This window comes from Pandoraea horticolens, assembly GCF_902459555.1.
Classification (GTDB): Bacteria; Pseudomonadota; Gammaproteobacteria; order Burkholderiales; family Burkholderiaceae; genus Pandoraea; species Pandoraea horticolens.
Genome location: NZ_CABPSM010000011.1, coordinates 1 through 230,686, shown reverse-complemented (window position 1 = coordinate 230,686; position 230,686 = coordinate 1). Strand labels below are relative to the sequence as shown.

Sequence of the window (230,686 nt, the reverse complement as noted above, 5' to 3'; positions counted from 1 at the left end):
ATGCGGTAATGCTGCTCGACCGGTACCCCGACGCGGCGCACAACCCCGTGGATATCGAAGGCGACGGTTGCTACGGACTCGCGCCGGACAGCGATGCGCTTCATGGCGTTTGCGCAGCGCCGTGGCCCATCGATGTCCGTGCCGGTGACCGCCTCCGGCTGCGCTGGACGTCACTTTCCATGCGTGGCGAACACGCCGTGCTGCTCCAGCTCTGCGTTGATGACGAGTCGACACTGGGCGGTCTGGAAATGCATGTCGATGAGCACGCTACGCGCTATGCGCCGCAGTCTGGCGCCCCGCAGGAGCCTGTCGCTCGCGAGGCACCGGATGCCTTCTGGCAGGCCGATGTCGTAGCGGGTGGTACGGCCGAGTTGAACGTCGAGGCCATCGTCACGGACCGCGACGCCAACGTCCTCGGCCGGTTTCGCTGGCCGCTGCCGGTGGTCGTGCCATGACGCGCGCTAGCACCTCACGGCGAGCATCCGGGCCAACGGAACGTCTCACCGGCCGCGCGACGTTCACCGAAGCATACGCCGTCATTCCGAAGGGTGTGATGCGAGACATCGTCACGAACCACCTCCCGCTCTAGGACAACACGCGTCTCTGGGTGACGATCGAGGGACACGCCAACAAGCTGCCCCCAGGCGGCTACGCATTCATTCCGCCCGCTACCGATTGGCAGCTGCGCAATCACGGCGAGAGTACTGCGCGCTTCGTCGACATTCAGGATATGCGTCACGACATGCATGTGAACATCGTGACGTTCCAGCCCGGTGGCGTAATTCCGTTAGCAGAAACGCACATGAACCTGGCGCTGGGCGCCCAGCCGAAATAATCGGGTACCGGACATCTTTGCGTTTACCGCACGCGGGAAAGGTCGCGAGCGGCACCAGATCGAGCCCGAATGACGGATGTCTGGCGCTGTCGATCCTCGCGAGCTTTTCGGGGCAACTCGCCACCGATTCGCGACTGTTGCGACGTTGACTGACTAGGGTCAGTAAAAAAATCCGGACGGTTTATCGCCGTCCGGACTTTATTTCGAGGTGGAAATTCCCTCAGAGTCCTACGCCAGCTTTTATGTTTTCACCGAAAGTGCGTAATTAAAAATATTATCCGGATCGAATCGTCGCTTGACTTTTTGAAGATCGCTATAGATAGCCGGATAATACAAATCGGGCCAAAAATGACGGCTGTTGTTATCTTTCACATTCGCCATCTCCACATCCGGATAACCGATATAGCAGCCTTCGTAATTTGCGCCTGGATAAGGCGTTCCCCGGAATTCACGGGGGACAACGGAATCATCCCAATACATGTCCTTATAGAACAGATTGATCCAGTCTTGGTATTCCTGATCCTGGTCGGGATTCGTCCAATAGGCCTGATATTGGAGTTTCATGATCGATGCCCGTTGCGAAGCGGAAGTGGTCTGAATAAGATCCGCCTTGTTGATGTTGCCACCGTACGTATCAATCTGCACGAGCGACGAGGCTAGGGAAATGCCGCCCGTAGGCTGCAGATGGAGATACTTATGCAGCGTCATCGACTCCCGAGCCGTAAAGCGCTTTTTCATGTATGCGGATTTGTACTTCCCGCGTTGATTCGGCGTGGCTCCGTTCAGCGCCTGCACGGCGTTGAGCCAGTCGTAGAGCACCGTATACTTCGGCACCGTTTGACCGTCACGCGTCGTCAAACGGCCCTCGCCGGTCCACGGCAGGGAGGGTTCGTCCACGAAAACTGCGCCTGGCAATGCCATGACTTGCGGATTGAATTTCGCAAACAGATCAATGAACTCCTGCGTGAGCGCCAATTCTTTTGCCGTAATACGGCCCGCGGGTTGAGTTGAACATGTTTGGATTCGAATGAAGAACGAGCCATTCGATACGTGCGTCAATTTCATCGATCCGAACATTCCGTATGTCTCGGGGTTTTGTCCTCGTCCGGCCCAATAATCCGCATAGGTATTGAGCAAATCCTCGAATTTTTTAAGATTGCTTTGATCAAAGTCCGACCAGTTGAAATGCATAACCGTAAGAAGCGCCTCAGTCGGCGGAACGGGTAGGTCTGAGAAATAATAGTCGGTGATTACACCGAAATTCCCGTTACCCGCGCCACGCAATGCCCGAAACAAGGCTTTCTCGTCCGGGTCGGTACTTTTGGCCGAAACGAGATATTCTTTTGCGGGTTTTCCTTTACCGGAATCCATGGTCACGATCTTGACGGCCGACAACCAATCGACAGTCAGACCGTGCAGCCGCGACATATAACCAAAACCACCGCCGCTGACGTGTCCACCGACGCCGACCGTATAGCAGGAACCTCCCGGTAACGTAGTGCCCCACAGTTTATACATCGTCACATAGGCATTCCAGTTTTGGACCCCAGATCCGATTTGATATTTCAGCGTCGGATCGCTATTTGTCTGCGCATAATCGAGTTGACTGACATCGATAATGACGCCATTCGCATTGTTGCTCACGAAGCCTTCATAGCAGTGTCCGCCCGATCGAATGGTAGGACGCACCTTCCGATTGCGAACAGTTTCGTTGAGCGCATCGGCCACATCTTGCGATGTCCTGCAAATGGCGATGGCTTGCGCTTCATTGCCGGCAGTAGGCCAACGCTGATTGAAACCTTTTCGCAGCGTATTAATCCGGGGATCTTTATTCTCACACCATTGTACGGCCATGACTGTGCTCCATGGAATTTATAAACGACGGTTTATTAACCACATAGGACTACGAAAATGGCTGAAAGAAATTAAATTCGATTTATTTCAGCCCAGGCAAGCGTAGGAACATCATTATTTAACTGCAACGCCGGGAAAATCCCTATGAAATTTGGAATTCAATAAACGGCGTGCACTGTGCTATACGCGAGAATGGCGGTGCGGATAACAGGACAGTCGGATGACTGCATCTCACGCTGTCAGCGTTTACCACTAAAGGTTTACACCAAACGCAAACATACGTAATTACGTAATATATTGCGTCATAACGTATGTCAAGGCAAGTCATCTGCGAAGGAGACAACAAGGATGGGGCTGACCAAGATTCTGAGCATGCTGCTGGCCGCTGGTCTGGTCGTGGCGGGTGCCACCACGCCCGCGCAGGCGCAGCAGCGCGGTGGCGTATTGAATGTGGCGACGATTGGCGAACCGCCGACGCTTGACCCAATGGGATCGACCGCCGACCTCGTCGGGATGGTGACGCAGCACGTGTTCGAAACGCTGTACACGTTCGACGCGAAATGGAAGATCACGCCTCTGCTCGCGCAGGATATGCCGACCGTTTCGGAGGATGGTCTCACCTACACGATCCGCCTGCGCAAGGGCGTGAAGTTTCATGACGGCGCAGCAATGGATGCGAAGGACGTGATCGCGTCGCTGAATCGCTGGATGCGGGTCGCCACACGCGGCAAGGCGGCGGCGGTCAATATCGCGAAGATCGACGCGCTCGACGCACACACCATCAAGATCACGATGAAAGAGCCATATGCGCCGCTGCTGTCGCTCCTGGCGTTCAACAACAGCGCTGCCGTCGTCATGCCGCGTCGCTTCGAGTCCGCGACCACGATCACAGAGCCGATCGGCACCGGGCCGTACAAATTCAAGGAGCGCAAGGTCGATCAGTACATCAACCTAGTGCGTTTCGACGGCTACAAGTCACGCGACGGCAAGGGCGACGGCTACGGCGGCGGTCGCGCGCAATACCTCGACGAAATCCACTTCGTTCCGGTGCCGGACGGTGCGACGCGAGTCGAAGCGGCCGTAGCCGGACAATTCGGATACACAGACTCCATTCCGATCGAGTCATACGCGCGCCTGCAAAAAGCAGGGTCAAAATCGGCCCCGGTGCTGATAAAGCCGTTCGGGTATCCGCTCTTCGTGCTGAACACCAAGACCGGCCTGGCGAGCAACCAGAACATACGTCTCGCGATTCGCAACGCACTCGGTGAGTCCGACATGCTGCAAGCGGCATTCGGCGACAAACAGTTCTTTTCAGCTGACGCCGCGTTCTATCCGGAGGGCTACCAGTACCACACGAACGCAGGCACGAAGGGGGCCTACGACATCGCCGATCCGCAAAAGGCCGGCGACCTGCTCAAGGCCGCGAAATACGACGGCAAGCCGCTGCGCATCCTGACCAGCCGTCAATACGAGTTCCACTACAAGATGGCGTTGGTCGCCGCCGAGTTCTTGAAGGCGTCCGGCTTCAAGGTGGATCTGCAAGTGGTGGATTGGGCGACGCTCACGCAACGCCGCACAAACCCCGACCTCTGGGACATTTACATCACGCACAGCCCGTTCCTGCCGGAACCAACACTGATGAGCCTGATGTCCAGCACCAGTCCGGGATGGTGGTCCTCGCCCACGAGCCAGACGGCCATCAAGGCATTCAACCAAACGCTCGATCCGAAGCAACGCGTTGCCAAGTGGGCAGAAGTACAAAAACTTATCTATAGCGAAGTCCCGGCGATCAAGATAGGCAACTTCAACGCACTGGCCGCCCAATCGCCGCAGTTGCAAGGCGTGACGCCCGCTCCGTGGCCGTATTTCTGGAACGCATGGCTCAAAAAATAAGTCCGCTTTTTGCGCTCTGTAGTGCCGCAGCAATAAAAAAGAAAGGTCGTTTCTCTACCTCAGATATACATGACGATGAGCTCTAGGTAGAGAAAACACCTACTAAAACAGGCTTATATGGTTAGGAGTATTTATCATGAAAAAATCCAACCTCGGATTGGCAGCATGCGCCGCCTTCTCTCTGGGATTTGGTGCGACTGAAGTTCACGCGCAGTCGTCAGTGACCCTTTACGGGATGGTGGACGTGAACGTTCGTTCCATTCACAACGGTGGCGGCGGTACGGTTGTGGGCATGGGTGAAGGCACGTTGAACGCATCGCGCTTTGGCTTCAAGGGAATCGAGGATCTGAGCGGTGGCTGGAAGGCGGGCTTCGTACTCGAAAGCGGATTCCGTCCGTATAACGGCGCGCAATCCGATGCGAACCGGCTCTTCAACCGTCGCGCCACTGTCAGCATGATCAACGACAACTATGGCGAACTGCGTCTCGGCCGTGACAACAGCCCGGCGTACTGGAACCTGATCATGTTCGATCCGTACGGCGGCGGCGGTGTGGGCTCGTTCATCAATCTGTTCACGGCCGGAGGATTCTCCACGCCGTTGCTGTCGGGTGCAGGTACGCTTTCCCGCACGGACAATAGCATCACGTACTGGTTACCTAAGAATCTCGGTGGTGTGTACGGTCAGTTCCAATATTCGTTCAACAACTCGCCCGGTTTCGCGGGTAGCGCGACCGGGTACGGCAACAAACAGTGGGGCGGCCGGCTCGGATACGCGAATGGCCCACTCGATGTTGCGGCCGTCGTGAACAGTACGCAACTGGATGGCAACAACACGTGGAATCTATACGACATCGGTGCGTCGTACATGATCGGCCGCACGAGAGTAATGGCGCAATATTCCTTTATGAACACGTCGATAACCGACAGTTGGGAGAAGCGTAGCGGCCAGCATACGTTCATGATCGGTGCAACGATTCCCATCTACGACTACACAATCACTACATCGTACAGTCACGCACAAGGCACGGGCGGGCTGAGCGATCTACGGGCAGATATGTATGCGCTTGGCGGCATACTGGACCTTTCCAAGCGTACCGCGCTGTATGCGAACGTGGCTGCGATCAAGAACCGCAGTAAAGCAGCGTATATCACGGGACCAGAAGCAAAAGTCACGCCATCGAGCTTCAAGGCTAACGGCGCCTACACGCCGGGCAATATGGCGGGCAAGTCGTCCGTCGGGATGGAACTCGGCATACGAACGATTTTCTAGCCCCCGCTCCCACCCGGGTTTCGGCTGGCATGAGGGGAACTACCGCGCAATGAATGTAATAACATCATTGAATCTCCAGGTTTCAATTTGCGCACACGGAAGTCCGAGGACATCCAGCTTCTCTTTCACTGAACCAGGTCGGCACAAGGAACCTGTTTCGCGGCATAAGTAAAAAAAGACGTAATCGAGTAGATCACCGTGCAATTGAAAATATCAGGACGGAAATGTCAAAGTTCATATTAAAACGCGTACTTGGCATGTTAGCCGTCATGTTCATGGTACTAACCATTGTTTTCGTCATTGTTCGCGTGGCGCCTGGCGATCCCGCTGCGGTGATGCTCGGCCCGGATGCGACGGCCGATGACATTGCTGCGCTTCGCCACGAACTCGGACTGGATCGATCGATACTTGTGCAATATGTCCGATTCATCGGGCAGGTTGCTACCGGCGACTTCGGAAATTCGATCTTCCTGCATCAGTCGGCACTCTTGTCCATTGCACAGCGAGCGGAGCCGACCCTGTTGCTCACTGCATTCTCACTCCTGATCGCGACGTTGATCGCGCTGCCGCTCGGTATGGCTTCGGCTTATTGGCGCGGCTCCTGGTTCGATCAACTCGCGACGACCCTCTCAATGCTGGCAGCATCCACACCCAGCTTCTGGTTAGGCCTACTGCTGATTCAGTACCTCGCGGTACATCATGGCTGGTTTCCGGTTTCGGGATACGGCGGCGTAGGCGCGACCTTCCTGGAGCGCGCTCGCCATTTGCTGTTGCCGTCGATCGCGTTGGGTACCGCTTGCTCCGCAATCATCACGCGATTTAGCCGAGCGTCTCTGCTCGACGTATTGGATGAAGACTACGTGCGGACCGCGCGATCGAAAGGTATGGGAGAAGTGCGGGTTGTCGTTGTTCACGCGCTCAAGAACGCGATGGTGCCGATCCTGACCGTGATTGGCTTGACTGCCACGCTGCTCGTGAGTGGCGCCGTCGTGATCGAAACCGTATTCGATTTGCCCGGCGTCGGCTCACTTGTCGTGTCTGCAGTTCTACGCCGTGATTACCCTGTGATCCAGGCAGCCCTGGTCGTCATTTCCGGGGCCTACGTGCTGATCAATTTTGGGATCGATATGCTCTACACAGTCGTCGATCCGCGTGTGAGGATCCGATAATGAACGAACTCAGTATGAGCGAAAGCAGCGCAGCAATGCCGCCTGAGGTCAATGCCGGGATGAATAACCTCAAGCGACTCGCGCGTCGAAAAACGGTGTTGATCGGTTTCGCGGTGTTTTTTGCGATTGTTTTGGCCTCTATTTGCGCCCCGCTACTCACGAGCTATTCCCCGTACAAACTGTCGATCGTGAATCGACTCCAGCCGCCCGGCGCGCATCTGTTCGGCACTGATGGCTTCGGCCGCGACGTGTTCGCCCGCACCATTTACGCAGGTCGCCTGTCGCTGCTGGTCGGCATTTCGGTGGTCATTGCGTCCTCGCTGATGGGCGTCACCCTGGGCCTGCTGGCCGGGTTCTTCAAGCGCCTCGATGGCCTGCTGAGCCGATTCGTCGACGCGATGATGTCATTCCCCGACATTCTCCTTGCCGTGGCCGTCGTGGCCGCGCTGGGGCCATCCGTGTGGGCCGTCATCATCGCGTTGGGTATCGTCTACGCACCACGTATGGCTCGGATCGTGCGGGCGTCGACACTGGTCATCAGCGAACTGCCTTACGTGGAGGCGGCGCGAGCCCTGGGCGTGCCGACGCACACGATCATGATGCGTCACATTCTGCGCAATCTGATTTCACCCATTCTCGTGCAAGCGACGTTCATCTTTGCCTCCGCCATGCTGGCAGAAACCGGGTTGTCGTTTCTCGGGCTGGGCGTCGACCCGTCGATTCCGACGTGGGGCACGATGCTCTCCGAAGGCCGTCAGTACATCGGTAGCGCGGACTGGCTCACGCTGTTCCCGGGTATCACCTTGGTTCTGGCTGTACTTTCGCTGCAACTTATCGGCGATGGTTTCCGCGATCTGATGGATCCGCGACTCAAGAAGGACATGTGACATGAGCAAGACTCTGGAATCGAACATTACGGACGGCAAGGCGCTGCTGCTGAACAACGTCAGGCCGATAGGTTTTGACGCCACGGTCACCGGCACGACTTCCGTGCTGATCGATCAGCACGGGAACATTCGGGCGCTCGGCACGCAGGCACAAGCACAGGCCGATACGGCGACTCAGGTCATCGAATGCACGGGCGCGTGGATATCGCCGGGCTGGACTGACCTGCACGCACACGTGTGGCGCGGAGGTACCGATATCTCGATCGACCCGAGCGTGTGCGGCGTCGCGCGCGGCGTGACGACGGTGGTCGACGCCGGCTCGGCCGGTGAAGCGAATTTCGCCGGCTTTCGCGAGTTCATCATCGAACCCGCACAGGAACGCATCAAGGCGTTCCTCAACCTGGGTTCGATCGGCTTGACGGCGTCGCGTTACGTCAGCGAATTGACGGACATGCGCGATGTGAATATCGACCGCATCATGGAATGCGTTCAAGCCAACCGTGACGTCATCGTGGGCATCAAGGTGCGCGCGTCGGGCGCGATCACCGGCTCTTGGGGGATTACCCCCGTAAAGCTGGCCAAGCGCATCGCCAAGATCCTAAAAGTGCCAGTCATGGCGCACGTAGGCGAGCCGCCTCCATTGATTGACGAAGTGATGACCGAACTGAGCGATGGCGACGTGATAACGCATTGCTTCAACGGAAAATATGCCGGATCGATCATCGAGGATCAGGACCTGTTCGACATGGCCGTGCATTGCGCCGATCGCGGCATTGCGCTGGATGTGGGACATGGCGGCGCGTCCTTCTCCTACCGCACTGCCAAGGTTTCTATCGAACGCGGCCTGATGCCGTTCTCGATTTCAACCGACGTTCACGCGCGGTCGCTCGAAGGCAAGGTATGGGACCTAGGCACCACCATGTCGAAGCTGCTGGCGATGGGCATGCCGTTGGAAGCCGTCATTAGAGCCGTGACGGTGAATCCGAATTCGATTATCAAGATTCCGACCTCGAAATGGGCCATAGGCGAGCGTGCGGAATTCACCGTATTCGGCCTTGAAGATTCGGATATCCCCGTTATCGATTCGCACAAGGTATCGGCGACACTCAGCCAGATTTTCGAGCCGCGCTGGACCATTCTGGGAAACAAGGCGCTTCACGCTTCCCGGTATCAATCGCAGATAAAGCCAGCGGGCTGTCCTCATTGCGGAGGAGTGCTGTGAACACCACGAACGGCCCGGATGTTGAAGATATGGGCGACGATCTGATTCTGCGCGTTGACAACCTGCGCACGTACTTCGGCAGCGGGGAGAAAGTTGCCAAATCGGTCGATGGCGTCAGCTTCTCCGTGCCGCGCGGTAAAACCGTGGCAGTGGTCGGCGAGTCGGGCTCCGGTAAATCGGTAACCAATCTGTCGATCATGGGACTGCTCGCGAAGCAAGGACGCATTGTCGGCGGCAGCATTCAGTACCGCAATCGCGAAGGCCAGGTTGCCGACCTGACGGTATTGTCGGCAAAGCAGATGCAAGCCATGCGCGGCCGGGAAATCGCGATGATCTTCCAGGAGCCGATGACAAGCTTGAACCCGCTTTACACGGTGGGTCAGCAGATCGAGGAAATGATCAAGCTCCACGAGACGATCGGCACGGCCGAGCGGCGGGCACGGGTGCGAAAGTTACTGGAGCTCGTGGAAATTCCAGACGCTGGACGCCGCGTCAACGAATATCCACATCAGATGTCGGGAGGTATGCGTCAGCGAGTGATGATCGCCATGGCGCTCGCGTGCAACCCGAGACTGTTGATTGCAGACGAGCCGACCACCGCGCTCGATGTAACGATCCAGGCGCAGATTCTCGATCTGCTGCGCCGTCTGCAAATCGATCTCGGCATGTCGGTACTGTTCGTCACCCACAACCTCGGCGTCGTGGCCGAAATCGCACACGATGTCGTGGTGATGTACGCAGGCCGTGTTGTCGAGCAAGCCCCCGTCGATGCATTGTTTGCACGCCCCAAACATCCGTACACGAAGGGTCTGTTGGCCTGTTTGCCAGGCGCACAACACGGGGCGAAGCCGCATGGTGAAAAGCCGTTGCTCAGGCCCATTCCGGGTTCGGTGCCACTCGTCACCAATCTGCCGCCGGGCTGTAGCTTCGCAGCACGTTGCGATCTGGCAAGCGCTTTGTGCACGCGCGATCCCGGCCCTGCCCTGAGCGTCTGTGGCGAGGGGCGTTTATCCCGCTGCTGGCACCACATTTCACTTTGAGCCGTGGGGCGATAATGGAAACAATTCAAAATGCGCCTCTGCTGAAAGTCGAGGGGCTTACCAAGAATTTCACAACCGGCAACGGGACCGTGAGGGCTGTCGACAACGTGAGCTTCGAGGTGCCGAAAGGCGCGATCATGGGCCTCGTTGGTGAGTCGGGCTCGGGAAAAACGACGATCGGCCGCTCACTGTTGCGTCTGATCGAGCCGAGTGGCGGCAAGGCGATTTTCGAAGGGCAGGATTTGTTTGCGCTGCGCGAGCGTGAAATGCGCAAGTGGCGAAGCCGTCTGCAAATGGTCTTCCAGGATCCATATTCGAGCCTGAACCCGCGTCTGCGAACCGGGCAGATCATCGGTGAGGCGCTGTCAACACATGGGCTGGCGGAGGGAGCGGCACGCCAAAAGCGGATCGCAGAACTGTTGACGATGGTCGGGCTTCGTCCGGAATTCGCGGACCGCTACCCCCATGAGTTTTCGGGCGGTCAGCGTCAGCGGATCGGCATTGCTCGTGCGCTGGCGGTCAAACCGTCCTTTATCGTTGCCGATGAACCGGTCTCGGCGCTCGACGTGTCCGTGCAAGCGCAGGTCCTGAATCTGTTTCAGGAGCTGCGCAAGAATCTCGGGCTGACGATCCTGTTTATTTCGCACGACCTCGCGGTTGTCGAATATCTGTGCGATTTCGTGACCGTTTTGTATCTGGGCCGAGTGATGGAAAGCGGACCGTCGTCCAAAGTGTTTTCCAGCCCGACGCACCCATACACGAAAGCCCTGCTTTCTGCCTCGCCGGTTCCAGACCCCCAAGTCAAGGGGCAGCGGATCATGCTCAAGGGCGATATTCCCAGCCCGCTGAATCCGCCTACGGGCTGCGTTTTCCGCACACGGTGCATTCATGCCGTTGCCGCGTGCGCAGTGCAAGTGCCTCAACTGGAACCCGTGGAAAGCGGCGAGGCGCAGGACACCGATTCTCGTCACGTCGTCGCGTGTACGCGCCGAGGTCAGATTTGACTATGAATCGGCGGTCGCCGAAGCGACCGTGTTCCCATAATCCAACGTCGATTTGTGATGACTCAAAAAAATGAACCGCTGGGCGGCTGGATTGACGCCCCGGAAATGCAGCGGCAGGAAAACCCGTACGATCAGCTCAAAGCACTGGGCATTGTGTTACCCATTCAACCGAAACCGATCGGGAATTTCGTCACCCATGTCCTTGAAGGTTCGTTGCTCTTCCTGTCGGGCCAGGGTCCGACGCACACCGATGGCCGCTTGCACTCGGGCCGATTGGGCGACGGTGTGACGGTGGGCGATGCCTATCAGCATGCGTGGCTGACAGGCATCAATCTGCTGGCCGTCATGCATGAAGCGCTCGGCGACCTTCGCCGGGTTCGTCGCATCGTCAAGTTGCTGGGATTCGTCAACGCAACACCCGAATTCGATGAGCACCACAAGGTGATCAACGGGTGTTCGGATTTGATGGGCCGCGTATTCGGCGTATCAGGTATTCACGCGCGATCGGCGATCGGAATCGCGAGTTTGCCTGCCAATATTACGGTGGAAGTTGAAGCGATCGTCGCTGTCGATTGACGGCGATTGCCCACGGCGGTAGATGAGCGTCGATCGACAGCCGGCTGAGGTGGCTGATTCAAGCCAACGATTGCAGGTCTTGCGCACCAATACTGCGCTCGATTGCATCCGCCGCCTCTCGCACGGCTTCGGTATAGCGCTTCTGATCCTCTTGCAGTTTCTGAATCGGAAGCACGATCGAAATAGTCGCCAGGGGTTGACCTTGTGCATCGCAAATCGGAGAAGCAACGCACGCGATTGAGAAATCGGATTCCCCGATCGCAATCGACAAGCGGGATTGAAATGCGCTGGCGGCCTCTTTGCTCAACGTGCGCGCATCCGTTTTTGCAGCCCCGGTCGGAGAAATACGCGAACAATGTTCGAACAGCGCCACACGTTCTGCCTGCGGCAGATGACCGACAAGCAGTCGGCCGGAAGCGGTCCAGTTCAACGGAACACGCGATCCGACTTGCGAGGAAATACGGAAATGCCCGGGACCTTCCGCTGCGGCCAGAACGACCATATGGTCGCCTTCACGGCCGCAGATCTGAATGGTTTCCGATAGCGACCGACACAATTGGTGCATCTGTGATGTCGCAACGGTCAGGAAATCGGTACGACGCGCAAACGCAAGGCCATAGTAATGAAGTCGGGGACCGAGCCAGACCGTTCGGTTCGGTCCCCGGGCCAAAAGCCCCTTCTCCAGAAGTCCGTCGATCAGTGGGTAGACGGTCGTCGCGGGAGCGCCGATGGCCTTGGCGATCGCGTAGGGTCCGGCAGGCGTGTCGGCTTCGTAGAGGTAGTCAAGAATTTGCAGTACACGGTCCAGGGTCCCGACACGGCTGCGCTTGGGCGCGGCTTCGGCCTGCTTCGCACGCGGCGCTTTTCGTGTTGCGGGCTTGCGATCTACGTCTGATGGTGCGGTCATAGGAGGTTACGATGCGGATTCACCCACTACAGGGCCGGTACGAGCACGCTAGGTTTGCGTAAGCTATTACGTAATTATGGAAGATGATACATCATGTCGGGATATAACGAATGAGCGATAACCAAGAGCAGCAACCCGCCGATATTCGTCCGCAACTCGGCTTGCGCCAGGTGATCAACGTGAACGGCACGATGACGTATCTGGGCGCATCCGTCGTCGTGAAAAAGGCACGCGATGCCATGGCGGCCCTGCTTCCTCAGTTTGTCGAGATGGACGACCTGCAACGCAAGGCATCCGCCGTGATTGCCGAAGCCTGCGGAACCGAAGCGGGGTTTATCACGTCGTCGGCGGCATCTGGAATTACCGTGGCCGTGGCCGGTGCCATGACGGGGCCGGATTTTGCCGCAATCGAACAATTGCCGGATACAACTGGGCTGAAAAACGAAGTCGTGGTAATGACCGGCCATATGGTGCATTACGGTGCGCCAATTGAGCAGGGCATCAGGCTTTCCGGTGCGAAAGTTATTCAAGTTGGGCAGGCGACGTTTGCACGCCGGTATCAACTCGATGCCGCGATAACGGAACGGACCGCGTGCGCTGTTTATGTCGTGTCGCATCATGCTGTGCAGTATGGGCTGATGCCGCTTGATGAATTCTCGGCTGTTTGCCATGAACGGGGGGTGCCAGTCATTGTTGATGCAGCATCTGAATACGACCTCAAGAAGTTCATTCGTGATGGTGCGGATATCGTTCTGTATTCGGCGCAGAAATTTCTGGGTGGCCCGACTGCTGGAATTGTCGCCGGACATCATCAACTGATTCGCGACGCTTATCTACAAAATTCGGGTATCGGTCGCGCAATGAAAGTCGGCAAAGAAGGAATTATCGGTGCGATGGCCGCGTTGCAAGCATGGGCGAAACGCGATCATCTGGCCGTGGCCAACAAGGAGATGTCGTATTTGCAGCTTTGGTCGAACGCTCTGGCAGGACGGCCGGGGATCAGTACAGACACTGTGCCAGATCCGACGGGAAATCCGCTGAATCGCTTACGTGTAAAAGTGAATCCGGAACAAGCGAGAATTACCGCTTGGGATTTGGCAGATGCACTTATGCGCGGCGATAAACCTGTGAGTGTGCGTGATCATGAAGTTGAGCACGGATGGTTTTTTCTCGATCCGTGTAATTTGCACCCGGGGCAGGAGCATGAAGTCGCGCAGCGTTTAATTGAAGAATTAGAAATTGCGCTTCAAAGCCCGACTGTCATTGCTACATCGCTGGAACGTCGCCGCAACCGGAAATTCGAAGCGTTGTTGAGGTGGCCCGGCTGATCGCGGAGAACTGTTGCCACCGCAACTTCAATATGTCGAAATTTCAAGTTTTCAAGAAGCTGAGCTTTTTGATGCACGAAATTTGACGCTGCAGAGTCCGGCGCGAGCGCGCAACCATCACTCCAGCACGGTCAACAAGTCGGCCCGTACAACGCATCGGAATGACCGCAATTCGCCGCACTGCGGGAGGGGACGTTGCGTGTGATCGTGCCACGCTCACCTCAATCGCCGTAACCGCGGAAGAGCCCACATAGCTTGAATACGTCCTCCGTATAGGGCGTGTCCTTGACTTTGCAGTAGCGGCTCGCGAGCTTCATCAGTTCCTTGATATCGCGTCCGCTCGCCTGTGGATAGCGGCTGGCGAGCGATTCGATCAACGCGTCGTCCAGATAAGCGCCCACCTGCTCGGCCTGCATTCGCCAGAGCCGCCGCGCATCCTCCCGGCATGGTAACTCGTAGTGAATCGTCGCGATGCAGCGCGACAGGATGGCGTCGTCCACATCGCCGATCCGGTTGGTCGTCATGAACAACAATCCGTGGAAATACTCCAGCGAGCGCAGGAACTCGGCGACGATCGCGTTGTGTTCGAGATCGTTGTCGCGCCGGCGGATGTACACGTCGGCTTCATCGAGCAACAGAATCGCATTCCAGGACATCGCGCGACGCAGAATACTCATGAGTGCGGCGCCCACGGACGCCGCCGTCGTCCCCAATTGCCCCGAATGCACGCGGTACAGCGGCTTGCCGACAACCTCCGAGTAAATCTCCGCCGTGAGCGTCTTGCCCAGTCCGGGCGCCCCCTGACAGAGAATCGTCGCACCGCCCGATTTACCGGGGACGAAGTCCGGCATCATCACGTCCATGTTCGACGTCAGGATGTCGATCAGATCGTGATGATGCGCAGGCAGCACCAGCTTGTCGCGCAGACCCGGCTGGTACTCGTACTCGATCATGTTCTGCACATGCACCCAGAGATTACGATGCCAGTCCAGATGGAATACGTGCACATAGCAATGCAACGGAATCATCTCGAAGGCGTGATCGATCTGTGCCTTGCGCCAGAACTCGGCGTCGCACGACATCTCGAAATTGCGCTCCAGACGCGCTTCGTCATTCACACACTTCGCCGTCGTGCCCTCCACCACCCGAATCAACTCCGTCGCCCCCTTCGAATCGACCGAGAACGCCGCGCGGCGAAGCACGAACTGTGCGCCGAACGCGCGCTGCACACGTAGAAACCGCTGCGCATGCTGCTCGTACTCGTGCTTGAACTCGGCGCACTCCTTGTAGAAACCGAACTCCGCGAGCAACTCCGGAATGGTGCGATTGGCGATGTCCTCGCGCGTGAAGACCAGTGACGTGGTCATGCCCGAGCGGCGCAGACGATGCTCCGTCAGATTCGAATTGGCCGACTGCATCGTGTTCGCCAACATGTCCATGACGACGTAGGGCGAGCCCTGCTCAGGTTCCACATAGCGCAGACGGCGCACCAGCCACGGCAGCAATGCGCCGTCTCGATGACGCTGGTACACCCAGCCGTCGATGACGTTGCGCGACAGATATGCCACCAGCCCCGGCACCAGCTTGTCCAGATCCGGAATCACGCGTGCCTGCGGCGCGTTGTAGACATTGTCGAGCGCGAGCATCTGAAACATCAACGCACGTTCGTTCTGTGTCTTGCTCAGGACATAGAGCGTATTGAGCGACTTGGCATCGAACCATTCGCTCGACACCATCATGTTGCCGCGGCACACGCCGTAGGCCGCCAACTGCTTGCCCAGTGGCGAATCGGCGCCGATCAGTTGCATCAGCGGATGAATCAGTGACTCCGGAATTTCGAAATCCATGAACGGCACTCCCCGTGTCGCGTTTGGCCCGTGCGCACATTGCCCGATGGCAGCGCGCGTCTCAGATGAGGAAGAAGTCGACGGCACGCGCCACGACGTCCGGCTCGATGATGTGCAGTCCGTCGAACTCAACGTATTGCACATCGTAGCCCGCTGCCTTGAGCTTGTTGGCGTTCTGCCGGCCGCTTGTCGCGATGGGCAATTGCTCGTCGATCAGCCCGTGCGCGATGAAGATGCGGGGTTGCCCCTCCTGGACGAAGACAGACATGAAGCCGCCCGAGAACGCGATGACATGACTCGCGATGTCACCGTTCGTCACACCGATCGACAACGCGTAGCTCGCGCCATCCGAAAAGCCCGCAAACGCCACACGTCCGGTGTCGATGCGATACCGGGCCGCCACATGGCTCAACGCGAGCTGCAAGCGCTCCAGATCGGGGCCGTTGCCGCCGATCACGATGTCCCATGTCGGGAAGAGCGAATGCGGCGCGAGCACGAGAAACTTGTGCCGCTCCGCATGAGGCTCGATGAACGGCAGCACCTTTTGCGGAAATCCCCCCGCGCCGTGGAACATCACGAACAGCGGGACGGGCTTGTCCGCCGGCAAGTCGGACGGCACATAAAGCACCGCGTCGCGGTGCTCGCTCAAACCCAGCGAATGACGGCCGGGAACCAGCGAGGCTGGTGTGAGTGAGGAGGCAGAAGCCAACGCGGACGCAATGACATCCGGCGGCATACGCCCGAACAATGAAGGATCGAACATAGCGCGGTGAGTGTCTCGTGATCGTTAAAATTATTGATATATTGTATATCATCAAATTTCATCGAAGCCACCCGCCATTGATTTGAGCGCAGGCTTATCCGGCCATGTAGGCGGACAATCCGGCCACGAGCGCGTCGAACACCGCCTTGCAACGTGCACTTTGACGCAGGTCTTCGTGCATCGTGACCCATGTCGGCAGCTTGAATCGGAAGGCATTCGGCAACACGCGCACAAGCCGGGCATCGTGCCTTGCCAGCGGTACCTGACACCCGCCAATGCCGTAGCCCGCCCGGATCATGGCCAGTTGCGCCAGATCGCTATCGGCACGAAACGCGAAGGCGTCGCGCGACCAGAGGGGCACATTGCGTGTGGCTTCGCGAAGAAACGGCGTCATCTGGTCGAAGCCGATCAACGCATGCCGGGCAAGCTCGGCCAGCGACGACGGCGTGCTGTAGCGCGCCAGATAGTCGTCGCGTGCATGCAGGCCGATGTCGATGTTCCCCACGCGACGCGCGATCAATGCTTCCTGCTGCGGGGGGGCCATCCGCACGGCAATGTCGACTTCGCGATGCAGCAGATCCTGGATGCGGTTCGTGGGTACCAATTCGAGGGTCAGTTGCGGATGGGTGCGCCGCAACGCACTGAGGATCGGTGGCAGCACTTCCACACCGACGACCTCGCTCGCCGAAATGCGCACGACACCGTTCACCCCGTCGCCATGACTTGCCGCCGCCCGCTCGAAGGCTAGCGCCGTGTGTTGCATCGCCAGTGCATGGGCGCGCAACGACTCTGCAGCGTCCGTTGGTAGCAATCCCGTTTGCGAACGCGTGAAGAGCACCTGTCCCAGCGCCGCCTCCAGTGCCGCGATATGGCGGCCTACCGTGGGCTGTGTAATGCCCAGTGCCCGCGCGGCGCCCGACAGCGAGCCCTCGGTCAGCACGCAGAGAAACGTCCGATATAGATCCCAGCTCAGATTTTTCGTCATACAAAAATGTATAGCTGATAGATGACTTCAGGCAATTTTATTTGAATTGCCTCGCGCGGAGAATGGCATCACCGACAACGATCAAGGAGCAGCACCATGACCCACGAATCCCGCGACAAGGTGTCTCGCGCGCTGGTACTCGGCGCGACGGGCGGCATCGGCAGCGAAGTTGCGCTGCAACTGCTCGCGGCAGGATGGCGCGTGCGCGCCCTGCGTCGCGGCGGCGCGCCGCGTACCGGCACCCATCATGTCGCGATCGAGTGGGTCGCCGGCGATGCGATGCACGCGGACGATGTGCTTGCTGCGGCGCGCGACTGCGATGTGATCGTGCATGCCGTCAATCCGCCCGGCTATCGCAATTGGGACACGCAAGTGCTGCCCATGCTCGATAACACGATCGCCGCCGCCACGCGGCATGGCGCCACCGTCGTGCTGCCCGGCACGGTCTACAACTACGGCCCCGAGACCTTTCCTGTCTTGCGGGAAGACGCGCCGCAACGGCCGCTCACGCGCAAAGGCCGAATCCGCGCGACGATGGAAGGCCGTCTGCGCGACGCGAGCCGCAATGGTGTACAGACGATCATCGTGCGGGCGGGCGACTACTTTGGCCCGCGAACACGCAATAGCTGGTTCGCCCAAGGACTCGTAAAGCCGGGCCGCACGACTCGCGTGGTCAAGGTGCCGAATGCTTACGGCGTGGGACACGAATGGTCGTATCTGCCCGACGTCGCCCAGGCGATGGTCATGCTCATCGAGCGCCGTCACACGCTCGACGTCTTCTCCAACTTCCATATGGCAGGTCATTGGGACGCCGACGGTACGGAGATGGCTGCCGCGATCGCGCAGGTGATGGCGCGCCACGGCATCGACGTCAAGACGCGCCGCTTTCCGTGGTGGCTGATGTGGCTGGCGTCGCCTTTTGTTACGACACTGCGCGAATTGCGCGAGATGCGCTACCTGTGGCAACAGCCGGTGCGCATGGATAATGCGCAACTCGCCGACGCACTCGGATCCGAGCCGCATACCCCGCTCGACGTCGCCGTGCGCGCCACCCTCGAAGGTCTCGGATGCCTGCCCGGCAAGCCTTCTGCCAAAAGCGTTGTGCACCCCTGATCTGGATGAGAGTCTGCCCGCTTGTCGACGCAGCGTCAGGCGGCGCGGCCGCCGCCAAGCAGGCGGGAAATGCGCCGGGCGGCGTCGGTGAGTGCCGCCACCGTTTGCGGGTTCGGATGCGCAGGCAAGTAGTGAATCGAGCCGACGATGGCGAGCGTGCCAAACAGCGAACCGTCGTCCTGCACAATGGGGGCAGCAAGCGCATTCACGCCGAGGAACACTTCTTCGGGCGCATCAGCCCATCCCCGCTCGCGCACCAGCGCGAGTTCGTGCGACAGACGCATGGGATCGGTGATGGTATGAGGGGTACAGGCATCGAGCGGACCAGCGAGTACCACCTCACGCCGCTCGGGGGCACCGAACGCCAGCGCGATCTTGCCCTGTGCGACGCTGTGCAGTTTGAACTGCGTGCCCGGATGCAGCAGGATTTCCAGCGGACTGCGCCCGCGCATGACGTCGAGCACAACCACATCGGTCTCGGTAAACGAGCTGATGACGATGGTCTGGCCCACGGCGTCGCGTAATTCCTCCATCACGGGGCGCGCGAGACTTACCACGTCGAACTGTTTGACCAGCTTCTGTCCCAGCAGGAAGAGTCTCCAGCCGATGCGATATCGGCTGGAGCGCGGGTTCTGCACAACGTAGCCTTCCTGACGCAGCGCCGTCAGATGCCGGTGCACGCGCGCCTTGGGCACACCGAGCGCCTCTGCCAGATGCGTCACGCCGCACTCGGCATTGCGCTCGGCCAGCAACTCGAGAATGCGCAGCGAAATGACCGACGTCGACGACGTATTGAGTTCATCACCGCTCCGCGCGCCTGGCTCGCCAGCCGCGATGTGCGTGCTGCGGATGGCGTCGTTCGGGGTGTCCTTCGATCGTTTCACTGAGAGTCCTTTGTCGCTGTCGCCGCGCCCTGACTATTGCGCGTCGAGCGTGATGAAACGCTCGCCGAACACGTGATAGCGCTGCGGCTTGTTCTTGTTCGCATCCTCGGGATGCACGTAACGAATCGAGCTGCGACTGCGACACGCCCGCGGCAGGATGAAACAGCGGATGAATGTCGTGTCGCGCGCCTCGGTCGTCGGTGCAAGCACCGGTGCGTAGCCGAGTTCGAGCCAGGCCTGTCCCTGCCCGTGAGTGTGCGACGCACCAAGCGTTTCGATCGTGATCTCGCCCTCGAGCGTACATCGCACGCCGGGCCCTTGATGCACGTGCGTATGCGCCACGCCGCCGGGGGGGAATTGTACCTTGTCACAACGCATGAGCCAGCGTTGGCGCGGGTCCAGCGCAATGGGCGCCGCGATCTTGAGCGTCGACGACGCCCCCGGTGCCGACGCAATCTCCCCCGCCGTCGGCGCGTCGCCCGACATCAACTCCCAACGCCACAGCGTTGCCCCTTCGCTGCCCGCGATCAACGCCACATCGTCCTCGCCTAGCCAGGCACTCTGCGCCGGATGATGCTGCGCCCCCGTCTCGAACTCGATGGCCACATCGCCACGCACGACATAAATCGTCCGGCGAGCGGCAGGCAAATAGACAGGCGCATGGTTAGGCGCGATGACATCCTCATACAAACGCAATTGGAACGGCTTCACTTCTCGATCTCCTGTGACCAGTCGATTGCCCCGACCATCGAGACAATCTCGACACAAAGTATCGATTATCGATACACAAAGCACCATTTATGGTTTACCACAACACACCACGCTGGAATGTGCTGTTACCATTCGAACGAAATCATTTCCATGCGTATCGATAATCGATACATGAGACATGACATTAGGACGAGTTCCATGAAGGAGACAAGAATGGACACTGGCACGACCGCTCTGAAGGCGGCGGGCACGGCACGTCGGCCGTGGTATCGCGGCGCGAGCCCTGCGCAATGGCGGGCATTTGGTTCGGCTTACATCGGCTGGATGCTCGACATCATGGATCTGATGCTGTTCGCGATGGTGATTCGCTACATCAGTGTCGATCTGCATTTCGATAAGGGCGTGGCGGGCATGATCGCCTCGCTCACGCTGCTGGCCACCGCCTTCGGGGGGCTGTTCTTCGGCTTCCTCGCCGATCGTATCGGCCGCACCCGGTCGATGATCCTCTCGATCCTCTGCTACTCCATCGGCACGGCGCTGTGCGGCCTGGCCGATTCGGTGACGCAGTTGCTCGTATTCCGCTTCCTGCTCGGGTTGGGTATTGGCGGCGAATGGTCTGCAGGCGCCGCACTCATCACCGAGACGTGGCCGGCCGAGCATCGCGCGAAAGTCATGGCCTGGGTGCAAAGCGCTTTTGCCGTCGGTTATGCGGTCGCGGCCATCGTGGCAGCCGTCATCCTGCCGCACTTCGGTTGGCGTTGGGTGTTCGCGTTCGGGCTTCTGCCGACGGTGCTCGCTTTCTGGGTACGCCGCCATGTCGAAGAACCGGCGATCTGGCGCGAACAACGCGTGCGACTCACGCTTGGCCAGACGCTGGGCATGCTCTTCGGGCCCTATGCACGCAGCACGACGATCGGGCTTGCCTTCACGGCGGCGGCCATGTGCGGCTATTGGGGACTGTTCACGTGGATTCCGGCGTATCTCGCAACGCCCGTCGATCAGGGCGGCCCGGGGTTCGATCTGCTGCGCTCCACGACATGGATCGTCATCATGCAGATCGGCGCCGCCGCAGGCTTCGTGTGCTTCGGTTACATTGCCGATCGCATCGGTTGCCGCAAATCGTTCCTGCTCTTCTTCATCGTGTCGGCGGTGACGGTGCCGCTTTACGTGGCGATTCGCGAACCGATGCTGTTGCTGGTGTTCGGCCCGGTCGTGGCGTTCTTCGGTACGGGCTTCTATAGCGGCTTTGCGCCCACGTTCGCCGAGATGTTCCCCACGCAGGTACGCGCCACCGCGCAGGGCTTCATCTACAACACGGGACGCGCCACGAGCGCGCTGGCGCCGGCAGCCGTCGGCCTGCTGTCGCGTGGTGAGAATGTCAGCGCTGCGTTGGGGGCGACCGCCGGTTTCTTCCTGCTCGCTGCGATCATCGTCTACTTCTTCCTGCCGGAGAGTCACGGCGAAGCGCTCGCCTGATCCTCGTCTTCCGAACGGCTTCGCGCGCCAGCCGCTTTCAGGGCCACTGGCGCGTTTGCTTCCCTCAACCTCTCGATATCTGCGACCCGGCTTACGGCAACGGCAAGCGGATCACCGACGGGCAATCCGAGTAAAGCCGTGCGACGTCTTCGGCGCGCAAGGCGAGCACGGCACGCTGATTGACGTAACCCTTGTCAGTGATCTCCCCCTGCTCCAGCGATGGCGGCGACGCCAGAATGGCCGCGCGTCCAGCCCGTTGCGAGCTGCCTGCGTCCTGTGCAAGTTGCGCCAGCGCCTGGGCCACCAGCGCACGCACCTCCTCGTGCATTGCCATCGCTTTGCCCGCATGCGCGTCGTCGGTTTGACCGGCCTTGGCGCGCATGGCAGGGCTGGGGAAGATCAGCAGCCCGATCTCGTCCCGGTCATGCCCTGCGATCACGACGTCCGACGCATACGGTGCGAGTGCGGTGACGGCACGCAGGCGCAGCGCACCGACCGACACCCACGTCCCGCTCGTGAGCTTGAAGTCTTCCGACACGCGGCCATCGAAGATCACGCCCGCACTTGGGTCGTCCGGATCGGACAAGCGGCCTGCATCGCCAGTGCGGTAGAAACCTTCTTCGTCGAACGCATTGGCGGTGGCCTCCGGATCACCCGCATAGCGGTGAAACACCGACGGCCCTCGCACCCGCATCTCCAGCTTGTCGCCGTTGGGCACGAACTTGAGTTCGTTGCCTGGCGTGGGCACACCAATGTTGCCCGCGCCCGGAATCGGGAAATGCACACTGGTGATGAGCGGCGACGTCTCCGTCGCGCCCCACGCGGAGGTGAAGAATGGCAACGTGTCGCAGTGCCGGGAGGCCAACCGCTCGAACCGCTGCCACACCGCTGGCGGCAGGCTCGCCGCCGCGTAGAACAACACCTGCAACCGGCCGAAGAAGCGCGCGGCAAACGCATCGTCCTCTTCCAGAAACGGCGCGAGCGCTTCGAACCCCTTGGGCACGTTAAAGTGCAACGTGGGCGAGACGTCACGCAGATTCTCGATCGAACGGCCGATCAACTCGGGCACGGGACGGCCATCGTCCACATAGAACGCGCCGCCATTGCGCAACGCCATGTGGAAATTGTGATTCGCCCCGAACGTATGACTCCAGGGCAACCAATCGACGACGACGGGTGCCGCCTCGTCGATGAAGTGCCAGCATTGCGCGATCATCTGCTGGTTCGCCGCGAGCATCCGGTGCGTGTTGACGACGATTTTCGGTTTCCCCGTCGAGCCAGATGTCAGGAGCAGCTTGGCCGTGTCTTCCGGGCGCACCTGCGCAAACGCGGCATCGAGTGCGGGGGATGCCGGCACGGCGGCGAGCGCGTCGAAGCGCAACCAGTCCGGCCGCGCATTGCGGGTCGCGACAATCGGACATCGGATCGGTGCCCCCGCGAGCGCACGCGCATAGTCCTCGGCATCTTCCACGTACACCAGCGCCGGATCGAGCCGCGAGAGAATGCCGTGCAGCTTGCTCATGTCCTTCGCCACGCGCGAGTAAGCGGACGACACGATCGCCGTCTGACGCCCCGCCATCATCGCGCCAAGCACGAGCAACGCGTGGTTGACGCTGTTGTCCGAGAGGATCACCACGGGCCGGTTACGGGGTACGTCGAAGTCCAGTAACGCCTGACCGATGCTTCGCGCCATGCGCAGCGCGTCGCGATACGTCACGCGCCGCCAGAGGTCAGAGGCCGAAGCGCCCTCGCCCGGCCGCCACCGCTCGGCAACGAACACCGCGTCGGGCGTGCGCGTGGCCCATTGCACGAGCCAGTCGGCCGGACTGCGCGCGAATTCGCCCAGCGTGGCTCGCGAGCGAATCACGAAGCTGCCGTCGGCACGGGTCTCGCGTTCGATGTCCGGTTTGGCCAGGCGGCGCGCGCCGGCCGCCGTTGCGTTCAGTCGATCGTCCACTTGCCGCCCTTCACCGTGACGAGCACGCGACCGTCTTCGCCGTAAGCCGAATGGTCCTGTGCGTTGACATTGATCATGCCGTGCGTTGCCGCAAGGCCGCGGGTCTGTTCGATGGCGCTCACCAAGGCATCGCGAAACGCCTGCGTGCCCGGTTGTGCCTGCTTCGCCGCCACGGCGACGGCACGGTCGAGCACCAGATAGGCGTCGTACGCGTACCCTGCGAACAGATTGCGCGACCCGGCCCCGTATTGCGACTCGTAACGCTTCACGAAGTCGGTGGCGACTGCTTTGCCCGGATGATTCGCACGCAGTTGCTCGGCCACGAGAATATTGCCGACGGGCAGAATCGCCCCCTCGGCATTTTTGCCCGCCACACGCAGGAAGTCGTTGTTCGCCACGCCGTGCGTCTGGTAGATGCGTCCCTTGTAGCCGCGCTCGCGCAACGTGCTCATCGGCAATGCCCCCGGCGTGCCGCTGGCCGCGATGATGACGGCGTCCACGTTGGCGGACATCATCTTGAGGGCCTGCGCCGTCACGGACTGGTCGTTGCGGGCATACCGCTCAACCGGCGCCACCTGAATCTGTCGGGCGCCCGCGCGCGCCTGAATGTCCTTGAGCCATGCCTCGCCGTACGAATCGGAGAACCCGATGAAGCCCAGCGTCTTCACCTTGTGGGCCTTCATGTCATCGAGCACGGCGTCAGCCATGACGGCAACCGACTGCGGCAGCGAGAAGACGTAGCGCATTTGCGCCGCACTCGGTACGAACGGGCACAGGCCCAGTTGCGGCGTGCGCGTATCGGCGGCAACCGCCGCGACCACCAGGCACGCCGGCGTGGTCGACGACCCGATGATGGCGTCGACCTTGTCCTCCGTCGCCAGCCGGCGTGCGTTCTTGGTCGCCGTGGTCGGATCGGTTGCGTCGTCGAGCACGATGTAACGGGCCGGCAATCCCCCGAGCGTCGGCGGAAGCATGCCGATAGCCTGTTTCTCCGGAATGCCGAGCGAGGCGCCGGGGCCGGTGGTCGAGAGCGTGACGCCGACAGTGACGCCCGCCGGCTGCGCCCCTGCCTGCGTGGCCGTGCACAACGCCGCCACGCATAGGGACAGCGCACGACGTGTCGCGCCAGAGAAAGCAAAACCGCGTGTGAACCTGTTTGCCGCCATGTGACATGTCTCCTTGTCTTTTCATTTTTTGGGGCCGGACAGCGTGCGACGCACTACCTCGGATCAACGCACGGCGAACTCCGGCAGCACTTCACGATTGCGAGGCAAGCCCATGATTTCGCGCGCTTCGGCGGGCGTCGCAGGCTCATAGCCCATCTCGCGTACGAGGCGCACCACGCGCTCCGTCAGTTGCTGGTTCGTCGCCAGCACGCCTTGCTCGTAATACAGGTTGTCTTCGAGACCCACCCGCACATGACCGCCCAGCAGCAGCGAGTTCATTGCCGACGGAAGCTGCGCCGGACCGATGCCGCTCACACAGAAAATGCTCCCCTTGGGCAGCAGATCGACCATCGATTGCAGTACGCGCGGCGTGTATGGCATGGCGTTCTGAAATCCGCGATGCACGCCGAGCACAAGGTTCACGAAGAACGGCTCGTCGTCGAAGCCGGCAGCGGTGAGCGCGGCGAGGTCCTGCACGATGTGTGTGGGACTGAAGACTTCCCACTCCGGCTTGATGCCTCGCTTCTTCATCTCGACGGCGAGATGCCTGGAGCGTTCCGGCGACGTGTGCATGAGGATCTCCTTGCCACCGAAGCTCGCGATGATCGTGGTGGCATCGAGCGTGCACATCTCGGCACCGGCATCCATCCCCTTCAGGCGCTCTTCCCAGAGGATTTCCCAATAGCCGTTGTCCGCCTGACCGATCATCTCGCCGTGCACGCCACCGCCCGTCGAGTTGTTGATGACGATGTCGCACTTGTCGCGAATGCGGCGGTTGATGTCGCGATAGATCGCCGGGTCGCACGTCGCGCCGTCGTCGCCGGGACGACGCGCATGGATGGCCACGACACTCGCGCCCGCGTTGTAGCAGTCGTAGACGTCGCGCGCGATCTCGTCGGGCTGGGTCGGCAGATGGGGATTCTGCGACTTGAATGCCATGCCACCCGTCGGCGCGATGGTCACGATGACTTTCGGTTTGCTCATGCCTGTCTCCTTCTTCTTTGAATTCGAGGCCCCATCGTCGATTCGGACGATTCGACGTGGCGGGGCATTGATGGCGATGACGCCGATTACGTCGATTACGCCTTGCTTGCGAGAATGCCGAGGATGATGGCGTCGCGCTGCGCTTCGAGCCGGGCGTTACCTCGCCCGGCGAGTTCCGCCTCGACGCCGGCCGTGATGCGGGCCTTCAGGTCGTCCGTCAGCACCGGCTCGCCGAGGTCTGCCCACCACGATTCGATGGGCGGCCCAAGATGTTCCAGCAGATGCGCAATGCCACCGGCACCGCCCGACAGATGTAGATTGAGGAACGGCCCCAGCGCAGCCCAACGCAGACCCGGACCATATGCGATCGCATCGTCGATATCCGCCACGGACGCCACGCCGGTATCGACCAGATGGATCGCCTCGCGCCAAAGCGCGGCTTGCAGCCGGTTCGCGATGTGGCCCTTGACCTCTTTCTTCACATGAATCGGACGCTTGCCGATGGCACGATAGAACTGCATCGCCGTGTCGATGGCGGCCTGCGACGACTGCTCGCCGCCGATGACCTCAACCAGCGGAATCAGATGCGGCGGATTGAACGGATGCCCGAGCACCACCCGCTCGGGATGCGCGCAGACCGACTGCACGCGGCTCATCAGCAGGCCCGACGAACTCGAGGCAATCACCACGGACGATGGCAACGCCGCATCCATCTTGCGGAAGAGATCCTGCTTCAGATCTTCGCGCTCGGGACCGCTCTCCTGCACGAAATCGGCACCCGCGAGCGCGCCCTCGAGCGTGTCGTGGAACGTCAATGTGTCGCGCGAGGCACCTGCCGACAGGCCGATGCGTGTCAGCGTAGGCCAGTGCGCATCGACGGCTTCGCGCAAGCGCGCGCACGCGCCCGGTGCCGGATCCCACGCGCTCACGCGCAGACCGCGCGCCAGAAAATATGCCGCCCAACTCGCACCAATGACACCGGTGCCGATGACGGCCACCTGTTCGATGTTGTCGTATTTCACATTCGTCTCCGTGGAGGTTGGCCCGGCGATTAACGTGCCGCGCGGCCCAGAAAGCGTTCCATGCGCTCGCGCGCCTCGGGCGTGGCCAACATCAATGCGCTCGTCACCGACTCGGTGAACAGGCCGTCGGCCATCGACATGTCGTGAATGCGCGACAGTGCGTGAATCGTCGCCCAATTCGACAAGGGACTATTCTGCGCCGTCTCGCGAGCCAGTTGCGTCGCCAGGGCAAGCCCCTCACCCGCGCCGGTCAAATAGTGGCCGAGGCCCAGGCGCTCACCGTCAACGGCGTCATAGCGACGGCCGGTGAGCATCATCTCCGTCATGCGGTCCGGACCGAGAATGCGCGCCACGCGCACCGACGCGCCGCCGCCGACGAAGATGCCGCGCTTGCCTTCGGGCAACTGGAAGAATGCGCTGCGCTCGATGACACGCACATGCGCGGTCAGCGCCAGTTCGAGCCCGCCGCCGATCACGGCACCGTGTAATACGGCAACCACCGGACGTCCGCCGAACTGAATCTCGTGGAACACCTTGTGCCAGCGTTGCGAGACGCGCAGCACATCGATGGGCTCGCGTGTGCTGTTTTCGGACAAGTCCAGTCCGGCGCAGAAATGCTCGCCTGCGCCGTTCAGGACGACGGCGCGCACGCTGTCGTCGAAATCGCGAAACGCCGCTTCGAGCGAATCGATGGCCGCGTCGCAAAGCGCGTTGCGCTTGTCTGCGCGCTCAAGGGTGACGAAGGCGATGGCGTCGTCGACGCGCACACGCAAGTGGGGATAGGTCATGGTCTGCATTGGCTCCAAATCTTGAAAAGTATCTTATAAGATATTTTTGGTGTTGCGGGACTTGTGCAATGCAGTTCAGGGTTAACAGGGATGCTTAGGCGAATAAGGCAATTTAATGCATATTTAGCGAAAATGATGGGCGAAATGAGGAATGCCGTGGTTACACCACTGATATCTCATAGTATATTTACCGCAACATCTCTCCCTGCCTGTCGCCCCATGAGGAAACCGCTCGCCGACTCAGCGCCTTCTGATCTGGACGACGACGCCGAAGCTGGCGTGTCGTCGCGGCTGGCATCGTTGGCGCGACAGGTGCGCACACTACGGGCGCAGCGTGGTATGACGCGCAAGCAGCTCGCCGCGCAGTCGGGTGTCTCGCTGCCCTATCTCGCCCGCGTGGAGGCTGGCACCGGCAACGTCTCGCTGGCCGTCCTGCACAAACTCTCGGAAGCGTTGAACGTGGGCGTGGAAACGCTCGTGGCCGAACGCACGGCGTATGACGGCGACTTGCTGATCCTCGTCGAATATCTGCGACAACAGCCGCCGGAAGTCCTCTCGCGGTTGCGCCGCCAGATTGTCGTGCCGGGGGTGACCGACGCACGCCGCACAGGACAGCGCATCGCCCTCATCGGTCTTCGCGGCGCAGGCAAGTCGACGCTCGGGCCGCAGTTGGCGCAGGCCATCGGCGCACCTTTCATCGAACTGGACAAGGAAGTCGAGCGTGAAGCGGGCATCGCCATCGGCGAAGTGATCACGCTCTATGGACAAGCCGCTATGCGCCGCATCGAGCGCCAATGCATCGAACGGATCATTGCCGATCACGAGCATGTCGTGCTTGCGACGGGCGGCGGGATCGTCTCGGAAGCGCCGACCTACGAGCGCGTGCTCCGCGCATTTCGCACCGTCTGGCTGTGCGCCCGGCCCGAAGTCCACTTCCAGCGCGTGATGCAGCAAAACGACGCCCGCATCGCCACCGAAGCGCTGCGCAACGAGGCGCTGGAACACATCCACCGCATGCTCGATGCCCGCGAGTCGCTTTACCGGCTGGCCGACATCACGCTCGACACCTCCGACATCACGCCGCAAGCCGCACTCGCGGCACTCAAGAACGATCTATCCCCTGCGCGAGCGGCTTGATTTCTCGCCTATTGCCCCCCCTTTCCCCTTTCCCCTTCCCCCTTTCGCACTCGTAAGCCGCATGAGGCGCTGAAACTGCGGCCACGCCGATGCTCGGGCGCGGGGCAAACCATCGCGTGACGCAATTCGTCGCGCAGAGCACTCAGTTGCCGGATGGTTCTGTCGAGGTCATCCGCTTTTGCCGTCAGCCGCACCCGGTTGATGTTCGCCTTACCTTGCTGCAGCAGCATCCCGGCAATGTCGTCCAACGAAAATCCGGCCGCACCGCCGAGCGCGATCAGCGCCAATGCCGGCAAGACCGACGCATCGTACTGACGGCGCTGCACGCGCTTGAGCTGTCACAGAGGCCGTACTATAGTGACCGACGCCATGCATCGCTTGCGGTGCCTTGGCGTGCTCACAAAATGTCATGGCGGCGTTGCACGCCAACTCGAGGATTTCGCTCACTATGGACACCACCGTCGTCGAAAGCTGGAAGGATTTCATGGAATTGTCCTCCCGCTTCGAAGGTTGGGCCTTTCGCGGGCAGCAGGATGCGCGCTGGCATCTGCAAAGCTCGCTCTCGCGGTATCTGCACGCCTATGTGGCGGACAAGGAGCAGTGGCGCAGTCGCGAGGCACGCGCCATCCGCATCTTCCGGCGCAAGGCGCATAACCATGTGCCGTGGCCCGAGCTGTTGCACGACGACCTGCGCTGCCTCGGGTTGATGCAGCACCATGGCGCGCCCACGCGTTTGCTGGACTTCACCAAATCGCCCTTCGTCGCGGCTTTCTTCTCGCTGGAGCGCGCGACCAGCGATTCGGCCATCTTCGCCCTCAACACCCCCGCCCTGTACGACGACCGCGCCCGCCCGCGTCATGCGCCGTGGCTGACCCGCGATACGATCGATCCGCGCGTCAAGGGGAACATGGAAAAGTACTTCCTCGGCAACGACAACGAAGTGGTCTGGTTCGGCGAGCCGGAAGAGATGGACGGCCGCCTGATCGCGCAATCGGGAACGTTTGTGGTGCCGGGCGTGATCGACCGGCCGCTGCATCGCATTCTCGACGGCTACGAGAGCGAAGAGCCGCTGCTGCGCAAGATCGTGTTGCCCGCCGCGCTGCGTGCTGACGCGATGAAATGGCTTTACCGGATGAACGTGACGAACGCGTCGCTGTTTCCGGATCTCGACGGCCTGGCGCGCTCGATTGCCGTCGAAATCGAAATGGTCTGGCCGACGCAGACACTCGGGTGAGCATGCTTCAGAGCATGCTTCACGGCGCGCCTCACATCAGACGCTCCAGAAAGCTGGCCCCTCCCGACTTACGCTCGGATTTGTTCGCATACATGCGCTGATCGGCAACGCGGATGAGTTCGCTCATCGATTCGCCGTCGTCGGGGAAAACCGCGACACCGACGCTCACACGCACGGCCAGGCTCGCGTCGTTCACCGAGACGGCCTGCTCTATCTCCGAGCACAGACGCGCCACGGCAAAGTCGATCCGCTCGGCGATCTCGGTGTCCTGAACGATGGCGACGAATTCGTCGCTGGAATGACGCGCCACAAAGCCGCCCTCCGTCACCCCCGCCTTCATGCGACGGCCAATCTCCTTGAACACCAGATCGCCTGTCGCGTGACCAAGGCTGTCGTTCCCCCCCCTTGAACGCATCGATGTCGGCGAAGAGCGGCGCCAGCTTGCCGTTGGTGCGTTGCGCACGGCCTCGCTGGCTGGGGAACAGCGTGGAGAGCGTGTCGTGAACGGCCTTGCAAAGAGAGCGGACATCCGCCGCGTCGATGCGCAGCCCATGTTCCCCGGACCAGCGGGCGGACCACATGATGTGGACGTAATGACCGTCCTTGTGAATATAGCGATTCTCGAAACCGATGCGCGGATGCCCCAACATATTGGCAACCACGGGAACAGCCCCGTGGTGGTCGTACCACGAGGCGTTTTCGGCCATGGTCGCGGTCGGCAACAACGGTCGGCACGCTCGCCGTTCCCCATCGCGCCTCACCGTCCCCCGTTAAATATATTGGATAACGAATTAAGTGGCTTTACATCATCGTTTTTTTACTGATAGATGGTTATCGCGCAATGAACCACGGCTATCGATGAAATACCGACCCGCTCGGCTTCACCGGCGCAACGGATCACGCCTGCGACTCACGCGCTTTCGGTCAACGCGCTTGACGTCACCCGCGCATAGCGTTTAGAGTCACCACATGACGAATTTCAGTGCCCGCCTCTCGCAAAGCTTGCGCGTTGTCCCGATGGAACAGCGGGGTGCGTTCGTCAAAAGCAAAAAACAGTCGCTCAACTGACCGGAGCGTGCTGTTCCGTCAGTTGAGCGACGGAATAGCCACGTGAACCCGGCAGTTCTGCCCCATGCGTAGCGCCACCTAGCGTCACCCGGCCCGCCTGCCCCGAAGTTCCCACTCGCCTGACTCTCCGCATCGCCCGGCTGAACGGTTTCCGTACAGGTCATCACACGTTCGTTGCATTCGTACCGTCCAGGGAGACACTCATGCAAGTCGCGCAATCCCAAACCCCATCGATGGCCTCGCCCGGTTCGCCGGCATTTCGCGGCATCTGGCTACCGCTCGTCACACCGTTCCTGCGCAACGGCGCAGATACGCCGGTCGATCACGCCGCGTTACGCAGGCTCGTCGCGCATTACCGCCGCTCGGGCATTGCCGGCTTCGTGATTTGCGGCACGACGGGCGAGGCGGCGGCCCTCGATCACGCCGAACAGCTTGCCGTGTTCGACACCGTATTGACGCAGGCCGGTGATTTGCCCGTGATTGCAGGGCTCGCGGGCAATCATCTCGGCCATACGCTAGCCCGCATGGATGCCTTCAATGCGCTGCCCCTCGCGGGCGTATTGACGCCTGCGCCGTATTACATACGGCCGGCCCAGGCAGGACTTGTCGACTGGTTCCAGACGCTGGCGGACCGTTCGCGTGCGCCGCTCGTGCTGTACGACATTCCCTATCGCACCGGTGCAACGCTCACGCTTGAGACATTGCTCACGCTCGCGGGCCACGGCAACATTTGTGCGATCAAGGATTGCGGAGGCAACGCCCACACCACGCAAGCGCTCATCGCCGACGGCCGCTTGTCCGTCCTTGCAGGCGAGGATCATCAGTTGTTGTCCACGCTGACGATGGGCGGACACGGCGCGATCATCGCATCGTCGCATTGCCGGCCGGCGCATTTTTCGGCCTTGTACCGTGCGGTGCAAACGCAGCAGCTCGATGTGGCCCGCTCGCTCTTCCACGCGCTCATGCCAGTGGTGAAGTTGCTGTTCGCTGAAGCGAATCCGGGCCCGGTCAAGGCGTGGCTCGCCCGCGAAGGTCTGCTGATGGACGTATTGCGACTACCGATGACGAGCGCGTCGCCAGCGTTGGCGCAACAGTTGGTGGAGGCGATTGCCGCCGTCGACGCCGCGTTCGGCGCTCAGGCGGCCAACGCCGCCTGAGGTGTGACAAGCGGGGGGTGACAGGCTCGGTGTGCCGCTGGGCGAACCGCGGGACGTCAGGCCGCCGCGCGCTGCCCTCGCCGCTGTGCCGTCAGCGCATTGCCGGCATTCGACAGCGTACCGGCCAATGCCGCGAGCATCGGTGCTTGTTGCATCGCGTCGAGCGGCGAGCTGCCGCCACCGTCCACCCGGAACTTCGCGGTCTGCCCGACCAGATCGGCGGCCTGCTGGCGCATGTGTTCCGCCGCAGCCGCCGCCTCTTCCACGAGCGCGGCGTTCTGCTGCGTCACCTGGTCCATCTGGGTGACGGCCTGATTGACTTGCTCGATGCCGCGCGCCTGTTCGTCGCTCGCTGCGGCGATCTCGGCGATCAACTCGTTCACGCGCCGCACCGACACCACGATCTGATCCATCGTGCGACCGGCGACCTCCACACGCGAGGTGCCGTCCTCGACCTGCTGGATGGACGTCGCAATCAGTTCGCGAATGTCCTTGGCCGTGCCGGCGGAGCGTTGCGCGAGCGTGCGCACTTCACCGGCCACCACCGCGAACCCCCGGCCCTGCTCGCCCGCGCGCGCAGCTTCCACGGCTGCGTTGAGCGCCAGAATATTGGTCTGGAATGCAATACCCTCGATCGCCTTGATCATGTCGCTCATGCGGGCCGAGGCGCTGGCCATCGCCTGCATCGTCTCGACGACCGCACGCACGCTCTGCGCCCCGGCATCGGCGACGCCCGACGCTTCCTGCGACAAACGGCGCGCCTGCATCGCATGTTCGACGTTCTGACGCACGGTCGACGTCAGTTCTTCCATCGACGCGGCCGTCTCTTCCAGCGATGCCGCCTGCTCCTCCGTTCGCTGCGACAAATCGGTGTTGCCCTGCGCAATCTCGCGCGCGGCATGGTCGATGGCGCCCGATGCGCCTTGAATGTTGCGCACCAGATGCGCCAGTTGTTCCACAGCCGTGTCGAGCGCGTTCGCCATCTGGCCGATCTCGTCGGCGTGCTCAGCGTTCACCCGATGGGTCAGATCGCCGTGGGCGAGCGCTGTCGCCCCTTGCGCCGCAGCACGCACCGGGCGCGTGACCGATCGAACGATGGCCACACCCGACACCACGGAGATGACGACAGAGGCGACCAGAGCAACAAGCAGCCACAGCCGCGCAGAGATGTAGGCGTCATTCGCATCGGCGGCCTCCTTGGCGCTCACGGCCTTGCCAACGCCCATGAGACCGTCCAGCGGCGAGAAGAACGCGGACTGCGCCTTCTGCGCCGGCCCTAGCAGTTCGGTCTTCGCCTGTGCGTAGTTACCGCTGCGCACAAGACCCTTGATGTTGTCGATCTGTTTCCCGTATTCGGCGCTGGCTTCGGCCAGCGTGCGGTACAGCGCCTTGCCCTTCTCGGTGTAGAAAATCGTCGCCATGCCGGAGATGCTCTTGAGATTGGCGGCGTTCAACTCGTCGATCCTGGCCAGACGCGCATCGAGCTGCGACGCGTCTTCCGACATCACGATATCGCGCAGAACCACAGCGATGCTCGCCGCCCGATCCTTCAGCCCGTGAAATTCGAGAATCTTGTTGTTCAGATCGGAAACGATGATTTGGGTGTTCGTATCCATCGTCGCCATTTTCGTCACGGCAACCACGGCCACGATCGACAGCATGACCACATTGATGGTAAAGGCGGCAGCGAGCCGTTTGCTGATACTCAGATTCTTGAACATGGCCTTGTGCGCGTTGAGCGGGTCGTCTTGCAGATCGTAATTTTTAACCTGCTTGCCGGCACGCGCAGCAGGTCACTGTCTCTCTCGGTACCTCTGACGAGACTTAACGAGTGCTTTTGGCGAAACTTGAGCGTTCGCGCGATGAAATCGTCGATGCGCCCGCAAACGCCCGCCCAGCAAGGCCGTTCACCGCCGAGTGCCTGCACCAAAACGACGCAAATATCGTATATCAGGGCTCACAAGCGAACACGAGGCGGCCTATCCGGAATGCGGCAAGCCGTTGTTCTCTCGCGCGGCAGACACGAACGACAGCAGCCCGATCAGAACATCGCGTTGCCGCTGACGGTCTTGGCCGGCACCTGTTGCGACACATCCCAGTGCTCGACGATCTTGCCCTTGTCCAGACGGAAAATGTCGACGATGGCGATGGGGAGGTCTCCCGGATGGGGCACTTTGCGTACGTGAAGGATCACGTAATCGCCATCTGCGAAAGCCCGGACGATATCGCTATGCGAGTCCGGCTGATTCTTGCGCAGGAACTCAAGAAACTTGCCGAATCCCTCGACACCGTCGGCCGCGTTCGGATTGTGCTGAATGTACTGCGCGCCGAGATACTGTCGCGCCGCGTCGAAATCCTTCCGATTGAGGCCCGCGTCGTAGAACGCCAGCACTACCTGCTTGTTGGCCGCCATTTGCGACGCTGGCACGGCGGACGCCGCGCCGGCCGAAGCACTCAATCCTTCGGCACCGGCGGCCGACAATGCGGCATCGGGCACAGGCGGCATCCCATCGGCCGCGTGAGCGGAGAGGGTCGTGATGGCCGAGACGGCGGCAGTGGCGGCGATGGCAAGCCACGAAGCGACGGGTGTTTTCATGATGTTTGGGGGTGATGGCGTTTGCGTTGCATTGGCGAACGATCAGCTTAGCAGTTCATACGATTCACCGTGGTCAGTCAATCCAGCGTAGCCGCTCCGGCAGGAAATCCGCACGCCATTGTCGCCGCAATGCCGGGTTTGAGGGTAATCTTGCCCATCGGCCTTACCGGGGTTCGCCCGCGGCCCCCCTCACTCTGCCTCGCTCATGGACAGAATCGACGCCATGAAAGTCTTCGTCGCCACCGTCGACGAAGGAAGCCTTGCCGGTGCTGCCCGGCGCCTCGGCCGGTCGGCCGCTGCCGTCAGCCGCGCCATCGCCTATCTCGAAGCCCACACCGGCACCGCCCTGCTCCACCGCACGACTCGTGCGCTCAAGCTGAGTGCCGCTGGCGAGCGGTATGCCAGTGCATGCCGCCGTATCCTGCTCGATCTGGACGAGGCCGACGTGATTGCGGCCGGCGAACGTTCGGCCCCGCGCGGCCTGCTCACTGTGTCGGTACCACTCGTTGCAGGCGAGACGTTCATGCGCGAGATCGCCGACGCGTTCATCGAGCGCTACCCCGACGTCGTCATCCGTCTGCAATTGAGCGACCTGCCCGTGAACCTGATCGACGAAGGCGTCGACGTCGCGGTACGGGTCGCGCACTTGCCCGACTCGTCGCTGATCGCCACGCCGGTGGGCGAAGTCCGGCGCATCATCGCCGCGTCGCCGGACTATCTGGCCACCCACGCCCCCATCGAGACGCCCGCCGATCTCTCGAAACACCAGATCGTTTCCATGACGTACTTCGGCATCGATTCGTGGCGCTTTCCGGCCACGGGACGTGGCTCGGTGCCACAGGTCGTGCAGTTCACGCCGCGCCTGATCGCCAACTCGATTCGAACCGTGATTGCGTCGGCCGTCGCCGGACACGGCGTGGCCCGCATGCTGACGTATCACATCGTCGAAGAACTGGGGCGAGGCGCGCTACGCATCGTGCTGCAGAATTTCGAACATCCGCCCATGCCGGTGCACGTCATCACGCCGCAGGGACGGCTGGCCGTGCCCAAGGTGCGAGCGTTTGTCGATTTCACGGTGCCCCGTCTGCGCAAGCACTTTTCGCACGTGCACAAGCTGGCGAGTGGGGGCTGAGCGACGCTTCGCGGCGCGGGATTGCCACATTGCGCAGCCGCCATTGTTACGCCGCATGGAAGAATGACTTCCGAGGCGTGTTCGTTCTCTGACGCACCGCACCCACCTACACTGACTCCATCACTTTTTTGTACGCCGCACCTGACTAAGCCGGGAGCGGCGCGGTATCCCCGGAGTCATCATGTCCCATGCAGTCCTCGGCGGCAGCACGTCTGCCCCCTTCAACGCCTGGCGCGCTACCCTCTGCGCCGCATGCGCCAGCCTCATCGGTATTGGCTTTGCCCGCTTCGCGTACACGGCCCTGCTGCCGGCGATCATCGGCAACCACTGGTTCGCCCCCGCCACGGCCGCCTACCTCGGCGCCGCCAATCTCGGCGGCTATCTGGCCGGTGCGCTGGGCGCGCGCGTTCTCGCCCGTCACGTGCCGAACGTCACGACCCTGCGCACGATGATGCTGCTTGCGGTCGTCGCCTTCTTCGCGTGCGCCTTGCCCGTCTCGTTCCTGTGGTTCTTCCTCTGGCGCTTCGCATCGGGTTTCTCAGGCGGAGTGCTGATGGTCACCGCTGCGCCGTCGGTACTGGCACACATTACGCCGTCGCGGCGCGGCATCGTGAGTGGCGCGATCTTCGCGGGCCTCGGGCTGGGCATCGCCGCAACAGGCACGCTCGTGCCGCTATTGCTGCGACAAGGCCTTGCCCAAGCATGGATTGGGCTTGGCGTGGTTTCGCTCGTGCTCACCGCCGTGGCATGGCGCGGCTGGCCCGACGGTACCCCCGCTGCCGCAGCCAGTACCACTGTGCAAGCGCGGCGCCGCCCAGCCAGCCCACTCGCATTGCGTTCGCTCTATATCGAATACGCACTGAATGCGGTTGCGCTGGTGCCGCACATGATTTTCCTCGTCGACTACGTAGCGCGCGGTTTGGGCAAGGGGCTCGATGCCGGGGCCAACTATTGGGTACTGTACGGATTGGGCGCGATCGCCGGGCCGATCTTCGTCGGACATCTCGCCGATCGCATTGGCTTCGCACGGGCGTTGCGCACTGCGTATGTCGTGCAGTTCTGCGCCGTGCTGCTGCCGGTGCTCGGTCTCGGCATGCCTGCGCTGATCGTCTCCAGCATGGTGATGGGCGCGTTCACGGCGGGGATCGTGCCTCTGGTGCTCGGACGCGTGAACGAGCTGCTCGCTCATCATCCGGCTTCGCAGAAAGCAGCGTGGAGCACCGCGACGACCAGCTTCGCGACGCTTCAGGCGGGTGCTGCCTACGGATTGTCATTCCTGTTCGCCGCGACGTCGGGCAACTATTCGCTGCTGTTCATCGTGGGCGGCGTCGCCATGGTCATCGGGTTAGGGGTCAACCTGGTGGCCGCCCGGCGCGAGCGGGCATAACCCTCAACGCCATGCGGCGCTGAGCATCACGCCGCCGGAGACAACGAGCATCGTATCGAGCAAGCGCTGAAAGACGGCTGGGGTGAGGCCCAGCACGAAGCGCTTGCCGAGAACGGTGCCCAGCATCAACGTCAAACCGACGATCAGCCCGTTGGCCCACGCCTCGGGCGGCAATGCGCCGAGGTCCGAGAACATCAGCACTTTGGCGACGTAAATAAGCACGGAACTAGCCGATTCCGAACCAAGGAATGCCCCGCCGGACAAGCCATACGCGACGAAGGCCGGCACGCTGAGCGGCCCGGTGGAGAGCACGATGCCCGTGAGGAAACCGATGATGGCGCCGGCAGCCGCCAACTGCCAGAGGGCCAACCGCCGTTGATTCCGTTGCAGAAAATGGCGTGCCGGCACTATGGCGATGAAGAACAGGCCCAGCGCAACATCCACGACCGTTGCGGGCAGGCTCCACAAGGTGCGGGCGCCAAGCGCGGCGGCCGGTGCGCCGGGCAACGAGTACGCGAACACGGCGCGCCAGTCGATCTCGCGCCACCAGGCCAGCACCTTCGAGACATTCCCGACGATGGCGGCGACCGCCATGATCGGCACCGCCTGCTTCGGGCCGTACGTGTAGACCAGCACCGGCAGAAGCATCATCGACGACCCCGTGCCGACGACGCCGCTCACCATGCCCGCCGCTGTCCCGACAACCGCGATCAGCATCATGCCCCACGCGTGTCCCGCGAATAAACCAGCCAACATGCTCGCCTCGTCGTTTGCCCTCTTCCTCACATGACGTCTGCGCCGCGTGAGCCACAGATGCGACGATAAAGCATGACGATGACTCACACCACCGACAAATTGATAAGACTTCTGTGATAAAAAGTCACAGTTCCGAAGTTATTTCGTCGATGAAGGGTCAGGATGACGCGCCGACAGCTACCACCGCTGCACGCCTTACGTGTCTTCGAGACTGCGGCTCGCGCAGAGAGTCTCAGCGCCGCCGCGCAAGAGTTGTCGATTACCCATGGGGCTGTGAGTCGTCAGATCGCGCTATTGGAGGATTGGCTCGGGCAGACGTTATTCGTCCGGCAAGGACAACGCAACGTCGCGACGGACCACGCCCGTGCATTCGCCGCCGAGGTCAGTGCGGCCTTCGACCGTATCGACGATGCCGCCGTGCGCTTTGGCAAGGCACCGCAAACACGGATTGTGCGCGTCAATGCCCAGACCACGCTTGCCATGCACTGGCTGATCGCGCGGCTGCCCGCGTTTCACGCGTCGCACCCCGACGTGCAGATCGTCTTGACCACATCGAGCAGTGCCGACCCTGCGTTTCGTGGCGGATTCGACGTCGCGATCCGGCGCGACCCACCGCCGCGTCCCGAGTGGCAGCCGTATGAGAAGACCGTGCTGTTCACCGAGCAGTCAAGTGTTGTCGCTGCGCCCGCGCTGCTGGATGCGACGCCGCTGCGGCGCCTGAAGGATCTCGCGAAACACGCGTTCGTCGCGACACAGACCCGCGTCGGCGCATGGGAGGACTGGCTGAGTGCCGCCGGGATACCCGCCTTGCGGCCAGTGCGATTTCATCGCTTCGATCACTATCACGTGAGTTTGCAGGCGGTCATCGATGGGCTGGGCCTGGGGATCGGCTGCACGCCGACGCTCGATCGCGAGTTGGCCGCCGGCCGTCTGGTCATGCCTTTTCCGGCGATTCAGGTGACCGGTGCGACGTACGTCACACTGGTGCCGCGCGACGCCGACAAGTCGCGTCCGTTACGAGACTTCCTGACGTGGGTGCACGATGCGGCCAGCGCCACAACCGTTGACGTCATGCCCCCGGTCGCACGCTCCACTTCCCGGGCGACACGCCGAACGCGCGCCGGAAGTAACGCGTGAAGTGCGACAGGTCGTTGAACCCTTGCGCCACGGCGACGTCGGTCGCCGACGCCCCTGCACGCAAGGCGGGCAATGCTCGCACCAGACGCAACTGATTGCGCCACGCATGCGGCGCGAGGCCCGTTTCGCGCGAGAACAATCGCGCCGCGTGAAACGGCGAGAGATCGACGGCTTCGGCCAGCGTCGTAAGCGACAACGGCTCGGTGAGATCAGTCGAGAGTCGCGCCTTCATCGTCTCGACGCGGACGGCGTCGCGATGCACCGGCATCTCCGGCACGCGTGCCTGCGCGTGGCGGATCAACATCGTCGACACCGCCTCGATCAATACGCTTTCGGCCAACAAAGGGTCAGCACCGGTCTGCAGCAGACGGTGCGCCGCGATCAGCCGCTGCGCGGCCTGACTGTCGTCAATGACGCTCTCGCCGAACCACGGCAAGGCGTCGTCCGGTGACGCCAATCCCGGCAACGGGCAGGTCAACTGACGCTGTACCCCCTGCACGAAGCCGACCGGCAGATAGAATACCCGGTAGCGCCACCCGAAATCGGTTTCGCGCGCACCGGTGTGCACTTCGCCGGGATGAATGATGACGACCGACCCGGCCTCCGCCACATGCTCCCTCCCCCGATAGGCGTAGCGCTCGGCACCCGCTACGATGCACGCGAACGTGTACGCATCGTGCCAGTGCGGCGCGAAGGTGTGGTCGTTGTATTCGGCCGTCAGCATGTCGCCGCCCGGCACGAGCGACGAGCGCCAATACAGCGGCGCATTGCGGAACGGCTGAATGGGTTGGTACTGGGCATTCATGCCCGCTACTTTACACCGGGCGCCCCACAGCCGCCTGGCCGCCCGACTACCCTGCCAGCGCCTCCGACATAGCGCGCTGGCGCGATCAGCGCGTAGCGACCACGAAGAGCCGCGGGAACGGCAGCAACACCGTGCCGTCGGCCAGCGCAGGGTAAGCCTTCGCGATTTCGTCGGTGTAACGCGTCAGGAAGGCCTCTCGCGACGCCTCGTCGAGCTTCGCGAGAAACGGCCGCAACGCACTTCCCTTGAACCACTCCACGACGGCCGGCGCGCCCCCCGCCAGCGGGTGATAGTACGTGGTGCGCCAGATGTCGACGCGCGAGCACACCTCGCGCAGCAGCGGATAGTAGAACGTCGCGCCATGCCGTGCCGTGCGCTCCACGCCTTTGAGCGCCGCCGCCCAACGCGAATCGGCCGCCACTTCGCGCATCAGTCGATGCGCGGGCTCGTCGAGATTGTCGGGCGTCTGCACGGCGAGCGAGCCGCCGGGCGACAGACAGCCGATCAGCCGCGGATACAGCGTTTCGTGATCGGGCAACCACTGCAACACCGCGTTGGCGAGAATCACATCGAACGGGCCGTCCTTCCAGTTGGCGATATCCGCCACGTCGAAGCGAAACTGCGGCAGGCGCGCGCGCGCCGCATCCACCATGTCCTGCGAGCTATCCAGCCCGAGCACATCGGCCTGTGCGTAACGCGCAGCGAGTACTTCCGTGGAATTGCCGGGACCGCAACCGATATCGGCCACGCGTGCGACGTCACGATCCGCAAGCGGGGGAATGGCAGCAACGAGATCGCGCACGGGACGCGTGCGCTCGTCTTCGAACTTCACGTACTGAGCGGCTTGCCAGGCGGGATTCACCGGGGCATTCGGCGACGGGACTTGCGACATGACGGCCTCCTGGGGGATATCGGGCAATAGCCGCAAGATATCAGGTCGCCGCCTGCACTGCCTCTACGAACACGCGCAAATGTGACACTTCGGCGTCGGTGATCGCCCAGTACGTCATGCCACCGCGCCGCCAGCGCGCTATCGCGTACCCATCGGCACCGGTAATCGTCGGCGCCGCCGCCCCCTTGTCGCGCGCCGGGAACACGTACAGATCGATCGGATGCTTGTCCGTGCGATAGACAAGAACGGCGACAGTGCGGCCTCCCACGTAGTCGAGCCGTCCCCCTTCGAGCGGGAAGCCCTTGGCTGACAGATCGACGACGGACGGCGCGTAATCGATGCGCCCGTTGAACCACGGCTTGACGGTGTGCTGATCGGTCGAAATGACGTCGATAGGATGTTGGGACAGCAGCGCACGAACATGACTCGCCACGATCTCTTGCGGTTGCAGCCCGGTTGTCGCCTGCGGGTCTTGCGGCGGTGCGGGCGGACGCGCCACCAGCAACGCCATCGCCACGGCCAACCCGCCGAGAATCGCACCGCCCGCCCCGCCGAACAACCACGGCGCCAAGCTGAGCCCCCACGCCGCTTCCGGGTGTTTGACGGGCGTGCCTGCCTTGGGTGGCCTGACGTCGGGTTTCGCTTCGAGCGGCGGCGATGCTGACGGCGACGTGATCGCGCCAGTCGCAAAACTCGCGTGACGTTCGGCATGCGCGAGTTCGTCACGCAAACGTTCACGCAACGACTGGGGGGCGTAGTGACGCAATGCACCGTCGCGCAGCATCTTGCCCAGTGTTGAGGCTTCGATAGCCGTTGCGGCCTGCGTCGCGCTCACGCCCGATGCCGCGTCGCCGGTCTTGTCCTTCATGTCGCTCGCAGCGGTCGTATCGTTGGGTTCGTCGGGCTTATTCATCGCGTCCTCCCCGGGTGGTGCCGTCGAGCGGCAGGCGTGTGAGGCGAGTGATTTGTGCCGACGGCGCGTTCGGCGTCGCAGCAGTGTTCTTGTGCGCGGCATCCTGCGCGGCGCGCACGGCGCTCGCCAGCATCTGTCTGCCACGTGCCAGACGCGACATGACCGTGCCCGCCGGCACGCCAAGAATCGTCTCGATTTCCCGGTAGCTCATGTCCTCCATCTCGCGTAACACCAGCACCTCACGGAAGACAACCGGCAACGAGGCCAGTGCGTCGCGCACCAGTGCGCATTCGTCGCGGCGCACCGCCAGCATCTCCGGGTCGCCGGGCGCCGTGTCGTCCCACCCCGGCAGACTCGCATCGCCGTGCAGGCCATGTGTGGCTTCATCGAACGGCGTGCCATCCGCCGCATCGGAGCGACGACGCCATTCCGTCAGCCAGGTATTGCGCACGATCGCCAGTAGCCACGCGCGCGCGCTCTCGCCGCGAAAGCCGTCAAAGAAGCGCAACGCACGCAGGAAGGCTTCTTGCACGATGTCGTCGGCATCGCTCGCGCTGCCCGACAGCCATCGCGCGAGGTTGTACGCCGCATCGAGATGCGGCAGGGCCAGAGCTTCAAACCGTCCTGACGCTTGCGCGCCGGGTTTTTCAGCGTCGCTCACCGGGGTCTCCCGAGAACGGGCAACGCATTGCCCGGGTGAATCGGTCTGACGTCGCGATCGCGACGTCAATGCGCTCATTGAATCACATCTGCCTTGGGAGACGGCTATTTCACGACGATCACGCCGGTCATGTGCGGATGAATCGCGCAGTAGTAAGGATACGTCCCCGGTTTGTCGAAGGTGAAGGCAAAGGTGCCGTCGGTATCCAGCGCCCCCGACGCAAACGCCCGCGGGTTGCCCGAGCTGGTCACGGTGTGGGGTTCGTCGTCGCGGTTAGTCCACGTCACACGCGTACCCGCGCGCACGGTGAGCGTCGCGGGAGAGAACGTGAAGTGCTCGATATGGACGGTATCCGCGTCAGCAGCGTTCGAGAGCGCGGGCAAGGTCAGCGTGAGCATGCCTGCGGCCGCAATGGCGATGCGACTAAGCCATACGCGCCGCCGAGCGCCGCGAGCGTTCAGGAGAATCGATTTCATGGGAGGACTCCGGAAACGATAGGCGTCAGGACGCCAACGTGGTATCGCCAAGCAACGGCGCGCCGTCGAGCGTCGTGAAGTCGACGCGACGAATGCCAAGTGTCTGCCGCAGTTGCGAGGGGTCGACTTTCAACGGTCCGGGGCCCGGACCATCGCCGGGCGCAGGTTGCGGAAACGCGGTCGACATCGCGGTTTGCATGCGAACGTTGCCCTCCACTTTCTGCAGTACCTGATGGATATGCCCGTTCAGCACCGTGACCGATCCGAACGGCCGAAGCAAAGCCAGTGCGCGATCGCTGTCGTCGGTACCCCAGCCCCACGCGGGATAGACCGACCATAACGGCATGTGCGTGAACACGACGAGCGGGGTGCTATGGGAGCGTCCCTTGAGGTCGGCCGCGAGCCAGGCAAGTTGTGCGTCGCCGAGATAGCCCATCCCCCCGGCCTTCAGATTGAGTACGTTGACGAGCGCGACGAAGTGCACGCCCTGTTGATCGAAGCTGTACCAGCCAACCCCCTTGGTGTCTGGCGAGAAGCGCGCAAAGAACGCGCGGCCGTCGTCGCCGATCACGTCATGCTCGCCGGGCACGTAGCGAGTCTCAAGCCCCGCGCCGTTCACGATCTGCTGCGCGATGTCGAATTCCTCGGGGCGCGAGAGATGGCTGACGTCGCCCGTGTGGAGCATGAATGCAGGGCGTTCGGACGCGCCCCGAATCCGCTCGATGGCAGATTGCAGCGTGGCTGCCGGATCGGGATTGGGCGCTTTATTGAAGCCGATGTGGCTGTCGCTGATCTGCACGAACGTCAACGCGTGGCGGGCTGGCATTTCCGCTGCGCCAGCCGATGCCCCCAGCGATATGCCGCGCGGCACCCCACCGTCGAGCGTCCACAAAATGCCCGCGCCTGCCCACGCGAGACAGGCCATCGCCCTGCGCCGTGACATCGCCGGCGATGACTCCCCCTGCGGGACCGGGCAGGCATCGCCAGACGTGACATCCGGCTTGTCGTTCTCGTTGCAACTCATGACACACCTCCGCTCGACAGGTACGCTGTCCGGCCCGTCACCATGGCAGGTTTCGGAAGCGCCGTTATCCGTATTACCAGCGGGTATGTCGTTTTATTCCCGGAGGCCGGGCGTCGATATTGGCGCTCAGAGCGGCGAATACTGCCAGCGGTCGGTTGCCCACGCCCGTCCCGGCGAATGGCACGCCCCCAGATCGTCGAGCAGGTTATGGCAGCCGTTATCGGTCACCGCATGCACCTCGCTCGCCCTTGCCGTACGGCGAAGCAGCGGACGCGGGTCGACCGGAACGCCCTGCCTGCGCACTTCGAAATGCAGATGCGCCCCTGTCACCATGCCGGTCTTGCCGACCGCGCCGATCACATCGCCCGCCTTGACCGTCTGACCGACACGCAATCCGCGCGCCGTGGCCGACAAGTGGGCGTAGATCGTCTCATTGTCGTAGCGGTGGTCGATCACGATATAGCGGCCAAACCCACGGCGCTCATAGCCGATGGTCTTCACCACGCCCCGCGCGACCACGCGCACCGGCGCGCCGTGAGGGGCGACAAGATCGATGCCCGTGTGCGAATGCTTGACACGTGTCACAGGGTGGTAACGCGTGCCGTAATCGGACGAGACGCGGGAATAGGTTACCGGCATGACGAGGGACTTCGTCGCACGCACCGCTGGTGTCGACGAGAACGCGTTCGGTCGCGCCATCAGCGCCACCGTGCGGCAGCGCACAGCACCGGGAGTAACAGGCATCGGGTACAGCGTCGTCACCTTGCCGCAGACCGAATAGCGAGACGTCGCGGCCGGCACGGAAGCGGCGACGTACGAGAACGCAAACGACGGCGTCGGGCGCGGAAGCAAACGCAATGCGTCACTGGGATTGCCCGCGTCAGCCATCGCGGGAAGCGGCATGGCCATGCACAGCCAGATACACACTGCATGCCAGCGGGAGCGACGGCCTTCGCCCTGCCCCAGCAAGCCCGGTGCGCCGCCGTCCAACGCGGCGCACTCGCGCTTGGAGGAAGGAAAAGAGAAAGACATCGCTCGGAAAATAAATTCGGAAACGACGCAGTCTACGGGGCGAAAGAGCGAAAATTTGCGGGGAAGCGCCCAAAATTGGCATCAATGGCGGCTAGAACGCCGCCATTTGGGAACGTGCCTAACGTAGTTGGTACGACCGGACGATTCAAACGCGCCGAATCCGCGTTGCGCGCTCGGACGGGTGCGCTTGATGGCGTGACAAACGCCGCACCGCCGGGCCACTGACATAACGATGCAGCACCCCGCCGAGGATCGTACACACCACTAGCACCGGCAGGTAGACGAGGAACGTCCAGCGCATGTCGCCGCCCGCCACCGCAAGATAGGCCGGTGTCACCGCCAGTACCACGAACATGTGACTCAGATAGATCTCGTAGCTCCAACGGCCCATTTGCGTGAGCCACCCCAAGACGCGCGGCGCGGCACGTGTCGACCCATGCGCAGCCGCGAGCCAGAGCGCGGCACTCACGCAGAGCAGCAACATGATGAAATCGTGCAGCAGCGGTCCCAGCACATCGCCGAAAAAGACCACGGCGATCAAACCCGCCACGCCTGCGGCGCCGACGAACCTTGCCGCGCGGCGCGGAAGCGTCCCCCGTTGCATGGCCAATGCCGTGAGCACACCCCACGCGATGGCCGCCATGCCGGGCAGGTACGCCTTCTCTTGCCAGATTTCGTTGCTCTGCAGCGCAGCACGCGTCCACGGTAGCGACATGGCCAACGCGACAAGCACAAGCACGCGCCAGGGGCCTCGCAGCACCAGACAGAGCAGCGGAAAGGCCAGATAGAAGCACTCTTCGATGGACAGCGACCAGAGGACGTCCCACGCACCGGGCAGCCAGTTCGTGCGGCCCTCGTACCAGTTCAGTGTCATGGTCAGGGCGGCGCCCAGCGCACCGGCGAGCGATTGCCCCGGCTTGTTGATGACGAAGCCCGGCACAGCCATCCAGTGCATAACGGCAAGTACGGCCAGCAGCAACAACAGGAGCGGAAAGATGCGCGCGGCACGCAAGGCATAGAAGTGACGCCAGCGCAATGCGTCGAGCGAGCCGTAGCGTTCCAGTGAACGGCGCGTGATGACGAAGCCGGAGATCACGAAGAACACGAACACGGCTTCATAACCGTTGAAGCTCAGGCCATTGATCACGCGCTTGGGCAGTACATCGCCCAACAGACTCGGGCCGAGCGGCAAACGGAACCTGAGCGCGAGGTGGTGCACGACCACGAAAAGAATGGACAAGCCGCGTAATAGATCGATACCGTCGTTACGCGTGCGAGGCGGCGTCTCGTGCGCCGGATGAAAAAGCATGAAATCTCCTGAGCTGATATGTCGGGGGCCACATCCGCGGCCATCCTACTATGCCCTCGCCGCCGGAATCACCCGTCGAATTCAACGGGGGCTTCCCCCTGGTCGCAATGCCCTGCGTGACAGGTCTCGCCCGAATTGCCAGACCGCGTCGAATGATTCGACGGAAAATGTGTCGGACCTCATTGGCCCGCGCCGTCCGGTGTCACTATTTGTTCCCGCTACGGTGGCGCGCGTAAGATAGCCCTTTCGCCCGAGGCCCTCTGCCCTCGGGCCGTCTTTCGGAAGTCATGTCTAGCTCCTGGATCACCATTACCAATTTCGGCAGTGCCGCCGTGACGGTGCCCGCCGCTGCCGCCCTGACCCTCTGGTTGCTCTCAGCCCGTGCCTGGCGCATGGCCTTCACATGGGTGGCGCTGTTTGGGGTGGGAGCGCTCGTCGTCGCGATCTCCAAGGTCATGTTCCTCGGCTGGGGACTCGGCGTGCGCGAACTCGATTTCACCGGGGTCAGCGGCCATACGATGCTCGCCGCGACGGTCTACCCGGTTATCGCCTGGCTGCTTTTGCGCCGCCTCGCGTGGCCGTGGCGGGTACTCGGCATGGCTGCCGCAATGACGGGCAGCGTGGCTGTCGGCGCGTCGCGGGTGGCGCTCTCGGCGCACTCGATTTCCGAGTCGGTGGCGGGCTGTGCCGTCGGCTTCGCCGTCTGCGCGGCCTTTGCGTGGTTCACGCGCCGCGAGGAAGCGCCCGGACTCAAAACCCTGCCCATGGCAGCAAGTCTGTTCGTTCTCGTGATGTGGCTGCATGGCGAGCAGGTGCCAACGCAGCGCTGGATTACCCACATCGCGCTGACGCTGTCCGGCCGCGCACAGCCGTTCCGCCGGATCAGTTGGCTGGCCCGCAAGCCCTCCCCGCCGCCCGCCGCCCCCGCGCTCCCGCCTGTTACGGAAATCCCCACACCCTCGCGGTGATCCGTCGTCGCCGGCGATGACCACACCCGCACGCAACTTGTTGTAGATCACGATACTCTTGGGCGGCGTGCGTTATATTCTCCGGAACGCCTGAAATCGCATTGACGTCACGGCAAAGCGCGGACCGCCGCCCCTTGCCGCGCTTTCTCTTCCTGCTATCGCCGCACACGGCACGCGCTCCCATGCCGGCGGCAAGTCCGAACGGAGTCCGCCATGCCTGCTCCCAGTGCCAAGACGTCCCCGTCGAAATCCGCCCAATCGCAGACCACTTCGCGCGCGCGGGGTGCGCCCAAGACAACCCGCCCGCCGACACGTCGTGCCACGCCGCACGGCCCGACGTCAGTCACCCCGGCAAGCCCTGCAAAGATGGAGCCCCCGGCCCCGCCGGAGGCGGCGTCTGCGCCCCCTTTGACATCGTTTACCGATCACCTGGACCGGGCGGCGATGGCCGCGACCGCTCGCTTCACTGGCAACGTGTCACCTGCCGCTGTGGCGCTCGCGTGGGCCGATTGGGCCATGCACGCCGCGACCGCCCCTGGCCATCGACTTAACGTCTTCAAGGCCTTTGCCGCCATCGATAAACCGGCTGCGGGTCAAGCGGCGAAAGCCAGCGGGCCACCCCACACGGACCGGCGTTTCCGTGATCCGCTGTGGGACAACCTGCCGTTCTCGTGGTGGCGCGAGCGTTTCCTGCGCACCCAGCATTTCGTCGACGAGATGACCGGAGAGATTCCCGGCGTCGACCCGCATCACCGGGACGTGGTGCGTTTCATGGCAAGACAGTGGCTCGACGTCTTCTCGCCGAGCAACCTCTGGTACCTGAATCCCGAAGTGCTCTCTGCCGTGCGGGAAACGCACGGCCAGAACCTCGTCAAAGGGGCGCAGCGCTGGTGGTCCGATCTGCGCGACATAGCGGCAGGCGACGCGCCGGGCGCGGGGCCGCAGGCGTGCCAGGCGTTCCGCGTCGGCCACGAGATCGCCGCGACGCCCGGCAAAGTTGTCTATCGCAACGAGTATTTCGAATTGCTGCAATACGCGCCGGCGCAGCCGCAGACGTCGCGCGAACCCGTGCTGATCGTGCCGTCATGGCTGTTGAAGTACTACATCCTCGATCTGCAAGCCCAGCACTCCCTGGTGCGCTATCTGGTGGCACAGGGTCATAGCGTCTTCATGGTCTCGTGGCATAACCCTGGACCGGAGGCCCGTAACCGGGGGCTGGAGGATTATCTCGACGACGGGCTGCTCACGGCGTTGCACGAGGTGCGGCGCGTGACGGATAACGCCCCGGTACACGCCTGCGGCTATTGCCTTGGCGGCACGTTGCTCGCCATCGCGGCGGCAACGTTGGCGCGGGACAAGGGAAAAGGAGAAGGACACAACCCGCTGGCCAGCATCACATTGCTCGCCGCGCAGACCGACTTCAGCGAACCGGGCGAACTCGGACTATTCATCGACGCGAGTCAGGTCGCGTATCTCGAGGCGATGATGTGGCGGCAGGGATATATCGGCGGCGAGCAACTCGCAGGCACGTTCCAACTGCTCAATTCGCGCGACCTGATCTGGTCGCGGCTCATGAGCGACTATCTGCTTGGAAAACCCGCGCAGACGACCGACTTTACGGTGTGGAACGCCGATACCACGCGGATTCCCGCACGGCTGCATAGCCAGTGTCTGCGCGAGCTGTATCTGAACAATGCGCTGGCAACGGGAACGCTGAAGGTCGGCGGGCAGCCGGTGGCGTTATCGGATATTCGCGCGCCGATGTTCGTCGTGGCGACCGAGCGCGACCACATCTCGCCATGGCGCTCCGTCTACAAGATGCATCTGCTGAACCACGGCGATCTCACCTTCGCCCTCGTCTCGGGTGGGCATAACGTCGGCGTGGTTTGTGAGCCGGGACATCCGCACAGTCACCATCGGGTGGCAACGCGGGCCGCAGGTACGGCCTATCGAGCCCCAGAGGATTGGTTCGCGGCGACGCCCGCCATGCAAAGCTCGTGGTGGCCTGTATGGCACGCCTGGCTCCTAGCACAGGGCAGCGGCAAATCCGTTGCCGCCCCCTGGCCACCAGCGCAAGCGCTAGGCGACGCGCCCGGTACTTACGTGCTCGAGCGATGAGCGTGGGCACCACCGCGCTTGGCCGGTACCCGACCGTTGAGCGGCGACTGCTGTGACACTGCCGCCTCGGTCGCCTGCGCGGCTTCCGTGGACATGCGACGCCAGGCATCCATTGTCCCTTGCGTGGCGTCGTTGAACGCCTGGAACCACTTCTGCATCGGCGCTTCGGCCGCCTTTGCGGCTTCACCTGCGGACGTGCCTGCACCGATCAGGTCGGGCAACGTCATTGCGCCAGCCATGCCGTGCTGGAGTTCTTCGCCAGTCTTGCGGCAATGCTCGGCCCACAGCAGTTGATTGTTCGCGCACACGGCGAGCCACTCGCGCCAGAACTCGTTCTGTTGCGCGATCTGACCGTTAAGCAATTGCAGATGCGCGGTGAGTAGCGCATTGAAGTCTTTCGCGCCACCAAGCGACTTGGCCGCTTCCGAGTGCGCCTTAAGCAATTCGGTGTCGCGCTCCGCCTGCAACTGGTGCATACGTTGCGCCGCTTCCAGAAAAATCCCATAAGCGCCCAGTGCGCTCGCGGTACCGAGTTTGACCAACGTCAGTGCCGGATTCATTTCCTTTGACATCGTGACTCTCCTAAGTAAAGGGGTTAGCTGCCGCTGCGCGTCACTCCATATGCATGCCACCGTTGATGGCAAGATTGCTGCCGGTGATGAAACCGGCGTCGTCCGACACAAGAAAGGCGATAAACGCGGCCACTTCCTCCGGACGCCCCAACCGACCGATCGGAATCTGCGGAAGAATGCGTGATTCGAGCACGTCCTGGGGCACCGCAGTGACCATCTTCGTTGCGAGATATCCCGGCGAAATGGTGTTGACGGTGACACCCGACTTGGCAACTTCCAACGCCAACGCCTTGGTGAAGCCGTGTATGCCCGCTTTCGCGGCTGCATAGTTCGCCTGACCGAAGGCGCCACGGCTGCCATTGACCGATGAAATGTTGATAATGCGACCCCAGCCGCGCGCGACCATGCCGCCAAAGATCGGCCGGGTCATGTTGAACACGCTGTCCAGATCGGTGCGCAATACTGCCTGCCAATCCTCGGACGTCATTTTGCGCATCGTGGCGTCGCGCGTGATCCCCGCATTGTTGATGAGAATATCCACCGGTCCAGTGTCGGACTCGATGGCTTTTGCACAAGCCTCGCAAGACGCGAAGTCGGCAACGTCGACACGATATGCTGCAAAGTTGCGGCCGGTGTCGCGCATGCGCTCGACCCAGCCTTCGCAGTCGTGATTCCTGGGCGAACAGGTGACCGCGACGCGGTACCCGGCATCGGCAAGGCGCGTGCTGATTGCCTCACCCAAACCGCCCATACCTCCTGTGACCAATGCTATCCGTGTTGTCATGGCTTATCCGTCTCCGGCTAACGTCAATCGTTAAACTTCGGATACATCCAGCATAGTCGCGAACCTCCGACTTGCTGCTGCGTGAGCCCCCCTTGGCATGCCAATCACTTGACTTCGGTCAAGCTCCCGCGCCAATACCATACCGTCTGCGCGAAATGCGCGCCGGCGGCCTCGGTCTACGATGCCGCGTGCGTCATGCGATGCCGGGGGTCTTCGCTGCGATGTCGCCAGTCGTTGCAACTGGCCCGAGTGCGACTCAATGCGCGCGACAACGTTCCTCTGATGTGACGATTTGTCCCGGACAACCTCGTTCCCCGAACCCGCCGCGCCTCGCCCTCGTCACATTGCCGATTACCCGCAATGTCGCGAGGCGCCGAGTGTACGTTCCATTGGAATCGTACTCCAAAATATTTCGACGGTTGGCCTTTCTCCGATCGTCGAAAAACAATCCAATGGCGTGCCCCTATCGATAGTCACAGGGGCATCGAAAAACCCCGTCATGCCCCGTTGCAGCGTGTCGGCAATCCATATATCATCGCCTGTAGATTTTTTCCGGATCGCGCCGTTTTGCCAATCGTACAGCCCCGTGCCATTGCTCTGTGATGGCTCGTTTGTCTCCGCTTGCCCGGCGAACGTGTCGCGACCTCATTGTCTTGTCTCCCGGATGCCTCACTTTGAGAGTCACGAGCGCATGATGCCTCTTCTGCCCGACACCGCACCACGCCGCCGCCGGCTCGCGCTGGCCATCGCCACTACCGCCATCGCCGCTGCCTCCTTGGCTGCGTGCTCGCGCAAAGCCCCGCCGGAAGCCCCACCTCGTCCGGTCGTGGCCGTCGCCGCCAAGCTCACGGAGCAGACGCCCATTGCGTCGCTGCCCGCGCAGATCGAGGCACGCTATTCCACGCCGCTGTCGTTCCGCGTCGCGGGCAAGATCGTCGACCGGTCGGTGCGACTCGGCGATGCCGTCAAGGCCGGTCAGATCGTTGCACGCCTCGACCCGGCGGATCTCTCGAAGAACGCCGCGAGCGCCCGCGCACAACTCGACGCCGCACAGCACCAACTCGACTACGCGACGCAAACCGTCATGCGCGACCGCGCGCAGGCGAAGGAAAACCTGATCGCACCGGCGCAGCTCGAGCAATCCGAGAACGCTTACGCGAGTGCGCTGGCACAGCGCAATCAGGCGAGTCAGCAAGCGGCGTTGGCAAGCGATCAGTTGGGTTATGGCAATCTCAAGGCCGATCGCGAGGGTGTCATCACCGCCGAGCAGGCCGATACCGGACAGAACGTGAGCGCCGGTCAAGCGGTGTATCAACTGGCGTGGACGGGCGACGTCGACGTGATTACCGATGTGCCCGAAGTCGCGCTCAGCGCGTTGCGCGTCGGCCAGACGGCAACCGTCTCGCTGCCCGCCGTGCCGGGCAAGACGTGGCAGGCACGCGTGCGTGAAGTCTCCCCCGCGGCCGATCCGATGAGCCGCACCTATCGCGCCAAGCTCTCGCTGCTCTCTCCCGGCCCCGATGTCAAACTCGGCATGACGGCCAACGTCGCCTTCGCGCAAGCCTTGACCTCGCCAGCTACGGCCACCATCGGCGCCCCGGCTGCGGCGTCCGGTACTGCGGCCTCGACGACAGTCGCCGATGCTCAGCCCATCACGCTACCGTCGACCGCACTCTTCCACGATGGCAACCAACCCGCCGTGTGGGTCGTCAAGCAAGACGACACGCTGGTCTTGCGCCGCGTGAAGGTTGCGCGTTACGGCGAGCGAACCGTGACCGTCGCAGGCGGCATTCAGCCCGGCGAGCGCATTGTCTGGCAAGGCGTTCACACGGTCACGGCCGGTGAAAAAGTCCGCGTGATCCCGCCACTGCACGCTGAGGACTTCGCGTCATGAGCACGCAGGACGGGAAGCCGCCCGTGCCCCAGACATCCCCCGCCGCACCCGACGCCGAACCGCAGAACTTCCGCCACGAAGAGGGCAGCTTCAACCTCTCGGCCTGGGCGCTGCGCCATCGCTCGCTTGTGGTCTTCCTGATCGCGATGGCGACGGTTTTCGGCATTCTCGCCTACTCGCGTCTCGCCCAATCGGAAGACCCGCCTTTCACGTTCCGCGTGATGGTGATCCGCACGTTCTGGCCGGGGGCGAGCGCCAAACAGGTGCAGGAACAGGTGACCGACCGGATCGCGCGCAAGCTCCAGGAGATGCCGGCTATCGACTTCCAGCGCAGCTATTCGCGCCCCGGCGAGTCGCTGCTGTTCTTCGCGATGAAGGATTCGGCACCGGCGAGCGAAGTGCCCGAGGAGTGGTACCAGGTACGGAAGAAAGTCGGCGATATCGCGTACACGTTGCCGCAAGGCGTACAAGGGCCGTTTTTCAACGACGAGTTCGGCGACGTCTACACGCACATCTTCACGCTGCAAGGCGACGGCTTCGGCCCTGCCCAGTTGCGCGACTACGCCGACGCCCTGCGCACCGTGCTTCTACGGGTGCCGGGCGTGGCGAAGGTCGACTACTTCGGCGATCAGGATCAGCGCATCTACGTCGAGATCAACAACACGCAGTTGACACGTCTCGGCATTTCGCCGAGCCAGATCGCACAGGCGGTGGACAGCCAGAATGCGGTCGCCCCGGCGGGCACCATCGACACGCCCAACGACCGTCTGGTCGTGCGCCCCGGCGGCCAGTTCCGCAATGTCGACGAGCTCGCCGACACGCTCATTCGCGTGAACAACCGCACCTTCCGTCTGGGTGACATCGCTACGATCAAACGTGGCTATGTCGACCCGCCCGTGTCCGAAATGCGTTTCGGCGGCAAGCCCGTCCTCGGCATCGGCATCACCATGCAGAAGGGGCATGACGTCATTCACCTCGGGAAGGCGCTGGCCAGCACCATGGGCGATCTGCGCGCCCAGTTGCCCGCCGGCCTCACGCTGACCGAAGTCGCGAGCATGTCGCAGTCCGTCTCGCATTCGGTCGACGACTTCCTGGAAGCCGTGGCCGAAGCGGTGGCCATCGTGCTGGTCGTGAGTCTCGTCTCGCTGGGATTCCGCACCGGCATGGTCGTGGCGATTTCGATTCCGGTCGTACTCGCCGTCACCTCGCTGTTCATGTTCATCTTCGACATCGGTCTGCACAAGGTATCGCTCGGCACGCTGATCCTGGCGCTCGGCTTGCTGGTGGACGACGCGATCATCGCCGTCGAAATGATGGCGGTGAAGCTGGCACAGGGCTGGAATCGCAAACGCGCTGCCGCCTTTGCCTACACCAGCACGGCGTTCCCGATGCTCACGGGCACGCTGGTGACCGTGTCGGGCTTCCTGCCCATCGCACTCGCCAAGTCGAGCACCGGCGAATACACGCGCTCGATCTTCGAAGTCTCGGCCATCGCCCTGCTCGCGTCGTGGCTGGCCGCCGTCGTGCTCATTCCATTACTCGGCTACAAGCTGCTGCCCGAGCGCCCGCGAGAGGCGCATCACAGCGACGACCACGAACACGAGGTGTACGACACGAAGTTCTACAATCGCCTGCGCGGCTGGCTGACATGGTGCATCGAGCGCAGGATCGTCGTCCTCGTCATTACCGTGGTGCTGTTCCTGATTTCCATGGCCGGCTTCTCGCTCGTGCCGCAACAGTTCTTCCCAAGCTCCGACCGGCCGGAACTGATGGTGGACCTTCGCTTGCAGGAAGGCGCCTCGTATCAGGCGACGCTTCGCGAGACGGAGCGTCTGGAAAAACTACTTCAGGGCCGCAAGGAGATCGATCACACGGTGAGTTTCGTAGGCACGGGCGCCCCCCGCTTTTACCTGCCGCTCGACCAGCAATTACCCACACCGAACTTCGCGCAACTGGTGATCACCGCCAAGTCCGTGGAAGAACGCGAGGCGCTCGCGCAGTGGCTTGAGCCAACGTTACGCGACGCCATGCCCGGCGTACGCACGCGTCTGTCGCGACTGGAAAATGGGCCGCCGGTCGGCTTTCCGGTGCAATTCCGCGTGAGCGGCGACGACATCGGCACGGTGCGCAAGATTTCCGAACAAGTCGCAGACGTGATGCGGGCGAACGGCGACACCGTGGACGTGCAATTCGACTGGGACGAGCCATCGCAGCGCTCGGTACGCTTCGAAGTCGATCAGCAGAAGGCCCGTGCGCTGGGCGTGAGTTCGACGGACATCTCGAACTTCATCGCCATGACCCTCACGGGTTACGACATCAGCCAGTATCGTGAGCGCGACAAGCTGATCTCGATCACGTTGCGCGCGCCGAAGGCCGAACGCGTCGACCCCGCGAAGCTCGCCACGCTTGCCATGCCCACGCCGAACGGCCCGGTGCCGCTGGCCACGCTTGGGTCTGTGGTCAACGATCTGGAATATGGCGTGATCTGGGAGCGCGATCGTCAACCGACCCTCACCGTGCGCTCGGATGTGCGTGCCGGCAAGCAAGGGATCGACGTGACCGAGGCCGTCTACAAACAGCTCGGTGACATTCGCCGCGCGCTGCCGGTGGGGTATCGCATCGAGATCGGCGGATCGGTCGAAGAGTCCGGCAAGGGGCAATCGTCGATCATGGCGCAAATGCCGATCATGATTATTGTGGTGCTCACACTGTTGATGATCCAGCTCCAGAGTTTCGCGCGCACCATGCTCGTGGTGCTCACCGCGCCGCTCGGCATGATCGGCGTGGTGGCTACGCTGCTGTTGTTCGGCAAGCCCTTCGGCTTCGTGGCAATGCTCGGCGTGATCGCCATGTTCGGGATCATCATGCGTAACTCGGTGATTCTGGTCGATCAGATCGAGCAGGACATCGCGGCCGGACACCCGCGCTTCGACGCCATCGTGAGCGCCACGGTGCGACGCTTCCGGCCGATCACGCTCACCGCGGCGGCCGCCGTGCTGGCCCTGATTCCCCTGCTGCGCAGCAACTTCTTCGGCCCGATGGCCACCGCGCTGATGGGAGGTATCACCAGCGCCACCATCCTGACCGTGTTTTTCCTGCCGGCGTTATACGCGGCAGCGTTCCGCGTGCGCCACGACGAACGTGCGCCGCACGCCGCCAACGCGCCGTCCGGCAGTTCGCAAGGAGACCGCTCATGACCCCGCGCCTCGCTCTGCGCTGGTGCGCGCCGCTTGTTCCGATCCTGCCGCTCTGGCTCGGCGCGTGCGCGTTCACCCCCGGCGACAAACCACCGGCCATGCCCTCGCCCGCCCACTATGGCGCAAGCGCCGTGCCGGAGCACACCGTCACGGCACAAGGCGCATCGCAGCAGTTCGACGTGAATGCCCAGCCCGTGCGCGCGTGGTGGCACACCTACCGCTCGGACAAACTCGATGCGTTGGTCGAAGAAGGGCTGCGCAACAGCCCCAGTCTGTCGGCAGCCGACCACGCGTTGCAGGCCGCACGCGAGCAGTTGAAGGCACAGATCGGCTCGTCGCTTTTCCCGTCGATCGATATCGGCGGCGAAGCCGCACGCGAACGCAATCTGGGCATCCCGAATATCCGGCCGCCCACCGCGCTGTACAACATGTTCGTGGGGCAGGTGCAGGCCCGCTACACGTTCGACTTCTTTGGCGCGTCGCGCTTTGCCAATGCATCGCTGGCTGCTCAGGTCGATCAACAGGCGTTCCAGCTCGAATCGGCACGGCAGGCGCTCGCGGCGAACATCGTCTCCGGCGCCATCGGGGCTTCAGTGCTCGGGGCGCAGGTCAAGGCGACCGAGCGGCTCGTCGAACTCGCACAGGCCGACGCCACCGATATGGCGCGACGTGAAACGCTCGGCGCCGTCTCGCGGGCCGACGCGCTGGCCTCCGCGCAGAACGCCGAATCGCTCGCCGCATCGCTGCCGGGCCTGCGCGCCCAACATCAATCCACCCGTCACGCGTTGGCCGTGTTGCTCGGCCGCACGCCCGACCAGGCGCCCGACGATTTGCCGTTGGGGGAGTTGAAGGTGCCGGATCGGGTGCCGGTCGTCGTGCCGTCGACGCTGCTGCAATCGCGTCCCGATATTCAGGCGGCCGAGATGGCGCTCAAGGCGGCATCGGCCGAAGTGGGCGTGGCGACGGCACAGATGTTCCCGAGCCTGTCGCTCAGCGCGTCGCTCGGCAAAGGCGGCTTCAACTGGGCTACGGTGATGTCCAATGCCGGGTCGCTGTGGAGTGTGGCGGCTTCGGTCACGCAACCGATCTTCCACGGCGGCGCATTGCTGGCACAGCGTCGTGCAGCCCAGGCCACGTATGAGGCTGCCGTCGACCAGTACAAGCAGACGGTGCTCACCGCGTTCCGGAATGTCGCCGATACCCTGGCATCGCTCGAAGCGGATAACACGTCACTGCTGCATGCCGACAATTCGAGCGCGGCGGCCGAGCAAATCTATCGCGACACGGCGGCGCGCGTCCGTCTGGGCGCCCTGCCCGTCTCGGCCGCGCGCGGGCGCGAGCAGCAGTACTGGAATGCCTATATGACGACAGTGCGTGCAACCGGTGCGCGTTTGTCGGATACTGCGCTCCTGTTTTACGCGATGGGGGTGCCGCCGGAACCGGCGGCCGATGCCGCCAAGCCCGCGTTGCCGGAGCCGGCGACACCGGCACAGGCGTCTGAAGCGGCCGCACCGGCGGTACGCCCTGTGCAAGATGTAGCCCGAAGATGACTGCCACACCGATAACCCGGGGCCGACGCCCCAAACACCTGCCCGATGGCCGCGCCGCGTTGCTGAGCGCTGCCATCCACGCCTTCGCACAGCTCGGCTACGACGGCGCCAACCTGCGAGGTATCGCTCGCGCAGCGAAGGTCGACGCTAGCCTCGTACGCGTGCATTTCGGCTCGAAAGAGCAGTTATGGCGGGCGTGCATCGACACGCTCGAAGCCGCACTTGTGGAACCCGGCGAACGCTTGCGTGCGCTCTCGCTCGACACGTCGCGACCAGTGACTGACCGTCTCAAGGAAGCGATTTCGGTCGTCGCCGCGCATGCCATCCATCACCCTGAGCACAAGCAGTTCATCTCGCAACACGCGTCCGAGACCGGCGAGCGCGGGGCGATTCTGCATCGGCATCTGGTCATGCCGGTGTACGAGTGCATGGAACCGCTGATCACCCAGGGCATGCAGGCAGGCGTTGTGCGCGCGGAGCATCCGGAGATGTATTTCTGCCTGCTCGTGCACGCGCTGCATCCGCCGCCCGGCTCGCCTGTGCTGATGCAGTTGATCGCCCCGGAAGTGGGCGGCGAGGCGTTCGGTCCGGCACTTCTCAAGCAGGTCGAGATGGTGTTCTTGGCAACGCCGGACGCGAAACGCTGACGCGCCGGCGTGGGTGCTCAGCGCGGCGTATTACCGCGCCGTCGTCAGGTACTGCGCAAGGCGACACAGCATCGCATCGCAGCCCTCGAGTTGTTCGATGCTCACGAACTCATCGGGCTTGTGCCCCTGATCCATACTCCCGGGGCCGCAGACCACGGTCGGGATACCCACTTCGTTGAACAGGCCGCCTTCGGTGCCGAAGGCGACCGTGCCAAACTCGTCCGATCCGCACAACATCGCCAGCAGACGTGCGGCGTCGCTATCGGGCGGCGTCGCCAGCCCCGGATAAGCCGAAAGCGGAAAGAGGCGGATGCCGGTGTCCGGCTTCACCGCTTGCATCTTGGGCAGCAAGTCCTCGTCGGCGTAGCGTTGCAAGGCCTCCGCAACGCGATTCGCATCGAAGCCCGGTAATGCGCGCACTTCGAAATCGAATTCGCATTCGGCTGGCACGATGTTCAACGCCCGTCCGCCTTTGATAACGCCCGTTTGCACCGTGGAGTAAGGCGGATCGAAGCGCGCGTCGTGATACTCGGGATCGGCAAGTTCATCGCCAATGTCCTCGAGGCGGTTGATGAGCCGTGCGGCGTACTGGATCGCGTTGACGCCATACGGGGCATACGCGGAATGGCACGGCGCGCCCTTTACACAACAGCGCATCGCCAGTTTGCCTTTGTGGCCCAACACGGGCTTGAGCGCCGTAGGTTCCCCGATCAGACACAGCACTGGCTTGTGCGGGCGCTTCGCGATCTCCGCGAGCATGGGCCGCACACCGAGACACCCGATCTCCTCATCGTACGAGAAGGCAAGATGCACGGGCATCTGCAATTCGCATCCGACGAAATTCGGTACCGCCGCGAGCACCGAAGCCAGAAATCCTTTCATGTCCGCCGTGCCGCGACCGTAAAGCCGTCCGTCTTTCTCGACGAGACGAAACGGGTCGACGCTCCACGCCTGAGCGTCGACCGGCACAACGTCGGTGTGCCCGGACAGCACGATACCGCCGCGATCTTGCGGGCCGATGGTTGCGAACAGATTGGCCTTGGTGCGCTCGTCGTTATAGAACAGCTCGCTTTGCACCCCGTGTTGCGCGAGGTAATCGCGAATGAACTCGATCAGCGCCAGATTGGAATCGCGGCTCACGGTCGCGAAGCCGATCAACCTGTCGAGCAGCGCGCGGCTCGACAGATCATTCATCGCCCGGCACTCCGTAACTCGGTGCGGCCGTGGGATTCAGGGCGCGGGTGATGTAGTCCTGCATTTGTGGCAGATACGCTTGCCAGAGACCACCGAGCTTGCCGATAGGATCGTCGTCCGCCCAATCGACCCGCAGATCGACGATGGGCCACACCAGATCGCCCACGATCTTCAACGCTGCCGAGTGCACCGGCCCGGCCTCTCCGCCACTGGCGATAGCGGCATGCATCGCGGCCAGCAATCGATCGGCCAGCGCGCCGGGCGTATTCTCGAACGCCGGCACCATCGCTTCGATCACGTCGCGGCTCGTCAGCATGTTGCCCGCCGCGACACATTGCGCCCCCGCTACGGCGTGATACGTGCCTAACGCCTGATCGCCACTGAAAAACGCGGTGCGACCTTGCGCATCGATCACCGTGACCTGCCGATACTCGCTCCACTCGCTCTCGGCCAGGGTGCGGCTCAACGCCGTCGCCGGGTCGATATCGCCCCGTGCGAGGCGGTCGAGAATTTGCGGCCCCAGCGCGGGCTGCGTGACGTTTTGCGTGGCGACCGCACCGACGTTCGCACGCAGCCACGGACACCGCGCGCCCACGGCGATGCTCGACGAACTGATCGCGATGCCGAGTTGCCCGGTGCGCTCGCACCGTCCAACGATAGAGAAAGTCATATGCGCTCCTTATGCGCCGGACGGCGTCCATCCCTCGGGAATCACCGCAATAACGTCGATTTCCATCAACCACTCGGGCTGTCCCAGCGCGACCACCGTGAGTCCGGTGGAGATCGGAAACACGCCCTTGAGCCACTTGCCCACTTCACGATAGACCGGCTCGCGAAAACGCACGTCGGTCAGGTAAGTCGTGGTCTTGACCACATGCGACAGGTCGCTGCCCGCCTCTTCGAGCAACTGCTTGACGTTTTTCATCGCCTGCTCGGCCTGCGCGCGCGGGTCGCCCAACCCCACCAGATTGCCTTCGAAATCGGTGCCGATCTGACCACGCACGTAGACTGTGTTGCCTGCGCGCACGGCCTGACACAGGTCGTTATCGAGCGATTGATTCGGGTACGTATCCTTGGTGTTGAACATACGGATACGGGTATGCGTGGGTTGGCTCATGGACGGGCTCCTCAGTTCGTTGGCGTGTCGTAGTAGGCGAGATATTTGCGTTGGGTGGCGATGTGGTCCGCGATATGCCTTGCGTCGTGCCACACCCCCCAGATGAACGACGAGCCGCGGCGCGAAAGCCACGGCAGCCCGAGGAAGTACACCCCCGGCTCCTTCGAAACACCGCGTTGATGTTTGGGCTTTCCGTTGTCGTCGAAGGCATCGACCTGTAGCCAGCCGAAATCGACGGCGTAGCCGGTGGCCCAGATGATCGACGTCACGTTCGCCTTATCCATATCGAGTTCGAGCAACGGGTGCGTGAGGCACACCGGATCGGCAGGAATGACTCGCGCCTCAGGTTCTTCGGGCAGTTCGAGGCCGTTGCGCGCGACATAGGCGTCGGCCGCGTCGAGCAGCGACAGATAGTTTTCGTCTCCCCGGGCAATGTTGTCCGCGAGATCGGACTGAAACCGGGCGACGCCGTTCTCAAACGACTGCGTCAGGCCCGTGAGCGTGACGCCCTCGTGCGCCAGACGCCGGAAATCCACGGTATGCCCCCCGCGCGCGCCGCTTACCGCGATGGTCACATGTTCTTTGCCGGGGCGCATGACTTCGGCATCCCACTCGCCGAGCACGCCCAGCCACCAGCAGAAGTCGCGTCCGCGATAGCCGCGCGGCGGCCGGTCGTGCGGGCCGACCGACAGATAGACCTGCCGCCCGGCGCGGTTCAGTTCGTCGGCAATCTGCACGCCCGACGACCCGGCGCCCACCACGATCACATTACCCGGCGGCAGTTGCTCCGGGTTGCGGTAGTCGGCGGAATGGATCTGGGTGAGGTGCGCGTCCTTGGGCGCAATCGGCGGAATCACGGGACGCTGGAACGGCCCGGTCGCCACCACCACGCGCTGCGCTTCGATCGTGCCGTCCGAGGTCTCCACGGTGAATCCCGGCCGGCCCGTGTTGCGCACGACCTTGGTCACCTCGACACCCGTGCGGATAGGCGCTTCGATCTTTCGGGCGTAGTCGACGAAATAGTCCGCCACTTGCTCTTTCGGCGCGAAGCCATCGGGGTCGACGCCCGCAAACGTCATGTTGGGGAACCGGTCGTGCCAGGCCGGGCCATTGGCTACGAGCGAATCCCAACGTCCGGTGCGCCAGCGCTCCGCGATACGCGAGCGCTCCAGCACGAGATGGGGCACGGAGAGCTTGCTCAGATGCTCGCTCATCGCCACGCCGGCCTGCCCGGCGCCGACGACGAGCGTATCGATTGACGTTGTTTGCACTGTCATGGCTTGCGTCCTTCCGAAGGCAGATTGATTCCAACGACCCGTAGAGGTGGGTCATTCGCGGCAATCTACGCGCCTCGACAGAATCCGAAAAATATATTTAAAAAATGCAGGGCATCGGATTTGGCTATGCAGGCTTTTTTTTCGGTTTCACAATGCCCTTGAACCATGCTGCCCAATGGAGCGATGCCGATGGACAATCAGCCCCTGCGCTACTCGCTGCGCCAACTGCGCTATTTCGTGGTCACGGCGGAGGTACTGTCCTTCACCGCCGCAGCCCGGCGGCTGCATATTTCGCAGCCGTCCATTTCCACCGCGCTCGCGGATCTCGAGGTGTCGTTCGGCGTGCAGTTGTTCATCCGGCATCACGCGAGCGGCTTATCGCTCACGCAAGCGGGGCGCGATCTGCTGGGGCAGGCACGTAACCTGCTCAAGACCGCCGAAGAACTGCAAATGGCCGCCAAGGAGATGGACGGCGGCATGACCGGCTCCATTGCGCTGGGTTGTCTTGCCTCGCTCGCGCCGCCGCTGATGCCGGGTCTCATCAGCCGCTTTACAGAAGAGCACGCCGGCATCTCCTTTCGCACGGTGGAAGCGCATCAGGACGGGCTGCTGCGCGGCCTGCACGACGGATCGCTCGATATCGTCCTCACGTACAGCCTCGACCTGAGCGAGGACATCGCCTTCACGCCGCTGCTCTCGCTGCCGCCCTACGCCATCCTGCCCCGCACGCACCGGCTCGCCCGCGCACGCAAGGTGTCGCTTGCCGACTTGTTGCCGGAGCCCTATGTCATGCTCGATCTGCCGCACAGCCGCGAGTATTTCGCCGCGCTCTTCGACGCTGTCGGCAACCGCCCCGTCCCCGCATTTCGATCCTCGCAACCGGAAGTGGTGCGCGGCATGGTGGCGAACGGACTGGGCTACAGCCTGCTGAATTTCCCGCTCAAATCGAATCGCACGGTAGACGGCGAGGAGTTCGTCATCAAGCGCTTCAAAGACAACGTCAACGCCACCATGCTGGGCATCGCGCAATCGCGCACGATGAAGCCGCGACGGGTCGTGGAGCGCTTCGCGTCCTTTTGCGAGAACTACATCCGGCGCCTGCACCTGTCGTCGCAGTGATGCACAGGGCAACGGTGCAAAACAGGCTGCATAGGGAAAACCTTTGCCCTGTATCCAAAAACAATATTTTGGCTGGCAATTTGGCTTGATAGATTGATGTTCATGTTGAGTGCGGTGCGCCAGGGCTTGCGACGTTGCCTGAAGCGTTCCGGCGAATGAACGGAGGGCTTCATGGCTGACCAGACTGGGACGATCGCAGGGCAATCGCTCATCGACGCACTGCGTACCGGTGGCGAACGCCCATTCGACGACGCGCGGGCCATGCCGCCCGGTGTGTACACATCGCCTGAATTTCTCGCGAGGGAACAGCGCGACATCTTTGCGCACGAATGGCAATGCGTCGGCCGTGCAAGCGTCCTCGCCGCGCCCGGCGACTACCTGAGCGCGCAGATCGGCGATCAGCCCATCGTGGTGGTGCGCGACGAGCAGATGCAGCTAAGCGCTATGTCCAACGTCTGTCTGCACCGCATGTCGGTGCTGCTCGAAGGCCGAGGCAACGTCAGACGAATCGTGTGTCCTTATCACGCCTGGAATTATTCGCTCGACGGCAAGCTGAAAGGCGCGCCGATGATGGATCAGCAAGCCGGCTTCTGCAAAGAGCGCTATCAATTGCCCGCGATTCGCTGCGAACAATGGCAAGGCTGGATCTACGTGACACTCGATAACGATGCACCGCCCATCGGCACACAGCTCGCCGGGCTCACCGAGTTGATCGCGCCGTACGGCATGACCGGCTACATCGAAACTTTCTATGAAGAACACGTCTGGGACACCAACTGGAAGATCCTCGCCGAGAACTTCATGGAGAGCTACCACCTGCCGATGCTGCACCGCGCTACGGTAGGCCCCCATTCGAAACTCGAAGAAATGGAGTGCCCGCCGGGCCACCCGGCGTTCAACTACCACTGGATCACCAAGGAAGCGACGCTGCCCATCGGCAACGCGCATCCGGACAACACACGGCTCGAAGGCCACTGGCGCAAGACGACGGCGCTGCTCGCCATCTACCCGACGCACCTCGTCACGCTCACCCCTGGGTACTTCTGGTATCTCGTGCTCCAGCCCCGAGGCGTCGACCGGGTGCATATCCGCTTCGGCGGCGGCCTCTCGCCCGAGTTCATTGCCGACGAAGAAGCCAACGCCCATATGGTCACGCTCAAAGCGCTGCTCGACGAAGTGAACGCCGAAGACCGGCGCGGTGTGGAAGCCGTGTTCCGAGGCGTACATGCACCGCTCGCGAAGCCCGGCCATCTGAGCCCGCTGGAGCGCCCGAACTACGATTTCGCACGCTATCTGGCTGCCAAGCTGGCACAGCCCTAAGTTTCGAAGACAGGACGCAATCACGATGTCGAATCCATCCTTCATTTCGTTCTCGGGCGTGAGCAAGTCGTATGACGGCGTGCAATGCGTTGTCGACGACCTGAACCTCGATGTGCGCAAGGGAGAGTTCTTGTCGCTACTCGGCCCTTCCGGGTCGGGCAAGACGACCACGCTTATGATGCTCGCGGGCTTCGAGTCGCCCACCCACGGCGAGATTCGCCTGGACGGCAAGCGTCTGGACGACAAGCCACCGCATCGCCGCGACATCGGCATGGTGTTTCAGAACTACGCCCTGTTCCCGCATCTCACGATTGCGCAGAACGTCGCCTTTCCGCTCTCCGTCAGGCGCGTAAGCCGTGCCGAACAGGACGTCCGGGTCAAACGCGCCCTGGACATGATCGAGCTGTCGCACCTGGCCAATCGCCGCCCTGCGCAACTCTCCGGCGGGCAGCAACAGCGCGTAGCGCTCGCGCGTGCGCTGGTGTTCGAGCCGAGCGTCGTACTGATGGACGAGCCGCTCGGCGCGCTCGACAAGCGACTTCGCGAGACGATGCAATACGAAATCATGCGGCTGCATCGGGAACTGTCGCTCACCATCGTCTACGTGACCCACGATCAGGCCGAAGCGCTGACGATGTCGGATCGCGTGGCCGTGTTCTCCGACGGACGCATTCAGCAAGCTGCACCGCCGAGCGAACTCTACGAGAACGCGCAGAACGCATTCGTCGCGAATTTCGTCGGAGAGAACAACGGATTGACTGGCCATGTCGTGAGCGTTCACGAAGGTTGGGCGACACTTGCGCTGTCGGACGGCAGCATGATTCGCGGCCGCTGCGAGCAAGGGCTGAGCGCCGGTGACGATGCGATGCTCGCGCTGCGCCCCGAACGCGCCCACATCCCTGGGGCGGACGGTCTGCCGAACGGCGACCAACAGAACAACGTCGTACGGGCACGCGTCGACGAGATCGTGTATTGCGGCGATCACCATCGCGTGCATCTCACGCTCGGCTCGCACGACGCCATCGTCGTGAAAGTCCCCAACACGCAGCGTCATGCACTGCCCAGTGCCGGCGACACCATTGACGTCGCCTGGCGTCATGACGACTGCAAGATTCTCGCCGCCTGCGCGCCGCGCACGGCGCAAACGATCCATTCTTCCAACGCGCCTTCCCCGTCCCTCATCTTGACCGCACCTGCAGGAGCCAATTGACATGCGCACTCCCATCAAAACTCATTGCGCCGCCTTCGCCGTACTCGCGTTCGCGGCCGTTACATCGCACGCAGCGGAAACGCTCAGTGTGGTGACTTTCGGCGGCGCCTTCGAAGCGGCAGCGAAGAAGGCCTGGTTCGAGCCGTTCACGCAAGCCACCGGCGTGACGTTCGCGACGGAATCGTACGATGGCGGCTTGGCCAAACTCTCGGCGATGGAGCAGGCGAAGAACACCACATGGGATCTGATCGACCTCGAAACCAACGACGCGATCACGGCCTGCGACGAAGGGTTGCTCAAGAAATTCGACAAAAAATCGCTCGGCAAGACCAGCGACTTCATCCCCGGCTCGATCAGCGAGTGTGCGGTCGCGAGCATGGTGTGGTCCACCATCTATGCGTACGACACCAGCAAGCTGAAAACCGCACCGAGCACCGTCAACGACTTCTTCGATTTGCAGAAATTCCCGGGCAAGCGCGGGCTGCGCAAGTCGCCCAAGGTCACGATGGAGTGGGCGTTGATCGCCGATGGTGTCGATCCGAAGGACGTGTACAAAGTACTTGCCACGCCCGCCGGTGTGGACCGTGCGTTCAAGAAGCTCGACACGATCAAGAAGAACATCGTGTGGTGGGAGTCCGGCGCGCAGGCACCGCAATTGCTCGCCGATGGTGCGGTTGTGATGGTGCAGGCCTATAACGGCCGCATCGACGATGCCGCGAAGAAGGACAAGAAACCGTTCAAGGCAGTGTGGGACGCGCAGGTCTACGACTTCGAATGGTGGGGCGTGCCGGCCGGCGCAAAGCATGCCGACACCGCCGCGAAATTCATCGTCTCGGCGTCGCAGCCGAAGGCGTCGGCGGATCTGTCGAAGTACATCGCCTATGCGCCGCCGCGCAAGGATGCCGTGGCGTTGGTCGACAAGCAGCGTCTGGCCGATATGCCGACTGCGCCGGAGAACTTCAAGCGCGCCGTGCAGATCAACGCGAGCTTCTGGGCCGACAACGCCGACGCCATCAACAAGCGTTTCCAGGTCTGGCTTACGCAATAACGGCTAACAGCACGAGATGACCGATATGCCCGCATCGATTCACGCCACGTCACACGCGCCGGCAAGCGCCGAAGGACTCGCCGCTTACCGGCGCGTGCAACGGCGCGCGTCGATGCGGGCGCTGATGCTCGCGTTGCCGTTGATCGTATTTCTGCTCTCGACGTTCATCGCGCCCATTGCGCTGCTGCTCGCCAGGAGTGTGCAGAATCGGGAAATCGCCGACGGGATGCCGCAGCTCGCCCGTGCGCTCGACGCGTGGGACGGCAGCGGCGTACCGGGCGAGGCGACGTTTGCCCAGCTCGCCGCCGGCCTGAAACAAGCACACGAAAGCGGGCAGCTCGGTACCATTGCACGACGCATGAACTTCGCGCAGCCGGAGTTTCGCAGCCTGCTCATGCGCACCGCTCGCGCCGTCGGCGGCGATGCGCCGCCGGCATGGAAGCCCGCGCTGATCGAGATCGACGAGCGCTGGGGCGCGCCAGAGACGTGGCGCTTGCTCAAGCGTGCCGCCACCTCGCCCACACCGGACTATCTGCTCGCCGGCATGGATGCGCAGGTCACGTCGCAAGGGGTCATCGCCGCGTTGCCCGAGAACGCCTCGGTGTATCGCGCGGCGTTCGTGCGCACGATTTCCATCAGCGCCACCGTAACACTGCTGTGCCTCGTCCTCGGCTATCCGGTCGCGTGGCTGCTGGCGAATCTCCCCGAGAAGCAAAGCAATCGGCTGATGCTGTTCGTCATCGTTCCGTTCTGGACATCGCTACTGGTCCGCACGACTGCGTGGTACGTCTTGCTGCAACCCGGCGGTGTCATCAACAGCCTGTTGTCGAGCCTGGGCATCACCACGCATCCCGTGCCGCTGATCTTCAACCGTACCGGCGTGCTGATCGGCATGACCCATGTGCTGCTGCCCTACATGATTCTCGCGATCTATTCGGTAATGAAGAGCGTGCCATCCGTTTATATGCGTGCGGCGAAATCGCTTGGGGCGCATCCGTTTACAGCGTTCGTGCGGGTGTACATTCCACAGACCCTGCCAGGGGTAGGCGCCGGGTGTTTTCTCGTCTTCGTGCTTGCGCTTGGCTACTACATCACGCCCTCGCTGCTCGGTGGCGCGGGCGACGAGATGATCAGCCAACTCATCGCCATGCAGACCAATACGCAACTCAACTGGGGACTCGCGGGCGCGCTCTCGGCGTATCTCGTGATCTTCACGGCGGTCTTCTACTTCATCTTCAACCGCATCGTCGGCATCGACCGGCTGCGCTTCGGTTGATTCGCTCGCGACATAGGAGACAAGCCCATGCCGGACAAACGCAATACCGTACTGACGGAACGTGTGGCGTCGCGCTGGGTGCGCCTGCATACCGCGCTCACGCTGTTCTTCCTGATTGCGCCGATTCTCGCGATCGTCCCGCTCTCGTTCAACGCCGGTTCGTATTTCTCTTATCCATTGACCGGCTTCTCGATGCGCTGGTACCAGCAGGCGCTGACCAGCCCCGACTGGCAACGAGCCCTGCTCAACAGCCTCGGTATCGGCGCGGCGTCGACCTTAATTGCGACGTGTCTGGGCACGCTCGCGGCGCTTGGCCTGAGCCGTTCGCAGTTCCCGTTGCGCTCGGTCATCATGCCGATCATCATCTCGCCGATGATCGTGCCCATCGTGGTCGTGGCGGCGGGCTTCTATCTGATCTTCGCGCCGCTCGGACTCGTGAATTCCTACCCCGGCGTGATTCTTGCCCATGCGGCGTTGGGCACGCCATTCGTCGTCATCACGGTGACGGCCTCGCTGCTGTCGTTCGACGAGAGCCTTCTGCGCGCGGCCTCGGGCCTCGGCGCCGCGCCATGGGTCACGTTCCGGCGCGTGACGCTGCCGCTCATCACACCTGCGGTCGCCACCGGCAGCGTGTTCGCATTCGCCACGTCGTTCGACGAGGTCATCGTGATCCTCTTCATCGGCGGGCCAGACCAGAAGACCGTGCCGCGCCAGATGTGGAGCGGTATCCGGGACGCCATCGATCCGTCCATCCTCGCCGTCGCCACCATGTTGATCGTGTTCGCGGTGCTGCTGTTCGCGAGCATCAACTGGCTGCGAGGACGGGCCACAGCGGCGAGTCATGCGATGAACTGATGCGATGGTCTGGCCAACGTCAGCCACAGCGTGAACGCCACGCGGGCGCCGATGCATTACACTGACGGCCAAATTCTCTCGCTTTCATCCTCATGTCCGAAGCTACTTCCACGACTGTCATTCTCGGCGCGGGTCAGGCCGGCGGCGAAACCGCCCTCGCATTGCGTCAACTCGGTTACACCGGCCGCATCGTGCTCGCCGGCAGCGAAACGCATCTGCCCTATCGCCGCCCGCCGCTCTCGAAGGCCTTTCTGGCCGGTCAGGCCGATGAAGCCAGCCTGCTGATCCGTCCGGCCGATGCCTGGGAGAAGGCCGAAATCGACGTGCGCCTCGGGGTGACGGCCACGGCCATCGACCGCGCGGCACGCACTGTCACGTTCGACGACGGCCAGACGCTGAGCTACGACCATCTGGTGCTGGCCCTCGGCGGCCGTGTGCGCCCGCTGCCCATCCCGGGCGGCGACGCGCCGAACGTCTATTACCTGCGCAACATTGCCGATGCACAGCGTCTGCGCGAAGCCCTCGCACCGGGGAAGCGCGTGGTCGTGGTCGGTGGCGGTTATATCGGTCTGGAAGTGGCGGCAAGCGCTGTCAAGGCAGGCGCCAGCGTGACGGTGCTCGAAGCGGCGCCGCGCCTGCTGGCGCGCGTGGCGGAAGCCGATCTCGCCGGGTTCTTTGCGACGCTGCACCGCGAGAACGGTGTGGACGTGCAGGTCGGTGTCGGTGTGACGGCGCTGGAGCAGGACGCCGCCGGTCAGGTTGTCGCCGTCGTGGCCGGCGATAAACATCTGCCGGCAGACGTCGTGGTCGTCGGCATCGGTCTGATCCCGAACGCCGAACTTGCCCAGGCAGCCGGTCTGGCGGTCGAGAACGGCATCGTCGTGGACGAATTCGCACGCACGAGCGATCCGGCCATTCTGGCGGTGGGCGATTGCGCGCATCACGAACACCCGGCGCTGGGCCGTCGTATCCGTCTGGAGTCGGTGCCGAGCGCCAGCGAAATGGCCAAGGTGGCCGCGAGCGTGGTGCATGGCGACACGCCGAAGGCTGTCGCGACCGCACCGTGGTTCTGGTCCGATCAGTTCAACGCGAAGCTGCAGATGGTCGGCATGACCGAAGGCCACGACGCCGTGGTGGAGCGCCGCTTGCCCGACGCGCAAGGGGCGGCGGTCTTCATGCTGTTCTATCTGCGTGAGGGCGCCGTCGTGGCCGCTGCGAGCATCAACCGTGCACAGGAGTTTCTTGCGGCGCGCGAACTCGTCGGCCGCCGCGCGGTGATCGATCCGGCCCGTCTGGCCGACGCCGCCACGCCACTCAAGACGCTGCTCGCCGAACTCGGCCCGGCGAGTTGAGGGAGAACACGCTCATCTGACATGACGCACGGTGGGCGTGGTTGCCCAGCGTGCGCCGCTGGCAGCCGCGCTCACTCCACCGGCGCATGCGCAGGCAGCAGCAATACCGGACGGCCTGCGTGGCGAGCCGTATCTTCCGCCACGCTGCCTAGCGTGAAGCGGCGGAAGCCGCGCCGCCCGTGTGTGCCGAGCACGATGACATCGACGTCGGCATCCTTGCCGGCGGCGATGATCTGGTCGGCGACGCCCTCGCCCACCGGTTGAATCTCCCGCATTTCGATCTCACCCGGTACCCCGGCCTCGTGCAATCGCTGCTTCGCCCAGCTTCGCACTTGTTCCCCCACGGCACGCACCGCATCGAGCACCGGCCTCGGGTCGAAGTCTGCGAGAAACGGCCCCGGCAGATCCAGGACATGCACAACGCGTAACGACGCCCCGTGCGTACGGGCAAGCGACAGCGCATATTCGAACGCACGGCGCGACGTTTCACTATCGTCCAGGGCGACAAGTATCCGCTCGTAGTGCCCGCCCGAGCGCAAGGGCATATGCGGTCGCGCCTCGCCCGCCACCAGCATCACCGGCACCTCTGCGCTGCGCAGAATCTGCTCGGCAATGCTGCCCAGCATGACACGACGCACGCCGCTACGGCCATGCGTGCCAACGATGACGATGTCCGCCCCCCACTCGTTGGCCTCGCGCGTCATGGCCTCGGGAACCGTCTCCCCGGTGGTGCGCAAATCGAGCAGGTGCGCCTGCGCATCGAACCCCTCGTCACGTAGATACAGCACCGCCCGCGCGAGATCCTCCTCCCCCTCGCGCTGCATGTCACGGCGCACTTGCTCCAGATCGATGAACTTGCCGAAGGCCGACGTCAACAGATTGACGGGGTCTTCCACCGTATGAATAACGCGGATCGCGTCGCCGTTGCGTGCGAAGGCCGCGCTCTCTCGCAGCGCGCGGCGCGAAGATTCGCTACCGTCGGTTGCCACCAGAATGCGTTTTGTCATGATCCGCCTCGTTTGATGAGTCGAAAGAACAACTGGGCGTGCGGCGCTTATCGGGCCGCATCACCCCAGCGATAGGCATGCGACGCTTCGTCGAGCTTCACCTTGAGGTCCGGGTCGAGCGTGTAATCGATAGTCCCCAGCGTCTCCGTGAGTTGTTCGACGCGGCTCGCGCCGATGATGGCCGACGTCACGACGGGATTCGCGAGTACCCATGCGAGCGACAGACGCGTCAACGACTCGCCGGCGTCCTTCGCAATGCCCTTGAGCGTCTCGATGGTCTCGAACTCGCGCTCGTGCCAATAGCGCTGTTGGTACATCGCCCCGGCTTTGCCGACCGTCGCGGTAGTGAAGCGCCCTTCGCTCGGTGCGGCGTCGTGCCGGTACTTGCCGGTCAGCAATCCGCCGGCGAGCGGGTTGTAGGGGATGACGGCCAGCCCTTCTTCGTTGGCGAGAGGCAACAGCTCGCGCTCGATCTGGCGGAACAGGAGGTTATAGCGCGGCTGCACCGACACGAAACGCGCCAGGCGCAGCACGTCGGCACGGCCCAGCGCCCGGGCGAGGCGGTACGCGAGGTAGTTCGACACACCGATATAGCGGGCCTTGCCCGACTTCACGATGGTATCGAGCGCTTCGAGCGTCTCGTCGATCGGCGTATCGGTGTCGTCGGAATGCAGTTGATAGAGGTCGACGTAGTCAGTACCCAAACGGTTCAGCGAGGCGTCGATAGCTGCCAGCAGGTGTTTGCGCGACGCACCCTTGTCCCACGGCGACGACCCCATCTGGCCGCACGCTTTGGTGGCAACGATGAACTTGTCGCGACGCCCCTTGAGCCAGCGGCCAACGATTTCTTCGGTGCGCCCGGCGAGCGACGTATCGGCACCGAGCGGATAGACGTCGGCGATATCGATGAAATTGACGCCTGCGTCCGACGTGTGGTCGAGAATCGCGTGGCTCGCGGCTTCTTCGGTCTGGAGACCGAATGTCATGGTACCCAGGCACAGGCGGGAAACGCTCAGGCCGGTGCGGCCGAATTTCGTGTATTGCACGGTAACTCCCGGAATGTTCGAATCAGGCAATATCAAGCGGCGATACAAAACTGCACTGCCCGCATGCGCGAGCGGGACATACAGTATGCGCGATTCCGGAGAAAAACGTGAGCGTGCGCGTTACTCCATCGACCTGAGGTCCAGCCAGACGCCATCTGCACCGCGAATGAGCACCTTGCCGCCGTACTTCATGACGGTTGTCTGCTCGTTGGCAGACACAAAGGCCGTTTGCGGCAGATCGTTTGCATACTGCGCCAGATCCGGCGTCCCCGCGAACGGGTTGTTCGCGACAAGATGCGAGACAAGCGTCATCAACGCCAGATAGCTCGTAGGCGTGGAAATCGTGACAGGCTTGCCGCGCGCCGCCGTCGCATCGTTGCCGAAGCCCACGAGCTTGACCCCGACCGGCACGTGCGTGATCCCGGGCAGTGGAATCTCGCGCATACCGGAGACTTGCAGCTTGCTGCCACGCAGCGCAGCCCCATGTTCCGGCACGAACACCACGACGGCCTTGCGGCCCGACTTCGCAATAGTGTCGATGAACTGATTGAAGTCGTCGAGCATCGCTTTGGCCCGTATCGGATAGCTTTGCGCACTGGTAAGCGTCGAGCCTTCGAGACGGTTGCCGTCGTGCAGCGAGATCGTGTTGTAGTAGAGCGCCACGCGCTTGTCCGGCATGGTGGTGCGCTGCTTCCACCACGATTGCAGCACATCGCCGTCCGATCGGATCGGGGTTTCGTCGAATGAGCGCATGACAACACGGGCGTGCGTATTGTCAAACGGCGCAATGCCCCCGACGTTGTAGTTCTGCTGCACTTCTCGCATGAAGTTGTCGAAGTGCCCGTCGTGGTTCATCGCGAGCGCCGGCGTGAAGCCAATAGTCTTCAGATTGCTCATCACATAGCACTGCGAACCGGCAGGATCGTACAGCGCCTTGTGCGTTGGCTGACCGCAGTCGGCGCGCAGCACGCGAATGGCCGCCGGGCCGCTGTAGCTCGCCGCCGAGTTGAAGTTCTTAAAGACGAAGTCGAAGCGCGAGAGCAACGGCTGGTTGGCGAGATCGTCGACATCGAGGTCGTCCTGCGAGAGCGAGCAGATGTGCAGAAAAATGATGTCGAAGTCGGGGCCTGCCCCAGCCTGTGCCGGTACCGAGACGGAGCGCGTCAGTTCGCGCGCGTAGAAGCTGTTGAGTGCCGCATCCGGATTTGCGCCCAGCGGCACCTCTGCGTTACCCGCCACGAATTCGCCGGCACCCGCTGCCGCACTTCCCTCACCGGTGGCGCCAGATGCAGTCCCCGCCATGACGGCCGTCGTACCGCCCTGTGCAGCCACCACCGGAGAGACCGACACCAATGTCCCGACACGCAATACACCCGGCACGATCAGGAGCGCGAGCAGCACGAACGTCGTCACGCGCACCCAACGGTTCACGATCCAATACGCGAGCACCATGATCGCCAGCAACAACCAGTCGCGCGCTGGAACAAAGCGTCCGAGCAGTTCGGCGATGTACGAGACGCGGAATTGCAGCAGCGCGGGCAACTGTTCGACGAAGCGGGCGAATGGCGGCAGGTTCGAATCGTAGTAAAGCAATGCCACCCCCGCCGGGATAGCGATCACCTGCCGCGCGATGCGCGCCCAGCGTGGACGCAGCCGAATCGTGAGCAACAGCGCGAAGACGAAGTTCGGCAGCACATGAAAGCCGATGATGCCCGCCCACAGCAGCAACAGCTTCAGAATGAAATAGAGGTTCCAGATACCCATCGTATGGTTCCTTGGCGCCGGTTTCGTCCGGCTCACGTTTCGTCCGTTTCCGAGCAACTGCTTTCCTGCGTTGCTGCATGCCGTCCGAACTGCCTCACGTCTGACGCACACCCCGCAGACGATTCTGCCAACGCGTCACGAGCTTGTTCAGCAGGTAGCTCGCCAGCATCTGATAGCCGCGCAGGCCCATCGCCAGCATTTCGAAGAGCGCCTTGATCGGCTCGTCCCGTGTGCGCTCGGCATCCCAGTCGCGCCACGCGTCGGCGCGGCCGAACGTGAATTGCACGAGATGCTTGTCCTGCTCTTCGGTGAGCGGCAGGAACGAGAGAAACAGGTCCTGTCCTCGCCCGCCGACCACGCTCACCGGAAAGCCGTACTCGTTCACGCCACGCGCCAGTGCCACCTGCGCTTCGGTGCCCACGGTCAGATCGATCGGCACGGGCATTCGCAGCGCCAGCCCCCCTCCCGAGAAGTCGCGTGTGTGGCACGCCATCGTGCGGCCATCCGGCAGGTATAGCGTGGCGGGCATGCGCATCGACACCCGGTGAGTGCGGCGTACCTGCTTCACTTCGGTCGCCACGGCCACGGCAGCGCCCAGAACCGCGAGGTTGAACGTCGTCCATCCCAAATTGAAGACCAACGCTCCCGTCTCGTGAGACGGGTCGTAGAAATAGCGCAATACGCCCGCCACGAACCCCAGCAAATTGACGCTGAGCAATACGAGATACGGCTTCGAAATGCTCCAGTCGAAGAAGCTTTGCTGAATCAGACCGCCCTTGGTCGTCACATTGAACTTGCCGTAACGCGGGTTGATGAACGCCAGCGTCGTAGGTAGTGCCACATACCATGCGAGCACGGCCTCATACACATCCGACCAGAACGAATGCCGGTATTTTCCCTGGATACGTGAGTTGGCGATGTTCGCGTGCGCGATATGCGGCAACACGTAAGCGCAGATACTGAGTGCAGCCGCTTGCACGATGTGCAACCCGAAAAAGAGATAACACATCGGCGCGAGCAGGAAAATAATGCGCGGAATGCCATAGAGAAAGTGAAGCATGGCGCTGGCGTAGCAGAGGCGCTGGCCGAGGCGCAGACCGCCGCCAAAGATCGGGTTGTCGACACGGAAGATCTGTGTCATACCGCGCGCCCACCGAATGCGCTGCCTCACATGGCCGGAGAGCGACTCGGTGGCCAGACCGGCCGCCTGCACCACTTTCAGGTACACGCTGTTCCAACCGCGGCGGTGCATCTTCAGCGCGGTGTGCGCGTCTTCCGTCACCGTTTCGATTGCGACGCCGCCGACTTCCTCGAGCGCCGTGCGACGCAACACCGCACACGATCCGCAGAAAAATGCGGCGTTCCACAGGTCATTGCCGTCCTGCACGATCCCGTAGAACAGGCGCCCTTCATTGGGTACTGCCCCACGCGTGGCAAGGTTGCGTTCGAACGGATCGTCGGAAAAGAAGTGATGCGGCGTTTGCACGAGCGAGCAGCGCTCGTCCTTGAGGAATGCTCCCATCGTCGTTTGCAGAAACGAGCGCACGGGGATGTGATCGCAGTCGAAAATGGCAATGAATTCGCCCTGAGTCTTGCCTAGCGCATGGTTGATGTTGCCCGCCTTGGCATGCCGGTTGTCGGGGCGGGTCATGTAGTGCACCCCCGCTAGGTCGGCAAATTCGCGCATGAAGTCGCGCCGCCCATCGTCGAGCAAGTAAATGTTGAGCTTCTCGGATGGCCAGTCGATTCCGCTAGCGGCGTAGACGGACGGCCGCACCACTTCGAGCGCCTCGTTGAATGTCGGAATATAGATATCGACGGTCGGCCATTGGCTCGTATCCGGCGGCAGCGGCGTGATGGGACGACGCAACGGCCAAACCGTCTGAACATACCCGAGCAGCAGAATCAGCCATGTGTAGACTTCGGCTGCGACAAGCGTATAACCGGCCACCGCTTCGGCCACGCTGTCAAACCCCAACGACTGAGTGAGACGCCACCACACATAACGGATCGTTGAAATCAGCGACAAGCCGATCAGCACGAGCACGGAATATTGGCTGTCGAGGCGCCGGAACACCAGCGCCAGCGTGAGCGTGCAAATCGAGAACAGCAGTTGCTCGAAGGGATCAAACGGTGTCGTCACGATCCAGAACACGCCGATCAGCCCGAGCAGCGCGACGATCGCCGATGTCACACGCCACTGCACCGCGCGCTCAAGGTGCGTATCGAATCGGTGGGCGAGCTGTGCAGATGTGCCGGGCGGGATGCCAAAGAATGCCAGCACCACCCACGACCGCACACGGTCGGAGTACTTCCGAAACGCCAGCCATGCCGTGTAAGGCGGAAACGCCGGGCGACGGTCGGCCCGGCGCCACGCCAGCGCACTCACGATCTGCCCGAAACTCGCATCGGCCGGGGCGTCGATCCGATGCATAGCACGTTCGTTGATCCACGCCAGCAGACGTCCCGGATAGTCGGGCCGTCCTGGGCGTGCAGGTTGAAACACAAGGCGTAGCCACCAGTCGCGCCATTGGTCGAGCTGACGGACATCGAGCCGCGCTGCCAACAGCGCCACTGCATGGTCGCCAGTTCGCGAGATCCACAGCCGATGACGCGGCGAACGCACCGTCGCGGCGAGCACCCACTGCAGCACGCCTGGAGGGCGCCTGCCGGGTCTACGCGGCAACTCGAAACGCACGACCAGCATCTCGCGACCCAACCGGTGAAGAGAGCGCAACGCGTCGCGGATCATTTTCCGCCCCTTCCTGCTCGGTTCGACACCTCGTCCGGGGTGGTGGCGCGCAGCAGCCACGCGGCCAAACGCGCGAAATCGAGGGCCGCCTGCGAGCCGAACCCGGCGTTTGCCAGTGTCTGACCGTTCGCCGCCATCGTGCTGATCGCCTCGTCGCGATGAATGCGCAGCGGCACGACGGCCTCGCCCGCGCGCGCCTGCATCAGGTGCAGAAGATCGTTGTTGAACGAGGAATTGGCGGCGGCCAGATTCGGCACCATCTGCACGCGGCCCGCACAAGCCGCGATCAGATCCGGCTGCGTGACATAGCCTGTGGTTGTCACGGGCACGATACCCAGTATCAGATCGGCGGCCGCCACCGCCGCTTGCGCCGCCATGTCGGGCAAGCGTTGTGTGTCGATGAGCACCCGTGTGCCCGGCGCCAACCCGAGTGCACCAAGCTGACGACGCAAACCTCCGGTGTCTTGCTGCAACCACTGGCCGAGCGCGGCGAGCGTTGCCGGGGCGGTGCGGCCTGCGGGCAGCAACGGCACGCCGGCGGGCGTCTCGCACAATACGCTGTGCCAACTGTCCGGCGCAACGCCCGGCGACAGTACGCCTTTGCCACACGCCTCGCGCAGCCCGAGCACCGAGCCGATGCTGTTCTGTGCGTCGAGTTCGAGCACCACGACCGGATGCGAGGCGTGCGCAAATTGCGCGGCCAAATGGGCCGTGACGGTGCTGCGGCCTGCGCCACCGGCACTGGAGACAACGGCGATGAGCGTCAGCATGTGCCCTCCCCGGTGGCGTCCTCGGACGCACGTGAAACGGCAATGGTCAGAATGGAATCGAGGCGAGCGCGCATGGGTCAGTAGCTCCAGATCGGGCGTACCGGCGAAGGCGGCATCGGTACCTCACCGCGGCGCGCGTCGAAGTGATAACGCATGTAGACGAGGAAGCGATTCGGCGCGTAGTAGTCAGAGCGCTCGAACTGCACCTGCGCGCCGACGACCCACTGGCGATCGACCCAGTATTCCGCGCGTCCAAGCACCGAGAAGCCGACCCCGAAGCCGCCGCCCGAACCGTACGTCAGGTTCCCGCTGGCCGCTTGCAGCGCCCCGTCTGTCGGGAAGTACGACATCGACTTCTCCTGACTCTGCGAGAACGACACCGAGCCACGTAAATAGTACGACCAGCGTTGCATGCGTCCGTACCATTCCAGTGGCAGCGTCAGCGAGACATAGGTCTGCGGGCTGTAGTATCCGCCGTGTCCGTACGTGTAAAAGCGCTCGTTCTGCGCAAAGCTGTCGAAGAACAGCGTGAGGCCGGTGTTCAGGCGCATGTCACGCTTGTAGATGAGTGGCAGATCGACACCGGCGCGCGCCGACACCTCCGAGTTGTTCAGGACATTCTCGCCCGTGAGCCGCGCCACACTGGCTTGTGCGAACACCCCCCACTTCGCGAAATCGCGTGACGCGTGGAACGTAATGGCGTCGCGCCGCACGCCCCCCCATTTGCCGTCGCCGAATATCTCGGGTAACGGCAGATACGCCCCGGCATAAGACACCATGCTACCGATCATCGGCCGGCGCGACGCGTCGACCCAGTAGTTGTAGCGTCCGAGGTTGCCGAACAGGCGCACGCCACCAGTCACGTAGGAGATGGGGAAGCCGATGGGCGTATGGCCGATATCCGCCCGAATCCAGTCGTTCTCATACCCGAGCATGAGCGCCTGTCCGTGCGCCTTCTGGCGCTTCGTGCCGTAGTCGCCCGCCACACCGGGATTCGCCGTCCGGAACGCCGGCACATTGAGCAATGGCAGCGTGCCAAACGCCGACGTGCCGTTCAGCGGCAAGTCCCCAGAGTCGGCGTTGACGTAATCCGTCTGCGCGAACACATGGCCGTCGTAACCGATCGCGTATTGGCCGTACAGGGGCACGGCGCGCGCGTTGAACATCGAGATGCCGCCGTCACCCTTCTTCTGATCGATTTCGTATCCTGCCGCCACATAGCTGTTGCGACGCGACGCCAGAGCGTCGATGGCCGACTCGGCCGACGTCATGCCGTCATAGCCCGGCAGCGCGCCTTGCACGATCTCTTCCTTGCGCGCCTGGTCGTACCATCCCTTCGCCTCGTTGTAGTGGCGCTGGGATTGCGCAATGCGACCGCGCTGCACCGTCACTGCCGAGGTATCGGGAAACTGGGCGCGCAGCTTGTCGTTGAGGGCGATGGCTTCGTCGAAGCGATCCATCGCGGTGAGCCGTCGCACGGCCGCGAGCTGAGTCCAGACGTCATCCGGCGCAGCCTCGGCCAACGCGCGATCGAGTTCGCGGTTGGCGGCCTCATCGTCTTGCATCTCGTAGAGCACGCGCACGAGCGACAGGCGTGCATCCTGATCGTTCGGGTCCTGACGGATTTGTGCTTCGGCGATCTTGCGCGCGTCGTCGTAACGGCGTTCGTCGAAATAGATGTCGCCCAGTGTCGACAGCGCGCGCTTGTCAGGCGGTTGACGCGAGAGCAACGGATCGAGCTTGTCGCGTGCCGTCTTGAAGTCACCCAGCGCCCGCGCCCGGTCGGCCTGACGCAACGCCAACCGATCCTGCAAATCCCGCCATTCGTCGCGCTGATCCGCGCCGAGCGTCGCGGGATCGACGCCGGCGAGGAAGGTCCCCAGTTCGGCATCGCGCTCGGTCGTATTGAGCAATTCCGCGTAGCGCAGTTGCGCGTCGGGCTGCGGCTTGTCTCGATGCGCGGCGAGCCAGTCGCGCATGAGTGCGAGACCCTGCTCCGGCTGCCCGGCCAACACGCGCGCACGCGCCACCTCACCGATCAGTTCCGGATCGTCGCCCGCCATCGCCAACGCTTCGCGATAGCGTTGTTCGCTCAGTGCGTCGTCACCTGCGGCATGCGCTTCACGGGCCAGACGGGCCGTGTGGCGAATCGCAAGCGTCGTTCGCATGCGCTGGATCGACGGTGTGACATTGGCCGCCGGAATCTGCGCGAGCGAGGTCCGCGCCCCGGCTTCGTCGTCGATCACGTTGAGGTAAACGGCCTGGGCGTACAGCATCTGCGCGCGGTCGTCGGGCTCGAGTGGCTGGCGCAGGCCATCGGCCATCACGTCGCGGCCGATCTGCGGCAGTCGCAGCTTCCGGTAGAGACTCGCGAGCGAATAGCGTGTCCACGCATTGCCCGGATCGAGCGCGACGGCACGCTCGAGCGCCGCGAGCGCCGGACCATTGTGGCCTTCGGCCATCTCGCGCTCGGCGTCGCCTGACAACGCGGCAGCCTCGGCCTTGTCGAAGCGAGCCTTGTCTTGCGGGAAGCGCCGGCGCAGGTCGCCGAGCAAGCTCGCTAACTCCGTGCGGCGCTGCTGACGCGAGTACAGGGTCATCATGCCGCGCAGGGCCGTGTCGTTATCCGGCGCGATCTTGAGTGCTTGCTGGAAGAGCCGCTCGGCGTCGCCGTCGCGCTTATCGTCAAGCGCAATGGCGCCCAGCAGGGCCAGCCCGTCGGGATTACGCGGATCGCTGGCCAGGGCGCTTCGTACGAGCCTGTCGGCCTCATCGAGACGGCCGGCGTCGCGGGCGGCGCGCGCGTCGGACATCGCGCCCCAGAACTGCGATGTCCGCAGCAGGCTACGCCACTTGCCGGCATTGCCCGGGTCCTTGCGCAAGGCCTGTGCGAACAATTCCTGCGCCCCCTTGTGATCGCCCTGCCGCATCTTCACAAGCCCCAGCGAGCCCGCCAGTTCGCCGTCGTTAGGTCGCTTGGCGCGTGCTGCGTCGAGCGACTTCTCGGCGTCGCCCAGCCGCCCCTGATCGAGCGCCCGAATACCGGCCTGCCTCGCCTTGTACGTGGGATCGTCCAGCATACGCGCGCGGGCGGTTTGCTGCGCATTCAGCTTGTCGTAAGCCGCGCGGATCTCGGCGTCGTTTGGCGCGAGCGCGAGGTAGCGTTGATACAGGGGTAACCACGCGAGATTGCCGTCCGCCTTGGACAGCCCCTTCTGCCACAGCGACAGCAACGCGTTCATGTCCGCATCAGGACGCGCCGCGAGTTCGGCCACCATGCGCGTGCCAGCAAGGCGGCTCGCCGGCCGGTCGATCATCATTTCGGCCAACGATTGTGAAGCGCGCGTATTTTCCGGCGACGCCTTCGCCAGATTCGCCAGCCCTTGTTGCGCAGCCGGCCAGCCGTTGGTGGCATTCGCCTGCGCCCGGAAGTACTCGACGCCGAGATCGCCACTGGGCGGGCCATCGGGAAACAGTGCCTTGTATTCGGCAAAGGCGGCATCGGCCTGCCCGCTGCGTTGAAGCAGACGAGCGCGCGCGATACGAGGCTTGTCGACAGTATTGATGCGGATCACGTCGGCCAGCGCTTTCGTCGCCAGGGCGTTCGGATAGCGCGCGCGCAGTGTCTGCAATGCCTTGTTCGCCTGCTGCGGATGATTCTCCTCAATCTCGATCTGACCGAGCAGCGAGAGCGCGTCGGGCTGGTCCGGTTGCACGAGCAACGCCTTTTCCAGCGCGGAGCGGGCGAGATCGTTGCGATAACGTGCGTGCCAGAGGGTCGCGCTCGAGAGCAGATTACGCACGTCTCGACTGGGCGCCACGGCGTCGGCCTCGTTGTCACCGGCGTTCGGCGCGGGGGCCGCACGCACATGTTCCCCACCCGCAGCCATGAGCAGGCAAGTCACGCAGGCGGAGCGAATCAGCGTGTGGCGCAAGCCGCCTCCCATGGCACTTGCAACGTGCCGTTGGCGGCGAAACGGAAGCGCCCGTCCCGCCAGCCCAGACCGAACAGCGAGAGTACCGAGTTGTAGTAGACCGGCGCCGATTGCGCATCGAGAGAACGGGCACGCACGACTTGCGCTTGCGCCAGCGTCGTATCCCCCACGGCCTGAAGCAGCGGGACCAGCGCCGCCGAAAATCCCGAACCGCCGTCCTGTCTGGCGGCGCCGTCACGCGTATTGACCCGCTCGGGCGGGGCGCCGTGGGTCGCCACGTACTTCAACATGCCGTCGAAAGTGTGCCTGAGCGCGCGAAAATCCGCGCTGTCGGGGGCGAGCATGCCCGCCCAGAGGTACACACGAATCGCGTTGTAACTGCCCTCGCCCTGCGTCTCGGGATCGATCTCGAACCCACGGCCGGCGCGGTACATCGCCCATTCGGGGGCGAACCCAAGCGGCGGCGCCGTCAGCGTGATCTGCTTGAGCGACGATGGAATGAGTTGTTCCCACCCGCTCTCCGGAAAGAGGCCAGCCAGGCACCGCACCACTTGCATCGGTACGTAACTGGGGTTGAGCCGCCACAGATCCTTGGCCGGATGAAAACCGACCGGGGCCGGGAGTAACGTGCGGCCAAGTCCCGGGACGAAATCGCTCTCCTCCGACGCGATGCGTCGTGCAACGAGCGCGCCGAGCGCGGTGTAGCGCCGCACCGTCCATAACCGTCCCGCCTCGCCCAGCGCGTAAGCGATCCACATATCGGCGTCGCTTGCCGGGTTGCTGTCGAGTACGCCCCACTGGCCGTCGTCCTTCTTGCCCCAGAGCCATGCCGGGAGACGGGCGGTCAGATCGCCCTGCGCCAGACTGTTGATCGTCCAGTCGAGCACTTTGTCGAACGTGGCCCGATCGTTGGCAATCAGCGCAAAGATCAACGCGTAGGCCTGGCCTTCGGATACCGTGCGCTGGTCGTTCGTGCTGTGATCGACCACGCGTCCGTCGTCACTCAGGAAACCCGCCTTGAAACGCGTCCAGTCGGGCCAGTCGACAGGAGCGCACGTACGGCCGCCGCCCGCTGCGCGAAGGGGCGCCAGGGGCGCTGGATTCGCCGGCGCACCATGCACCCGTCGCGTCACACTGGCGAGCATCGACACCGTACTGCACGCGGCGAGGGCGCGCAACACGGCACGACGGCGCCGGCCGTAAGCATCGGCGCGTTCCATTCACTGCTCCAGACGACGCGACGCGCGGCGCTGCAACCAGCCAAAGCACTTGAGCGCAATCGCGAAGGCCGCGAGCAACGCAACCAGCCCGACCAGAATCGGGTGGCTCGAGAGGTGATAGCGAATGCGGGTCCACCAGCTCACGTCGCCGACAAAGTACGTCTGCCCCAACCGGTACGACTCGACTCGCTCGCCGTTGACCACCGCCAGATCGCCGTGAATCGCTTCGCGCCGGGTGCTGTCGTCAATGGCATCGACCACGCTGAGCAGGGTATCGTCGCTCGACGCATTGATCGCGACCACCGAACGCGAGGGGCTCACGGGCGATTCGAAGCCGACAAGTGCCGCGAGCGGACCTTGCGACAGCGCGTCCATGCGTGCCGGGCCGACGCGGCTTGCCGCGAATGCCGAGCCCATCGCGCCATCCCCCCGATAGCTTTGCGGCTGCGTCGTCAGCACGCGGCGGGTCTTGTCGATGATCAGCGGCAGATTCTTGCCCCACTTGACCAGAAGGTCGGCGGCGTCCTTGCCGCCGATCACCAGCAGATCGCGGTCCTTGAAGCGGTCCGTTTGCGTCGTGTCGAGCACCTCGAAGCGGTCGGCATAGGTGCCGGTCGAGCGGCCGAACTGGCCGAGCGCCGAAAACGCCGTTTCGAGTTCCGCCGTGTCGGGTGTCTTAGACATGACAATGGCAGTCTGCGCAAGATCGGCGTACTTCGTGAACGGGAAGCCGCTGCCGACGAAGAAGCTCAGATTCGGCATCTCGGCGTAGTGCGGCAAAGCGCTGAAGTCGATGGTCGAGTCCGCGTCGATGGCCGAGTGTGCGGCGTTCGTGATCGTCTGGCTACACATCCCTTCCTTGTGCGGCTCCATCGCGAACTGGAACGACAGCGCATTGCGCGCTGCTACCTGGAAGGCGGGGATACGCACCTCCCTACGGTCGGCCGTTGTGCCGTCGGCGAGCAACTCCACAAGCGTGTGGCTCTTGTCGGTACTCGCCCCGGCCGGGCGCAAACGATACGCCCGCACGAACTGATCGTTGATCGTCACGCTCATCGACGAATCGTCAGTTTTGACCGGCGGCGTGTAGCGGTACTTCAGATCCATCGGCACGCCGGCGTTCTGCCACGTAAGTAAGTCCGCCGGCAGATTGAGCTGAATGCGAATCGGCCACGGCATATAGCCGTTCGCCTGGAGATCGCTCGGATTGTCGACCAGTTCACCGAACGTGACGGGACGATCGGTGCGCACCCAGCGCGGTGCGTCGTAGGCCGGGCGCGGAGGCAACGGCTCGAGCGCATCGATGCGTGTCGTTTCCCCCGACAGCGCAGCGCGGCCCGAGACAAGCGCCAGGACCGCCGTCTCCAGATCCTTGGCGTCGCGCCCCTGAACGACCAGCAGCTTGAGCGACGAATCATTCGGATTCGTCATCATGCGCAGCGTCGGCGCGTCGACCTTGGCGAGATTGAGCCCCTGCGGCAACGTGTCGTTCGTGGCGAACACAATGGCGTGTTTCGACGGCAGCGTATTTACGCTGACCGGGAAGCGCGTACGGCGATAGTCGCCAATAGCCCCCGCCCATGTCGCCACCACTCCGGCCGCGTGCACTACCGCAGGCGACGGAGGTGCGCCGAAGACAAAAGGCACCGACTGATCGCGGTTATCGTGCCGATCGAAGAACGGTGTGGGCAGCGTTGCCAGATCGTTGCGCAGTGGGAGCGGCTGAGTACTCGTGACAATCTCGCTCTGCGGACTGACATCCATCCACAGGCTGGAGTGCATCGGGTCCTCGCACTCCATCGTGTAATGGCCGATGAATACGAGACGGACACGGTTGAAGCCCGAGAGCAGGCGCGGATCAAGCGGAATCTCTTGCACCAGATTCTTGCCGCCGTCCTGCTTGCTGAACGGCAACGCGGCGATCAGCTCCTCGTTCAGATACACCTTGAGTTGCGAGAGATTGGGGATCAGAGCGGGCGAATAGGTGTAGCGTAGCCGCAGCAACGCCGAGGCGACGGTCTGATCGAGCCGGACTCCGAAATTAACATCGCCCGCGCCTTCCGTGCCACGCAGGCGCAGGCCGTTCGTCTGCCCCAGTTGAGCAAACGTGACCGTACGCTGACGGGTGCCGGGCGGTGATGACGTAAGCGCAACGGTACTGCCGCCCGTCTCTGGCGAGGCGGTGGCGCCGAACGCCGTGTCCGGCACGGCAGCGGCGGCCGATGGCGCCGGAGCCTTACCCGTTCCGCCTCCCGCTGGTGCCGCTCCCGCAAGCCTGACACCGGGGTCCATCGCTGCAATCATTAGCAGGCAGATGGCTGTGACCTTCGTGTAACGCGACCAAGACGCTTGAAGCTGCATATGCGATGCCTCATCTGTCCTTGTGCTGCATTATCACCATCTCCACACGAGCCTTGCCTGATCGACCCGACGCTTCACCACGTCGTTATCACGCAATCCTAAGATCGCCGGGGTCCGGCAGGACAACTCATCTCGAAATGGCACGTCTTGCCATGCTAGCTTGCTTAAGTACAAGTGATCAAGCTGGCATTAGCGCCCATGTGTCGCGAGACAGGTACAGCGACCGGCCGGCCGGTCAGCACGGCAATTGAATTGCGGTGGGCGAGGCGCACCGTATAGAATGCCCGGCATGAGCCTGAACGAACCTTCGTCCCCCAACACCAAGGCGACCATCACGTCCGCGCCGGAAGCGGCTGACGCGATGATCGAACATCGGTATCCATCGGACATCGACCGTCTGCGTGAAACCGTCGGCACCGATGTGCTGCCGTTCTATCGCGACGAACAGGCGATTGTTGCCGGCCGGCAGGCGAGTGAACGCTGGCCGCATCTCGTGGCCGTCGCCGACTCGCGCAGCACGACGCCGGCATCATCGCCCGTGCCGGACAAGCGTTGACGCTGCATGCAAGACGCGTCCATCATCGCCGCCTTCGACTTCGACGGGACGATTTCCACCACCGACAGTCTGCGCGTGTTTGTGCGTGACACGGTCGGCACACCGCGTTTCGTGGCAGGCGCCGTGCTCGCGTCGCCATGGCTGATCGGCGCCGCATTGCGTCTCGTCGACAGAGGCACTGCCAAGGCGGCGTTCCTGCGGGCGTCACTCGGTATGCGCACCCGGGCACAACTCGAAGACGATGCCCAACGGTTCATCACTCGGCGCCTACCCAGTCTGCTGCGCCCCGAGATGCTTGCGCGCCTGCGGCAGCACCGGGCGATGGGACACCGCGTCGTGCTGGTCAGTGCCTCACCGGGCTTGTACCTTCGCCCTTGGGCCGCCTCCGTCGGGTTCGATGCCGTACTAAGCACCGAACTCGCGTTCGACGATCAGGCGCGCTTCTCTGGGCAATTCGCGCAGCCGAATTGCTGGGGGCCCGAAAAATTGCGACGCCTCGAAGCGTGGTGGACGACTTGTCCGCCGCGCGTGCTCTTCGCTTACGGCGACAGCCGGGGCGACAAAGAAATGGCCGAGCGCGCCGATCACGCCTGGATTCGCGGCCAAGGCAAACTCATGCCGCTGATGGATACAGACACGCCAGAGCGCGCGTCCTGACGACGGAGCGGCAGCCCTCCCCCATGCCCACAACGCCTGAACCCGGCCGCCGCGTCGCGTGGATGTCGCGTCTGGCGCGACTCGAACCCGTGGCGTTCTCGCGCTGGGACGCCGTCCATGCCACCCTCTGCGTCGCGGTCCCTACGGCCATCGGCGCCGCGACCGGTCATGGCGCCGACGCGTCGCTCATCGCCCTCGGCGCGCTGCCGGCCATCACGGGCGACCGGACCGGCCCCTATCGTGCACGGGCACGCTCCATCCTGCTGACCATTGCCACCGGCGTCGTGGGCTTTTATGCCGGCATGCTGATCCACGATATCGGCGTCTACAATCCGTGGCTCGCGCATGTGCTGCTGCAAGTGGCCATTCTGCTGTTCAGCTTCATCGGAACGTTTGGTAACGTGGCTTCAGCCGCGACGTTGCAGGGTGTCGTTTACCTCATCGTCGGCTGGGGCCTTGCGCTGCCGCCGCCCGAATGGCGTGCGCCGCTGCTGCTGGCTGCGGGGGGAGTCTTCAGCGTAATGCTCATGGCCGTACATTGGCTACGGCATCCGGGCGCGGCCGAGCGTGACGCTGTCGCCGCCATCTATCAGCAGTTGGCCAACGTGCTCGAAGCGAGCGGCACGCCGCGTGTAAGGCTCGCACGCCGCTCGCTCGAAAATGCGATTGCTGCGGCTTACGACACATTGCTGACGGCACGCGCAAGCACGGTTAGCGGCTGGGATGTCCTTGAGCGCCGAGCCGCACAGATATTGGCTGCCGAGCCCATCACGTCTGCCGTCATCGGTCTTGTGCAAGGAGGCAGGCCCTTGCCTGCGCCGCTCGGGCGCGCCATGTACGGCGTTGCCCGCAGCGTTGCGAGAGATCGTCCTGTCGACGTTGATGCCGTCGTCACCGTAGCGAAGGCCAATCGGTCCCCGACGTTGGCGTCGGCGTTGCATCGTGCCGAGCCGTTGCTCGCGGGTACCGTGCATGCTGCCGAGGCGCCATTGGTTGCTTTGGCGCGGCATCAGGCGCGGGCCACGGTGCATCCACGCTGGATGCCGAAGTGGCCTTGGCCGGATGTGTGGCGATATCTGGTTCGCATCGGCCTGTGCGTGCTTGTCGCGCAGATCTTCATTGCGATCACGGCGTTGCCGCGCTCGTATTGGGTACCGCTGATCGTCGTGGTAATTTTCAAGCCGAACTACGGCTCCGTATTTGCCCGAGCGTTACAGAGTGGCGTGGGCAGCATCGTTGGCGTGGCGGTCTCAGCAGCGGTAGTTGCGGTCGACCGTAACGGTCTCGTCAGTTTGGCAACGCTAATTCCGCTCGCTGCGTGTTTGCCTTGGGCGTTGCGGCGCAACTATGGATTATTCAGCGCGTTGTTGTTACCGATCCTGATGTTGGTGATGGGTGCGTTGCAGCCGGGCAGTCAGAACATTGCCGTCGCGCGCTTCATCGACGCTGTGGCGGCGTGTGCCATCGTGTTGTTGGTGGGGTATTTGCCGTGGGCAAAGTGGGAGCGGCGTCAGCTTGACGAGCGGGTTGCCGGAGTACTTGACGCGCTGGGCCGCTATGCGGCGCTTGCCGACACGCGCGATATCGATGCGGTTTTCGTGGCAAGGCGCGCGGCGTACAAGGCGTTGGACGACACCCGTGTTGCATTGCAGCGAGCGTTATCGGAGCCTCCGTTGGTGAGTCGTCGAGCGGCGCGTTGGTGGCCTGCGTTGGTGGGATTGGAGCGGGTAGCGAATACGATCACGGACACGGTTCCGCGTAGAGACGATCAAGAGGCAGCGGTACATCCTGGGGCGGCGATTCTCACGCATATGGCGGCGGCGTTGAGGCATGGCGGACCGGCACCTGAGATGAAGCCGGCGCCGATCCCGGGCATCGACCCGGCGTTGGATGGCGCGTTAAGGGAGGCAATCGGCGTATTGTTCTCCGCCCCGGAAGGCACCACCTAAACGGACGAAAGCGCGGCCGAAAGCGGCTAAAAACGGGCCATTTCCGGCGGGATGAGTAGGGATGAGTATTAACGCAGGCATAATGCGTGCTTCCGGCGCATCCAGAAGGAAGCGAAGAAGACGGACCGGGGGCCCCTTTCTGCAGCGAGTTGGGTTTATGTTTGAGAGGCGGAAAGGGGCCCCCGGTCCGGCTGGGGGGAGCATCCCGCCAGCGCTTCTCAGCGCCGCCACGCCATTAAAAGACACAGCATGAACAATACTCCAACGCTCGACTGGACCGAAGACGGTCGCCCCGTCACTGCCCGTTGGCGTTCAGAAGCGGGAGTCACCCCACCGCGCCGCGTCGAAGTTGTCGACGATACGATCACGGCTGACGATGCGTACCATCTGGCATGTGGTGGTACGGCGTTGCTATATCGCGGCGACTATCAGAATGCACGTCAATTGATGCAGGCGATGGCGCGTCGGGCTGACCGTCCGCCGCATCGCCCACGTCGCAAGGCGTCGGTGAAAGATACACAGACCGGCGTCAATCCGGCTGAGGCCTTTCACAAGCACCGGATGGCGCAGGCCCAGCGGGCGAGAATCTTGGGCATGGTGCTCATTCCGCTGGATGCCGACTATGGTATTCCGTTGCGTCGTGCGCCGGACGTTCGAGAGGCATGCACGGAAGTCTGGGGTGTGCCGGACGATGCACCGTCGGTGGCATCGTTGCGAGAGATTCTGGGATTGGTCGGTGCGCACGAGTGGCGCAAGAAGGGGGTGACGATTCCGGCGTTGGGTGCATCGATTCACCCGTGGTACGGCGTATTTTCGCCGGTTCGCGGCGAGTATTTGCAGTTGATCGAGCAGGCGCCGTTGCCGTCCACGTCGTTGGCGTTTGACGTTGGCACGGGAACGGGTGTCATCGCGGCGTTGCTGGCACGTCGTGGGGTGCAGCAGGTCATTGGGACGGATCGCGATCCCCGGGCATTGGCGTGTGCGCGAGAGAATATCTCGCGGCTTGGCTACGACCGTTCGGTGAAGATCGTGGATGCCGATCTGTTCCCTGAGGGCGAGGCGCCGTTGATCGTCTGCAACCCGCCGTGGTTGCCGGCCAAGGCAAATGCGCCCATCGAGCATGCCATTTACGATCCGGAGAGCCAGATGCTCAAGGGCTTCCTGAATGGCTTGGCGGCCCATCTGAGTCCGGGCGGCGAAGGCTGGCTGATTCTGTCGGATCTCGCGGAACATTTGGGTTTGCGCACTCGCGAGACGTTGTTGTCGTGGATTCACGGGGCGGGTCTGGTCGTGCTTGCGCGTCACGATGTGCGGCCGCATCATCCGAAGGCCGGTGATGCCAACGACCCGCTGCATGCTGCGCGACGCGCCGAAGTCACCTCACTGTGGCGTCTGGGTGTTCGCCCGGCCTGATCCCGTTAAAGCTGACACCAGACCGAGAAGACAAGCGCCCCCGGCGGCGGCACAGCCGTCGGGTCGCTCCATTAGCGCAGGGCCTGAAGGTAGGCTGCTGCGCCATCTCCCGCCACGCAGGCGCTGGCAAAGCATGCGGTAAGCAGATACCCACCGGTTGGCGCTTCCCAATCCAGCATCTCTCCCGCGCAGAACACCCCCGGCAGTGCCTTCGCCATCAAATGGGCGTCCAGTGCGTCGAGCGCGACGCCTCCGGCAGTGCTGATGACTTCGGCAATCGGGCGTGTGCGCAGCAGCGTCAACGGCAACCGCTTGATCCCGGCCGCGAGCGCCGCCGGATCGTTGAACGTCTCACGCGGCAGGCACTCGCGCAGCAGCGCCGCCTTCACCCCCGCGATTCCCAGACGGCTTTGCAGATGGCTCGCCATCGAGCGTGATTCGCGCGGGCGCGCCACCTCCTCGGCCACGCGCTGCTCACGCCAATCCGGCAAAAGATCCAGATGGATTTGCGTGCTGCCATTGGCGCGGATCGCATCGCGGATCGGTGCACACAGCGCGTACACCAGACTGCCCTCAATGCCATGCGTCGAGATCACGAACTCGCCTTGCCGCGTCGTGCCGTCAGGCAGCGTCATCGTCACGGACTTCACCGGGTGCCCCGCGAAACGCTCGCGCAGATGCGGCGTCCAGTCCGTCTCGAAACCCGCGTTGGCAGGCAGAAGCGGCGCGACGCCTACCCCGTGGTCCTGCAACCAGGGTACCCAGGCGGCGTCCGACCCCAACTGCGGCCAACTGGCGCCGCCCAGCGTCAGTACCACCGCCTTTGCCCGTACCCGGCGCTCGCCGCTCGGCGTTGCGAACCGCAGGTCGTCCGGACCGGCCGCCGCCTGTGCCTCCCAGCCCAGCCAGCGATGACGTACATGCAGCCGGACACCGGCCGCACGCAGCCGGGTGAGCCAGGCACGCAACAGTGGCGCCGCTTTCATGTCGACGGGAAAAACACGTCCTGACGTGCCAACGAACGTATCGATGCCGAGCCGATGCGCCCACGAGCGCACATCGTCCGCGCTGAAACGGCGCAGCCACCGGGCGACGGCGTCCGCTCGTTTGCCGTAGCGGGCCACGAATGGCGCTGCGGGCTCGCTGTGCGTGAGATTCATACCGCCCTTGCCCGCCATCAAAAACTTGCGCCCGACCGACGGCATGGCATCGTACACGTCGACACGCCATCCCGCCGCCGACAACACTTCTGCCGCCATCAGACCGGCGGGACCCGCACCGATCACGGCGACATCGATGGTCTCGGCCACACCAAAGGTCGAGGCGCCGGACGGCGAGGGAGAAAGACTGGATGGGGGCATGCTTGGGAATGTTGTCGCGCAATAACGGCTGTCGCACAACGCCCGTCTCGAAGGCAGACGCGGCGGCGAAGGCCGCTATTCTCCCACATTGGTGTGTCGTGCGGACACTCGGGGGAGGCTCGATTCCGCCCCGAAGGCCCCGTGAATCGCGACAGTGGGTATGGCCGGGCATGCCAGGTATTTGCCGCTTTGGCGTTACAATCGCTCCCCGCCTTATTATTTCGCCCTGCCGCCCGGTCACCGTTGCGCGTTCGCGTCATCGTGCGCCGTGCGGGGCCGCCCCCCTGGAGCCGCGCATGTCGTCATCCGATCCAGCGTCGATAGGACGCACCGCTTACGCAAGTTTCGCCGAACGCTACGCCGAGATTGCCGTCACCAAGCCGCACAACGCCCTGTACGAACGCCCCGCCACGCGCGCCCTGCTTGGCGACACCGCCGGCCTGCAGGTGCTTGACGCGGGCTGCGGCCCCGGCATCAACAGCGCCTGGCTCGCCGGGCAAGGGGCGACGGTACACGGCATCGACGTCACCCCCGAAATGATCGTGCTGGCCCGCAAACGCTGCGAAGGACTCGCCGCGACGTTCGACGTGCAAGACCTCGGCGAAACCTTCGCGACACTGACCGACAATCGCTTCGACGCCATCGTTAGCGCCCTCGCCCTCGACTACGTCGAAGACCTTGGGCCGACATTTCGCGAATTCGCACGGGTCGCCCAACCCGGCGCGATGCTGGTCTGGTCGATGGGGCATCCGATGCGCGATTGGATGGACGAGCGTACGCGGCGCAACAGCACCTACTTCGAGACCACGCGTTTCGGCATGTACTGGAGCGGCTTCGGCGAGCCGAAGCCGTACGTGGAGTCCTATCGGCGCCCGCTGGCGAGCATTCTGAATGCCGCCGCCGAGGCAGGCTGGCAGATCGAACGTATGGTCGAGCCGCTGCCGTTGCCGGAGATGAAGGCCGTCGACCGCCGACTGTACGACGAATTGTCGCAAGCGCCCGCGTTCATGTGCGTGCGAGCACGCCTCGCCCAACCGGCTCGCTAAGGCGGCCGTCCGATGCACTCATCGACACGCTTATCGACGTGTCACGACTTCTCACGCTCGCCCCACGGAATCAGCATGGTAGCCGTGCATGTCGCCCCGATCAGCACGGCTGCCACGCCGTAGCGGGAGACCTCCGGCAGGTTGAACAGCAAACCGTGGATCGTGGCGAAAATGCCTCCCAGCGTCACGAACGCGGCGATGGAGGCAATGAAGACGCGGAGATCGGAACACATACGTCACCTCACAACGAGGTCACGCACGTTGCGAAGCGATTCAGGCAGGGAAATCGACGAGACCGGCGGCTTGTCCAGCCGGGGCCGCGCGACTCTCGGGTGACTTCGGCGGCGTCCCTCAATTCCCAGTGTAGGACGCCGCACACCAAACGGTTGGTGCGACTCAGGGCTTTGACTTGGTCTCGCCCTCTTCATCTCGCGGCCACGGCGTGAGCATCACGACGATGAAGAGAATGCCGAACAGCACAGTGGCCACCCCCCAGTGCATGACGTAGGTCTTGTCATAAAGCAAGCCGTGGATGGTGGCAAACGCCCCGGCCAACGTCATGAAGGCCGCGATCGAGGCAATGACAACGCGAAATTCCGAGCCCATGGCGACTCCTTCTAGTGATCGACAGTGGTGCCGCTGGTGTGACTTCTTTCGCGGCAACGCCAGTCTACGCCGATCCCTACGGCTCGCCTATTGAGTCGTATACCTAAACAATTCGAAACTTGACGTCAATCAATTCCAGCGCGCGAAAATATTGCCCCAATGAGAATGAGCGACTAGCGACGCGACGCCTGACGCTTGGTCTCCCGCACCCAGCGGAAGTGCCCACTGCGCAGCAGGACGGGGCCCGCGAGCCCCATCGCCAAGTATTCGCGCGTGAGCGCCTGGATATGACTGCGCCCATGCTCGAAGGCATGCAACAGATCGTCTGCGCGGGCCGAGTGGGCGCCAAAGTGGTCCTCCAACGCTTCAGCCGACACCGCACAATCGAACGGCCGGCCATTGACGACAACAGCGAATTCGATCGTCAGATCTTCGTAGTTGAACACGGGACGGTGATCCGGAAACTCAATTTGCATGGCGACACCCCCGGTTTTGCGACAGGACGCGATCGACGTGTCGGCCGACACGTTCCATCCAGCATAGTGCATCGCAGGACAATTCGTGAATCGCGTCGCTTATCGGTTCGTCATTCTCGATTGGCGAAGGTTCAGCATCGCAAATCACCAAACAAATCACATCAATAAATCACCGCAATTTATTGATTTAAAACAAATACCCTCAGCCAACACTCTTCCTCTCATCCAAAAACGTCACGAACCCGGCGACAAACGCGGCCAGTTGCTGGCGCACGGCGGCGTCCTGAAGATTACCGTCGGTGTCGATGACCTTATTCGCGTGCGACACCATCAGACGGCCCTGCCACCAAGGAGTGGTCTGTAGCGTGCGCAGTACGGGCAACCAGGCGTTCTGACTCAGAATCGTGCCGAAACCACCGGGCGACGCGCCCATGATGGCGACCGGCTTGTTCTGGAACACTCGCGCACTATCGGCAGGGGGTCGCGATAGCCAATCGAGCGCATTCTTGAACACGCCGGGCATGCCGTTGTTGTACTCGGGTGTTGCCAGCAACAAACCATCCGCGTTTGCGATGGCGTCTTTCAACGCGGCGACCGCGTCCGGAATACCCTCGCTCGCTTCGACGTCGCCGTCGTAAAGCGGAATGCCGTGCAACGTGCGCACGTCGAGCGTCACGCCTGCAGGCGCCACCGCCTTCGCTGCGACCAGCAATGCCGTGTTGTACGAGCCCTTACGCAGGCTGCCGGACAAACCAATGATTGTCGTCATCGAATCGACTCCTTTCGTTATGAATAGGAAGTAACCACCGCACGGCGCCTGCGCCGGTTGGCGGGTTGCGCTCAAACGTCGCGCTGGAACGGGTAAAGACTACCCAGGCCAAGTAACCGTGTGAGTTCGTCGAGGGCGGTGCGGCATTCGTCGAGCAATGCCGGATCGGCCAGATCGCTCACCGACAGCCGGTCACGATAGTGGCGCTTCACCCAGCCGGTGAGCGTCGCATAACGTGCATCGTCGATCCACAGTCCTGCGTGCGTTGCCTTGCGCTCCGCTTCGGTCAGCACCACCCGCAGCCGCAGACATGCGGGGCCGCCGCCATTGCGCATGCTCTCGCGCAGATCGAACACCTGTAGCTCACGAATCGGGCCGCCGCCGGCCACCAGCGACTCGAGGTAACGCCATACGGCCGGACGTTCGCGACACTCCTGCGGGACCACCAACCGCATTCCACCGCCCGCTTCCGCAGTCCGGGCGAGCAACTGGCTGTTGAAAAGGTAGCTGCCGATGGTGTCCTCGATCGAGATGTCCGTGGCGGACACCTCGATCACCTCCAGTTGAGTCCCTCTGGCAGCCAGCCGATCGCGCAGCGTTGCGAGTACTGCCGCCTGATCGACGAACGCCAGTGCGTGGCAAAACAGCACGTTGCCATTGCCTACGGCGATCACATCGTTATGGAAGACGCCGGCGTCGATCGCGTCGGGATGCTGCTGGGCAAACACCACGTCCTCGTCGGCCAGTCCGTGCAGACGGGCAATCGCCTGACTCGCCTGCAACGTCTGACGTGCGGGAAACCGGCGCGGCGCCGGGGCGCTTGCAAGGTCATCCCGGCCGTAGACGAAGAACTCGACGCCCCGCTCACCGTATGCCCCGCAAAACCGCGTGTGATTTGCCGCACCCTCATCCCCCAAGGACGGCCAGCCCGGCAATGCGTTGTGATGCGCGAACTGCGTCTCGTCGGGGAATGCGGCGCGCAGCACGCGCGACGTGGTGTCGTGCTCGATAGCGCGGTGCAACTTGCTGCACAGATTCGCCGCCGTGAAATGCACCCGGCCGTCGGCGGTATCCGCCGACGGGCTGACAGTGGCGGCGTTGGCCGTCCACATGCTCGCTGCCGAACAGGCCGCACCGAGCACTGCCGGTGCGGTGCGGGCCGCCTCGCGGATGACCGCGTGGTCGTCGCCGGAAAACCCAAGCGTGCGCAGCAACGCGACCGACGGACGCTCTTGCGGGGGCAATACACCCTGTGCGTAGCCGAGATTGGCCAGCGCCTTCATCTTTGCAAGGCCTTGGAGCGCCGCCTCGCGAGGGTTCGAGACGCGATTGGCGTTGTTCGCCGAGGCAACGTTGCCGAACGACAAACCGGCATAGTTGTGAGTGGGGCCGACCAATCCGTCGAAGTTGGCTTCCAAGGCAATACGCGTCATGTCAGTTCCTGAGAAAGCAGAATACAAATCCGGTCGATACCACCGTCAGGACGCGCCAAAGTCCAGTCCAGGGCTGAGGTGTTCGGGCATCGCCACACGCTCGCTTTCCATCGACGCGATGGGGTAAGCACAGTAATCCGCCGCGTACCACGCGCTGGGCCGGTGGTTGCCGGACTCACCGATACCGCCGAACGGCGCCGCGCCCGCTGCCCCCGTCGTCGGCCGGTTCCAATTGACGACCCCCGCACGGATCTGCGCAAGAAACTGCTCGTAACGCGCCGGATCGTCGCAGAGCAACCCGGCGGCCAGTCCGTAGCGCGTGCGATTGGCGAGCGCGATGGCCTCCTCGAACGTGTCGTAGCGCAGCACTTGCAGCAACGGGCCGAAATACTCGTCGTCAGGCAGTGCGTCGCGCGCGGCAATCGCCGTCACGTCGATCAACCCTGGCGTCAGCAACGCGGACCGGCCGTCCGGTTGACTGAGCGGCAGGATAACGCGGCCACCGAGCGCCATGAGATCGGCTTGCGCGGCGGTCATGCGGTGCGCCGCCTGCAACGACACCACCGCGCCCATGAACGGCTGCGGCTCGGCGTCGTAACGTCCCACGCTGATGCGTTGCGCCACGAACGTCAACCGATCAATGAAGGCATCGCCTTGCGGTCCGCGCGGCACGAGCAGGCGTCGTGCACAGGTGCATCGCTGTCCCGCCGAGAGAAAGGCGGACTGGATAGTCACATGCACCGCGGCGTCGATATTGGCGGGGGCATCGACAATCAGCGGATTGTTGCCGCCCATCTCCAGCGCGAGGATCTTGCCCGGCCGCCCGGCGAACTGCTGATGCAGCACACGGCCGGTGGCGGAGCTGCCGGTAAAGCACAACCCGTCGATATCGTCGTGCGCTGCGAGCGCCGCCCCGGTGTCGCGCCCGCCCTGCACGAGATTCAGCACGCCCGGCGGCAGGCCTGCTTCGATCCAGCATTGGAGGGTGCGCCCGGCTACCCCGGGCGCAAGTTCGCTCGGCTTGAAAACAACGGTGTTGCCCGCGAGCAGAGCGGGAACGATGTGCCCATTGGGCAAATGGCCAGGGAAGTTGTAGGGTCCGAAGACAGCCATCACGCCGTGCGCCCGATGGCGGACGACGTTCTGTCCATCCGCCATCGCGTTGCGCCGCTCGCCGGCGCGCTCCAGATACGCTTTGGCCGAATTGGCGACCTTGGCGGACATCGTCGCCACTTCGGTACGCGCTTCCCACAAGGGTTTGCCGGTCTCCCGGCCGATGGCGTCGGCAAGCGCTTCGGTTTTTTCGTTCACGATGGCCGCGAAACGCTGCAACACTGCCAGACGCTCATCGGCACGTCGCCGCGCCCAATCTCGCTGCGCGCGACGGGCAGCCTGCACCGCGGCGTCGACATCGGTCGCGTCGGCCGCGCAGCCCTTCCACACTGTGTCGCCCGACATGGGATCGAGCGAACGGAATTCTGCACCTTTGGCGGTGCGCCAGACACCTTCGATGTACAGATCGGTCATGAACGACAATCCCGGAGGCCACGCCCGATGGAACGGCGTGCGATGCGGATCATGATGACACGGATTCGACAGACGGAACAATGCGCTTGCGTCCAACGCCCCGGCGGAACCCCGTAAACAGGGCGTTACAGGGCATCGGCGAAGTCATGTAACGGTCACGCGAGCGACACGCATAGAATACGAATCTGCGTTTTTGGAGATATCTCATCATGACCGACGCCAATCGTTCGGCCCTGCGCCACTGGCTAAGCGATGTGCGCGAATCGCGCGACACTCACCACGACGAAGGCATCGATCCGTGCGGCGTACGCTGGCAACGGCACGCCGAGGGCGTGCTCGAACTCACGCCAGCCGACGCGAACGGCACCACCGACAAGGCGGGGAAGTCACAAGGCGGCCGCTTCGACGCCGTCCTGTCGTGTGGCATTCACGGCGACGAAACCGCCCCCATCGAAATCGTCGACGGCATTCTGCGCGACATCGCAGACGCTCGCCTGACGTTGCGCGAGCGGGTGCTCGTCATTCTCGGCAACCCGGACGCCGTGCGTGCCGGCAAGCGATATCTCGAGTACGACCTGAATCGTCTGTTCCATGGCGCCCACGCGAAACGTGCCGAGTCGCCCGCCGTGCAGCGCGCCCGCGAACTCGAAGTGATCGTGGCGCAATTCTTCGCGGGGGGGGACGGCGTGCACCGCCTGCGCCGGCATGTCGATATGCACACCGCGATTCGCGCATCGCTCTTTTCGCGCTTTGCGGTCGTACCCGGCACCCCGCAGCACCCGCCGAGCGACGACTGGATCGATACGCTCGCCGCCGCCGACATCGAGGCGGTGATGCGCACCGAGCAGCCGTCCGTCACGTTTTCGTATTACACATATGCGCGATTTGGCGCCGAGAGCTGCACGCTCGAACTCGGCAAGGTGGCGCCGTTCGGGCAGAACCGTCTGGCGGACTTCGCCGGCATCGACGCAGCGCTGCGACGCTGGCTCTGCGGCGGCGAGATGGGCCTGCGCGACGATGGCAAGGTCCTGCATACGCAACGCTTTCGTGTGGCCGCCGAAATCGTGCGCCACACCGACGCTTTCGTTCTCGACGTTCCTGCCGATACGCCAAATTTCACACCCTACGCCGCAGGTACCGTGTTGGCACGTGACGGTGAGAACACTTACACGGTGTCGCACCCCGAAGAGCGCATCGTGTTTCCGAACCCCAACGTCGAGAACGGCTTGCGCGCCGGGGTGATGGTGGTGCCCGACGCCTGATCGGTGACACACGATGCGCAATGCCCGGCGCGCAGGACGTTGGGTATCCGCTGAATCGGTGGCGACAGGAGCGATGCCGCTACGCAGCATCGCGAATTAACGACTTCAAACGGCTGTCCAAGCGTGGTCGCGGTGAACGGATGCGCGTAGCATCGCCCGCTTCATTTCGCCTTTTCACGACCGCGGCCCGGCACCTCGCCTTCGGCCGAGTCCTGCTATCGACGCCATGCCCTACGGATGCTCCTCTTGCTGGTCCTCCCATAGCTCCACCACCGCTACCCCTTCAGCACACGAATCGCAACGACATGAACCCGTAACGCCACTTGCCGAGGACTTCGCTCGCGCTCAGCAAGCGGCGGCTCAGGCCAGTGTGACGGCTAACGCGTTGCCATGGCTATTGGCACAGGCGCAAGCTCGCAGCGGCGGTGGTGCGCTCCGGGAGCCAGCGGCACTCGCTCCGGTATTCGCCGGTCGCCGATCGTCCGCCCCCGCCGCCCCGTCTTCGCGGACCTCGACGGTCGACACCCCCGTCTTTGCCATCGATATGTTCACGGGCTACGGCGCCGATCGCGCGCGGCGCATTTTCGATGTGCTTTGGCAGGACGTCGCCGTACCGGCGCTGCGTGCCATGGGAACGGCACCTGCATCGGACCGATGGCAAGACGCCCTTGAACAACTCAGACAGGGATGGTCTGACGACACCCTGCAAGCCCCCGTCAATTCAGCGGCGCACCCGTGGCATGACACATTGCACACACATCTGCACAGGCATGCCCGGATGCTGGCGCATCACGGATTCGATGTGGCGGACGTGAGCGAGCGCCTCGAGGTGCTGTTGCGCGAACAACGACCCGGCTTTTCGTGGCGTTCGTTCTATATCGGCACGCTGCGCGATGCCATGCCCTTCGCCGTCGGCTCCGCCCTCGTATCGCTCCTTGCGGAATCGACGGACCCTACGCGCTCGCAGGCGTGGCTATGGCCGCCATTGGCTGCGCTGGGCGTCGTTCTGATCAACTTGCTGGGCATGGCCGGCTTCAACGCCACTCAAGTGCAGTACCAGAACCAGATCGTACGCACGACGCCGGCACCGGGACTGGAAGGCTTGAGCGCGATCCTCGCCACGCCTTACCGCGCGGCTTTTGCGCAGGTGCTCGGTTTTGTCTTTTGCTACGGGGTTCTGCGCAACGGGGCCCGCTACGGCATCGAACGTATCGTGTCCCGCTTCGCGCCAGGCATTTTCACGCGGCGCTTCGGCGACACGCTGCACGCGGCCCTTGAGATTCCGCTGGCACCGATGCCGGGCCTCCTGCTGCTCCCTATCATTCATCAGTTGGGAGTGACGCGGCACAGTGCCGGCCTGCAAGTCCTCACGCAAAACAACTTCGCGGAACTGATCGAAGCCGTGGGACGCGAGCCTGCTCCGGTAGGCCAGCGGGAGAGCGTCGGCGCGTTCTTTCACGATTTGTCCGCCATGCTTCAATCCACCCCGCCCAGACTCATCTGGTTTGCGCTGACGCTTACGTTCTACTATCTCGCGTGGATGGGCGATTATGCGGCTCACGCCCACGGCAACGCCGACGACACGCCATTTGCCGAGGACTACGATGCTCGCAACGTGACGCTGCCCGCCTCCGATCCTCACTCCCCGACAGTGGCAGAGGAAGCCCATGTTTTCGCGGTCCTTGACGTCCTGTACGGCGTCATCGGCCTCATATTCTCGATAAGCCAGACCGCTGCACAACGCGAAGACATTCGCACTGCGCACGAACGGCGCGCGCCGCAACAGAAGATCAGTACCAGCACGGTCGTCACGGTTGACGACTCGGGCGTATCGTCGGGAAATTCGTCCCCATCGCACCTCGACAGCCCAGGCAGCCCGGGCACTGACGAGGTGAACAACAACACGACGGAGGGAACGTCGTTCACCTTTCCCGAAACGCATGCGGCAGGCGCCGCTGCGCCGGCGGCCTCCGGTCGCCGTGCCGACGATGCGCCTCGCTCCCCCGCCCAGCCAACCGGCGCCCGGCGGCACGGTACGACGACGGTACCCGATGCGCTTTGCCGGCCGAGGGACCTCCCTCGGTGGCGTAGCCTCCCGCCTGATCGTACCGACGACGACACAGAGCAATCGACGCCGCTGTAAGGTACCGGCGCGACGCACTTGCCGTGCCCGCCACGGCGTGGCATCGTGTTTCCCTCGCATCGTGTGCGAACACGTACTGCCGGACGCGTGGTGACACGCGTTCTCCCCCTCTGTCTGCCGGAGCACCCATGCTTTCCACGACCCCGAGCGAACTCGCCCGTAACCTGCTGATCATCCTCGTCCTCAGTGCGCTGATGATCGGTACGCTATGGGTACTGCTCCCCTTTCTGCCGGCATTTATCTGGGCAGTGACGATTGTCGCCTCCACCTGGCCGTTGCTCGTCGGTCTGCAACGGCGCCTGTGGGGCAAACGATGGCTTGCCACCACGGTCATGATCGTCGGCATGCTGGTGATCGTTGTCGCACCGTTGTCTGCCGCCATCGGCACGCTGATCGGACACGCGTCCGACATCAGCAACCAGGTGCATTCCATCGGGCAACGCGGCCTCCCGATGCCGCCCGACTGGCTCACCCGCATCCCGGTGATCGGTCAACGCGCCAGCGACGAGTGGCAGGCACTGGCGGCCGCCGGTCCCGGCGGTCTCGTCGCCAAGATTCAGCCCTATGCCGTCAAGGCCGCTTCCTGGGGATTCTCAAAGCTGGGCTCCGTCGGTCTGCTCGTGGTTCATCTCGGGCTCACTCTGATCATCTCCGGCATTCTCTTCATGCAGGGTGAGCGCGCGGCGCGGGCACTGATTCGCATAGCAAGACGCCTCGGCGGCGATCGCGGAGAGGAATCGGTACGGCTTGCGGGCATGTCGATTCGTGCGGTGGCGCTCGGCATCGTGGTCACGGCGGTAACGCAGTCGCTGCTCGGCGGCCTGGGACTCTGGCTGACGGGCGTGCCGCTGTCGGGCTTCCTGACGGCCCTGATGCTGGTGCTGTGTATTGCACAGATCGGCCCATTCCCTGTGCTGCTCTCGAGCGTTGCATGGCTTTACTGGCAGGACAGTCCGACACTCGCCACGCTGCTGCTGGTGCTGTCAGTATTCATCGGCATGCTGGATAACGTGATGCGTCCAATGCTCATCCGCCGCGGCGCAGATTTGCCGATGACGTTGATTCTCGCGGGTGTGCTCGGCGGGATGCTGACGTTCGGCATCGTCGGCCTGTTTGTCGGCCCTGTGATTCTTGCAGTGACCTACACGTTGCTGAGCGCATGGATCAACGAAGGACTGAGCCGTTCCCCGATGGTGCCCAGCGGGACCCCACCGGCAGCGCCCGCCACGCCGGATGTGGCACCGCCCGTTGATTCCCCGGCGAAGGTGTCGGCCCCCCCCGGGGACAAACGGGCTTGATCCCCGCGCTGTGCGACACGGCCCTGTCACGCAAACCGGACATATTTTTCGGACGGCTTCACCTGTCGCTCCCCGCCGCCGCATGGCTAAATATCTCCCGTATTCACGCGATTCCGGGAGATATCAAATGCCACACGCCGCATCCGCCCATCCACCCCAGGCGCCCGCGCAGCGCTCGCTGCGCGTGCCGCGCCGCGCCCGTCTTGGCGATCCTCCCCTGTTACGCAGGGTTGGCAATGAACTCGCCTACACGCCCACACGCTGCCGCGTTACCGCCAGCCTGATGGTTAGCCGCATCGATGCCTGGTGGCAGCGCTTGCCGTCATCGCACCCGGGCGACCACGGCGAGCACGAGACACTGCCGGACCCGCAAATGACAAACGCGCCGTCCGGAGAACCGGCACGACGCGTTGTGCGTGCTTGAGTCGGTGTCCCCGGCACACGCCGGGACACCGCGCCGACCGGCGCTTATCGAGCCTTCGCCGGCAGAATCTTGCCCGAGACTTCACCGAAGCCGACACGGTAGCCGTCACCTTGACACCAGCCCGCCATTACGACGGTGTCGCCATCGTCGATGAACGTGCGTTTCGCCCCGCTGGCGAGCGTGATCGGGTTCTTGCCGTTCCAGGTCAGTTCGAGCAGGCTGCCGAACGAATCCGGCGTCGGGCCGCTTATCGTGCCGGAGCCCATCAGGTCGCCAACGCGCACATTGCAGCCCGAGACTGTATGGTGCGCGAGCTGCTGGGCCATGCTCCAGTACATGTGGCGGAAATTGGTACGGCAGATGGACGTCGGCTGCGCGTCGCCATCGGCTTGCAGAAAGACTTCCAGTTGGATGTCGAAGGCGTGCTTGCCCTGCTGTTGCAGGTACGACAGCGGTTGCGGGTCTTGCTCCGGACCGGCAACGCGGAACGGCTCAAGGGCTTCCATCGTCACGATCCACGGCGAAATGGACGTGCCGAACGTCTTCGCGTTGAACGGACCGAGCGGCACGTATTCCCACTGCTGCAGATCGCGTGCCGACCAGTCGTTGAGCACCACCATCCCGAAGATGGCCGCTTCGGCGGCATCCACACTCAGGGACTCGCCCAGCGACGTATCGCGACCGACGATGAAGCCGGTTTCGAGTTCGAAGTCGAGCTTGCGGCAGCCGTCGAAAATCGGACGCGGCTGGTCGGGCAACTTGATCTGTCCGTTCGGACGATGAATCGGCGTGCCGCTCACAACCACCGAGCTGGCGCGGCCGTTATAGCCGATGGGGATTTCCAGCCAGTTCGGCAGCAGCGCGTTGGCCGGATCACGGAACATCGAGCCCACGTTGGTCGCGTGTTCTTTCGACGAATAGAAATCGGTGTAACCCGGCACCTGTACGGGCAAGTGCAGCGTGGCATCTGCCAGTGGCACGAGTGCTTGAGCACGCAGCGAAGCGTTATCGCGCAGCGCGCCGTCGCCATCCGCCGCGAGAAGCGATGTCAGTCGAGCACGCGTGACACGCCAGGCAACACTCCCCAGCGACACGAACGCGTTGATGGAAGGCTGAGCGAAGACGGCCGTATCGGCGGCCTTGAGCACACCGGCGGCTTCGAGCGCGGCCAGATCGAGCACCTGGTCGCCAATGGCGACGCCAACGCGCGGCGTCGATTTCGACGCGGTGCTGAACACGCCATATGGCAGGTTTTGCAACGGGAAGTCCGTCACACCGGTGTTGGCGGACGCGACCCAGCTTTGCGGGAGTGCAGACATGCGAAATTCCTTGTTCGAGGTAACGCGTCGGCCGGCCCTGTGCATCGGGTGCGCGGGGCCGGCCGTTTCGGAAATCAGTGAAGTCGTGGCGCGAAGGCCACTTATTTCTGGTTCGGATCGAAGTGCTTCTTCAGCCCTTGCCAGCAAGTGTAGTAGTTGTCCTGCAGTTGCTTGGTCTCCAGCGCGAAGCGCGTCGGACGAATGACCGCCGGTGTCTCGAACATGAAGGCCATCGTCGCGTCGACCTTATGCGGCTTGCTCGTGTCGGCCGCAGAGGCTTTCTCGAACGTGTCCGCATCGGGGCCGTGACCGGACATGCAGTTGTGCAGGCTCGCGCCGCCCGGCACGAAACCCTCGGCCTTGGCGTCGTACACGCCGTGAATGAGGCCCATGAACTCGCTGGCGATGTTGCGGTGGAACCAGGGCGGACGGAACGAGTTTTCCATCGCCAGCCAGCGCGGCGGGAAGATCACGAAGTCGATGTCGTCGACGCCCGGCGCGTTGCTCTGCGATTGCAACACCAGGAAGATCGACGGATCCGGGTGGTCATAGCTGATAGATCCGATGGTGTTGAAGCGGCGCAGATCGTACTTGTACGGCGCGTAGTTGCCGTGCCATGCCACGATATCGAGAGGCGAGTGACCGATATCGGCGCGCCACAACGCACCGGCGAATTTCGCCACCAGTTCGAAGTCGCCTTCGGCATCCTCATAGGCCGCAACCGGCGTGAGGAAGTCGCGCGGATTCGCAAGGCCGTTCGAGCCGATGGGGCCCAGATCCGGCAGACGGAACAACGCGCCATAGTTCTCGCACACGTAGCCACGCGCACGACCATCGAGCAGCGTGACACGGAAGCGCACGCCACGCGGCAGCACGACGATTTCATAAGGCTCCACGTCGAGCACGCCGAATTCCGTCGCGATGCGCAAACGCCCTTCCTGCGGCACGATCAGCAGTTCGCCATCGGCGTCGTAGAAGAAACGGCCTTCCATCGACTTATTGGCTGCGTACAGATGAATGCCGCAACCATGCGCGGCGTCCGGGCTGCCATTGCCGGCCATCGTGACCATCCCGTCGACGAAATCGGTTGGCACATCCGGCATCGGCAGCGGGTCCCAGCGCATCTGGTTCGGCGGCGTGGGCACGTCGTCGAAACGGCTCAGCCAACGCGACTGCTCGACGGCGGTAAACGGCTTGTGCATGGCGGCGGGACGAATGCGATACACCCACGAGCGGCGGTTATGCCCGCGCGGTGCCGTGAACGCCGTACCCGAGAGTTGTTCCGCATAGAGGCCGTACGGCGCACGTTGCGGCGAATTCTGCCCGATAGGCAGCGCGCCGGGCAACGCCTCAGTCGCGAACTCGTTGGCAAAACCGGACAGATAGCCCAGTTCCCCCTGAATCTGATCTGCTTGGCGCATGAATGGCCTCGTCTCCTGATTTCGAATGGAATCATTGTCCGACAAGCGACCACATTTTGCGATATAAATAGATAAATCCACTATATTCACAATACGAATAATACCGCCGCCTCATGATTTCCTTACGCGACGTCGATTTGAACTTGCTGGTCGTCTTTCATGCTGTGCTCACGCATCGGAGCATTTCTCAGGCGGCGCGGGAGTTGGGTTTGTCCCAACCTGCCGTGAGTAACGGATTGGCTCGCCTGCGGCAAACATTCGAAGACGAACTATTCACGCGCACCGGCACGGGAATGCAACCTACGCCCTTTGCCGAGGCGCTTGCAGAGCCGGTGTCTGCGGCCCTTGCCGGCATTTCCCGGGCAATCAATCACCGTGAGGCGTTCGATCCTGCAAGCAGCCAGCGCGAATTCACGTTGGCCATGACGGATGTCGGGGAAGTGTACTTCATGCCCGTGCTCGTCGATCTTTGTACGCGGCTGGCCCCTGGTGTACGTGTCAATACGGTGCGTGCGACGCTGCCCGACCTGAAGGAGGCGATGGCTGCGGGACGCATTGACCTTGCGGTGGGGGCTTTCGACGATCTCACCGGGCCATTCTTTCAGCGCCGGCTATTCAGTCAGCAATACGTGAGCATGTTCCGCATCGGACATGCGCTCGACACGCCCCATGCCGGACTGGTGGAGTTTCAGGCGGCGCGCCACCTGTTTGTTGCCACCGGTGACAACCCGTATGCACGCGTCAATCAACTGCTGGCGCAGGCGGGCTTCGGCGCTGACGCGAATTTCTGGGTTCCTCACTTCATCGCCGTGCCGTATATCGTGAGTGCCAATGATCTGGTGGTCACCGTGCCGCAGAAGTTTGCCGAACGCGCGGCCGCGCCGTTCGGGCTGCGGTTCGTCACCCCACCGCTTCGCCTTCCCGCGCTGCAAACGAACGTGTTCTGGCACCGGCGCTACCACCAGGACGCCGGGAATCAATGGCTGCGCCAGTTGATATCGGAACACTTCGTCGAGTAGCGAGGGGTAGCGCCGGCCCCCACGATCAGGCGTCGCTAACGATGGCTTGCCCTTGGGAACGCAACCAGTCATTCCACGCAGCATCGAGGGCGTCGAACGCGGCTTCCATCTGTCCTGCAGATGCCTGGGGCGCCAGATGCTCCACCTGTGCCGCGAGCGATGCCAGCGAACTCAGGCCGAACGCCATGAAACCGCCTCGCAATCGATGCGCCGAGTGACGCAACGTCTCGCGTGACTGTTCAGCAAGCGCCGCCCGGCAATTCGCGATGTCCTGGTCTGCAATCTTGACGAACGTGTCGAACATCTCTGGAAGCGGCAAACGCCAGTCCTTCGTCGACGCCGTTTCGGGCGATGCCTTGGGCGCGCCTTCAATCAGCCGGGATGACGCAGGTAGCGGCGCGATTTCGATGCAAAGCGACGGATATCGAGTCCGGACCAGTTCAATGACACGCAACAACGAACGAGCATCGACAGGCTTGTAGACGACGGCGTCGAACGGGGAGTTCGCCTCGCGGTCGTGACGCAACGTGACATCGGCCGTCGCCGCCACCACCGGCACGTGTGGCGCATGTGCCTTGATTTCCGTCGCCAACGCATGCCCGGAGAGATGCGGCATGTTGGCGTCGGTGATCACCAGCATGTGCGATTCCGCGTCGAACGCCTCCAGCGCCTCACGCGGATCGTGATAACAATCGACCATCGCCCCGAGCCCTTCCAACTGGCGCGACAGCAACATGCCGCTGATCGGATGATCATCCGCCACGAGCACGTACCAACCCGCAAGCGGTTTGACGCGCGCACGCGCACTCGTCGTGGCCGGCAGTTCGCTCTCGCCATGCCCCGGCGACGGCACCGTGCCAAGGGCGTCCCAAAGCTCCGCCTGCTGGAACAATGCAATGTCGCGGGGCCAGGCGAAAGCGCTACCGGCCAAGCGATCGACAGGGGTCGCACGCAGCAGATAAACCTCTGCCCCCGCCATGCCGCGTACCGGCCACTCGTCAGCGAACATGAGCAGACCTGCATCCTGCACGCGGCCGCTACCAGAGGACCATGTCACGGCGTCGTCATACCTGACCGGCTCGTAGCCGGCCCGGCGAATCAGCGCGTCGAGATACCAGTGACGGCGAACAAGCACGCTGACATAGGCGAACGTCTCTCCCGTCAGGGGAGCCAACGTCGACTCGCTTTTCGGTGTCCAGGGCAGATGAAGCGAGAAGCGCATCGTGGTGCCCGCCCCTTCCTGACTCTCGACCTGCAATACCCCGCCGAGCATACCGACAAACTGATGCGAAATCGCCAGCCCCAGCCCGGTGCCATGCTGCATGCCTGTCTCATTGGTGCTCTTGCCGAATGGCCGGAACAAGTCGGCCAGATCGGCCGCCGCAATCCCCACACCGCTATCGCTCACCGTAAAGACCACGTCGCAGCCCTGCGTGTCGACGTGCGTGACCATCGCACTGAAGGCAACGTGGCCTTTCTCCGTGAATTTGATGGCGTTGCCGACGAGATTCGTCACGACTTGCCCCAGCCGCAGGGCGTCGGTGTGCACTGGACGAGCGAGTTGAGGATCGATCATCCAGTCGAGCGTGAGTCCCTGCAATCGCGCACGCCCCGTGAACGACAGGCCAACCGCTTCAAGCTCCTTGAGGAGCGAGCAATCGCGGGAATTCAGCTCGAAACGGCCAACCTGAATTCGCGAGTAGTCGAGCAGATCGTTGATGAGATCGAGCAGATTACGCGTCGAGCTTTCCATCACATCAACGTAATAGCGATGTTCGTCGCCCAGATTCTGGGCGCTCAACAGCTCGATCGAGGCCAGCGTGCCATACAGCGGTGTACGCATTTCGTGGCTTACCGTCGTCAGGAAGACGTCCTTGGCGCGGTTGGCACTCTCGGCAGCAAGACGCGCCTTGCGTTGCTCAAGCTCAAAGCGGCGTTGCTCGGTGACGTCCGACAGCGTGCAGATCAGCACCGGCTGCTCGCGAAAGACCGTATCAACGAGGCTCACCGCATAGTGACGCTCGCCGGCGTCATCGAGCGCACTCAGCAAGCGCCGTACCGGACGCACAACCACACCGCTGTGCAGTTGCCGGTACATACGCGCCAACTCGCCGTCGCCCAATTGCCGCAGCAGATCGACAGTGCCGGCGTACGCCGGATTGCTCATGACCACGGCCGGCTCGAACGGATCGATGATCGCCATGCCGACGGGGGCCGTCTCGATCAGTGTTTGCGTGAAGGCATCCCGCTCGAGAAGTGCCGTCGTACGTCGACTTGCAGGTTCGATAATGCGCTGACGCATGTAGCGCATTCCCGCGAAGATCCCGGCCGCATAGAGAAACAGCAGCAACGTGGCACCGATAAATAACGATGCGCTTTGCTGCAGCAGGTCTATCGGCCGTACAGCATAGCGCACATACCATGGCGACGAAGCGAGATGGCGCTCGAAAACCACGCGCTCACCGTCGTAGCGCAAAACCATTTGCGCATCGCCAAACATCGGCAATGTGACAAGGGTACGCAGATGTCCCAAGGGTGAGAGCGGTGCCCCGGCGCTCGCCACGGCGAACCCGTCGGGCGACACCAGTTGGAGCGCTTCGCCCGTGTGCTCTAACGTTCGCAGACGAGGGGGAATGATCCTGTCGGGCGCCATACTGGTGCCGACATAGAGCATGAGATGCCCATCGAGATCGCGGATCGGTACGAAGCTCGAAACGACCGTCGAGTGCGTGATGGAATTTTCGTAGTTGTAGGTCCAGAACGGACCGTCGTTGCCGGCATGCACGCGCGCCGCGTAACGCTCGACCTTGTTGATCTCGGAGAGCATCGTCTGCGCGTCCCGCGCGAGACCGTCAGCGCTGACGGCCGGCATGTCGGTGGCCGTCCGATACGCGGCAAAAGCGCCGTCCGCAGAGAGGATGAAGGTTTCATCCTGGCCGCCGAGCGCGCTCCAGAAATTGGCGTCGAGATTCATGAGCCGGAGCGAGAGTCGTGCCAATACCTCCGCACGCTCGGGCGGGATATTTGCCAATTTGACGATCTGGAATTCGTCGTCCCATCCTGCGCCGGAAACGCGCTTTGCGGTGCCGACAGGCATCGCGAGCAGCGGCGTCAGAATTCGATCGGTAAGCGATTGTGTCACGCCTCCGGGGCGAACCGAACTCGCCAGCGTGGCTTGCGCCATGATGCTGGCCTGCTCGTTGAAAATCTCGACATCGCGAACCTCATGGCCAACGGTCGAAAAAAAGGCCGCCGTCTTCTGGGCACCTTGCCAGACCATGCCGAACAACCCATAGGAAACTGCCGCAGCCCAGACAGACAAGCCGAAAAGCAATGCCAACAGGCCGCCGCTACGGAGCAGGCGGCCGGCAATCGCGATGTCACGCGTCATCGTTCTGTCGGTCATAGGCTCCAGCGTCCGGTATCGAGACGAACTCAGACAGCACTCGGCGCTTCGACTTCGCCGTCGCGCGAAAACTGTACGGGGCTCGATACGTGGAGCTTGAACAACTCCATGTCCGTGCGGCAACCGAGCTTACTCATCGCCATCCGCTTCTGGTTGTTGATGGTCTTGGCGGAACGCTTGAGTGCGTCGGCAATCTGCGACACGTTCAGGCCATCCAGATACATACGCAGCACTTCCATTTCCTTGGGCGACAGCGGACGGCGCGCGGTCGGTTTGCGGCGCATCTGCTCTTCGAGAATCTGCTCGGCTCGCCCGCCGCGATAGCTCATGCCGCGTCGGCAACGCTCCACGCACACGGTGATTTCGCGCAGGTCGTCGGACTTCGTCATCACCCCCAGCACGCCGCAACTGTCGAGCGCGTGGATGATGGCCGGCTGTTCGATCGACGTGAACACGATGATCTTTACGTCTGGGTATTTGCGGCGCACGCGGTTGATCATGACCAGGCCATCACCGAAGGTCCCGCCGGGCATACAGTAGTCGGTAATCAGCACATCGACCGAATTGGTCTCCAATGCCTTGAAGAGTTCCGTCGAGTTGGTAACGGGGGGCAGCACATGAAAGCCGGGGTCCGGCGAGAGCATTTCACGCAGCGTGGAGGCGATAATCGGGTGATCATCCGCGATAAGAATTTTTACCATCATTTTGCAGAATCCTTTTAAAAGAAGTCAGCCGTGGGCGCGCGCGATCCTTCGCCGTGTCTACGCGTCATGGCTTCCCAAAAGAGGAATGTGCGTCGAGTCGACACACGCATTGGTCACGAAAGCGTGACCTCGTTTGTTACTGTGCGACCTTTGCGGGACCTGACAGTCCGACGCATCGCCGTCTCCGCCACGCGCTCCGGGGTCGATCCACCGGCACTGATCGTTACCCGGCGGCCTCAGCCGCTCTTGGATGGTCTACCGTCGTCCACGCGGAGCACGTCTTATGTCCCGTGAGTCGCGAGGTTCCCTCGCCGATGACCGGTTTGACGCAATAACGAATACGCACACCGCGCAACCCTGCCGACGGCATCATTTCGCGGGCTCGTCCGACAACACGAATGCGTGTCGGCCCGGACGCCGCCTCCCAAAGATGCACCGTACCGGTCTCAGGCCAATCCGCCATCCATCGATACGTCCCACTGACTACGCGGCCGACTTGCGGCGTGCCGCTCATCGCGACCGCCGCCGCCACCGGCCGCATTCGCACTTCGACTTCACGCGGCGGCGTCACCGTTTGTACAGCCTCGGCGAGCGACGCGCCGGTACTTTCCGACTCGTTCGCCGCACCCGATACAGTCGCCGCCGACGCCTTGTACTCGCTACACCCCGTGAGCAAGACGATAGCAACAACACCGCTCAGGTTTGCCAGCGTGACGCCGGCGCGCCGCCCCGTGACTTGCCTCACGCTCAGGCAACGGCATAAGAAAGACGGAAGAGAGTCAACGTGTGTCGTGGTCATCAATGCAAAGTCACTCGCCTCGCTGCGTGACACATCGACGTCACGCGTCGTTTTGCGACCAGCAGAAATATAGGATAAATCTACAAAATCCAGCCGTTTTGGATCTGCTTATAGGAAATATCCTAGATCAAATTAGGCGGATTACCTGGTGCACCTCACATGACACCCGCAAGATGCGGCGGTTTTATGCGGAAACAACCCGAATCACGTACCGCCCACGCATATGCCACGTTTAAATGGACAGACGAATGACCAAAAGATTCATTCAATACGCCGCGCGCGTGTCAACCGCCATCAGTACACGAAAAGGCGCGTAAATTCACGGGATACAGAGCGTCACTCGGATGACGTGGAGATTCTGGAGAACGTCGTAAGTGCCCCGGGATGGCCCCGGCACTACTGAAGACTTCAGGCGCCAAAGGCTTTTGCAAACATGCCAAGCGCGACGGCAGCCATGAGCATTGAGAAAAGCCGCTGCAGTTTCGATGCAGCGAGACGCGGTGCGAGAGCACGTCCGAGCAGCATGCCGACGATGGCACCTGCCACGAACATCCATCCCTGGGTACCTGGGTGCATGCCGTTCCACCATGCGTTGACAACGGTTCCCGCAGAAATCAGTGCAATGACGAAAAGCGATGTCGCCACGACGCCGTGCACCGTGATATCGGTGAAGCGCCGCAACGCGGGGACGATCACAAATCCGCCGCCCACCCCCAGCAGCCCGGACGCGAACCCCGACACCGCACCGATCGTGCCAAGCGTGCCCGCGACTCGCCGCGTCCAATGCAACCTCCCCGTTGCGGGGTTCAGACGACACGGCGGCAACGGCGGGCAGTTGGCCGACTCCCCGTTGCCAGCCACCTTGCCTGCACTCGCACCGCCACCGCGCGACGCACGATACATACGTGCGGCAACGATGAGCATGGCGACAGCGAAGAGCCCCACGAGCCAACGCTCGGGCAAGCGGTGCTCCATCCATGCGCCGAGCGGTGCAACACATACGCCGATTCCGGCCATCAGCGCCGCAGCACGGTAGCGCACGAGTCCGGCACGCAAGCCCTGAGCACTGCCAACGGCAGCGCTTACACCCACAGCGAGCAAGGCGACCGGCCCAGCCTGCGGCACCCCCCATCCAAGGCCGAAGACAAGTGCGGGCACAGCGAAAATCCCGCCGCCCGCACCAGTCAATCCCAATACGAGACCGACCGCAGCGCCCAGCAAGGCGGCCATCGGCGAAGCACTCGAGAGTTCGGGGAACATGGGCGGAAATCCGGCAGAAAGTGACCCGTCATCCAAATCACTATTAGTCATATGCTTATGACGCTGGATTATATAGAAATTACAAACATCCGAGAAGCCCCGCCCGGCGGGGCCGTCGGGCGCAAAGGCGTGTGTTAGGCGGCGAGATGGGCAATGATGCCAACACCATCGTGTCGGATTGCCGGGCAAAAATGGGCGACACTAATGAAATTATCGGAAGATGAAAAGAATCAGCGACTTTTCGCCGGTTTCGCGCCCGGAACACCCGGCGTGCTGCCGGGCAGACCAGACCCCGCGATCTTCGAGCACGAACACCGCTTCAAGCACATCGCGCAGGGCGGCCCGATGACGGGCTCGCTCGCGAGCGTTGGCAAATCTCGGATCGTCGAGCAAATCGACGCGATGCACCAGCGCACAGATGGCCCGCCAATGGGCCTGCCCGTCCAGACCCATGCCGAAGTGTTACGCCGCAAGCAAACTGCGCCGGCTCTCCCGGCGTGCCCGAGCTATCGTTGGCGATGTCGTCGACCAGAATGACACCGCGCCCATATCAGCCAGCAACAAGCCTTCGAGCGGTGCCCCTCAGGACATGCGCCCGACATATAAACTGCCGGGCTTCAGCGCGACGAAACGTCGTTCAGCAGAACTTGCATCGCGTGGCACGTCATAACCAGCCGGCCTTGCGGAATTTCAGGAACAGCACCGAGTCGATGAGGATCATCACCGCAACGCACACTGGGTAGCCATATTGAAATTTCAGCTCGGGGATATCGGCAAAGTTCATGCCGTAGATCCCCGCGATCATCGTTGGCACGGCGAAGAGTGCGGCGAATGACCCGAGCCGCTTGGTCGTCTCGTTCTCCGAGAGCGAGATCATCCCCAGATTGACCGACAGCGCGGTCGTGACCATTTCGCGCAGTAAATCGATGTTCTTCGTAATGCGCTGAAGGTGGTCGAACACATCGCGGAAGTACTCCTGCATGCCGCCGCATAGCTTGGGGGCCATGGCACCGAACAGCTTGCTCACGGCCTCCATCAGCGGCACGCAAGCGTGCTGAAGTGTGATGAGCCGGCGCTTGAGCTGATAGAGATCCTCGATGATCGCCCGGCCCTTCGAAGGTTCGTTCGGCTTGAAGATTTGCGCTTCGATCGCTTCGAGTTGTGCTTCGAGGTCGTCGAGCACAGGGAAGTAGCTGTCGACGATGGCGTCCATGAGCGCATAGAGTACGAAGATCGAGCCCTGACGCAACAGCAACGGCTCTCTCTCCGCACGCGCACGCACGATGCCAAGCCCCTGCGTGGCGTTCGAGCGCACCGACAGCACGTAATTGTGTCCCGCGAAAATCGCCACTTCGCCGGTCGAGAAATCGCCTTCGGCGTCTTTGTTCAGCACATGCAACACGGCGAAAAGCGAGTCGCCGTACTGCTCGATTTTCGGACGCTGGTGACCGTGCTGCGCATCTTCGACGGCGAGATCGTGCAAGCCGAATTCATGCTGCATCTGCGCGAGTTCGCCTGGACCGGGGTCCTTGAGCGCCACCCAGACGAAGCAACGGGGGCGTTCGAGATAATCCGAGATTTCATCGGGGTTCAGGTCGGCAATCTTGCGGCCATCCTCATAGGCCACACAATTCACTAGCATTCGTCTTCCTGTTCGAGGCGGCCGCCCTGCCCCCGGCGCGAGCACAAGGGCGCGAGACGTGCCGGCCAAGCACCGTCACCCCCTGCGCGCCTCCTGCGCCTGCGCCGTCTGTTGCAGCGGCAGCCGGATATGAAGAACGCCCGCCTCCATTTCCTTGTCTTCGACAAATCCGAGATGACGAGCGAGTGTCAGCATACGCGCATTTGCCGTGAGCACATAGCCGATGAGTTCCCCAGTTCCGCGCTTGCGACTGTAGTCGATGATGTGTTCCATGAGCGCTCGCCCGAGGCCACGCCCCTGCGCCGCCGGGCTGACCGTCACCGAAAATTCAGCCAGCGTGTTGTCGGGATCTGCCAGCGCCTGCACCACGCCGAGCAGGCGCGTATTGCCCGCTTCGTCCTTTTCCGTGGCGACGAACGTCATCGCACGGTCGTAGTCGATCTGCGTGACGCGCGCCATCTGCGAATGCGACAGGTCCTTGATCAGACCGAAATAGCGAAACTGCACGTCCTGCGGCGTGAGCGTGTGGAAGAACACGTTGTACGCGAGTTCGTCCTCCGGCCGGATCGGACGCACACGTACCGGCTTGCCGCCTGCATCGACCGTGCTTTCGAGTTCCTGCGGATACGGGCGGATCGCCAGACGTCCATGCCCCGGCAATGCGGGTGCGCGCGCCACGATGCGGGCGTCGAGCGCGAGTACCCCTTGGGCGTCGGCGAACAATGGATTGATGTCCAGCTCGGCGATCTCGGGCACGTCGCACACCAGTTGCGAGAGTTTGACGAGCGTGAGGTAAATCGCCTCGTGATCGGCCGCCGGCCGGTTGCGATAGCCCGCGAGCAACTTCGACACGCGCGCACGCGCCACCATATCGCGCGCAAGGTTCAGGTTCAGCGGCGGCAGACCGATGGTGCGATCGGCGATGACTTCGACGGCCGTCCCGCCCTGACCGAACAACAGTATCGGGCCGAACACGCTATCGGTCGCCACACCCACGATCAACTCGAACGCTTCGGCCCCATTGGCCATGCGCTGCACCGAATAACCGGTCACGCGCGCATCCGGCCTCGCTGCCAGTGCGCGTTTGTGAATCTGGCACGCCGCCTCACGCGCCTGCTCGGCCGTTTCAATATTGAGTACCACGCCGCCGACGTCCGACTTATGCGTGATGTCCGGTGAAATCAGTTTGACGGCGACCGGAAAGCCTATGCCTTGCGCCAACTCCCCCGCCTGCTCGGGCGTTTGCGCGACGAGCGTCTCCACCACCGGAATGCCATATGCCGCCAGCACGCCCTTTGCCTCGGGCTCGGAGAGCAACGCCCGCCCCTCGCGCATCGCACTGTCGATGATGGTGCGCACACGCACCACGTCAGGCGCAAAACCCGGCGGAATCGACGGCGGCGTTTCCATCAGCAGCGACTGGTTGCGTCGATAGTTGACGGCCTCGAGGAACGCCCGTGCGGCGTTCTCCGGCGTGTCGTATGTCGGCAGCCCGGCTTCCCGGCAAATGCGGCGTGCGCGCTCGGCCGTCTCGCCGCCCAGCCAGCAGGTGAATACGTTCTTCGACGGTTTGGGCAGCGCTGCAAGGGCGTTCGCCACGTCCAGACTCGGCATGACCGCCGTGGGGGCCTGAATGAACAGCACGGCCGCCGTCTCGGGGTCTTCGCACAGCGCCGCCAGCGTGGCCGTGTAACGTTCGAGATCCGCATCGCCACCGATGTCCACCGGGTTGACGCGGCCGAGCGTCTTGGGCAACGCGGCATCGAGGGCGTCGCGCGTGTGGTCGCTCAGATGGGCGAGCTTGCCGCCATCGAGCACGAGTGCGTCGGTCGCCATCACCCCGGCACCGCCGCCGTTGGTCATGATCGACAGCTTGTCGCCGAAGAAAGGGCGCAGCCGGGCGAGCGTCTCGACTGCGGCAAACAACTCATCTGTCGTATCCACGCGCAACATGCCGGCACGACGAATGGCCGCGTCGTAGACGTCGTCCGAACCGGCCAGCGCCCCCGTGTGCGAGGCCGCCGCCTGCGCCCCCTCAGGCACACGCCCCGACTTGATGACGACCACGGGCTTGTTGCGCGCCGCCGAGCGTGCGGCGGACATGAATTTACGCGCATCGCGAATCGATTCCATGTACATCAGGATGGCGTCCGTGCCGGGATCGCTCGCCAGATAGTCGAGCATGTCGCCGAAGTCCACGTCCGCACTGTCGCCCAGCGAGACGAAATGCGAGAAGCCGATTTCGCGGGCATCGGCCCAGTCGAGCACGGCCGTGGTGAGTGCGCCCGATTGCGATACGAACGCGAGCTTGCCCGCGCGCGCACCCATGTGCGCGAAGCTGGCGTTCAATCCGATACAGGGACTCAGCAGTCCGATGCAATTCGGGCCGAGAATACGAAGCACGTGCGGCTTGGCATTCTTGAGCATGCGCTCCTGCAACGTCACACCTTGACGATCGCGCTCACGCGCGAGCCCGGAGGTCAGCACCACCACGGCGCGCGTGCCACGCTCGCCGAGTTCGCTGATGAGATCGGGCACCGTCGCCGGTGGCGTGCAGATCACGGCAAGATCGGGGGCTTGGGGTAGCGAGGCGATGTCGCGGTAGCAGCGGAGATTCGCGAGCGTCGAGTACTTCGGATTGACCGGATAAATATCCCCCTTGAAGCCCCCGTCGATGACGTTTTGCAGCACAGTCGTACCCACGCGTCGCTCGCGATTGGACGCGCCGATCACGGCGACCGATTTCGGCAGGAACATCTGGCTCAGATTACGGGTGGTCATAGCGACTCCGGCAGGGGCGAGAGGAAGGCGTGCAAACGCGCGCACCGGACATGGCAGGCGCGCGCGTTCATTGTCGCCAGGCGGGCAATCGTACTAGCGGCAAGGCGAGCGGGCACCCGGACGGGCACCCGCAGACATCTCGATCATTCGCCTCGCAGATGGGCTTCGACCTTCCAAAGATAGAGGTCGACGCCGCGCGAGATTTCCGTGAAGAGATCCGACGTGGTCGGGTCCTCGGCCTTGGCCGACGCGTCGATCAGGTCGCGAATGATTTCGCCGTACGCCGCGAGTGCCGAGGCGAGTGCGGCGACGTGATCGAGACCGCGTTTGAACTCGTTCTCGTAGGGGGCCAACTCGGTCTTCTTGGCCACGGTCTGCACGCGACCGTCGGCCACACCGCCCAGCGCCACGAGACGTTCTGCACAAAGATCGGCCCACTCGATAGCCGCCTCGTAGACCTCGTCGAACAACAGGTGCAGCGCGATGAAGCTCGGTCCATGGACGTTCCAGTGCGCCTGCTTGGCCTGACGCTGAACGTCGATGCCGTTGACCAATCCGCGATTGAGCAGGTTGACCGATTCGATGCGGATCTTCTCACCGAGGGTGTTACGCGTATGGTTTAGAGCCATTTGATACTCCTGACGTCTGGCAACCTGCAGGCTGCCGGGGAAAAGCCGTCGGCACCGGGCGTGACATACGCCCGCGCGGACGAAGGAAAACGAGCAAGACTCGGCACCGCAGCCAGACTACGACCGCAGATGTCCCGAGGGTGCCTGCGACGCGCCGTGCGTGACGCCCCGCAACTTGAAACCCGCCATCACAAGCAAGACGCCCCAGATGATGGCCCACGACCCAATGGCCCAGATGAGCGCGAGCGCACCCGCGCCCGGTTGCCACATGATGAAGATGGCAAACAGGATGCTGAACACACCGGAGAGAATGACCCACAGTTCGCCCTCGACCTCGCGACGCAACGCGATGCCGGCGGCCACCTGCAACACGCCGGTAACAAAACTCCAGGCCACGATATAGATAAGCAATGCAACGGCGGTCAACGCCGGGTTGAGATAAGTGAGGACACCGATGACGATGCCCGCAATGCCCTGCAACAGCGGGAGCCACCAATCGGCATGCTCCTTGCGCGCACTCCATGCGCCGCCGAGCGAGAAAATACCGTCGACGAATGAAAACGCGCCGAAACACAGCACCAGCACCGCAATCGTCACGCCGGGCAGCGCAAACGCCGCGATGCCGAAAATCACGGCCAGCACGCCGCGCAACACCAGCAACCACCAGTATTTCGACAGAAGTCTGAGCATGGCATCCCTCTCGTGAAATATCCGCAGGTAGCGAACACGCGCAACGACCGTCCTATCACACGAATGGCATGACTGGCGCCCGGTGCGCTTCTGGAAGTCATTCTAGAGACTGCATTGTTGCGAGATCAAGTGAAATATGTGCGATTGCTTGTGCCATCGACACTCACTTTGATTGACATCACACTGCTTCGCGTTTCTCCTCCCGTTCTCATCGAAATCTGCGCCAGGTTGACCGTCCGGTACCGCACCACTCGGTCGCATGCGACGTGCGATGTCCGGCATTCCCTCTGCCAATTCACGCCATCGTGCGCACTGCGTGATCACGAAGCATGCGCTTTGCGCGTATGTCAGCGACACCCGATGTGCGGCAGCCCGGCAAATCAATAGGAAGATTCCGAAAGCCATGCACCCTCGGGCATTTCGGGCAAACGCCTTCATAAACTACGTAAGAAGCGTCTTCAAATGGCGCGAGCATCGCCGTCATTTACGTAGTTCTCGCGTCGTATCACCGTAACCTCAAGTAGGACTCCAAAGGAGAACGACAATGAACCGATCGCTGCGCTTTCTGGCCTTTTCGTGGATTGTCTACGGACTCAGTCAAGCTGCACCGGGGCACGCCGCCGTCTATTCGAATGGGTCGGCAACGGCGCAAATGCGGGTGCAGTTGACGATCCTTCCCGGCTGCACGATTGCCACCACGCCCATGACGTTCAATGCAGTTCAGGGATCGGCGACTGGCCCGGTGGCGAGCACGTCGTCGCTCACGGTGATCTGCACGGCGTCGACGGGCTACAACATCGGCCTGAACGCCGGCACGGTACCCAGCTCGACGGAGACGAATCGCCTGCTCGCCGGCACACTCACGGGCAATACCGCCACGATTCCGTTCGACCTCTTTCAGGACTCCGGCTACGGCACGCCGTGGGGCAACACGCAGGGCACGAACACCCTGAACGACTCGGGCACGGGGACGTTGAAGACGTATACCGTCTACGGACAGGCCACGCTGTCGGCCACAATGCCCGCGCCGGACGTCTATTCGTCGACGGTCACGGCGACCGTGTACTTCTAAAACGCGGGATCGAACATGAACCCTTCGAGACCTGTCGTGCGCCGTCCCACGGCCTACGCCTGCGGCGGCGCATTCGTCGCCCTGCTCGCCTTCTACGCGACCGACGGTAACGGTGCAACGCTGCAAGTCTCGCCGGTCATCGTCAATATCCTGCCCACGCAGCCTGCCACCACGCTCACACTGGGCAACTCCGGCGGTCTGCCGATTCACGGCCAGTTGCGCCTGTATGCGTGGACGCAACGCAATGGCGATAATGTCCTGACGCCGACCGAGGCGCTGATTGCCAGCCCGCCGATCGTGCGCATCGAGCCTGGTGAGCGGCAGATCGTCCGGCTCGTGCATGTGGCGCAAAAGCCCGAACACCACGAGCGGAGCTACCGGTTACTGGTTGACGAACTACCGTCAGCCGACGCTGCCGTTACCGATGGCGTCTCGATCCGCCTGCGATATTCGCTGCCGGTCTTCGTGCAAGCCCGCGATGCGCAGGCGCCCTCGTTGCATTTCGACGTGCGCGTGGCACAGGGCGAAGTGGAGGTGCGCAACGACGGCGAGCGGCACGCGCAGATCGGCGCAACGCGTGTGCTGGATGCCTCCGGACGTAGCGTCGAATTGGCCCGAGGCTTGCTTGGCTATGTCCTCGCCGGGCAAACGCGGCGCTTCCCCCTGCGCTGGCCCGCTGGCACCCGGCCCATTGCCCCTTTTACGGTGGAGTCGCGCATCGACGCGGTACCGATGCGCTTTGCCGCCAGCCCGGCGTCGGATGGCGAGCGCTAGCCGTGTTCGCGTACGCCGCGCCCCCAACGTCGCCTCCGCCCGCCGCGCCCGCCCCTCTGCCCTGCCCCGGTGGACAAAGGCCGCGTCGGGCGCCGTGGCCACGGCGATCGCGACCACGATGACATTCGCCATCACGTCGCTGGGCAAGACAGGCGACGTGCACGCAGCGTCTCCCGCCGTGACCGCGGGCGAGGGCCGCTCTCCGGCGCAAGACGTCGCAGGCACGACACGGTTCGACGACACCATGCGCTCGGCCGCAGCCACGGTCATGCCGCCGCGCACCGGCGGCGTCTTCCGGCTCGACGGGCGCTACGTCCTTGAAGTGATCGTGAACGGCGAGTCGACGGACCAACTGGTGCCCGTCGATCGCAGACAGGGTCGATGGTTCGTGCGCGCAGGCGATCTGCGTGCGCTCGGGTTGATCCGCGGCCGCCTGCCGAAGGCCGACGGCACGGAAGTCGCCCTCGATGCGCTCGACGGCATCGACGCAACCTACGACGCCGCGCATCAGACGCTCTCGCTGCAAGTGAGCGATGCGTGGCTCACACCGTATCGACTCGGCAGTCCGCCTCCCGTCATCTTGAGCGCGACGTCCGGCACAGGCGTGCTCATCAACTACGACGGCTACGTGCAGCGCGACCGGTTCACGCGGGCGTCTGTCTGGAGCGAAGTCCGGGGCTTCTGGCCGGGGGGCACGGTGCGCCAGACGGGCCTCGTCGAGCAGGCTCCGTGGCGGCGCGGATACCGTCGCTACGACACCTGGTGGCAACACGACGATCCGGCCCGTCTGACAAGCTGGACGGCAGGCGACCTGATCACCGGCTCCCTCTCCTGGACGCGCTCCCTGCGCATCGCCGGTCTGCAATGGCGGCGCAATTTCAGCCTGCGCCCCGATCTCGTCACGTTTCCCATTCCCGCGCTGCATGGCAGCGCCGTGGTCCCGTCATCGGTGGATCTGTATCTCGACGGCGTGCGACGCATGGGTGGCCGCGTGCCGCCGGGGCCATTCGTGATTCAGGAGACGCCGGGGCTCACCGGCGACTTGCAGGCGAGCGTCGTGACACGCGATGCGCTCGGGCGCGAGCAGGTCACCACGGTTCCGCTCTACATCGACCCTCGGCTGCTTGCCCCCGGACTGTCGAGTTTCTCTGTGGAAGCCGGCTTTCCGCGCGACGATTACGGCGTGCGCTCGTTCTCCTATCGCCGTTACCCCGTCGCGTCGATTGCCGCACGCTACGGCGCGACCGATACCTTGACAGTGGAAGTGCAGGCGCAGGCCGGACGGCGGCTTGCCCTGGGCGGTGCGGGTGTCCTGATAGCGCTCGGCCGCGCAGGTGTCGTCAGCGCGTCGGCTGCCGTGTCGGGTGGCCGAGGCACGGGCAGTCAGTGGAGCGCCGGCTATCAATACCTGTCACGACGCCTCGGCATCGACGCCCAGATCATTCGGACGGCAGGACGTTACCGGGATATCGCATCGCTCGACGGCGTCCCTGCCCCTCATGCCAGCGATCGTGTGAGCGTTTCCGTGCCGTTCGCACGCAGCAGCACCGCCTCGCTCGCCTGGTTCGCCCAACGCACGCCTCGCCAGCCGGCGACCCGCGTATTGTCGGCGAGTCTGTCATTGCCTGCGGGCACACGCGGCATGCTCTCTATCGGCGGCTTTCGCGATTTCGCCCGCCGCCGCGCTCATGGCGTATTTGCCATGCTCAGTGTCTTGCTTGGCGGCGGCACGCTGGGGAACACATCGTTCAATCAGCAGGACGGGCAGACACAAGCGTGGGTGGGCGCCACCCGTACCCCGGACTACGGCGGCGGCTGGGGCTGGCAAGTTCTCGGGGGGCATGCCTTCTCGCAGCGCACCGTGCAAGGCGAATTGCAGTATCTCGGGCGCCACGGCCAGATCTCGGCGCTCGCTCAACAAGTGGGACACCAGACAGGCGCCTCGCTCGGCATGACCGGTGCAGTCGTCGTCATGGACAACAGCGTGCATGCCGTGCGGCGCACTTACGATGCCTTCGCCCTGGTGAGCGCCGATGGTCAGGCCGACGTACCGGTACTCCGCGAATCGGTGCCCATCGGCCTCACGGATTCGCGCGGCTACTTCCTTGTGCCGGATCTGAATGGTTTCGAAACAACGCGGATCGACATCGACCCCATGCACCTGCCGGCCGATCTGGAAGTCGCTACGACCGAGCGGCGCGTCGCGCCCCAAGCCGGCAGCGGCATACTCGTGCACTTCCCCATGCGACGCTACCAAGCGGCGCTGGTCACGCTCGTGGATACGGCAGGCCGGCCGTTGCGCCCGGGTACTTCCGTGCGGCATGTGCAAAGCGGTGTCGTGACTGTGGTTGGCTACGACGGCGAAGTCTTTATCGACGCCCTCGAACCGCGCAATACCCTCGAATCTCGCGACGCACACCAGCGGTGCCGGGTTTCGTTCGACTGGGCCGCGCCACCCGAGGGCCGGATTGGCCGCGTGGGGCCGCTGGAGTGCATGGCTTTCGGCACGCTCGCCGACGAGCGTCCCGCGCAGACCTCGCTGGATGAGCCCTCGTCACCCGCGCCTTCGGCACAGGAGGATCACTCATGACATGGGCGACGTGGATTTTGCAGATCTCGCAGCGCGGCGCAGCGGCCACCGGCCTCGCGCTCTTGAGCGCAAGTGCGCAAGCGCAGACCTGTACGCTCGGCACGCCAACGCTCGCGTTCGCGGCGTTCAGTCCGATCTCCGGCGCCGCCATTTCGGCAACCGGCACCGTCCCCGTCTCATGCACGTGGCCCGTGCTCGGCGGCGATCCCAACGTCAAGCTCTGTCTCGCGCTCAATGTGAGTCAGCCGCTCACGCTCACCAACGCGGGCAACGCCATCAATTTCGGACTTTTCACCGACCCAACGTTCTCGAGTCCCTGGGGGAGCGCCACCGGCGGCGTCATCTCCCTGACCATGGTTCGCCCGCTCCTCGGCGGCACGTTGACGCAGAACGTCAATGTCTACGGAAGGATTGCAGCGGCGCAGACGACCGTGCCGACGTCCGGCAGCAGCAACACTGTCTATACGCACGCTTTCGCACCGGGGGACACGAGTCTGCAATATGCGTCGTACGCCGCGCTATCGCCTGCCCCCGCCTGCGGCAGTGCCATGACTGCGGTACCGGGCACGCCGTTCAACGCGAACGTGACGGTCATCAACAATTGCACCATCGCCGCCGCCAACATCACCTTCGCAACGCAATCGGCGCTGACCAGCCCCGTCACCGGCACCGGCCAGCTCACGGTGCAATGCACGAACAACGACGCGTATCGCGTCAGCCTGTCTGGCGGGCTGTTGGGCACTGTCACATCACGCAGCATGACCGGCCCGACGGGCAGCAGTGTCAGCTACCAGCTCTACCTGGACAGCGGCTACGCCACCATCTGGGGGGATGGCACCTCGGGCACGTCGCAACTGACCGGCGTGGGCAACGGGCTCGTGCAGTTCATCCCGATTTACGCGCGCGTGCCGTCGCAATCGACACCGGCTGCCGGCGTCTACACAGACACCGTGACGGCGACGCTTCAGTTCTGACGATGCGGCAAGCGTTGGGGGATACCGGAGAGGCTCACACCGCTTCGGCACGCGGCGGCTTGAGCGGCAGCACCTGGACGCGATCGCCCTGCTTGACGCCAAGCGCTTGCGCCGCGAGCGGGCTGAGGGTGAACGCGCGCCGCTCGGGACGCCCTGTGACCAACGTGGCGCGGAACCCATCCAGGGCGAGGCGGGCGACAAGATACGGCTCGGCGTTCAGTACCGCCGGCGCGGGGCTGCTTTCCTCGCCGGGGTTCGGCGCGATGTTCGCGCTGAGATACCGGCTGTCGCGGGCAGCGCGCAAGTCGGCGACACGGGCTTCGAGCACGGGGCCGCTATCGAAAATGTCGACGTGGGCGCCCGAACGCATGCCCTCCTGCTCAAGCAAACGCCGCGCCGGAAGCGTGTCTCGGTGCGTCACGCCGATAGCGGCTTGCGCCTGCGCAGAAAGAAAGTCGACGTAGATCGGATACTTCGGCATCAGTTCGGCGACGAACGACTTCTTGCCGATGGACGTGAGGTAGTCCGCCTGATCGAAATCGATCTTGAAGAAACGCTGGCCCAGCGACTGCCAGAACGGACTCTGCCCCTCGTCGTCGAAATAGCCGCGCAACTCGGCGCATACGTGCGGGCCAAAGCGCTCGGGAAACTGCGCCATGAACAGGAAACGCGCCTTCGACAGCAACGCGCCGTTGCCGGACCCGCGCCAGGACGGATCGAGCAACAACGAGCAGAGTTCGCTATGGCCGGTGAGGTCGTTCGAGAGCGATAGCGTCAACATCCGCGACCAGACATTCAGCTCGCGGCTCGCATGCACGATCGTGTCCTTGCGATACGTATAAAACGGTTGCTCCAGCCCGACTGCGGCTTCCAGTCCGCACACCCCCACGATCTCGCCGGTCTGCACGTCTTCCATCACGAACAGATAGCCCTGCTCGCCCGTGGGCGCGTGCCCTTGCACCGTAGCGGCAACGCGGGCCAGACGTGCTTCGAGCGCGGCCTGATCGGGTTTGAACGACGTCATGCCCGGCCCGGCCAGTGCGGCCAGCTTCAGCAAGGCGGGGAGATCGCCGGGCTGCGCCAGACGAACCACGCGCAACGACGTCGCCGCGCCGTCGTCCGGCGAGTCCGGCGATGCCGCCGGGGTCGGAGCGTGGGGGGCAGTCGCCATTTTCGATTGACGGGTCATGGGCACATCCGGCGAAGTAGGTGAAACAAGGGCCGGAGCGACGTCATCCGCCGGTCCGGCCCGAGGTTCTGCGCGCTACGGCTCAGTTCGAGGTGAATGAGGTGCCGTCAGGCCGCCTTCGCCGTCGCGGCGACCGTTGCCACCGCCGTTTCCAGCGACGCGAGGCCGGCGTCGATGTCGGCGAACGGGATGTTCAGCGACGGTGCGAAACGCACCACATCCCCCCCGGCCACCAGCAGCATCAGGCCGTTCTTCTCGGCTTCCACCACGATATCCTTCGCGCGGCCCGCGTAGGTCTGCTTGAGCACCGCACCGATCAGCAGCCCCATGCCACGCACTTGCTCGAACACGCCATGACGCGCGTTGATGGCCTCGATGCCCTTGATGAAATGGTCGTGACGCGCCTTCACGCCGTTCAGCGTCTCGACCGTGTTGATCAGTTCGAGCACGCGCCCGGCGATGGCCGTGGCAAGCGGGTTGCCGCCGTACGTGCAGCCATGCGTGCCCGGCGAGAAGCTCGCCGCGATCTTGCTCGTGGTGAGCATGCCGCCAATCGGATAGCCGTTGCCCAGCGCCTTGGCGGTGGTCAGAATGTCCGGCGTCACGCCATATTGCTCGTATGCGTACAGCGTGCCGGTACGGCCGACGCCCGTTTGCACTTCGTCGAAAATCAGCAGCGCGCCGTGCTCGTCGCACAGGGCACGCAGCCCCCTCAGGAATGCGGGATCGGCCGGCAGCACACCGCCCTCACCTTGCACCGGCTCGACGATGACGGCGGCCGTCGCGTCGGAAATCGTCGCTTCTACGGTTTCCAGATCGTTGTACGGCAAATGCATGATGCCGGCGGGAATCGGGCCGAAACCTTCGGTGTACTTTGCCTGACCGCCCACGCTGACCGTGAAGAGCGAACGGCCATGGAACGAGTTGTAGAACGAGATGATCTCGCTCTTTTCCTTGCCGCCACGCGCGGCAGCGTGATCGTAGGCATAGCGGCGCGCCAGCTTGAGCGCGGCTTCGTTGGCTTCGAGGCCTGAATTGCAGAAGAACGCCTTATCGGCAAACGTCGCCTCGGTGAGTGCCTTGGCCAGACGCAGCACGGGCTCGTTGGTGTAACCGTTGCCGATATGCCAGACCTTGCGCGCCTGCTCTTCGATGACCTTCACCAATTCCGGATTGGCATGGCCGAGCGCGTTGACCGCGATCCCGCCGGTGAAATCGACATACTCACGACCCTGCTGGTCCCACATGCGCGAGCCTTCGCCGCGCACGGGCACCATCTGGGCAGGAGCGTAATTGGGCACCATCACGTCGTCGAACGTCTGGCGGGTCACAGCGATTGGCTGGCTCATGACTACCTCGTGAAATCTTCGATTGCGGGGCAGGCCCGGACAAAGGTCACTGCCCTGTGAAAAAACCTGGCTGGGGGCTCAGGGTGCCTGCGACGCGCCACCTGCGAACAGGCTTCAGAACGGCACTCGGCGCGCATACCCCCGCATTGTAATCAGATGCGACGCGCGGATATACCTCGGCGCGCGTCGCAATCGTGAGAATTACAGGACTTTGCGCAAGAATTCGCGCGTACGCTCGTGCTTCGGGGCCGAGAAGATCTGTTCCGGCGTGCCTTCTTCCATGATTACGCCCTGATCGATGAAGAAAACACGGTCGGAGACTTCGCTCGCAAAACTCATCTCGTGGGTCACCACCACCATCGTCATGCCTTCATTGGCAAGCGACTTCATGACTTCGAGCACTTCCCCCACGAGTTCCGGGTCGAGTGCCGAGGTCGGCTCGTCGAAGAGCATGACCTTGGGCTGCATGGCGAGCGCACGCGCGATGGCCACACGCTGTTGCTGACCGCCGGAGAGCTGGTTCGGGAACGCGTCGATCTTGTCGATCAGGCCCACCTTGCGCAGCAGTTGCTCGGCAATGGTCACGGCCTCGGCGCGCTTGATGCCGTTCACCTGCATCGGCGCGAGAATCAGGTTCTCGAGCACCGACATATGGGGGAACAGATTGAAGCGCTGAAACACCATGCCTACGCTGGCGCGCATGGCATTCATGTTCGTCTTCGGATCTTCCACATGAAAGCCGTTGACGAGCACTTCGCCGCCGCTCACGTCTTCCAGACCGTTCAGGCAGCGCAGGAACGTGCTCTTGCCCGACCCCGACGGCCCGATCACACAAACGACTTCGCTTTCGTCGATGCGGCATGAAATGCCGCGCAGCACGTGCGCCTCGCCGTACTGCTTCTGCAGGTTATTGACGACGATCACCTTTGCCGTACCTCACTTCCAGATGTTGAACAAATGCCGACAGCACCAGCGTGATCACCCAGTAGATGAGCGAAATCGTCAGATACGGCTCCCAGTAACGGGCGTACGCACCGGACACGGTACGCGCCGCGTAGGCCAGCTCCGCCAGACCAATGGCCGATGCCAGCGACGAGTCCTTCACAATTGCGATGGCGTTGTTGCCCAGCGGCGGCAGCATGCGGCGAAAGGCTTGCGGCAGCACGACGCGGCGCAATGTCTGCATGTAGGTCATCCCCAGCGAGCGGGCAGCCTCGGCCTGGCCGCGATCGATCGACTGAATGCCTGCGCGGAAAATTTCGGAAACGTATGCCCCGGCATTCAGCGAAATGGCCAGCACCGCCGACATGAACGCGCCATATTGCGAACGGATTTCACGCGCCAAGTCGCCACTCACGAGCACTCCGCCCGACGGATTGATCAGCAGCGGCATGAGTGCAAAGTGGATCAGCAGGATCTGCACGAACAGCGGCGTGCCCCGGAAGAAGCTGACGTAGAAGCGAACCGGATATTGCACCGCGTACCGCAGGAAATACTTGTAGAAGCCGTGGCGCGCTTCGGCCAGACGGCCGACGCCAAGCACGAGCCCAAGTAACGTGCCGGCGATCACACAGATCACCGTGCACTTGAGCGTCATCAGCGTGCCCTCGACGAACAGGGGCATATATTCGCTGATGATGTTCCACTGGAACCCACCCATGAAGCACCTTTCTCACAAAATGAAACGAACCGGCGGTCCGGCGGAAAAACGCTCGCGGCCCGGGGGTTGACGTCGATAGCCGACGATCAGCTCACGGGCCGCGAGTGGCCAGATGTCTGGCGCGCGTGGCGCGAATCTTACACGCGCTGCTTATTGTTGCGGCAGCGCCGGCACGTCGGCGTCGAACCACTGCTTGTAGATCTTGGCGTAGGTGCCATCAGCCACGATCTTCTTCAGACCGGTATTGATCTTGTCGAGCGCCACCTTGTTGCCCTTTTTCACGGCAATGCCGAAGTACTGGCGCTTGAACTTGCTGTCGTAGACCAGCTTGAACGGCTTTTCCGGGTGGCTCTTGATATAGAACTTGATCACGCCGACGTCGCCTACTGCGGCGTCCACACCGCCGCGGTACAGCTCTTCGAGCATCAGCGGGGTGTTGTCGAAGCGGCGGATCGCCGTGCTAGCCTTGCCCAGCTCGTCCGAGACGGCAATATCGCCCGTGCTCGAGTTGACCACGCCCACTTGCAGCTTCTTCAGATCGGCCAGGCCGGTGACCTTGGCGTTCGGCGAGGTGATGATGACCTGGTCGGCCGGGAAGTATGGAGCCGAGAAGTCGACCATTTCACGACGCTTGTCGGTAATGGTGATGCCGGAAACGATGATGTCGCGATCGCCCTGATCCAGCGTGGCGAAGATGCCTTCCCACGGCGTGCTGACCAGCTTCACGTTGAATCCGCCTGCCTTGCCGATCGCCTTGATGATGTCGATGTCGAAGCCGACCAGTTCCTTTTGCGGCGTTTCGAACTCGAACGGGCGATACGTGCCGCCGGCACCCACGGTGTACGTGGGATCGGCGGCCTGCGCTGCCGGCACCGCGGCGAATGTCGTCAAAAAACAGGCGGCAGCCAGCACGAGGCGCTTCGTCAACATGTTGATTTCCTTGGCGAGAATTCTTGAAAGAGCGCAATGATACTCCTCGACGCTCCCAAAGCGAAAAAAACCCGCCGAAGCGGGTGGTGTCGTTGCGATCTCGCGACGTGCCGCGCAATTCTCATATTACGAGAATGCAAACCATACCGGAGCAACGCCCTATTTCCACCGTTGTCCGGCCCGGTTGACGGGACCTCAGAACGCCCCTGCCGCGATGGGTCCGGCGGCTTGTCCGGGACCGAAAACCACGTCGCGGTAGGTCTTGCCCGCAGGAATCATCGGGTAGACGTCATCTTCGCGAGCGACGAGGACATCCAGCAGGTAGGGCTCGCTCGGGTCTTCCAGCATACGCGCGAGCGCGGCGGGCAATTCCTCCGCTCGGGTGACGCGCGCCCCCGCCACGCCGTAACCAGCGGCAATGGTGACGAAGTCCGGATACGGCCGTCCATCGTTAGCGCCCTCAGGCGCGTTCGGGTCAACCAGCGACGACGCCACACGATTGCGCGCGTAGATCATGTCCTGCCATTGCCGGACCATGCCCAGCCACTGGTTGTTGATGACCAGCACCTTGACGCCCACCCCGTACCGGCGGCACGTCGACAGCTCGTTCACAGACATATTGAGGCTGCCGTCCCCATCAATGTCGACCACCGGCACGTCAGGCAACGCCACCTTCGCGCCGATGGCTGCAGGCAGACCGAAGCCCATCGTGCCAAAGCCCGCGCTCGACAAGAAGGTGCGCGGCTGGCGAAGCCGCAGGTGTTGCATCGCCCACATCTGATGCTGCCCAACCCCTGTGGTCACGACCGCCTCCGGCGGCAGCAGCGCCGCCAGCGCCGTGATGACGTCGACGCCGGTCAGCACGCTCGCCTCGCCGGCTGCGACCGGCTGGGCCACGCGTAGCGGATGCGTCTCGCGGCGCTCGCGCAGGTAGGCGTGCCAGTCCGGCACGCCGAGACGCTTCGCATACGCCAGCAGGCCGGAAAAAGCGTCGCGCAGATCCGCATGCACGCCGAGCGTGACGGGCTTGTTCTTGCCGATTTCGGCGGCGTCGACATCGACATGGACGATCTTTGCGTGGCGGGCGAACGACGACGGGTCGCCGATCACGCGGTCGTCGAAGCGTACACCGAGCGCCAGCACGAGATCCGCTTCGTTCACCGCAACGTTGGCCGCGTAGGCCCCGTGCATGCCGAGCGGGCCGAGCAGCAGCGGGTGGTCGTCCGGCATGGCGCCGAGGCCCATCATGGTGAGCGCCACCGGGCAATCGAGCGCTTCGGCCAACGCCACAAGCCGCGTCCCGGTGCCCGAGGCGATCACGCCCCCTCCGGCATAGATCACGGGGCGCTCGCTTCTGGCCAGCAGGGCGGCGATCCGCTGAGCGGTCTCTTCGCTCATTCCGGCCGGCACCGGTGCCGTGAAACGCTTATCGGTCGGCTGGTCGGGGCGCGCCTGTTGAATGTCTTTCGGGAAATCGAGCAGAACGGGGCCGGGACGGCCTGCCAGCGCGCACGCCGCCGCTTCACGCAGCGCGGCGGGAATGTCGCGCGGCTCGCGCACCTGCCGGGCGAGCTTGGTGACGGGCTTGGTGATGGCGACGATGTCCACTTCCTGAAACGCGTTCTTGCCGAGCCAGTGCGTGGCGACATTCCCGGTGATGGCGAGGACCGGCACGGAGTCGCTTGCGGCATCGGCAATCCCGGTCACCAGATTCGTGGCGCCGGGCCCGGAGGTCGCCAGACAAACACCCAGCTTACCGGTGGCCCGAGCATAGCCTTGCGCGCCGAAGACCGAGCCCTGTTCGTGCTCGGTGCGTACCAGGGTGATCGCCACGCGCGAGAGCGCGTCAAGCATCTCGAGGTTGGCTCCGCCCGGATAGCAGAACACCGTATCGACGCCAATCTCGACCAGCGTGCGCGCAATGAGGTCTGCGCCTTTGGCAGACAACGGGGCAACGGGCTGGGCGACAGCACCGGTCGCGGCTTCGGCAGCGGGCAACGTCAGATCGAGTTTCATGGGTACGTGATTTCCTGCGGATTCCGTCGAACGAGGGCGGATTGTTGCGGCAAATATGCCTAATGAGCATCAAGCATACGGCGATCAGCCGGTAAATGCTTCGCGTATCGTTGACAAAACTCCGTTGTTTTCACATGATTCATTCACGCGAAAAGCAATTTAGGAATCAATCATGCAACTTGACGAATTCGACGAGAAAATTCTCGCAATCCTTCAGGTGGATGCATCGCTCTCGGCCGCCCAAATCGGCGAGCGCATCGGCCTGTCTCAATCCCAATGTTGGCGCCGCATCGACCGGCTCGATGCCGAGGGCGTCATCGAGCGGCGTGTCGCGCTGGTCGATCGCAAGAAGGTCGGGCTGAACGTGATGCTCTTCGCGCATGTGAAGCTCGCGGGCCACAACCGCAACGCGCTGCCGGAGTTCTCGAAGGCGATCCAGGAATTCCCCGAAGTTCTCGAATGCCATGTGCTGATGGGCAACGTCGACTTTCTGCTGCGTATTGTCACGCGCGATGTCGAGGCTTACGAGCGTTTCTTCTTCGAGCGGCTTTCACAATTGCCGATGGTCCAGGAGGTCAACTCGATGATCGCGCTCTCTCAGATCAAGTCGACGACCGTCCTGCCTATCGGTGACGCCCCTCCGCATATTGTCGGGATTGCCGGATCTTCCTCCGGCACTTCATGACATCATGCTGACAGAGGAATGTCACGAAACTGTCAGTAGACTGACGGCCACTCGACGGAAGGGGGCACCACGCTACCGGCATCGTCGGAAACGCTGGCGCACGTTGGACAGCGCCCTCGCAAGCCTCTATCCTTAAGCATCCACTTCGGGAGCCTTGCATGAAACGTTGGTTCGGATTCACTGCCGCAGCCGCCATTATCGGTGTGACGGCCTGGTGCTTCATCCCCGCGCATGCCGCTCTGAAAAACGGCACCCAAGCCCCCGAGTTCTCCGCTCAGGCATCGCTCGGCGGCAAAGTATTCACCTTCTCGCTGGCCGACACGCTCAAGAACGGCCCCGTCGTGCTGTACTTCTATCCTGCGGCGTTCACCCAAGGCTGCACGATCGAAGCCTACGACTTTGCCGAAGCGACCGACAAGTTCAAGGAGATGGGCGCGACGGTCATCGGCGTCTCGCACGACAACATCGACACACTCAACAAATTCTCCGTGTCCGAGTGCCGCAGCAAGTTTGCCGTGGCGGCCGATACCGACCAGCACATCATGCGCGCCTATGACGCAGTGCTCTCGCTCAAACCCGATTACGCCAATCGCGTCTCGTATGTCATTGCCCCCGACGGCAAGGTGATCTACAGCTACGTCAGCCTCGATCCGGACAAGCACGTCGCCAACACCATGGAAGCCGTCCGCAAGTGGCGTGCCGCGCACCCTGCATGATCGCAGTCGAATCACAGGATGACGCAGCATGAAAGCCCTGACACGTGCACAAACCCGAAGTGAAGAACTCGCCAATAGCGCCAGTCACGGCGTTGCCTGTCTGGCGGCTCTCGCAGCGATCCCTTTCCTCTTCACGGCAGTCCGCCCCCCCATGCCAAGCACGGTGCAGCAGATCGGCATCGGCGTATTTGCGGTCACGATGGTAGTCGTCTATCTGGCCTCCGCGTTGTATCACGGGCTGCCCGACGGCCGCGCGAAGCAGTTGTTCATGCGGGTCGATCATTGCGCCATCTTTCTTTTCATTGCCGGGACGTACACTCCCTTCACTATCAAGATCCTCCACGACCCGTGGGGCTGGCCACTGCTGACCGGCGTATGGGTGATGGCCATTGCCGGGTTGATCGCAAAGACGCTCGGCCTGCTGGATCGGCCGCTCGTCTCCACCCTGATCTACATCAGTCTGGGCTGGATGGCCGTGCTGGTCGCCGGCCCGGTGCTCGCCGCCATCCCGGGCCCCGGTGCGGGATGGCTCTACGCAGGCGGTGTCGCCTACACCGTCGGCGCCATCTTCTATTCACTCGACGGCCATATCAAGTTCGGGCACCTCGTCTGGCATCTGTTCGCCGTTGGCGGCACTGCCTGCCACTATCTCGCCGTCTGCCGCTATCTGTAATCACCGGGTGCGATCCGGCAGTCCGCCAGCTTCTCGGATAGCCGGTCGCATCGCGCGGTCAACGCCGGATCCCCGAACATCCGGCACGCTCCGCGCATGCGATGCAGCAACGCCTGCGCCGCATCGAGATCGGCTGGACGACGCCTGGCGATCAACCGGCGAAAGCGCGCAAGATCCTTGGCCATTTCCTCGCGCATCATGCGTCGCGCGTAGGGATCGTCCACCAGCGACGGCCGTGTCGCTTTCGGATGCTCAGCCGTACCGCCCGGCGCAATCTCCCCAGTTCCCTCCCCCCGTTCTACCCCCTCGATACCGGGGCATGGCCACCGCACCGCCAGCGTTTGAGAGAGCCGCTGCCGCGACACCGGTTTCGTCAGGACATCGTCAATGCCAGCCTCCCGGGCTGCCCGTGCCCCAACCACCGACCCGGTCACCGCAAATACTACGGGTGCCCGGCGGCGAAGCACCGGGGCCAGTGCTCGGAGGGTTTTCGCCAGTGTCAGACCGCACGCACCGCCGAGTTGCACATCGGTGAGCACCACGTCGATATCATGTGAAATCCATTGCAGCAGCGCCTCGGTGATATCTTCCGCGCGCTCGACGACACACCCGAGCGACATCAATTGATCCGCGAGGATGGCGCGATTCATGACGTGATCGTCGACCACCAGCGCGCGCAGTCCAGAGCGCACGTCCACACGGGCGACAGGTACGTCCCGAACCGATGGCGATGGCGCGGCCGCATCGTCCGCGCCAACCGCAGGCATCGAGCACGGCATCGCAAATGGCACGGTTAGCCGAAACCTCGCCCCCGACGCCGACGGTTCAACGCACAACGAGCCCCCCATGCGCTGCGCCCACTGTTGCGCGATCCACAGCCCCAACCCCGTCCCCGACACCGAGCGATCCGCTCGCGCAAACGCCGCGAAAACTGCACTTTCCATGCCAGCAGGAATGCCAGGCCCGGAGTCGTTGACGAAGATCGTCAATTGCCCCGAACGCTCGCCTCTTCGCTGCCCGATCTCAGCAGAATCGCGCCGAGTCGCCGCATGCGCATGCGCATGCGCTGGCGTGGCATCCCACGAGACTCTGACCGCAACGCCACCGCAAACGGTGTATTTCAGCGCATTGTCGAGCAGCGTTCGCAACATCTGACGCAGGCGAGCGGCATCGCCCCACATCATGACGGGCACGTCGTCTGCGATGTGGCACCCCAGCACGAGTCCTTTGGCATGCGCGGCACCCGCAAACGCGTCGACCTCCTCGTCGAGGCACGCACGCACTTCGAAAACGCGCTCATGCAGTGGCAGATGCGTGGCCTCGCCCTGCCCCAATTGCAGCACATCGTCTACAGCGCCCGCCACCACGCCGAGCATGCTGCGCATGGCGCCAAGTCGTTCGCTGGGAGCAATCGCCCCGGCTTCGCCCCCCATGCCGCCATCGACACCGCTGCAAAGCGCATCGAGATGCCCTTGCAACACTTGGAGCGGGGCCCGCAACTCGTGCACCAGCGCCATTCGAAAAATGCTGACGTCCTGTCGGTCGCCCCTTACATATCCTTGCGCTCCATCGGGTTCATACCGTCCGGGATCGGCGCCACCGCACCGGGAATTGAATTTATCGAAATTCATCGCGTCGTTGACGCCTCATCACGAATCACGCGCTTCGGCGTACTGAAGAACTGCAGGAGCCTTTAAGTCTGGCCTTTTGCAAGGCGCTTGCGACTGCGCAAATTCCGATCTTCTTTTGCGGACGTCACACTTTCGGAATCGCCCGAGCCGAATAACTCAAGTTCCGTCTCTCATCTGCCGATAATGCCTATGACCCGTCTTGCACTCTCTAACTGGCGGGGAGGCCGCACGCTCTCACTCCGCGCCCTGGGCATTCAATCCATCAATCCATATGTATAAGAACATTACGATTCGGACCAGCCTGACACTCGTCCTAGGTTTGCTTGGTGCACTACTCGTCCTCGTCAGCGTTCTGGGCCTTCAGGCACTGAGTTCCAGCAATGAATCCCTGAGCAAGATGGCTACGGAAGATACCCCCGCCCTGGCCGAACTCAAGGGCACTGGCGAGCAGATTCTGCGGACTCGTCTGTCAATGGCGACCTACGCTTCGTATGTCAGCCTCGGGGCAAATCAGGAAGAGTCGGAAAAAGTGCTTAACCGGGGCAACCAGTACGTCGCCGCTTCGCACGCGCTCTGGAGCGATTATCTGAAACGTCCCAAAGAAGATGCGCACGAAGCGGAGTTGGCCAAGACGGCCGACGAAAAGCGCCGGACCTTTTTCGATAAAGTCGTGACACCGGCACTCAACGCGCTCAAGCAAGGCGATGTGGCCGGGTTCCACCAGATTCAGGCACGCGTTGCGCCGTCGGCGTACGCCGCCCTGGATTCGGCCCTGCGTGAGCTGCAGGACATTCAGGTTGCCCGTCAGAAGGCCCGATTCGACGCGGCTCAGCAGCGCTACAACGTCATGCGCGTTGCGATGGGGGCCACGCTGATCATTGCTCTGCTCCTCGCACTGTGGGGCCGGGCAATGCTCGCGCGTGCCGTGCTGCGGCCGATCCGCGAAGTCATCTCCCATTTCGAGCGCATCGCCGCAGGCGATCTGAGTCAGCGAGTCGAACAGCACACGCGTAACGAGATGGGCCAACTCTTCGGCGCCCTCGGCCGGATGCGCGATGGGCTCGCGAGCACGGTCGGCACCGTGCGCGAAAGCACGGAAGCTATTCACACCAGCGCCCGCGAGATTGCCGACGGCAACGCCAACCTCTCGCAACGTACCGAATCGCAGGCGTCGTCGCTGGAGCAAACGGCGGCGAGCATGGAAGAACTGACGGCCGTCGTCAAACAGAACGCCGAAAACGCCCGTGCCGCCAGCCAGTTGGCCGTCACGGCGTCGGATACCGCTGCGCGCGGTGGCGACGTCGTACAGGAAGTCGTGACGACAATGCGCGATATCGCGCAAGCCTCGCAGAAAGTCACCGATATCCTGACGGTCATCGACGGCATCGCTTTCCAGACGAACATTCTGGCGCTCAATGCCGCCGTCGAAGCCGCGCGTGCCGGCGAACAGGGCCGCGGCTTCGCCGTGGTCGCGGGCGAAGTGCGCACGTTGGCACAGCGCAGCGCGTCGGCCGCCAAGGAAATCAAGGGATTGATCGAGACTTCGGGCAACCGCGTCGAGACCGGTACCCGTCTGGTCGAGCGCGCCGGCGCCACGATGGTGGAAGTCGTGCAATCGGTCAAACGCGTCACCGACATCATGGGAGAGATTTCGGCCGCCAGCATCGAGCAGTCAAGCGGCATCGAGCAGGTCAACCGGGCCGTGACGCAAATGGACGAGATGACGCAGCAGAATGCCGCACTCGTGGAAGAAGCGTCTGCCGCGGCGGCAGCACTCGAGACACAGGCAGCTCGCCTGCGCGAGTCAGTGGCCCTGTTCCGTCTGTCGGCTCACGAAGCCGCCCATTCGCACGCGGGCGGCGCCGCAAACGCGACGCTCAGCCCAACGCCGGGCACGTTGGCGCTGACCGCTTGATCGCGAAGCCGCCGTCGCCGGCCAACCAGGGCGGTACTTCACTGTTGCGGCCTCAGGCATCCTCCGACAACGCCCCGACGACACGACGGGCGCGTTCCGGGATGCCGAAAGCGCGCTCGGCTTGCGATGCAATGCCGGCACCGCCGCGCCGCTTCAAATGCTCGCGCGTTGCTCGAAGTCCTTCAGTGGCAACTCCGTCACCCACGCCTTATCAATGTCGCAGGACGACACCTGCGCCCCCGGCGGCCCCTGGCGCATCCACTCGCACAACGCCAGCAACTGAGCGGCTTCGCCATGTGCGATGGCCTCGACCGAACCATCGCGACGGTTGCGCACCCACCCGCTGAGTCCGATCCTGCGCGCCTCGACCACGCACGCCGCGCGATAGCCGATTCCCTGAACTCGCCCGTGCACTACGACCTGCCACGTTGCCGTCATTGTCCCCTCCCGCTGCGATCGATGGATGGATGTGCGAGACGATGAAAGAGGGCTCGATCGACATCGAGCCCTGTCATTACGTTAGCACACCACCGAGTCACGTCTAGTAGACGTCGCGGCGATACCGCCCCTGCGCCGACAAGTCGAGCAGGACGTCCACGCCAATCGCGTCGGCCAGTGCGGCATCCACCGCAGGGGCCATGCCAGCGAGGCTGCCGCACACGTAGATCGATGCGCCGTCTGCCACCCAGGCCGCGATGTCTTGCGCCGCCTCGCGGACTCGATCCTGCACGTAAATGCGCTGCGCCTGATCGCGCGAATACACCTGGTCGACGCGGGCAATGCCGCCCTGCGCCTGCCACTGGCGCAAGGTCGTGTCGTGGAAACCGTCATGTGCCGCCTGACGCTCACCGAAAATAAGCCAGTTGTGCGCGTGCCCTTGCGCGATTCGCTCGGCAAGGTGCGCGCGCAGTCCCGCCAGCCCCGTGCCATTGCCGATCAGGATCATGCCGCGCGCGTCTGCCGGACCATGAAAACCGGGGTTCGAGCGCACGCGCATCGCCACGCCTTCACCCAACGCCACGCCATCGGTGAGCCAGCCGGAGCCCAGCCCCAGCGCCCCGTCGGGATGACGCGTCTGGCGCACGAGCAACATCAGCCGGCCTTCGTCCGGTGTCGACGCAATCGAGTATTCACGCTCAGGCAGCGGCGCCAGACGATCCAGCCAGTCCTGCAGATCGATCCCCGCCGGCGGGACGGCATCGGGGATCACGCGCTCGCGCAACGCTTCGCCCAATGTTGCGTCGCGTCCGGCAACACGTACCCGTACGTCGGGAGTCCAGACGCTGCCGGCAAGGAAATGCTCGATACGCACGGCGGTATGACGCGGCAGCACCTCGACCAGATCGCCCGCCACCCATTTGGCGCCCGGCGGCGGCGTGAAGGCCAGATGATAGGCAGGCAACCCGGCGCTGCCCGGATTGAGCAGTTCGCGCTCGGCCAGCGGCCACGACGCAAAACGCGGCCCGTCATCGGCCATCGACGACATCAGCGGACGGCCCAGCCATTCACCAAGCCGTTCCTGCCAGCGTGTCCATGCCCCCGGATCGCCCCGGTCGACTTCGATGGGCTCGAATGCCGCTACCCCCCCCTGCGCCCGTAGCCAGCCGTCGAGCTTGCGCCCGAATCCGCAGAATCGGTCGTAATGGCTGTCGCCCAGCGAGAGCATTGCGAAACGCAGCGTCGGCAGCGCCATCGCCTGATTCATCAATTGCTGCGCAAACCGGCGCGCGCTGTCGGGTGGCTCGCCGTCGCCAAACGTGCTGACGATGAACAACGCCCGCTTGGCCGTGCCCAGTTGTGCCTGACCAATACGGGCGAGCGGCTGAATCTGCGCCGGCACACCTGCCCCCTGCAACATGCCCGCCGTCTGCCATGCGAGGCCCTCGGCCACCCCGCTCTGGCTTGCGTAGCCGATCAGCACCCCCTCTTCGGCAAGCGACGCGCCCACCGGTGCCTGCGGGCCGTGTTTCACCGCGACCGGGCGCGACGCCGCCAATGCACGCTTCTTCTTGCGACGGTCGAGATAAAGCATCCAGCCCGTGACAAAGAACACCGGCATCATCAGGCTCGAGAACATCATCACGATGATGCCGGCCTGCCCGAAGAAGCTGCCGCGATGCAACGCATAGATACTTGTCATCAACTGGCCGCCCGTCGTTTTTTCCGCGTAACGGTCTTCGTTGCGAATCTCGCCGGAGGCCCCGTCAACGTCCATGCGGCTGAACGCCCGCTCATGCGACGCCGACTTGTCCAGCCACGTCACCTGAAACGATCCGCCGGGCTTTTGCGCCGGGCGCAGATAAACCTTCGTAAAGTCCGGCACGCGGGCGGTAAAACTGCGCCACACTGTGTCCATGCCGTCTGTCGACGTCGAGGCCAGATCAGGCAGCGCTGCCTTCTTGCCCTCGCCCTTCCTGGCCATCTTCGGCTGGGCTGCCGGCTTGTTGCGCACGGGTTGTGGCACGCCGGCCATCGAGAACAGCATGCCGCGCCACCAATCGTACGACCAGTAGAGTCCCGTCGTGGCCGACAGCAGATACGGCACCAGCACCACCGTGCCAATCACCGCGTGCAGATTCCAGAGAAACGGCCGCCCGCGCTTCTTGAAGTCGATATGGAGCCAGACGCGCCAGTTGCCGATCCGGCGCGGCCAGCGTAGATAGAGCCCGCTCAGCGCCAACAGGAACAGCAACAGCGTGGCCGCCGCCGTGATCTGCTTGCCGATTCCGTCCACGGTCAGGAAACGGTGAACATCCATGATGAAGCGAAAGACGATATCGGCCTGCGAGCGGCCAAGCATTTGCCCGGTATAGGGGTCGACGAAGTACGTCTCGCCGCGCGTCCCGTCGCCAATCGACAGCCGTACGCCAACAGCGTCTTCTGGCGCGCGCGTCACGGTCACGAGCAAAATACGCCGGTCGGGCACCGCAACGTGCACCCGCGCGATCAGCTCGGGAATAGGCAGCGGTGGCGTGTCGCGCACCGCCACGGTCATCACGCCCGGACTGAAAGCCCGGGTAAGCTCTTCGTAATAAGAAAGCAGCGCGCCGGTGAAACCGACCACTGCCAGCACCAGTCCGGCGGTAATGCCAAAGAACCAGTGCAACTGAAACCACAGTCTTTTCGTCATTGTTATCGTCCAACGCACGTCCGTGCGCCGGCGGTGGCGCGTGCGTGGCAGGTGTGCCGTGCCGCAATCCCCGATGGACCACTTTGCGGCAATTACGGAATGTTATTGCAAACGATTCTCATATTCAATATCTGATTGCCTTTCCCTGCCTTGTAGGCCCCATCCGACAGGAATTTCATAGAAAGGACGACCCCCCGTCGCTTTTTGAACGATTAGGATGAATTTGTCGGCGCGGATGTCCGCGCTCCCGCCCACCGAACCGCCGCAAGTCACGTCCCGGCCACATTCCCCCTGCGCCCGCCGCACGGCCCCGGATACGACTTCTCGACCTGCGGCACGACAGCGACGGAGTGCCATGCAACCCTTAGTGTCTTCGCTTTACGCCCCACCGACGACGACACCGGCCGACACTTGCGATGTCGACGTTGCCACGGTGGCATTTTTTTTCGATCTCGACGGCACGCTGGCGCCGCTGGCCCCCCGTCCCGATGCGGTCCGGCTGCCGCGTGACACCGCTAGCGCGCTGGCTCGCCTGCTTGAGCGTACGCACGGCGCCATCGCGGTTGTCTCCGGGCGTGCCATCGACGAGATCGACGGCTTGCTCGCCCCGCTGCGCGTGGCTGCTGCCGGTCTGCACGGTGCCGAAATCCGTCATGCCGACGGGGAACTGATCCGGGCCGAGGGTCACGCTATCGACACGGTCCTGATCGCGGAGATGGTCTCGCCGCTCCATGCGCTCGTCGCCCAACATCCCGGTCTGTTGCTGGAAAACAAAGGCGGCGCGCTTGCACTGCATTACCGCGGTGCACCCGAGTTGGCGGGCTTGGCACGCGATGCGATGCGCGCACTGGCCAATCTGCACGCCGAGCGCTTCGTGCTGCAACCCGGCAAGTTTGTCTTCGAATTGCGGCCGCGCCACGTCAGCAAGGGCCGCGCTATCACCACGCTACTGAAGGAGGTCCCATTCGCCGGGCGAACGCCGCTGTTTGCCGGCGACGATCTGACCGACGAGGCCGGATTTGCAGACGTGAATGCGCTGGGTGGCATCACGATCAAGATCGGTGAGGGAGAGACTTGCGCCCATCACCGGTTGCCGTCGCCGGAAGCGCTCACGGCTTGGCTGCTGACATTGCGCCACGCTTCCCCGCGCCAACCCTCACAGGAGAATGGAGTATGAGTCGCTTAGTCATCGTGTCGAACCGGGTTGCCCCGATCACCGAAGGCAAACCTACCGCCGGCGGTCTGGCCATCGGCGTGTTCGACGCACTCAAGGACACCGGAGGTATGTGGTTCGGCTGGAACGGAGAAATCAACGCCGAGCCGGCGAGCGCGCCCGAGATCGCTCATCGCAACAACGTCACCTTCGCCACGGTGCCGCTCACGCGCCGCGACTACAACACGTACTACCGCGGCTTTTCGAACGCGACCCTGTGGCCGACGTTTCACTATCGCGACGACCTCGCGCGCTATCAGCGTGACGACTACAACGGCTACCGGCATGTCAACGCGCGCTTCGCCGCGTTGCTCGCGCCACTGCTCGAGCATGACGATCTGATCTGGGTTCACGATTACCATTTGCTACCGTTCGCGCAAGTCTGCCGTCACATCGGCTTGAAGCAGCGGCTCGGCTTCTTCCTGCATATCCCGTTTCCATCGCCGCAAGTGCTCATGACCGTGCCGCCGCACGACGCCCTGGTGCGCGCGATGTGCGAATACGATCTCGTCGGCTTCCAGACCGAAACCGACCGCACGGCCTTCACCGATTACCTGGTTCGGCATGCCGGGGGCACGCTGCACGACGATGGCACAGTCACCGCCTACGACCGAACGCTGCTCACCGGCGTCTATCCGATTGGCGTGTATCCCGACGAGATTCAACAGCAGGCAACCGCCCGCGCCACGGTCAAACACATCCTCGATCTGAAGCAAGGATTGCAGGAACGCAAGCTCATCATGAGCGTGGATCGTCTGGACTACTCTAAGGGGATGCTGGAACGATTTCGTGCCTTCGAGCGCTTGCTGGAGCTGTGGCCGAACCAGCAAGGGACGGTGAGCTTCGTACAGGTCGCGCCGCCGAGCCGCTCGGACGTGGCTGGATATGGCGAGATCCGGCGTCAGTTGGAGACCGAGGCGGGCCATATCAACGGCCGCTTCTCGGATCTGGCCTGGACACCGCTTCGCTACATCAACAAACGTTACGATCACGAGGTGCTGATGTCGTTTTTCCGCGCCTCGCAAGTGGGCTATGTCACGCCGTTGCGCGACGGCATGAATCTCGTGGCGAAGGAGTATGTTGCCTCGCAAGACCCTGCGGACCCTGGCGTGCTGGTGCTGTCATGCTTCGCGGGCGCTGCGCAGGAACTGGACGGCGCGTTGATCGTGAATCCGTACGATATCGACGGAATGGCCGAGGCGCTGCGCACCGCGCTGAACATGTCGCTGTCCGAGCGGCAAGCGCGCCACGCCACCATGATGCTGACGTTGCGCGAGCATAATCTGTCGACGTGGCGCGACCGCTTCATCGCCGACCTTCGTGCGCCGAAAGGCACCGTCAAACCGGCCCTGTTGCGCCGCCCCCAACCGGCTGTGGCCTGACGAAGGAGGCAGCCCCCGCCGCGAGGAGACATGCCATGCACCCACTTACCCCCTCGCCGAGCCCCCCGTGCGTCGAAGTCGAGACCGGGGGGCCCGTGACCATCATCACGCTCGCGCGCACGGCACGACGCAATGCGGTTGACCGCCACATGGCCGCTGCACTGCGTGACGCCTTGCTGGCCTTCGAGCAGGACGACAGCGCCAGCGTCGCCGTGCTGTGTGGCAAGGGCGCGTCGTTCTGCTCAGGCGCCGACCTCTCGGCGTTCGACGACCCCGAACGCCGCAACGAGGTCACGCCCGATGGAAGCGGCGACGGCCCGATGGGACTCACGCGCCGGCATCTGGACAAGCCTGTGATTGCGGCCGTCAGCGGTCACGCCGTGGCGGGCGGATTGGAACTGGCGCTGTGGTGCGACCTGCGGGTGGCAGACGACTCGGCAACGTTCGGCGTCTTCTGCCGGCGCTTCGGCGTGCCACTCATCGACGGCGGCACGGTGCGTCTGCCCAGACTGATCGGCATGAGCCGTGCGCTCGACATGATCCTCACGGGACGCGCTGTCGGCGCACAGGAAGCCTACGAAATCGGACTGGTGAACCGGCTGGTGCCGGAAGGCATGGCACGCCAGGGCGCGCTCGCGCTGGCGCAACAACTCGCCGCGCTGCCGCAAGGCGCGCTGCGCGCCGACCGCAGGGCAGCTTACGCGCAATGGGATATGTCGCTGGAAGCGGCGCTGCGCCAGGAGGGCGCTGCCGGACATGTGGTGGTGTTCTCCGAGGGCATCGCCGGCGCCCGCGAATTTCTCGGCGGCGTCGGCCGCCACGGTGCGCCGCGCGACAAGCCGTAACCGGCTGTGCCGCTGCGGCGGCGCCCCGGTCGTCTTACTTACCTGCCGGACGCGACTGCTGCACCTGTTCAAGGCGCTTGCGCAGACCGTCCGCGATTTCTTTCTGGTTCGCCTGCGTGGCAAAGTCGATGGCCGACAAACCGATCTGGTTCTTCAGGCGCACATCCGCCCCGCCATCGAGCAGCACCTTGCATGTCGTGATATGTCCGCCGCGTGCTGCCATCATGAGCGGCGTGGTGCCATTGGGCGACTCGGCATCGACGTAAGCCGAGGCATCGAGCAGGATCTTCACGACGTCGTCATGCCCGTTGGTCGCCGCATAATGCAGCGGGGCCCAGCCCTTCTTGTTGACCTCCGCATCCTTGTCGATCAGCAACTTGACCATCGGCGCGAGGCCTTGCAGCGAGGCAATCATCATGGCGTTCTCGCCTGCCGCGTTGCTGGCGTCGAGATCCGTGCGTTTGTCATCGATCAGCAGGCGCGCAACGTCGACCGACTTCTCGCGCATCGCGATCACCAGCAGCGGATTGCCCTTCTCGTCCGTCGAGTTCGGATCGACACCCGCCTTCAGCGCCTGCGCGACAGCCTTCGTATCGTTGAAGACGACCGCCTTGACCAATGCGGAGTTGGACGTGGCGGCCGTGGCACACGCGGTCAGCCAAAGCACACTGAGTAACATCCAGGCTCGGATCATCGAAAATTTGCGCATCAGGGGGCTCCTGTCGGTAGTCCGTTGAATAACGTTAGGGAAAATTCGGTCAATCGGATGATGCGGGGCAGCGCTTTGCCGTCGCGAACAGGCGGAAAAAGTTCTCCGTCGTCGTATCGGCAATCTTCTGCAAGGGCTCGCCGCGCAAGTCGGCGATGAACTCGGCCACATGGCGCACGTAACCGGGTTGATTGAGCTTGCCGCGATAAGGCACGGGGGCGAGATAGGGTGAATCCGTCTCGATCAGCATGCGCTCGAGTGGCACGCGGCGCGCCACGTCCTGCAAATCGCGCGCGCTTTTGAACGTGACAATGCCCGAGAACGAGATATAGAAATTCTGATCGAGCGCGCCTTGCGCGACGTCCCAACTCTCGGTGAAGCAGTGCATTACCCCTGCGGGCTCGCCCGCCTGCTCTTCGCGCATGATGCGCAGCGTGTCGTCAGCGGCCGAGCGTGTGTGGATGATGAGTGGTTTGCCCGTGGCGCGTGCCGCGCGAATATGCGTGCGGAAGCGCTCGCGCTGCCACTCCATATCCTCGATGCTCCGGCCTTCAAGCCGATAGTAGTCGAGCCCGGTCTCGCCGATGGCGACCACCTTCGGCGTGGCGGCGAGACGCACGAGATCGTCGACGCTCGGCTCCGGCGTGTCTTCGTAATCGGGATGAACCCCCACCGAGGCGTACACGTTCTCGTGCTGCGCCGCGATCTCGAGCACTTGCGGAAGTGTCGGCAAATCGACCGAGACGCACAGGGCGTGGCTCACCTTGTTCTCGCGCATACGCGCGAGCAGGTCGGGCATCTGCTCGGCCAGTTCCGGGAAGTTGATATGACAGTGCGAATCGATGAACATGATGTGCGATCGGTTGCCGGTGGCTTGCATCAAAGCGATGCCGGTCCGCCAAACAACTGTTTGTATTGCAGAAAAAGCGCCTCAAGCAGCACGCGCGTATTGAGCGGGTGATTCTGCACCTGACGCTGCTGCGCAAGCTCACGCAGGAAACCCAGCAGGTGAACGTCGTCCGTCGTGTCGCCGCAGCGGCGCAAGGCCTGCGCATGCCCCGGAAAAAAACGGACGGTGCCGGTCATGCGTTCGGCCAGTACATCGAAGCACCAGCGCTGCAACGTCTCCAGAATGCCCGGCAGGCTGCCCTTGTGCAGTTGTTCGGCACAGGCGAAGGCGTCGATCGCCGCGCCCTGCGCAAGCTGACCGAGCAGCCAGTCGCGCCAGCCGCGCTCCTCCGGCTCTGCCAGTGCCCGCGCCGCGAGCGGCGCTCCACCGGCTTCGGCAAGCACGGCGGCAGCCTTGGCCGCGTCGAGGCCGGTTTCTGCCATGAGCCATCGCGAAGCCTGAGCACCATCCGGGCGCGTGAGCACCAGACGGCGGCAGCGCGACAGAATGGTCGGCAAAAGGCGGTCGGGCTGGGTCGTCACCAGCAGGAAGATGACTCCTTCCGGCGGCTCCTCGAGCGTCTTGAGTAACGCGTTGGCCGCATGCACGTTGAGCGCCTCGGCCGGATACAGCAGCACGACGCGCAGCCCCTGACGGTGCGATCCGATGCTCGCGAAATCGATCACCTCGCGCACCTGCTCGATCTTGATTTCCTTGCTCGGTGTCTTCGTCTTCTTGTCGCCATCCGCCTCGGCGCGGGCCTCGGCCCCCGGCAGAGTATCCGCCAACACCTCAGGGCAGACGCCGCGAAAGTCCGGGTGATTGCCGCTGGCGAGCCACTGGCACGCACCGCAGGTGCCGCACGGCAAATAATCGTCGCGCGGCGATTCGCACAGCAGTGCCTGCGCAAACGTGCGGGCAAGCTCGATCTCGCCAATGCCCGGCACCGCCTGTAACAGCAGCGCGTGCGGCATCTGGGCGCGCAGGTCGTTAAGGCGTGTCCAGTCCTGTGACTGCCACGGATACAGCATGTAGGCTCCTTGGCCGGAAGCGGCGTCTCGGGCGAAACAACACAGCGCTCAGATCATGGGGCAGCGTTGTCCTGTGTGGGCTAAGGATGTGACGATATCCCGCAGGTGTCCCGCTCGTCGATGGAATAAGCGGATTATCGCGCGTCGGCGCGATCAGTGCCCGGGTAACCCCAGACGGGCAAACACGCCCGCGAGCTGACCGGCAATCGCCGCGATACTCTGCGCGGCGTCGATCACGACAAACCGGCCACCCGATTCCCCGGCGCGGCGCAGATACTCTTCACGCACGCGCGTGAAGAACGCCGCCGATTCGCGTTCGAATTTGTCGGGTGCTCTGGCGCCAGCCAGTCGCGCGGCGGCAATCGCCGGATCGAGATCGAACAGGATCGTCAGATCGGGTTGGCGCGCGCCCTGAACCCACCGCTCGAGCGTCGTCAGTTTGTCGATCGACAGACCGCGCCCGCCACCCTGATACGCAAACGTCGCATCGGTGAAGCGGTCGGAGACGACCCAGTCGCCGCGCGCGAGCGCTGGCTCGATCACCTTGACCAGATGCTCCCGCCGTCCGGCGAACATCAGCAGCGCCTCCGTCTCGATATCCATCGGCTCATCGAGCACGAGTTTGCGCAGCGCCTCGCCCAGCGGCGTGCCGCCGGGTTCGCGCGTGGCGACGACGTTGCGTCCCACGCTGGCGAGGCCCTGACGCAGCGTGTCGACAAAGGCGTTGACGTGCGTGCTCTTGCCCGCACCGTCAATGCCCTCGAAAGTCACGAACTTGCCCGGCACCGCTGCCGGGGGCACGGAGGATTGCGTCATTGTTCACCTCGCTGATATTTGTCCACGGCGCGGTTGTGCTCCTGGAGATTCGTCGAGAAATGGCTGGTGCCGTCGCCGCGCGCTACAAAGTACAGCGCATCGGTCGGCGCAGGGTTCAGCGACGCCGCCAGCGACGCCACGCCCGGCAGCGCGATAGGCGTCGGCGGCAGGCCGGCGCGTGTGTATGTGTTGTACGGGGTATCCGTTTGCAGATCGCGCTTGCGCAGACGTCCGGTGTACAGATCGCCCATGCCGTAGATCACCGTCGGATCGGTTTGCAGCAGCATGCGCTTGCGCAGCCGATTGATGAATACCGCCGCGACCTGAGCGCGCTCCACGGCCTGCCCCGTCTCCTTCTCGACAAGCGATGCCATGATAAGCGCTTCGTAGGGTGTCGTATACGGCAGTCCCGGTGCCCGGGCGGCCCACGCCTCGTCCAGACGCTTCTGCATCAGACGGTAGGCCCGCTTGTACACATCGACGTCGCTCGTGCCTTTCGGAAAAAGGTAGGTGTCCGGGAAGAACATGCCCTCGGCTTCGGCCCGGTCTGCGCCCACCAGTTGCATGACGTCGGCATCGGGTAATCCGGCGGTATCGTGACGCAATGCCGGGTTGGCATCGATCTCCGAGCGCATTTTCTTGAAGGTCCAGCCCTCGATGATCGTCACCACGTACTGGTTGACGTCTCCGCGCGCGAGCTTCTCCACCACCTCGATGGGCGTAATACCGGTCGCGAACTCGTAGTTGCCCGACTTGAGCTTCGTTCCCACATCCATGACGCGGGCAAGTAAATTGAACAGCAGCGGGTGGACCGGCACACCGCCGCTGCGTAATTGCGCGGCCACGCTGCGCACCGAACTGTACGGCTTGATCGTGACGTCGAGCGTCGGCTTGCCCAGTTGCAGGGGGGTCTGTGCCCAATAATAGAAAGCGCCGCCCGCCGCCAGCGCGGCGACAATCAACAGGACCAACAGGCGTTTGATGAAAGACATGAATTGCAGGGTAAGCCGTGTAACGACAGCAGCGGGTTCGGGGGGCTCGGTCAGCCGGATTTGCGTAGCAACGACGGTGTCGACGGGCGCGTATTGCGTGTCGAACCGGGCTCGCACATCCCGGCGGAAGACCCAATATAATACTTTGACTTGCCGAACCCTCACAGATTGACAGGCTCTCCCGTTTATGACCTCCCAATGGCGTGATCTTCTGCCCCAAGCGGCAGCCGCTTCCTCCTCCGACGTGCCGTCCGACGCAAGCGCTCGGGCCGCACAGTTCGAGGCGCTGCGAACCGGCAGTTTCGTCTCGCTCGCCAGCGACACCGGCCTCATCGCCGTGAACGGCGCCGATGCGGCACCCTTCCTGCATGGCCAATTAACCAACGACGTTGAGCGTCTTGCCGCTGCGCAGGCGCGTCTGGCCGGTTATTGTTCAGCCAAAGGACGATTGCTCGCTACGTTCCTGATGTGGCGCGACACGTCGGCCGACGCCACGATCTATCTGGCGTGCGACGTCGAGGTCCAAGCGGCCGTGCAGAAACGCCTCTCGATGTTCGTCCTGCGCGCAAAGGCCAAACTGACGGACGGAACCGCAACCCACGTATTGCTTCAAGTCGGTGGCCCCGCCGCCGAGGCCGTATTGGCCAGCACGTTCCCGTCGTTGCCCGCCGCAGCGCTCGGGGCCGCGCACGCGACGCTTGGCGATGCCCCGACCAGCCTGATCCGCCTGCCGGATGCCGGCAAGGCACGCTCGCTCTCGCGCTTCCTGTGGAGCGTGCCGGTGACGCAGGCTGCCGAGGTATGGACAGCGTTGACGCAGGCCGCGGGCCTCACTGTGGTCGCCCCAGCCCTCGCGGCGTGGCTCGACGTGCACAGTGGCGTGGCGCGTGTCACGACAGCGACGCAGGAACAGTTCGTCCCGCAGATGGTGAACTGGGAGGTCGTCGGTGGCGTGAACTTCCGCAAAGGCTGCTACCCAGGGCAGGAAGTGGTCGCGCGCAGTCAGTATCGCGGCACCATCAAGCGGCGCCTGCATCTTGCGCACATGGATGGCGCGCAGCCAGCGCCGGGACAGGAACTGGTCGAGACGAGCGATCCCGGCCAGCCGTGCGGCATGGTGGTACAAGCCGCACCGGCTCCGGACGGTGGCTACGACGCGCTCGTCGAAGTGAAACTGGCCGCGCGCGAGACCGACGACGTTCGGCTTGGCAGTGCCGACGGCCCTGCCCTCGTGTTCACCGAGTTGCCGTACGAGATCGTCGATCCGACGGAAACGCCCGCGTCGTCTGCGACGGCCTCCTGATCCGGCCTCCCAGCGACTGCTCATGGACTGCTACGTCTACTACCGCGTCTCGTCACACAACGCCACCGCCGCGCGTCAGGCCGTTGCGCAACTCTTCGCGCTGACGGCGGCGCGCTTCGGTGCATCGGGACGCCTGCAATGGCGCGCCGACACCTCCGCCAACGACACCGCCGCAGGCACCACGACCTGGATGGAGCGTTACGACAACGTAGGTCCCGCCTTTGTCGCGTCGCTGCCGTCACTGGCGGCCGAGTCGGGACTGACCGCGCTGATCGAGGGCGACCGCCATACCGAGTGCTTCGTCGACGCGCAAACCCCATGTGTCTGATCGTCTTCTCATGGCAACCCGACAGCGACACGCCTCTGGTCCTTCTCGCCAATCGCGATGAATTCTTCGAACGTCCTGCCGAACCGATGCACTGGTGGCACGACCGCCCGGACGTGCTCGCGGGCCGCGACTTACGCGGTGGCGGTACGTGGATGGGCGTCAATCGCACAGGACGTTTTGCGGCGCTCACGAACTTCCGTGACGGCCGCGCCCCGATGGCGCCGAAGGACGCCCCGTCACGCGGCCTGCTGGTCTCGGCCATGCTCGACGCCACATCGTTCGGCGACGATCTGTCGCGCATCGAGCGGCATGCACACGAGTACGCCGGCTTCAATCTGCTCGCGGGAGATTTGCCTGCGGGCGATTTGTTCTGGTTAGGGAATCGGGCCGATCACGTTGGCGGCCATGCATGCATGCCGCATGCGGTCCCCGTCGCTCACGCCATCACGCCGGGCATCCACGGCCTGTCCAACGCCGTACTGGATACGCCCTGGCCGAAACTGATCAGCCGACGCGACGCCCTTGCCAGCGCGCTCTCGCAAAATGCCGACGACGCCACGCTGTTGCAGATCATGCGCGACCCGGCGCAAGCACCGGATGACGCGCTGCCCGAGACTGGCATCTCGCGGGAATGGGAACGCTCGCTGTCGGCGACGTTCATCGCGTCGCCAGCCTACGGAACCCGGTGCACGACGCTGCTTCGTTACCATCGCAACGGCCGCATCGACATGGTGGAAGTGACCGTGACACCAGGCCAATTGCCCAGTGTTTTGTCCGATCGCCGCGAGTTCTCTTTCGTCGCCGACGCCCCGCGCACTTAACCGCGCCCTGCCGCTTGTCCGCCTACCTTCGGCGCATTTCTCAATTTCGGCATTTAAATTGGGATTTCCCCCTTAACCGTCTCCTGCCATGCTCTATAACGTAGTGACAAGCCGTATTCGGCGAAACTGGCACTATGCCCATTCCGATTCCCTGAAAAATTCCTGAAAAACGCTACATTCTTCGTCATACAAACATTGCACCGTCTTACATTTGGCTATAATTGCACGCCAAACTGTCTGGGATGCTATGGAAAGCACGACGCGAAACAGCGTCGGCCTTCTCGCCATATCCTGCCGTTTAAAGTGGTGGCCGAGAAAATGCCTAAGATGGAAATCGCGCGTGGCATAGCAAAGCGGCAATCGCTTCCTTTCCACTAATCGCCATGCCATATAACATCGACGCGCAAAAGATGCGTCGCGCGCCGCAATGGGCTTCGGGGGAAGTCAGCATTGCGGCACCTACGCCAGTACAAGCGATATCCGCGCAAGCGGCAGCGGCTGCATTGGTCAGCCCTGTTGCGTGCTGGAGCCTGCCCGTGCGCCGGTGGGCCTATCGTCAGTCGGACGCCGCTTCGGCCGGCAAGCCGGACGTCGGCGTGATCGACCCCATGCTGCGTCGCCGGCTGAGTCCGCTCGCACGGCTTGCGCTGTCGGCCGCCATGGCTTGCGGCCCGCTCCCGCAAGCCTGCCGCGTGGTGTACGCCTCTCAACACGGTGAAATTCAGCGAACGACGCAAATGCTGGAGGCTCTCGTGCGTCGCGAGCCTCCCTCGCCGACCGCATTCAGCCTGTCGGTGCTCAATGCAACGCCGGGGGTGCTCAGCATTGTGCGCAACGACCATTCCGCCATCAATGCCGTCTCGGCATCCGACGATACGCTCGGCTATGCACTGCTCGACGCGTGGACACAACACCGAGAAATGCCAGACACGCCCTTGCTGGTCATCCATGCCTTCGACGCTCCACCCGCCTGCTATGGCCCGACATCGCGCCAACCCGGCGACAGCGCACACGCCCTCGCGCTTCTGATCGCGTCTGACGCCATGGCACGTCTGACCTGCACGATGCACTTGCCCGCCGGGCGCGACACTTATGCGGAGCACCGCGCGCAAAGCAGCAGTCTGGTCACGTCTCTCATGGGGGGCGGCAGCGACATCTGGCGCGGTGAGCGCCATGACTGGCAATGGGAATGGCAAGAGGAAGCTCCGCATGCGCATCGCTGACATCCTGCGCCGATGCGAGCCGCTTCGCCGTCGGGCGGCGTCCCTATTGCTATGGTCCAGCTTCGCCGTCGGCGGCCTTGCCTTCTCGCTGATCGTATTTCCTGCGCTGCTATTGCTGCCGGTGTCGGTGCGCCACCGCCGTCGTTATGCCATGGCCATGGTGCATCGCTGTTTCGCAGCACTGGTCGCGGCATGCCGCGCGATGGGCGTGATGCGATTCGATATCGAGAATGCCGACAGGCTGCGCCATCTCGGACGCGTTATCGTGATTGCCAATCACCCGTCGTATCTGGACGTCGCAGTGTTGCTCGCGCTCATGCCGCGTGCATGCTGCATCGTCACGAGCCGGCACTGGCGCAACCCGTTCTTCGCCGGCATCGTGCGCGCGGCCGGCTACCTGCGCAACGACGGCGGTCCTTCGCTCGTGAGCGCCAGCGAAGCAACGCTGGCCGATAACGTGCCGCTCATCGTTTTTCCCGAGGGCACGCGCAGCCCGTCGCGAGGACGGCTTGGCAAGTTCTCCCGCGGCTTCGCGCACATCTCGCTGGCCCATGGTTGTCCGATCCTGCCGGTCCTGATCGACTGTGACCCGCCTGCGTATACAAAACAACACCGGTGGTACTCCGTTCCGGTCGTCAAGCCGACGCTGCGCATCCGGGTGCTGGATGCGGCGCTGAGCCCCGGCGTTGCGCTACCGCCCGGCGGCAGCGCTGGCGCACCGGCCTTCCGCCCGGAACCCAGTGCCTGCGGCGAGACGAATGCCGCGCAGATGCCTCTGGCAGCGAGACGTCTTACCACGCTCGCCGAACATTTTTTCATCGATCAGATTTCTCAACATGGCTTCTCTAGAACTTGAGATCAAGCAATTGATCGTCCAGGCACTTGAACTGGAAGACATTGGCGTGGACGACATTCTCGACGACGTCCCCCTGTTTGGCGATGGCCTCGGCCTGGACTCCATCGATGCCCTCGAGCTGGGCATCGCCCTGCGCAAGCGCTTCGGCTTGCAAATCGAATCGAACGATGAGACGGCACGCGCGCAGTTCCGCAGCGTTGCCACCCTGGCACAGTTGTTGCGCGAACGCGGTTGCGCACAGTAAGGAAACTTAGCGATGAGCACCTTGACATTACCCTTGTCCGACGACGAAATCCTGTCCCACTTGCGCACCATCCTGCACGACACCTTCGAGATCGCTCCCGAGCGCATCACATTGCAGGCCCATCTGTTCGAGGAGTTGGATCTCGACAGCATCGACGCCGTAGACCTCGCCATTCAGCTTCAACGCATGACCGGCAAGCGCATCAAGCCCGAAGAATTCAAGAGCGTGCGCACCGTCGAAGACGTGGTGTCTGCGGTACGAACCTTGCTCAACGACTGAGCCTCACGCATGTCCCGACTCCATGCCGATGCTGTGGCATCACTGCCGAACGCTCCTCAGCCACGGGTGCGCTGGCAGTCCGTTATCGCTGCGCTCGCCTACCCGGTGCTGATCCTCGCCGGGATCTCGCTGGTCGCGCCACGCTATCTCGCGCTGATGCTGCTCGTCGGGATATACCTGCGCTACCGTCGCAATTTGCAGGCACACCGGCTGCTCATGCCCGTCGAATGGACCGTCGCCGGGGGGCTGGCAGCCCTCGCGTGCGCCACGGCGCTGAGCAATAGCGAATTGCTGCTGCGTTGCTATCCGGTCGCCGTCAATCTCGGCATGGGACTCACGTTCGCCATGTCGTTGCGCTCGCCCATGCCAATGGTCGAGCGCATCGCCCGGCTGCATCAACCCGATTTGCCGGCGGACGCCACGCCTTACCTGCGCAACGTCACACGCGTATGGATTGCCTTTTTCGTCTTCAATGGCGCCGCTGCACTCGCCACGGCACTTTGGGCGTCGCGGGAAATCTGGTCGCTCTATAACGGCGGCATCGCGTATGTGCTCATCGGTTTGCTGTTTGCGGCCGAATGGATGTGGCGTCGGCGCATGCTCGCGAGGAAGGCGTTGGCCGACGCCGCCAGCACACCTCGTCCGGAGGCATCGGCATGAGCGCCCTCGCCACGATCGCACGGCAAGCGCCCGGCTGTACGCCATTGGCCGAGATGCTGTGCGCGCCACGCGCGCCTTCGCTTGTCGTGTGCGTCGATGGCCGCTCACCCGCCGACGCGCCCGCGGTCCTGACAACTGCCGCGTGGCACACCAGAGTCCGGTCGTTACGCGCGGCATTTGCGGCACGTCCTGCACAACGGCTCGCGATGTGTCTGGACGACCCGCTCGATATGAGCTGCGCGCTCTTCGCCGCGTGGGCGGCGGGCAGAACGCCGGTCGTGCTGCCGAATGCGCTGGCCCAGACGCGGCGCGACTTTGCCTTCGCCTTTGACGAAGCCATCGACGCCGACACATTGGCACGCTCGCTCCGTTCCGAGGGTGGCGAAGACGCGAACGGCGCGGCCAGCCACGAAACGACCGTTGCGGGCGATGCCCTTCCCCCGTCGAGCCAGTTGATCATCTACACGTCGGGAAGTAGTGGCGAGCCGAAAGCCATCACGAAAACGCTGGCGCAACTCGATGACGAAGTGCAGGCGCTTCATAGGCATTGGGGCACGCAACTCCAGAATGCGCTAGTGGTCGCGAGCGTGCCATGCCATCACATCTATGGCCTGTGGTTTCGCGTGCTATGGCCGTTGGCCGCAGGCGTTCCCTTCGCCCGTCACACTTTCGCGGAACCGTCGCAAGCCCAGACATGGCGTACGTGGCCGGCGGTGGTCTGGATCGCGGGCCCCGCGCAATTGACGCGTTGGCCGGCGTTACTCGGCGAGGGCACATGGTCCGACGCCCCCCGTCTTACGTTTTCGTCCGGCGGTCCGCTGCCTGCGGACGCAGCGCAGCAATTCGCCCATCTCGTGCGGGGTGCGGGTGCTCAAATATCGTCGGACAGCGCGTACGCGCCGGTAGAAGTCTTCGGCAGCACGGAGACCGGCGGCATCGCGTGGCGCCGACAGGATCGTACATCCCATTGGACGCCGTTCGACGACACGACAGTGCGCGTCTCCGAGGATGGCGCGCTGGAAATCCGCTCGCCACGCGTCAACAACGGGCATTGGTGGCCTACCGACGATGGCGCCATTGCGAATGCCGACGGTTCGTTCACCATGACGGGCCGTCTCGATCGTACCGTCAAGATTGAAGGCAAGCGGGTCTCGTTGCCTGCGGTGGAAGCGGCACTGTTGCGCCATGAATGGGTCGAGGATGCCGCAACGGTCGTGATCGCAGGGCGCCTTGCCGCCGCTGTCGTCCTCAGCAATGCCGGCAGACGCGCGTGGCGCGAGCAATCGCTCAAAGCGGTGCGCGGTGCGATGCGCGACACGCTGGCCGAGACATTCGACGCGACCGTGCTCCCGAGACGCTGGCGTTTCGTCGCGGCACTGCCCCTGAACGAAAGGGGCAAGCGCACGGCGGCCGATGTCATGGCGCTCTTCGCACCGGCGTCGCCCTGGCTGCCTTCGGTGATGGGCGTTCGGTTGAACGACGACGACAGCACTTCGCCAGGGCGCACCGATGCCGTCGTGATGTCATTGCGTGTGCCACCCGACCTGGCCCATTTCGACGGTCATTTCCCCGGACTTCCCCTGCTGCCCGGCGTGGTGCTGATTGACTGGGCCACCCGATTCGCTGCGGAACATGCATCGCGGGACCCGGCGCTTCGTGCGTGGGTGAGCACACCGACCTCGTTGCAGCAAGTCAAATTCTCGGCGCCGGTACTGCCGGGAACACGGTTCGAACTCACGCTAACGTTCGATGTGACACGCCTTCGCGTGCACTACCTGTATGAGGGGGCACGCGGAACGGCGGCTACCGGCTATCTCGCGTACGCTGCGTTGCCAGACATTGCCGGAGGCGTGCCACGATGACCGGGCGTCTCGCTTGCGGACTATCGCGTGACAGCTTCATGCCGTGCGTTCTGATCCCTGTGTACAACCACCCCGCACATATCGCGCGCATCGTCGACACGCTGCTCGCGCAGGGGCTGCCAGTGCTGTTGGTCGACGACGGCAGCGACGCGTCAACGCGGGCCGTGCTTGAATCGATTCATGCCGATCACCCCGAAGCGGTGATGCTCGAGCGGCTGCCGCGCAACCTTGGCAAAGGAGCTGCCGTCGCTCACGGTTTGCAACGGGCTCACGCGCTCGGCTACACGCACGCGCTGCAAGTCGACGCTGATGGGCAGCACGATCTCGCGGACGTCCCGATGTTTCTCGACGAGGCCCGGCAGCGCCCCGATGCGGTGATCTGCGGTACACCGCGCTACGACGCATCTGTGCCCAAGGGGCGTTTGTACGGCCGCTATATCACCCACTTCTGGGTGTGGGTGGAAACGTTGTCGTTCGACATTGCCGATTCGATGTGCGGCTTCCGCGTGTATCCGCTTGCCGCGACCGCAGCGTTGCTGGCACGGCATCGGCCGCCAGCGCGCATGGCCTTCGACACGGACATTCTGGTGCGTCTGTACTGGCAAGGCGTGCCGGTGCAGAACCGGCGCACGCGCGTCGTCTACCCGGAGAACGGGGTGTCGCATTTCCAGATGTTCCGCGACAACGTCGGCATTTCGTGGATGCATACGCGGCTCGTTTTCGGGATGCTTCCCCGCATACCGGCACTGTTGTGGCGAAAGCTGCGCCGCCAGGCCACTGCGGCAGCGCCCTCCTCGCCTCCCACCGCCGAGGCCGACCTGCCATGGTGGCGGCGCCCCGAACGCGGCAGCCTGCTGGGCATGCGCCTGTTGGCGCTTGCCTGCGGATGGTTTGGCCTGCGTGCGGCACGCGTCTGCCTGATCCCGGTGGTGGCCTACTTCGCATTGAAGGACACGCAGGCGTGCGCCGCCTCGCGCGACTACCAACAGCGACTCAGCGTGGCGGCCCCCGAGCTTGGGTTCGCAGCCCCGACGCGCTGGCGCACCTTTCAGCACCTGCTCGCGTTCGCCAACGCAGCGCTGGACAAATTCGCCGCCTGGCGCGGACTGCTCGGCGAGCGCCATGTCCAGATCGAAGATCACGCCACGCTCGACACGGCGGCAAACGATTCACGCGGGGCACTCGTCATCGGCTCGCATCTCGGCAATCTCGAGATGACCCGCGCGCTCGCCCGTTCGCGCGGTATCGATCGCATTCATGCGGTCGTCTACACCCGCCATGCCCAGCGCTTCCGTTCCATGCTGGCCGGTTCGAATCAGGACTTTGCGGAAAACCTGATCGAGGTCGACGACATCGGCCCAGCCACGGCCATCATGCTGCGCGAGCGTATCGATCGTGGTGACTGGCTCGTCATCGTGGGTGATCGCGTGCCGTCCGCCGACGGTGGACGGGTGGTGCAAGCCCCCTTCCTCGGTGCATCCGCACCGTTTGCGCAAGGCCCGTTCATTCTCGCGGCGTTGCTCGAATGCCCGGTGTACCTCCTCTTCTGTCTGCGAGACGAGGCGACTTACCGGCTGTATTTCGAGCGGTTTGCCGATGCCGTCGAATTGCCTCGCGCCAGACGCGAAGCCGCATTGCGCACCTATGCCGAGCGCTACGCGCATCGACTCGAGCACTACTGCCGGCAATACCCGATGCAGTGGTTCAACTTTTTCGATTTCTGGCAAGGTAAGGCGCCACAGTCATGATGGAACCCCCGATTTCACTCTCCGGCCCCAACGACGGCTCCGGTAATACTGCACGCCACGCCGTGCACGATGGTCTGCCCGGCGGCAACGCAGGCCGAGCCGACGCTGCTTCGGTGGTGTTCGGCCACGACCGTCTGACGATCGAAGACATTCTTGCGTTAGCGCACCGCACGCGCGTTGCCCGTTTGTCGACAGCCCCCGCGTGGCAAGACCGCATTCGTCGCGGCGTGAACGCGTTGCATGCACACCTCGCGGCCGGACGCCCCGTCTACGGCGTGACCACCGGTTACGGCGACGCCTGTGTCGTCGACGTGCCCGCGTCGCTCATCGAAGCCCTGCCCGCCCAACTGACCCGCTACCACGGCTGCGGCATGGGGGAATGGCTCGACGACGACGCCGTGCGCGCCGTGCTCGCATGCCGTCTCGCGTCGCTCGCGCAGGGATACTCGGCAGTGCGCCCGGAACTCCTGGAGGCGCTCTTGCATCTTCTCGCCCACGACGTGTTGCCGCGAATTCCGGCGGAAGGCTCCGTCGGCGCAAGCGGCGACCTCACACCGTTGTCCTACGTCGCAGCAACGCTCATCGGCGAGCGTGACGTCATGTATCGCGGCCGTATTTGCGCGGCATCCGACGCGTTGGCCGCCACGGGAGGTGCCCCGATCCGCCTGGCGCCCAAGGAAGGGCTCGCGCTCATGAACGGCACCGCTGTCATGACGGCGCTGGCCAGCCTCGCCTTCGCGCGCAGCCGTACGCTGGCGCGCCTGGCGTCCCGGTTGACGGCGCTGACGACCGTGGCGCTCGACGGCCGCGCCGCGCACTTCCATCCGACGCTTTTCGACGCCAAGCCTCACGAGGGTCAACGCGAAGCAGCCCGTTGGATCCGGGACGATTTGGCCGGGCGCACAGAGCCCCCCGAAGCACGGCTCCAGGATCGCTACTCACTTCGATGCGCACCGCACGTCGTTGGCGTGCTTGTAGACGCGCTCAGTTGGGTGCGTCGCGATGTCGAAAACGAAATCAATAGCGCCAACGACAACCCGCTCATCGATCCAGACACGGGCGAGGTGCACCACGGCGGCAACTTCTATGGCGGCCACATCGCCTTCGCCATGGATAGCCTGAAGACCGCCGTCGCCAATATCGCCGACTTGATGGACCGCCAGTTGGCGCTGCTTGTGGACGACAAGTTCAACAACGGCCTGCCGCGCAATCTCAGCGGCGCGACGGGCCCTCGCGCGCCGATCAATCATGGCTTCAAGGCCGTTCAGATCGGCGCGTCGGCGTGGGCAGCAGAGGCGCTCAAGCACACCATGCCGGCCAGTGTGTTCTCGCGCTCCACCGAGTCGCACAACCAGGACAAGGTCAGCATGGGCACGATTGCCGCGCGCGATTGCCTGCGTGTTCTGATGCTGACGGAACAGGTTGCGGCAGCGCATACACTCGCCGTGGCGCAAGCGGTGAGACTGCGTGCGCGCCTCTCGCCCGGCGATGCCCCGCTGCCCGGCGCCCTGCGCCAATGGCTCGGTGCCGTCGCCGCGCATTCGCCGTTCGTCGAAGAAGACCGGGCGCTTGAATATGAGTTGCGCGCCGTCCGCGCGTGGCTTGCCGACGGAGGCGACCTGCCCCATGACGACTGACATCCCCGGCCGCCGTCCGGAAAAAGCCCCCTGGCTCGTCGCGTCGGCCCACGTGGAAATTCCGTTCCACGACGTCGACGTGATGCAAGTCGCGTGGCACGGCCATTACGTCAAGTACTTCGAACTCGCCCGCTGCGCGTTACTGCGCCGCTTCGACTACGACTACCCGAAAATGCAGGCGTCCGGCTATCTCTGGCCGGTCGTCGAGTGCCATCTCAAGTACGTTCGCCCCGCGCGTTACGGACAGCGCGTACGTGTGACCGCGTCGCTGACCGAATACGAGAACCGGCTGCGCATTGCCTATGAAATTCACGATATCGCCACCGAAGAGCGCATCACCAAGGGCTACACCGTGCAGGTCGCCGTCGATGCGCGCAATGGTGAGTTGCAGTTCGTGAGCCCGCCTGTGGTGCTGGCGAAACTGGAGGCTGCATGGGCCGCCAGTTGATTCAGCGCGTGGCAGGCGCGCTACTTCCCGTGATGCTGACGTGCGTCGCGTTGTCTCCCATGTCTGGGGTCACGGCCGCCGAGTCCGTGCCTGTACAGGAATCCGCCGCGACCGATCTGGCATTGCTCAAGCGCATTCTGGCGCAGATCGGCGCGTATCCGGTCGTGCACGCCGATTTCGTCCAGACGCGAACGTCGGCATTGCTGGCGACGCCGGCGCTCACGCGTGGCGCGTTGGTGTTCGTGCGCGAGCGAGGGGTGATCTGGCAGGTGCGTTCGCCCGAGCCGCACGGGTATGTCTACGGCCGGCAGCGCAGCGCACGCCTTGATGCCGATGGCAATCTGCTATCGCTCGACACGCAACCGTCGGCCGTCACACAGCAGATCAACGAATGGACGAACGCGTTCATGATCGGTGATACCAGTGGGCTCGCCTCGCAATTCGCGGTGTCCGTCACGGGCACGGTGAACCGCTGGCAGATTGTGCTGACGCCATCTCAGCCGCAGATCGCCCAAGCGATGCGGCGCCTGACGCTCAACGGCGACACCGTCGTACGTGCCGTGACGCTCGAGACCCGGCGCGGCGAATCCGTTCGCTGGCAATTTGAGAAGGTGCGCACGGGCGAGGCGCTCGACGCGCACGAGCAACGCTTGCTGCGAACTGTCGAATGACGCCACGTACCCGGGTAATTCGCCGCGCGCTCACGCTTGCTCTCGCAGCGGGCCTCGTGCTGTTGGGCATCTGGCTATTGGCGGTGCGCCACCTGCCCCTGCAGACCAACGTTCTCGCGCTATTGCCTGCGACGGAACGCAATCCCGTGGCAGAGCAAGCCGTCGACCATCTCGCGGGCAGCGTGAGCGACCGTGTCGTGGTGCTGATCGGCGCCGAAGACGCGAGCGCTGCGCGCGCTGCGGCGGCACGTTTCGATGCCTTGGCGCGGGCCAATGACGCCTTCTCCAGCGTGCAGGGCAAAATCCCGCCCTTCGATCCCGCGTTCCTTTCGAATTTTTACCTACCCCACCGCTTCCAACTGCTCTCGCAGGAGGACCGTGCGGTGCTGGAGGCACAGCTTCGGCGCCATCCATCCGAGGCCACGGCGCTGCCGCCGTTGTCGCTTGCCAATTCCCCGTTCGGACTGACCGATGCTGCCGACGATCCGTTTGGCTGGCTCGACCGCTGGCTCACGCGTCTGCCGTTCGGCCAGCTTCGGATGTTGCCCGACAACGGTTGGCTGAGCGCCCGGCACGAAGGCAAGACGTGGGTACTCGTCCTGCTGCAAACGCGCGGCCCCGCGTTTGACAGCGACGTCCAGCAACGTGTCATTCGATTCTTCGACACGGCGCAATCGCAGATCGTTGACAGCTCGCCCGGTTTGGAAGTGCTTCGCAGCGGCGCCGTTTTCCACGCGGCGGGCGCGAGAGCGCAAGCCGAGAGAGAATTGCACCGCATCGGCATCGTCGCCACCTTGGGGATTGCCCTGCTGACGCTCTGGGCCTTCCGCTCGGGCCGCCTGCTCGCCATGGGACTGGCGACCGTGGCCTTCGGCACGCTATGCGCGGCAGTCGCAACACTGGCGATCTTCGGTGAACTGCATCTGCTCACACTCGTCTTCGGCGCGGCGCTGATCGGCGAGACGGTCGACTACGCCATCCAGTACTTCGTCGGCGTTGGCGGTTTGACACGCGACGCCGCGCAGCGAATGTTGCCCGTCATTCGTCCGGCATTGCGTATCGCGCTCGCGACCAGCGTACTCGGCTACGCGATTCTCGGTACAGTGCCCTTCCCGGCACTGCGTCAGATTGCCGTATTTGCCATGGCCGGACTGCTCTCGTCATACGCGTTCGTCGTCTGGGCGCTGCCGGCCTTCCTTCCCCGGGAGGTGCCTCCCCTTCGGGCTCCGGTCATCCGGCTTGCGCAACGTTGGCTTCGCCTCTGGGGCGCGGCGCTCGCTGGCCGGCAAGGCACGGTCATTGGATGTCTGATCCTGCTGGCGTGCCTGCCCGGCTGGTGGCGGCTGGGCGTCGACGACGACATCCGCCGTCTGATTTCGCGCGAACCGGCATTGGTCACACAAGAGCAAGCGATCTCTCGCATCACCGGCATCGACGGCGCGACGCAGTTCTGGCTCGTGCAAGCCGACAGCGAAGAGGCCCTGCTGCGTCGCGAAGAACAGCTCGGCGCACGCCTTGATCTGGCGGCAGCGGACAAGGACGCCCCCTTCAGCGGCTGGACGGGTATCTCTCAGTTCGTCCCCTCCGTGCAGCGGCAACTCGACAATCGCGCGCTGCTCGGCGCCGCACGTTTCGACGCCCCGGACGCGCTGGCGACGGCCATGATTCGCGCCGGATTCCGTGCGCAATTCGCTCGCCAGTATGCCAACGCCTATGCCGCCGAGCACGAGACGCCGCCGCTTCGCATCGGCGATTGGCTCGCCTGGCCCGGCTCGACACCCTATCGCATGCTCTGGATAGGATCGGTCGGCACCTCGTCAACGCCACAGGCAGCCCCGGCGAAGTCCGGCGGTTTCGCGAGCCTCGTGCGCCCGCAAGGTCTGCGCGACAGCGACGCGGCCGCGCGCGTGGCGGCCGATCTGCCTGGCGTGACCTACGTCGATAAGGCGGCATCCATTTCGAGCCTGTTCGCACGTTATCGGCACGCGAGCGGACTGTGGTTCGCTGCCGCACTCATCGTCGTGGCAGGCCTGCTCGCCCGTCGATACGGATGGCGCGGCGCGATTGCCACGATCATGCCCACGCTGCTCGCCACCGCCGCCGTTTTTGCAACGTTCGGCTACCTCGGTCTGCCGCTCACGTTGTTCGCGCAAATGGGCTTGATGCTCGTGCTTGGCGTCGGTGTGAACTACGCCATCTTTCTGCGCGAAGGCGAACTGCGTGCCGGCGAAGACGAACGGATGGCTGCGATTGCCGTGGCCGGCACGCTAATGTCGGCGGCGACCACGTTGCTGTCGTTCGGTCTGCTCACCTTTAGCGGCATGCCGAGCCTGCAAGCCTTCGGTCTGACCCTGACGATCGGCATCGCCCTCGCGCTATTGCTCGCGCCCTATAGCTTGCGCTTTCCGGAATTGCGTTCATGAAGTCCCCTGTCTATCTCCACGCGCTCGGCATGATCAATGCGCTGGGCCATGACTTGCCCGGCATCGCCGCACGCCTGTTTGCCGGTGACACGACGGGCATGCAGACTTGCCAAGACTGGCCCACGGCCGGTACGGCCCTCGCTCCTATAGTGGGCGCCGTGCGCCTTGCCGATCACGAACTTCCCCCGCTGCCCGCCCGGTTGAAACGATACGACTGCCGCAACAACCGGTTTCTGGTCGCGGCAGCAGAGCCGCTACGCGCGGTGCTTGCGCAGCATATCCAACGCTACGGCGCCACGCGCATCGGCGTGGTGATCGGCACGAGCACCTCCGGTATTGCAGAAGGCGAAGCGGCGCTGCGCACGCTTGCGGCCGATGGCGCGTTGCCGGCGCACTACCACTACATCCAGCAGGCACTCGGCGCGCCGGCACAATTCGTCGCCGAGCTTCTCGGGGTTCACGGCCCCGCCTACGCCATCTCGACAGCCTGCACCTCGAGTGCAAAGGCCTTCGGCGCAGCGCGCCGCCTCATCGACAACGGCATATGCGATGCCGTGGTGACCGGTGGTGCCGACGCCCTGTGCGCACTCACCCTCGGCGGCTTCGGCGCCCTCGAATCGCTCTCGCAAAGCCTGTCGCGCCCGATGAGCCGCAACCGCGACGGCATCAACATTGGCGAGGGCGCTATGCTCTGCCTGATGTCGCGTACGCCGGGCGACATTGTCTTTTCCGGCATCGGCGAGTCGAGCGATGCGCACCATATTTCGGCGCCCGCTCCCGACGGCAGCGGGGCCATCGAAGCCATGCGGGCCGCATTGCGCGACGCCGGTCTCGCGCCCTCGCAAATCGACTATGTGCATCTGCATGCGACCGGCACCCCGAAGAACGACGCCATGGAAAGTCTCGCCACGCATACCTGCTTCGGCGCTGCCCCGTGGGTGAGCGGCACCAAACCCATGACAGGTCATCTGCTCGGGGCCGCAGGCGCCACAGGCGTCGGCATTTGCTGGCTCACGCTCGAAGCGGATGGCCGATTGCCGCCGCACCTCTGGGACGGCGACGTCGACGCGGCGCTCAGCCCCCTGCGGCTCGCCTCGCTCGGCACCACGCTCGGCCGCGCACCTCGCCATGTGATGACGAACGCCTACGCGTTTGGCGGCAACAACGCCAGTGTGGTTCTTTCGCGCACGGAGGTTCTGTGATGTCCGCGTCTTCCATCTGGCCGTCTATCGAATCGTTGCTGCCGCACCGGCCGCCCATGCTGCTGATCGACGCCATATGCGAATACGATGCCGCGTCGATCGGCGTTCAGGCCACACCCGACGCATGCGCCTGGTACGCCGACGCGAACGGCGATATGCCCATTCACATCGTGATCGAACTCATGGCGCAGGCGATTGCCGCCCATGAAGCGCTGACGCGTCGTAACAGCGGTCTGCCACCGGCGCCCGGCGTACTGCTCGGCACACGCCGCCTCGAAGCGCGCGTGGCGTCGCTGCATGCGGGCGTCCCCGTCCGGGTGCGCGCCACCTCCGTGCTGCGCGACGAGACCGGCAACGGTGCCTACGACTGCTGGGTCGATGTCGACGGAGAGTCCGTCGCCAGCGCGACGATCAAGGTGCATCAACCGGCCGATTTTTCTGCGTTTTTGTTGGAGCATCTATCATGACCCGACGCGTTCTCGTCACCGGCAGCAGCCGGGGCATCGGGCGGGCCATCGCCCTGCGTCTCGCTCAGGACGGCTTTGCCGTCACCGTCCATTGCCGCGAGCAGATTGCCCCCGGCGAAGCCACCGTTGCCGACATTCGCGCGGCTGGCGGCACCGCTCATCTCTTATCGTTCGATGTACGCGACAGGCAGACCTGTCGCCAGGTGCTCGACGCCGACGTTGCCGAACATGGTGCCTATTACGGTATCGTCTGCGGCGCGGGTATCACGCGCGATAACGCCTTCCCTGCCTTGTCCGACGACGATTGGGACAGTGTCGTGGACACAAGTCTCGATGGCTTCTTCAACGTCGTACACCCGCTCACGATGCCGCTGGTCCGTCTGCGCGCGGGCGGTCGCATCGTCACGGTCGCCTCCGTCTCCGGGGTCATGGGCAATCGCGGTCAAGTGAACTACAGCGCTGCGAAAGCTGGCCTGATCGGCGCCACCAAGGCGCTTGCCGTCGAACTCGCGTCACGCCGCATCACCGTCAACTGCGTCGCGCCGGGACTAGTGGATACGGGCATGCTCGAGGGCGTGGCGCTGGACGAAGCGCTGCGCATGGTACCGATGAACCGCGTGGGCACACCGGACGAGGTGGCACATGTGGTGTCGTTCCTGATGTCGGACGGTGCGAGCTACGTGACCCGCCAGGTCATCGGCGTCAACGGAGGGATTATCTGATGACACGCGTTGTGGTGACCGGCTTTGGCGGCGTTACCGCCCTCGGCAGCCGCTGGGAAGACATCGAGGTTGCATTGCGCGCCGGGCAGAACGCCGTGCGCCGCATGCCGGAGTGGGACTACTTCGAAATGCTCAACGGGCGCCTCGCCTGTCCGGTGGAAGACTTCGCACCCCCACCGCACTGGCCGCGCAAGCAATTGCGCTCCATGGGACGGGTGGCCCAGCTCGCGCTTCGGGCGACGGAGCACGCCCTCGCTCATGCAGCACTCGACGTCACTGCGGGCGATCTCGGCGATGTCGGCGTAGCGTACGGTTCGTCCTCCGGCAGCATCGCCCCGATTCAGGCGTTTGGCGTGATGGTCGAAACAGGCTCGATGGCGGGGGTGACGTCGACGAGCTACATCCAGATGATGCCGCATACCACCGCCGTCAACATCGGTGTGCACTTCGGGCTGCAAGGCCGCATCATTCCCACGTCGAGCGCGTGCACCTCGGGCAGTCAGGCAATCGGCTATGCCTACGAGGCCATTCGCTTCGGCCGGACGAAAGTGATGCTCGCGGGCGGTGCCGAGGAGTTGTCCGGCCCCGGCAGCGCCGTGTTCGATACGCTTTATGCGACGAGCACACGCAACGATGAGCCGAAGCTCACGCCCCGGCCGTTCGATGCCGCACGCGACGGCCTCGTGGTGGGAGAAGGCGCGGCCACGCTGGTGCTCGAATCGCTCGAACACGCTCAGGCGCGCGGCGCCAGAATTCTCGCGGAAATCGTCGGGTTCGGCTGCAACACCGACGGCAACCACGTCACGCAACCCACTGCCGCCACCATGGCGCGTGCCATGCAACTTGCGCTCGACGACGCCGGCCTTGCGTCGCACGCCATCGACTACATCAGCGCCCACGGTACGGCGACAGACCGGGGTGACATTGCCGAGAGCGAAGCCACCGCCCGCCTCTTCGGAACCGGCGTTCCGATCAGCGCCATGAAGAGTTATCTTGGCCACACACTCGGTGCGTGCGGCGCCATCGAGGCCTGGTGGGCGATCGAAATGATGCGTCGCGACTGGTTTGCCGGCACGCTCAATCTCGATACCCCCGACCCGGCCTGTGCCCCGCTCAACCACATCGCGGGCGCCCATGGCCGTCAACTGAAAACGCAGCGAATCATGAGCAACAACTTTGCGTTTGGTGGCATCAACACGTCGCTGATCTTTCAGCGATTTGTGGATTGACGGTAACGCGTATCGCATCAAGTCGGTAACTCAACGACTGACCGTGGCGCTCGCCGTTTGCGACAAGCGACGCGCCACGCGAAGTCACACACAACTCAAATGGAGAAAACATGCAGACTCGTCGACGCCTGCTCGCCGCATCGCTCGCCGTCACCGTGACGGCAATGTTCGGCCCCGCCGCACATGCCGCACGCCCGCCGGTGCCGATCGTGCCGCACGAGAACATTCCTATCGTCTCGGGAAGCGGCAAGACGCTCTCACTCGATGAGATCCGTGGGGCCATTACGCGTGGCGCCGCAGTGCACGACTGGGTCGCCAGTCCGGGAAAACCGGGGGAACTCGTCGCCTCACTCAATGTGCGCAACAAGCACTACGCGTCGGTGACGATCAAGTACAGCGAAACGGCGTATTCGGTGACCTATCGCGACAGCACCAATCTCGAATATCAGCTCTCGAGCGTACCGAACGTCTCGCCGCGCCGCGAGGACTTCAACAACACCCCGCCCGCCAATACCCCCGTGATCCACCCCAACTACAACCGCTGGGTCGATACGCTCATCCATGACATCAACGCGGAACTGCGTCGCCTCTGATGTCCCGCTTTCATCGCCCCGACGGATTGGCCAGAGTCGTGGTCACTGGCCTCGGGATAGTATCTGCCGCAGGTCACTCGCGCGAGGCTGTCGTCGACGCCTTGCGCCACCGGAAGAGCGGCGTGCATGAAGCCCCCGACTATGTCGCTCATGGCTTGCGCAGCACGATCACAGGGCGGCCGCATGCCGGGTCGCTCGACGACACCGTTTTGCCTCGCAAGCTGCGACGCTTCATGGGCGACACGGCGCTGTATGCGAGCCATGCAGCCCTGCGCGCCGTGGCGGACGCCGGACTCGAGGCCACGACGTTGAGCAGTGGACGATGTGGCGTCGTCGTCGGCTCCGGTACCGGGGCGATGAAAGACTTCGAAGAGGCGCTGGATGTCGCGCGGGAGAGCGGCGCGACACGCGTACTGCCCTATGTCGTGCCGCGTGCCATGTCGAGCACGGCGCAGGCCGCGTTGTCTGCCCTTTTTGACCTGCGCGGCGTGGGATATGCCATTTCGTCAGCATGCTCGACATCGATTCATTGCGTGGGACATGCGGTCGATCTGCTGCGTCTCGGAAGGCAAGATGTGATGCTGGCCGGCGGCAGTGAGGAAGCGCCCTGGGGCGCGGCAATGTGTTTCGACGCGATGGGGGTGCTCTCCCGAGCGCACAACGCGACGCCGCAGCAAGCCTCCCGGCCATTTGACGCCGAGCGCGACGGCTTTGTACTCGGGGGCGGCGCCGCCATCCTCGTTCTCGAAACCCTCGCCCATGCCGAGGCGCGCGATGCGCGTCCGCTTGCCGAAATTACGGGGGTGGGGGCTGCGACCTGCGCGTCGCACGCATTCGGCGTCGACATCGCCACGATGAGCAACGTCGTGAAAGCCGCGTGTCAGGATCTTGCCGCGCCGCCCAGCTTCGTCAGCGCACACGCTAATGGTTCGATCGAGGGTGACATCGCCGAACTGGCGGCTCTGGCAGACGCCTTCGGCGGGATGGCCGAATTGCCCGCCGTCACCTCGATCAAAGGACTCACGGGACACACGGTCGCGGCGGCAGGCGCAATGCAGATCGCGTGTGCGATCTGGGCGATGCAGGAGGGTTTTGTCCCAGGCGCGGCCAACATCGACTGCGTGGCCCCGGAAGCCGCGCCTTATCCGATCTGGACAGCGACCCGTGAACACGCCGCCCGCAGCGCACTGATCAATACGTTCGGCTTTGGCGGCACCTACGGCGCGCTCACGCTCGCACGTCTCTGAGGCGGGGGTCTGCGGAAAATCCGAGGCAGCGTCAGTGAAGCGCCGTTAGCCCCGGAGGGTTACGTCAACGGTTTTCTCGCGACAACGTTGACCAGCGTCTCCTCGCGCTCGCCAAACACGCGGCGTCGCTGCAACTTCAGCCGTTCGAGCAACCCGAAGTCCTTGGCTCGACTCCACCACAGGTACGGGTAGGAGACGTTTTCGCGCTCGAACGTAAACCCCGCATCACGAATCATATCGAGGTAACCTTCGGCGCTGCGCTGAACGTGCATCGGATGCCGGAACAGCAATCTGATCACCCATGAACGAATGTATGCTTCCGTCGATTCGGCGAAACAAAGCAGGCCACCCGGCTTGAGCACACGATAGAACTCGGCCAGCGCGGCTTCCTGATAGACGAGATGATGGAACGTCTGATGGCAGAAAACGATATCGCAACTGGCATCGGACAAAGGAAGGGCGGAACAGTCGCCCGATTGCAGTTCGACCGCGATACCGGCGTCTCGCGCATGGATCTGCGCCTCCGCCAGCGCCGGCGCAAAGCAGTCAACCCCGATCAGACGCGACGGCGCGAAATAGCGATGCAATAACGGTAGCGACTGTCCGTGACCGCATCCGGCATCGAGCACGACAGGTGACGGTGGCACCGTGCCGCGCGCTAGCCGCAACAAATCCTCGATCGCCACGCGCAGCACGTGATGACGCCAGGTGTAGGTCTTGAGAAACCAGTTCCCGAAGCGGGTCTCGGGAACGAATGCCTTTGCGGATGACACGGGAGTCGGGTTGGCGGCTGTGGTCACAATAGCGGATACCGTTCGGGCGGTTGATCTGATGGAATCCCGCTATTGTGCCAACTGCCTTAGTCCCTGGAAAGGACGCAGAGCACAATACTCCTGAAATTCAGGGATACTTGATGAATTTTTAACAAATCCCGCGCTACACCAGCCGTACAATCTGCTTCCCGAAATTCTCTCCCTTGAGCAGGCCGAGGAACGCGGCGGGCGCGTTCTCGATGCCTTGCGCCATCGTCTCGCGATACCGCAACTCGCCGACGGCGATCGCGTCGGTCAACGCCCTAAGCGCCTTCGGCCAGACATCCATGTGCTCGCTCACGATGAAGCCTTCGAGCCGCACCCGGTTCGTCAGCAGCAGCGCCGGATGCTTCATCGGAATAGGTTTGCCGTTGTAGCCGGAAATCATGCCGCACAGTGCGATGCGCGAATGCGGGTTGAGATTGCGCATGACGGCATCCAATACGTCACCACCGACGTTCTCGAAGTGGCCGTCGATCCCATCCGGCGCCGCTACGCGCAACGCATTGTCCAGATTGCCCGCCTTGTAATCGACGCAGGCATCGAAGCCCAACGCCTCGACGGCATAGGCGCACTTCTGCTCACCGCCGGCAATCCCGATCACACGGCACCCAGCACGTTTGGCCAGTTGACCGACCACGCTGCCCACCGCGCCAGAGGCCGCGCTGACCGCCACCGTCTCCCCCGCTTTCGGCGCGATGATGCGGTTCAGGCCATACCATGCCGTCACGCCTGGCATGCCGGCCGCCCCCAGATAGGCGCTCATCGGCACACGCGCGTCATGGAGACGACGCAGGTTGCTGCCATCCGAAATGCCGTACTCCTGCCAGCCGAACATGGCGGTGACGGCATCGCCCGGCTGCCAGTCGGGATGACGCGATTCGATCACCTCGCCGACGGTCGCACCGATCATGACCGTGTCAAGCGGCTGCGGCGGGGCATACGACTTGGCGTCGTTCATCCGGCCGCGCATGTACGGGTCGAGTGAAAGATAGAAATTACGCACCAATACCTGTCCTTCGCCAAGCTCCGGCAGCTCCGGTGCGGCCAGGTGAAAGTTGTCCAGCGTGGGTTCGCCCTTGGGGCGCGAGACCAGCAGAATCTGGCGATTGATCGTCATGGCATTCCCTCCGCATTCGCGGCATTAGCTGCATTGGTTGCGGCAGCGGTGTCGCCACCTGCTACATTCGCGTTACCCGGCGATGGCGGCGTCAACACGCGGCACACCTGCCTGATGGGTGTCAGTCGCCGCGCGGGTCGTCGGGACGTCGCTGCTCACGGACATCGCGTCCGACCGCAAGACGGCGCAAATACTTAAACGTACCCATCGCCTTGGCCACGAGCTTGTCGTTGGCGTCGCGCACCTCGCCTTCACAGTAGGCCATCGTCGTAGAGCGATGCAACAGACGGCCAAAGGCACGCATCTCGCCGGTGCCCGGCTGCATGAAGCTCGTCTTCATCTCGATGGTCACCACGCCGGAACCTTCCGGCGCCACGCTCCGGCAAGCGGTGCTCAGCGCGACATCCAGCATCGCCATCGTCACGCCCCCGTGCATCACCTCCCAGCTATTGAGATGTTGAGGCGCCAGTGAGAGCCGCAACTCGGACTCCCCCCTTTCGGCACTCAGCAGCTCAATGCCGAGAAGATCGATAAAACCCGAACGGATCGAGAGCGCACTCATCGCAGACTCCGGCCACAATGGCCATTACGGTAAAACTTGTCCATCGTCATCTCTTCACCTGGCGACGCAACGCGCCATGCGCTGCGTCTGGAATTCAAACAGCACCTGCCACCTACTCACGCGACACACCTGCGGTCGCCAACGACGCCCACGCCTTCGCGAGCGAACCATCCAGATCGATGGCACGGCACGCGTGCTCAATCACGCAAACGTCGAAGCCCGCCGCCTTGGCATCTAGCGCGCTCCACGCCACGCAAAAATCCGTCGCCAGCCCAACACAGTGCACACGTCTCACGCCCTTGTCCCGCAAGTAGCCCGCCAGCCCGGTCGGCGTCTTGCGATCCGCGTCGAGAAACGCCGAATAACTATCGACATTGGCCTGATACCCCTTGCGCACCACGGCCTGCGCGTGCGGAACGTGCAGATTCGCATGCAACGCGGCACCGGGCGTATCCTGCACGCAGTGTGCCGGCCACAAAACCTGCTCGCCATACGACAGTGCAATGGTCTCGAATGGTCGACGCCCCTCGTGATTTTCGGCAAACGACACATGTCCGGCCGGATGCCAATCCTGTGTCAACACCACATGGGCGAATTTCCCCGCGAGCGCATTGATCGCCGGAACCACCTCGTCGCCGTGGGGCACGGCCAACGCGCCGCCGGGCATGAAATCGTTTTGCACATCGATCACGAGTAACACTTCGTCCATCGGCTTCATTTCATTGCCCCTCATCTTTTCCAGCGATTTGGTCAGCACACTTCGCCGTGGCGCCAGTGTCCCGGCAAGATCCCTATCGCATTCGGGTGGCTCACCCGTTGAAACGCTTGCCGGCTTCCGCCAACTCGACAAGCCGCGCGGCCGGCTTCCAGTCCTCACCGTGCTCGCCCTGCTCGAACGCGCACACACGCGCGAGCACCTTGTCGAGCCCGACCATGTCGGCATAGAGCATCGGCCCGCCACGCCATAGCGGGAAGCCGTAGCCGTTCAGATACACCATGTCGATATCGGACGCACGCGCTGCCGTTCCATCGGCCAACACCTTCGCCCCTTCGTTCACCAGCGCATAGACAAGGCGCTCGACAATTTCGTCGTCCGAGAACACCCGCGGCGCAATGCCGTTCGCCTTGCGATAGTCGTCGAGCATTTGCGCGATCTTGGCCGACTCGCGTGGCGTGCGATCGCCCTCGGCATAGTCGTACCAGCCAGCGTGCGATTTCTGGCCATAGCGCCCTGCTTCGCAAACGACATCGGCAATCCTGGGATACACAATGCCCGGATGTTCTGCGTGACGACGCTTGCGGATCGCCCAACTGACATCATTGCCGGCCAGATCGCTCGTACGGAACGGACCCATCGCGAAACCGAAGCGCTCGATGGCGGCATCGACCTGTGCGGGCGTCGCACCCTGTTCGACCATCCATTGAGACTGCTTGAAATACGGCTCGAGCATGCGATTGCCAATGAAGCCATCGCACACGCGCGCAACGACAGCGAGCTTGCCGATTCGCTTGGCCAGTTTCATGACTGTCGCCAGCACATCCTTCCCCGTGTGCTCGCCGCGCACCACCTCAAGCAAACGCATGACATTGGCCGGGCTGAAGAAATGCATGCCGATGACGTCCTGCGCCCGCGACGTGGTTGCGGCCAGTGCATCGAGATCGAGTGTCGACGTGTTCGACGCCAGAATCGCACCGTGCTTGGCCACCTTATCGAGTTCGCGGAACACCACCTGCTTGATGGCCATGTCCTCGAACACCGCTTCGACAATCAGATCGGCGTCGGCCACCGACGCAAAATCGGTACTGCCGTGAATGCGAGCCAGGCGCTTCTCTGCCTCATCGGCAGCGAGCTTGCCCCGGTTGACTGCGCGCGCGTAATTGCCGTGCACCGACTCGACGCCGCGTGCCAATGCCGCCTCCGTCGTGTCGACCAACGTGACCGGAATCCCGGCATTGGCAAAGGTCATCGCAATGCCGCTGCCCATCGTGCCGGCACCGATGACGGCCACTCGCTCGATGTTGCGCACCGGCGTATCGTCAGGCACATCGGCAATTTTGGCTGCCGCGCGCTCGCCAAGAAACGCGTGACGCAATGCCTTCGACTCCGGCGAACTGACCAGCGCCACAAAGCACTCGCGCTCGAACTTCACCCCGTCGTCGAACGGGCGTTGCAACGCCGCTTCGACTGCTGCCACGCATTTATGCGGCGCGGGGAAATGGGGTTGCTCGCGTTGCACCTTCTCTCGTGCGGCGTCGATGGCAGCCTGGCCCGCACCGTCGGTATCCTCTATGGCGACGTCGCGCAGACGCGGCAACTTGCCTCCTTGTGAGGCGATCTCGTTGGCGAGCGCGATGGCGCCGGCCAAGAGATCGTCATGGTTGCCCTCGATCAGCTTCGAGAAGAGCGTGCCGACGAGCGTTTCGGACTTCACGATACGGCCGGAAACCACCATATCGAGTGCCCGCGCCACACCGATGGCGCGCGGCAGACGTTGCGTACCGCCTGCACCGGGCAGCAGGCCCAGCTTCACCTCAGGCAATGCAATCTGCGCACCCGGCAATGCCACACGATAGTGGCACGCGAGCGCCAATTCGAGACCACCGCCCATCGCAACGGCGTGGACTGCCGCGATAACGGGCTTGACGCAAGCGTCGAGCGCGGCAATGACGTCGACCAGCAACGGGCTTTGCGTCGCCTTCGGCGTATTGAACTCACGAATATCGGCGCCACCGGAAAAGGCCTTGCCCCCACCGATCAGCACCACAGCACGCACCTGAGCGTCGGCCTGGGCTTTCGCGATGCCCTCGGCGATGCCTGAGCGCGTGGCATGTCCCAGACCATTCACCGGGGGATTTTCCAGTGTGATGACGGCCACGCCGTCACGAACCTCATAAGCCGTGCTCATCGTTGTCTCGTTCCTAATATTGTGTGCGTCGTTGGGGGCGCCGCGAGCGCGCCGGCTGCGGCAAGACGATCGTGCGATTCTAGCGCAGCGCTACACCTCAAGCCATTCGCCGCGAATCGCTGGCGCGGCCGCCAGCGCGTCGGGCGGCCCCTCGAAGACGAGTGTGCCCCGCCCCATCACCGCGACGCGCTGCGCGCAACCGAGCGCGAGCGACAGCTTCTGCTCGATCAGCAGGATCGCCACGCCCGTCGCCCGCAAATCGGTCAGAATCCGGCCGATGCGTGCCACCACCCTGGGGGCCAGTCCTTCGGTCGGCTCATCGACGATCAGCAAGTCGGGCCCCGCCATCATCGCCCGGCACAGCGAAAGCAATTGTTGTTCGCCACCGGACAACGAAGCGGCGGGCGCGTCACGACGTGGCGCCAGTTCCTCGAAGCGCTCGAAAGCTTCGGCAAGCGTAAGCGTCCGGTCGATCCCGCCGGCGCGTCGCCCCCCTCGGGTTTTGCGCTCACGCTGCCCCAGCAGCAGATTCTGCGTGACCGTCAATGGCCCGAAGACATCTCGTGTTTCCGGCACGTAGCCGACGCCCAGTCGCGCAATTTGATGCGGCGCAAGCGAGGCCAGCGACTGCCCGCGCCAGCGAATTTCCCCGTCACGAGGCAACTGCCCCATGATTGCGCGAGCGAGCGTGGAGCGCCCGGCGCCGTTACGCCCGAGGACAGCCACGATCTCGCCGGGCCCGACGCGCATCGTCACGCCATGCAGCACGCGGCTCCCGCCGTAACCGGCCCTGACATCGATCAGTTCAAGCATCGTGCGCCTCCTCGAGGTATGGCTCCGCAAAAGCGTCTGCATAATCCCCGAGATACGCCGTACGCACATCGGGATGCGCACGAATTCGTGCAGGCGTATCGCACGCAATGATCGCGCCGCGCGCCAGTACCGCAATCCGGTCGGCCAATGAAAAGACGACCTGCATGTCGTGCTCGATCATCAGCAGCGAGCGTCCCCGGCTGAGTTCGGCGATAAGCGCCACCATATGAGCAGACTCCGACTGACTCATGCCCGCCGTGGGCTCGTCCAGCAACATGACGCTGCCCGCCGACGCCGCGCACAAGCCGACTTCGAGTACGCGTTGCTCGGCGTAGCTCAGTGCGCCCGCCGGAACATCGCGCCGCGCCTCCAGACCGAGGCGCTTGAGCCAAAGCTCGCTTCGCCGGGTAACGTCGTCCAATCCGCGCATTCGGCGCCAGAACGTATAGCGATGGCCGTCCGGCCAAAGCCCCGCACAGCGCAGATGGTCGATGACGCTCATCTGCAAGAACAACTGAGACGTCTGGAAACTGCGTGACAGACCAAGCCGGCTGATGACATGCGGCGCGCGGCCGGTGACGTCTCGCGCGTGCAGCAGGACACGCCCGTGGTCGGGCCGCGTTCTGCCTGTCATGACATCGAACAACGTGCTTTTGCCCGCGCCGTTGGGTCCGATGATCGCAAGCCGCTCACCCGGCGCAAGTGTCAAATCGACACCGCACAGCACCTGCGTGCGTCCGAACGATTTGTGCACCCCTCTCACGCTGAGCGCCTGGCTGGACGAGCGGGCACACTTGTCGGCTTCACTCATCGCCGTTCCCCACGCGAACTCCCGTGCTCGCCGCCTTGCGCCGCAAATGACGTCCCGCGAACGTCGCGATGGCGAGGCCACCGACGACAACCGCGGCCGCCGTACCCCATGCCACCGCCCCCGCATGTGCGCTCCACCCCTGCGTCACAGCCCGCGCCGCGTCGCTCGCGAGACGCGCACCGTAGGTCATTTCCACGATGCCGATCAGCCCGCCGACGACTAGCGCCAAGCCAACGCAGACAGCCGCGTAGGGCTGCCACAATGCGCGGGCCATGCCGGCGCGCCAGGCGTGCACGTGAACCGAAATCAACCCGGCGATACCCCCCGGCGCGAATACCACGACCGCCAGAAACCCCAACCCCAGATAGAGTTGCCAAGCCCGTGTCAGCGTTGCCAGCACGACCGTTGCGAACACGCCGACGACAGCCCCCAGCATCGGCCCCGCGAAATACGCCGTACCGCCAAGCACGGTGAAGACGAGCACTATGCCGGAGCGCTCCAGGCTGAAGGTGTCGGCACTGACCAGTTCGAAATTCAATGCGCCCAACGCGCCCGCCACCCCGGCAAAAGCCGCAGCGATGATCTGCATGCGATACCGCACTGCCGCTGGCGATTGCCCAAGGAAGGCAGCACGCACAGGGTTATCGCGTACCGCGCGAGCCAGAAATCCCAACGGCGTGCGCGTGACGCCGTACATCAGAGCCGCACAAACGAACAACCACACCGCTACCAGCGCGTAGACCTCGCGCTGCGTCGCGAATGTCACCCCGAACCATGCGGCACCGAGTGTCCGGTCGGTCGGAATGCCGCGTTCGCCGCCGAACCATTCGGGCATCATCGCGGCCATCACCCAGACAAGCTCTGCCACACCGAGCGTAATCATGGCGAACGTCATGCCTGCGCGACGCGTGGTGACATACCCCAGCGTGGCGCCGGCCATGCCCCCCGCGACAGCACCGGCAACCGGGACAAGGGCCATCGACACAGGCAGCCCCTGAACGCCGATACGATTCATACACCACACGCCCGCGTAGGCACCGACGCCCGCGTACGTCGCATGGCAAAAACTCAACAAGCCCGTCGAGCCGAGCAGAAGATTGAACGACAAGGCGAGAATGGCCGCGGTCCCCATCTGCGTCATCAAGGTGAGCGCTGTGTCGGAGGGAAAACACCAGGGGGCCAGACCAAGGATGGCTGCAAAGACCAACCACATGACTGCCCGGCGACGCCACGACGCCGGTACGGCCGCTGACGAACTGGCGATAACGTTGTCCATTACCCCTCCCGAACGCCGAAGAGTCCGCGCGGACGCCAAAGCAGCACCGCCACCATGAGCAAATATGGCACCGCAGGCGCGAGCTGCGCTACGGTCAGATGCGACATCGGCGCAACAGCGGCCCAGAACGCATCCAGTGTGCCCCGTGCGTTCCCCGCTCCCGCCGCACTTTGAGGCCACCATTGGGCCAGGCTGGCATCGCTCGTGACGGCCCATGTCTGCAACAGCCCGATAAGCAGCGACGCGACGAATGCACCGCCCAGCGAACCGAGTCCGCCGACAACGACCACCACGAACACTACGCTGCCGACCGTTGCCGCCATACCCGGCTCAGTCACCAGCACATTACCCCCGGCCGCCCCGGCGAGCGCCGCCAGCGCCGCGCCGCACGCAAACACCCCCGTGTAAAGCGCAGGCACGTCATAACCAAGGGCCTGTGTCATTGCCGGTTGCGACAATGCCGCCTGTAAGATCAGTCCGGCCCGTGTGGCGCGAAACGCCACCCACACCAGCAGGGCGATCGCACACGCCAGTCCCATCAGAAACAACCGGTACGCAGGCACGGCGATGCCCGCCACATGAACCAGCATGCCTTCAAAGGCCACGGGCACACCGTAATCGACCGGCCCGCGGCCCCAGGCGAGTTGCACCAGCTCCACCACGATGTAGGCCAGCCCGAACGTGGCGAGCAGTTCCGCCAGCACACCGCGCGTGCGCAACCGCCGCAACACGCCCCGCTCGAAAGCCGCGCCGATCACCCCAACGATCAGCGGCGCCGCAACCAGCGCCGGCCAGAAACCCACCGCCGCCGATAACGTATACGCAAAATACGCCCCCAGCATGTAGAAGCTGGCGTGCGCAAAATTCAGCACGCCCAGCATGCTGAAGATCAACGTGAGGCCGCCAGACAGCATGAACAGCAGCAAGCCATAGCTCACGCCATTCACAAGCACGAGGCCCGCAGTGGCACTCAGCAGATGCACGCCGTCTCCTTCGAAAGCCAATGAAGACGCGGCAGAGACTGCCGCATCGGAGGAAATTCAGGCTCACATTATAGAGGGGACGTAGGGCCGAAATGACCCGGGATCGCCCGAAAAGCGGCGTCGCTGCTGGATTTCCGGCGGCGTCCGCACACTCGCTCAGACGTTTCCGAGCGGGTTCCCTGCGGATGCCGCAGCCATGACGGACGCCATGACCAAGAATCTAGGACGCCGGCTGATAGCTACGGAACTTCTCGCGCAGTTTGAGCTTGAGCATCTTTCCGGTCGCCGTATGGGGAATCTCGTCGACGAACACCACGTCATCGGGGATCCACCATTTCACGACGCGCCCTTCATAGAACGCCAGAACGTCCTCGCGAGTCAGCGTCGAGCCCGGCTTGCGAACCACGACCAGCAATGGCCGCTCTTCCCACTTCGGGTGGCGAATGGCAATGCAGGCCGCCTCGTGTATCTCCGGATGTGCCATGGCGACGTTCTCCACATCGATGGAGCTGATCCACTCGCCGCCCGATTTAATGACGTCCTTGCTGCGGTCGGTGATCTGCACATAACCTTCGGCATCGATCGTGGCCACATCCCCGGTCGGAAACCAGCCGTCGGCCAGCGGCGACTCATCCGAGCCGAAATAGCGCTCCAGCACCCACGGCCCGCGCGCGTGCAAATCGCCAAACGCCTTGCCGTCCCAAGGCAGCTCTTCACCCTCGGGCCCGACAATTTTCAGGTCGACACCGTAGATCGCCGTCCCTTGTTTTTCCAGAATGTGCTGCTGCGCGTCGGCCGGCAGATCGCGATGATGTTTGCGCAGATGACATAGCGTGCCGAGCGGCGACATCTCGGTCATACCCCACGCGTGGATGACACGCACCCCATAATCTTTCTCGAAGGTCTGGAGCATGGCCGGCGGACAGGCCGATCCACCGATCACCGTGCGTTCCAACGTCGAGAAGCGCGCACCGACGGATTTCACGTACGTCAGCAGCCCCAGCCAGACCGTGGGCACCCCGGCGGAGAACGTTACGCCCTCGGCCTCGAACAGTTCGTACAACGACTTGCCGTCGAGATCCTTGCCTGGGAACACGAGCTTCGCGCCGACGAGCGCGCTGGAATATGGCAGGCCCCACGCGTTCACGTGGAACATCGGCACCACGGGCAGCACGGCGTCGCGTGCCGACATCGCCATCGCATCCGGCAGCGAAGCGCCGAAGGCATGCAGCACCGTGGAGCGGTGGCTGTACAGCACCCCTTTCGGATTCCCCGTCGTACCCGACGTGTAGCAAAGGCCCGACGCCGTGGATTCGTCCATTGACGGCCACGCGAAATTGCCATCCTCAGCGGCAACCAAATCCTCGTAACACAGTAACGGCAGGCCGGATGCGGGCAGATGCGCGCGATCCGTCATCGCGATCCAGCCCTGAACGTCTGGGCACAGTGGCGCAATCGTCTCGATCAGCGGCAGGAAATTGATGTCGAACGCCACGAAGCGATCTTCGGCGTGATTGACGATGTAGGCGATCTGCTCGGGAAACAGCCGCGGGTTGACGGTGTGAACCACACTGCCCATGCCCGAGACAGCGTAGTACAGCTCAAGATGCCGATAGCCGTTCCATGCCAGCGTGCCTACGCGCTCGCCATCGCCCACGCCCAGGCGGCGTAACGCCTGCGCGAGTTGGCGAGCGCGCTGCTCGGCGTCGCGCCAGGTGTAGCGGTGAATGTCGCCTTCGACGCGACGCGACACGATCTCGGTGTCGCCGTGGTGACGCGCGGCATGCGTGAGCAACGAGGAAATCAGGAGCGGCGCGGCCATCATCCGGCCGAGGAGCGGTGTTGCCATGCGTCGAATCTCCAGAAAAAATCGGGAAAACCGGAATGACGGGGATACGTCGAAAATAGCGTTTAAGCGTTTAAGCGTTTAAGCGTTTGGGCGTTCGAGATTTCGTGCTACGGGTGGTGGCACGTCTGACGTGTACGTTCATTGCCGCCGCAGAGATTTATTCTTGACGCGCACGCTCGCCGGGTCAACGCCCATCGCTTGTGCAGCGCAGCAGATGCGCGGCCACGCCAGCGTACGCAACCCGGCAGCGCGCGATGGACACCTCAAGTAGAATGTTTATTCACCATCAGGAACGTCCCCAATGTCGGCAACCGACCGTCCCGCCCTCGCCTCAGTTTCCGCTTCGCTCAAGCCATATGGACCTCTGCCTTTGGCGAACCGGTTTGCGTCGCTCGGCGACAGCTTCTATACGCGCCTCGCGCCTCAGCCACTGCCTGCGCCTTATCTGGTCGGTTTTTCGGCCGACGCCGCCCGCCTGCTCGGGTGGTCGCCCGAAGCGGCGCGCGATCCGGAGTTTCTCGCCACCTTTGCCGGCAATGCGCCGCTGCCTGGCGGCGACCCGCTCGCCAGTGTCTATTCGGGCCACCAGTTCGGCGTATGGGCCGGTCAACTGGGTGACGGCCGGGCGTTGCTGCTCGGCGAATCGGATGGCCCCGGCGGACGCTGGGAAATTCAGATCAAGGGAGGTGGGCTGACGCCCTACTCGCGCATGGGCGACGGGCGCGCCGTGCTGCGCTCGTCGATTCGGGAATTCCTCGGATCGGAAGCCATGTTCCATCTCGGCGTGCCGACGACACGCGCGCTGTGCGTCATTGGCTCAGACGCCCCTGTACGCCGCGAAACCATCGAGACGGCAGCCGTCGTTACCCGCCTGTCGCCGAGCTTCATTCGTTTCGGTCATTTCGAACACTTCTGGGCCAACGATCAGTACGAAGCGCTGCGTCAACTCGCAGACTTCACCATCGATCATCACTACCCGCACTGCCGCGACGAAGCCAATCCGTACCTCGCACTGCTCAGCGCCGTGTGCGAAGCCACGGCGGAAATGGTCGCGCATTGGCAGGCTGTGGGCTTCTGTCACGGGGTGATGAACACCGACAACATGTCGATTCTCGGGCTGACCATCGATTACGGCCCGTTCGGCTTTCTCGACGGCTTCAACGCACATCACATCTGCAACCACTCCGACACGCAGGGACGGTACGCCTATCAGGCGCAGCCGAACGTCGCGTACTGGAACCTGTTCTGCCTCGCACAAGCCTTACTGCCGTTGTTCGGCGAGGGCGATGCGGCCATCGAACAGGCGCAGTCGGTATTGCCCGTGTTCAAGACGCGGTTCGCAGAGGAAATCGATTTGCGCATGCGTGCCAAGCTCGGGTTGCGCGAGTCGCATGCCGACGACGAAACGCTCATCAACCGTCTGTTCAAGCTGATGCACGAGGGGCGCGTCGACTTCACGCACCTGTTTCGCACGCTCGCCGGGCTCGAACTCGAGAACCCGGCCACCGACGCCCCGCTACGCGATATGTTCATCGACCGTGCGGGGTTCGATGCCTGGGCGGTGGATTACCGCGCACGGTTGCGTCACGAGGCGAGCACCGACGCCAAGCGCGCGGTCGCCATGCGGCTCGTCAACCCGAAGTACATCCTGCGCAATCATCTGGCCGAAATCGCGATCCGGCGTGCCGGTGAGAAGGACTTCTCGGAAGTCGACACGCTGCTGCGCGTGCTCTCGCGGCCTTACGACGAACAACCCGAATTCGAGCGTTACGCCGAGCTGCCGCCCGACTGGGCCGACCAACTCGAAGTCAGTTGCTCGTCCTGATCGACAGCATGACATCGGTGGACGGCGGCGCGTTGCCGCGCATTGCAAAACGGCGGGCCGCCCCCATCTGAGCAAGGTCTGACGAATATTCGACGCGCGGCGGCAACTCCGGGGCCGCTGCCCCTCAGGAGACTCTCATGAGCAAAGTGGAAAAGAACGACGCCGACTGGCGCGCCCAACTCGACGACGTGGAATATCAGGTCACGCGCCATGCGGCCACCGAGCGCGCGTTCACTGGCCGTTACTGGGATCACTGGAAAGACGGCACCTACCGCTGTATCTGCTGCGGTGCGCCGCTGTTCGAATCGACCGAGAAGTTCGATGCGGGCTGCGGCTGGCCCAGCTACTCGGCGCCCCTCGACAAGGCCGGCATAGACGAGGTCATGGACTACAGCCACGGCATGGTGCGCGTGGAAGTACGTTGTCACAACTGCGACGCCCACCTGGGACATGTGTTCGAAGACGGCCCACAGCCGACCGGTCTGCGTTATTGCATCAATTCGGCCTCGCTCAACTTCGAGGACAAGGAAGGCCAGTCCGACAAACCCGTCGAAGGCTGAGAGCCCCACCCCACCGGCACGCCGCCGGTGGGGGTGCCTCCTGTTTTGCCGTGTATCGCGAGCACTTTTGGAAGTTTCCTTCCGCCCAAGTGACCGGACACCGATCAGACGTCTGCTAAGCTGACCTCTCCTTAACAAGCATCAGGAAACGTCGCTCATGCCAGGCAAAAACCATCGTTTCAAGCCGCTTCTCTGTGCGGCAGCGGCATTTCTCGGCGTACTAAGCGCGGCACCTGCCATTGCGCAATACACGGGCCCGGCGGCCGGCGTGGCAACCACCGGAAGCGTGGTCGTGCCGTCCGCGACGTCCAATGTCTCGACCGTCGAGCATGCCCTGGTCGCCCCCGACGACGCCGTCGCCGTGATCGAGGGCTACATCGTCAACCGGCTCAAGCACGAGCACTACACGTTCCGCGACGACACCGGCAAGACCATCGAAATCGAACTCGACGACAAGTACCTGCCGGCCGACCGGCAAATCACCGACAAGACGCGTGTGCGCATTACCGGCGAAGTCGACCGCCATCGCTTTCGTCCGAACGATATCGACGTGAAACGCATCGAGATCCTGCAGTAAGGCAACGTGCCCACGATCATGGGCTAGCGGTGTGGCACGGAAGCGCTGCGCCGCGTATTCGGACATTCGCTGCGGCCTTCGACGGGCCTTTGAAATATAATGAGTGTTTGCTCGCCCGGTGCCCTATGCACGCGGCGTATCACCCCCGAAGCCCCCGAGTCGAGACTTCATGAAATTCCTTTTCGACCTGTTACCGGTCATCCTGTTTTTTGTCGCCTTCAAGTTCGCGGGCATCTACGTCGCCACCGGTATCGCGATTGCGACGACGATTGCGCAAGTCATCTGGATGTGGCTGCGTCACCGCAAGGTCGAGCCCATGCAGTGGGTGAGTCTGGCGATCATCGTGGTGTTCGGTGGCGCGACCATGCTTCTGCACGACGATACCTTCATCAAATGGAAGCCCACGGCGCTGTACTGGCTCTTCGGGATCACACTGTTCGTCGCCGAACTCGTTTTCGACAAGAACCTGATCCGCGCCATGATGGAAAAACAAATGGCGCTGCCCGACACCCTGTGGCGTGCCGTGAATTTCAGTTGGGCCCTGTTCTTCCTCGCCATGGGCGGGCTCAATCTGGTCATCGCCTACCATTTCTCGACCGATACCTGGGTCGACTTCAAGCTCTTCGGCGGGATGGGCCTCATGGTCGTGTTCATCGTCGTACAGAGCCTGTGGCTCGCGAAGTACATCAAACAGGACGAATGACGTCCGTCAGGAAGGCATTGCCATGACCATGGAACAGCAAATCGAAGCGCGGCTGACCGCGGCGCTCGCCCCCCTGGAATTCGCACTCGAAAACGACAGCGCCCGCCACGCCGGTCACGCCGGTGCGGCGTCGGGCGGTCATTACAACCTCAGGATCGTATCTGCCGCGTTTACCGGCCGTAACCGCGTCGCACGTCACCGCCTGGTGTATGATGCGCTAGCCGATTTGATGCAAAACGGCATTCACGCCCTCGCCATCGTTGCGCTCGCCCCCGGGGAAGCGTAATTTGCATGCGACGCGTCCCCCGTCGATTAACCTTGCCTTCGTCATTCGTTAGGAAAAACAGCATGGCATTGAAACTCGCCCGCACGGCTCTGGCGCTCGGCGCCGCCGTGTCGCTGACCGCCGTCTCCCTCCCCGCCCTTGCCCAGAATGTCGCCGTCGTCAACGGCACACCGGTGCCTGTGGCACGTGCCGACGCCATGGTGCGCGAAATGGTGCGTCAGGGTCAGCCGAACTCGCCGCAACTGCAACAACAAGTGCGCGAAGAGCTGGTCAAGCGCGAAGTCCTCGCGCAGGCAGCCGTCAGCAAGGGAATCGCCACTCAGCCGGACGTCAAGGCACAGCTCAAGCTGGCCGAACAAGGCGTGTTGATTCGCGCTCTCATCGCCAACTTCGAGAAGACCTCGCCCGTGACCGACGCGGAAGTCCAGGCGCGTTACGACCAACTGAAGAAGCAGTTCGGCGACAAGGAATATCACGCCCGTCACATTCTGGTGCCGAGCGAAGATACGGCCAAGGAAATCATCGCGAAGCTCAAGGGTGGCGCGAAGTTCGCCGATCTCGCCAAGCAGTACTCGAAGGACCCGGGTTCGGCACAGAACGGGGGTGACCTCGACTGGTCGCCGGCCAACGCCTACGTGCCCGAGTTTGCCGACGCACTGCAAAAGCTCCAGAAGGGCCAGTACTCGCAGACGCCGGTCAAGACGCAGTTCGGCTACCACGTGATCGAGCTGGACGACTCGCGTGACGCGCAGATCCCGCCGTTGTCCGACGTCAAGCCGCAACTCGTGCAGCAAATGCGGGAAGAAAAGCTGCAAGGCTTCATCGACGGCCTCGAGAAGAAAGCCAAGATTCAGTAAGCCTTGCTCGCATTGCACTGAAATAAAAATCCCGCCTTTCGGCGGGATTTTTTTATGCCCTTCGGCGTACGCCGCACGGGACACCCGTGCGGAATATCGCGGTTAAACCATCAAGCCACCCAGCGGCGAGCGTTACGGAACATGCGCATCCACGGGCTATCTTCGCCCCACTGCGCCGGCGCCCAGCTCATCTGCACCGTGCGGAACACTCGCTCCGGGTGCGGCATCATCACCGTGAAGCGGCCGTCGCCTGTTGTTACTGCGGTCAGACCGCGCGGTGAGCCGTTCGGGTTGAACGGATACTGCTCGGTCGGTTGACCACGATGGTCGACGAAACGCATCGCGGCGATGGCCTGATCGATGTTGCCCTGCTGACCAAAGTTGGCGAAGCCTTCACCGTGCGCGATCACGATCGGCAGTTGCGAACCGCCCATGTCCTTGAAGAACAACGACGGCGAGTCTAGCACTTCCACTTGCGTAAGACGTGCCTCGTACTTCGACTGGTTGTATGTGAACTTCGGCCACGCGGCCGCGCCTGGAATCAGGTTCGACAGGTTGCTCATCATCTGGCAACCGTTGCACACGCCCAATGCGAACGTATCGGCACGGTTGAAGAAACCGGCAAATTGCTCGGCCAGCGCCGGGTTGAACAGAATCGTCTTCGCCCAACCCTCACCCGCACCCAATGTATCGCCATACGAGAAGCCACCGCAGGCGATGAAGCCCTTGAATGCTTCCAGCGTATGACGGCCTGCGAGCAGATCGCTCATGTGAACGTCGTAAGCCTCGAAGCCGGCCTTATCCAATACGTAGGCCATCTCCAGATGCGAATTCACGCCCTGCTCACGCAGGACAGCGACCTTCGGACGCGCGCCCGTGGCGATGAACGGCGCAGCGATGTCCTCGCTCGCGTCGAACGTCACCTTCGGCGAAAGGCCAGGATCGCTCGTGTCGTTCAGCATTTCGTATTCGGCATCGGCGGCGGCCGGGTTGTCGCGCAGACGCGCAATGCGCCAGCTCACTTCCGACCACACGCGTTGCAGTTCCGCACGCGGCGCGCCGAACACCTTCTTGGCGTCGCGATAGATCTCGATGACGTCGCTCGTGTTCGGCTTGCCGATCACGTTCGTGCAGTTCGACAGACCGGCTTCGCGCAGCGCCTGCAGCACCGCATCACGCTCGGATGCACGCACCTGGATCACACCGCCGAGTTCTTCGGAGAAGAGTGCGCGCAACGTCTTGTCCTCTCGACGGCCGACCGTTTGCTTGGCCCAATCCTTGGCATCGCCGTAATCGGATTCGAAGCCTTCATCGAGCGTGAGCATGTCGACATTGAGCGACACGCCAACGTGGCCGGCGAAGGCCATTTCCGCAACCGTGGCGAACAGACCACCGTCCGAACGGTCGTGATACGCGAGAAGCTTGCCGTCGCGATTGAGCTTCTGGATGGCGTCGAAGAAACGCTGAAGGCCGGCCGGATCGTCCACATCCGGTGTCACATCGCCGATCTGCTGCGTGACCTGCGCGAGGATACTGCCGCCCAAACGGTTCTTGTTGTGGCCCAGATCGATGGCGATGAGCACCGTCTCCCCCACTTCCGCGACCGAGCGCAGTTGCGGCGTGAGATGGCCGCGCACGTCTTCCACCGGCGCGAACGCCGACACGATCAGCGAGACTGGTGCGACCACATCCTTGCTGCGGCCGGCGTCTTCCCACTTGGTGCGCATCGACAGCGAATCCTTGCCGACGGGGATCGACAATCCCAGCGCCGGGCACAGTTCCATGCCGACAGCCTTGACCGTATCGAACAACGCCGCGTCTTCGCCCTCGGTGCCGCATGCTGCCATCCAATTGGCCGACAGCTTGATCTGGTCGAGCGACGCGATCGGCGCCGCCGCAATGTTGGTGATGGCTTCGCCGACCGCCATACGGCCCGATGCGGGGGCATCGATCACGGCCAGCGGCGTGCGCTCGCCCATCGTCATGGCTTCGCCGCGATAACCGGCGTAATCCATCAGCGAGATGGCGCAGTCGGCCACCGGCACCTGCCACGGACCGACCATCTGGTCGCGCGCCGTCAGGCCGCCCACGGTACGGTCGCCGATGGTGATAAGGAACGACTTGCTGGCAACCGTCGGGTGACGCAGCACGGCACGCGCCACGTCGTCCAGCGACAGGCCGGTCACGTCCACCGGCGGCAGTTCCGCCTTCACGCGCGAGACGTCGCGGTGCATGCGCGGCGGCTTGCCGAGCAGCACGTCCATCGGCATGTCGACCGGGTCCGGCGACTCCGGGTGCATCGGATCGACCAGCTTCAGTTGACGCTCGGCCGTCGAGATACCGATCACGGCCACCGGGCAACGCTCACGCTGGCAGACTGCCTGGAAAGCCGGGAAGCTGTCCGGCGCGATCGCGAGCACATAGCGCTCCTGCGCTTCGTTACTCCAGATTTCGGCCGGCGACATGCCCGACTCTTCGAGCTGGACCTGACGCAGATCGAAACGTGCGCCCTTGTCCGCGCCATCGACGAGTTCCGGAAAGGCATTCGAGATACCGCCCGCGCCGACGTCGTGAATCGACAGGATCGGGTTGGCTTCGCCCTGACGCCAGCACCAGTTGATGACTTCCTGAGCGCGGCGCTCGATTTCCGGGTTGCCGCGTTGCACCGAGTCAAAGTCGAGTTCGGCCGTGTTCGTGCCGGTCGCCATCGAGCTGGCGGCGCCGCCGCCCATACCGATGCGCATGCCCGGGCCGCCGATCTGGATGAGCAATGTGCCGGCAGGCAAGTCGTGCTTGTGCGTGTGCTGTGCGGCAATGTTGCCCAAGCCGCCCGCGATCATGATCGGCTTGTGATAGCCGCGCACGCGACCACCCACATTCTGTTCGTAGGCACGGAAATAGCCGCCGAGGTTCGGACGGCCGAATTCGTTGTTGAACGCAGCGCCGCCCAGCGGGCCGTCGATCATGATCTGCAACGGCGATGCGATACGGTCCGGACGGCCGTAGTCGGTGCCAGTGTCGTCGGGCTTGCGCAGCGACGGCGGCACGGCCACGTCGCGGTCGTTCTCCCACGACTCGCGGGCATCCGGCAGCGCCAGATTCGACACGGTGAAGCCGGTCAGACCGGACTTCGGCGTAGAGCCACGGCCCGTCGCCCCTTCGTCGCGAATCTCGCCGCCCGCGCCCGTCGACGCCCCCGGAAACGGCGAAATCGCCGTCGGGTGATTGTGCGTCTCGACCTTCATCAGCGTGTGCGTGAGTTCAACGCTGCGGCCGTACTTGCCATCGGCGCCGCGCGGATACCAGCGCTCCACTTCGGCGCCTTCCATCACCGAGGCATTGTCCGAATACGCTACCACCGTACCCTGCGGGTGCAGTTGATGCGTGTTCTTAATCATCTGGAACAGCGACTTGTCCTGCGCCTGACCGTCGATAGTCCATTGCGCATTGAAAATCTTATGACGGCAATGTTCGCTGTTGGCCTGCGCAAACATCATCAGTTCCACATCGGTCGGGTTGCGCTTCAGCCCCCTGAAGGCATCGACCAGATACTCGATTTCGTCGTCGGCGAGCGCCAGGCCGAGGTCACGGTTGGCGGCTTCGAGCGCGCTGCGGCCGGCGCCGATCACGTCGACGGTCTGCAAGGGCTTGGCCGGCAGTTCGACAAAGAGCGCCTCGGCATCGTGGCGCGTGGCCACGACCGTCTCGGTCATCCGGTCGTGCAGCACCACCGCGACGCGAGCGAGCACGTCGGCGGGCAGCGATTTCTTGCCGCCAAGCAGGCCCGGCTTCGCGCCAATCGTATATTCGACGGCGCGCTCGATACGGCGCACGTGATCGATGCCGCAGTTATGGGCGATATCCGTCGCCTTGCTCGCCCACGGCGAAATCGTGCCCAGACGCGGGATCACCAGCAACTGGTCGCCCACCGGCACCTCCCCCACCGGCTCACCGTAAGTGAGCAAACCGGCGACGCGAGCCACGTCTTCGCGCGAAAGCGGTTCGGTGCTGGCTACGAGATGGACGTAGCGGGCGTCGACACGCACGATCGAACTGTCGATGGCTTGCAGGGTCTTCAGAAGACGTTGCTGGCGGAATTCGGAAAGCGCCAAGGCGCCGGCGAAGCAGGCAATGTGAGTCATGAACGGACGGAAGGCGAGGCGTACAAAACGCGGGGGAACGGCAAACCGGGATTATACCCTGCTTACCCTGGCTTATACCCGAGTGCGCGACACGCGTTATGGGTAGCCTCCCGCCCTGGGAAGGCATCTCTCTGGTAACCTATGCGCCCCGTAACCAACACGGGCCGCGAAACCGGTTATCCGGTGACGGCACGGAAAAAGACGACACTAACAAGCGAACGAACGGGCGTTCGCCACACACCAGACGGTTGGGAATGAAGGTCATCGTTATCGGCGGCGGGGTCATCGGCACGTGTACTGCCTACTATCTGGCCGCTGCGGGGCACACGGTCACGCTCGTCGAGCGCAACAGTACGGTTGCGCAAGAGAGCAGCTTCGGCAATGCGGGCGTCATCGCGCCAGGGTATGTCACGCCTTGGGCAGCCCCGGGCATGCCGCGCAAGCTGCTGGGCTACATGTTCAGTTCGGCCAGTCCGCTCATCTTCCGCCCCGGCCTGTCGGCCGGAACGTGGCGCTGGGCGGCCCGCTGGCTACGCGAATGCAAGCTCGAACGGTACCGCGCCAATCGCGAGCGGATGCAACGCCTCGCTTTCTACAGCCAGCGCTGCCTGCACGAGTTGCGCGAGGCCCACGTCTTCGAATACGAGCACACGCAGGGCTACCTGCAACTGTTCCGTACCGAGCGCGAAATCAGGATGAACGAGCCGGCGCGGGCGATGCTCACCGAGAACGAGGTGCCGCATCGCTTGCTCACCGCCGATGAGTGCCGCAAGCTCGAACCTGCGCTGTCGACCGATGCCCAGTTGGCAGGCGGCCTGCATCTGCCGCGCGACGAGACCGGCAACTGCCCGCTCTTCACCAAACGCCTCGCCCAGATCGCGCGGGAAATGGGCGTGACGCTCACCACCGAGACGACCGTACTGTCCGTGCGCCCGAATGTGGGCCGCACCGGCGTCACCGTCGAGACAGCCAGCACCATGCAAACGGCCCAGCGCGCGACGCTCGAAGCCGATGCCGTGGTGATCGCCGCGGGCGTGACCAGTACCGCACTGCTACACCCGCTTGGCATCGATCTGCCGCTCTGGCCAATCAAGGGATACTCGATCACGGTGCCGGTCAAGACCGAACTGTTCAGCCCGCGCATTGCCGTGATGGACGAGTCGTACAAAACTGCCATCACACCGCAGGGCAACCGTCTGCGCATTGCCGGAACGGCCGAACTGGGCGATACCGAACTCGTGTTGCGCGAACGCGCCATCGCCACGCTGTACAAGGTGGCGACGGACTGGTTCCCCGGTGCCGGGAAGTACCGCGAGGCGCGCGCCTGGGTGGGCGCACGTCCGATGCTTCCGGACGGCCCGCCGCTGCTCGGCGCCACGCACCTGCCCGGCATCTTCCTGAACGTTGGCCACGGCTCGACCGGCTGGGCGATGGCCTGCGGCTCCGGTCGCGTGCTGGCCGACGTCATCTCCGGTCAAGCGCCGGAAATCGACCTGAACGGGCTGACGCTCGCGCGTTACACGCACTAGTCTGCGCAGCCTCCCCCATGACGAGGGCCGCCCTTGCCCGGCCCTCGCACCGACGCCCGCCAGTGGTGGCGGGTCGACCCTCACATCGCCACCGGCGTCGTGCCGGAGAAGACCGACACGGCATCGGGATTCACACCGGCAGGCAGAACGGTACGATGACGGCATAATCTCCAGATAAGCCTGCAGCACACCTATGCCCGGCCAGCGCCCCGGTGCGTGTTTGTTGTGCTGCGCTCGCTGCATTTGCTACCGGGAGCTTCGCCTGCCATGTCCGATTCTCTGCGCGTCAACGTTCCTGCCGCCGCTGCCAGCCCCAGCCCTCCGGCGCCACGCCCCGGCGCTGCCCTCGGGAAGGCTTGCGCGACGGTCGCGCTCGACTTGCATCTTCCCGGCACGTTGCGTGATGTCGAACGGGCGGCGGCCGCCAAGCTGGCTGCGCACACGCTGATGGCCCGCGCAGGGGCTGCACTCGCCGAGTGGCTTTTTGGACGCCTGCCTGCGCTTGCGAGCGCGGGGCGTCAACCCGTGTTGCTCCTCGCCGGCCCCGGCAACAATGGTGGCGACGCCTATGTCACCGCGCGGGAGTTGCACCGGCGCGGCGTGTTGGTCGATGTCTGGCAGTTGGCGCCGCCGACGGCCGATGACGCGCGTTGGGCGCTCGCCGACGCCCTCGCCTGCGGCGTACCGGTGCGTCCCGCACCTGAGACCTGGCCAGCGCCGTCGGCTTACGCGTGGATTGTCGACGGACTGTTCGGCATCGGTCTATCGCGTCCGCTAGACGGTGCCGCCAGCGCGCTTGTCGAAAATGTCGCCCATGCGCATGCTCAGGGCACGCCCGTACTTGCCATCGACATCCCCAGCGGGCTGGCTGCGGCCACCGGCGTCGCGGGCGGCCCGACCATTCGCGCCGACGTCACGATGGCAATGCTCGGCGCCTGCCCCGGACTGTTCACCGGTATCGGCCGAGACGTTGCCGGCGATGTGCTTGTTGCCTCCTTGGGCGCAGACGAGGTACTGGCAACGACAAAAGCCGCACTTCCCGGTGGCGGCCTCATCACGACGAGCGCACCCAGCGCGTTTATCGCGCATCTGCCGCAACGGCATCACGCGTCCCACAAAGGAAGTTACGGATCGCTGGCCGTGCTCGGCGGCCATGAAGGCATGGTCGGCGCGCCGCTGCTGTCCGCACGTACCGGCCTGATGACGGGCGCCGGACGCGTCTATGTGGGGTTTGTCGCGCACGACGCACCTGCCTGGGACCCAGTGCATCCGGAACTGATGCTGCGTCACGCCGAAAACCTCGATCTTGCGATGATGCAGGCCGTCGCCATCGGCCCTGGGCTTGGAACCTCTGCGGCATCTGCCGCGTGCCTGTCCCGCGCGCTTGCACTCGAGCGCACGCCGCTGGTCATCGATGCCGATGCTCTCAATCTGCTTGCCGCCGAGCCGGCGCTTGCCGAACGCGTGCGTCGCCGCGCCGGGCCCACCGTATTGACGCCCCATCCCCTCGAAGCCGCGCGCCTGGCAGGCTGCGACGTCGCCCGCATCCAATCGGATCGGTTAGCTTCCGCCCGCGCGCTTGCTCAGCATTTCGGCGCAACTATCGTGCTCAAAGGTTCCGGCAGCGTGATCGACAACGGGACCGAGGCCTGGGTCAACACGACAGGGAATGCGGGGTTGGCCACGGCTGGCACGGGCGACGTGCTCACCGGCGCCATCGGCGCGCTGCTGGCGCAGGGCATGCCCGCAACGCAGGCGGCACTGGCTGCCGTCTGGTTGCATGGCCGGGGCGCCGAGCGCTGCGTGTGCGCGGGTGCTGGGCTGGCGGGATTAACGGCATCGGAACTCTTACCTGCCATGCGTGCCGAACTGGCTGATCTGCTGAACGAAGCGACGCGTGCGACGCCCTTCGCTTGATTACGCCAAGGGTCTTGAGCCGATTCCGCCTGAAATGCCTTGCTGCGTGTCTGCGCGCCCGCGTGGAGATCGCCCATCGCCGCATTTCAGCGCGATTGCGCCGCGACTCCCGTTATACTTCGCATTATCGAAATGCCCATATCGCACATGCCGTACAAGCCATCCGCGCCTTCCGCTCGTCTGGATCAACTCCCCGCCTGGCGTACCCTGCTCACGCACCGCGACGAAATCGCCGCCCAGCATATGCGTGACTGGTTCTCCGGCGCCGGAGCCAACACACGCGTCGAACAGTTCTCGCTGCATGCGGCCGGCCTGTATCTCGATTATTCGAAGAACCGCATTACGGAAAAGACGCGCACGCTGCTCACACATCTCGCACGTGAATGCAACCTGTCGGCCAAACGCGATGCCATGTGGGCCGGCGAACATGTGAACGTCACGGAAAACCGGGCAGCATTGCACATTGCCCTGCGCGCGCCGAAGGGCATGGTCTTTCGCGATGCTACGAGCGACGTCAGCAGCCGCGTGCTCGAAACACTCGAGCGCATGCGTGCTTTCAGCGAAAGCGTACGCGACGGAAGATGGGTCGGTGCGACCGGCAAGCGTATCAAGCATCTCATCAACGTAGGCATTGGCGGCTCGGATCTGGGACCACGCATGGTGTGCGACGCTCTGGCGGTTTATGGCCGCCAGGATCTGAGCGCGCACTTTATCGCCAACATCGATCCGACGGAACTCGCACGCACACTGCCGTTGCTCGATCCGCAGACCACGCTGGTCGTCGTTTGCTCGAAGACGTTCACCACGCTGGAGACGATGACCAACGCGCGCACGATTCGCTCATGGTTCGTCGCAAACGGCATTCCGGAGAGCGAACTCGGCAGGCATTTCGTCGCAGTGTCGACGAACGCAGAAGAAGCCACGTCGTTCGGCATTCGCCGCGAGAACGTATTCGAGTTCGGCGAATGGGTCGGCGGTCGCTATTCGCTCTGGTCGTCGATCGGGCTCATCATCATGCTGTATCTGGGCGCTCGGCATTTCGATGCACTGCTCGCCGGCGCGCATGCGATGGACGAACACTTTCGCAGCGCGCCGCTCGAAGCCAACATGCCCGTGCTGCTCGGCCTGATCGGCGTCTGGTACCGGAATTTTTTCGACGCCCAGACGCTTTCCATCGCGCCTTACACCGACGCGCTACAGAAGCTGCCACCGTATCTCCAGCAACTGGACATGGAAAGCAACGGCAAGTCGGTACAAATCGACGGTGCGCCTGTTGCATGGCAAACCGCGCCGATCATCTGGGGCGAACCGGGCACGAACGGCCAGCACGCTTACTTCCAGATGCTGCATCAGGGCACGACTCTCGTGCCAGTGGACTTTATCGCCGTACTCGAACCGCAGTACGACGCACAGGACTATCTCGATCATCACCGCAAACTGCTTGCTAATTGCTTTGCGCAAAGCGAAGCGTTGCTGCAGGGCGGCTCGATGGCGACTGCCGAACAGGCGGGCGGCCCGCTGGAAGCGCAACGCCGGTTCGATGGCAACCGGCCGAGCAACACGCTAGTGATCGACAAGTTGTCGCCCGAACGTCTGGGAGCGCTGATCGCGCTCTACGAACATAAAGTGTTTGTGCAGGCCGCCATCTGGAACATCAATCCGTTCGATCAATGGGGTGTCGAACTGGGCAAGACGCTCTGCCGTGTGATCGAGCCCGAGCTCGCCGATCCGGGTTCGCTCAAGCCGGACGCGCACGACGCCTCTACGACCTCGCTGATTCGCATGGCGGGCGAAGCCCTGAAAGCGAAGGACTGAAAGTCTCGAAACCTCTCTCCACGCCGCTGCGAATAACGGCGGCGGCAGCTATCGATGGGGCGCGCTCGCCCCTCCCTTCCGTCTGCTTCGTCCGTTTCGTCAAACCGATGCGCCGTTGACCAGTCTCCCGCCGGCGAGCTGCACCGTCGCATCGCAACGTTGGGCAATCGCCAGATCGTGCGTCACGAGCACTAGCGTCGCACCGCTCGCCTCGTTGAGCGAGAACATGAGGTCAATGACGCGCTCGCCCGTAGCCGTATCGAGACTGCCCGTGGGCTCGTCGGCAAATAGCACAGCCGGCTTCGTGACAAAGGCGCGTGCCAGCGCCACACGCTGCTGTTCGCCGCCCGAGAGTTGTTTGGGATAATGCGTCAGTCGCGCCCCCAATCCGACTTGCTCGAGCAAGTTGACCGCACGATTGCGCACGTCACGCGTCTCCCCCAACAACTCGAGGGGCAGCATGACGTTCTCGAGTGCGCTCAGATGCGGCATGAGCTGGAACGACTGGAAGACAAAGCCGACAGCGCCGCGTCGCAGCGCAGCGCGGCCCTCTTCGTCGAGATCGCCCAGCGACTTGCCCAGCAGCGTGATGGCGCCATCGGTCGCGGTGTCGAGTCCGGCCATCAGGCCAAGCAGCGTCGACTTCCCCGACCCCGATGCGCCGACGATTGCCACGCTCTGGCCCTTCGAGACAGAGAAATCGATATCCTGCAAAATGACGAGCTCACCGGTGGCGTCACGCAACCGTTTGCCCAGACCCCGCACCTCAATTACGTTTTCGGAAAACGACATGGCAAGAAGAGAGTTCTTGAAATTGGCCGCCTCAGCCCTCGTAGGCTGGTGCATGCTGTCAGGGACCGCGGCGAACGCGGCAAGTTCGGGCGCACCGACGATTTTGGTCGTGGGCGACAGCCTTTCTGCGGAATATGGCATCGCGCGCGGCGCCGGCTGGGTCAATCTGATGCAGCAGACGATCACGCAAAGCGGCTTCGATTATAACGTCGTCAACGCGAGTATCAGTGGTGATACTACGAGCGGCGGACGTGCCCGTCTGACGCCGTTGCTTGAGCGCTATCGTCCGGCCGTCACGATCCTCGAACTGGGCGGCAACGATGCCCTTCGCGGCATTCCGCTGGATCTCACACGCAAGAACCTGCTCGAAATGATCGCCGCCGCACGCAAGACAGGTAGCAAGGTGATCGTCGTCGGCATGCGAATTCCCCCCAACTACGGTCCCGACTACAGCGAACGATTCTTCAATATGTTCTCCGTAGTTGCCAGGCAAGAGAAGACGGGCTACGTGCCCTTTCTGCTGGCCGGTGTGATCGAACACCCCGACTGGTTCCAGCAAGATCAGATTCACCCGCTGGCCAAGGCACATCCGCAAATTCTGCAGAACATCTGGCCAACGGTGAAGCCGCTGCTCAAACCCGCCGGCAAACCTCCCGCCAAAGCGGCGGACTCCCGGACGCCGAAGTCCGGCGCATAAAAAACGCGGCCGGTTGGCCGCGTTTTTCTTTCCATCCAGACATCGATCAACCGATCACGAGCCTGCCTTTGTGACGTCATGGACCACCTTGACCTTCGAGCGAGCTCGCAGGTCACCCAGCCACGCATTCCACTCGGCCTGAGCGGCCAGTTGGTTGAGCTGCTGCGCTTCGGCGGCAAGGCGCTGTGCATCCTGTTGAGCCGGTTGCGTCACCTTGCTGATGCGATAGACCGCGTAGCCCTGACCTTCGCCCAGCGCCACACCGACATACGCCGGCAGCTTGGCCGTATCGGCAGCGAAGATTGAGGTCAACGCGGTTGCCGGCAGCTTGCCCGGGTTGTCTCGCGAAACGGTCTGCGCAGCACCGAACGCCGCATCGCCCCCCTTCTTCAGCGCGTCGAGCTTGGCTTCGCCTGCCTTCCTGGCGTCCTGATCCGCCAGATCGGCAACCGCTTTCTCCCTGACTTGGGCCTCGATCTGCGCGAGCGGCGGCGTTGCGGCAGGATGGTAGTTCACCACATGGGCCGACACCAGCACGCCCTGACCAACATCTACCGCTTCGGTGTTGCGCTTGTTTTTGAGGGATTCGTCGCCGAACACCGCTTTGAGCAACTTTTCGTTACCCAGCGGGCTTTGCGCTTGCGACGGGTCCGGCGTGCGCGTGACCTTCGCCGACAGCACCTTCAGGTTCAACTGATCGGCCACCGGCTGCAGGCTGTCGGGTTGCTCATACACCGCATTGGTGAATTGATCGGCCAGCTTGGCATACGCCTTCGCCGATTCTTGCTGGCGATACTGATCGGCCAACTGCCCCTTCACTTCATCAAACGACTTCGTTTGCGCCGGCTTGATACCCGTCAGCTTGATGATGTGATAACCGAAGTCGCTCTTCACAACATCGCTCACGTCACCATTGGCCTTGAGCGCGAACGTAGCATCGGCAAACGGCTTGACCATCGCATCGCGCGCAAAGAAGCCGAGATCCCCCCCGTTGGCCTTCGAACCCGGATCTTCCGAATTCTCGCTGGCCAGCTTGGCGAAGTCGTTCGGGTTCTGCTTGATCTGCGCGAGCAGCGCTTCGGCCTTGGCCTTCGCCTTGGCGTGATCGGCCGGTGATGCATCGGCTGGCGACGCGATCAGGATGTGCGATGCGCGACGCTCTTCCTGGGTCGTGTACTGCTTCAAATTGTCGTTGTACATCTTGCGCAGCACGTCGTCGCTGGCAGGCGTCTGCGCCGATGCCGGCATGGCCTTCGGATCGAGCACAACGTATTGGATCTCGGCCGACTCCGGCGTCTGGAACGCGGCCTTATGCGCATCGTAGTACGCCTGCATCTGCTGCGGCGTCGGCACGACCTTACCAGCGAAGTCGGAGACCGGGAAATTCAGCGCCGCGACTTCACGTTGCTGAGCACGCAGTTGAGCGAAACGATCGAGCACCGCCTTCGGCAACATGGAGCTCACCTGCACGCTCGCCGGCAGTTGGTTCGATGCCAGTTCGAAACGGATTTGCGCCTCAAGCCGCTGCGGCGTGAGGTTCTGCGCAGACAGCAGTTGCTCGTATTTGGCCTGATCGATCGAGCCATCCGGACGGCGCAGTTGCGCAATCGCCGGGATGGCGAGCAGCGCCTCACGCACTTGAGCATCGGGCACCGACAGATTCTTCTTGAGGGTTTCCTGCGTAAGCAGCTTCTGCTGGATCAGGTTATCGAGCACAGCACTGCGCATTTCGGGGGTGTTGATCTGGCTCGCATCGACAGCGCCACCGAACATTTGCTGCATGCGCTCGGTCTGTGCGCGAAGCACGCTGTCGTACTCCTGACGTGTCACGGTTTGATCGCCTACCTTGGCAATCGTGCTGGCATCCGCGGCATAGTCTTGCAAGCCATGAACGCCGAACACCACGAACGACGGGACGATCAGCACCGTCAGGAAGATGAGGACCAAGCGTTGATGACGGCGGATGAAGTCGAACATACGAAATCGGAAAAGTCGTCTAGAGCGTCTTAGGACGTCATATGGCAAAAAAGGCGAACCGAAGTTCGCCTTTTCACAATTTGGCGGAGCGGACGGGGCTCGAACCCGCGACCCCCGGCGTGACAGGCCGGTATTCTAACCAACTGAACTACCGCTCCCCAAGATATCTGGAACTGGTGGGTGCTGAGGGGCTCGAACCCCCGACCTACGCCTTGTAAGGGCGCCGCTCTACCAACTGAGCTAAGCACCCGTTCCCGATTCAAGCGTTGTTCTTGTTACCGTTCCCTGCCGAAGCAGGAAAGCTCGTTAGTTTAACGTATCTTTCAAACCTTTGCCAGGGCGAAATTTCGGAACCTTCGCTGCCTTGATCTTGATCGCTGCGCCAGTGCGCGGATTGCGCCCCGTGCGCGGCGCGCGCTTCGCGACGTGGAACGTACCAAAGCCGACGAGCGTCACCTGCTCGCCCTTCTTCAACGCTTTCTTTACCGCACCCACCAGTGCATCAAGTGCTCGACCGGCAGCAGCTTTCGAGATATCTGCCTCACCCGCGATATGATCGATCAGTTCCGTCTTATTCACTGTAACCCCCTTGCAAGGATAGTAGGCGATTGAGCCGCGGAGGCGCTCTTTGCGCGCCTTGACATTGATCTGCGAGGTCCGCTGGCTTTGCCATTAGACAAGCCGCAAACCCTGATGTCAAGCCGTTTTGCGCCCTTTTAGCGGCATAGGAAGCACTCCTGAATCTGCGCATTCCGGCCACTATTTTCGAGCACTTTACGTGAACAAAAAAAGCCCGGGGAAAACCCGAGCTTTTTGCCCATTTTCGATCTGGCGCGACGAGCAAAATGCCGTCGCGCCAAACGAAATGTGGCGGTCAATGCTTGATGACGTCCTGCTTGCCGCTGGTATCCGCATTCGGCGCAACAGGCGCAGCTTTCGCCTCCTCTTCCGGCAGCGGCACCGGCGCATGCTCCAGCGCCAGTTCAAGCACCTTGTCGATCCAGCGCACCGGCACGATCTCCAGCGCGTTCTTGACCGTGTCGGGAATCTCCGCGAGATCCTTCACGTTCTCTTCCGGAATCAACACGAGCTTGATGCCACCACGGTGAGCCGCAAGCAACTTCTCCTTGAGGCCGCCGATCGGCAGCACTTCGCCGCGCAGCGTGATCTCACCAGTCATTGCCACATCCGCACGCACCGGAATGCCGGTGAGCACCGAGACGAGCGCCGTTGTCATTGCAATACCGGCGGACGGACCGTCTTTCGGCGTCGCGCCTTCCGGCACGTGGATGTGGATGTCCTTCTTCTCAAACTGCTCGTCCGTCACACCGAGGCGACGGGCACGCGAACGCACCACCGAACGTGCCGCTTCGACCGACTCCTTCATCACGTCGCCGAGCGAACCCGTGCGGATGATGTTGCCCTTGCCCGGCATCAGCGCGGCTTCGATGGTCAGCAGATCGCCGCCCACTTCCGTCCACGCCAGCCCCGTGACCTGGCCGATCTGGTTTTCCTTCATGGCGAGACCGAAGTCGAACTTGCGCACACCCAGGAAGTTGTCGAGATTGCTCGCATCGACCTTGATCGACGACCCATCGACCTTCTTGAGCAACAGCATCTTCACGACCTTACGGCAGATCTTGGAGATCTCGCGCTCGAGCGAACGCACGCCGGCTTCTCGCGTGTAGTAGCGGATGATGTCGCGGATCGCGGATTCCGCCAGATCGATCTCGCCTTCCTTCAGCCCGTTGTTCTTCTTCTGCTTCGGCAGCAGATAACGCTGGGCGATGTTGACCTTCTCGTCTTCCGTGTAGCCCGACAGGCGAATCACTTCCATACGATCGAGCAACGGTGCCGGAATGTTCAGCGAGTTCGAGGTGGCCACGAACATCACGTCCGACAGATCGAAGTCGACTTCGACGTAGTGATCCGAGAACGTGTGGTTCTGCTCGGGATCAAGCACTTCGAGCAGCGCCGAACTCGGGTCGCCCCGGAAGTCCATGCCCATCTTGTCAACTTCGTCGAGCAGGAACAGCGGGTTGCGTACCCCCACCTTCGACAGGCTCTGCAAAATCTTGCCCGGCATCGACCCGATGTACGTACGACGGTGGCCACGAATTTCGGCCTCGTCGCGCACGCCGCCCAACGCCATGCGCACGAACTTGCGGTTCGTCGCACGCGCGATCGACTGACCGAGCGACGTCTTACCCACGCCCGGGGGCCCGACCAGGCACAGGATCGGCGCCTTGACCTTGTCCACGCGCTGTTGCACGGCAAGATACTCAAGGATGCGTTCCTTGACCTTCTCGAGACCGAAGTGGTCCTCGTCGAGCACCTTCTCGGCGTTCGACAGATCGTTGTTCACCTTGCTCTTCTTGCGCCACGGCAAACCGACCAGCGTGTCGATGTAGTTGCGCACGACCGTGGCTTCGGCCGACATCGGCGACATCAGCTTGAGCTTCTTGAGTTCGGCGTCGGCCTTCTTCTTGGCTTCCTTCGGCAGATGCGCGGCCTTGATGCGCTTCTCGAGTTCTTCGAGATCCGCGCCTTCTTCGCCTTCGCCCAGTTCCTTCTGGATCGCCTTGACCTGTTCGTTCAGGTAGTACTCGCGCTGACTCTTCTCCATCTGGCGCTTCACGCGACCACGGATGCGCTTTTCGACCTGAAGAATGTCGATCTCGCTCTCAAGCTGCGCGAGGAGATGCTCAAGGCGCTCGATGACCGGGAACATCTCCAGAATCTTCTGCTTCTGCTCGAGCTTGAGCGGCAGGTGAGCGGCGATGGTATCCGCCAGACGCCCCGCCTCGTCGATGCCCGACAGCGACGTCAGGATCTCCGGCGGAATCTTCTTGTTGAGCTTCACGTACTGATCGAACTGCGCCACGATCGCACGACGCAGGGCCTCGGATTCCGGCGAGTTGCCGTCATCCGGTTCGAGCGGCATGACTTCCGACGTGAACTGGGTTTCTTCTTCATCCACGCTCAGAGTGCGAGCGCGCTGAATCCCCTCGACCAGCACCTTGACGGTGCCATCGGGCAGTTTGAGCATTTGCAGGATGTTCGCCACGCAACCGATCTCGTAGAGATCCTTGGACGTAGGCTCATCCTTGGCCGCGGCTTTCTGCGCGACCAGCATGATGTGCTTGCCGCCTTCCATGGCAGTTTCAAGCGCTTTAATCGATTTCGGACGCCCCACGAAAAGGGGAATCACCATGTGCGGAAACACGACCACGTCGCGCAAAGGCAACAGGGGCAGTTGAATCGCTTCGGGCGGGAGGATTTGGGTGCCTGACATCTCGTTCCCCATATTTAACGATAACGTTGTGTTCCAGCTAGTTGAGGCCGCCGGCGAGAATTACAAGAGGGACGGAGGGCCCATTCGCCGACAAGTTGCACCACTCGGGGTTTCATTGCCCGTGGCACTAGTATGAAGGAAAAAAAGCCGTCCATGTTTCCATGAACGGCTTCGGGTAGCACTGAGTTGACCGTTCAATTGGAGCCGGCAACCTTGGGTGACTCCTGGTAGATCAAAAGCGGTTTTCCGTCGCCGCTGATCGCGTTTTCGTCCAGAATCACCTTGGTAACGCCCTTGAGCGACGGCAGCTCGTACATGACTTCGAGCAGCGCCTGTTCGATGATCGAACGCAGGCCACGCGCACCGGTCTTGCGCTTGATGGCCTTGCGCGCCACCGCGTGCAGCGCCGCCGGGCGGATTTCCAGCTCCACCCCTTCCATCAGGAACAAACGCTGGTACTGCTTGACCAGAGCGTTCTTCGGCTCGATGAGGATGGTTACCAGTACGTCCTCATCAAGCTTACCCAACGTGGCAACCACCGGCAGACGGCCGATCAACTCAGGAATCAAGCCGAATTTGATCAGATCTTCCGGTTCGACGTCACGCAGCAGCTCGCCAGCGTCGCGCTCTTCGCCTGTCTTGACCGTCGCGCCGAAACCAATACCCGTCTTCTCGGTGCGGTTCATGATGATCTTCTCGAGGCCATCGAACGCACCGCCGCAGATGAACAGGATGTTCGTCGTGTCGACCTGGATGAAATCCTGGTTCGGATGCTTGCGGCCACCTTGCGGCGGCACCGACGCCATCGTCCCTTCGACGAGCTTGAGCAGCGCCTGCTGCACGCCTTCGCCGGACACGTCGCGCGTAATCGACGGGTTGTCCGACTTACGGCTGATCTTGTCGATTTCGTCGATGTAGACAATGCCCTTCTGCGCCTGCTCGATCTCGTAATTGCAGTTCTGCAGCAGCTTTTGGATGATGTTTTCGACGTCTTCCCCCACATAACCGGCTTCGGTCAGCGTGGTGGCGTCGGCAATCACGAAGGGCACGTTAAGCAAACGTGCAAGCGTCTGCGCAAGCAGCGTCTTGCCCGAACCGGTCGGCCCGATCAGCAGGATGTTGCTCTTGGACAGCTCGACCTCGTCGCGCTTGTCGCTGAGGTGTTTCAGTCGCTTGTAATGGTTGTAGACCGCAACCGCCAGAATCTTCTTCGCGCGGTCCTGGCCGATCACATATTGATCGAGACTCTCGCGAATTTCCTGCGGTGACGGCAAATCGGACTTGCCACCACTGCCGCTCTCGTCTTCGGCTGCTGCGGCCTCGTCGCGAATAATCTCGTTGCACAGATCAATGCACTCGTCGCAGATAAACACGGACGGACCTGCGATGAGCTTCTTGACCTCGTGCTGGCTCTTTCCGCAGAAGGAGCAGTAGAGCAGCTTTTCGCCGTTGGAAGTGCTTTTTTTATCCACCATATCTGTGTCAGCCTGCTAGCAATTTGCGCCCCGGTCGTCCCCCATCGGGGGCGGCAAACGCGGCATACGTAATTGCATTGTAACGCCATGCCGCGCGAGCGTGTGGCCCACCCGCGACAACCCTAAATTCCCTTTTACGACAAAGACTTGGCGCGATCACCCAGTCTTTCGAGACGAAAACACCCGGTGTCGCGCCAGCCATTTTGCCGTCAGGCGCCCTGAATTCGAGACCGAATCAGGGACGCTTTTCCAGCACGCGATCGATCAACCCATACTCGACGGCCTCGGCCGCCGACTTGAAGTTGTCGCGATCGGTGTCGCGCGCAATGGCTTCGAGCGACCGACCGGTGTTGTCGGCAAGCAGGTTATTCAATCGGTCCTTGAGCAAAAGGATTTCCCGGGCGTGAATCTCGATGTCCGACGCCTGACCACGGGCGCCGCCCAGCGGTTGGTGGATCATGATGCGCGCGTTCGGCAGCGCAAAACGCTTGCCCTTTTCGCCAGCGGCGAGCAGGAATGCGCCCATGCTCGCGGCCATACCCAGGCACAGTGTCGAGACCGCCGGTTTCACGAATTTCATCGTGTCGTAAATCGCCAGACCCGCCGAGACGGAACCGCCCGGCGAGTTGATGTACATCGAGATTTCCTTGTCCGGATTTTCACTCTCGAGGAACAGCAACTGGGCGACGATGAGGTTGGCGCTCTGGTCGTTGACCTCGCCCACCAGGAAAATGATGCGCTCCTTGAGGAGTCGCGAGTAAATGTCGTAAGCGCGCTCGCCACGCCCACTTTGCTCGACGACCATCGGCACGAGGCCAAGGCCTTGCGTCTCGAGGGCGGAGTTGTGCGTCGGGGAGGCGAGTTGGGCGAGCAATTCGGAACGGGTAATCATATCGGTTCGACCCTTCTATCGAGATGGTTTTGCGCGCCGCAGGGAGGAGGCCCGGAGGCCATTTGGAAAAGAACCGCCACGGCCTTTCGGCCGCGGCGGCTCAGTTGGTCGTATCGCGCTCGATCAGGACTGCGTGTTGCCCGCCAGCTCTTCGAAGCTGACTTGCTTGTCGGTCACCTTGGCCTTACCCATGACGAACTCGACTACGTTGTTCTCGACGACAAAACCTTCCATTTCCGCCATGCGCTGCTGATCGCCATAGTACCAGCGGACGACTTCTTGCGGGTCTTCGTAGCTCTTCGCGAACTCTTCGACTTCGGCCTTGATCTGCTCCGGCTTGGCTTGCAGGTCGTTCTGCTTGACCAGCTCAGCCAGAATCAGACCCAGCTTCACGCGACGCTCAGCTTGCTCCTTGAACATCTCCGCCGGGATCGGCACGTTGCCAGCGTTCGGCACGCCGCGTTGTGCGAGGTCCTGACGAGCCATCGCCACCAGACGCTCCTGATCCTGAGCGACCAGCGCGTTCGGCACTTCCAGCTCTGCTACGGAGATCAAGGCGTTCATCACTTGATCCTTGAGCAGAGCCTGCGTACGGCGCTTCACTTCGCGCGACAGGTTTTCCTTGATGTCGGCGCGCATCTTTTCGATGCTGCCATCCGCGATACCGAGCGACTTAGCGAACTCGGCGTCAACTTCCGGCAGGTGCGCCCACTCGACCTTCTTCAGCGTAACGGTGAACGTGGCGGTCTTACCAGCCACTTCCTTGCCGTGGTACTCGTCCGGGAACTTAAGCTCGAATTCCTTCGATTCGCCGACCTTCAGGCCCAGCGTGGCCTTCTCGAATTCCGGCAACATGCGGCCTTCGCCCAGCACGAAGACGAAGTCTTCGGCGCTACCGCCGGCGAACACTTCACCGTCGATCTTGCCAACGAAGTCGACCGTCACACGGTCGCCGTCCTTGGCTTCCACCGCGCCGCCGTCGCCATGGGCGCCAGCTTCGCCGCGCACGTGATAGTGCACGCGCTGCTTGCGCAGGATGTCGATGGTGCGATCGATCTCGGCTTCCGAGACGTCGGTCGTGGTGCGGCTGACTTCCGCAGTGGCCAGATCACCGATCTTGACTTCCGGGTAGATCTCGAACGTGGCGTCGAATGCGTATTCGGTTTCGGCAGCGTCGGCCTTCGGCGCGAAGCGCGGCTGACCTGCCACACGCAAATCCTGTTCCTTGCTGATTTCGAAGAATTGCTGGCCAACCTTGTCGCTCACGACTTCGGCTTCGACCTGACCACCGTATTGCTGGGTGACCATCTTCAGGGGCACCTTGCCCGGGCGGAAGCCCGGCATGCGAACCGTCTTCGACAGCTTTTGAATGCGAGCTGCGACTTCTTTTTCGACTTCCTGCTTGGGCAGGGCGATGGTAAAGCGGCGCTCGAGCTTGCCGAGGTTTTCAACAGCAATAGTCATGAGGATATTCGTCCATCCAGAGGGTCGTTCTGTGTTGCGGCGAGGGAATGCCGCAAGCGGACCCAGTCAGTTAATCAACCTTGGGCCGGAACCGGCGACGTGACGCCAGCTTCCCTCCGCCCCCGACAAATCGGGGTAGCCCCAAAACGGTTTTGCACACAAAGCGGGACATTTTAGCAAACTATTGTCCCGCCTCCAGACTTTCCACCCGGAAATCAGGGAAATCTGACCATTTTGCCTTCACGCACCTTCCCGGCGTCATCTGCCACGTCAAGCGCGTCCCTATTGGCCGGAACCAACGCTTTAGAGGGCTACGTCCACAAAAAGATCTTGGGTGACGCACATTGGCGTTCTAGGATTCAATCGAACGTTTGAATGAAACATCGGTTCATTGAATCGACGTGGCGTCGTGCCGCGTCTTACTGGAGGATCGTCGTGAGCTTACGCCTCTCGGCCGGCCGACAAGCCGGCGATACCAAGCTGCGCATCCTCGATGCCGCAGAAGATCTTTTTATCGAATTCGGCTACGAAGCCATGTCCCTGCGCCAGATCACATCGCGCGCCGAGGTCAATCTGGCTGCCGTCAACTATCACTTCGGAAGCAAGGAAACCTTGCTTCAGGCCATGCTTTCGCGACGGCTCGACCGGCTCAACGAAGAACGCCTCACATTGCTGACCCGGGCCGAAGCCACCTGGCCATCACCGCAGCTAACGTGCGAACACGTGCTCGGGGCGATGTTCATCCCCGCTCTGGCCATTTCCCATCATCGCGATATCGGCGGCCCGGCGTTCCTGCGCCTGCTCGGGCGCGTCTATGCCGATCCGTCCCCGTTCATCCGCGATTATCTGCAACGGCACTACGCCCTGGTGTTCGAACGATTCTTCGAGGCCTTCGCGCGTGCCTTGCCCGAACTGCCACGTCAGGAACTGGGCTGGCGGCTGCACTTCGCCCTGCAAGCGCTGTCCGGCGTGCTGGCGAGCAGCAACACATCGCGATTGATCGACACTTTTGCGCAAGGCCAGCCGATGGGCGACTTGCAGGTTGTCGCAAGACTCACCGCGCTCATGGTGGCAGCGCTCAAGGCACCGATGCCGGGCGAGGAGCAACTGGCGAGCTTCGCCGCCGTCTTCGCGCTTGCGAAAGACACCAATATCACCCCTCCGCGTGAGGCCGGGCACGGCACAGAGCACCTCGCCCCGGCATCACAGAACGAGGGCCACGGGCCAGCCCCCGGAGACAACGATCGCGCGTTCGCGAACGCCTGAGCGCAAGCCCCGCACAAACGCCTGAAGGCGTTCCGGGAGGATCGCCGCGCCCGTGCGCCACGCGCGCGGCGGCAGCATCAACGACTTTCACGAAGTGCAGTCGCATTTTCGACGCATCACCCGAATTCTCGGCGCACCAACCAGTCGCCGAGCGATCCAACAATAACGCCGTCGCAGGTTCGGACCGGGCGCAATGCCAGCGATCACCGGCAGATGGCACAAAGACGACAGCCCCCACAGTTGCCGGGCATGGCGAATACGCCGTCACCGGTATGACGCCCAGCACTTATGGGAACGCTGAACCGGAAGGGAGGAGAAAATGATGGCCGTATGGATTCTCGCGTTTGTCGTGGGCGTGACCGCCCTGCTTTTCTATCGCGCACATGCCTGGCAATGGCTCATCGCCACGGCGCTATGGGTCGGCGCAGGCGCAGCGGCAGCGCTGACGGGAACGGTCGCGACCGTCGTCCTCGCCATCCTGTTCGTCTTGCCAGCGTTGATCCTGAGCATCGGCCCATTGCGCCGCGCATGGGTGACCGCGCCCATGCTCGCGAAATTCCGTACGATCATGCCGGAAATGTCGGAGACGGAAAAAGACGCCATTGAAGCCGGCACTGTCTGGTGGGATGCCGATCTGTTCTCCGGCCGCCCCGACTGGCGGAAATTCATGGCGCTGCCAGCGCCCGCCCTGTCTGCCGAAGAACAGGCCTTCATGGCACACGAGGTCGAACATCTGTGCGACCTGTCCAACGACTGGGAAAGCACACAAGTCTGGCAGGACTTGCCGCCGAAAGCCTGGCAATACGCGAAGGATGCCGGCTTTCTGGGCATGATCATTCCCAAGCGTTACGGTGGTCTCGAATTCTCCGCCTATGCGCACTCGCAAGTGGTGATGAAGCTGGCGTCGCGCTGTTCCGCCGCCGCCGTGTCGGTCATGGTGCCGAACTCGCTCGGCCCGGCCGAACTGCTGCTGCACTATGGCACCGAGGCGCAAAAGAACTACTATCTGCCGCGTCTGGCAAAGGGCGAAGAGATCCCTTGCTTCGCGCTCACGAGCCCTTACGCGGGCTCTGACGCCGCCGCCATCCCCGACGTTGGCGTCGTCTGCCGCAGCGTACATGACGGCCGTGAAGCGCTGGGCTTCCGTGTCACATGGAACAAGCGCTACATCACCCTCGGCCCGATCGCGACCGTGCTGGGTCTGGCGTTCCGTGCCCTCGACCCCGACCATCTGCTGGGTGACGACGACGAGCCAGGCATCACTTGCGCCCTGATCCCGACGAACCATCCGGGCGTCGTGATCGGCCGCCGCCACTGGCCGCTGAACGCCGTTTTCCAGAACGGTCCGAATTCCGGCAAGGACGTCTTCATTCCGCTCGACTGGGTCATTGGCGGTCAGGCACAGGTGGGCAAGGGCTGGCGGATGCTGATGGAGTGTCTCGCGGCTGGCCGTGCGATCTCGCTGCCGTCGTCGAACGTCGGCTATTCGAAGATCGCGGTGCGCGCCACGGGCGCCTATGCTGCGGTGCGCCGTCAGTTCCGCACGCCGATCGGCAAGTTCGAAGGGGTGCAGGAAGCGCTCGCCCGCATGGCCGGTAATTTGTACGCAATGGACGCGGCACGCCGTATGGCAGCGCTTGCCGTCGATCTAGGCGAAAAGCCGTCGGTGATTTCCGCCATCGCGAAATATCACGTGACCGAGCGTGCGCGCAAAGTGGTGAACGACGGTATGGATGTCGTGGCGGGCAAAGGCATCTGCATGGGCCCGAACAACTTCCTCGCCCGCGCCTATCAGCAAATTCCAGTGTCGATCACGGTCGAGGGCGCCAACATCATGACGCGGTGTCTGATGATCTTCGGTCAGGGCGCCATCCGCTGCCATCCGTACGTGCTCAAAGAACTCGCCGCGGCGCAGACGACGGATCACGCTACCGCCGTGCGCGCGTTCGACGACGCCCTTTTCGGCCATCTGACCTTCGTGACGAGCAACATCGCGCGCGGCGCGTTGCACGGGGTCACGCACGCCCGGCTCTCTGCCGTGCCGTCGAATGCGGCCCCCGAGCTGCATACCTACTATCGTGCCGCGAATCGCATGTCGACACTGCTTGCGATTGCATCCGACGTCTCGATGGCGGTCCTCGGCGGCTCGCTCAAGCGTCGCGAGAGCATCACGGGCCGCCTGGGCGACATCCTCTCGCAACTGTTCCTGCTCACCGCAACGCTCAAGCGTTTCGAGGACGAAGGCCGTCCCGAAGCCGATCTGCCGCTGGTGCATTGGGCCGCGCAAGATGCCCTCTGGCAGGCGCGCGAAGCCTTCGAAGGCGTGCTGGCGAACTATCCGTCACGCGTTGTCGCCTGGTGGATGCACTGGAAACTCGCACCGCTCGGCCTGCCGTACGCCAAGCCGTCCGATGCGCTCGCCGCGCGAGTGGCCGAATTGATGCAAACGCCGGGCGACGCGCGCGAGCGCCTCATCGCAGGCAGCTACTCGCCACGCGTTGAAATCGACGGGCTTGCCTATGGCGAGATCGTCTTCCAGATGACGCCGCAGGTCACCGCCATCGAGCAGCGTCTGCGCACCGCGATCAAGGAGGGCCGTCTGCCGGCGATGCCGCAAAGCCTGCCCGAATTCACCGAGTGGGTGGACCACGCGGCAACGTTGCAACTCTTGAGCGACGACGAGCACCGGGTGCTCACCCAGTACGCCGACTACGCCGCGCGCGCGGTGGCCGTCGACGACTTCCCTGCCGACTTCGGACGCCACGCCGACATGCAACACGCCCAACAACAGAAAGCTACCGGCGAAGCGCTCACCACGTGAGCCAGCCAATGCCACGTCTGCCCATCACTCTGAGGAATTACGCGCCGTGACGACGACCGACCGATACCTAGCCTTCGCCAACTCCGCCGTAGGCAGCCGTCTGGCCAATGCGCTGGGGCTGCCGCGCCCCGTGCCGCTCGAGCGCATGCCGCCCTTCGGCGACACCGAGACCCGCGAGATTGCTGCGCCGCTCGCCGTCGTGGGCGGCACAGCAGACGCGCCGCTATTGCCCGGCCTGGCCCGCGAACTGCATTGGCTCGGCGTTCCCAGCCTTGCCCATGTGGAGCGGCTCGACTGGATTTCGTACGCCAACCAGGCGGGCACGATGAGCGGGCGCTTCAATCCGAACGAAGGGGTACGCCCCAAAGCCCTGCTGTTTGACGCCAGCGCCATCGCCGACACCGGCGAGCTGAGCGCGCTCTACACGTTCTTCCACGACACCCTCGCGACGCTTGACCGCTGCGCGCGCGTGCTCGTGCTGGGCTTGCCGCCATCGCTGGCGCCGACGCCGCAGGCCAGCGTTGCGCAGCGTGCGCTCGAGGGCTTCGTGCGCTCGCTTGCGAAGGAACTCAAACGCGGGGCTACGGCGCAGTTGCTTTACGTCGCGCCACGCGCGCGCGAAGCCTTGCACTCGACGTTGCGCTTCTTCCTGTCGCCGCGCGCCGCTTACGTGAGCGGGCAGGCTGTCACCTTGCAGGACCCCGTGTTCGAAACGCCGCCGATGCGCGATCAGCGCCCGCTCGCCGGGCAAGTCGCGGTGGTGACCGGCGCAGCGCGCGGCATCGGCGAAGCCATTGCCACCGTGTTGGCGCGCGACGGCGCACATGTCGTGTGCGTCGACCTCCCGGCCGCACAGACCCCGCTCGAAGCCGTAGCGGCACGTCTCGAGGGTAGCGCCCTCGCCTGCGACATCGCCGCGCCCGAGGCGGGCGTCACGCTGCTGGCGCATCTGGCGACGCACGCACCGCGCGGCCTCGACATCCTCGTACACAACGCCGGCATTACACGCGACAAGACGCTCGTGCGCATGAGCGAGGCGCAATGGCAGAGCGTGCTCGACATCAACGTCGGGGCGCCGCAACGGCTGAACACCACGCTGCTCGATGCAGGCGTGCTGCGCGCCAACAGCCGGATCGTCGGCGTGGCGTCGATCAGCGGCATCGCGGGCAATCGCGGGCAGACGAACTACGCTGCGTCGAAGGCGGGCGTGATCGGCATGGTCGAAGCGTGGTCGCCGGTGCTCGCCGAGCGCCACATCAGCATCAACGCCGTCGCCCCGGGATTCATTGAGACGCAGATGACCGCCGCCGTACCGTTCGCCATCCGTGAAGCCGGACGCCGCATGAACTCGCTCGGCCAGGGCGGCCAGCCGGTCGACGTCGCCGAGGCCATTGCGTGGCTCGCACATCCGGCCTCGGGTGCGCTGACCGGACAGGTCGTGCGTGTCTGCGGTCAGAGCCTGCTGGGAGCATGACCATGGCCAACGACCGCCCACACGATCCGCCGGACACTAGGCCGCCTGCCACGCCAACCGGGCAGACAGCTATCGATATCACGCGTCCGCCCTCACCGATTCATCTGTATCTGCGCGCGCTGCTGTCGAGCCGCAAGCCGGCGCTGGCGCAATCGCTGCCCCCGCTGGCGTTCGGGCGCCGCAATGTCACGCTCGACGCGGCCGACATCGCTCGTTATGCGCGCTTATGCGGCTTTACCGGCGCCCACGGTGTCCCGCCCACGTGGCCGCACTTGCTCGCGTTTCCGCTGCATATGCTGTTGATGACAGACCGCGCGTTTCCGTTCGCCATGCTCGGCATGGTGCATCTGGCGAATCGCGTCCGTACCCACGCGCCGCTCGCCGTGGGGGATCGGCTGGATTTCGACGTGCGGTGCGGCCCGCTGTACGCGCATGACAAGGGGCAGGTCTTCACGGTACTCACCACCGCCCGCCGCGCAGGCGAAGTCGTGTGGTCGGGCGAAAGCCTGTACCTGCGCACCGGCGTGCGCGCCCCGCTTGGCGCACCGTATCGCGCCGAGCTAAGCGCCGGCCCGTCGCTCGTGAAGACTGCCACGTGGCGGGTACCGGGCGACCTCGGCCGTCAGTACGCGCGCATCTCCGGCGACTACAACCCGATCCACCTCTGGCCGATCACCGCCAAGTGGTTCGGCTTCCCGCGACCGATCATTCACGGCATGTGGAGCTTCGCCCGAACGCTCGCCGCGGTGCTGCCCGCCGACGAGCGGCACCTCGACCTTCTCGTCGAATTCAAGACACCGCTACTACTGCCCGGAGAAGCCACACTCTGGTGCGATCCGCACCGCAGCGTCGTCGAACTGCGCGACGCGGCGGGCACCGTCCCGCATCTGCGCGCACGGTGGCAAGCCGCGCCGGGTACATCGCCCTCTATCAACACGTTCGCTACGGACCCTTCATGAGCGCCCTCAAACCCACTGCGCCAGCGCCCGCCCTACGTCGCGTTGCCATTCTCGGTGGCAACCGCATCCCGTTCGCGCGTTCGAACACGGCTTACGCTACGGCATCGAATCAGGACATGTTGACGGCCTCGATCCAGGGACTTGTCGACCGTTTCGAGCTGCATGGCCAGCGTCTGGGCGAGGTCGCCGCCGGGGCGGTTCTCAAGCACGCCCGCGACTTCAATCTGACGCGCGAATCCGTCCTGTCGACCACACTCGCCGCACAGACCCCGGCTTACGACGTCCAGCAAGCGTGCGGCACGGGCCTCGAGACGGCGATCCTCACCGGCAACAAAATCGCGCTCGGTCAGATCGACGTGGCCATTGCCGGGGGGGTCGACACGGCGTCGGACGCCCCCATGGGCGTGAACGAAAGGCTCCGCCAGATTCTGCTCGAAGCGAATCGGCAGCGCAGCACCGGCGGCAAGCTCGGCGCACTCGCGAAGGTGCGTCCGGGCATGTTGTTCCGCCCCGCGTTGCCGCGCAATGGCGAGCCGCGCACGGGGCTGTCGATGGGTGAGCATTGCGAGTTGATGGCCAAGCGCTGGCAAATCGAACGCGCCGCGCAGGACGAACTCACGCTCGCGAGCCACCAACATCTGGCCGCCGCGTACGAGCGCGGGTTCTTTCTTGATCTGATGACACCCTTTCTCGGCCTGCAACGCGACAACAACCTGCGGCCCGACGTCACGCTCGAGAAGCTCGCCAGCCTCAATCCGGTGTTCGACCGCACCGCCACGGGCACGCTCACAGCGGGTAACTCGACACCGCTCACCGATGGCGCGTCGTGTGTACTACTCGCGAGCGAAGACTGGGCGCGGGCACACAACATCCCGGTACTCGCCTATCTGACCTATTCGCAAACTGCGGCCGTCGACTTCTTCAACCCTGACGAGACACAGCGCGAAGGCCTGCTCATGGCCCCCGCGTATGCCGTGCCGCGCATGCTGGCTCAGGCCGGGCTCACGTTGCAGGACTTCGACTTCTACGAAATTCATGAGGCATTCGCCGCGCAGGTACTTTGTACCCTGAAGGCGTGGGAGGACCCGCAATACTGCAGGGACAAACTCGGCCTGGCTGCGCCGTTGGGCAGCATCGATCGGCAACGGCTGAACGTGAACGGCAGTTCGCTCGCCTGCGGTCACCCGTTCGCAGCGACCGGCGGCCGCATTCTCGCCGCCCTTGCCAAGCTGCTGGCCGAACGTGGCGGCGGGCGCGGCCTCATCTCGATCTGTGCGGCCGGCGGACAAGGCGTGGTCGCGATGCTGGAACGATAAAAACAAAAAGAGCTAGCGGTAAAGGGGCAGCCAAAAAGCACGGCCCTGCGCACGGATGCGCGTTGCCAGCAGAGCAACCCACCGGCGACGGACGTCTGTGCCTGTGAATGGAGACAACGATGGATCAAGCTGTCCAGCAGGAACGAGTTTGGCTAAACGCCTACCCTCCCGGGGTGCCGGCCGAGATCGACGTGACCCGTTACACGTCGCTCGTGCAGGCCTTCGACGAGTGAATCGATAAATACCGGGAACGCATCGCGTTCGTGAGTCTCGGCAGCGAGATCACCTATGCCGAGGTCGCCCGTCAAGCGTATGCATTCGCCGCGTGGCTGCAAGCCCAGGGCGTGAAGAAGGGTGAGCGCGTCGCGCTCATGATGCCCAACTGCTTCCAGTATCCGATCTACCTTTTCGGCACACTCATTGCGGGCGCGGTGGTCGTCAACGTCAATCCGCTCTACACCGTTCGCGAGTTGAAGCACCAGTTGCAGGACAGCGGTGCGCACACCATCGTCGTCTTCGAGAACTTTGCCAGGACAGTGCAGGATGCGATCCCCGGCACCGACGTGCGCAACGTGCTCCTTACGCAGATCGGCGACTTGCTCGGCCGCGGCGCGAACGTCAAGGGGCGCTTCGTCAACCTCCTCATGCGCAAAGTAGCCAGACAGGTGCCGGCTTACGATCTGCCGCAGGCCATATCGCTGCGTCGGGCGCTTGCCGAGGGCGCGAAGCATACGCCTTCGCCAATGCCCCTCGCGCGCGACGACCTCGCTTTCCTTCAGTACACGGGCGGAACCACAGGGGTCGCCAAGGGAGCCATGCTCACGCACGGCAACGTGTTGGCCAACCTGCTCCAGACCGAGGCGTGGGCGGCCGATTAGCTCGACGGCGACATCGAGGTCAATCTGTCGCTGCTGCCGATGTATCACATCCTCTCGCTCACGGTGAACTGCCTGGTGTTCATGAGTCTTGGCGGACGCAACATCCTGATTGCGAACCCGCGCGACGTGAAGAAGGTCGTCTACATCATCCGCCACGAAATGTTCACCGGCGTCACGGGCGTGAATACGCTGTTCAACGGCCTGCTTGAAAATGCCGACTTTTGCGCCCGCGATTTCTCCAGATTGAAGCTGTCGCTGGCGGGCGGCATGGCAACACAACGCGCGATTGCAGATCGGTGGAAGCAAGTGACCGGCAAGCCAATCATCGAGGACTACGGCCTCACGGAGTGCTCGCCCATCGTCACGATGAACCCGGTCGACATCGCGCACATGGACGACTTCGATTTCACCGGCTCCATCGGTCTGCCCGCACCGTCGACCGACGTGCGCTTCAAACGCGACGACGGCACATGGGCCGATCTGGGAGAGCCGGGCGAATTGTGCGCGCGTGGCCCGCAGGTCATGCGCGGCTATTGGCAGCGCCCACAAGATACCGCCAAGACGTTCGACGCCGGCGGCTGGCTGATGACCGGCGACATCGGCGTGATGGACGAGCGTGGTTACGTTCGCCTCATCGACCGCAAGAAGGACATGATTCTGGTGTCGGGCTTCAATGTCTATCCGAACGAAATCGAGGACGTCGTGATGCTGCACCCTGCTTTCCGTACCGCCAGCCTCTCCTGCCGTCGCGTGTGCGGCCTTGGTCTTCGTCTTCGCCTGCCCCTGCCAACGACCACGATGCGGCGTGCCGCACTGGCGTTCGCGCTACTACCCGTGGCGCTCGTTGCGGGCGCACTGAGCACGCGCGATGCCGTGGCCCAGACCAATACCCTCACAGGTGCCTCGACACCCGCTACGCCCGGCGCAAATGCGACAAGCAACGCGGCATCGCCGGCCGACGTCGACGTCGACGTGTCCAGACTGGCCGCCCTGCCCGTCGCTGCGCAAGCGCAATGGCTGTCGCACGCGATCAAGAGTGGTGAGTTGGCAAAGTTGAGCGACGACGAGATCGTTGCGCGCATGCAGGCGCTTCAGGCCGACGCCCTCGTCCGGTTTCTGAAAGCCGAGTCGGCCGCGTTGCCCGAGTACCAATATGAGCTGACGCGCCACGAGCGCATCAATAACCAGTGGCAGACAACGCCCGACCGCGTGCTCGTGAAGATTCGCGAAAAGCCATTGCAGATCTACGCAAAGTGGCTGCCCGACGGCGCCCACTCGGGGCAGGAAATCATCTACGACGAGACGAAGCGCCCGAAGGAGACGTATGGCCATCTCGGCGGCATTCTCGGCTTCGCGTTCATTGCGGAACAGATTGCCCATGACGGCCGCAGCTTCCGCGCCGCCGGACTGCCCGAGAAACCCGCGAGAATTTCGGTTTCCGAAGCGAATGGCGTGCGCATGGTGGCACTGGAGTGGGATGCCTCGTCCGGCCCGCCTCAGCACTACGCCAACAAATCGCGTGTACTGATCGATCTCAAGACGGGACGCCCGCGCGGCATCGAAGCCTGGGACGCGACGGGACAGAAGGTCGAAGAGATGCGCTTCGAGAAAGTGCGCAAGCAGCAATGGACCGACGCGACCTTTGATCCCAAGAGTCCCGACTACAAATTCTGACGCGAGGTGCGCCTGCGACCCGCGCGCGTAAGCGGCACAGGCACGACGAAAGCCCGCCATCCTGCGCCAAGGGTGGCGGGCTTTCGCTTAGCCGAACATCATCCGCCGGCACCCGCGATGTCTCGCCGGTGCCGGCCTGCCCCGACCGTTCAGGTCTGCGGCAGTTCGATCTTCACTTCGAGCACTTCCAGGTTGTCCTGATGCTCGACGCTGACCTTGATGTCGTCTTGTGCGATTTTGACGTACTTGGAGATGACGGCGACCAGCTCGCGTTGCAGGGCCGGCAGATAGTCTGCAGGCGGCGACGAGCCCGCGCGTTCGTGCGCCAGAATGATCTGCAGGCGCTCTTTGGCAACGGCGGCGGTCTTTTTCTTCTCCCCCAGGAGGAAAGACAGGAAGGACATAGGCGCTCCTTACTTCGAGCCGAAGATGCGCTGTAACAACCCCGGCTTTTGATAGTCGGTAAAGCGCATGGGCTTGTCTTCGCCCTTGAATCGGCTCACCACATCGCGATAGGCGTCGGCCACATCGGTACCGTCGAGATGAATCGCCGGCGTGCCCTGATTAGAAGCGTGCAACACCGACTCCGACTCCGGAATCACGCCGATGAGCTTGATTCGCAGGATTTCCTGGATGTCCTCGAGCGACAGCATCTGCCCGTCGTTGACACGTTTCGGGTTGTAACGGGTAATGAGCAGGTGCTCCTTGATCGGTTCGCCGCCTTCGATCGCGCGCTTCGTCTTCGACGAGAGAATACCCAGAATGCGGTCCGAATCGCGCACCGACGACACTTCGGGGTTCGTGACCACGAGCGCTTCGTCGGCGAAATGCATTGCAAGCAATGCGCCCGACTCGATACCGGCCGGCGAGTCGCACACGATGTATTCGAAGCCCATGTCGGCCAGGTCCTTGATGACCTTCTCGACACCCGCTTGCGTGAGTGCTTCTTTGTCACGCGTCTGCGAGGCGGGCAGGATGAACAGGTTATCGCAGGCCTTGTCTTTGATAAGCGCCTGGTTGAGGTTTGCTTCGCCCTGAATCACGTTGATCAGGTCGTACACGACGCGGCGCTCGCAACCCATGATGAGATCGAGATTGCGCAGGCCGACGTCAAAATCGATGACTGCCGTCTTGTGCCCCTGCAAGGCGAGGCCGGCGGAAAAGCTGGCGCTGGTCGTCGTCTTACCGACACCACCCTTGCCAGAGGTCACCACAATCACTTTTGCCATCTGTCGATGCCTTCCCAAACTTGAGGATGAATTTAGCTAAGAATCATTTGAGCCCGAGGGGCTCGAAAATCAGTTTGTCGTCTACCAGCCGCACCTGCACCGAACGCCCCTGCACATCGGGCGGCAGCGCATACTCGCCAGTCCGGTAGATACCGGCGATGGAAATCAGCTCGGGCTCCAGGCAGGTACAGAAGATGCGCGCATCGAGCTTGCCCTTCACCCCTGCCAGCGCCCGCCCCCGTAGCGGCGCGTAAATGTGAATATTACCTTCCGCGATCACCTCGGCCCCGTAACTGACCAAATCGAGGATGATCAGATCGCCTTTTGCGTAGACTTGCTGGCCCGAACGCAACGGCTTGTCGATGATGGTCGAGGCAATGGCGCCGGTGTCAGGTGCCGTTTCGGCGGGCTCCACGGCCGGCTCGGGCACTGCCCCGCTCTCGCGCGGCGCGCGCGAGACGCGGCGTTCGTGACTGTCCAGCCGAGGCAGCCCCCCTACCACGGCCCAATCGGTTTGCTCGCTGTTGGCAACCACGCCGATCGGCTTCATACGGAATTCGGCCAGCATTTCGGCTAGCGCGGGCACGGCAACCCGCTCGTCGCTGGCCAGACGCCGAACGTCAATGGCGACCGTGTCGCCTGCAAAGAACTCCGGGGTCGCCTCGAAGCGTTGCGCCAATTCAGTGCGCAGCGTGTCCAGTTGCGGCGTCTTGACAACGAAATGCAGGGTATCTACAGCACCGCTGCGTAACTCGAAGTACGGCGTTTTCTTTTGCGGCATGTCAGGTTGTTGTGCGCGAATTGCTGGCAAATTGGGCATTCTACCGCCCCTTGCATGCGAGCAAACCGCAAATAAGCGGGATGAAGCGGCGATTTGCACAAATATCACCATTGCCGTACCGCAACAAATTGTGCATTTTGAATACGTTTTCGGCGTATGAAAATGCAAGACGATTGACATCTCAATGTCATCACGAAAGCTTATGCTGGCAGTGAGGAAGTCCAAAAGAAAAATGCTGCGAAGCAGCATCGAAAGTCCGAATTTTGTCGCGCAAGTGCCATATTCGTGACCTATCCTTAAATTCCCTGACGAGGGACCCCCCTGTGGAACCGCAAACCGGGAGACGAAGATGCTGAGTCATCATGAATTTGCCACCCTGATGCTGGTCAAGGACGCTCCTGAGCAAGTGGAGCATAATCGCCCGGATCTCGAATCGCTGCTTGAAAGCAAACTGATCGAGTGGGAAGAGTTGGCCTCGGGTGAGAAGTCCCCGCGCCTGACTGTCCAGGGCAAGTATGTCCTTCAGGCAGTTGCCTGAGCGCCCAGCCTGCTGTTGAGGTGTCTGTATTAACAAAAAGCCCGCCGGAAGGCGGGCTTTTCATTTGCGGGGGAATGTTCCCCGATCGGTCCAGCGAGATTCAACTATGCCGGATGTCACGACGCTGACGGCGCCACGTGTGGCGCGCCGACGGGTGCTCCCGGCACCAGTTGCGATCCACCCGCCAGGCGACGGCAGCACCGACGACCAGCACAATCACCAACATTGCAATCAAGCTCCCGGTCAGCATAGTGGCCTCCTAACTTCGACATGGCGGGATGGCACGTCTTAATTCTAGGCAATCCCTATCGAAATAGGTACCCGAAAGTACTTCGGGTATACGGCGTTTGCGTTACATCAAGATGTCTGCACTGTTGGTGCCGAAGCGTTCCCGCAGCGCAACATTTCCGACCTGACACGGCGATGACGGCTACCCGACGCTGGTCGGGCGGCCGGCCATCTGAGCGTCACTTCAGAGCGAGTCGACCACTCCGCCATCGACACGCAGCGCCGCCCCGGTTGTGGCCGATGCTTGCGGCGATGCAACATAAACCACCATGTTCGCCACTTCCGTCGTGGTGGCCGCCCGTCCAATAATCGAACTGGGGCGGTTTTCGCGCACGAACTCGGCGGCCGCCTGCGTCATGTCGGCATTCGCGGGAAGGCCCGCTTGGTGAAGCATCTCGATCATGCCATCCGAGAGCGTCGGGCCCGGCAGCACGGCGTTGACCGTCACGCCCGTGCCGCGCATGCGCTTGGCCAGACCGCGCGACACGGCCAGTTGCGCCGTCTTCGTCATACCGTAGTGAATCATGTCCTCGGGAATATTCAGTGCGGACTCCGACGAAATGAAGATCACACGCCCCCAGCCGCGATCTGCCATGCCGGGCAAATAGGCGCGCGAGAGCCGCACGCCCGACAGAACATTGACGTCGTAAAAGTGTTGCCACACCTCGTCTGGAACCTCGAAGAAGTCCTGCGGGCCAAAGATGCCCGCGTTGTTCACGAGAATGTCGACGTCGGGCACGGCGGACACGAGCACGTCGCAGCCCTCGGCCGTCGCCAGATCCGCAGCGATACCGCGCACCTGAGCGTCAGGCAGGGCCTCGCGCAGCTTTGCGACGGCGGCGTCCACCCTCTCTTTCGAACGCCCGTTGATCAGCGTCGTTGCCCCTGCTGCCGCCAGCCCGCGGGCAATGGCGAAACCGATGCCTGCCGTCGACGCCGTCACCAGCGCTACCTTTTCCTTCAGATCGATATTCATGAGTCAGTCTCCAGAACGGTGAACGTCAGGCGATCGCGCCGCCTGCATCGATCAGCACAGTGCTGCCGGTCGCACTCGGTGTGCCGGCCAGATAGAGAATCGTGTTGGCGACGTCTTCCGCAGCCACCACACGGCGCGCCGGCAAGCGCTCGGCCGCGTTGCGATACATCGCTTCGCGATCCGCCTCTGCCAGCTTGTTCCACAACGGCGTCACCGTCAGGCCCGGCGACACCGTGTTCACGCGCACCGGGGACAGTTCCAGCGCCAGCCCGCGACCCAGCGCTTCGACCGCCGCGTTGATCGCACCCTGCACGACCGACGCCGTGCTCGGACGTACGCTCAGATAGCCCGACGTCAGCGTGAGCGAGCCGCCCGCTTCGATTCTTGCATATCGCGCAACGTGATACGTGCCCCAGAACTTACTGTCGAAAGCGGCGTGCGCGTCTTCCAGCGGCAGCTTGCGGACTTGCCCGGTCGGCGTTTGCGCGGCAGAGACGACCACATGCTGCCACGGGGCGTGATCGGCGAAGAATCGTTCGACGGCGGCCACGTCTTCCGTGTCGAGCACAACGGCGCGAGCGGTCGTGCCGACGGTGGCGAGCGCTTCGTCGAGCTTGGCCTGGTGTCTCGAGGCGATCGTCACCGCTGCGCCGGCCTTGGCGAATGCCTGTGCTGCGGCACGGCCAATGCCGGAACTGCCGCCAATGACCAACACGCGCTGACCTTCGAAATTGAACATGATGAGGCTCCAGAAAATGATCGGGACAATGAAGGAAATACGACATCGATGTACGCCCGGCCGCCGAGAGCTAGCACCGGCTCGCGATGTCACAGTGCCATTGTGATCCTCGCCGCAACGAACGATAATCCCTCAAAAAACTGAATGACTCTCTTCAAATTATTGAGAATAAAACCGTAATGATCGACCAGACGCTGGACCTCACCCTCTTCGACCGGGTGGTTGCCACGGGCAGCATGTCGGCTGCCGCGCGTGAGCTGGGGCTCTCGCTCGCCGTCGTGAGCAAACGGCTTGGGCTGCTCGAGCAGCGCCTCGGCGTGCGCCTGCTCAACCGCACCACGCGCAAGCAGGCTTTAACGGAGGAAGGACAGGTATTTCACGCGTGCTGCCAGCGCATTCTGGCGGAGATCCGTGAAACCGAGCGGCTGATGACGCGTCAGGCGGGCACCGTCGGCGGCGTGCTTCGGATCAGCGCCCCGCGCGCGTTCGGACGCCGCCACCTCGCCCCGCTGCTGATCGCGTTTCGCGAACGGCATCCCGATCTGAAGGTGCACCTCGAACTGAGCGATCTCTGGGTCGATTTGGTCGCGCACGGTATCGACGTTGCCATCCGCGTGGGCACCCTGCCCGACTCCAGCCTCGTCGCCCAGGAACTGGCGCCGAACTACCGCGTACTGGTGGCGTCCCCGGATTACCTGGCACGGCGCGGCACGCCACAGGACGCGGGCGATCTGCTACAGCACGACTGCATTCTGTTCGGCCACGCCCCACACGGCGACTGGCGATTTGTATGGCAATCCGAAACGTTGCGGATTCAAGTCCGCGATACCTATGTCGTCGACGATGGCGACACCGCCCACGAACTGGCGCTGCACGGCGCAGGCATCACGCAGAAGTCCATCTGGGATGTCGGAGACGATATTGACGCGGGCCGCCTTGTGCGCGTGCTGCCGTCGCTGCAAATCCCGGCGTCGCCGCTCCATGCCGTGTATCCGCATAGCCGGCACCTCGCGCCGCGCACGCGAGCGTTCGTGGATTTTCTGCGCGATGCGTTGCGCACGACGTGGCGCTGGCCGCAACGCTGACGATACGCCCTCACCGCACGGCCGCACGTTCAGTCGCTGGCAGGATTCCCGCTGAGCGCCTGGCGCCCGGCGGCCAACAGCGCGTCCGCCAGCGCAGGGTCCGCGCTCACGACCGCGCGCGAAAGCACGAGCGTGCCGACCATCTGCGCGAAGCGCGCCATCGCGAACTGCGCCGCTTGCGCCGGACTCACCCCCTGCTCGACACCCGCCGCCGTCATTCGGGCAATCATGTCCGACAGCCCTTTCGCGTAGCACGCCTGCGCCTCGTCGCCGATGCGCGGGGCGTCTCCCGCAAATCCCGCCATCGGACAGCCGCACGCAACGTCATCCCGATGGGCCGTCGACAGATACCGCTCGGCGCGCTCTCCGAGTGAAAGCGCCACCTCCGATGCCGCATCGCCGCCCGCCAGCGCCCCTTCGCTGGCCGCCACTGCGCGCGCCATCACGGCCGCGACAAGTGCGTCCTTCGACTTGAAGTGGTTGTAGAAGCCGCCTTGCGTGAAGCCAGCCGCCTTCATGAGCGCCGTCAGCCCCACGGCGTCGACGCCATGCGCGCGAAACAACCGCTCGGCCGCCGCAACGATCGCCTCGCGGTTTTCTGCGGCCTGCTCTCTGGAAATACCCATTTGCTACTCCCGATGTCCGCCTGCGCAATCGCGGCTACCACCGTCATCGAAAAAGACAATGTCGATCACCATTGACACAACAGCACCCAGCTTGTCACAATCCATCAACTCATGACGATTGCGATCACAATTGTCGTGCAGTATAGCCCAAACCGCACGCTGGTTCCATAAGTGGCGCGGCCTCATCCCTTGCTGGAGTTCTGAAATGAAGATCAAAGATGCCGTCGTATTCGTCACGGGCGCCAACCGTGGCCTGGGACTGGAGTTTGCGAAACAGGCGCTCGACCGTGGCGCGAAGAAGGTGTACGCAGGGTCCCGCGATCCGTCCAAGGTGACGCTGCCGGGCGTTATCCCGGTCAAGCTGGACGTCAACAATCCGGAAGACGTGGCGGCCGCAGCCTTGCTGGCCGGCGACGTCACGCTGCTCATCAACAACGCAGGCATTGCCCGTGTCACGCAGGGTTTGACTCACACGGGCTCGGCCGAGACACTGCGCGAGACGCTGGAGACGAACCTGTTCGGCGTGCTGGCCATGTCGCAGGCGTTTGCCGGCACGCTGGGACGCAATGGCGGCGGCGCCCTGCTCAATGTGCTGTCGATTGTGAGTTGGATCAGTTCGAGCGTGCTTCCCGAATACTCGATCACCAAGTCGGCCGCGTGGTCGCTGACCAATGGTCTGCGTCAGGCGTTGCGCGAACAGCAAACGCAGGTGGTGGGCCTGCACGCGGGCTACATCGACACCGACCTCACGCGAGACTTCGATGCGCAGAAGAGCGCTCCGTCCGATGTGGTACGTCAGGCCTTTGAGGCCATCGAAGCCGGCGAAGAGGAAGTGTCCGTCGACGAAGGCACACGTCAGGTCAGGCAGGCACTCTCGCACGGCATCTATCTACTGGACCCAGCCGCAGCGCGCGCGCAGTCGTGAGGTAACGACGCACCAAACGCAAAAACGCCGCAACACCCTTGAGGTATCGCGGCGTTTGCCTTGTAGCGACTTACAAACGCGTCGCGTCAGGCGGCCTTATCCATCTGACGCTCACCGCCCACGGCTTCGATCAGATCGTCGAGCATGCGAGCGAGTTCGCCGGTCATCAGGGCGACGTCGGCGTCGAACTTCTCGGCCTCGCCTTCGGCCGTCGGATCGGCCGCGTCCTTGATGATGTCGAGCGGCGTCACGCGCTTGATCACGAACGCGTCGGTCAGCACGAACGAGATGCGGTCGTTCCACGTCATCGCGAGCTTGGTGCAGCGCTTGCCCGCTTCAATGTGCTGGCGCACATCCGCCCCGTCGAGCGGGTGGCGCACGTAACGCACGGCGGCCTTCTCGTCGGTGTTCGAGCGCAGTTCCACGTCCTGATCGACGGTAAAACCGCCCGGCGCGTCGTTCCCGGCAAGCCACGACGTCATCACCGACACCGGGGCTTCGTTGAGTTCCACGTTCTCGAGCGTGATGTCGAGCGTCTTGAGGAGCAGGCTGCGCACTTCATCGGCCTTGGCGGGCGACGCCGCATCGATCACCAGCCAGCGATTGACCGGATCGATCCACACCCGCGTGTCGCGGCGAATGCCGAACGCCCGCGGCAGCAACTCGTCGGTCACCTGCTCCTTGAGTTCCTTCATCTGCTTGCGGCCCGGCTTGAAGCCTTGCTGCTCTTCGAGTTCGACAGCCTTGGCGCGCGTGACCTGATTGACGACGGTCGACGGCAGCAGCTTCTTCTCGGCACGATAGGCCAGCAGGAACTGACGATTGATGCTGTGCACGAGTTCGCCGCCCTCACGCGGCGGCGCCCAGCCCTGCACTTGCATTTCAAGGCTGCCGCCCTCGCGGAAGGCGTGCTTCTCGAGCGCCTCTTCCATTTGCGCGACGCTCATGGACCAACCGGCAGGAATTCTGTGCAACTGGAGATTCTTGAACCACATCGGGCATCACCGCAAAAAGCAAAAGAGCGATTTTACCAGTGCTACGAGGTCCGGCGAAGTTCCGTCGCACGAATCGTGTCAGAGAAAGCGGTCGAGAATCTTCCGGCTCGGCTTGTCGAGCTTGGCGGCGTCGCGAATCAGGAACTGAATACCGTGACTATCGGAGATGAGCAACGTCTGACCACCGAGACGCCGGATGTCTTCTTCACCGCGCAAGACGAACGACACTTCGCCCCGGTTCGTCTCGACGGTCCAGGTACTCGGCGTGGCATACGTCGATACGCCCACGATGCGCTGCACCTCGGGCATGAATTCGCGTGCGGCAAGTTCTTCGCGCACCAGCGTGCGCATGGCGGCAGGCAGCACGTCGAGCGAATCGAGCCAAACCAGCTCGCGCCCTTCCATGCTCACGAGTGCGAGGCCATCGTCGGGCGCGGCAATCGGAAACGCCCGCACGGGCACCACGCCTTCGTGGGCGATGCCGCCGGCATCTGTGAGCACCAGACGGCCAAAGGCGTTGCGCGACAAAGTGAAATCGATCTGCATGAGTGTCTTCGCAAACGTTCAGTTGACGGATAGCGGCTGGGCCGGCGCGGCGCTCACCGCAGCGACCGTGGCGGCGGCTTCGGCCGACTCGGCAACCGCATCGATATCCGTATCGACATTGCGCTGTTGCGCCTGATAAAGCTTGTAGTACGCGCCTTCGCGAGCGATCAGTTCGTCGTGGTTCCCCACCTCGACGATCTTGCCGCGATCGAGCACCACAAGCCGGTCGGCCTTGCGCAGCGTCGACAACCGGTGCGCGATGGCAATCGTCGTGCGGCCCTTGACGAGGTTATCGAGCGCCTTCTGAATTTCCTTCTCGGTGGCGGTATCGACCGAGGACGTTGCCTCGTCGAGAATCAGGATGCGCGGGTCGATCAGCAACGCACGCGCAATGGAGATGCGTTGACGCTCACCGCCCGAGAGCGCCTGTCCGCGCTCGCCAACCAACGAATCGTAACCGTGCGGCAGACGCAGAATGAACTCGTGGGCGTGCGCCGCGCGGGCAGCCGCCACGATCTCGGCGCGCGTTGCCTCCGGCTTGCCGTACGCGATATTGTCGGCAATCGTGCCGAAGAACAGGAACGGCTCCTGCAGCACCAGACCCACGTTGCGACGGAAGTCGGAGACCGGCAGCGCGCGAATATCCACGCCATCGATCTGGATCGAACCTTCGGCCACGTCGTAGAAGCGGCAGATCAAGTTAACGAGCGTGCTCTTGCCCGACCCGCTGTGACCGACCAGACCGATCATCTCGCCCGGCGCGATGCGCAGATCCATGCCGCGAATCACCGAACGGTTGCCATAACGGAAACCGATGTCGCGCAGGTCGATGGCGCCCTTCACTTCCTTCAGATGCACCGGGTTGACCGGCTCCGGTACGTTCGAGACGTGATCGAGCACGTCGAAGATGCGCTTGGCGCCTGCGGCGGCTTTCTGCGTGACCGACACGATGCGACTCATCGAATCGAGACGGGTATAGAAGCGGCTGATGTAGGTCAGGAACGCGGCAAGCACACCGACCGTGATCTCATGCTTGGAGATCTGCCAGATGCCGAATATCCAGACCACCAGCAGGCCGACTTCGGTCAGGAACGTCACAGTCGGCGAGAACAACGACCACACCTTGTTCACGCGGTCGTTGACCACGAGGTTATGCCGGTTGGCTTCCTTGAAGCGCGCGACCTCGCGGTTCTCCTGCGCAAACGCCTTCACCACGCGAATGCCCGGAATCGTGTCGGCGAGCACATTGGTAATTTCCGCCCAGATCCGGTCGACCTTCTCGAAGCCATGACGCAGGCGATCGCGCACCAGGTGAATCAGCCAGGCAATGAACGGCAGCGGCACCAGCGTGACCACGGCCAGCCACGGGTTGATCGACACGAGAATGACCGCCGTCATGATAATCATCAGCACGTCGGTGGCGAAGTCGAGCAAGTGCAGCGACAGGAACACGCAGATGCGGTCGCTCTCCGAACCGATGCGCGCCATCAGGTCGCCCGTGCGCTTGCCGCCGAAGTACTCGAGCGACAGCCGCAGCAGGTGCGAGTAAGTGGCCGTGCGCAGATCGGCGCCGATACGCTCCGACACCTTCGCCAGCAGATACGTACGCGCCCAGCCCAGCGTCCAGGCTACGAGCCCCGCCCCCAACAGACCCGACAGATACATTCCCACCAGGTGGTAATCGATGGGTTGGCCGTTCTGGAACGGAATCAGCACGTTGTCCATGAGCGGCATCGTCAGATACGGCGGGATCAACGTCGCGCCCGTGGCGCACAGCGTGAGCAGGAAACCGGCAAGCAACTGAAAACGATACGGACGGGCGAAACGCCACAAACGCAGCAATGCCCATGTCGACGATGGGGTTTCCGCCTCCGGGTTGCATTGCGGGCACTCGTCGGTGCCGGGCGGCAGTTCGGCCTGACAGATCGGGCATGTGCCCGCCACGTCCCGCTCATGACTGACGGTGTGCCCCGCCACGAGCGCCTCGCGCTGGCGCGCGACGGCATCCATCAGCATGAGCGCCGCCGGGTTGCGGCCAAGGGTATAGCGCCAGCAGGCAAGCTTCTCGCGGGCATCGCACAACTCCAGCGAGCCAACGCCCGCGTGATCGGAGTGCGTCAGCGACAGGTCGGCGCGATACGGCCACGACTGCCAGTCGGTGTCACTGCCTTGCGCGTCACGACGCGCCTCGCGCGCCAGCAGCCGGCGCTCGGTGGCGACCACCACGCCACGGGCGAAGTGCAGTTGAGCGTCGAGATCGACCGTCAGCCAGGCCAGTACGGTCTCGCCGTCGGCCAGTTGTGCGGCAACATCCGCATACCAGGGTTCGGCAGCGGCATTTCGAGCGGAAACGGATAACGCAGAAGCAGCGCCGCCGGAGGCGCCGGAAGGGCTGCTCTCGGACGATGTTGTCGGGGTGGCGGCAGAAGATGCCGCAGAAGCGGAGGTGTCGGTCATTGCTGCGGCAGACGTGTCCTCAAGGGGCGGACATCGAGGCAAACGAAGAAAAACGAGGCGGACTTTCCCTGTCAGTCCGCGAAATTGCCGCAAGTATAACCACAGCGATGCCTTTTGCGGCGCGGAGTTCCCCGATGACACGGTGCAGCATGGAAATATTGTTGCGACGGTCAACCGTTTACGGATTTTTACGTTAAGTAACCAGTTAACTGTAAGAGCGCGACCGGCTGTGCCGCCTGAAATCGGCCTCGCCGGCTTCTCCGAACCCAGCCCTGACGCGTGAATTAGCCTTAAGAATGAAAAAGAAAGACATTGAGATTTTCGATGTCCTGTCGCTGCGCGGCCCGAATATGTGGACATATCGGCCGGTGCTCGAGGCATGGGTCGATATCGGCGAACTCGAGGAGTTCCCGTCCAACAAGATCCCGGGGTTCCCAGAGCGGCTGTCCGAGTGGCTGCCCTCCCTCATCGAGCACCGCTGCAGTATCGGCGAGCGCGGCGGCTTCCTCCAGCGCCTGCGTGAAGGTACGTGGCCCGGCCACATTCTCGAGCACGTCACGCTCGAGCTGCAAAACCTCGCCGGCATGCCCGGCGGTTTCGGCAAGGCACGAGAAACCCCGATCACCGGTGTCTATAAGGTGATCGTGCGCGCCTGGCACGAAGACGTGACCCGCGCGGCCCTGTTTGCCGCCCGCGACCTGGTCATGGCCGCCATCGAAAACCGCCCCTACGACGTGGGAGCCGCTGTCGAAAACTTGCGTGGCCTGGTCGACAAACATTGTCTCGGCCCGAGCACGGCATGCATCGTCGACGCCGCCGACGACCGCGACATCCCTCATATCCGCCTGTCCGACGGCAATCTGGTGCAACTGGGTTACGGCGCCGCCGCCCGTCGCATCTGGACTGCCGAGACCGACCGCACCCCTGCCATCGCCGAGAGCATCTCGCGCGACAAGGATCTGACCAAGCAACTACTCGAGTCGTGCGGCGTGCCCGTACCGGAGGGCCGTCTGGTCGAGAGCGCCGAAGATGCATGGGACGCCGCGCAAGACATCGGCCTGCCGGTCGTCGTCAAGCCATATGACGGCAACCATGGTCGCGGCGTGTTCATCAATCTCACCACACGAGACGAAGTCACCACGGCATTCGAAGTGGCGCTCGAAGAAGGCAACGGCGTGATCGTCGAGCGCTTCGTGTCGGGACTCGAGCACCGCCTGCTGGTGGTGGGTGGGCGTGTCGTGGCCGCCGCCATGGGCGAAACGGCCTCGGTGGTTGGCGACGGCAAGCACACCGTCTTGGAACTCATCGAACTACAGATCAACAGCGATCCGCGTCGCGGCAGCGCCGAAGATCAGCCGCTGAACCGCGTGCGCATCGATTCGTCGGCGCGTCTCGAACTCAAGCGTCAAGGTTTCGACGCCGATGCCGTGCCGCCCGAAGGCAAGAACGTTCTGATCCAGCGCAACGGCAACGTCGCCTTCGACGTGACCGACCGCGTGCACCCGAGCGTGGCCGCGCATGCGTCGCTGGCCGCGCGCATCGTGGGTCTGGACATCGCCGGTGTCGATCTGGTCGCCGAAGACATTTCCCGTCCGCTGGCGGAACAACGTGGCGCCATCGTCGAAGTCAACGCCGGTCCTGGCCTGCTCATGCACCTGAAGCCGGCCGATGGCACGCCGCGTCCGGTCGGTCGCGCCATCGTCGACCATCTGTTCCCCGATGGCGACACTGGGCGTATTCCGATTGTCGGCATCACCGGCACCAACGGCAAGACTGTCACGGCGCGTCTGCTCACGCATCTGTTGCAACTGGCGGGCGAACACACCGGCCTGGCTTGCAGCGACGGCCTGTTCCTCGACAAGCGTCTGGTACAAAACGGCGACCGCGCGAATTGGGACGCCGCGCACCGCGTGCTGATGAATGCCAGCGTAACGGCGGCCGTCTTCGAGAACGACAACACCGCCATCCTCTCCGAAGGCCTTGCCTACGACCGCTGCCAGGTCGGCATCGTGACGAACATCGACCGCCCGGACCATCTGGGCCAGTATTTCGTCGAAGACGTCGACCGTATGTTCAGCGTGATGCGCACACAAATCGACGTGGTCCTGTCCGATGGCGTGGCCGTGCTCAATGCCCGCGATCCGCTCGTCGTCGAAATGGCCGAACTGTGCGATGGCGACGTGATCTTCTTCGGTCTGGACGAACACCTGCCGGCCATCGTGGCGCATCGCGCCGCAGGCAAGCGCGTGGTCTTCGTACGCAACGGCCAGGTCGTGCTGGCCACCGGCTCGGAAGAAAGCAGCGTCGGCGCCACCGCCAACATGCCGCTGACCTACGCTGGCCGCGTCGACTTCCAGATCGAGAATGTGCTCGCCGCCGTGGCTGCCGCCTGGTCGATGGGGGTCGCCCTCGACGTGCTGCGCACCGGTGTGACCACCTTCGACGTCGGTCAGGTCGACGCGCCGGGCCGCTTCACGCTGTTCGAAAAGCAAGGCGCGACGGTCATCGTCGACGACGCGCACAACGCCCCCGCCCTGACGGCCCTTGCGGCAGCCTTGGCCAAGCTGCCTGCCGAGCGTCGCATCGCGGTGTACGGCCCGGGCGTCGACCGTATGGACGAAGACTTGCAGGCCGAAGGCAAGCTGCTGGCGCAAACGTTCGACCGTGTGGTGCTGTGCGACGACCTGAGCGTCGGGCGCAAACGCCCGCTGGCCGAGTCGCGTGCGCAACTGCGCGCGGGCATCGACGCGGCCGGCCGCAAAGTGCAGGTCACGGATGCCGCCGGGCGTCGTGCTGCCGCCGAAGCGGCACTGGCTCAACTCGTGAGCGGCGATCTGCTGGTGTTACAGGCCGATGAAGGCGGTGCCACCGCCATGCTCGACCTCGTGCATCAGTGGATGGGCCAGCCGATGCGCGCGCTGGCTGCCTGAGTCGAGTCGGCCGCGAGTGGCGGCGTGCAGAGATCTCTGCCGCCGCCCACCCTATATATAGATAGCGCCGAATACCCAAGCCACAGTCGTTTTTCTCGCCAACCATCCGCTATATATAGGGACGCGAAGTGGACAGACAGGGATTGCAATTTATGGAAGTCTCCCGTATCCGCGCATTGCGTGGGCCGAACCTCTGGAGCCGTCACACGGCCATCGAGGCCATCGTGACGTGCACCGATCTGGAATATTCGATCGGCAATCTGGCCGGTTTCGAGGCCCGTCTGCGCGCACGCTTTCCCGCGCTGCATGCGCTCACGCCCGATGCCGAAGAGCGTCCGGCATCGCTGGCCGACGCCCTCGCCACCACCGCGCTGCAACTGCAAGCGGCGGCCGGCTGCCCGGTGACGTTCAGCCAAACGACGCAGACCATCGAGCCGGGCACGTTCCAGGTCGTGGTGCAGTACAGCGAAGAGCCGGTCGGCCGCCTTGCCTTCGAGTTGGCGCAACAACTGATCAACGCCGCCCTTGAAGACGGTCCGTTCGATCTTGCCGACGCCCTCTATCGTCTTCGCGATCTGGATGAAGACGTGCGTCTGGGCCCGTCGACCGGTTCGATCGTGTACGCCGCCGTCGCGCGCGGCATTCCGTACCGCCGTCTGACCGAAGGCTCGATGGTGCAATTCGGCTGGGGCAGCAAACAGCGCCGCATTCAGGCTGCCGAGACCGACCGCACGTCGGCCGTGGCCGAGTCGATTGCGCAGGACAAGGACCTGACCAAGACCCTGCTGCACGCCGCCGGTGTGCCGGTGCCGCTGGGCGGTACGGTGCGCAATGTCGAAGATGCATGGAAGCTGGTGCAGGAAATCGACGCACCGGTCGTGGTCAAGCCGCGTGATGGCAATCAGGGCAAGGGCGTGGCCGTGCGTCTGCGCACGCGCGAAGAAATCGAGAAGGCCTTCGAGGTCGCGCAGGACATCAGCCGCGACGTCATCATCGAGCGCTACATTCCGGGCCACGACTTCCGTCTGCTCGTGATCGGCAACAAGCTGGTGGCGGCGGCGCGTCGCGATCCGCCGCAAGTCACTGGCGACGGCGTGCACACCGTTCGCCAACTGGTCGAGACGGTGAACGCCGACCCGCGCCGTGGTGAGGGCCATGCCACGTCGCTTACCAAGATTCGTTTCGACGACATCGCGCTCGCCACGCTCGCCAAGCAAGGATTGAGCGCCGACTCCGTGCCGGAAGCCGGTGCGCGTGTCGTGTTGCGCAACAACGCCAATCTGTCGACCGGCGGCTCGGCCACCGATGTGACCGACGACGTTCATCCGGAAATTGCAGCCCGCGCCGTCGCGGCCGCCCAGCAAGTGGGGCTGGACATTGCCGGTGTCGACGCGGTGTGCGAGACCGTCATCAAGCCGTTCGAAGATCAGGCCGGTGGCATTGTGGAAGTCAACGCCGCGCCGGGCCTGCGCATGCACCTTCAACCGTCGTACGGCAAGGGCCGTGCGGTCGGCGAAGCCATCGTCTCGACGATGTTCGAAGACGGCGACGACGGGCGCATCCCGGTCGTGGCGGTCTCCGGCACGAACGGCAAGACGACCACGGTTCGTCTGATTGCCCACCTCATCGCCCAGCAGGGGCTGCGCGTGGGCATGACCGGCACCGACGGCATCTATATCAGCGGCCAGCGTATCGACACGGGCGACTGTAGCGGCCCGCGCAGCGCGCGCAACGTGCTGATGCACCCGGACGTAGATGCGGCGGTGTTCGAAACCGCGCGCGGCGGCTTGCTGCGCGAGGGTCTGGCTTATGACCGTTGCGATGTTGCCGTGGTAACGAACATCGGCATGGGCGACCACCTCGGCCTGTCGTACATCAACACGGTGGAAGATCTTGCCGTGCTCAAGAGCGTGATCGTGCGCAACGTGGCGCCGCGCGGCATGGCGGTGCTCAACGCCGCCGATCCGATGGTCGCGCGCATGGCCGACGCCTGCCCGGGCGACGTCACGTTCTTCGCGCGGGACGCCTCGCACCCGGTGCTCGCCACACATCGCGCAACGGGCAAACGTGTGGTCTATGTCGACGGCGGCAACATCGTGACGGCGCGCGGCAGCGAAGAGACGCGCTACGCACTGGCCGCGATTCCGCTCACGCGCGGGGGCGCCATCGGCTTTCAGGTCGAGAACGCGATGGCTGCCATCGGTGCAGCCTGGGCACTAAATATCGATCCGGTAACGATCCGCGCCGGGCTGGCCACGTTCGTGAACGACGCAGGCACCGCGCCGGGCCGCTTCAACGTGTTCGACTACAAGGGCGCCACCGTAATTGCCGACTACGGTCACAATCCGGACGCCATTGCCGCGCTCACACAGGCAGTGGAAACGATGCCTGCACGTCGCCGTTCCGTGGTGATTTCAGGGGCGGGAGACCGTCGTGACGACGACATTCGCCGTCAGACGCAGATCCTCGGTGACGCGTTCGACGACGTGCTGCTGTATCAGGACCAATGTCAGCGCGGCCGCGAAGACGGCGAAGTGCTGCGACTGCTGCGCGAAGGTCTGGTCGGTGCGCGGCGTGCGAGCCATGTCGATGAGATTCACGGCGAGTTCGTGGCCATCGACACCGCACTCGCACGTCTGCAACCGGGCGACTTGTGCCTGATCCTCATCGATCAGGTAGACGAAGCCCTCGCGCATATCTCACAACGCGTGGCGCAGGCCAGCACTCGCTGACCGCCTGAAACGGCAGCAGGGACACGCCGTCGCGGCATCGCGCGGGTGTCGATTCGAATGTGGAGAATGACTCGATGAAAGTTCTCGCCGTGTGCGCCGTCCTCTGCCTGCCGCTGCTGGCGCAAGCGGATTGCCGCGGTCGCCTTGATGGGTGGACGAAGACCTTGCACCCAGGCCGCACGCTCGACGCCGACCTCGCCAGTTGCAAGGTCTGGCCCGCGAACCCGGCACTCACGTTAGCGGCATTGCCCCTGCCACAGAAAGGCGGCACCGACGACGACCAGATGTATGACGTGGATGTGCTGGTGACCGACAGCCAGACAGGAAAAATCGTCGCCCATCGCTTCGAGACATCCGCGCTGGTTTCCGACGCTGTCAGATTGCGCAGCATTTCGCTCGACACGGCCCCCTGGCGGCTGGCAGCGCAAGTGCTGGCGTTTGGCGTGCGGGCCAACTTCGAAGGCTCGTCGCGCGTCAATCCGTTCTCACAATCGGCGTTGAGCCTGTATGTAATCGACGGCGCGACGCTGCGCAAGGTCGTCGACAATCTGGCGACGCAGACGGGAGGCGGCGAATGGGATGGGAATTGTGCGGGCAGCTTTTCCGACACCTCGCGTGCGATCTCTGTCGGCCCGGCCGGCAAAGAGGGCTATGCAAAACTCGTCGTCAGCGAGAAAACCGTGACGACAACGAACAAGCCAACGCGTAATGACTGTGCAAGCAAGGAAAGCACGTCGAGGCGGCCCAACGTCACCATGGAATACGACGGCGAACGGTATCCGGTGCCGAAAGCCCTCAGCGGGAGTTGAGTCGTCATCCTAACGACATCTGCGGGCCGGTCGCTATTCAACGGCGTGAGGCAAGCCCGGGGGCGTCGCAGAAAACGGAAAAAAACGTAATGTAATGGACTCCACCCACCCCAGACGCTTCGGCATACTCGGTCGAGTCGGGTGAACAGCGGCGTCAAACCCGCCTGAGACGGAGAATCCATCATGAATTGCGTAGCTACCGTGATTGGCCTGGATATTTCGA

The 230,686-nt window shown here is 63.3% G+C and carries 193 protein-coding genes, 2 tRNA genes and 2 pseudogenes (1 of these 197 cut by a window edge); 97 read left to right on the top strand and 100 right to left on the bottom strand.

Annotated elements, in window-relative coordinates; all coding sequences use genetic code 11:
• Both PHO31112_RS18520 and PHO31112_RS18515 read left to right on the top strand, forming a co-directional pair.
• A protein-coding gene (locus PHO31112_RS18520) for an AidA/PixA family protein (RefSeq protein WP_150621815.1) crosses the window boundary here: on the top strand, positions 1–455 show its 3' portion. It extends 70 nt beyond the left edge of the window; the window shows 455 of its 525 coding nt (coding positions 71–525); its start codon lies off the left edge, out of view; it ends in the stop codon at positions 453–455.
• 9 nt (positions 456–464) lie between these two features.
• Positions 465–805, top strand: a pseudogene (locus PHO31112_RS18515) ((S)-ureidoglycine aminohydrolase); the annotation flags it as partial.
• A 270-nt stretch (positions 806–1,075) separates the two neighbouring features.
• Here PHO31112_RS18515 and PHO31112_RS18510 read toward each other — a convergent pair.
• The gene (locus PHO31112_RS18510) at positions 1,076–2,689 is read right to left on the bottom strand and encodes an FAD-binding oxidoreductase (RefSeq protein WP_150621814.1); all 1,614 of its coding nucleotides are present in this window, start codon (positions 2,687–2,689) and stop codon (positions 1,076–1,078) included.
• 348 nt (positions 2,690–3,037) lie between these two features.
• Between PHO31112_RS18510 and PHO31112_RS18505 the strand changes: the two genes are divergently transcribed.
• The 8 genes from PHO31112_RS18505 to PHO31112_RS18470 all read left to right on the top strand — a co-directional run bounded on the left by PHO31112_RS18505 (position 3,038) and on the right by PHO31112_RS18470 (position 11,750).
• A complete protein-coding gene (locus tag PHO31112_RS18505) occupies positions 3,038–4,582 on the top strand; it encodes an ABC transporter substrate-binding protein (protein ID WP_150621813.1) in 1,545 nt (514 codons plus the stop codon).
• 136 nt (positions 4,583–4,718) lie between these two features.
• Positions 4,719–5,852, top strand: coding sequence for a porin (locus tag PHO31112_RS18500; RefSeq protein WP_150621812.1), 1,134 nt, complete (start codon positions 4,719–4,721; stop codon positions 5,850–5,852).
• A gap of 224 nt (positions 5,853–6,076) precedes the next feature.
• Complete coding sequence (locus PHO31112_RS18495) at positions 6,077–7,021, top strand: ABC transporter permease (protein WP_150621811.1); 945 nt, start codon at positions 6,077–6,079, stop codon at positions 7,019–7,021.
• Positions 7,022–7,056: 35 nt separating this feature from the next.
• Positions 7,057–7,908, top strand: coding sequence for an ABC transporter permease (locus PHO31112_RS18490; RefSeq protein ID WP_217427046.1), 852 nt, complete (start codon positions 7,057–7,059; stop codon positions 7,906–7,908).
• A gap of 1 nt (position 7,909) precedes the next feature.
• Entirely contained in the window at positions 7,910–9,130 is a 1,221-nt protein-coding gene (locus tag PHO31112_RS18485; RefSeq protein WP_150621810.1) for an amidohydrolase/deacetylase family metallohydrolase, read from the top strand.
• A 29-nt stretch (positions 9,131–9,159) separates the two neighbouring features.
• The gene (locus tag PHO31112_RS18480) at positions 9,160–10,170 is read left to right on the top strand and encodes an ABC transporter ATP-binding protein (RefSeq protein ID WP_150621846.1); all 1,011 of its coding nucleotides are present in this window, start codon (positions 9,160–9,162) and stop codon (positions 10,168–10,170) included.
• A 14-nt stretch (positions 10,171–10,184) separates the two neighbouring features.
• The gene (locus PHO31112_RS18475) at positions 10,185–11,174 is read left to right on the top strand and encodes an ABC transporter ATP-binding protein (RefSeq protein ID WP_150621845.1); all 990 of its coding nucleotides are present in this window, start codon (positions 10,185–10,187) and stop codon (positions 11,172–11,174) included.
• A 105-nt stretch (positions 11,175–11,279) separates the two neighbouring features.
• Positions 11,280–11,750 (top strand): RidA family protein, encoded by a 471-nt coding sequence (locus PHO31112_RS18470; RefSeq protein ID WP_150621809.1) that lies wholly within the window; start codon positions 11,280–11,282, stop codon positions 11,748–11,750.
• 58 nt (positions 11,751–11,808) lie between these two features.
• Here the strand turns inward: PHO31112_RS18470 and PHO31112_RS18465 are convergent, their stop codons facing one another.
• Positions 11,809–12,657, bottom strand: coding sequence for an IclR family transcriptional regulator (locus tag PHO31112_RS18465; protein ID WP_150621808.1), 849 nt, complete (start codon positions 12,655–12,657; stop codon positions 11,809–11,811).
• Positions 12,658–12,767: 110 nt separating this feature from the next.
• On the opposite strand from PHO31112_RS18465, the gene PHO31112_RS18460 reads away from it, so the two are divergent.
• Positions 12,768–13,985 carry an aminotransferase class V-fold PLP-dependent enzyme gene (locus PHO31112_RS18460; RefSeq protein ID WP_150621807.1) on the top strand — a complete coding sequence of 406 codons (1,218 nt, stop codon included), beginning with the start codon at positions 12,768–12,770 and terminating at the stop codon, positions 13,983–13,985.
• Between the two features lie 221 nt (positions 13,986–14,206).
• Here PHO31112_RS18460 and PHO31112_RS18455 read toward each other — a convergent pair whose 3' ends face one another.
• From PHO31112_RS18455 to PHO31112_RS18445, 3 genes are all read right to left on the bottom strand, one after another.
• A complete protein-coding gene (locus PHO31112_RS18455; protein ID WP_150621806.1) occupies positions 14,207–15,832 on the bottom strand; it encodes an AAA family ATPase in 1,626 nt (541 codons plus the stop codon).
• 61 nt (positions 15,833–15,893) lie between these two features.
• Positions 15,894–16,595 (bottom strand): alpha/beta hydrolase, encoded by a 702-nt coding sequence (locus PHO31112_RS18450; RefSeq protein ID WP_150621805.1) that lies wholly within the window; start codon positions 16,593–16,595, stop codon positions 15,894–15,896.
• Between the two features lie 94 nt (positions 16,596–16,689).
• The gene (locus PHO31112_RS18445) at positions 16,690–17,580 is read right to left on the bottom strand and encodes a LysR family transcriptional regulator (RefSeq protein WP_150621804.1); all 891 of its coding nucleotides are present in this window, start codon (positions 17,578–17,580) and stop codon (positions 16,690–16,692) included.
• A gap of 96 nt (positions 17,581–17,676) precedes the next feature.
• Between PHO31112_RS18445 and PHO31112_RS18440 the strand changes: the two genes are divergently transcribed.
• Entirely contained in the window at positions 17,677–18,693 is a 1,017-nt protein-coding gene (locus PHO31112_RS18440) for an NAD-dependent epimerase/dehydratase family protein (protein WP_150621803.1), read from the top strand.
• Positions 18,694–18,728: 35 nt separating this feature from the next.
• On the opposite strand, the gene PHO31112_RS18435 is transcribed toward PHO31112_RS18440, so the two are convergent.
• On the bottom strand, positions 18,729–19,577 hold the full coding sequence (locus PHO31112_RS18435; protein WP_150621802.1) for an IclR family transcriptional regulator: 849 nt from the start codon (positions 19,575–19,577) through the stop codon (positions 18,729–18,731).
• A gap of 33 nt (positions 19,578–19,610) precedes the next feature.
• Entirely contained in the window at positions 19,611–20,288 is a 678-nt protein-coding gene (locus PHO31112_RS18430; RefSeq protein WP_150621801.1) for a cupin domain-containing protein, read from the bottom strand.
• Between the two features lie 213 nt (positions 20,289–20,501).
• Here PHO31112_RS18430 and PHO31112_RS18425 point away from each other — a divergent pair, with 213 nt between their 5' ends.
• On the top strand, positions 20,502–21,764 hold the full coding sequence (locus PHO31112_RS18425; protein WP_150621800.1) for an MFS transporter: 1,263 nt from the start codon (positions 20,502–20,504) through the stop codon (positions 21,762–21,764).
• 91 nt (positions 21,765–21,855) lie between these two features.
• Here PHO31112_RS18425 and PHO31112_RS18420 read toward each other — a convergent pair whose 3' ends face one another.
• The 5 genes from PHO31112_RS18420 to PHO31112_RS18400 form a co-directional block, all read right to left on the bottom strand.
• A complete protein-coding gene (locus tag PHO31112_RS18420; RefSeq protein ID WP_150621799.1) occupies positions 21,856–23,721 on the bottom strand; it encodes a feruloyl-CoA synthase in 1,866 nt (621 codons plus the stop codon).
• Complete coding sequence (locus tag PHO31112_RS18415) at positions 23,706–24,887, bottom strand: ABC transporter substrate-binding protein (RefSeq protein ID WP_150621798.1); 1,182 nt, start codon at positions 24,885–24,887, stop codon at positions 23,706–23,708. Before PHO31112_RS18415 ends, PHO31112_RS18420 begins: the two co-directional genes overlap by 16 nt.
• A 63-nt stretch (positions 24,888–24,950) precedes the next feature.
• Complete coding sequence (locus PHO31112_RS18410) at positions 24,951–25,871, bottom strand: beta-keto acid cleavage family enzyme (RefSeq protein WP_150621797.1); 921 nt, start codon at positions 25,869–25,871, stop codon at positions 24,951–24,953.
• Between the two features lie 95 nt (positions 25,872–25,966).
• The gene (locus PHO31112_RS18405; RefSeq protein ID WP_150621796.1) at positions 25,967–26,893 is read right to left on the bottom strand and encodes a 3-hydroxyacyl-CoA dehydrogenase NAD-binding domain-containing protein; all 927 of its coding nucleotides are present in this window, start codon (positions 26,891–26,893) and stop codon (positions 25,967–25,969) included.
• 29 nt (positions 26,894–26,922) lie between these two features.
• Positions 26,923–27,681, bottom strand: coding sequence for a crotonase/enoyl-CoA hydratase family protein (locus PHO31112_RS18400; protein WP_150621795.1), 759 nt, complete (start codon positions 27,679–27,681; stop codon positions 26,923–26,925).
• Between the two features lie 219 nt (positions 27,682–27,900).
• On the opposite strand from PHO31112_RS18400, the gene PHO31112_RS18395 reads away from it, so the two are divergent.
• The gene (locus PHO31112_RS18395; protein WP_246178354.1) at positions 27,901–28,818 is read left to right on the top strand and encodes a helix-turn-helix transcriptional regulator; all 918 of its coding nucleotides are present in this window, start codon (positions 27,901–27,903) and stop codon (positions 28,816–28,818) included.
• 8 nt (positions 28,819–28,826) lie between these two features.
• On the opposite strand, the gene PHO31112_RS18390 is transcribed toward PHO31112_RS18395, so the two are convergent.
• A complete protein-coding gene (locus PHO31112_RS18390) occupies positions 28,827–29,144 on the bottom strand; it encodes a MerR family DNA-binding protein (RefSeq protein WP_425495215.1) in 318 nt (105 codons plus the stop codon).
• A 122-nt stretch (positions 29,145–29,266) separates the two neighbouring features.
• On the opposite strand from PHO31112_RS18390, the gene PHO31112_RS18385 reads away from it, so the two are divergent.
• Positions 29,267–30,052, top strand: a complete 786-nt coding sequence (locus tag PHO31112_RS18385) for an FRG domain-containing protein (RefSeq protein WP_150621794.1) — start codon at positions 29,267–29,269, stop codon at positions 30,050–30,052.
• Between the two features lie 31 nt (positions 30,053–30,083).
• Here PHO31112_RS18385 and PHO31112_RS27205 read toward each other — a convergent pair whose 3' ends face one another.
• Positions 30,084–30,467: a GGDEF domain-containing protein gene (locus tag PHO31112_RS27205; protein WP_281355107.1), complete on the bottom strand. Its 384-nt coding sequence runs from the start codon at positions 30,465–30,467 to the stop codon at positions 30,084–30,086.
• Positions 30,468–31,323: 856 nt separating this feature from the next.
• Between PHO31112_RS27205 and dapA the strand changes: the two genes are divergently transcribed.
• A complete protein-coding gene (gene dapA, locus PHO31112_RS18370; RefSeq protein WP_150621792.1) occupies positions 31,324–32,277 on the top strand; it encodes a 4-hydroxy-tetrahydrodipicolinate synthase in 954 nt (317 codons plus the stop codon).
• Between the two features lie 56 nt (positions 32,278–32,333).
• On the opposite strand, the gene PHO31112_RS18365 is transcribed toward dapA, so the two are convergent.
• Positions 32,334–33,998 carry a methyl-accepting chemotaxis protein gene (locus tag PHO31112_RS18365; RefSeq protein WP_150621791.1) on the bottom strand — a complete coding sequence of 555 codons (1,665 nt, stop codon included), beginning with the start codon at positions 33,996–33,998 and terminating at the stop codon, positions 32,334–32,336.
• A gap of 320 nt (positions 33,999–34,318) precedes the next feature.
• A complete protein-coding gene (locus PHO31112_RS18360; protein WP_150621843.1) occupies positions 34,319–34,783 on the bottom strand; it encodes a nuclear transport factor 2 family protein in 465 nt (154 codons plus the stop codon).
• A gap of 295 nt (positions 34,784–35,078) precedes the next feature.
• Here PHO31112_RS18360 and PHO31112_RS18355 point away from each other — a divergent pair, with 295 nt between their 5' ends.
• Both PHO31112_RS18355 and PHO31112_RS18350 read left to right on the top strand, forming a co-directional pair.
• Positions 35,079–36,005 carry a LysR family transcriptional regulator gene (locus PHO31112_RS18355; RefSeq protein WP_150621790.1) on the top strand — a complete coding sequence of 309 codons (927 nt, stop codon included), beginning with the start codon at positions 35,079–35,081 and terminating at the stop codon, positions 36,003–36,005.
• Between the two features lie 181 nt (positions 36,006–36,186).
• Positions 36,187–37,392, top strand: a complete 1,206-nt coding sequence (locus PHO31112_RS18350; protein WP_150621789.1) for a YbfB/YjiJ family MFS transporter — start codon at positions 36,187–36,189, stop codon at positions 37,390–37,392.
• Positions 37,393–37,395: 3 nt separating this feature from the next.
• On the opposite strand, the gene PHO31112_RS18345 is transcribed toward PHO31112_RS18350, so the two are convergent.
• On the bottom strand, positions 37,396–38,148 hold the full coding sequence (locus PHO31112_RS18345) for a sulfite exporter TauE/SafE family protein (RefSeq protein WP_246178353.1): 753 nt from the start codon (positions 38,146–38,148) through the stop codon (positions 37,396–37,398).
• 162 nt (positions 38,149–38,310) lie between these two features.
• On the opposite strand from PHO31112_RS18345, the gene PHO31112_RS18340 reads away from it, so the two are divergent.
• Positions 38,311–39,285 (top strand): LysR substrate-binding domain-containing protein, encoded by a 975-nt coding sequence (locus tag PHO31112_RS18340; RefSeq protein WP_150621788.1) that lies wholly within the window; start codon positions 38,311–38,313, stop codon positions 39,283–39,285.
• Here PHO31112_RS18340 and PHO31112_RS18335 read toward each other — a convergent pair.
• The 8 genes from PHO31112_RS18335 to PHO31112_RS18300 all read right to left on the bottom strand — a co-directional run bounded on the left by PHO31112_RS18335 (position 39,218) and on the right by PHO31112_RS18300 (position 46,397).
• Positions 39,218–40,090 (bottom strand): AraC family transcriptional regulator, encoded by an 873-nt coding sequence (locus tag PHO31112_RS18335; protein ID WP_150621787.1) that lies wholly within the window; start codon positions 40,088–40,090, stop codon positions 39,218–39,220. The two genes, PHO31112_RS18340 and PHO31112_RS18335, sit on opposite strands and share 68 nt — an antisense overlap.
• Positions 40,091–40,175: 85 nt before the next feature.
• The gene (gene tam, locus PHO31112_RS18330) at positions 40,176–40,982 is read right to left on the bottom strand and encodes a trans-aconitate 2-methyltransferase (protein WP_150621786.1); all 807 of its coding nucleotides are present in this window, start codon (positions 40,980–40,982) and stop codon (positions 40,176–40,178) included.
• Positions 40,983–41,022: 40 nt separating this feature from the next.
• On the bottom strand, positions 41,023–41,895 hold the full coding sequence (locus PHO31112_RS18325) for an anti-sigma factor family protein (RefSeq protein WP_150621785.1): 873 nt from the start codon (positions 41,893–41,895) through the stop codon (positions 41,023–41,025).
• Positions 41,888–42,556, bottom strand: coding sequence for an RNA polymerase sigma factor (locus PHO31112_RS18320; RefSeq protein ID WP_246178351.1), 669 nt, complete (start codon positions 42,554–42,556; stop codon positions 41,888–41,890). The genes PHO31112_RS18325 and PHO31112_RS18320 overlap by 8 nt, the downstream gene beginning before the upstream one ends.
• A gap of 104 nt (positions 42,557–42,660) precedes the next feature.
• On the bottom strand, positions 42,661–43,032 hold the full coding sequence (locus PHO31112_RS18315; RefSeq protein ID WP_150621783.1) for a cupredoxin domain-containing protein: 372 nt from the start codon (positions 43,030–43,032) through the stop codon (positions 42,661–42,663).
• 25 nt (positions 43,033–43,057) lie between these two features.
• Positions 43,058–43,975, bottom strand: coding sequence for a metallophosphoesterase family protein (locus PHO31112_RS18310; RefSeq protein WP_150621841.1), 918 nt, complete (start codon positions 43,973–43,975; stop codon positions 43,058–43,060).
• A 207-nt stretch (positions 43,976–44,182) separates the two neighbouring features.
• Positions 44,183–45,088, bottom strand: coding sequence for a M23 family metallopeptidase (locus PHO31112_RS18305; protein WP_150621782.1), 906 nt, complete (start codon positions 45,086–45,088; stop codon positions 44,183–44,185).
• A gap of 145 nt (positions 45,089–45,233) precedes the next feature.
• Positions 45,234–46,397, bottom strand: coding sequence for an acyltransferase family protein (locus PHO31112_RS18300; protein WP_150621781.1), 1,164 nt, complete (start codon positions 46,395–46,397; stop codon positions 45,234–45,236).
• A gap of 287 nt (positions 46,398–46,684) precedes the next feature.
• Between PHO31112_RS18300 and PHO31112_RS18295 the strand changes: the two genes are divergently transcribed.
• Both PHO31112_RS18295 and PHO31112_RS18290 read left to right on the top strand, forming a co-directional pair.
• Complete coding sequence (locus tag PHO31112_RS18295; protein ID WP_150621780.1) at positions 46,685–47,365, top strand: phosphatase PAP2 family protein; 681 nt, start codon at positions 46,685–46,687, stop codon at positions 47,363–47,365.
• A gap of 213 nt (positions 47,366–47,578) precedes the next feature.
• Positions 47,579–49,483, top strand: coding sequence for a PHA/PHB synthase family protein (locus PHO31112_RS18290; protein WP_246178349.1), 1,905 nt, complete (start codon positions 47,579–47,581; stop codon positions 49,481–49,483).
• Here the strand turns inward: PHO31112_RS18290 and PHO31112_RS18285 are convergent.
• Together PHO31112_RS18285 and phbB are read right to left on the bottom strand one after the other, a co-directional pair.
• Positions 49,465–50,055, bottom strand: a complete 591-nt coding sequence (locus tag PHO31112_RS18285; RefSeq protein ID WP_150621779.1) for a phasin family protein — start codon at positions 50,053–50,055, stop codon at positions 49,465–49,467. The genes PHO31112_RS18290 and PHO31112_RS18285 overlap by 19 nt on opposite strands.
• Positions 50,056–50,095: 40 nt before the next feature.
• Complete coding sequence (gene phbB / locus PHO31112_RS18280) at positions 50,096–50,839, bottom strand: acetoacetyl-CoA reductase (RefSeq protein WP_150621778.1); 744 nt, start codon at positions 50,837–50,839, stop codon at positions 50,096–50,098.
• 694 nt (positions 50,840–51,533) lie between these two features.
• Between phbB and PHO31112_RS18275 the strand changes: the two genes are divergently transcribed.
• Genes PHO31112_RS18275 through PHO31112_RS18260 form a run of 4 tightly spaced genes read left to right on the top strand, consistent with a single transcriptional unit; the run spans position 51,534 to position 58,127 of the window.
• Complete coding sequence (locus PHO31112_RS18275) at positions 51,534–52,733, top strand: efflux RND transporter periplasmic adaptor subunit (RefSeq protein WP_150621839.1); 1,200 nt, start codon at positions 51,534–51,536, stop codon at positions 52,731–52,733.
• Positions 52,730–55,930 (top strand): efflux RND transporter permease subunit, encoded by a 3,201-nt coding sequence (locus tag PHO31112_RS18270; protein ID WP_246178347.1) that lies wholly within the window; start codon positions 52,730–52,732, stop codon positions 55,928–55,930. Before PHO31112_RS18275 ends, PHO31112_RS18270 begins: the two co-directional genes overlap by 4 nt.
• Positions 55,927–57,480, top strand: a complete 1,554-nt coding sequence (locus tag PHO31112_RS18265) for an efflux transporter outer membrane subunit (RefSeq protein ID WP_150621777.1) — start codon at positions 55,927–55,929, stop codon at positions 57,478–57,480. Before PHO31112_RS18270 ends, PHO31112_RS18265 begins: the two co-directional genes overlap by 4 nt.
• On the top strand, positions 57,477–58,127 hold the full coding sequence (locus tag PHO31112_RS18260) for a TetR/AcrR family transcriptional regulator (RefSeq protein ID WP_150621776.1): 651 nt from the start codon (positions 57,477–57,479) through the stop codon (positions 58,125–58,127). Before PHO31112_RS18265 ends, PHO31112_RS18260 begins: the two co-directional genes overlap by 4 nt.
• A gap of 30 nt (positions 58,128–58,157) precedes the next feature.
• Here PHO31112_RS18260 and argE read toward each other — a convergent pair whose 3' ends face one another.
• The 4 genes from argE to PHO31112_RS18240 are packed head-to-tail and all read right to left on the bottom strand — an operon-like array spanning position 58,158 to position 61,715.
• The gene (gene argE / locus PHO31112_RS18255; protein WP_150621775.1) at positions 58,158–59,321 is read right to left on the bottom strand and encodes an acetylornithine deacetylase; all 1,164 of its coding nucleotides are present in this window, start codon (positions 59,319–59,321) and stop codon (positions 58,158–58,160) included.
• A complete protein-coding gene (locus PHO31112_RS18250; protein WP_150621774.1) occupies positions 59,314–59,991 on the bottom strand; it encodes a DUF1028 domain-containing protein in 678 nt (225 codons plus the stop codon). Before PHO31112_RS18250 ends, argE begins: the two co-directional genes overlap by 8 nt.
• Before the next feature lie 9 nt (positions 59,992–60,000).
• Complete coding sequence (locus PHO31112_RS18245) at positions 60,001–60,438, bottom strand: RidA family protein (RefSeq protein WP_150621773.1); 438 nt, start codon at positions 60,436–60,438, stop codon at positions 60,001–60,003.
• An 11-nt stretch (positions 60,439–60,449) separates the two neighbouring features.
• Positions 60,450–61,715, bottom strand: a complete 1,266-nt coding sequence (locus tag PHO31112_RS18240) for a flavin-containing monooxygenase (RefSeq protein WP_150621772.1) — start codon at positions 61,713–61,715, stop codon at positions 60,450–60,452.
• A gap of 189 nt (positions 61,716–61,904) precedes the next feature.
• On the opposite strand from PHO31112_RS18240, the gene PHO31112_RS18235 reads away from it, so the two are divergent.
• The 7 genes from PHO31112_RS18235 (at position 61,905) to PHO31112_RS18205 (ending at position 69,895) form a co-directional block, all read left to right on the top strand.
• Positions 61,905–62,834, top strand: a complete 930-nt coding sequence (locus tag PHO31112_RS18235) for a LysR family transcriptional regulator (protein ID WP_150621771.1) — start codon at positions 61,905–61,907, stop codon at positions 62,832–62,834.
• A gap of 171 nt (positions 62,835–63,005) precedes the next feature.
• Complete coding sequence (locus PHO31112_RS18230) at positions 63,006–64,154, top strand: aromatic ring-hydroxylating oxygenase subunit alpha (protein WP_150621770.1); 1,149 nt, start codon at positions 63,006–63,008, stop codon at positions 64,152–64,154.
• A 25-nt stretch (positions 64,155–64,179) separates the two neighbouring features.
• On the top strand, positions 64,180–65,364 hold the full coding sequence (locus PHO31112_RS18225) for an ABC transporter ATP-binding protein (RefSeq protein WP_150621769.1): 1,185 nt from the start codon (positions 64,180–64,182) through the stop codon (positions 65,362–65,364).
• Between the two features lies 1 nt (position 65,365).
• Positions 65,366–66,412, top strand: a complete 1,047-nt coding sequence (locus PHO31112_RS18220; protein ID WP_150621768.1) for an ABC transporter substrate-binding protein — start codon at positions 65,366–65,368, stop codon at positions 66,410–66,412.
• A 25-nt stretch (positions 66,413–66,437) separates the two neighbouring features.
• Positions 66,438–67,688 (top strand): ABC transporter permease, encoded by a 1,251-nt coding sequence (locus tag PHO31112_RS18215; RefSeq protein WP_150621767.1) that lies wholly within the window; start codon positions 66,438–66,440, stop codon positions 67,686–67,688.
• Positions 67,689–67,715: 27 nt separating this feature from the next.
• The gene (locus tag PHO31112_RS18210) at positions 67,716–68,543 is read left to right on the top strand and encodes an ABC transporter permease (protein ID WP_150621766.1); all 828 of its coding nucleotides are present in this window, start codon (positions 67,716–67,718) and stop codon (positions 68,541–68,543) included.
• A gap of 92 nt (positions 68,544–68,635) precedes the next feature.
• Entirely contained in the window at positions 68,636–69,895 is a 1,260-nt protein-coding gene (locus tag PHO31112_RS18205) for an NAD(P)/FAD-dependent oxidoreductase (RefSeq protein WP_150621765.1), read from the top strand.
• Positions 69,896–69,966: 71 nt separating this feature from the next.
• Here PHO31112_RS18205 and PHO31112_RS18200 read toward each other — a convergent pair whose 3' ends face one another.
• The 8 genes from PHO31112_RS18200 to bcsB form a co-directional block, all read right to left on the bottom strand.
• Entirely contained in the window at positions 69,967–70,902 is a 936-nt protein-coding gene (locus PHO31112_RS18200; protein ID WP_150621764.1) for a universal stress protein, read from the bottom strand.
• A gap of 47 nt (positions 70,903–70,949) precedes the next feature.
• On the bottom strand, positions 70,950–71,948 hold the full coding sequence (locus PHO31112_RS18195) for an aldo/keto reductase (RefSeq protein ID WP_150621763.1): 999 nt from the start codon (positions 71,946–71,948) through the stop codon (positions 70,950–70,952).
• Positions 71,949–72,068: 120 nt separating this feature from the next.
• On the bottom strand, positions 72,069–73,712 hold the full coding sequence (bcsG, locus tag PHO31112_RS18190) for a cellulose biosynthesis protein BcsG (protein ID WP_150621762.1): 1,644 nt from the start codon (positions 73,710–73,712) through the stop codon (positions 72,069–72,071).
• 94 nt (positions 73,713–73,806) lie between these two features.
• Entirely contained in the window at positions 73,807–76,464 is a 2,658-nt protein-coding gene (gene bcsA / locus PHO31112_RS18185; RefSeq protein ID WP_150621761.1) for a UDP-forming cellulose synthase catalytic subunit, read from the bottom strand.
• The gene (locus PHO31112_RS18180) at positions 76,461–77,234 is read right to left on the bottom strand and encodes a cellulose synthase operon protein YhjQ/BcsQ (protein WP_150621760.1); all 774 of its coding nucleotides are present in this window, start codon (positions 77,232–77,234) and stop codon (positions 76,461–76,463) included. The genes bcsA and PHO31112_RS18180 overlap by 4 nt, the downstream gene beginning before the upstream one ends.
• A 77-nt stretch (positions 77,235–77,311) precedes the next feature.
• Positions 77,312–81,169 (bottom strand): cellulose synthase subunit BcsC-related outer membrane protein, encoded by a 3,858-nt coding sequence (locus PHO31112_RS18175; RefSeq protein ID WP_174995776.1) that lies wholly within the window; start codon positions 81,167–81,169, stop codon positions 77,312–77,314.
• A complete protein-coding gene (gene bcsZ, locus PHO31112_RS18170; RefSeq protein WP_174995775.1) occupies positions 81,154–82,389 on the bottom strand; it encodes a cellulose synthase complex periplasmic endoglucanase BcsZ in 1,236 nt (411 codons plus the stop codon). The genes PHO31112_RS18175 and bcsZ overlap by 16 nt, the downstream gene beginning before the upstream one ends.
• A complete protein-coding gene (gene bcsB, locus PHO31112_RS18165) occupies positions 82,390–84,750 on the bottom strand; it encodes a cellulose biosynthesis cyclic di-GMP-binding regulatory protein BcsB (protein WP_150621758.1) in 2,361 nt (786 codons plus the stop codon).
• 289 nt (positions 84,751–85,039) lie between these two features.
• On the opposite strand from bcsB, the gene PHO31112_RS18160 reads away from it, so the two are divergent.
• The 4 genes from PHO31112_RS18160 to PHO31112_RS18145 all read left to right on the top strand — a co-directional run bounded on the left by PHO31112_RS18160 (position 85,040) and on the right by PHO31112_RS18145 (position 89,325).
• Positions 85,040–85,306, top strand: a complete 267-nt coding sequence (locus PHO31112_RS18160) for a hypothetical protein (RefSeq protein ID WP_150621757.1) — start codon at positions 85,040–85,042, stop codon at positions 85,304–85,306.
• Positions 85,307–85,312: 6 nt separating this feature from the next.
• Positions 85,313–85,963, top strand: coding sequence for an HAD-IB family hydrolase (locus PHO31112_RS18155; RefSeq protein WP_150621756.1), 651 nt, complete (start codon positions 85,313–85,315; stop codon positions 85,961–85,963).
• 23 nt (positions 85,964–85,986) lie between these two features.
• Positions 85,987–87,912, top strand: coding sequence for an FUSC family protein (locus PHO31112_RS18150; RefSeq protein ID WP_150621755.1), 1,926 nt, complete (start codon positions 85,987–85,989; stop codon positions 87,910–87,912).
• 249 nt (positions 87,913–88,161) lie between these two features.
• Complete coding sequence (locus PHO31112_RS18145; protein WP_150621754.1) at positions 88,162–89,325, top strand: methyltransferase; 1,164 nt, start codon at positions 88,162–88,164, stop codon at positions 89,323–89,325.
• A 71-nt stretch (positions 89,326–89,396) separates the two neighbouring features.
• Here the strand turns inward: PHO31112_RS18145 and PHO31112_RS18140 are convergent, their stop codons facing one another.
• Positions 89,397–90,686: a TIGR03862 family flavoprotein gene (locus tag PHO31112_RS18140; RefSeq protein ID WP_281355106.1), complete on the bottom strand. Its 1,290-nt coding sequence runs from the start codon at positions 90,684–90,686 to the stop codon at positions 89,397–89,399.
• Positions 90,687–90,982: 296 nt separating this feature from the next.
• On the opposite strand from PHO31112_RS18140, the gene PHO31112_RS18135 reads away from it, so the two are divergent.
• Positions 90,983–91,732: a class I SAM-dependent methyltransferase gene (locus PHO31112_RS18135; protein WP_150621753.1), complete on the top strand. Its 750-nt coding sequence runs from the start codon at positions 90,983–90,985 to the stop codon at positions 91,730–91,732.
• A gap of 41 nt (positions 91,733–91,773) precedes the next feature.
• On the opposite strand, the gene PHO31112_RS18130 is transcribed toward PHO31112_RS18135, so the two are convergent.
• From PHO31112_RS18130 to astD, 6 genes are all read right to left on the bottom strand, one after another.
• On the bottom strand, positions 91,774–91,965 hold the full coding sequence (locus PHO31112_RS18130) for a DUF2964 family protein (protein ID WP_150621752.1): 192 nt from the start codon (positions 91,963–91,965) through the stop codon (positions 91,774–91,776).
• A gap of 163 nt (positions 91,966–92,128) precedes the next feature.
• Positions 92,129–92,338: a DUF2964 family protein gene (locus PHO31112_RS18125; protein WP_150621751.1), complete on the bottom strand. Its 210-nt coding sequence runs from the start codon at positions 92,336–92,338 to the stop codon at positions 92,129–92,131.
• Positions 92,339–92,511: 173 nt separating this feature from the next.
• Positions 92,512–92,814: a DUF1488 family protein gene (locus tag PHO31112_RS18120; RefSeq protein ID WP_150621750.1), complete on the bottom strand. Its 303-nt coding sequence runs from the start codon at positions 92,812–92,814 to the stop codon at positions 92,512–92,514.
• Between the two features lie 202 nt (positions 92,815–93,016).
• The gene (locus PHO31112_RS18115; RefSeq protein WP_150621749.1) at positions 93,017–93,583 is read right to left on the bottom strand and encodes an NADPH-dependent FMN reductase; all 567 of its coding nucleotides are present in this window, start codon (positions 93,581–93,583) and stop codon (positions 93,017–93,019) included.
• Between the two features lie 71 nt (positions 93,584–93,654).
• The gene (astB, locus tag PHO31112_RS18110) at positions 93,655–95,016 is read right to left on the bottom strand and encodes an N-succinylarginine dihydrolase (protein ID WP_150621748.1); all 1,362 of its coding nucleotides are present in this window, start codon (positions 95,014–95,016) and stop codon (positions 93,655–93,657) included.
• Positions 95,017–95,061: 45 nt separating this feature from the next.
• Positions 95,062–96,543 (bottom strand): succinylglutamate-semialdehyde dehydrogenase, encoded by a 1,482-nt coding sequence (gene astD, locus PHO31112_RS18105; protein WP_150621747.1) that lies wholly within the window; start codon positions 96,541–96,543, stop codon positions 95,062–95,064.
• A gap of 209 nt (positions 96,544–96,752) precedes the next feature.
• On the opposite strand from astD, the gene astE reads away from it, so the two are divergent.
• The 4 genes from astE (at position 96,753) to PHO31112_RS18085 (ending at position 101,670) form a co-directional block, all read left to right on the top strand.
• On the top strand, positions 96,753–97,805 hold the full coding sequence (gene astE, locus PHO31112_RS18100) for a succinylglutamate desuccinylase (RefSeq protein WP_150621746.1): 1,053 nt from the start codon (positions 96,753–96,755) through the stop codon (positions 97,803–97,805).
• Between the two features lie 385 nt (positions 97,806–98,190).
• Positions 98,191–99,948, top strand: a complete 1,758-nt coding sequence (locus PHO31112_RS18095) for a hypothetical protein (RefSeq protein ID WP_150621745.1) — start codon at positions 98,191–98,193, stop codon at positions 99,946–99,948.
• Positions 99,949–100,076: 128 nt separating this feature from the next.
• Complete coding sequence (gene ydiK / locus PHO31112_RS18090) at positions 100,077–101,246, top strand: AI-2E family transporter YdiK (protein WP_150621744.1); 1,170 nt, start codon at positions 100,077–100,079, stop codon at positions 101,244–101,246.
• A gap of 127 nt (positions 101,247–101,373) precedes the next feature.
• Positions 101,374–101,670: a hypothetical protein gene (locus PHO31112_RS18085; protein WP_150621743.1), complete on the top strand. Its 297-nt coding sequence runs from the start codon at positions 101,374–101,376 to the stop codon at positions 101,668–101,670.
• A 44-nt stretch (positions 101,671–101,714) separates the two neighbouring features.
• On the opposite strand, the gene fahA is transcribed toward PHO31112_RS18085, so the two are convergent.
• Both fahA and hmgA read right to left on the bottom strand, forming a co-directional pair.
• Positions 101,715–102,989 carry a fumarylacetoacetase gene (fahA, locus tag PHO31112_RS18080; RefSeq protein ID WP_150621742.1) on the bottom strand — a complete coding sequence of 425 codons (1,275 nt, stop codon included), beginning with the start codon at positions 102,987–102,989 and terminating at the stop codon, positions 101,715–101,717.
• Positions 102,990–103,090: 101 nt separating this feature from the next.
• Positions 103,091–104,410, bottom strand: a complete 1,320-nt coding sequence (hmgA, locus tag PHO31112_RS18075) for a homogentisate 1,2-dioxygenase (RefSeq protein ID WP_150621741.1) — start codon at positions 104,408–104,410, stop codon at positions 103,091–103,093.
• Between the two features lie 113 nt (positions 104,411–104,523).
• Here hmgA and PHO31112_RS18070 point away from each other — a divergent pair, with 113 nt between their 5' ends.
• Complete coding sequence (locus tag PHO31112_RS18070; protein WP_150621740.1) at positions 104,524–105,429, top strand: LysR family transcriptional regulator; 906 nt, start codon at positions 104,524–104,526, stop codon at positions 105,427–105,429.
• Between the two features lie 25 nt (positions 105,430–105,454).
• On the opposite strand, the gene PHO31112_RS18065 is transcribed toward PHO31112_RS18070, so the two are convergent.
• The 4 genes from PHO31112_RS18065 to PHO31112_RS18050 all read right to left on the bottom strand — a co-directional run bounded on the left by PHO31112_RS18065 (position 105,455) and on the right by PHO31112_RS18050 (position 111,598).
• Positions 105,455–108,820 carry a hybrid sensor histidine kinase/response regulator gene (locus PHO31112_RS18065; protein WP_174995774.1) on the bottom strand — a complete coding sequence of 1,122 codons (3,366 nt, stop codon included), beginning with the start codon at positions 108,818–108,820 and terminating at the stop codon, positions 105,455–105,457.
• Positions 108,821–108,864: 44 nt separating this feature from the next.
• Entirely contained in the window at positions 108,865–109,539 is a 675-nt protein-coding gene (locus tag PHO31112_RS18060; protein ID WP_039365914.1) for a response regulator, read from the bottom strand.
• 223 nt (positions 109,540–109,762) lie between these two features.
• Complete coding sequence (locus tag PHO31112_RS18055; protein WP_150621738.1) at positions 109,763–110,284, bottom strand: hypothetical protein; 522 nt, start codon at positions 110,282–110,284, stop codon at positions 109,763–109,765.
• Between the two features lie 462 nt (positions 110,285–110,746).
• Positions 110,747–111,598: a sulfite exporter TauE/SafE family protein gene (locus PHO31112_RS18050; RefSeq protein WP_246178345.1), complete on the bottom strand. Its 852-nt coding sequence runs from the start codon at positions 111,596–111,598 to the stop codon at positions 110,747–110,749.
• Positions 111,599–111,802: 204 nt separating this feature from the next.
• Here PHO31112_RS18050 and PHO31112_RS27710 point away from each other — a divergent pair, with 204 nt between their 5' ends.
• The gene (locus tag PHO31112_RS27710; protein ID WP_246178343.1) at positions 111,803–112,135 is read left to right on the top strand and encodes a hypothetical protein; all 333 of its coding nucleotides are present in this window, start codon (positions 111,803–111,805) and stop codon (positions 112,133–112,135) included.
• A gap of 127 nt (positions 112,136–112,262) precedes the next feature.
• Here PHO31112_RS27710 and corA read toward each other — a convergent pair whose 3' ends face one another.
• The 4 genes from corA to PHO31112_RS18025 form a co-directional block, all read right to left on the bottom strand.
• Positions 112,263–113,240: a magnesium/cobalt transporter CorA gene (gene corA / locus PHO31112_RS18040; RefSeq protein ID WP_150621736.1), complete on the bottom strand. Its 978-nt coding sequence runs from the start codon at positions 113,238–113,240 to the stop codon at positions 112,263–112,265.
• A gap of 75 nt (positions 113,241–113,315) precedes the next feature.
• On the bottom strand, positions 113,316–116,021 hold the full coding sequence (locus PHO31112_RS18035) for a bifunctional acetate--CoA ligase family protein/GNAT family N-acetyltransferase (RefSeq protein ID WP_150621735.1): 2,706 nt from the start codon (positions 116,019–116,021) through the stop codon (positions 113,316–113,318).
• A 143-nt stretch (positions 116,022–116,164) separates the two neighbouring features.
• Positions 116,165–116,650 carry a DNA starvation/stationary phase protection protein Dps gene (gene dps / locus PHO31112_RS18030; RefSeq protein WP_150621734.1) on the bottom strand — a complete coding sequence of 162 codons (486 nt, stop codon included), beginning with the start codon at positions 116,648–116,650 and terminating at the stop codon, positions 116,165–116,167.
• A gap of 117 nt (positions 116,651–116,767) precedes the next feature.
• Positions 116,768–117,340, bottom strand: a complete 573-nt coding sequence (locus tag PHO31112_RS18025) for an HdeD family acid-resistance protein (RefSeq protein ID WP_150621733.1) — start codon at positions 117,338–117,340, stop codon at positions 116,768–116,770.
• A gap of 544 nt (positions 117,341–117,884) precedes the next feature.
• On the opposite strand from PHO31112_RS18025, the gene PHO31112_RS18020 reads away from it, so the two are divergent.
• From PHO31112_RS18020 to PHO31112_RS18005, 4 genes are all read left to right on the top strand, one after another.
• Positions 117,885–118,412 carry a Csu type fimbrial protein gene (locus PHO31112_RS18020; RefSeq protein WP_246178342.1) on the top strand — a complete coding sequence of 176 codons (528 nt, stop codon included), beginning with the start codon at positions 117,885–117,887 and terminating at the stop codon, positions 118,410–118,412.
• Positions 118,413–118,427: 15 nt separating this feature from the next.
• Entirely contained in the window at positions 118,428–119,186 is a 759-nt protein-coding gene (locus tag PHO31112_RS18015) for a fimbrial biogenesis chaperone (protein WP_150621732.1), read from the top strand.
• A gap of 118 nt (positions 119,187–119,304) precedes the next feature.
• Positions 119,305–121,776 carry a fimbria/pilus outer membrane usher protein gene (locus PHO31112_RS18010; protein ID WP_174995773.1) on the top strand — a complete coding sequence of 824 codons (2,472 nt, stop codon included), beginning with the start codon at positions 119,305–119,307 and terminating at the stop codon, positions 121,774–121,776.
• Positions 121,773–122,750, top strand: a complete 978-nt coding sequence (locus PHO31112_RS18005; RefSeq protein WP_150621730.1) for a Csu type fimbrial protein — start codon at positions 121,773–121,775, stop codon at positions 122,748–122,750. Before PHO31112_RS18010 ends, PHO31112_RS18005 begins: the two co-directional genes overlap by 4 nt.
• Positions 122,751–122,784: 34 nt before the next feature.
• Here PHO31112_RS18005 and astA read toward each other — a convergent pair whose 3' ends face one another.
• The 6 genes from astA to ilvB all read right to left on the bottom strand — a co-directional run bounded on the left by astA (position 122,785) and on the right by ilvB (position 129,894).
• A complete protein-coding gene (gene astA, locus PHO31112_RS18000) occupies positions 122,785–123,849 on the bottom strand; it encodes an arginine N-succinyltransferase (RefSeq protein WP_174995779.1) in 1,065 nt (354 codons plus the stop codon).
• Between the two features lie 197 nt (positions 123,850–124,046).
• Positions 124,047–125,288 carry an aspartate aminotransferase family protein gene (locus tag PHO31112_RS17995; RefSeq protein WP_150621728.1) on the bottom strand — a complete coding sequence of 414 codons (1,242 nt, stop codon included), beginning with the start codon at positions 125,286–125,288 and terminating at the stop codon, positions 124,047–124,049.
• A 201-nt stretch (positions 125,289–125,489) separates the two neighbouring features.
• On the bottom strand, positions 125,490–126,212 hold the full coding sequence (locus PHO31112_RS17990; protein ID WP_150621727.1) for an amino acid ABC transporter ATP-binding protein: 723 nt from the start codon (positions 126,210–126,212) through the stop codon (positions 125,490–125,492).
• Positions 126,196–126,948, bottom strand: coding sequence for an amino acid ABC transporter permease (locus tag PHO31112_RS17985; protein ID WP_010808029.1), 753 nt, complete (start codon positions 126,946–126,948; stop codon positions 126,196–126,198). Before PHO31112_RS17985 ends, PHO31112_RS17990 begins: the two co-directional genes overlap by 17 nt.
• Before the next feature lie 150 nt (positions 126,949–127,098).
• Complete coding sequence (locus PHO31112_RS17980) at positions 127,099–127,878, bottom strand: basic amino acid ABC transporter substrate-binding protein (protein ID WP_217427043.1); 780 nt, start codon at positions 127,876–127,878, stop codon at positions 127,099–127,101.
• A 195-nt stretch (positions 127,879–128,073) separates the two neighbouring features.
• Positions 128,074–129,894, bottom strand: a complete 1,821-nt coding sequence (ilvB, locus tag PHO31112_RS17975; protein WP_150621726.1) for a biosynthetic-type acetolactate synthase large subunit — start codon at positions 129,892–129,894, stop codon at positions 128,074–128,076.
• 172 nt (positions 129,895–130,066) lie between these two features.
• Between ilvB and PHO31112_RS17970 the strand changes: the two genes are divergently transcribed.
• The 3 genes from PHO31112_RS17970 to trhA all read left to right on the top strand — a co-directional run bounded on the left by PHO31112_RS17970 (position 130,067) and on the right by trhA (position 131,968).
• Positions 130,067–130,579 carry an Lrp/AsnC family transcriptional regulator gene (locus PHO31112_RS17970; protein ID WP_150621725.1) on the top strand — a complete coding sequence of 171 codons (513 nt, stop codon included), beginning with the start codon at positions 130,067–130,069 and terminating at the stop codon, positions 130,577–130,579.
• A 158-nt stretch (positions 130,580–130,737) separates the two neighbouring features.
• Positions 130,738–131,295, top strand: a complete 558-nt coding sequence (locus PHO31112_RS17965) for a peroxiredoxin (RefSeq protein ID WP_150621724.1) — start codon at positions 130,738–130,740, stop codon at positions 131,293–131,295.
• A gap of 28 nt (positions 131,296–131,323) precedes the next feature.
• Positions 131,324–131,968, top strand: a complete 645-nt coding sequence (gene trhA, locus PHO31112_RS17960) for a PAQR family membrane homeostasis protein TrhA (RefSeq protein ID WP_150585485.1) — start codon at positions 131,324–131,326, stop codon at positions 131,966–131,968.
• Here trhA and PHO31112_RS17955 read toward each other — a convergent pair.
• Positions 131,959–133,485, bottom strand: a complete 1,527-nt coding sequence (locus PHO31112_RS17955; protein ID WP_174995772.1) for a sensor histidine kinase — start codon at positions 133,483–133,485, stop codon at positions 131,959–131,961. The two genes, trhA and PHO31112_RS17955, sit on opposite strands and share 10 nt — an antisense overlap.
• A 385-nt stretch (positions 133,486–133,870) precedes the next feature.
• Between PHO31112_RS17955 and PHO31112_RS17950 the strand changes: the two genes are divergently transcribed.
• Positions 133,871–135,514, top strand: a complete 1,644-nt coding sequence (locus tag PHO31112_RS17950) for a methyl-accepting chemotaxis protein (RefSeq protein WP_150621722.1) — start codon at positions 133,871–133,873, stop codon at positions 135,512–135,514.
• A gap of 153 nt (positions 135,515–135,667) precedes the next feature.
• Here PHO31112_RS17950 and PHO31112_RS17945 read toward each other — a convergent pair whose 3' ends face one another.
• Both PHO31112_RS17945 and PHO31112_RS17940 read right to left on the bottom strand, forming a co-directional pair.
• Positions 135,668–135,952 carry an acylphosphatase gene (locus tag PHO31112_RS17945; RefSeq protein WP_150621721.1) on the bottom strand — a complete coding sequence of 95 codons (285 nt, stop codon included), beginning with the start codon at positions 135,950–135,952 and terminating at the stop codon, positions 135,668–135,670.
• A 103-nt stretch (positions 135,953–136,055) separates the two neighbouring features.
• A complete protein-coding gene (locus PHO31112_RS17940) occupies positions 136,056–138,644 on the bottom strand; it encodes a PepSY domain-containing protein (RefSeq protein WP_150621720.1) in 2,589 nt (862 codons plus the stop codon).
• A 355-nt stretch (positions 138,645–138,999) separates the two neighbouring features.
• On the opposite strand from PHO31112_RS17940, the gene otsB reads away from it, so the two are divergent.
• From otsB to PHO31112_RS17925, 3 genes are read left to right on the top strand one after another with little or no spacing between them, the layout of a single operon-like run.
• Positions 139,000–139,821 carry a trehalose-phosphatase gene (otsB, locus tag PHO31112_RS17935; protein WP_150621719.1) on the top strand — a complete coding sequence of 274 codons (822 nt, stop codon included), beginning with the start codon at positions 139,000–139,002 and terminating at the stop codon, positions 139,819–139,821.
• Positions 139,818–141,239, top strand: coding sequence for an alpha,alpha-trehalose-phosphate synthase (UDP-forming) (gene otsA, locus PHO31112_RS17930; RefSeq protein WP_150621718.1), 1,422 nt, complete (start codon positions 139,818–139,820; stop codon positions 141,237–141,239). Before otsB ends, otsA begins: the two co-directional genes overlap by 4 nt.
• A gap of 35 nt (positions 141,240–141,274) precedes the next feature.
• Positions 141,275–142,084 (top strand): crotonase/enoyl-CoA hydratase family protein, encoded by an 810-nt coding sequence (locus PHO31112_RS17925; protein ID WP_150621717.1) that lies wholly within the window; start codon positions 141,275–141,277, stop codon positions 142,082–142,084.
• 34 nt (positions 142,085–142,118) lie between these two features.
• Here the strand turns inward: PHO31112_RS17925 and PHO31112_RS17920 are convergent, their stop codons facing one another.
• The 5 genes from PHO31112_RS17920 to mltG form a co-directional block, all read right to left on the bottom strand.
• Entirely contained in the window at positions 142,119–142,793 is a 675-nt protein-coding gene (locus PHO31112_RS17920; protein WP_150621716.1) for an ankyrin repeat domain-containing protein, read from the bottom strand.
• Between the two features lie 49 nt (positions 142,794–142,842).
• Positions 142,843–143,643, bottom strand: a complete 801-nt coding sequence (locus tag PHO31112_RS17915; RefSeq protein WP_150621715.1) for a TatD family hydrolase — start codon at positions 143,641–143,643, stop codon at positions 142,843–142,845.
• Positions 143,644–143,672: 29 nt separating this feature from the next.
• Complete coding sequence (holB, locus tag PHO31112_RS17910; protein WP_150621714.1) at positions 143,673–144,713, bottom strand: DNA polymerase III subunit delta'; 1,041 nt, start codon at positions 144,711–144,713, stop codon at positions 143,673–143,675.
• Between the two features lie 153 nt (positions 144,714–144,866).
• Positions 144,867–145,529 carry a dTMP kinase gene (tmk, locus tag PHO31112_RS17905; protein WP_150621713.1) on the bottom strand — a complete coding sequence of 221 codons (663 nt, stop codon included), beginning with the start codon at positions 145,527–145,529 and terminating at the stop codon, positions 144,867–144,869.
• Positions 145,526–146,521: an endolytic transglycosylase MltG gene (mltG, locus tag PHO31112_RS17900; RefSeq protein ID WP_150621712.1), complete on the bottom strand. Its 996-nt coding sequence runs from the start codon at positions 146,519–146,521 to the stop codon at positions 145,526–145,528. The genes tmk and mltG overlap by 4 nt, the downstream gene beginning before the upstream one ends.
• A gap of 187 nt (positions 146,522–146,708) precedes the next feature.
• Between mltG and ygfZ the strand changes: the two genes are divergently transcribed.
• The 20 genes from ygfZ (at position 146,709) to PHO31112_RS17800 (ending at position 166,484) form a co-directional block, all read left to right on the top strand.
• A complete protein-coding gene (gene ygfZ / locus PHO31112_RS17895; RefSeq protein ID WP_150621711.1) occupies positions 146,709–147,824 on the top strand; it encodes a CAF17-like 4Fe-4S cluster assembly/insertion protein YgfZ in 1,116 nt (371 codons plus the stop codon).
• A 22-nt stretch (positions 147,825–147,846) separates the two neighbouring features.
• Positions 147,847–148,152: a DUF4936 family protein gene (locus PHO31112_RS17890; RefSeq protein ID WP_150621710.1), complete on the top strand. Its 306-nt coding sequence runs from the start codon at positions 147,847–147,849 to the stop codon at positions 148,150–148,152.
• Positions 148,143–148,973, top strand: coding sequence for an NRDE family protein (locus PHO31112_RS17885; protein WP_150621709.1), 831 nt, complete (start codon positions 148,143–148,145; stop codon positions 148,971–148,973). The genes PHO31112_RS17890 and PHO31112_RS17885 overlap by 10 nt, the downstream gene beginning before the upstream one ends.
• Before the next feature lie 383 nt (positions 148,974–149,356).
• Positions 149,357–150,196 carry a beta-ketoacyl synthase chain length factor gene (locus tag PHO31112_RS17880; protein WP_150621708.1) on the top strand — a complete coding sequence of 280 codons (840 nt, stop codon included), beginning with the start codon at positions 149,357–149,359 and terminating at the stop codon, positions 150,194–150,196.
• Entirely contained in the window at positions 150,183–151,052 is an 870-nt protein-coding gene (locus PHO31112_RS17875) for a lysophospholipid acyltransferase family protein (protein WP_174995771.1), read from the top strand. Before PHO31112_RS17880 ends, PHO31112_RS17875 begins: the two co-directional genes overlap by 14 nt.
• On the top strand, positions 151,033–151,296 hold the full coding sequence (locus PHO31112_RS17870) for a phosphopantetheine-binding protein (protein ID WP_150621706.1): 264 nt from the start codon (positions 151,033–151,035) through the stop codon (positions 151,294–151,296). Before PHO31112_RS17875 ends, PHO31112_RS17870 begins: the two co-directional genes overlap by 20 nt.
• 33 nt (positions 151,297–151,329) lie before the next feature.
• Positions 151,330–151,575 (top strand): acyl carrier protein, encoded by a 246-nt coding sequence (locus tag PHO31112_RS17865; protein WP_150621832.1) that lies wholly within the window; start codon positions 151,330–151,332, stop codon positions 151,573–151,575.
• A gap of 9 nt (positions 151,576–151,584) precedes the next feature.
• A complete protein-coding gene (locus tag PHO31112_RS17860; RefSeq protein WP_246178339.1) occupies positions 151,585–152,235 on the top strand; it encodes a COG4648 family protein in 651 nt (216 codons plus the stop codon).
• Positions 152,232–154,097, top strand: a complete 1,866-nt coding sequence (locus tag PHO31112_RS17855) for an ApeI family dehydratase (RefSeq protein ID WP_174995770.1) — start codon at positions 152,232–152,234, stop codon at positions 154,095–154,097. Before PHO31112_RS17860 ends, PHO31112_RS17855 begins: the two co-directional genes overlap by 4 nt.
• Entirely contained in the window at positions 154,094–155,845 is a 1,752-nt protein-coding gene (locus PHO31112_RS17850; protein ID WP_246178337.1) for a glycosyltransferase family 2 protein, read from the top strand. Before PHO31112_RS17855 ends, PHO31112_RS17850 begins: the two co-directional genes overlap by 4 nt.
• Positions 155,845–157,482, top strand: a complete 1,638-nt coding sequence (locus PHO31112_RS17845) for an HAL/PAL/TAL family ammonia-lyase (RefSeq protein ID WP_150621829.1) — start codon at positions 155,845–155,847, stop codon at positions 157,480–157,482. Before PHO31112_RS17850 ends, PHO31112_RS17845 begins: the two co-directional genes overlap by 1 nt.
• Positions 157,472–157,930, top strand: coding sequence for an acyl-CoA thioesterase (locus PHO31112_RS17840; RefSeq protein ID WP_150621704.1), 459 nt, complete (start codon positions 157,472–157,474; stop codon positions 157,928–157,930). Before PHO31112_RS17845 ends, PHO31112_RS17840 begins: the two co-directional genes overlap by 11 nt.
• Positions 157,915–158,601: a LolA family protein gene (locus tag PHO31112_RS17835; protein ID WP_150621703.1), complete on the top strand. Its 687-nt coding sequence runs from the start codon at positions 157,915–157,917 to the stop codon at positions 158,599–158,601. The genes PHO31112_RS17840 and PHO31112_RS17835 overlap by 16 nt, the downstream gene beginning before the upstream one ends.
• Positions 158,598–161,024 carry an MMPL family transporter gene (locus PHO31112_RS17830; protein WP_150621702.1) on the top strand — a complete coding sequence of 809 codons (2,427 nt, stop codon included), beginning with the start codon at positions 158,598–158,600 and terminating at the stop codon, positions 161,022–161,024. Before PHO31112_RS17835 ends, PHO31112_RS17830 begins: the two co-directional genes overlap by 4 nt.
• The gene (locus PHO31112_RS17825) at positions 161,021–162,226 is read left to right on the top strand and encodes a beta-ketoacyl-[acyl-carrier-protein] synthase family protein (RefSeq protein WP_150621701.1); all 1,206 of its coding nucleotides are present in this window, start codon (positions 161,021–161,023) and stop codon (positions 162,224–162,226) included. The genes PHO31112_RS17830 and PHO31112_RS17825 overlap by 4 nt, the downstream gene beginning before the upstream one ends.
• Entirely contained in the window at positions 162,226–162,693 is a 468-nt protein-coding gene (locus tag PHO31112_RS17820; RefSeq protein WP_150621700.1) for a hotdog family protein, read from the top strand. Before PHO31112_RS17825 ends, PHO31112_RS17820 begins: the two co-directional genes overlap by 1 nt.
• Positions 162,690–163,415: a 3-ketoacyl-ACP reductase FabG2 gene (locus PHO31112_RS17815; protein WP_150621699.1), complete on the top strand. Its 726-nt coding sequence runs from the start codon at positions 162,690–162,692 to the stop codon at positions 163,413–163,415. The genes PHO31112_RS17820 and PHO31112_RS17815 overlap by 4 nt, the downstream gene beginning before the upstream one ends.
• Positions 163,415–164,644, top strand: a complete 1,230-nt coding sequence (locus PHO31112_RS17810) for a beta-ketoacyl-ACP synthase (protein ID WP_150621698.1) — start codon at positions 163,415–163,417, stop codon at positions 164,642–164,644. Before PHO31112_RS17815 ends, PHO31112_RS17810 begins: the two co-directional genes overlap by 1 nt.
• Positions 164,645–164,754: 110 nt before the next feature.
• A complete protein-coding gene (locus PHO31112_RS17805) occupies positions 164,755–165,237 on the top strand; it encodes a hypothetical protein (RefSeq protein ID WP_150621697.1) in 483 nt (160 codons plus the stop codon).
• On the top strand, positions 165,237–166,484 hold the full coding sequence (locus PHO31112_RS17800; protein WP_150621696.1) for a beta-ketoacyl-[acyl-carrier-protein] synthase family protein: 1,248 nt from the start codon (positions 165,237–165,239) through the stop codon (positions 166,482–166,484). Before PHO31112_RS17805 ends, PHO31112_RS17800 begins: the two co-directional genes overlap by 1 nt.
• Positions 166,485–166,543: 59 nt before the next feature.
• On the opposite strand, the gene PHO31112_RS17795 is transcribed toward PHO31112_RS17800, so the two are convergent.
• The 10 genes from PHO31112_RS17795 to PHO31112_RS17750 all read right to left on the bottom strand — a co-directional run bounded on the left by PHO31112_RS17795 (position 166,544) and on the right by PHO31112_RS17750 (position 177,616).
• The gene (locus PHO31112_RS17795; RefSeq protein ID WP_150621695.1) at positions 166,544–167,257 is read right to left on the bottom strand and encodes a class I SAM-dependent methyltransferase; all 714 of its coding nucleotides are present in this window, start codon (positions 167,255–167,257) and stop codon (positions 166,544–166,546) included.
• Positions 167,258–167,420: 163 nt separating this feature from the next.
• Positions 167,421–168,416: an NADP-dependent oxidoreductase gene (locus tag PHO31112_RS17790; protein ID WP_150621694.1), complete on the bottom strand. Its 996-nt coding sequence runs from the start codon at positions 168,414–168,416 to the stop codon at positions 167,421–167,423.
• Positions 168,417–168,537: 121 nt separating this feature from the next.
• Positions 168,538–168,978, bottom strand: coding sequence for a PaaI family thioesterase (locus tag PHO31112_RS17785; RefSeq protein WP_150621693.1), 441 nt, complete (start codon positions 168,976–168,978; stop codon positions 168,538–168,540).
• A 112-nt stretch (positions 168,979–169,090) separates the two neighbouring features.
• On the bottom strand, positions 169,091–169,696 hold the full coding sequence (gene pncA, locus PHO31112_RS17780; RefSeq protein ID WP_150621692.1) for a bifunctional nicotinamidase/pyrazinamidase: 606 nt from the start codon (positions 169,694–169,696) through the stop codon (positions 169,091–169,093).
• A gap of 91 nt (positions 169,697–169,787) precedes the next feature.
• A complete protein-coding gene (locus tag PHO31112_RS17775; RefSeq protein ID WP_150621691.1) occupies positions 169,788–171,884 on the bottom strand; it encodes a 3-hydroxyacyl-CoA dehydrogenase NAD-binding domain-containing protein in 2,097 nt (698 codons plus the stop codon).
• Between the two features lie 90 nt (positions 171,885–171,974).
• Positions 171,975–172,697 carry an ABC transporter ATP-binding protein gene (locus tag PHO31112_RS17770; RefSeq protein ID WP_150621690.1) on the bottom strand — a complete coding sequence of 241 codons (723 nt, stop codon included), beginning with the start codon at positions 172,695–172,697 and terminating at the stop codon, positions 171,975–171,977.
• Positions 172,690–173,508: an ABC transporter ATP-binding protein gene (locus tag PHO31112_RS17765; protein WP_150621689.1), complete on the bottom strand. Its 819-nt coding sequence runs from the start codon at positions 173,506–173,508 to the stop codon at positions 172,690–172,692. The genes PHO31112_RS17770 and PHO31112_RS17765 overlap by 8 nt, the downstream gene beginning before the upstream one ends.
• A complete protein-coding gene (locus PHO31112_RS17760; protein WP_150621688.1) occupies positions 173,501–174,784 on the bottom strand; it encodes a branched-chain amino acid ABC transporter permease in 1,284 nt (427 codons plus the stop codon). The genes PHO31112_RS17765 and PHO31112_RS17760 overlap by 8 nt, the downstream gene beginning before the upstream one ends.
• Positions 174,784–175,767, bottom strand: coding sequence for a branched-chain amino acid ABC transporter permease (locus PHO31112_RS17755; RefSeq protein ID WP_150621687.1), 984 nt, complete (start codon positions 175,765–175,767; stop codon positions 174,784–174,786). The genes PHO31112_RS17760 and PHO31112_RS17755 overlap by 1 nt, the downstream gene beginning before the upstream one ends.
• A gap of 220 nt (positions 175,768–175,987) precedes the next feature.
• The gene (locus PHO31112_RS17750; RefSeq protein ID WP_150621686.1) at positions 175,988–177,616 is read right to left on the bottom strand and encodes a 3-(methylthio)propionyl-CoA ligase; all 1,629 of its coding nucleotides are present in this window, start codon (positions 177,614–177,616) and stop codon (positions 175,988–175,990) included.
• A 301-nt stretch (positions 177,617–177,917) separates the two neighbouring features.
• Here PHO31112_RS17750 and PHO31112_RS17745 point away from each other — a divergent pair, with 301 nt between their 5' ends.
• From PHO31112_RS17745 to PHO31112_RS17720, 6 genes are all read left to right on the top strand, one after another.
• Positions 177,918–179,441: a protein adenylyltransferase SelO gene (locus PHO31112_RS17745; protein WP_150621685.1), complete on the top strand. Its 1,524-nt coding sequence runs from the start codon at positions 177,918–177,920 to the stop codon at positions 179,439–179,441.
• A 137-nt stretch (positions 179,442–179,578) separates the two neighbouring features.
• Positions 179,579–180,001 carry a peptide-methionine (R)-S-oxide reductase MsrB gene (gene msrB / locus PHO31112_RS17740; protein WP_150621684.1) on the top strand — a complete coding sequence of 141 codons (423 nt, stop codon included), beginning with the start codon at positions 179,579–179,581 and terminating at the stop codon, positions 179,999–180,001.
• A gap of 157 nt (positions 180,002–180,158) precedes the next feature.
• The gene (locus PHO31112_RS17735) at positions 180,159–180,578 is read left to right on the top strand and encodes a YgiW/YdeI family stress tolerance OB fold protein (protein WP_150621683.1); all 420 of its coding nucleotides are present in this window, start codon (positions 180,159–180,161) and stop codon (positions 180,576–180,578) included.
• Between the two features lie 169 nt (positions 180,579–180,747).
• Entirely contained in the window at positions 180,748–181,281 is a 534-nt protein-coding gene (locus PHO31112_RS17730; protein ID WP_150621682.1) for a septation protein A, read from the top strand.
• 22 nt (positions 181,282–181,303) lie between these two features.
• On the top strand, positions 181,304–181,567 hold the full coding sequence (locus PHO31112_RS17725) for a BolA family protein (RefSeq protein ID WP_010808081.1): 264 nt from the start codon (positions 181,304–181,306) through the stop codon (positions 181,565–181,567).
• 62 nt (positions 181,568–181,629) lie between these two features.
• Entirely contained in the window at positions 181,630–182,424 is a 795-nt protein-coding gene (locus tag PHO31112_RS17720; protein WP_150621681.1) for a peptidylprolyl isomerase, read from the top strand.
• Positions 182,425–182,534: 110 nt separating this feature from the next.
• Here PHO31112_RS17720 and purL read toward each other — a convergent pair whose 3' ends face one another.
• A complete protein-coding gene (gene purL / locus PHO31112_RS17715; RefSeq protein ID WP_150621680.1) occupies positions 182,535–186,566 on the bottom strand; it encodes a phosphoribosylformylglycinamidine synthase in 4,032 nt (1,343 codons plus the stop codon).
• Between the two features lie 254 nt (positions 186,567–186,820).
• On the opposite strand from purL, the gene PHO31112_RS17710 reads away from it, so the two are divergent.
• The 3 genes from PHO31112_RS17710 (at position 186,821) to pgi (ending at position 191,827) form a co-directional block, all read left to right on the top strand.
• Complete coding sequence (locus PHO31112_RS17710) at positions 186,821–188,095, top strand: D-amino acid dehydrogenase (RefSeq protein ID WP_150621679.1); 1,275 nt, start codon at positions 186,821–186,823, stop codon at positions 188,093–188,095.
• A 267-nt stretch (positions 188,096–188,362) separates the two neighbouring features.
• Positions 188,363–190,012 (top strand): NAD(P)H-hydrate dehydratase, encoded by a 1,650-nt coding sequence (locus tag PHO31112_RS17705; protein WP_150621678.1) that lies wholly within the window; start codon positions 188,363–188,365, stop codon positions 190,010–190,012.
• 132 nt (positions 190,013–190,144) lie between these two features.
• Complete coding sequence (gene pgi / locus PHO31112_RS17700) at positions 190,145–191,827, top strand: glucose-6-phosphate isomerase (RefSeq protein ID WP_246178334.1); 1,683 nt, start codon at positions 190,145–190,147, stop codon at positions 191,825–191,827.
• A gap of 99 nt (positions 191,828–191,926) precedes the next feature.
• Here pgi and PHO31112_RS17695 read toward each other — a convergent pair whose 3' ends face one another.
• Entirely contained in the window at positions 191,927–192,619 is a 693-nt protein-coding gene (locus PHO31112_RS17695) for an ABC transporter ATP-binding protein (protein WP_150621677.1), read from the bottom strand.
• Positions 192,620–192,671: 52 nt separating this feature from the next.
• Between PHO31112_RS17695 and PHO31112_RS17690 the strand changes: the two genes are divergently transcribed.
• Positions 192,672–193,316: an arylesterase gene (locus tag PHO31112_RS17690; RefSeq protein ID WP_150621676.1), complete on the top strand. Its 645-nt coding sequence runs from the start codon at positions 192,672–192,674 to the stop codon at positions 193,314–193,316.
• A 54-nt stretch (positions 193,317–193,370) separates the two neighbouring features.
• Here PHO31112_RS17690 and PHO31112_RS17685 read toward each other — a convergent pair whose 3' ends face one another.
• From PHO31112_RS17685 to tig, 8 genes are all read right to left on the bottom strand, one after another.
• A complete protein-coding gene (locus tag PHO31112_RS17685; RefSeq protein ID WP_150621675.1) occupies positions 193,371–195,293 on the bottom strand; it encodes a SurA N-terminal domain-containing protein in 1,923 nt (640 codons plus the stop codon).
• Positions 195,294–195,374: 81 nt separating this feature from the next.
• Positions 195,375–195,451: transfer RNA gene (locus PHO31112_RS17680), tRNA-Asp, on the bottom strand.
• A gap of 16 nt (positions 195,452–195,467) precedes the next feature.
• Positions 195,468–195,543 (bottom strand) — tRNA-Val (locus PHO31112_RS17675).
• A 56-nt stretch (positions 195,544–195,599) separates the two neighbouring features.
• A complete protein-coding gene (locus PHO31112_RS17670) occupies positions 195,600–195,902 on the bottom strand; it encodes an HU family DNA-binding protein (protein WP_484555863.1) in 303 nt (100 codons plus the stop codon).
• 265 nt (positions 195,903–196,167) lie between these two features.
• Positions 196,168–198,588, bottom strand: a complete 2,421-nt coding sequence (gene lon / locus PHO31112_RS17665) for an endopeptidase La (protein ID WP_150621674.1) — start codon at positions 198,586–198,588, stop codon at positions 196,168–196,170.
• A 194-nt stretch (positions 198,589–198,782) separates the two neighbouring features.
• Complete coding sequence (gene clpX / locus PHO31112_RS17660; RefSeq protein ID WP_150621673.1) at positions 198,783–200,063, bottom strand: ATP-dependent Clp protease ATP-binding subunit ClpX; 1,281 nt, start codon at positions 200,061–200,063, stop codon at positions 198,783–198,785.
• Positions 200,064–200,298: 235 nt separating this feature from the next.
• The gene (gene clpP / locus PHO31112_RS17655) at positions 200,299–200,952 is read right to left on the bottom strand and encodes an ATP-dependent Clp endopeptidase proteolytic subunit ClpP (RefSeq protein ID WP_150621827.1); all 654 of its coding nucleotides are present in this window, start codon (positions 200,950–200,952) and stop codon (positions 200,299–200,301) included.
• Positions 200,953–201,078: 126 nt separating this feature from the next.
• On the bottom strand, positions 201,079–202,419 hold the full coding sequence (gene tig, locus PHO31112_RS17650; RefSeq protein ID WP_150621672.1) for a trigger factor: 1,341 nt from the start codon (positions 202,417–202,419) through the stop codon (positions 201,079–201,081).
• Positions 202,420–202,854: 435 nt separating this feature from the next.
• Here tig and PHO31112_RS17645 point away from each other — a divergent pair, with 435 nt between their 5' ends.
• The 7 genes and pseudogenes from PHO31112_RS17645 to PHO31112_RS28055 all read left to right on the top strand — a co-directional run bounded on the left by PHO31112_RS17645 (position 202,855) and on the right by PHO31112_RS28055 (position 212,807).
• Positions 202,855–203,685, top strand: a complete 831-nt coding sequence (locus PHO31112_RS17645) for a TetR/AcrR family transcriptional regulator (RefSeq protein WP_150621671.1) — start codon at positions 202,855–202,857, stop codon at positions 203,683–203,685.
• A gap of 322 nt (positions 203,686–204,007) precedes the next feature.
• A complete protein-coding gene (locus PHO31112_RS17640) occupies positions 204,008–206,506 on the top strand; it encodes an acyl-CoA dehydrogenase (protein ID WP_425495216.1) in 2,499 nt (832 codons plus the stop codon).
• Between the two features lie 46 nt (positions 206,507–206,552).
• Positions 206,553–207,980, top strand: coding sequence for a 3-oxoacyl-ACP reductase (locus tag PHO31112_RS17635; RefSeq protein ID WP_150621669.1), 1,428 nt, complete (start codon positions 206,553–206,555; stop codon positions 207,978–207,980).
• Between the two features lie 2 nt (positions 207,981–207,982).
• A complete protein-coding gene (locus tag PHO31112_RS17630; RefSeq protein ID WP_150621668.1) occupies positions 207,983–208,939 on the top strand; it encodes a MaoC/PaaZ C-terminal domain-containing protein in 957 nt (318 codons plus the stop codon).
• Entirely contained in the window at positions 208,936–210,255 is a 1,320-nt protein-coding gene (locus PHO31112_RS17625; RefSeq protein ID WP_150621667.1) for an acetyl-CoA C-acetyltransferase, read from the top strand. Before PHO31112_RS17630 ends, PHO31112_RS17625 begins: the two co-directional genes overlap by 4 nt.
• A gap of 107 nt (positions 210,256–210,362) precedes the next feature.
• Positions 210,363–211,868 (top strand): annotated as a pseudogene (locus PHO31112_RS17620) (AMP-binding protein); the annotation flags it as partial.
• A 63-nt stretch (positions 211,869–211,931) separates the two neighbouring features.
• On the top strand, positions 211,932–212,807 hold the full coding sequence (locus PHO31112_RS28055) for a DUF1571 domain-containing protein (RefSeq protein ID WP_150621826.1): 876 nt from the start codon (positions 211,932–211,934) through the stop codon (positions 212,805–212,807).
• 149 nt (positions 212,808–212,956) lie between these two features.
• Here the strand turns inward: PHO31112_RS28055 and minE are convergent, their stop codons facing one another.
• Genes minE through minC form a run of 3 tightly spaced genes read right to left on the bottom strand, consistent with a single transcriptional unit; the run spans position 212,957 to position 214,817 of the window.
• Positions 212,957–213,211: a cell division topological specificity factor MinE gene (gene minE, locus PHO31112_RS17610; protein WP_010808102.1), complete on the bottom strand. Its 255-nt coding sequence runs from the start codon at positions 213,209–213,211 to the stop codon at positions 212,957–212,959.
• 9 nt (positions 213,212–213,220) lie between these two features.
• On the bottom strand, positions 213,221–214,036 hold the full coding sequence (minD, locus tag PHO31112_RS17605; RefSeq protein ID WP_150621666.1) for a septum site-determining protein MinD: 816 nt from the start codon (positions 214,034–214,036) through the stop codon (positions 213,221–213,223).
• Positions 214,037–214,079: 43 nt separating this feature from the next.
• The gene (gene minC, locus PHO31112_RS17600; protein ID WP_150621825.1) at positions 214,080–214,817 is read right to left on the bottom strand and encodes a septum site-determining protein MinC; all 738 of its coding nucleotides are present in this window, start codon (positions 214,815–214,817) and stop codon (positions 214,080–214,082) included.
• A 349-nt stretch (positions 214,818–215,166) separates the two neighbouring features.
• On the opposite strand from minC, the gene PHO31112_RS17595 reads away from it, so the two are divergent.
• Positions 215,167–215,355 carry a hypothetical protein gene (locus PHO31112_RS17595; RefSeq protein WP_010808105.1) on the top strand — a complete coding sequence of 63 codons (189 nt, stop codon included), beginning with the start codon at positions 215,167–215,169 and terminating at the stop codon, positions 215,353–215,355.
• Between the two features lie 100 nt (positions 215,356–215,455).
• Here PHO31112_RS17595 and PHO31112_RS27200 read toward each other — a convergent pair whose 3' ends face one another.
• The 3 genes from PHO31112_RS27200 to PHO31112_RS17585 form a co-directional block, all read right to left on the bottom strand.
• Positions 215,456–215,605 (bottom strand): hypothetical protein, encoded by a 150-nt coding sequence (locus PHO31112_RS27200; protein ID WP_174995769.1) that lies wholly within the window; start codon positions 215,603–215,605, stop codon positions 215,456–215,458.
• 222 nt (positions 215,606–215,827) lie between these two features.
• Positions 215,828–216,619 (bottom strand): SDR family NAD(P)-dependent oxidoreductase, encoded by a 792-nt coding sequence (locus tag PHO31112_RS17590; RefSeq protein ID WP_150621665.1) that lies wholly within the window; start codon positions 216,617–216,619, stop codon positions 215,828–215,830.
• Positions 216,620–216,644: 25 nt separating this feature from the next.
• Entirely contained in the window at positions 216,645–217,358 is a 714-nt protein-coding gene (locus tag PHO31112_RS17585) for an SDR family oxidoreductase (RefSeq protein WP_150621664.1), read from the bottom strand.
• 179 nt (positions 217,359–217,537) lie between these two features.
• Between PHO31112_RS17585 and PHO31112_RS17580 the strand changes: the two genes are divergently transcribed.
• Entirely contained in the window at positions 217,538–218,443 is a 906-nt protein-coding gene (locus tag PHO31112_RS17580) for a LysR family transcriptional regulator (protein ID WP_150621663.1), read from the top strand.
• 29 nt (positions 218,444–218,472) lie between these two features.
• Here the strand turns inward: PHO31112_RS17580 and PHO31112_RS17575 are convergent, their stop codons facing one another.
• Entirely contained in the window at positions 218,473–219,069 is a 597-nt protein-coding gene (locus tag PHO31112_RS17575; protein ID WP_150621662.1) for a TetR/AcrR family transcriptional regulator, read from the bottom strand.
• A gap of 205 nt (positions 219,070–219,274) precedes the next feature.
• Between PHO31112_RS17575 and PHO31112_RS17570 the strand changes: the two genes are divergently transcribed.
• Positions 219,275–219,994, top strand: coding sequence for an SDR family oxidoreductase (locus PHO31112_RS17570; RefSeq protein ID WP_150621661.1), 720 nt, complete (start codon positions 219,275–219,277; stop codon positions 219,992–219,994).
• Positions 219,995–220,080: 86 nt separating this feature from the next.
• Here PHO31112_RS17570 and PHO31112_RS17565 read toward each other — a convergent pair whose 3' ends face one another.
• From PHO31112_RS17565 to PHO31112_RS17555, 3 genes are all read right to left on the bottom strand, one after another.
• Positions 220,081–220,989 (bottom strand): recombination-associated protein RdgC, encoded by a 909-nt coding sequence (locus tag PHO31112_RS17565; protein WP_150621660.1) that lies wholly within the window; start codon positions 220,987–220,989, stop codon positions 220,081–220,083.
• 78 nt (positions 220,990–221,067) lie between these two features.
• The gene (locus tag PHO31112_RS17560; RefSeq protein ID WP_150621659.1) at positions 221,068–221,535 is read right to left on the bottom strand and encodes a cyanophycin metabolism-associated DUF1854 family protein; all 468 of its coding nucleotides are present in this window, start codon (positions 221,533–221,535) and stop codon (positions 221,068–221,070) included.
• An 18-nt stretch (positions 221,536–221,553) separates the two neighbouring features.
• Positions 221,554–223,992: a cyanophycin metabolism-associated ABC transporter gene (locus PHO31112_RS17555; protein ID WP_246178332.1), complete on the bottom strand. Its 2,439-nt coding sequence runs from the start codon at positions 223,990–223,992 to the stop codon at positions 221,554–221,556.
• Positions 223,993–224,288: 296 nt separating this feature from the next.
• Here PHO31112_RS17555 and cphA (PHO31112_RS17550) point away from each other — a divergent pair, with 296 nt between their 5' ends.
• From cphA (PHO31112_RS17550) to PHO31112_RS17540, 3 genes are all read left to right on the top strand, one after another.
• Entirely contained in the window at positions 224,289–226,922 is a 2,634-nt protein-coding gene (cphA, locus tag PHO31112_RS17550) for a cyanophycin synthetase (protein WP_150621658.1), read from the top strand.
• 152 nt (positions 226,923–227,074) lie between these two features.
• Positions 227,075–229,654 (top strand): cyanophycin synthetase, encoded by a 2,580-nt coding sequence (gene cphA / locus PHO31112_RS17545; protein ID WP_150621657.1) that lies wholly within the window; start codon positions 227,075–227,077, stop codon positions 229,652–229,654.
• Positions 229,655–229,728: 74 nt separating this feature from the next.
• A complete protein-coding gene (locus PHO31112_RS17540; RefSeq protein ID WP_150621656.1) occupies positions 229,729–230,463 on the top strand; it encodes a PA3715 family protein in 735 nt (244 codons plus the stop codon).
• The last annotated feature ends 223 nt before the right edge of the window (positions 230,464–230,686 follow it).

Excerpts from the sequence above, each read along its gene's own strand:
- PHO31112_RS18220 (WP_150621768.1), top strand. The coding sequence starts at position 65,366 with ATGCGCACTCCCATCAAAACTCATTGCGCCGCCTTCGCCGTACTCGCG.
- PHO31112_RS18475 (WP_150621845.1), top strand. The coding sequence starts at position 10,185 with ATGGAAACAATTCAAAATGCGCCTCTGCTGAAAGTCGAGGGGCTTACC.
- PHO31112_RS18315 (WP_150621783.1), bottom strand. The coding sequence starts at position 43,032 with ATGAAATCGATTCTCCTGAACGCTCGCGGCGCTCGGCGGCGCGTATGG.
- PHO31112_RS18345 (WP_246178353.1), bottom strand. The coding sequence starts at position 38,148 with ATGTTGGCTGGTTTATTCGCGGGACACGCGTGGGGCATGATGCTGATC.
- cphA (WP_150621657.1), top strand. The coding sequence starts at position 227,075 with ATGGAAGTCTCCCGTATCCGCGCATTGCGTGGGCCGAACCTCTGGAGC.
- PHO31112_RS17555 (WP_246178332.1), bottom strand. The coding sequence starts at position 223,992 with ATGACCGACACCTCCGCTTCTGCGGCATCTTCTGCCGCCACCCCGACA.
- PHO31112_RS17630 (WP_150621668.1), top strand. The coding sequence starts at position 207,983 with ATGGCCAACGACCGCCCACACGATCCGCCGGACACTAGGCCGCCTGCC.
- PHO31112_RS18125 (WP_150621751.1), bottom strand. The coding sequence starts at position 92,338 with ATGGGCTCGGAATTTCGCGTTGTCATTGCCTCGATCGCGGCCTTCATG.
- PHO31112_RS17820 (WP_150621700.1), top strand. The coding sequence starts at position 162,226 with ATGTCCGCGTCTTCCATCTGGCCGTCTATCGAATCGTTGCTGCCGCAC.
- PHO31112_RS17980 (WP_217427043.1), bottom strand. The coding sequence starts at position 127,878 with ATGTTGACGAAGCGCCTCGTGCTGGCTGCCGCCTGTTTTTTGACGACA.
- PHO31112_RS17785 (WP_150621693.1), bottom strand. The coding sequence starts at position 168,978 with ATGAGTGCGCTCTCGATCCGTTCGGGTTTTATCGATCTTCTCGGCATT.
- PHO31112_RS18225 (WP_150621769.1), top strand. The coding sequence starts at position 64,180 with ATGTCGAATCCATCCTTCATTTCGTTCTCGGGCGTGAGCAAGTCGTAT.
- PHO31112_RS17720 (WP_150621681.1), top strand. The coding sequence starts at position 181,630 with ATGGCATTGAAACTCGCCCGCACGGCTCTGGCGCTCGGCGCCGCCGTG.
- PHO31112_RS18145 (WP_150621754.1), top strand. The coding sequence starts at position 88,162 with ATGAACAATACTCCAACGCTCGACTGGACCGAAGACGGTCGCCCCGTC.
- PHO31112_RS17970 (WP_150621725.1), top strand. The coding sequence starts at position 130,067 with ATGCAACTTGACGAATTCGACGAGAAAATTCTCGCAATCCTTCAGGTG.
- PHO31112_RS27205 (WP_281355107.1), bottom strand. The coding sequence starts at position 30,467 with ATGCGTTCAAGGGGGGGGAACGACAGCCTTGGTCACGCGACAGGCGAT.
- PHO31112_RS17860 (WP_246178339.1), top strand. The coding sequence starts at position 151,585 with ATGTCCCGACTCCATGCCGATGCTGTGGCATCACTGCCGAACGCTCCT.
- PHO31112_RS17815 (WP_150621699.1), top strand. The coding sequence starts at position 162,690 with ATGACCCGACGCGTTCTCGTCACCGGCAGCAGCCGGGGCATCGGGCGG.
- PHO31112_RS18155 (WP_150621756.1), top strand. The coding sequence starts at position 85,313 with ATGCAAGACGCGTCCATCATCGCCGCCTTCGACTTCGACGGGACGATT.
- tig (WP_150621672.1), bottom strand. The coding sequence starts at position 202,419 with ATGACTATTGCTGTTGAAAACCTCGGCAAGCTCGAGCGCCGCTTTACC.
- PHO31112_RS17925 (WP_150621717.1), top strand. The coding sequence starts at position 141,275 with ATGCACCCACTTACCCCCTCGCCGAGCCCCCCGTGCGTCGAAGTCGAG.
- PHO31112_RS18230 (WP_150621770.1), top strand. The coding sequence starts at position 63,006 with ATGGCTGACCAGACTGGGACGATCGCAGGGCAATCGCTCATCGACGCA.
- PHO31112_RS17590 (WP_150621665.1), bottom strand. The coding sequence starts at position 216,619 with ATGAATATCGATCTGAAGGAAAAGGTAGCGCTGGTGACGGCGTCGACG.
- PHO31112_RS18270 (WP_246178347.1), top strand. The coding sequence starts at position 52,730 with ATGAGCACGCAGGACGGGAAGCCGCCCGTGCCCCAGACATCCCCCGCC.
- PHO31112_RS17745 (WP_150621685.1), top strand. The coding sequence starts at position 177,918 with ATGTCGGCAACCGACCGTCCCGCCCTCGCCTCAGTTTCCGCTTCGCTC.
- PHO31112_RS17685 (WP_150621675.1), bottom strand. The coding sequence starts at position 195,293 with ATGTTCGACTTCATCCGCCGTCATCAACGCTTGGTCCTCATCTTCCTG.
- PHO31112_RS18235 (WP_150621771.1), top strand. The coding sequence starts at position 61,905 with ATGGACAATCAGCCCCTGCGCTACTCGCTGCGCCAACTGCGCTATTTC.
- mltG (WP_150621712.1), bottom strand. The coding sequence starts at position 146,521 with ATGTCTTTCATCAAACGCCTGTTGGTCCTGTTGATTGTCGCCGCGCTG.
- astD (WP_150621747.1), bottom strand. The coding sequence starts at position 96,543 with ATGACCGATCTGTACATCGAAGGTGTCTGGCGCACCGCCAAAGGTGCA.
- astE (WP_150621746.1), top strand. The coding sequence starts at position 96,753 with ATGACCGACGCCAATCGTTCGGCCCTGCGCCACTGGCTAAGCGATGTG.
- PHO31112_RS17855 (WP_174995770.1), top strand. The coding sequence starts at position 152,232 with ATGAGCGCCCTCGCCACGATCGCACGGCAAGCGCCCGGCTGTACGCCA.
- PHO31112_RS17920 (WP_150621716.1), bottom strand. The coding sequence starts at position 142,793 with ATGCGCAAATTTTCGATGATCCGAGCCTGGATGTTACTCAGTGTGCTT.
- pncA (WP_150621692.1), bottom strand. The coding sequence starts at position 169,696 with ATGAAGCCGATGGACGAAGTGTTACTCGTGATCGATGTGCAAAACGAT.
- ilvB (WP_150621726.1), bottom strand. The coding sequence starts at position 129,894 with ATGAAACTCGATCTGACGTTGCCCGCTGCCGAAGCCGCGACCGGTGCT.
- PHO31112_RS18025 (WP_150621733.1), bottom strand. The coding sequence starts at position 117,340 with ATGCTCAGACTTCTGTCGAAATACTGGTGGTTGCTGGTGTTGCGCGGC.
- PHO31112_RS18325 (WP_150621785.1), bottom strand. The coding sequence starts at position 41,895 with ATGAATAAGCCCGACGAACCCAACGATACGACCGCTGCGAGCGACATG.
- PHO31112_RS18120 (WP_150621750.1), bottom strand. The coding sequence starts at position 92,814 with ATGCAAATTGAGTTTCCGGATCACCGTCCCGTGTTCAACTACGAAGAT.
- corA (WP_150621736.1), bottom strand. The coding sequence starts at position 113,240 with ATGCTAGTGAATTGTGTGGCCTATGAGGATGGCCGCAAGATTGCCGAC.
- PHO31112_RS27710 (WP_246178343.1), top strand. The coding sequence starts at position 111,803 with ATGAAATTATCGGAAGATGAAAAGAATCAGCGACTTTTCGCCGGTTTC.
- PHO31112_RS18005 (WP_150621730.1), top strand. The coding sequence starts at position 121,773 with ATGACATGGGCGACGTGGATTTTGCAGATCTCGCAGCGCGGCGCAGCG.
- PHO31112_RS17985 (WP_010808029.1), bottom strand. The coding sequence starts at position 126,948 with ATGGGTGGGTTCCAGTGGAACATCATCAGCGAATATATGCCCCTGTTC.
- PHO31112_RS17625 (WP_150621667.1), top strand. The coding sequence starts at position 208,936 with ATGAGCGCCCTCAAACCCACTGCGCCAGCGCCCGCCCTACGTCGCGTT.
- PHO31112_RS18465 (WP_150621808.1), bottom strand. The coding sequence starts at position 12,657 with ATGACCGCACCATCAGACGTAGATCGCAAGCCCGCAACACGAAAAGCG.
- PHO31112_RS17805 (WP_150621697.1), top strand. The coding sequence starts at position 164,755 with ATGCAGACTCGTCGACGCCTGCTCGCCGCATCGCTCGCCGTCACCGTG.
- PHO31112_RS18355 (WP_150621790.1), top strand. The coding sequence starts at position 35,079 with ATGGACAGAATCGACGCCATGAAAGTCTTCGTCGCCACCGTCGACGAA.
- PHO31112_RS18245 (WP_150621773.1), bottom strand. The coding sequence starts at position 60,438 with ATGAGCCAACCCACGCATACCCGTATCCGTATGTTCAACACCAAGGAT.
- PHO31112_RS18215 (WP_150621767.1), top strand. The coding sequence starts at position 66,438 with ATGCCCGCATCGATTCACGCCACGTCACACGCGCCGGCAAGCGCCGAA.
- PHO31112_RS18010 (WP_174995773.1), top strand. The coding sequence starts at position 119,305 with ATGACATTCGCCATCACGTCGCTGGGCAAGACAGGCGACGTGCACGCA.
- PHO31112_RS17995 (WP_150621728.1), bottom strand. The coding sequence starts at position 125,288 with ATGAGCCAGCCAATCGCTGTGACCCGCCAGACGTTCGACGACGTGATG.
- PHO31112_RS27200 (WP_174995769.1), bottom strand. The coding sequence starts at position 215,605 with ATGCTGACCGGGAGCTTGATTGCAATGTTGGTGATTGTGCTGGTCGTC.
- PHO31112_RS18135 (WP_150621753.1), top strand. The coding sequence starts at position 90,983 with ATGTCGTCATCCGATCCAGCGTCGATAGGACGCACCGCTTACGCAAGT.
- bcsB (WP_150621758.1), bottom strand. The coding sequence starts at position 84,750 with ATGCAGCTTCAAGCGTCTTGGTCGCGTTACACGAAGGTCACAGCCATC.
- PHO31112_RS18130 (WP_150621752.1), bottom strand. The coding sequence starts at position 91,965 with ATGTGTTCCGATCTCCGCGTCTTCATTGCCTCCATCGCCGCGTTCGTG.
- PHO31112_RS17710 (WP_150621679.1), top strand. The coding sequence starts at position 186,821 with ATGAAGGTCATCGTTATCGGCGGCGGGGTCATCGGCACGTGTACTGCC.
- PHO31112_RS18500 (WP_150621812.1), top strand. The coding sequence starts at position 4,719 with ATGAAAAAATCCAACCTCGGATTGGCAGCATGCGCCGCCTTCTCTCTG.
- otsA (WP_150621718.1), top strand. The coding sequence starts at position 139,818 with ATGAGTCGCTTAGTCATCGTGTCGAACCGGGTTGCCCCGATCACCGAA.
- minC (WP_150621825.1), bottom strand. The coding sequence starts at position 214,817 with ATGCCGCAAAAGAAAACGCCGTACTTCGAGTTACGCAGCGGTGCTGTA.
- PHO31112_RS17730 (WP_150621682.1), top strand. The coding sequence starts at position 180,748 with ATGAAATTCCTTTTCGACCTGTTACCGGTCATCCTGTTTTTTGTCGCC.
- PHO31112_RS18340 (WP_150621788.1), top strand. The coding sequence starts at position 38,311 with ATGACGCGCCGACAGCTACCACCGCTGCACGCCTTACGTGTCTTCGAG.
- PHO31112_RS18180 (WP_150621760.1), bottom strand. The coding sequence starts at position 77,234 with ATGCTGACGCTCATCGCCGTTGTCTCCAGTGCCGGTGGCGCAGGCCGC.
- PHO31112_RS18460 (WP_150621807.1), top strand. The coding sequence starts at position 12,768 with ATGAGCGATAACCAAGAGCAGCAACCCGCCGATATTCGTCCGCAACTC.
- PHO31112_RS18335 (WP_150621787.1), bottom strand. The coding sequence starts at position 40,090 with ATGAATGCCCAGTACCAACCCATTCAGCCGTTCCGCAATGCGCCGCTG.
- PHO31112_RS18505 (WP_150621813.1), top strand. The coding sequence starts at position 3,038 with ATGGGGCTGACCAAGATTCTGAGCATGCTGCTGGCCGCTGGTCTGGTC.
- PHO31112_RS18160 (WP_150621757.1), top strand. The coding sequence starts at position 85,040 with ATGAGCCTGAACGAACCTTCGTCCCCCAACACCAAGGCGACCATCACG.
- PHO31112_RS18510 (WP_150621814.1), bottom strand. The coding sequence starts at position 2,689 with ATGGCCGTACAATGGTGTGAGAATAAAGATCCCCGGATTAATACGCTG.
- PHO31112_RS17760 (WP_150621688.1), bottom strand. The coding sequence starts at position 174,784 with ATGGACAACGTTATCGCCAGTTCGTCAGCGGCCGTACCGGCGTCGTGG.
- pgi (WP_246178334.1), top strand. The coding sequence starts at position 190,145 with ATGCCCATATCGCACATGCCGTACAAGCCATCCGCGCCTTCCGCTCGT.
- PHO31112_RS18140 (WP_281355106.1), bottom strand. The coding sequence starts at position 90,686 with ATGCCCCCATCCAGTCTTTCTCCCTCGCCGTCCGGCGCCTCGACCTTT.
- tmk (WP_150621713.1), bottom strand. The coding sequence starts at position 145,529 with ATGACGCAATCCTCCGTGCCCCCGGCAGCGGTGCCGGGCAAGTTCGTG.
- PHO31112_RS17840 (WP_150621704.1), top strand. The coding sequence starts at position 157,472 with ATGACGACTGACATCCCCGGCCGCCGTCCGGAAAAAGCCCCCTGGCTC.
- minE (WP_010808102.1), bottom strand. The coding sequence starts at position 213,211 with ATGTCCTTCCTGTCTTTCCTCCTGGGGGAGAAGAAAAAGACCGCCGCC.
- PHO31112_RS17595 (WP_010808105.1), top strand. The coding sequence starts at position 215,167 with ATGCTGAGTCATCATGAATTTGCCACCCTGATGCTGGTCAAGGACGCT.
- PHO31112_RS18035 (WP_150621735.1), bottom strand. The coding sequence starts at position 116,021 with ATGACCACCCGTAATCTGAGCCAGATGTTCCTGCCGAAATCGGTCGCC.
- PHO31112_RS18250 (WP_150621774.1), bottom strand. The coding sequence starts at position 59,991 with ATGACTTTCTCTATCGTTGGACGGTGCGAGCGCACCGGGCAACTCGGC.
- PHO31112_RS17810 (WP_150621698.1), top strand. The coding sequence starts at position 163,415 with ATGACACGCGTTGTGGTGACCGGCTTTGGCGGCGTTACCGCCCTCGGC.
- bcsA (WP_150621761.1), bottom strand. The coding sequence starts at position 76,464 with ATGATCCGCGACGCGTTGCGCTCTCTTCACCGGTTGGGTCGCGAGATG.
- PHO31112_RS18015 (WP_150621732.1), top strand. The coding sequence starts at position 118,428 with ATGAACCCTTCGAGACCTGTCGTGCGCCGTCCCACGGCCTACGCCTGC.
- bcsG (WP_150621762.1), bottom strand. The coding sequence starts at position 73,712 with ATGGGTATCTGGAACCTCTATTTCATTCTGAAGCTGTTGCTGCTGTGG.
- PHO31112_RS17580 (WP_150621663.1), top strand. The coding sequence starts at position 217,538 with ATGATCGACCAGACGCTGGACCTCACCCTCTTCGACCGGGTGGTTGCC.
- PHO31112_RS17850 (WP_246178337.1), top strand. The coding sequence starts at position 154,094 with ATGACCGGGCGTCTCGCTTGCGGACTATCGCGTGACAGCTTCATGCCG.
- ygfZ (WP_150621711.1), top strand. The coding sequence starts at position 146,709 with ATGACCTCCCAATGGCGTGATCTTCTGCCCCAAGCGGCAGCCGCTTCC.
- PHO31112_RS17965 (WP_150621724.1), top strand. The coding sequence starts at position 130,738 with ATGAAACGTTGGTTCGGATTCACTGCCGCAGCCGCCATTATCGGTGTG.
- PHO31112_RS17695 (WP_150621677.1), bottom strand. The coding sequence starts at position 192,619 with ATGTCGTTTTCCGAAAACGTAATTGAGGTGCGGGGTCTGGGCAAACGG.
- trhA (WP_150585485.1), top strand. The coding sequence starts at position 131,324 with ATGAAAGCCCTGACACGTGCACAAACCCGAAGTGAAGAACTCGCCAAT.
- hmgA (WP_150621741.1), bottom strand. The coding sequence starts at position 104,410 with ATGCGCCAAGCAGATCAGATTCAGGGGGAACTGGGCTATCTGTCCGGT.
- PHO31112_RS18085 (WP_150621743.1), top strand. The coding sequence starts at position 101,374 with ATGCCACACGCCGCATCCGCCCATCCACCCCAGGCGCCCGCGCAGCGC.
- PHO31112_RS17945 (WP_150621721.1), bottom strand. The coding sequence starts at position 135,952 with ATGACGGCAACGTGGCAGGTCGTAGTGCACGGGCGAGTTCAGGGAATC.
- msrB (WP_150621684.1), top strand. The coding sequence starts at position 179,579 with ATGAGCAAAGTGGAAAAGAACGACGCCGACTGGCGCGCCCAACTCGAC.
- PHO31112_RS17775 (WP_150621691.1), bottom strand. The coding sequence starts at position 171,884 with ATGAGCACGGCTTATGAGGTTCGTGACGGCGTGGCCGTCATCACACTG.
- dapA (WP_150621792.1), top strand. The coding sequence starts at position 31,324 with ATGCAAGTCGCGCAATCCCAAACCCCATCGATGGCCTCGCCCGGTTCG.
- astB (WP_150621748.1), bottom strand. The coding sequence starts at position 95,016 with ATGACGCGTATTGCCTTGGAAGCCAACTTCGACGGATTGGTCGGCCCC.
- PHO31112_RS18395 (WP_246178354.1), top strand. The coding sequence starts at position 27,901 with ATGAGGAAACCGCTCGCCGACTCAGCGCCTTCTGATCTGGACGACGAC.
- PHO31112_RS17575 (WP_150621662.1), bottom strand. The coding sequence starts at position 219,069 with ATGGGTATTTCCAGAGAGCAGGCCGCAGAAAACCGCGAGGCGATCGTT.
- PHO31112_RS18360 (WP_150621843.1), bottom strand. The coding sequence starts at position 34,783 with ATGCCGCCTGTGCCCGATGCCGCATTGTCGGCCGCCGGTGCCGAAGGA.
- PHO31112_RS17540 (WP_150621656.1), top strand. The coding sequence starts at position 229,729 with ATGAAAGTTCTCGCCGTGTGCGCCGTCCTCTGCCTGCCGCTGCTGGCG.
- PHO31112_RS17875 (WP_174995771.1), top strand. The coding sequence starts at position 150,183 with ATGCGCATCGCTGACATCCTGCGCCGATGCGAGCCGCTTCGCCGTCGG.
- PHO31112_RS18310 (WP_150621841.1), bottom strand. The coding sequence starts at position 43,975 with ATGTCACGGCGCAGGGCGATGGCCTGTCTCGCGTGGGCAGGCGCGGGC.
- PHO31112_RS17750 (WP_150621686.1), bottom strand. The coding sequence starts at position 177,616 with ATGGCAACACCGCTCCTCGGCCGGATGATGGCCGCGCCGCTCCTGATT.
- PHO31112_RS17565 (WP_150621660.1), bottom strand. The coding sequence starts at position 220,989 with ATGTGGTTCAAGAATCTCCAGTTGCACAGAATTCCTGCCGGTTGGTCC.
- ydiK (WP_150621744.1), top strand. The coding sequence starts at position 100,077 with ATGCTTTCCACGACCCCGAGCGAACTCGCCCGTAACCTGCTGATCATC.
- PHO31112_RS18020 (WP_246178342.1), top strand. The coding sequence starts at position 117,885 with ATGAACCGATCGCTGCGCTTTCTGGCCTTTTCGTGGATTGTCTACGGA.
- PHO31112_RS17880 (WP_150621708.1), top strand. The coding sequence starts at position 149,357 with ATGCCATATAACATCGACGCGCAAAAGATGCGTCGCGCGCCGCAATGG.
- PHO31112_RS17835 (WP_150621703.1), top strand. The coding sequence starts at position 157,915 with ATGGGCCGCCAGTTGATTCAGCGCGTGGCAGGCGCGCTACTTCCCGTG.
- PHO31112_RS17890 (WP_150621710.1), top strand. The coding sequence starts at position 147,847 with ATGGACTGCTACGTCTACTACCGCGTCTCGTCACACAACGCCACCGCC.
- PHO31112_RS18240 (WP_150621772.1), bottom strand. The coding sequence starts at position 61,715 with ATGACAGTGCAAACAACGTCAATCGATACGCTCGTCGTCGGCGCCGGG.
- PHO31112_RS17950 (WP_150621722.1), top strand. The coding sequence starts at position 133,871 with ATGTATAAGAACATTACGATTCGGACCAGCCTGACACTCGTCCTAGGT.
- PHO31112_RS28055 (WP_150621826.1), top strand. The coding sequence starts at position 211,932 with ATGCGGCGTGCCGCACTGGCGTTCGCGCTACTACCCGTGGCGCTCGTT.
- argE (WP_150621775.1), bottom strand. The coding sequence starts at position 59,321 with ATGAATGATCTGTCGAGCCGCGCGCTGCTCGACAGGTTGATCGGCTTC.
- PHO31112_RS18350 (WP_150621789.1), top strand. The coding sequence starts at position 36,187 with ATGTCCCATGCAGTCCTCGGCGGCAGCACGTCTGCCCCCTTCAACGCC.
- clpX (WP_150621673.1), bottom strand. The coding sequence starts at position 200,063 with ATGGTGGATAAAAAAAGCACTTCCAACGGCGAAAAGCTGCTCTACTGC.
- PHO31112_RS17725 (WP_010808081.1), top strand. The coding sequence starts at position 181,304 with ATGACCATGGAACAGCAAATCGAAGCGCGGCTGACCGCGGCGCTCGCC.
- PHO31112_RS17690 (WP_150621676.1), top strand. The coding sequence starts at position 192,672 with ATGCTGTCAGGGACCGCGGCGAACGCGGCAAGTTCGGGCGCACCGACG.
- PHO31112_RS17770 (WP_150621690.1), bottom strand. The coding sequence starts at position 172,697 with ATGCTTGAACTGATCGATGTCAGGGCCGGTTACGGCGGGAGCCGCGTG.
- minD (WP_150621666.1), bottom strand. The coding sequence starts at position 214,036 with ATGGCAAAAGTGATTGTGGTGACCTCTGGCAAGGGTGGTGTCGGTAAG.
- PHO31112_RS17585 (WP_150621664.1), bottom strand. The coding sequence starts at position 217,358 with ATGTTCAATTTCGAAGGTCAGCGCGTGTTGGTCATTGGCGGCAGTTCC.
- PHO31112_RS18425 (WP_150621800.1), top strand. The coding sequence starts at position 20,502 with ATGGACACTGGCACGACCGCTCTGAAGGCGGCGGGCACGGCACGTCGG.
- phbB (WP_150621778.1), bottom strand. The coding sequence starts at position 50,839 with ATGACAACACGGATAGCATTGGTCACAGGAGGTATGGGCGGTTTGGGT.
- PHO31112_RS18065 (WP_174995774.1), bottom strand. The coding sequence starts at position 108,820 with ATGACGCGTGACATCGCGATTGCCGGCCGCCTGCTCCGTAGCGGCGGC.
- PHO31112_RS17940 (WP_150621720.1), bottom strand. The coding sequence starts at position 138,644 with ATGACGAAAAGACTGTGGTTTCAGTTGCACTGGTTCTTTGGCATTACC.
- tam (WP_150621786.1), bottom strand. The coding sequence starts at position 40,982 with ATGTCGCAAGTCCCGTCGCCGAATGCCCCGGTGAATCCCGCCTGGCAA.
- PHO31112_RS17955 (WP_174995772.1), bottom strand. The coding sequence starts at position 133,485 with ATGGCGCTGGTGCACGAGTTGCGGGCCCCGCTCCAAGTGTTGCAAGGG.
- PHO31112_RS17830 (WP_150621702.1), top strand. The coding sequence starts at position 158,598 with ATGACGCCACGTACCCGGGTAATTCGCCGCGCGCTCACGCTTGCTCTC.
- PHO31112_RS18070 (WP_150621740.1), top strand. The coding sequence starts at position 104,524 with ATGATTTCCTTACGCGACGTCGATTTGAACTTGCTGGTCGTCTTTCAT.
- PHO31112_RS17915 (WP_150621715.1), bottom strand. The coding sequence starts at position 143,643 with ATGTTCATCGATTCGCACTGTCATATCAACTTCCCGGAACTGGCCGAG.
- PHO31112_RS18455 (WP_150621806.1), bottom strand. The coding sequence starts at position 15,832 with ATGGATTTCGAAATTCCGGAGTCACTGATTCATCCGCTGATGCAACTG.
- PHO31112_RS18410 (WP_150621797.1), bottom strand. The coding sequence starts at position 25,871 with ATGAGCAAACCGAAAGTCATCGTGACCATCGCGCCGACGGGTGGCATG.
- PHO31112_RS18265 (WP_150621777.1), top strand. The coding sequence starts at position 55,927 with ATGACCCCGCGCCTCGCTCTGCGCTGGTGCGCGCCGCTTGTTCCGATC.
- PHO31112_RS18400 (WP_150621795.1), bottom strand. The coding sequence starts at position 27,681 with ATGACCTATCCCCACTTGCGTGTGCGCGTCGACGACGCCATCGCCTTC.
- PHO31112_RS17705 (WP_150621678.1), top strand. The coding sequence starts at position 188,363 with ATGTCCGATTCTCTGCGCGTCAACGTTCCTGCCGCCGCTGCCAGCCCC.
- PHO31112_RS18445 (WP_150621804.1), bottom strand. The coding sequence starts at position 17,580 with ATGACGAAAAATCTGAGCTGGGATCTATATCGGACGTTTCTCTGCGTG.
- PHO31112_RS17570 (WP_150621661.1), top strand. The coding sequence starts at position 219,275 with ATGAAGATCAAAGATGCCGTCGTATTCGTCACGGGCGCCAACCGTGGC.
- PHO31112_RS17845 (WP_150621829.1), top strand. The coding sequence starts at position 155,845 with ATGGAACCCCCGATTTCACTCTCCGGCCCCAACGACGGCTCCGGTAAT.
- purL (WP_150621680.1), bottom strand. The coding sequence starts at position 186,566 with ATGACTCACATTGCCTGCTTCGCCGGCGCCTTGGCGCTTTCCGAATTC.
- PHO31112_RS18495 (WP_150621811.1), top strand. The coding sequence starts at position 6,077 with ATGTCAAAGTTCATATTAAAACGCGTACTTGGCATGTTAGCCGTCATG.
- PHO31112_RS18210 (WP_150621766.1), top strand. The coding sequence starts at position 67,716 with ATGCCGGACAAACGCAATACCGTACTGACGGAACGTGTGGCGTCGCGC.
- PHO31112_RS18050 (WP_246178345.1), bottom strand. The coding sequence starts at position 111,598 with ATGTTCCCCGAACTCTCGAGTGCTTCGCCGATGGCCGCCTTGCTGGGC.
- PHO31112_RS18385 (WP_150621794.1), top strand. The coding sequence starts at position 29,267 with ATGGACACCACCGTCGTCGAAAGCTGGAAGGATTTCATGGAATTGTCC.
- PHO31112_RS18200 (WP_150621764.1), bottom strand. The coding sequence starts at position 70,902 with ATGACAAAACGCATTCTGGTGGCAACCGACGGTAGCGAATCTTCGCGC.
- PHO31112_RS17560 (WP_150621659.1), bottom strand. The coding sequence starts at position 221,535 with ATGCAGATCGATTTCACTTTGTCGCGCAACGCCTTTGGCCGTCTGGTG.
- PHO31112_RS17870 (WP_150621706.1), top strand. The coding sequence starts at position 151,033 with ATGGCTTCTCTAGAACTTGAGATCAAGCAATTGATCGTCCAGGCACTT.
- PHO31112_RS17790 (WP_150621694.1), bottom strand. The coding sequence starts at position 168,416 with ATGACGATCAATCGCCAGATTCTGCTGGTCTCGCGCCCCAAGGGCGAA.
- bcsZ (WP_174995775.1), bottom strand. The coding sequence starts at position 82,389 with ATGGAACGCGCCGATGCTTACGGCCGGCGCCGTCGTGCCGTGTTGCGC.
- PHO31112_RS18060 (WP_039365914.1), bottom strand. The coding sequence starts at position 109,539 with ATGATGGTAAAAATTCTTATCGCGGATGATCACCCGATTATCGCCTCC.
- PHO31112_RS18275 (WP_150621839.1), top strand. The coding sequence starts at position 51,534 with ATGCCTCTTCTGCCCGACACCGCACCACGCCGCCGCCGGCTCGCGCTG.
- holB (WP_150621714.1), bottom strand. The coding sequence starts at position 144,713 with ATGCTGTATCCGTGGCAGTCACAGGACTGGACACGCCTTAACGACCTG.
- PHO31112_RS17885 (WP_150621709.1), top strand. The coding sequence starts at position 148,143 with ATGTGTCTGATCGTCTTCTCATGGCAACCCGACAGCGACACGCCTCTG.
- otsB (WP_150621719.1), top strand. The coding sequence starts at position 139,000 with ATGCAACCCTTAGTGTCTTCGCTTTACGCCCCACCGACGACGACACCG.
- PHO31112_RS18480 (WP_150621846.1), top strand. The coding sequence starts at position 9,160 with ATGGGCGACGATCTGATTCTGCGCGTTGACAACCTGCGCACGTACTTC.
- PHO31112_RS17825 (WP_150621701.1), top strand. The coding sequence starts at position 161,021 with ATGAAGTCCCCTGTCTATCTCCACGCGCTCGGCATGATCAATGCGCTG.
- PHO31112_RS18440 (WP_150621803.1), top strand. The coding sequence starts at position 17,677 with ATGACCCACGAATCCCGCGACAAGGTGTCTCGCGCGCTGGTACTCGGC.
- cphA (WP_150621658.1), top strand. The coding sequence starts at position 224,289 with ATGAAAAAGAAAGACATTGAGATTTTCGATGTCCTGTCGCTGCGCGGC.
- PHO31112_RS18205 (WP_150621765.1), top strand. The coding sequence starts at position 68,636 with ATGTCCGAAGCTACTTCCACGACTGTCATTCTCGGCGCGGGTCAGGCC.
- PHO31112_RS18490 (WP_217427046.1), top strand. The coding sequence starts at position 7,057 with ATGCCGCCTGAGGTCAATGCCGGGATGAATAACCTCAAGCGACTCGCG.
- PHO31112_RS17800 (WP_150621696.1), top strand. The coding sequence starts at position 165,237 with ATGTCCCGCTTTCATCGCCCCGACGGATTGGCCAGAGTCGTGGTCACT.
- PHO31112_RS18485 (WP_150621810.1), top strand. The coding sequence starts at position 7,910 with ATGAGCAAGACTCTGGAATCGAACATTACGGACGGCAAGGCGCTGCTG.
- PHO31112_RS18300 (WP_150621781.1), bottom strand. The coding sequence starts at position 46,397 with ATGCTTTTTCATCCGGCGCACGAGACGCCGCCTCGCACGCGTAACGAC.
- PHO31112_RS18150 (WP_150621755.1), top strand. The coding sequence starts at position 85,987 with ATGCCCACAACGCCTGAACCCGGCCGCCGCGTCGCGTGGATGTCGCGT.
- PHO31112_RS18415 (WP_150621798.1), bottom strand. The coding sequence starts at position 24,887 with ATGGCGGCAAACAGGTTCACACGCGGTTTTGCTTTCTCTGGCGCGACA.
- PHO31112_RS18295 (WP_150621780.1), top strand. The coding sequence starts at position 46,685 with ATGTCTAGCTCCTGGATCACCATTACCAATTTCGGCAGTGCCGCCGTG.
- dps (WP_150621734.1), bottom strand. The coding sequence starts at position 116,650 with ATGGCTCTAAACCATACGCGTAACACCCTCGGTGAGAAGATCCGCATC.
- PHO31112_RS18450 (WP_150621805.1), bottom strand. The coding sequence starts at position 16,595 with ATGTTCGATCCTTCATTGTTCGGGCGTATGCCGCCGGATGTCATTGCG.
- PHO31112_RS18305 (WP_150621782.1), bottom strand. The coding sequence starts at position 45,088 with ATGTCTTTCTCTTTTCCTTCCTCCAAGCGCGAGTGCGCCGCGTTGGAC.
- PHO31112_RS17765 (WP_150621689.1), bottom strand. The coding sequence starts at position 173,508 with ATGAGTGAAGCCGACAAGTGTGCCCGCTCGTCCAGCCAGGCGCTCAGC.
- PHO31112_RS18290 (WP_246178349.1), top strand. The coding sequence starts at position 47,579 with ATGCCTGCTCCCAGTGCCAAGACGTCCCCGTCGAAATCCGCCCAATCG.
- PHO31112_RS18115 (WP_150621749.1), bottom strand. The coding sequence starts at position 93,583 with ATGACGACAATCATTGGTTTGTCCGGCAGCCTGCGTAAGGGCTCGTAC.
- fahA (WP_150621742.1), bottom strand. The coding sequence starts at position 102,989 with ATGTCTGCACTCCCGCAAAGCTGGGTCGCGTCCGCCAACACCGGTGTG.
- PHO31112_RS17735 (WP_150621683.1), top strand. The coding sequence starts at position 180,159 with ATGCCAGGCAAAAACCATCGTTTCAAGCCGCTTCTCTGTGCGGCAGCG.
- PHO31112_RS18260 (WP_150621776.1), top strand. The coding sequence starts at position 57,477 with ATGACTGCCACACCGATAACCCGGGGCCGACGCCCCAAACACCTGCCC.
- PHO31112_RS18285 (WP_150621779.1), bottom strand. The coding sequence starts at position 50,055 with ATGTCAAAGGAAATGAATCCGGCACTGACGTTGGTCAAACTCGGTACC.
- PHO31112_RS17640 (WP_425495216.1), top strand. The coding sequence starts at position 204,008 with ATGGCCGTATGGATTCTCGCGTTTGTCGTGGGCGTGACCGCCCTGCTT.
- PHO31112_RS18365 (WP_150621791.1), bottom strand. The coding sequence starts at position 33,998 with ATGTTCAAGAATCTGAGTATCAGCAAACGGCTCGCTGCCGCCTTTACC.
- PHO31112_RS18470 (WP_150621809.1), top strand. The coding sequence starts at position 11,280 with ATGCAGCGGCAGGAAAACCCGTACGATCAGCTCAAAGCACTGGGCATT.
- lon (WP_150621674.1), bottom strand. The coding sequence starts at position 198,588 with ATGTCAGGCACCCAAATCCTCCCGCCCGAAGCGATTCAACTGCCCCTG.